Origin of the sequence: Butyrivibrio sp. AC2005, assembly GCF_000424145.1 — a bacterium.
In the GTDB taxonomy this organism is placed as follows: Bacteria; Bacillota; Clostridia; order Lachnospirales; family Lachnospiraceae; genus Butyrivibrio.
Window position 1 is genome coordinate 1 of sequence record NZ_KE384137.1, and the last position, 230,686, is coordinate 230,686.

Annotated in this window: 190 protein-coding genes and 1 tRNA gene (1 of these 191 cut by a window edge); 161 read left to right on the top strand and 30 right to left on the bottom strand. The window is 38.6% G+C overall.

Annotation, left to right across the window (positions count from 1 at the left end):
• The first annotated feature begins 330 nt into the window (after window positions 1–330).
• The 6 genes from pheS to G602_RS0117100 all read left to right on the top strand — a co-directional run bounded on the left by pheS (window position 331) and on the right by G602_RS0117100 (window position 8,508).
• Window positions 331–1,350: a phenylalanine--tRNA ligase subunit alpha gene (gene pheS / locus G602_RS0117075; protein WP_026660032.1), complete on the top strand. Its 1,020-nt coding sequence runs from the start codon at window positions 331–333 to the stop codon at window positions 1,348–1,350.
• Between the two features lie 308 nt (window positions 1,351–1,658).
• Window positions 1,659–4,079, top strand: a complete 2,421-nt coding sequence (pheT, locus tag G602_RS0117080; protein ID WP_026660033.1) for a phenylalanine--tRNA ligase subunit beta — start codon at window positions 1,659–1,661, stop codon at window positions 4,077–4,079.
• Between the two features lie 11 nt (window positions 4,080–4,090).
• On the top strand, window positions 4,091–5,587 hold the full coding sequence (locus G602_RS0117085; protein WP_026660034.1) for an aminopeptidase: 1,497 nt from the start codon (window positions 4,091–4,093) through the stop codon (window positions 5,585–5,587).
• Window positions 5,588–5,786: 199 nt separating this feature from the next.
• Window positions 5,787–6,863 carry a tRNA preQ1(34) S-adenosylmethionine ribosyltransferase-isomerase QueA gene (gene queA / locus G602_RS0117090; protein WP_242835651.1) on the top strand — a complete coding sequence of 359 codons (1,077 nt, stop codon included), beginning with the start codon at window positions 5,787–5,789 and terminating at the stop codon, window positions 6,861–6,863.
• 38 nt (window positions 6,864–6,901) lie between these two features.
• Window positions 6,902–7,246, top strand: coding sequence for a PilZ domain-containing protein (locus tag G602_RS0117095; protein ID WP_026660036.1), 345 nt, complete (start codon window positions 6,902–6,904; stop codon window positions 7,244–7,246).
• An 11-nt stretch (window positions 7,247–7,257) separates the two neighbouring features.
• The gene (locus tag G602_RS0117100) at window positions 7,258–8,508 is read left to right on the top strand and encodes a nucleotide sugar dehydrogenase (protein WP_026660037.1); all 1,251 of its coding nucleotides are present in this window, start codon (window positions 7,258–7,260) and stop codon (window positions 8,506–8,508) included.
• 125 nt (window positions 8,509–8,633) lie between these two features.
• On the opposite strand, the gene aroA is transcribed toward G602_RS0117100, so the two are convergent.
• Together aroA and G602_RS0117110 are read right to left on the bottom strand one after the other, a co-directional pair.
• Window positions 8,634–9,965 (bottom strand): 3-phosphoshikimate 1-carboxyvinyltransferase, encoded by a 1,332-nt coding sequence (aroA, locus tag G602_RS0117105; RefSeq protein WP_026660038.1) that lies wholly within the window; start codon window positions 9,963–9,965, stop codon window positions 8,634–8,636.
• Between the two features lie 50 nt (window positions 9,966–10,015).
• A complete protein-coding gene (locus tag G602_RS0117110) occupies window positions 10,016–11,116 on the bottom strand; it encodes a prephenate dehydrogenase/arogenate dehydrogenase family protein (RefSeq protein WP_026660040.1) in 1,101 nt (366 codons plus the stop codon).
• Window positions 11,117–11,379: 263 nt separating this feature from the next.
• On the opposite strand from G602_RS0117110, the gene G602_RS0117115 reads away from it, so the two are divergent.
• The 17 genes from G602_RS0117115 to G602_RS0117195 all read left to right on the top strand — a co-directional run bounded on the left by G602_RS0117115 (window position 11,380) and on the right by G602_RS0117195 (window position 38,525).
• Complete coding sequence (locus tag G602_RS0117115) at window positions 11,380–13,470, top strand: elongation factor G (RefSeq protein ID WP_026660041.1); 2,091 nt, start codon at window positions 11,380–11,382, stop codon at window positions 13,468–13,470.
• A 214-nt stretch (window positions 13,471–13,684) separates the two neighbouring features.
• Window positions 13,685–15,637 carry an EAL domain-containing protein gene (locus tag G602_RS0117120; RefSeq protein WP_081676058.1) on the top strand — a complete coding sequence of 651 codons (1,953 nt, stop codon included), beginning with the start codon at window positions 13,685–13,687 and terminating at the stop codon, window positions 15,635–15,637.
• Window positions 15,638–15,731: 94 nt separating this feature from the next.
• Window positions 15,732–18,149 (top strand): leucine--tRNA ligase, encoded by a 2,418-nt coding sequence (gene leuS, locus G602_RS0117125; RefSeq protein WP_026660043.1) that lies wholly within the window; start codon window positions 15,732–15,734, stop codon window positions 18,147–18,149.
• A 32-nt stretch (window positions 18,150–18,181) separates the two neighbouring features.
• Window positions 18,182–19,102 (top strand): Ig-like domain-containing protein, encoded by a 921-nt coding sequence (locus G602_RS29230; RefSeq protein WP_196808714.1) that lies wholly within the window; start codon window positions 18,182–18,184, stop codon window positions 19,100–19,102.
• Window positions 19,103–19,277: 175 nt separating this feature from the next.
• The gene (locus tag G602_RS0117135; RefSeq protein ID WP_026660044.1) at window positions 19,278–20,990 is read left to right on the top strand and encodes a methyl-accepting chemotaxis protein; all 1,713 of its coding nucleotides are present in this window, start codon (window positions 19,278–19,280) and stop codon (window positions 20,988–20,990) included.
• 202 nt (window positions 20,991–21,192) lie between these two features.
• Window positions 21,193–22,626: a hypothetical protein gene (locus tag G602_RS0117140; RefSeq protein WP_026660045.1), complete on the top strand. Its 1,434-nt coding sequence runs from the start codon at window positions 21,193–21,195 to the stop codon at window positions 22,624–22,626.
• 3 nt (window positions 22,627–22,629) lie between these two features.
• A complete protein-coding gene (locus tag G602_RS0117145) occupies window positions 22,630–23,316 on the top strand; it encodes a GntR family transcriptional regulator (protein ID WP_026660046.1) in 687 nt (228 codons plus the stop codon).
• A 30-nt stretch (window positions 23,317–23,346) separates the two neighbouring features.
• Window positions 23,347–24,558, top strand: a complete 1,212-nt coding sequence (locus G602_RS0117150) for an NADP-dependent isocitrate dehydrogenase (RefSeq protein ID WP_026660048.1) — start codon at window positions 23,347–23,349, stop codon at window positions 24,556–24,558.
• The gene (locus tag G602_RS0117155; protein ID WP_026660049.1) at window positions 24,555–25,628 is read left to right on the top strand and encodes a hypothetical protein; all 1,074 of its coding nucleotides are present in this window, start codon (window positions 24,555–24,557) and stop codon (window positions 25,626–25,628) included. The genes G602_RS0117150 and G602_RS0117155 overlap by 4 nt, the downstream gene beginning before the upstream one ends.
• The gene (locus G602_RS0117160) at window positions 25,619–26,455 is read left to right on the top strand and encodes a hypothetical protein (protein ID WP_026660050.1); all 837 of its coding nucleotides are present in this window, start codon (window positions 25,619–25,621) and stop codon (window positions 26,453–26,455) included. The genes G602_RS0117155 and G602_RS0117160 overlap by 10 nt, the downstream gene beginning before the upstream one ends.
• A gap of 203 nt (window positions 26,456–26,658) precedes the next feature.
• Entirely contained in the window at window positions 26,659–27,897 is a 1,239-nt protein-coding gene (locus G602_RS0117165) for an MBOAT family O-acyltransferase (protein WP_196808715.1), read from the top strand.
• 10 nt (window positions 27,898–27,907) lie between these two features.
• Window positions 27,908–28,993: a hypothetical protein gene (locus G602_RS0117170; protein ID WP_155829978.1), complete on the top strand. Its 1,086-nt coding sequence runs from the start codon at window positions 27,908–27,910 to the stop codon at window positions 28,991–28,993.
• A 112-nt stretch (window positions 28,994–29,105) separates the two neighbouring features.
• A complete protein-coding gene (locus tag G602_RS27265; RefSeq protein WP_044932649.1) occupies window positions 29,106–30,914 on the top strand; it encodes a cell envelope integrity protein TolA in 1,809 nt (602 codons plus the stop codon).
• A gap of 152 nt (window positions 30,915–31,066) precedes the next feature.
• Complete coding sequence (locus G602_RS0117180) at window positions 31,067–33,265, top strand: glycoside hydrolase family 3 protein (protein ID WP_044932651.1); 2,199 nt, start codon at window positions 31,067–31,069, stop codon at window positions 33,263–33,265.
• Window positions 33,266–33,307: 42 nt separating this feature from the next.
• Window positions 33,308–34,240 (top strand): zinc ribbon domain-containing protein, encoded by a 933-nt coding sequence (locus G602_RS0117185; RefSeq protein ID WP_026660054.1) that lies wholly within the window; start codon window positions 33,308–33,310, stop codon window positions 34,238–34,240.
• A 45-nt stretch (window positions 34,241–34,285) separates the two neighbouring features.
• Window positions 34,286–36,550 (top strand): beta-glucosidase BglX, encoded by a 2,265-nt coding sequence (gene bglX, locus G602_RS0117190; RefSeq protein WP_026660055.1) that lies wholly within the window; start codon window positions 34,286–34,288, stop codon window positions 36,548–36,550.
• The gene (locus tag G602_RS0117195; protein WP_026660057.1) at window positions 36,531–38,525 is read left to right on the top strand and encodes an ABC-F family ATP-binding cassette domain-containing protein; all 1,995 of its coding nucleotides are present in this window, start codon (window positions 36,531–36,533) and stop codon (window positions 38,523–38,525) included. The genes bglX and G602_RS0117195 overlap by 20 nt, the downstream gene beginning before the upstream one ends.
• Before the next feature lie 109 nt (window positions 38,526–38,634).
• Here the strand turns inward: G602_RS0117195 and G602_RS0117200 are convergent, their stop codons facing one another.
• The gene (locus G602_RS0117200) at window positions 38,635–38,970 is read right to left on the bottom strand and encodes a hypothetical protein (protein WP_026660058.1); all 336 of its coding nucleotides are present in this window, start codon (window positions 38,968–38,970) and stop codon (window positions 38,635–38,637) included.
• Between the two features lie 312 nt (window positions 38,971–39,282).
• Between G602_RS0117200 and G602_RS0117205 the strand changes: the two genes are divergently transcribed.
• Genes G602_RS0117205 through alr form a run of 4 tightly spaced genes read left to right on the top strand, consistent with a single transcriptional unit; the run spans window position 39,283 to window position 43,517 of the window.
• A complete protein-coding gene (locus G602_RS0117205) occupies window positions 39,283–39,930 on the top strand; it encodes a redox-sensing transcriptional repressor Rex (RefSeq protein ID WP_026660059.1) in 648 nt (215 codons plus the stop codon).
• A gap of 55 nt (window positions 39,931–39,985) precedes the next feature.
• A complete protein-coding gene (locus G602_RS27270; RefSeq protein ID WP_044932653.1) occupies window positions 39,986–40,675 on the top strand; it encodes a hypothetical protein in 690 nt (229 codons plus the stop codon).
• Window positions 40,653–42,293, top strand: coding sequence for an NAD(P)H-hydrate dehydratase (locus G602_RS0117215; RefSeq protein ID WP_026660060.1), 1,641 nt, complete (start codon window positions 40,653–40,655; stop codon window positions 42,291–42,293). Before G602_RS27270 ends, G602_RS0117215 begins: the two co-directional genes overlap by 23 nt.
• An 18-nt stretch (window positions 42,294–42,311) precedes the next feature.
• A complete protein-coding gene (alr, locus tag G602_RS0117220; protein WP_026660061.1) occupies window positions 42,312–43,517 on the top strand; it encodes an alanine racemase in 1,206 nt (401 codons plus the stop codon).
• 17 nt (window positions 43,518–43,534) lie between these two features.
• Here alr and G602_RS0117225 read toward each other — a convergent pair whose 3' ends face one another.
• Entirely contained in the window at window positions 43,535–44,440 is a 906-nt protein-coding gene (locus G602_RS0117225; protein WP_155829980.1) for a hypothetical protein, read from the bottom strand.
• A gap of 189 nt (window positions 44,441–44,629) precedes the next feature.
• Between G602_RS0117225 and G602_RS27275 the strand changes: the two genes are divergently transcribed.
• The 28 genes from G602_RS27275 to G602_RS0117365 all read left to right on the top strand — a co-directional run bounded on the left by G602_RS27275 (window position 44,630) and on the right by G602_RS0117365 (window position 78,746).
• Complete coding sequence (locus G602_RS27275; protein WP_044932656.1) at window positions 44,630–46,036, top strand: hemolysin family protein; 1,407 nt, start codon at window positions 44,630–44,632, stop codon at window positions 46,034–46,036.
• Between the two features lie 23 nt (window positions 46,037–46,059).
• Window positions 46,060–46,800, top strand: a complete 741-nt coding sequence (locus G602_RS0117235; RefSeq protein WP_026660064.1) for a YebC/PmpR family DNA-binding transcriptional regulator — start codon at window positions 46,060–46,062, stop codon at window positions 46,798–46,800.
• 98 nt (window positions 46,801–46,898) lie between these two features.
• On the top strand, window positions 46,899–48,575 hold the full coding sequence (locus tag G602_RS0117240) for a hypothetical protein (RefSeq protein ID WP_026660065.1): 1,677 nt from the start codon (window positions 46,899–46,901) through the stop codon (window positions 48,573–48,575).
• A 33-nt stretch (window positions 48,576–48,608) separates the two neighbouring features.
• The gene (locus tag G602_RS0117245; protein WP_026660066.1) at window positions 48,609–51,557 is read left to right on the top strand and encodes an insulinase family protein; all 2,949 of its coding nucleotides are present in this window, start codon (window positions 48,609–48,611) and stop codon (window positions 51,555–51,557) included.
• A complete protein-coding gene (era, locus tag G602_RS31555) occupies window positions 51,547–52,614 on the top strand; it encodes a GTPase Era (RefSeq protein ID WP_442855923.1) in 1,068 nt (355 codons plus the stop codon). Before G602_RS0117245 ends, era begins: the two co-directional genes overlap by 11 nt.
• A 26-nt stretch (window positions 52,615–52,640) precedes the next feature.
• On the top strand, window positions 52,641–53,297 hold the full coding sequence (gene recO / locus G602_RS0117255; RefSeq protein ID WP_026660068.1) for a DNA repair protein RecO: 657 nt from the start codon (window positions 52,641–52,643) through the stop codon (window positions 53,295–53,297).
• An 83-nt stretch (window positions 53,298–53,380) separates the two neighbouring features.
• Window positions 53,381–53,995, top strand: a complete 615-nt coding sequence (locus G602_RS0117260; RefSeq protein WP_026660069.1) for a hypothetical protein — start codon at window positions 53,381–53,383, stop codon at window positions 53,993–53,995.
• A gap of 65 nt (window positions 53,996–54,060) precedes the next feature.
• On the top strand, window positions 54,061–55,470 hold the full coding sequence (locus G602_RS0117265; RefSeq protein ID WP_026660071.1) for a glycine--tRNA ligase: 1,410 nt from the start codon (window positions 54,061–54,063) through the stop codon (window positions 55,468–55,470).
• A 53-nt stretch (window positions 55,471–55,523) separates the two neighbouring features.
• On the top strand, window positions 55,524–58,178 hold the full coding sequence (alaS, locus tag G602_RS0117270; RefSeq protein ID WP_026660072.1) for an alanine--tRNA ligase: 2,655 nt from the start codon (window positions 55,524–55,526) through the stop codon (window positions 58,176–58,178).
• Between the two features lie 174 nt (window positions 58,179–58,352).
• Window positions 58,353–58,529 (top strand): 30S ribosomal protein S21, encoded by a 177-nt coding sequence (rpsU, locus tag G602_RS0117275; protein WP_022755619.1) that lies wholly within the window; start codon window positions 58,353–58,355, stop codon window positions 58,527–58,529.
• Between the two features lie 59 nt (window positions 58,530–58,588).
• Entirely contained in the window at window positions 58,589–59,458 is an 870-nt protein-coding gene (locus G602_RS0117280) for a metallophosphoesterase (RefSeq protein WP_026660073.1), read from the top strand.
• Window positions 59,459–59,476: 18 nt separating this feature from the next.
• Complete coding sequence (locus tag G602_RS0117285) at window positions 59,477–60,229, top strand: segregation and condensation protein A (RefSeq protein ID WP_026660074.1); 753 nt, start codon at window positions 59,477–59,479, stop codon at window positions 60,227–60,229.
• A gap of 7 nt (window positions 60,230–60,236) precedes the next feature.
• The gene (scpB, locus tag G602_RS0117290) at window positions 60,237–60,806 is read left to right on the top strand and encodes an SMC-Scp complex subunit ScpB (protein ID WP_026660075.1); all 570 of its coding nucleotides are present in this window, start codon (window positions 60,237–60,239) and stop codon (window positions 60,804–60,806) included.
• 165 nt (window positions 60,807–60,971) lie between these two features.
• Window positions 60,972–62,402, top strand: a complete 1,431-nt coding sequence (locus G602_RS0117295) for an acyl-CoA carboxylase subunit beta (protein ID WP_026660076.1) — start codon at window positions 60,972–60,974, stop codon at window positions 62,400–62,402.
• Between the two features lie 14 nt (window positions 62,403–62,416).
• Window positions 62,417–63,262 (top strand): OadG family protein, encoded by an 846-nt coding sequence (locus tag G602_RS29235; protein ID WP_049945306.1) that lies wholly within the window; start codon window positions 62,417–62,419, stop codon window positions 63,260–63,262.
• Between the two features lie 32 nt (window positions 63,263–63,294).
• Window positions 63,295–63,654 carry a biotin/lipoyl-containing protein gene (locus tag G602_RS0117305; RefSeq protein ID WP_026660077.1) on the top strand — a complete coding sequence of 120 codons (360 nt, stop codon included), beginning with the start codon at window positions 63,295–63,297 and terminating at the stop codon, window positions 63,652–63,654.
• 31 nt (window positions 63,655–63,685) lie between these two features.
• On the top strand, window positions 63,686–64,837 hold the full coding sequence (locus tag G602_RS0117310) for a sodium ion-translocating decarboxylase subunit beta (RefSeq protein WP_026660078.1): 1,152 nt from the start codon (window positions 63,686–63,688) through the stop codon (window positions 64,835–64,837).
• Between the two features lie 40 nt (window positions 64,838–64,877).
• The gene (locus tag G602_RS0117315) at window positions 64,878–66,278 is read left to right on the top strand and encodes an oxaloacetate decarboxylase subunit alpha (protein WP_026660080.1); all 1,401 of its coding nucleotides are present in this window, start codon (window positions 64,878–64,880) and stop codon (window positions 66,276–66,278) included.
• 267 nt (window positions 66,279–66,545) lie between these two features.
• Window positions 66,546–68,654, top strand: coding sequence for a glycogen debranching protein GlgX (gene glgX / locus G602_RS27285; RefSeq protein WP_049945357.1), 2,109 nt, complete (start codon window positions 66,546–66,548; stop codon window positions 68,652–68,654).
• Complete coding sequence (locus G602_RS0117325; protein ID WP_026660081.1) at window positions 68,644–69,303, top strand: hypothetical protein; 660 nt, start codon at window positions 68,644–68,646, stop codon at window positions 69,301–69,303. The genes glgX and G602_RS0117325 overlap by 11 nt, the downstream gene beginning before the upstream one ends.
• 65 nt (window positions 69,304–69,368) lie before the next feature.
• Window positions 69,369–70,043: a response regulator transcription factor gene (locus G602_RS0117330; RefSeq protein WP_026660082.1), complete on the top strand. Its 675-nt coding sequence runs from the start codon at window positions 69,369–69,371 to the stop codon at window positions 70,041–70,043.
• A gap of 73 nt (window positions 70,044–70,116) precedes the next feature.
• Window positions 70,117–71,634, top strand: coding sequence for a HAMP domain-containing sensor histidine kinase (locus tag G602_RS0117335; protein WP_044932663.1), 1,518 nt, complete (start codon window positions 70,117–70,119; stop codon window positions 71,632–71,634).
• A 17-nt stretch (window positions 71,635–71,651) separates the two neighbouring features.
• Entirely contained in the window at window positions 71,652–72,665 is a 1,014-nt protein-coding gene (locus tag G602_RS0117340) for a hypothetical protein (protein WP_026660084.1), read from the top strand.
• Window positions 72,666–72,843: 178 nt separating this feature from the next.
• Complete coding sequence (locus tag G602_RS0117345; protein ID WP_026660085.1) at window positions 72,844–73,368, top strand: adenine phosphoribosyltransferase; 525 nt, start codon at window positions 72,844–72,846, stop codon at window positions 73,366–73,368.
• Window positions 73,369–73,393: 25 nt separating this feature from the next.
• Window positions 73,394–75,673 carry a RelA/SpoT family protein gene (locus tag G602_RS0117350; protein ID WP_044932665.1) on the top strand — a complete coding sequence of 760 codons (2,280 nt, stop codon included), beginning with the start codon at window positions 73,394–73,396 and terminating at the stop codon, window positions 75,671–75,673.
• 71 nt (window positions 75,674–75,744) lie between these two features.
• Window positions 75,745–76,434, top strand: a complete 690-nt coding sequence (locus G602_RS0117355; protein ID WP_026660088.1) for an MBL fold metallo-hydrolase — start codon at window positions 75,745–75,747, stop codon at window positions 76,432–76,434.
• Window positions 76,435–76,455: 21 nt separating this feature from the next.
• Entirely contained in the window at window positions 76,456–77,961 is a 1,506-nt protein-coding gene (gene hemZ / locus G602_RS0117360) for a coproporphyrinogen dehydrogenase HemZ (protein WP_026660089.1), read from the top strand.
• 146 nt (window positions 77,962–78,107) lie between these two features.
• The gene (locus tag G602_RS0117365) at window positions 78,108–78,746 is read left to right on the top strand and encodes a hypothetical protein (RefSeq protein ID WP_026660090.1); all 639 of its coding nucleotides are present in this window, start codon (window positions 78,108–78,110) and stop codon (window positions 78,744–78,746) included.
• A gap of 19 nt (window positions 78,747–78,765) precedes the next feature.
• Here the strand turns inward: G602_RS0117365 and G602_RS0117370 are convergent, their stop codons facing one another.
• Window positions 78,766–79,353, bottom strand: a complete 588-nt coding sequence (locus G602_RS0117370) for a hypothetical protein (protein WP_026660091.1) — start codon at window positions 79,351–79,353, stop codon at window positions 78,766–78,768.
• Between the two features lie 130 nt (window positions 79,354–79,483).
• Between G602_RS0117370 and G602_RS27290 the strand changes: the two genes are divergently transcribed.
• From G602_RS27290 to rsfS, 96 genes are all read left to right on the top strand, one after another.
• Complete coding sequence (locus G602_RS27290; RefSeq protein ID WP_044932667.1) at window positions 79,484–79,801, top strand: ArsR/SmtB family transcription factor; 318 nt, start codon at window positions 79,484–79,486, stop codon at window positions 79,799–79,801.
• A 38-nt stretch (window positions 79,802–79,839) separates the two neighbouring features.
• Entirely contained in the window at window positions 79,840–80,055 is a 216-nt protein-coding gene (locus tag G602_RS0117380) for a cation transporter (RefSeq protein WP_026660092.1), read from the top strand.
• Window positions 80,056–80,105: 50 nt separating this feature from the next.
• Window positions 80,106–82,031 (top strand): heavy metal translocating P-type ATPase, encoded by a 1,926-nt coding sequence (locus G602_RS0117385; protein WP_026660093.1) that lies wholly within the window; start codon window positions 80,106–80,108, stop codon window positions 82,029–82,031.
• The gene (locus G602_RS27295) at window positions 82,012–83,967 is read left to right on the top strand and encodes a serine hydrolase domain-containing protein (RefSeq protein ID WP_049945307.1); all 1,956 of its coding nucleotides are present in this window, start codon (window positions 82,012–82,014) and stop codon (window positions 83,965–83,967) included. Before G602_RS0117385 ends, G602_RS27295 begins: the two co-directional genes overlap by 20 nt.
• Before the next feature lies 1 nt (window position 83,968).
• On the top strand, window positions 83,969–84,793 hold the full coding sequence (locus tag G602_RS0117395) for a purine-nucleoside phosphorylase (RefSeq protein ID WP_026660094.1): 825 nt from the start codon (window positions 83,969–83,971) through the stop codon (window positions 84,791–84,793).
• Between the two features lie 19 nt (window positions 84,794–84,812).
• Window positions 84,813–86,120, top strand: a complete 1,308-nt coding sequence (locus tag G602_RS0117400) for an amidohydrolase family protein (RefSeq protein ID WP_026660096.1) — start codon at window positions 84,813–84,815, stop codon at window positions 86,118–86,120.
• Window positions 86,121–86,133: 13 nt separating this feature from the next.
• Window positions 86,134–87,825 carry a MutS-related protein gene (locus G602_RS27300; protein ID WP_044932671.1) on the top strand — a complete coding sequence of 564 codons (1,692 nt, stop codon included), beginning with the start codon at window positions 86,134–86,136 and terminating at the stop codon, window positions 87,823–87,825.
• A 7-nt stretch (window positions 87,826–87,832) separates the two neighbouring features.
• Window positions 87,833–88,321, top strand: a complete 489-nt coding sequence (rnhA, locus tag G602_RS0117410) for a ribonuclease HI (RefSeq protein WP_026660097.1) — start codon at window positions 87,833–87,835, stop codon at window positions 88,319–88,321.
• A 173-nt stretch (window positions 88,322–88,494) separates the two neighbouring features.
• The gene (fsa, locus tag G602_RS0117415) at window positions 88,495–89,148 is read left to right on the top strand and encodes a fructose-6-phosphate aldolase (RefSeq protein WP_026660098.1); all 654 of its coding nucleotides are present in this window, start codon (window positions 88,495–88,497) and stop codon (window positions 89,146–89,148) included.
• Window positions 89,149–89,314: 166 nt separating this feature from the next.
• Entirely contained in the window at window positions 89,315–92,434 is a 3,120-nt protein-coding gene (locus G602_RS0117420) for a sensor domain-containing diguanylate cyclase (RefSeq protein WP_026660099.1), read from the top strand.
• 13 nt (window positions 92,435–92,447) lie between these two features.
• Window positions 92,448–93,407, top strand: coding sequence for an ROK family protein (locus G602_RS0117425; protein WP_044932674.1), 960 nt, complete (start codon window positions 92,448–92,450; stop codon window positions 93,405–93,407).
• Between the two features lie 135 nt (window positions 93,408–93,542).
• Window positions 93,543–93,980, top strand: a complete 438-nt coding sequence (gene dut / locus G602_RS0117430; RefSeq protein ID WP_026660101.1) for a dUTP diphosphatase — start codon at window positions 93,543–93,545, stop codon at window positions 93,978–93,980.
• 91 nt (window positions 93,981–94,071) lie between these two features.
• Window positions 94,072–96,582, top strand: coding sequence for a 1,4-alpha-glucan branching protein GlgB (glgB, locus tag G602_RS27305; protein ID WP_049945308.1), 2,511 nt, complete (start codon window positions 94,072–94,074; stop codon window positions 96,580–96,582).
• Window positions 96,583–96,584: 2 nt separating this feature from the next.
• Complete coding sequence (locus tag G602_RS0117440) at window positions 96,585–97,493, top strand: mechanosensitive ion channel family protein (protein WP_049945309.1); 909 nt, start codon at window positions 96,585–96,587, stop codon at window positions 97,491–97,493.
• A gap of 106 nt (window positions 97,494–97,599) precedes the next feature.
• Window positions 97,600–97,672 (top strand) — tRNA-Thr (locus G602_RS0117445).
• A 160-nt stretch (window positions 97,673–97,832) separates the two neighbouring features.
• The gene (gene argH, locus G602_RS27310; protein WP_044932677.1) at window positions 97,833–99,251 is read left to right on the top strand and encodes an argininosuccinate lyase; all 1,419 of its coding nucleotides are present in this window, start codon (window positions 97,833–97,835) and stop codon (window positions 99,249–99,251) included.
• Between the two features lie 33 nt (window positions 99,252–99,284).
• A complete protein-coding gene (gene asd, locus G602_RS0117455; protein ID WP_026660104.1) occupies window positions 99,285–100,370 on the top strand; it encodes an aspartate-semialdehyde dehydrogenase in 1,086 nt (361 codons plus the stop codon).
• Between the two features lie 35 nt (window positions 100,371–100,405).
• Window positions 100,406–101,785, top strand: a complete 1,380-nt coding sequence (locus G602_RS0117460; protein ID WP_026660105.1) for an ATP-binding protein — start codon at window positions 100,406–100,408, stop codon at window positions 101,783–101,785.
• Window positions 101,778–103,850, top strand: a complete 2,073-nt coding sequence (locus G602_RS0117465) for a DNA topoisomerase (protein ID WP_026660106.1) — start codon at window positions 101,778–101,780, stop codon at window positions 103,848–103,850. The genes G602_RS0117460 and G602_RS0117465 overlap by 8 nt, the downstream gene beginning before the upstream one ends.
• Before the next feature lie 33 nt (window positions 103,851–103,883).
• A complete protein-coding gene (locus tag G602_RS0117470; RefSeq protein ID WP_026660107.1) occupies window positions 103,884–104,561 on the top strand; it encodes a UDP-N-acetylglucosamine pyrophosphorylase in 678 nt (225 codons plus the stop codon).
• 27 nt (window positions 104,562–104,588) lie between these two features.
• Window positions 104,589–105,929, top strand: a complete 1,341-nt coding sequence (locus tag G602_RS0117475) for a hypothetical protein (RefSeq protein ID WP_026660108.1) — start codon at window positions 104,589–104,591, stop codon at window positions 105,927–105,929.
• A gap of 90 nt (window positions 105,930–106,019) precedes the next feature.
• Window positions 106,020–106,223, top strand: a complete 204-nt coding sequence (locus tag G602_RS27315) for a DUF6465 family protein (RefSeq protein ID WP_049945310.1) — start codon at window positions 106,020–106,022, stop codon at window positions 106,221–106,223.
• A gap of 63 nt (window positions 106,224–106,286) precedes the next feature.
• Window positions 106,287–107,204: an HAD-IIA family hydrolase gene (locus tag G602_RS0117485; protein WP_026660109.1), complete on the top strand. Its 918-nt coding sequence runs from the start codon at window positions 106,287–106,289 to the stop codon at window positions 107,202–107,204.
• Window positions 107,205–107,325: 121 nt separating this feature from the next.
• Window positions 107,326–108,654, top strand: coding sequence for an ATP-binding cassette domain-containing protein (locus G602_RS0117490; RefSeq protein ID WP_044932680.1), 1,329 nt, complete (start codon window positions 107,326–107,328; stop codon window positions 108,652–108,654).
• Window positions 108,655–108,660: 6 nt separating this feature from the next.
• Window positions 108,661–109,605 (top strand): ABC transporter permease, encoded by a 945-nt coding sequence (locus G602_RS0117495; RefSeq protein ID WP_026660112.1) that lies wholly within the window; start codon window positions 108,661–108,663, stop codon window positions 109,603–109,605.
• Between the two features lie 68 nt (window positions 109,606–109,673).
• A complete protein-coding gene (locus G602_RS0117500) occupies window positions 109,674–111,587 on the top strand; it encodes a substrate-binding and GGDEF domain-containing protein (protein ID WP_196808717.1) in 1,914 nt (637 codons plus the stop codon).
• Window positions 111,588–111,684: 97 nt separating this feature from the next.
• Complete coding sequence (locus G602_RS0117505; RefSeq protein WP_026660114.1) at window positions 111,685–112,368, top strand: F0F1 ATP synthase subunit A; 684 nt, start codon at window positions 111,685–111,687, stop codon at window positions 112,366–112,368.
• A 39-nt stretch (window positions 112,369–112,407) separates the two neighbouring features.
• Complete coding sequence (gene atpE / locus G602_RS0117510; RefSeq protein WP_026660115.1) at window positions 112,408–112,623, top strand: ATP synthase F0 subunit C; 216 nt, start codon at window positions 112,408–112,410, stop codon at window positions 112,621–112,623.
• 22 nt (window positions 112,624–112,645) lie between these two features.
• A complete protein-coding gene (locus tag G602_RS0117515; RefSeq protein ID WP_026660116.1) occupies window positions 112,646–113,137 on the top strand; it encodes an ATP synthase F0 subunit B in 492 nt (163 codons plus the stop codon).
• A gap of 23 nt (window positions 113,138–113,160) precedes the next feature.
• Entirely contained in the window at window positions 113,161–114,960 is a 1,800-nt protein-coding gene (atpA, locus tag G602_RS27320) for a F0F1 ATP synthase subunit alpha (protein ID WP_044932682.1), read from the top strand.
• An 11-nt stretch (window positions 114,961–114,971) separates the two neighbouring features.
• Entirely contained in the window at window positions 114,972–115,904 is a 933-nt protein-coding gene (gene atpG / locus G602_RS0117525; protein WP_026660117.1) for an ATP synthase F1 subunit gamma, read from the top strand.
• Window positions 115,905–115,916: 12 nt separating this feature from the next.
• Complete coding sequence (gene atpD / locus G602_RS0117530; RefSeq protein ID WP_026660118.1) at window positions 115,917–117,323, top strand: F0F1 ATP synthase subunit beta; 1,407 nt, start codon at window positions 115,917–115,919, stop codon at window positions 117,321–117,323.
• 26 nt (window positions 117,324–117,349) lie between these two features.
• Window positions 117,350–117,775, top strand: coding sequence for an ATP synthase F1 subunit epsilon (gene atpC, locus G602_RS0117535; RefSeq protein WP_026660119.1), 426 nt, complete (start codon window positions 117,350–117,352; stop codon window positions 117,773–117,775).
• Between the two features lie 37 nt (window positions 117,776–117,812).
• Window positions 117,813–118,895: an acyltransferase family protein gene (locus tag G602_RS0117540; RefSeq protein WP_026660120.1), complete on the top strand. Its 1,083-nt coding sequence runs from the start codon at window positions 117,813–117,815 to the stop codon at window positions 118,893–118,895.
• 27 nt (window positions 118,896–118,922) lie between these two features.
• Complete coding sequence (locus G602_RS0117545; RefSeq protein WP_026660122.1) at window positions 118,923–121,517, top strand: homocysteine S-methyltransferase family protein; 2,595 nt, start codon at window positions 118,923–118,925, stop codon at window positions 121,515–121,517.
• Window positions 121,518–121,717: 200 nt separating this feature from the next.
• On the top strand, window positions 121,718–123,352 hold the full coding sequence (ilvB, locus tag G602_RS0117550; RefSeq protein ID WP_026660123.1) for a biosynthetic-type acetolactate synthase large subunit: 1,635 nt from the start codon (window positions 121,718–121,720) through the stop codon (window positions 123,350–123,352).
• Between the two features lie 168 nt (window positions 123,353–123,520).
• Window positions 123,521–124,009: an acetolactate synthase small subunit gene (gene ilvN / locus G602_RS0117555; protein ID WP_026660124.1), complete on the top strand. Its 489-nt coding sequence runs from the start codon at window positions 123,521–123,523 to the stop codon at window positions 124,007–124,009.
• Window positions 124,010–124,115: 106 nt separating this feature from the next.
• Entirely contained in the window at window positions 124,116–124,631 is a 516-nt protein-coding gene (ilvN, locus tag G602_RS0117560) for an acetolactate synthase small subunit (RefSeq protein WP_026660125.1), read from the top strand.
• A gap of 76 nt (window positions 124,632–124,707) precedes the next feature.
• Window positions 124,708–125,736, top strand: coding sequence for a ketol-acid reductoisomerase (gene ilvC / locus G602_RS0117565; RefSeq protein ID WP_026660126.1), 1,029 nt, complete (start codon window positions 124,708–124,710; stop codon window positions 125,734–125,736).
• A gap of 45 nt (window positions 125,737–125,781) precedes the next feature.
• On the top strand, window positions 125,782–128,235 hold the full coding sequence (locus G602_RS0117570; RefSeq protein ID WP_026660127.1) for a YfhO family protein: 2,454 nt from the start codon (window positions 125,782–125,784) through the stop codon (window positions 128,233–128,235).
• Window positions 128,236–128,312: 77 nt separating this feature from the next.
• Complete coding sequence (leuC, locus tag G602_RS0117575) at window positions 128,313–129,578, top strand: 3-isopropylmalate dehydratase large subunit (RefSeq protein ID WP_026660128.1); 1,266 nt, start codon at window positions 128,313–128,315, stop codon at window positions 129,576–129,578.
• A gap of 28 nt (window positions 129,579–129,606) precedes the next feature.
• Window positions 129,607–130,095: a 3-isopropylmalate dehydratase small subunit gene (leuD, locus tag G602_RS0117580; RefSeq protein WP_026660129.1), complete on the top strand. Its 489-nt coding sequence runs from the start codon at window positions 129,607–129,609 to the stop codon at window positions 130,093–130,095.
• Window positions 130,085–131,080, top strand: a complete 996-nt coding sequence (locus tag G602_RS27325) for a glycosyltransferase family 2 protein (protein ID WP_044932684.1) — start codon at window positions 130,085–130,087, stop codon at window positions 131,078–131,080. Before leuD ends, G602_RS27325 begins: the two co-directional genes overlap by 11 nt.
• Before the next feature lie 51 nt (window positions 131,081–131,131).
• Window positions 131,132–131,950, top strand: a complete 819-nt coding sequence (locus tag G602_RS0117590) for an Mrp/NBP35 family ATP-binding protein (RefSeq protein WP_026660131.1) — start codon at window positions 131,132–131,134, stop codon at window positions 131,948–131,950.
• A 44-nt stretch (window positions 131,951–131,994) separates the two neighbouring features.
• Window positions 131,995–133,413 (top strand): AI-2E family transporter, encoded by a 1,419-nt coding sequence (locus G602_RS27330; RefSeq protein ID WP_049945313.1) that lies wholly within the window; start codon window positions 131,995–131,997, stop codon window positions 133,411–133,413.
• Window positions 133,414–133,586: 173 nt separating this feature from the next.
• Window positions 133,587–134,618, top strand: a complete 1,032-nt coding sequence (locus G602_RS0117600; protein WP_026660132.1) for a branched-chain amino acid aminotransferase — start codon at window positions 133,587–133,589, stop codon at window positions 134,616–134,618.
• Between the two features lie 69 nt (window positions 134,619–134,687).
• Window positions 134,688–135,071, top strand: coding sequence for a NusG domain II-containing protein (locus G602_RS27335; protein ID WP_044932686.1), 384 nt, complete (start codon window positions 134,688–134,690; stop codon window positions 135,069–135,071).
• A gap of 156 nt (window positions 135,072–135,227) precedes the next feature.
• On the top strand, window positions 135,228–135,527 hold the full coding sequence (locus G602_RS0117610) for an STAS domain-containing protein (protein WP_044932688.1): 300 nt from the start codon (window positions 135,228–135,230) through the stop codon (window positions 135,525–135,527).
• Between the two features lie 75 nt (window positions 135,528–135,602).
• Complete coding sequence (locus tag G602_RS27340; RefSeq protein WP_196808718.1) at window positions 135,603–138,833, top strand: cellulase family glycosylhydrolase; 3,231 nt, start codon at window positions 135,603–135,605, stop codon at window positions 138,831–138,833.
• Window positions 138,834–138,869: 36 nt separating this feature from the next.
• Window positions 138,870–140,048 carry an anti-sigma factor antagonist gene (locus tag G602_RS29240; protein ID WP_049945314.1) on the top strand — a complete coding sequence of 393 codons (1,179 nt, stop codon included), beginning with the start codon at window positions 138,870–138,872 and terminating at the stop codon, window positions 140,046–140,048.
• 16 nt (window positions 140,049–140,064) lie between these two features.
• Window positions 140,065–140,469: an ATP-binding protein gene (locus G602_RS0117625; protein ID WP_026660134.1), complete on the top strand. Its 405-nt coding sequence runs from the start codon at window positions 140,065–140,067 to the stop codon at window positions 140,467–140,469.
• Window positions 140,470–140,484: 15 nt separating this feature from the next.
• Window positions 140,485–142,041 carry a PP2C family protein-serine/threonine phosphatase gene (locus tag G602_RS29245; protein ID WP_049945315.1) on the top strand — a complete coding sequence of 519 codons (1,557 nt, stop codon included), beginning with the start codon at window positions 140,485–140,487 and terminating at the stop codon, window positions 142,039–142,041.
• A 27-nt stretch (window positions 142,042–142,068) separates the two neighbouring features.
• The gene (locus G602_RS0117635; protein ID WP_026660135.1) at window positions 142,069–142,755 is read left to right on the top strand and encodes a hypothetical protein; all 687 of its coding nucleotides are present in this window, start codon (window positions 142,069–142,071) and stop codon (window positions 142,753–142,755) included.
• The gene (locus G602_RS0117640; protein WP_026660136.1) at window positions 142,748–143,257 is read left to right on the top strand and encodes a Gx transporter family protein; all 510 of its coding nucleotides are present in this window, start codon (window positions 142,748–142,750) and stop codon (window positions 143,255–143,257) included. The genes G602_RS0117635 and G602_RS0117640 overlap by 8 nt, the downstream gene beginning before the upstream one ends.
• Window positions 143,258–143,278: 21 nt before the next feature.
• Complete coding sequence (locus G602_RS27355) at window positions 143,279–147,034, top strand: response regulator (RefSeq protein WP_044932691.1); 3,756 nt, start codon at window positions 143,279–143,281, stop codon at window positions 147,032–147,034.
• A gap of 46 nt (window positions 147,035–147,080) precedes the next feature.
• Window positions 147,081–147,701, top strand: coding sequence for a Holliday junction branch migration protein RuvA (ruvA, locus tag G602_RS0117650; RefSeq protein WP_026660138.1), 621 nt, complete (start codon window positions 147,081–147,083; stop codon window positions 147,699–147,701).
• A 19-nt stretch (window positions 147,702–147,720) separates the two neighbouring features.
• Window positions 147,721–148,758, top strand: coding sequence for a Holliday junction branch migration DNA helicase RuvB (ruvB, locus tag G602_RS0117655; RefSeq protein WP_044932695.1), 1,038 nt, complete (start codon window positions 147,721–147,723; stop codon window positions 148,756–148,758).
• Window positions 148,759–148,872: 114 nt separating this feature from the next.
• Window positions 148,873–149,280 (top strand): cell division protein ZapA, encoded by a 408-nt coding sequence (zapA, locus tag G602_RS0117660; protein ID WP_026490641.1) that lies wholly within the window; start codon window positions 148,873–148,875, stop codon window positions 149,278–149,280.
• A gap of 47 nt (window positions 149,281–149,327) precedes the next feature.
• A complete protein-coding gene (locus tag G602_RS27360; RefSeq protein WP_049945316.1) occupies window positions 149,328–151,679 on the top strand; it encodes a U32 family peptidase in 2,352 nt (783 codons plus the stop codon).
• A 111-nt stretch (window positions 151,680–151,790) separates the two neighbouring features.
• Window positions 151,791–153,047, top strand: coding sequence for an FtsW/RodA/SpoVE family cell cycle protein (locus G602_RS27365; RefSeq protein ID WP_242835654.1), 1,257 nt, complete (start codon window positions 151,791–151,793; stop codon window positions 153,045–153,047).
• On the top strand, window positions 153,031–154,446 hold the full coding sequence (locus G602_RS27370) for a peptidoglycan D,D-transpeptidase FtsI family protein (protein WP_044932701.1): 1,416 nt from the start codon (window positions 153,031–153,033) through the stop codon (window positions 154,444–154,446). Before G602_RS27365 ends, G602_RS27370 begins: the two co-directional genes overlap by 17 nt.
• Window positions 154,447–154,461: 15 nt before the next feature.
• Complete coding sequence (locus G602_RS0117680; protein WP_026660140.1) at window positions 154,462–154,800, top strand: hypothetical protein; 339 nt, start codon at window positions 154,462–154,464, stop codon at window positions 154,798–154,800.
• Window positions 154,800–155,834 carry a hypothetical protein gene (locus tag G602_RS0117685; protein WP_026660141.1) on the top strand — a complete coding sequence of 345 codons (1,035 nt, stop codon included), beginning with the start codon at window positions 154,800–154,802 and terminating at the stop codon, window positions 155,832–155,834. The genes G602_RS0117680 and G602_RS0117685 overlap by 1 nt, the downstream gene beginning before the upstream one ends.
• 15 nt (window positions 155,835–155,849) lie before the next feature.
• Entirely contained in the window at window positions 155,850–156,242 is a 393-nt protein-coding gene (locus G602_RS0117690) for a GerW family sporulation protein (protein ID WP_026660142.1), read from the top strand.
• A 30-nt stretch (window positions 156,243–156,272) separates the two neighbouring features.
• A complete protein-coding gene (locus G602_RS0117695) occupies window positions 156,273–156,806 on the top strand; it encodes a hypothetical protein (protein ID WP_026660143.1) in 534 nt (177 codons plus the stop codon).
• A gap of 150 nt (window positions 156,807–156,956) precedes the next feature.
• The gene (gene rpmB / locus G602_RS0117700) at window positions 156,957–157,142 is read left to right on the top strand and encodes a 50S ribosomal protein L28 (protein ID WP_022759940.1); all 186 of its coding nucleotides are present in this window, start codon (window positions 156,957–156,959) and stop codon (window positions 157,140–157,142) included.
• A 113-nt stretch (window positions 157,143–157,255) separates the two neighbouring features.
• Window positions 157,256–157,618 (top strand): Asp23/Gls24 family envelope stress response protein, encoded by a 363-nt coding sequence (locus G602_RS0117705; RefSeq protein ID WP_026490647.1) that lies wholly within the window; start codon window positions 157,256–157,258, stop codon window positions 157,616–157,618.
• Between the two features lie 18 nt (window positions 157,619–157,636).
• A complete protein-coding gene (locus G602_RS0117710; RefSeq protein WP_026660144.1) occupies window positions 157,637–159,418 on the top strand; it encodes a DAK2 domain-containing protein in 1,782 nt (593 codons plus the stop codon).
• 1 nt (window position 159,419) lies between these two features.
• A complete protein-coding gene (gene recG, locus G602_RS0117715; protein ID WP_044932703.1) occupies window positions 159,420–161,486 on the top strand; it encodes an ATP-dependent DNA helicase RecG in 2,067 nt (688 codons plus the stop codon).
• 66 nt (window positions 161,487–161,552) lie between these two features.
• The gene (locus G602_RS0117720) at window positions 161,553–162,422 is read left to right on the top strand and encodes a DegV family protein (RefSeq protein ID WP_026660146.1); all 870 of its coding nucleotides are present in this window, start codon (window positions 161,553–161,555) and stop codon (window positions 162,420–162,422) included.
• Between the two features lie 35 nt (window positions 162,423–162,457).
• Window positions 162,458–164,380 carry a DNA gyrase/topoisomerase IV subunit B gene (locus G602_RS0117725; RefSeq protein ID WP_026660147.1) on the top strand — a complete coding sequence of 641 codons (1,923 nt, stop codon included), beginning with the start codon at window positions 162,458–162,460 and terminating at the stop codon, window positions 164,378–164,380.
• A gap of 45 nt (window positions 164,381–164,425) precedes the next feature.
• Window positions 164,426–166,663, top strand: a complete 2,238-nt coding sequence (locus G602_RS0117730) for a DNA gyrase/topoisomerase IV subunit A (protein ID WP_026660148.1) — start codon at window positions 164,426–164,428, stop codon at window positions 166,661–166,663.
• 23 nt (window positions 166,664–166,686) lie between these two features.
• Entirely contained in the window at window positions 166,687–167,238 is a 552-nt protein-coding gene (gene rsmD, locus G602_RS0117735) for a 16S rRNA (guanine(966)-N(2))-methyltransferase RsmD (protein WP_026660149.1), read from the top strand.
• Between the two features lie 81 nt (window positions 167,239–167,319).
• Window positions 167,320–170,181, top strand: coding sequence for an Ig-like domain-containing protein (locus G602_RS0117740; protein WP_026660151.1), 2,862 nt, complete (start codon window positions 167,320–167,322; stop codon window positions 170,179–170,181).
• Window positions 170,182–170,195: 14 nt separating this feature from the next.
• The gene (gene coaD / locus G602_RS0117745) at window positions 170,196–170,690 is read left to right on the top strand and encodes a pantetheine-phosphate adenylyltransferase (RefSeq protein ID WP_026660152.1); all 495 of its coding nucleotides are present in this window, start codon (window positions 170,196–170,198) and stop codon (window positions 170,688–170,690) included.
• A 14-nt stretch (window positions 170,691–170,704) separates the two neighbouring features.
• Entirely contained in the window at window positions 170,705–171,358 is a 654-nt protein-coding gene (locus G602_RS0117750; protein WP_026660153.1) for a hypothetical protein, read from the top strand.
• Window positions 171,359–171,486: 128 nt separating this feature from the next.
• The gene (locus G602_RS0117755; RefSeq protein WP_026660154.1) at window positions 171,487–172,182 is read left to right on the top strand and encodes a pseudouridine synthase; all 696 of its coding nucleotides are present in this window, start codon (window positions 171,487–171,489) and stop codon (window positions 172,180–172,182) included.
• Between the two features lie 19 nt (window positions 172,183–172,201).
• Window positions 172,202–172,804 (top strand): hypothetical protein, encoded by a 603-nt coding sequence (locus tag G602_RS0117760; RefSeq protein WP_026660155.1) that lies wholly within the window; start codon window positions 172,202–172,204, stop codon window positions 172,802–172,804.
• Between the two features lie 99 nt (window positions 172,805–172,903).
• Entirely contained in the window at window positions 172,904–173,878 is a 975-nt protein-coding gene (locus G602_RS0117765) for an RluA family pseudouridine synthase (protein WP_330369222.1), read from the top strand.
• Window positions 173,879–173,910: 32 nt separating this feature from the next.
• Window positions 173,911–174,444 carry a Holliday junction resolvase RecU gene (locus tag G602_RS0117770; protein WP_026660157.1) on the top strand — a complete coding sequence of 178 codons (534 nt, stop codon included), beginning with the start codon at window positions 173,911–173,913 and terminating at the stop codon, window positions 174,442–174,444.
• A gap of 87 nt (window positions 174,445–174,531) precedes the next feature.
• Window positions 174,532–175,653 carry an ATP phosphoribosyltransferase regulatory subunit gene (gene hisZ, locus G602_RS0117775; RefSeq protein ID WP_026660158.1) on the top strand — a complete coding sequence of 374 codons (1,122 nt, stop codon included), beginning with the start codon at window positions 174,532–174,534 and terminating at the stop codon, window positions 175,651–175,653.
• A complete protein-coding gene (hisG, locus tag G602_RS0117780) occupies window positions 175,646–176,293 on the top strand; it encodes an ATP phosphoribosyltransferase (protein WP_026660159.1) in 648 nt (215 codons plus the stop codon). The genes hisZ and hisG overlap by 8 nt, the downstream gene beginning before the upstream one ends.
• A complete protein-coding gene (hisD, locus tag G602_RS0117785) occupies window positions 176,293–177,588 on the top strand; it encodes a histidinol dehydrogenase (protein ID WP_026660161.1) in 1,296 nt (431 codons plus the stop codon). The genes hisG and hisD overlap by 1 nt, the downstream gene beginning before the upstream one ends.
• 1 nt (window position 177,589) lies before the next feature.
• A complete protein-coding gene (hisB, locus tag G602_RS0117790) occupies window positions 177,590–178,177 on the top strand; it encodes an imidazoleglycerol-phosphate dehydratase HisB (RefSeq protein WP_026660162.1) in 588 nt (195 codons plus the stop codon).
• A gap of 22 nt (window positions 178,178–178,199) precedes the next feature.
• Window positions 178,200–179,477 (top strand): bifunctional phosphoribosyl-AMP cyclohydrolase/phosphoribosyl-ATP diphosphatase HisIE, encoded by a 1,278-nt coding sequence (gene hisIE, locus G602_RS31810; RefSeq protein ID WP_026660163.1) that lies wholly within the window; start codon window positions 178,200–178,202, stop codon window positions 179,475–179,477.
• A gap of 19 nt (window positions 179,478–179,496) precedes the next feature.
• Window positions 179,497–181,377 carry a TIGR03960 family B12-binding radical SAM protein gene (locus G602_RS0117800; protein ID WP_026660164.1) on the top strand — a complete coding sequence of 627 codons (1,881 nt, stop codon included), beginning with the start codon at window positions 179,497–179,499 and terminating at the stop codon, window positions 181,375–181,377.
• A gap of 30 nt (window positions 181,378–181,407) precedes the next feature.
• Window positions 181,408–182,163, top strand: a complete 756-nt coding sequence (locus G602_RS27375; protein ID WP_044932708.1) for a TIGR03936 family radical SAM-associated protein — start codon at window positions 181,408–181,410, stop codon at window positions 182,161–182,163.
• On the top strand, window positions 182,156–183,196 hold the full coding sequence (locus tag G602_RS0117810; protein WP_026660165.1) for a ribonuclease E/G: 1,041 nt from the start codon (window positions 182,156–182,158) through the stop codon (window positions 183,194–183,196). Before G602_RS27375 ends, G602_RS0117810 begins: the two co-directional genes overlap by 8 nt.
• A gap of 94 nt (window positions 183,197–183,290) precedes the next feature.
• Window positions 183,291–183,599 (top strand): 50S ribosomal protein L21, encoded by a 309-nt coding sequence (gene rplU / locus G602_RS0117815; protein WP_026660166.1) that lies wholly within the window; start codon window positions 183,291–183,293, stop codon window positions 183,597–183,599.
• Between the two features lie 24 nt (window positions 183,600–183,623).
• The gene (locus G602_RS0117820; protein WP_026660167.1) at window positions 183,624–183,953 is read left to right on the top strand and encodes a ribosomal-processing cysteine protease Prp; all 330 of its coding nucleotides are present in this window, start codon (window positions 183,624–183,626) and stop codon (window positions 183,951–183,953) included.
• A 3-nt stretch (window positions 183,954–183,956) separates the two neighbouring features.
• A complete protein-coding gene (gene rpmA, locus G602_RS0117825; RefSeq protein WP_026490668.1) occupies window positions 183,957–184,241 on the top strand; it encodes a 50S ribosomal protein L27 in 285 nt (94 codons plus the stop codon).
• A 112-nt stretch (window positions 184,242–184,353) separates the two neighbouring features.
• Window positions 184,354–185,751, top strand: coding sequence for a GTPase ObgE (obgE, locus tag G602_RS27380; protein WP_081676065.1), 1,398 nt, complete (start codon window positions 184,354–184,356; stop codon window positions 185,749–185,751).
• Window positions 185,735–186,031, top strand: a complete 297-nt coding sequence (yhbY, locus tag G602_RS0117835) for a ribosome assembly RNA-binding protein YhbY (protein ID WP_026660168.1) — start codon at window positions 185,735–185,737, stop codon at window positions 186,029–186,031. The genes obgE and yhbY overlap by 17 nt, the downstream gene beginning before the upstream one ends.
• Window positions 186,032–186,094: 63 nt before the next feature.
• On the top strand, window positions 186,095–186,757 hold the full coding sequence (nadD, locus tag G602_RS0117840; protein WP_026660169.1) for a nicotinate-nucleotide adenylyltransferase: 663 nt from the start codon (window positions 186,095–186,097) through the stop codon (window positions 186,755–186,757).
• Window positions 186,758–186,785: 28 nt separating this feature from the next.
• Window positions 186,786–187,367 carry a bis(5'-nucleosyl)-tetraphosphatase (symmetrical) YqeK gene (yqeK, locus tag G602_RS0117845; protein WP_026660170.1) on the top strand — a complete coding sequence of 194 codons (582 nt, stop codon included), beginning with the start codon at window positions 186,786–186,788 and terminating at the stop codon, window positions 187,365–187,367.
• 2 nt (window positions 187,368–187,369) lie between these two features.
• Entirely contained in the window at window positions 187,370–187,735 is a 366-nt protein-coding gene (gene rsfS / locus G602_RS0117850) for a ribosome silencing factor (RefSeq protein WP_044932712.1), read from the top strand.
• 77 nt (window positions 187,736–187,812) lie between these two features.
• Here the strand turns inward: rsfS and lexA are convergent, their stop codons facing one another.
• Complete coding sequence (gene lexA, locus G602_RS0117855; protein WP_026660173.1) at window positions 187,813–188,427, bottom strand: transcriptional repressor LexA; 615 nt, start codon at window positions 188,425–188,427, stop codon at window positions 187,813–187,815.
• Between the two features lie 404 nt (window positions 188,428–188,831).
• Here lexA and G602_RS0117860 point away from each other — a divergent pair, with 404 nt between their 5' ends.
• The 5 genes from G602_RS0117860 to G602_RS0117880 all read left to right on the top strand — a co-directional run bounded on the left by G602_RS0117860 (window position 188,832) and on the right by G602_RS0117880 (window position 195,230).
• Window positions 188,832–189,245: a LysM peptidoglycan-binding domain-containing protein gene (locus G602_RS0117860; RefSeq protein WP_026660174.1), complete on the top strand. Its 414-nt coding sequence runs from the start codon at window positions 188,832–188,834 to the stop codon at window positions 189,243–189,245.
• A 145-nt stretch (window positions 189,246–189,390) separates the two neighbouring features.
• Window positions 189,391–190,509, top strand: a complete 1,119-nt coding sequence (locus tag G602_RS0117865; RefSeq protein ID WP_026660175.1) for a DUF5692 family protein — start codon at window positions 189,391–189,393, stop codon at window positions 190,507–190,509.
• Window positions 190,510–190,623: 114 nt separating this feature from the next.
• Entirely contained in the window at window positions 190,624–193,389 is a 2,766-nt protein-coding gene (locus tag G602_RS0117870; RefSeq protein WP_196808719.1) for an FAD-dependent oxidoreductase, read from the top strand.
• Between the two features lie 11 nt (window positions 193,390–193,400).
• Window positions 193,401–193,757 carry a hydrogenase maturation nickel metallochaperone HypA gene (locus tag G602_RS0117875; protein WP_026660177.1) on the top strand — a complete coding sequence of 119 codons (357 nt, stop codon included), beginning with the start codon at window positions 193,401–193,403 and terminating at the stop codon, window positions 193,755–193,757.
• A gap of 213 nt (window positions 193,758–193,970) precedes the next feature.
• A complete protein-coding gene (locus tag G602_RS0117880; protein WP_026660178.1) occupies window positions 193,971–195,230 on the top strand; it encodes a 6-phosphofructokinase in 1,260 nt (419 codons plus the stop codon).
• A 101-nt stretch (window positions 195,231–195,331) separates the two neighbouring features.
• On the opposite strand, the gene G602_RS0117885 is transcribed toward G602_RS0117880, so the two are convergent.
• Window positions 195,332–196,390, bottom strand: a complete 1,059-nt coding sequence (locus G602_RS0117885; protein WP_026660179.1) for a tyrosine-type recombinase/integrase — start codon at window positions 196,388–196,390, stop codon at window positions 195,332–195,334.
• Between the two features lie 183 nt (window positions 196,391–196,573).
• Between G602_RS0117885 and G602_RS0117890 the strand changes: the two genes are divergently transcribed.
• Window positions 196,574–197,302: a DUF975 family protein gene (locus G602_RS0117890; protein ID WP_026660180.1), complete on the top strand. Its 729-nt coding sequence runs from the start codon at window positions 196,574–196,576 to the stop codon at window positions 197,300–197,302.
• Window positions 197,303–197,403: 101 nt separating this feature from the next.
• On the opposite strand, the gene pepF is transcribed toward G602_RS0117890, so the two are convergent.
• Window positions 197,404–199,203 carry an oligoendopeptidase F gene (gene pepF, locus G602_RS0117895; protein WP_026660182.1) on the bottom strand — a complete coding sequence of 600 codons (1,800 nt, stop codon included), beginning with the start codon at window positions 199,201–199,203 and terminating at the stop codon, window positions 197,404–197,406.
• Between the two features lie 131 nt (window positions 199,204–199,334).
• On the opposite strand from pepF, the gene G602_RS0117900 reads away from it, so the two are divergent.
• From G602_RS0117900 to G602_RS0117915, 4 genes are all read left to right on the top strand, one after another.
• Window positions 199,335–200,504: an NAD(P)-dependent malic enzyme gene (locus G602_RS0117900; RefSeq protein ID WP_026660183.1), complete on the top strand. Its 1,170-nt coding sequence runs from the start codon at window positions 199,335–199,337 to the stop codon at window positions 200,502–200,504.
• Window positions 200,505–200,669: 165 nt separating this feature from the next.
• Window positions 200,670–201,866, top strand: coding sequence for a hypothetical protein (locus G602_RS0117905; protein ID WP_026660184.1), 1,197 nt, complete (start codon window positions 200,670–200,672; stop codon window positions 201,864–201,866).
• A 180-nt stretch (window positions 201,867–202,046) separates the two neighbouring features.
• Complete coding sequence (locus tag G602_RS29255) at window positions 202,047–205,169, top strand: response regulator (RefSeq protein WP_049945317.1); 3,123 nt, start codon at window positions 202,047–202,049, stop codon at window positions 205,167–205,169.
• 24 nt (window positions 205,170–205,193) lie between these two features.
• Window positions 205,194–205,949, top strand: a complete 756-nt coding sequence (locus tag G602_RS0117915) for a response regulator (RefSeq protein WP_026660185.1) — start codon at window positions 205,194–205,196, stop codon at window positions 205,947–205,949.
• 263 nt (window positions 205,950–206,212) lie between these two features.
• Here the strand turns inward: G602_RS0117915 and G602_RS0117920 are convergent, their stop codons facing one another.
• The 22 genes from G602_RS0117920 to mutS form a co-directional block, all read right to left on the bottom strand.
• Window positions 206,213–207,952 carry a leucine-rich repeat protein gene (locus G602_RS0117920; RefSeq protein ID WP_026660186.1) on the bottom strand — a complete coding sequence of 580 codons (1,740 nt, stop codon included), beginning with the start codon at window positions 207,950–207,952 and terminating at the stop codon, window positions 206,213–206,215.
• Between the two features lie 129 nt (window positions 207,953–208,081).
• A complete protein-coding gene (locus G602_RS0117925; RefSeq protein ID WP_026660187.1) occupies window positions 208,082–210,550 on the bottom strand; it encodes a hypothetical protein in 2,469 nt (822 codons plus the stop codon).
• A 48-nt stretch (window positions 210,551–210,598) separates the two neighbouring features.
• Window positions 210,599–211,192 carry a 5'-deoxynucleotidase gene (yfbR, locus tag G602_RS0117930; RefSeq protein WP_026660188.1) on the bottom strand — a complete coding sequence of 198 codons (594 nt, stop codon included), beginning with the start codon at window positions 211,190–211,192 and terminating at the stop codon, window positions 210,599–210,601.
• Window positions 211,193–211,274: 82 nt separating this feature from the next.
• Entirely contained in the window at window positions 211,275–211,901 is a 627-nt protein-coding gene (locus G602_RS0117935) for a cytidylate kinase-like family protein (protein WP_026660190.1), read from the bottom strand.
• A gap of 102 nt (window positions 211,902–212,003) precedes the next feature.
• Window positions 212,004–212,894, bottom strand: coding sequence for an RluA family pseudouridine synthase (locus tag G602_RS0117940; protein ID WP_026660191.1), 891 nt, complete (start codon window positions 212,892–212,894; stop codon window positions 212,004–212,006).
• 50 nt (window positions 212,895–212,944) lie between these two features.
• Complete coding sequence (gene lspA / locus G602_RS0117945) at window positions 212,945–213,484, bottom strand: signal peptidase II (protein ID WP_026660192.1); 540 nt, start codon at window positions 213,482–213,484, stop codon at window positions 212,945–212,947.
• A gap of 19 nt (window positions 213,485–213,503) precedes the next feature.
• Window positions 213,504–214,607: a 3-dehydroquinate synthase gene (gene aroB / locus G602_RS0117950; protein WP_026660193.1), complete on the bottom strand. Its 1,104-nt coding sequence runs from the start codon at window positions 214,605–214,607 to the stop codon at window positions 213,504–213,506.
• Between the two features lie 102 nt (window positions 214,608–214,709).
• Window positions 214,710–215,231, bottom strand: coding sequence for a cell division protein SepF (locus tag G602_RS0117955; RefSeq protein ID WP_026660194.1), 522 nt, complete (start codon window positions 215,229–215,231; stop codon window positions 214,710–214,712).
• Window positions 215,232–215,277: 46 nt separating this feature from the next.
• The gene (locus tag G602_RS0117960) at window positions 215,278–216,693 is read right to left on the bottom strand and encodes an HlyD family efflux transporter periplasmic adaptor subunit (protein WP_026660195.1); all 1,416 of its coding nucleotides are present in this window, start codon (window positions 216,691–216,693) and stop codon (window positions 215,278–215,280) included.
• A 64-nt stretch (window positions 216,694–216,757) separates the two neighbouring features.
• On the bottom strand, window positions 216,758–217,177 hold the full coding sequence (locus tag G602_RS0117965; RefSeq protein WP_026660196.1) for a hypothetical protein: 420 nt from the start codon (window positions 217,175–217,177) through the stop codon (window positions 216,758–216,760).
• 47 nt (window positions 217,178–217,224) lie between these two features.
• Complete coding sequence (locus tag G602_RS0117970) at window positions 217,225–218,049, bottom strand: D-alanyl-D-alanine carboxypeptidase family protein (protein ID WP_242835656.1); 825 nt, start codon at window positions 218,047–218,049, stop codon at window positions 217,225–217,227.
• 133 nt (window positions 218,050–218,182) lie between these two features.
• Complete coding sequence (gene mgsA / locus G602_RS0117975) at window positions 218,183–218,578, bottom strand: methylglyoxal synthase (protein WP_026660199.1); 396 nt, start codon at window positions 218,576–218,578, stop codon at window positions 218,183–218,185.
• 19 nt (window positions 218,579–218,597) lie between these two features.
• A complete protein-coding gene (locus G602_RS0117980; RefSeq protein ID WP_026660200.1) occupies window positions 218,598–219,731 on the bottom strand; it encodes an FtsW/RodA/SpoVE family cell cycle protein in 1,134 nt (377 codons plus the stop codon).
• A complete protein-coding gene (locus G602_RS0117985) occupies window positions 219,721–222,579 on the bottom strand; it encodes a penicillin-binding transpeptidase domain-containing protein (protein WP_026660201.1) in 2,859 nt (952 codons plus the stop codon). The genes G602_RS0117980 and G602_RS0117985 overlap by 11 nt, the downstream gene beginning before the upstream one ends.
• Window positions 222,572–223,090 (bottom strand): rod shape-determining protein MreD, encoded by a 519-nt coding sequence (mreD, locus tag G602_RS0117990; RefSeq protein WP_026660202.1) that lies wholly within the window; start codon window positions 223,088–223,090, stop codon window positions 222,572–222,574. Before mreD ends, G602_RS0117985 begins: the two co-directional genes overlap by 8 nt.
• Before the next feature lie 7 nt (window positions 223,091–223,097).
• On the bottom strand, window positions 223,098–223,964 hold the full coding sequence (gene mreC / locus G602_RS0117995; RefSeq protein ID WP_196808720.1) for a rod shape-determining protein MreC: 867 nt from the start codon (window positions 223,962–223,964) through the stop codon (window positions 223,098–223,100).
• On the bottom strand, window positions 223,965–224,972 hold the full coding sequence (gene mreB, locus G602_RS0118000) for a rod shape-determining protein (RefSeq protein WP_026660204.1): 1,008 nt from the start codon (window positions 224,970–224,972) through the stop codon (window positions 223,965–223,967). It lies immediately after the preceding gene.
• A gap of 15 nt (window positions 224,973–224,987) precedes the next feature.
• Window positions 224,988–225,704, bottom strand: coding sequence for a RadC family protein (gene radC, locus G602_RS0118005; protein ID WP_026660205.1), 717 nt, complete (start codon window positions 225,702–225,704; stop codon window positions 224,988–224,990).
• 118 nt (window positions 225,705–225,822) lie between these two features.
• On the bottom strand, window positions 225,823–227,112 hold the full coding sequence (locus G602_RS0118010) for a methionine gamma-lyase family protein (protein ID WP_026660206.1): 1,290 nt from the start codon (window positions 227,110–227,112) through the stop codon (window positions 225,823–225,825).
• Window positions 227,094–228,053 (bottom strand): tRNA (adenosine(37)-N6)-dimethylallyltransferase MiaA, encoded by a 960-nt coding sequence (gene miaA / locus G602_RS0118015; protein WP_026660208.1) that lies wholly within the window; start codon window positions 228,051–228,053, stop codon window positions 227,094–227,096. Before miaA ends, G602_RS0118010 begins: the two co-directional genes overlap by 19 nt.
• Before the next feature lie 18 nt (window positions 228,054–228,071).
• Window positions 228,072–230,111, bottom strand: coding sequence for a DNA mismatch repair endonuclease MutL (mutL, locus tag G602_RS0118020; RefSeq protein WP_026660209.1), 2,040 nt, complete (start codon window positions 230,109–230,111; stop codon window positions 228,072–228,074).
• Between the two features lie 9 nt (window positions 230,112–230,120).
• On the bottom strand, window positions 230,121–230,686 hold the 3' end of the coding sequence (gene mutS / locus G602_RS0118025) for a DNA mismatch repair protein MutS (RefSeq protein ID WP_044932868.1). Its footprint extends 2,077 nt past the window's final position; the window shows 566 of its 2,643 coding nt (coding positions 2,078–2,643); its start codon lies beyond the right edge, outside the window — the gene reads right to left on this strand; it ends in the stop codon at window positions 230,121–230,123.

Consider the following 230,686-nt stretch of genomic DNA (forward strand, 5'->3'; position numbering starts at 1 on the left):
CAAGAGCTGTAGCTGGCGGTGGTATTTTCCCTAGGGCTTGACCCTGTTTAGGAGCTTTGCTGGCACTTGGTGTATGAATTGGCTGGACGAAGGAAGTTGGGACACGATCCCTTTAGACACGGAAGGTTAGCCATCATAGTTGATCAAAGGAGAAATGGCCTTTATAGAGCAAACAAGAGGATGCTTTATTAGTGCTACCTGAAATCGGCTATTCAGTACAAGATACTATGACAATTCATCACCTTTGGCTCTTGTTTTGAGGAATAACAAAATCGTCAAAGCCAGTAAAAATCGTATTTTCAGGCTTGACAGAATAGGAAGGTAAACATGATAAAAGAGCAATTAGAAAAAATCAGGGAAAATGCGTTAAAGCAGATAGGCGATACAGATGGCCTTGATATGCTTAATGAAATCCGTGTAAATTTCCTTGGTAAAAAAGGTGAACTTACAAGTATTTTAAAGAGTATGAAAGAGGTTGCACCTGAGGACAGACCTAAGGTTGGTCAGATGGTTAACGAGGTTCGTGAGGAAATCGAAAAGAACCTTGAGGCTACAAAGAAAAAGATGGAGGCAGCTGTCAGAGAGGCTAAGCTTGCCAGTGAAACTATTGATGTTACACTTCCTGCAAAGAAAAATAATGTAGGACATCGTCATCCTAATACCATAACCCTCGAGGATGTTGAGAATGTATTTATCGGTATGGGTTATGAAGTTGCCGAAGGTCCTGAGGTAGAAAAGGACTATTACAATTTTGAGGCATTAAATATTCCTGCAGATCATCCGGCTAAGGATGAACAGGATACATTCTATATAAGCGGAGATCTTCTCCTTCGTACACAGACTTCTTCAACTCAGGTTCATGAGATGGAGAAAGGAAAGCTTCCTATTAAGATGATAGCTCCCGGTCGTGTATTCAGAGCAGATGAGGTTGATGCTACACACAGCCCCAGCTTCCATCAGATTGAGGGACTTGTTATTGACAAGGGAATTACTTTTGCTGATCTTAAGGGAACTCTTGCTGAGTTTGCAAAGGAAATATTCGGTGAGGATGTTAAGGTTAAGTTCAGACCTCATCACTTCCCGTTCACTGAGCCTTCAGCTGAGATGGATGTAAGCTGCTTTAAGTGCGGCGGAAAGGGCTGCCGCTTCTGTAAGGGTGAGGGATGGATTGAGATCCTTGGCTGCGGAATGGTTCACCCCCATGTTCTTGAGATGAGCGGTATTGATCCTAACGAGTATACAGGCTTTGCATTCGGACTTGGACTTGAGAGAATCGCAGTTCTGAAATACGAAATTGACGACATGCGACTTCTGTACGAGAACGACATACGATTCTTAGAACAATTCTAAAGACTTTTCCATTAGGGAGGAGCCAATACAAAAAGGCTTTTCCATTAGGGAGGAGCCAATACAAAAAGGCTTTTCCATTAGGGAGGAGCAATACAAAAAGGCTTTTCCATTAGGGAGGAGCCAATACAAAAAGGCTTTTCCATTAGGGAGGAGCAATACAAAAAGGCTTTTCCATTAGGGAGGTGCCAATACAAAAAACTTTTCCATCAGGGGGAGGAACCAATATATGAAGCCTTCCCCCCCCTTGGGGGGAAGGTGGCGCGAAGCGCCGGATGAGGGGTATCATTTAAAGAAAGAGAGGTTGCGCTATGGACGCAAATTTATCATGGATTAAAGCATACGTACCGGATTTAAATGCAAGCGATCAGGAAATTCTTGATGCACTTACACTTTCCGGAACAAAGGGCGAGGGATTCCATCGTCTTGATAAGAACTTGGAGAAAATTGTTGTAGGTCAGATCGATAAGATCGAGCCCCATCCCGATGCAGATAAACTTGTTATCTGCCAGGTAAATATCGGTACTGAGATGATTCAGATTGTTACCGGTGCTAAGAACATGAAGGAAGGGGATAAGGTTCCGGTTGTACTTGACGGCGGAAGAGTTGCAGGCGGTCATGACGGAAGCCCGAATCCCGAGGAAGGAATTAAGATTAAAGCTGGTAAGCTTCGCGGAGTTCCCAGTGCAGGTATGATGTGCTCTATTGAGGAGCTCGGTTCATCTAAGGACTTCTATCCAGATGCACCTGAGGACGGACTTTATATTCTTCCTGAGGATACAGAGGTTGGAGCTGATGCAGTAGAGGTACTTGGACTTCACGATACTGTATTTGAGTTCGAAGTAACAAGTAACCGTGTTGATTGCTACAGCATTCTTGGCATTGCAAGAGAAGCTGCTGCAACCTTTAAGCTTCCTTTCAAGGCTCCTGAGGTAAAGGTAGAGGAGACTGATGAAAAGGCTTCTGATTATATTTCAGTTGAGATTAAGGATGCTGACCTTTGCTCACGCTATTGCGCAAGAGTCTGCACAGATATAAAGGTCGGACCTTCACCTGAGTGGATGCAGAGAAGACTTGCAGCAAACGGCGTAAGACCTATCAATAATATCGTTGATATTACAAACTATGTAATGCTTGAATATGGTCAGCCTATGCATGCATTTGACCTTTCTACAATAGCTGGAAATAAAATTGTCGTTAAGCGTGCTAAGGACGGAGAGAAGTTTGTTACTCTTGATGGTCAGGAGAGAAATCTTGACAGCGAGGTAATCATGATCTGTGATGGCGAGAAGGAAGTCGCTATAGGTGGTATCATGGGCGGTGAGAATTCCATGATCACAGAGGATGCCAAGACAGTTCTTTTTGAGGCTGCTACCTTTAACGGCCCTAACATCCGTAAGAGCGCAAAGAGAATCGGCCTTCGTACAGATGCTTCAGGCTTCTTTGAAAAAGGACTTGATCCCAATAATGCTGAGGATGCTATCAATCGTGCATGTCAGCTTATTAATGAGCTTGGCTGTGGTAAGGTTACAGCAGGAATGGTTGAAGCAAAATCACCTATAAAGCCGCTCAACAGAATTAAGTTTGAGCCTGATAGAATAAATGCACTTCTCGGAACAGATATCGACAGACAGACAATGCTTGATATTTTTGCAAGAGAAGAGCTAACCTATGATGAAGCTGCAAATGAAATAGTTGTGCCCAGCTTCAGACAGGACCTGATTGGTATGTGTGATATTGCTGAGGAAGTTGCAAGATTCTATGGTTATGACAAGATACCATCAACACTTCCTAAGAACGCGCCTACAACAGGAAAGCTTACTTTCAAGATGACAGTTGAGAAGACTGCAAGAGAGGTTGCCCAGTTCTGCGGATTCTCACAGGCTTATGGTTACTCCTTTGAGAGCCCTAAGGTATTTGACAAGCTTCTTTTACCTGAGGATGCACCTGAGAGAAATGCGATTAAGATTTCGAATCCTTTAGGTGAAGACTTCTCAATAATGAGAACAGTTCCGCTTAATGTTATACTTACAAGTCTTGCAACAAACTACAAACGTAGAAATAAGGATGTTAAGCTCTATGAGATAGCTAATATTTATATTGCAAAGGAGCTTCCTTTAACAGAGCTTCCTGATGAGAGATCACAGTTTGTTCTTGGCTTCTATGGTGATGGCGACTTCTTCACCATGAAGGGCGCTGTAGAAGAGTTCCTTGGACAGATTGGTATGGCTGATGAACTTGAATATGATGCAAAGGCTGGAAAACCCTTCCTTCATCCCGGACGTCAGGCACTTGTTTCCTTCAAGGGCGAGGTTATCGGATATCTTGGTGAGATTCATCCTGAAGTACTTGATAACTACGGAATCGGAACAAGAGCATATGTTGCAGTTCTTGACCTTCCCGCAATTGTTCCTCATGCAAGCTACATGCGTGTATATACAGGAATTGCTAAGTTCCCTGCTGTTACAAGAGATATCAGTATGGTAGTTCCTACAGATGTTACAGCCGGCGATATCGAGAAGATGATTAAGCAGCGTGGCGGTAAGAAGCTTGAAAAGCTTGAACTTTTCGACATCTATGAAGGGGCACAGATTGAGAAGGGCTTTAAGTCAATGGCATACTCACTTGCATTCAGAGACAAGGAAAAGACTCTTGCCGATGATGAAGTAAACGGGGCTATGAAGAAGATTTTGAATGGTCTTGAAAGCCTTAATATTTCACTTAGAAGTTAAGGAGCAATAATATGAAAAGAACTAACGTATGGACAAAATATACTGCAAAGCAGTTAAAGGAATTAGAGTCATTTACTGACAGCTATAAAGCTTTCCTTGATAGCGCCAAGACAGAGCGCGAAGCTATCGATACAATCGTAAATGAGATCGAGGAAAAGGGTTATAGAGAGCTCAATACTCTTATTGGCACAAACACAAAGCTCAGGAAGGGTGATAAGGTATACAGCGTTTGGATGAACAAGTCAATTGTTATGTTCCAGATCGGTTCAGAGCCCTTCGAAAACGGTATGAACATTCTTGGTGCTCATATCGACTCACCCAGAATGGATGTTAAGCAGAATCCTCTTTACGAGGACACAAACATCGCTTACCTTGATACTCATTACTATGGTGGAATCAAGAAATATCTCTATGTAACAATTCCGCTTTCCATTCATGGTGTTGTAGTTAAGAAGGATGGCACTACAGTACAGCTTAATGTAGGTGAGGATGAGGACGATCCGGTATTCTTCATAAGTGATCTTCTTATTCACCTTTCAGCTGATCTTATGGGCAAGAAGGCATCCAATGTTGTAGAGGGAGAAGCACTTGACCTGGTTGTTGGAAGCAGACCCTTCGTAATCGAAAGTGATGAAAAGAAGAAGGCAGACAAGAGAAATGACAAGCTTACAGAAGGTCAGCAGTATGCTGTATCTTATGAGAAGGCTGTAAAGGATGAAAGCGGTAAGGTAAGTGACGCTGTTAAGCGCGGCGTTCTTGGTATTCTATATGATCTTTACGGTATTGAGGAGGAAGACTTCCTTTCAGCAGAGCTTGAGATAGTACCTGCAGGTAAGGCAAGAGATGCAGGCTTTGACCGTTCCATGATACTTGCATATGGTCAGGATGACAGAGTATGTGCATACCCTTCAATGGAAGCGCTTTTAGATGTTAAGAATCTTAAGAGAACAGGCTGCTGCATCCTTGTTGATAAGGAAGAAATCGGTAGCGTAGGTGCTACAGGTATGCAGAGTAAGTTCTTTGAGAATGCTGTAGCAGAGCTTATGAATCTCTGCGGTGATTACAGTGAGCTTAAGCTCAGAAGATGCCTTGCTAATTCATGCATGCTTTCATCTGATGTTAATGCTGCTTTTGATCCGCTTTATGCAGGACAGTTTGAGAAGAAGAATGCATCGCTGCTTGGATATGGCCCTGTATTCAGTAAGTTCACAGGAAGCCGCGGAAAGTCAGGCTCCAATGATGCCAATGCTGAGTATATTGCACATCTCAGAAGTATCTTTGAAGAGGATGACGTAGAATTCCAGATGGCTGAGCTCGGTAAGGTAGATGTAGGCGGCGGCGGAACAATCGCTTACATTCTCGCACTTTATGGAATGAATGTTATCGATAGCGGCGTTGCAGTTCTTAACATGCACGCACCTTACGAAGCTACTTCCAAGGCAGATGTATATGAGGCATACAGAGGATATAAGACATTCCTCAATAAAGCCAGCCTGACAAACATGTGATTTTTAGCCCTCATCCGGCGCTTCGCGCCACCTTCCCCCAGAGGGGGAAGGCACTAGAAAAACAAACTTTTGAGCTTGTTATAAAAGCCTTCCCCTTGGGGGCGCAAATCGTCCGGGGGACGATTGCTCTGCGCCGACCGAAGCGGAGCGAAGACAGGTGTCAGCGAAGCTGACGGATGAGGGGAATTAGGAGTAAAATTTGAGCAATACAGAAATAGATGTGGAGGCTACTGTAGGCCTTCGCACCAGCGATTATTATTTTGATCTTCCCGAGGAGCTTATTGCGCAGGATCCGCTTCCTGCCCGCGACGATGCTAAGCTCCTTGTAATGAACAAGAACACGGGTAAGATATCACACAAGATTTTTCATGATATCATCGACTACCTTGTGCCAGGGGACTGCCTTGTTTTAAATGACACGAAGGTTATTCCCGCAAGACTTCTTGGAACCAAGAAGGATACTGGTGCAGCGGTAGAGATACTTCTTCTGAAAAGAAGAGAGAATGATATCTGGGAAACCCTTGTAAAACCCGGCAAAAAACTTCGCCCCGGTGCTGAAGTAACCTTTGGAGAAGGCCTTTTAAATGCAAAAATCCTTGATATTGTTGAAGAAGGAAACCGTCTTGTTCAGTTTTCTTATGAAGGTATTTTTGAAGAGGTTCTTGATAAGCTTGGAGAGATGCCGCTTCCGCCTTATATTACTCATAAACTTCAGGACAAGAATATGTATCAGACAGTTTATGCGAAGTATGAGGGATCAGCAGCAGCGCCTACAGCCGGACTTCATTTTACTCAGGAACTTTTGCAGAAGATTCAGGACAAAGGAATAGAACTTGCATATGTCACCCTTCATGTAGGACTTGGTACATTCAGACCGGTTAAGGTTACAAATGTTTTAGAGCATCATATGCACACGGAGTGGTATCAGGTTAATAAAGAAGCTGCTGACAAAATCAATAAGGCAAAAGAGAGCGGCCATCGCGTTATATGTGTAGGTACAACAAGCTGCAGGACTATTGAAAGTGCTGCGGATGAAAACGGACATATTGAACCCTGCGCAGATAATACATCAATCTTTATATATCCGGGATATAAGTTTAAGGTTACAGATTGTCTTATTACAAATTTTCATCTTCCGGAATCAACTCTTGTCATGCTGGTTTCAGCTCTTGCCGGTAGAGAAAACGTATTAAATGCATATAAAGAGGCTATAGAAAAACGCTACAGATTCTTCAGCTTTGGCGATGCATGTTTCTTTACGGATGACGAGATTTAGTTTATATTATAATTACACTTTATATCGAGGGGGATATTATGGAAGAGAGAAGAAAATACAAAAGGCTTGACCTCGATGGTGAGCTTATTATGAACCCTATTGGTTCCAGTGCTGAGCCTGAAGCAGTTGCTATATCTGTGATAAACTGTTCCAGAGCTGGTATGGGATTTCAATCGGATCTGCAGCTTACTATGGGGGATAATTACGAGTGTAATCTTACTATCTGGACAAAAGAGGTTCTTCACGTTTTCATAAAAATCGTTAGAGGAACTGCCCTTGAAGATAGCTATGAATATGGAGCTATTTTTATTGGAATGCCCGAATACGACAGACAGAGAATCTCTGTTTATGAGACAGTACAGGATACACTGGAGGAAATGTAGAGGATTTTACCATGCGTGATTTTAAAGACTTACAGATCGCGGTTGCAGGTGCCGGCTATGTCGGACTTTCAATCGCGACTTTGCTGTCACAGAAGCACAAAGTGACAGTTGTTGATGTTATTCCTGAGAAGGTTGATATGCTTAATAAAAGAGTTTCACCGATACAGGATGATTACATCGAAAAATATTTTGAGGAAAAAGAGCTTGATCTTAAAGCGACTACAGATGGTGCAGCTGCATATAAAGATGCTGATTTTGTTGTAATCGCAGCACCTACAAATTATGACAGCAAGAAGAATTACTTTGATACCAGCGCTGTTGAAGCTGTTATCGAACTGGTAAAAAATGTCAATCCGAATGCTTACATGGTTATAAAGAGTACCATTCCCGTTGGATATACTACCAAAGTAAGAGAGAAGATGGGAACGGATAGGATTCTTTTTAGCCCTGAGTTCCTTAGGGAATCAAAAGCTCTTTATGATAACCTTTATCCAAGCCGTATTATTGTCGGCATGGATGAGAATGATAAGCAGCTTGTAGAGGCAGCGCATACCTTTGCTGATCTTTTAAAGGAAGGCGCATTAAAGGAAGATGTGGATGTCCTTTTCATGGGCTTTACAGAGGCTGAGGCTGTTAAGCTTTTTGCCAATACATATCTTGCATTAAGAGTGTCTTACTTTAATGAGCTTGATACTTATGCTGAGATGAAGAATCTGAATACCGATCAGATTATTAAAGGTGTATGCCTTGATCCGAGAGTCGGGGACTTTTATAATAATCCTTCTTTTGGATATGGCGGATACTGCCTGCCCAAGGATACAAAGCAGCTCCTTGCCAACTATTCAGATGTACCCGAGAACCTGATAGAAGCAATTGTTGAATCCAATAGAACACGTAAGGATTTCATTGCGGACAGAGTTCTTGAGATTGCCGGTGCTTATGGAAACAGCGAGTCCTATGATGCTAAGAAGGAGCATGAAGTTGTAATCGGAGTTTACAGACTTACAATGAAGAGTAATTCCGATAACTTCCGTCAGAGTAGCATTCAGGGAGTCATGAAGAGAATAAAGGCAAAGGGAGCAACAGTAATTATTTACGAGCCTTCTCTTGAAAATGGAACAACTTTCTTTGGCAGTCTTGTAGTGAATGATCTTGAAGAATTCAAGAAAAAGAGTGCAGCGATTATAGCTAACCGCTATGATTCATGCCTTGATGACGTATCGGATAAAGTATATTCAAGAGATATTTTCAGAAGAGATTAATATTAGTAAAATGCCCACCATATATGTGTAAACAATTTTGCGTTCGTTAGCAGAGCTATAATCGCCTAAAATTGTAAACACATATATAGTGGGCTTTTTTATCGGTACAAAGAACAATTTGCTTTTTATCTGTAAAGATTGCGCAAATCCTTGAAAAAGTCGGGATAGGAAATGCCAACGCATTTATCATCCAAAATTCTTGTAGAACCTTCTGCTGCAAGAGCAGCTACTGCAAAGCTCATGGCGATTCTGTGATCGTTGTTACATTCGATATCGGCAGCATAAAGAGTTTTTCCGCCATGAATTATCATTCCGTCATCTGTGGGCTCTATGTCAGCACCCATAGCCTTTAGATTATTGCAAACAGTGTCAATTCTGTTTGATTCCTTAACTTTAAGCTCAGCAGCGTCTTTTATTATGGTTGTGCAATTAGCAGTGGCTGCAACAACCGCAAAAATAGGCAGCTCATCAATCATTGTTGGTATCAGTTTTCCTGAAACTTCGAATCTGCCGTTCTCATTTCCGTGAAGCTCGGAATATCTTACATGAAGATCTGCTCTGGGCTCTATGGATTCATCCACGTTTTCAAGCTGAATATCGGCACCCATCTGAGTAAGTATGCTGAGAATTCCTGACCTTGTTTTGTTGATACCTACGTTATGAATAACAATGTCGGAGCCGGGCACAAGAAGCGCAGCGGCAATAAAGTATGCAGCTGAAGAAATATCTCCGGGTACATTTACCTTAATTCCACGTAAAGGAAGTCCGGGATGCAGAATAGCAGAGGCACCGCCTTTGACATCCAATTCGTTGTGAATATCAGCACCGAATGCTCGGAGCATGATTTCTGTATGGTTTCGGCTAAGCGCAGGCTCATATACAACTGTATCACTCTCTGAATAGAGACCTGCAAGAATTATGCAGGATTTAACCTGGGCTGAAGCTACAGGACTGTGATAAGAGATTCCCCGAAGTCTTTTTCCTCCTTTGATCATAAGAGGAGCGCAGTCGTTACCAAGTGCAGAATGGATATCTGCGCCCATCTGCGTCAGAGGTTTGATGATTCTGTTCATGGGTCTTTTTTCAATTGAACTGTCACCGGTAATCATGGAATCAAAGGGCTGTGCTGCAAGAATTCCGGATAATAATCTGGTGGTGGTTCCGCTGTTACCGGTATAAAGAGTAGAAGATGGAGCACTTAAACCGTGCAAGCCTTTGCCATGAACCGTTATTGTAGGAACACCGTTCATGGGCCTTTGGGAATGCTCGATAAGAATACCCAACTGCTTAAAGCATTCAATAGTAGAGAGGCAGTCTCCGCTTTTTAAGAAGCCTGTTATTTCTGTTGTGCCTTCGGAAAGAGCACCAAACATAATGCTTCTGTGAGAAATAGATTTATCTCCCGGAACAAATACATCACCTGTTAATGGTTTTGAACTTTTTTCGATACTTATCATGGTTAGTTCCCTTTTGCTTTCAAGTCTGTTTAATATGTAAAAATGGTTGTTTAGTCAACTGACGGATAACCGTGAGTTTCCAGTAATTTTAGAGCTTTTTCCATGGCCTTATCATCATGGAATTCAATGCTTAAGGTTCCGTGTTCAAATTCGCGGTTATGGACAATGCCGATATTCTTGATGTTTATTCCGTTAACGGAAAGAAGAGTGGCAACCGATGCGATGTTACCGGGCTCATCCGCAATATCAACACGAATAACATAGGTTTTCTGGATAGGACCTCTTCTGAGATCATTAAAGGAATCTCTATATTCCCTTGCTGAGGAAAAGAAATCCATCAGACCATCACCGTTGGTATCATCTATCACTTTCTTCATATCATTTAAATAGCTGATATATTTATCGAGAAGGGTAGAGATGTTTTTATGGTTGGTGAGGCATATCTGTTGAAGCATTACGGGGGAAGATGAAGATATTCTCGTAATATCCTTAAAGCCGCCCGCAGCTATCATTTTCATAAGACCTTCCTCAGAATCACTGTCGTGTACAAGGTTTACAAGACATCCACTGATAACATGAGGAACATGGCTGACAGCAGCTGTGATAAAATCGTGCTGCTCATAGGGGATAATAAGCGGGGTTGCGCCCATCATCTCAACAAGTTGTCTGTAATTTTCAAGTCTGTCATCTGTAGTTTTTTCTGTTTTTGTAAGGATATAAAAAGCATTTTCCAAAATAGAAGCCTTGGAATTAATATAACCGATTCTCTCGGTACCCGCCATAGGATGACCGCCAATAAACTGATCCTCAAGTCCAAGCGCTTTAACGTGCTCATGAATTGAAGTTTTAACAGAACCTATATCTGTAAGAGTTGTCTTTGGATTCAGAAAAGGCTTTATGAGTGAAAGATTATCGTTATTTCGCTCAATAGGTGCGCAGAGAAAAATATAATCACATTCTGAAAATCTTTCGTCTACTTTGTCACAGGCAACATCAACAATGCCGTCTTCCTTAGCTTTCAAGGATGTTTCGGGATGTGGTGTATATGAAATAATGCGGATTTTAGGGTTCTTAGCCTTAAGGGCCCTTGCCATGGAACCGCCAATGAGACCAAGACCTATAAAACCGCAGGTCAAGCTGTCAGTATTCATAAAAAACTCCTTGGAAATTTCTTTATATTAAAGCGTAAAAAGCTCCGAACAGAATCACTATATCACGTTAAAGTGCGAAAATCAATCAATTTGATTTTACAATATCGATTACAATGATGTTTTTTACCCAATTGTGCAAATTTGACCGAATTACTTGTATTATATACACAATTTTAGTAAAATATATCCATAGGGTTCGGGGGAAATCTAAAAATTCTTTATTATTTTTTCCCAACATAATTTAAGACTTGGAGGAGCAAGAGATGAAAGTTTACACAAGTGACAAAATACGCAATGTCGTACTCTTAGGTCATGGGGGCGCCGGCAAGACTTCACTCGCTGAAGCAATGGCTTACCTCTCCGGAATTACTTCCCGAATGGGTAAAGTATCTGATGGAAATACCGTCAGTGACTTTGATAAAGAGGAACAGAAACGACAGTTTTCAATCAGCACAACCAACATTGCCATGGAGTGGGATGACCACAAGATCAATGTTCTTGATGCACCCGGTTTCTTCGATTTCGTTGGTGAAGTTCAGGAAGCTATGAGCGTTGCTGATGCAGCTATTATCGTTGTTTCAGGCAAGGCAGGTGTTGAAGTGGGAACAGAGAGAGCATGGGATCTTTGCGAGAAATATGGTATTCCGCGTATGTTCTTTGTTTCCGATATGGATATCGATGATGCATCCTACAGACAGGTAGTTCAGGATCTTACAGATAAATATGGTAAAAAGATAGCACCTTTCAACCTTCCTATTCGTGAGAATGAGAAGTTTGTAGGTTATGTAAATGTAATTCAGGAAAAGGGCTTCCGCTGGGAAGGTAAGGACGCCGTTGAATGTGAAGTTCCGGATTACAATAAAGAATATTTGCAGCAGTATCGCGATACTCTCATGGAAGCTGTTGCTGAAACAAGTGAAGAGTTCATGGACAGATACTTCAGCGGAGATATATTCTCAGAGCAGGAGATCAGATCAGCGCTCAGAAATAATGTATGTGAAGGCTCAATAGTTCCGATAGAGATGGGCTCCAGCATTCTTGCACAGGGTGTTTACACACTTCTTGATGATATTATCAAGTATATGCCTGCACCTGAGAATCGCAAGATGGCCGGTATCAACATGAAGACCAACGAGATTTTTGAAGCGAATTTCGATTTCTCCAAGCCTAAGACAGCTTTTGTATTTAAGACAATGATGGATCCTTTCATTGGAAAATATTCCATGATCAAGGTTCGTTCCGGCGTTTTGAAGACAGACGATATGATGTACGATTCCAATAAGGACATCGAAGTTAAAATCGGTAAGATTTACGTAATGCAGGGAAATAAGACAATTGAGGTTCCTGAACTTCATGCAGGTGATTTCGGAGCACTTCAGAAGCTTGATATTTCTACAGGTGATACTCTTTCTACAAAGGCAAATCCTGTACAGTATGCACCGATGGATATTTCTCAGCCATATACATATATGAGATATAAGGCACAGAACAAGGCAGATATTGATAAGATTGCTCAGTCTCTTGCAAAGCTTGCAGCAGAGGATGCAACACTCAAGGTTGTCAATGATGCTGAAAATCATCAGTCTCTTATCTATGGTATGGGCGATATGCACCTTGAGATAGCTGTAAGTAAGCTTCTGAATGAGTATAAAGTAGGTATTGATCTTGATAAGCCGAAGGTAGCTTTCAGAGAGACAATCCGTAAGAACTCAGATGTGGAATATAAATACAAGAAGCAGACCGGTGGTCACGGACAGTATGGTCACGTTAAGATGCGCTTTGAGCCTTCAGGAGATGATTCAAAGCCCTATGTATTCGAACAGGAAGTAGTAGGAGGAGCAGTTCCGAAGAATTATTTCCCTGCAGTAGAAAAGGGTATATCAGAAGCATCTCAGAGAGGACCTCTGGCAGCTTATCCTGTAGTAGGTGTTAAGGCTGTACTGTATGATGGATCGTATCATCCGGTTGACTCTTCGGAAATGGCCTTCAAGGTTGCAGCAAGCAATGCTTTCAAGAAAGGCTTTATGGAGGCCACACCTGTTCTCTTAGAGCCTATTGCTACTCTTAAGGTTACAGTGCCGGATAGCTTTACCGGTGATGTAATGGGTGACCTTAATAAGAGAAGAGGCCGTGTGCTTGGAATGAATCCTACAGGTGATGGAAAACAGGTCATCGAAGCAGATATTCCTATGATGGAGCTTTATGGATACTGCACAACCTTAAGATCAATGACCGGTGGTGCCGGAGACTATGAGTACAGCTTTACCCGTTATGAGCAGGCTCCTTCAGATATTCAGCAGAAGGAAGTTACAGCCAGAGCTGAGAAGGTTAAGGAAAATAGTTCAGAAGATTAAACTAAGATTATAATGAACAAGGGCTGGGATTTCTTAATTGAATTCCCGGCTCTTTTTATGTGTTTGTGCAGCAATATCTGAACTTCATAATAAATTTATAGATTCTTTAAGGCATGCTTATATATATATGCTACGATAAGCTTGATGATGCATTAGTTTGCGTTTATATTTTCATGATATTTTGTAAGCGCAATGCTATTTTTATGAGGGAAACATGATGCCACAAATCGGAATGCATATGGGATTGCGGTATGACATAATCGGAGAGTATGCCAGTATTCTTTTTGCTATTCTTCTCCTGGTTTTTATATCGCTTACAAGACCCAAAAAATCGCAATCTTTTAAGTTCCTTGTTCTCGGAACAATAGTATCGATTTTTGCAACGGCTATTCAGATAGTTATAGTTGAGATTGCAAGTAATGTTGAGAAGTATTATGAAAGATCATCTTTCACTGCGTTACTTGTTATTTTCCTTGTGCTTTATCTGCTTATTCTTATTCTGATTTTCAATTATGTGAATTTATTAAGTGAGCGAAGACTAAAGAAAAAATCCGTTATTGCAATGTTGTATATCCTGGTTGCAACAATATATTTTGCCGGGGTGACTTTCCAGGTTGTGATGAAAAATCTGTTTTTTGTAAGGACAGATGGCATCGATATAAGCAGATTTACAAGATTTTACTGTATAGCAGGTATTGTTTGTGTTGTAATCTGTACGTTGGCATGTTTCCTTAGAAGACGATATATCTCCAGAATTGTAATAAGGGCTGCAATTATAGTTGTACCGATAGAAATAGTCGTACTTTGTCTGCAAATAATAGACCGTCATGCTATTTTTACAGGCTCAACATATGTAATGCCTCTTATAGTGCTTTATCAGCTATTCCATTCCAATCCATATGATGAAGAGACAGGATGTCAGAATACAAGCGCTTTGGAAAGCAAGTTTGTTTCAAATACGCGAAGAGGAAAAATATTCTATATGGCGTATATTGATTTTCCTCAGCTTACAGATAGTACACTTGCACCTGATTACGGAATCCTTTCTGTTGAGATGGCCCGGGTATGTAGAGAAATTGAAAGAATATCAAACAGAATCCTTTTATATAGAGTGAACTTTGGTACTTTTATTGCTCTGATAGAAACGAAAGAGCGATCGGATGCAGAAAATTACTCCGAACAGATGAGGGATATTCTGGATAATTTCCATGAGAGAACAGAAGATCATATTCATTATTTCCTTGGCGTATGCGGTGACAGTAGACGCTTTGTTGCTGTCGGTAATAAATGGACACAGCTGTTCATGTTGTATATGCGGGAACAGAAGATGCAGGATGGCGAGAATGTTTATTACTTTGCCAATGGAACTGACTTTAGGGACTTTGATGAAATATATAAGATTGAGCAGGCTCTTCTTGATATAAGAGTTAAAATGGATCCGGATGATGATAGAATCCTCTGCTATGCGCAGCCTATTTATAGTGTAGAAAAGGATCAGTTCAGATCAGCAGAGGCTCTTATGAGACTTGAAATAGACGGAAAGATGATTCCGCCTGATTCATTTATTCAGATTGCAGAAAGAAATAATTGTATACATGCTCTTACGGTGATAATGATGCATAAGGTATGCAGAGCAATTGAAAAGCTGTCGGAAGAGTATGATTTTGACGCAGTTACCATAAACTGTTCTACGGCAGATTTTATGGATAAGACATTTTATAAGGAAATTATGGATATAATTCACAGCTATAAGATTGATCAGAAGATGATAAGGCTTGAACTTACGGAATCCATGATGGCTGAAAACTATGATGCTGTAAAGCATAACATGGATATGTTAAATAAAGAAGGAATACAGCTTTATATGGATGACTTTGGAACAGGATATTCCAATCTTGAAAGAGTTGTTGATGTGCCTGTTCAGACCATTAAGTTTGATAAGTCTCTTCTGTATAAGTCTATTAAAGATGACCGCGTGGACGATATTATCACTTATATGATTGAGTTCTTCAAGAAAAATGGTTTTGTAACGCTTGTTGAAGGCGTTGAAGATGAGTCTCAGAAAAAATTCAGTATTGACAGAGGATTTGATTTTATTCAGGGATATCATTATGCAAAGCCGTCCCCGATTGAGAATTTGGGTAAATATTTTACCAGGAAGAGCTGAAATAAAGAACATGGAACTGCGGTACTTCGCTTGAATATGGTACTTTAATATGTTAAAATTTCTAACTATATCATGAAAAAACGAGGTACCTCAAATGTCAGAGTTATATAATCACAAAGAAGTTGAACAGAAATGGCAGAAAATCTGGGATGATGAGAATGCATTTGCAGCAAGTAATGATTACTCTAAGCCCAAATATTATGCACTTGTTGAATTCCCGTATCCTTCAGGACAGGGACTTCATGTAGGACATCCCCGTCCGTATACTGCGCTTGATATTGTTGCACGTAAGCGCAGAATGCAGGGCTACAATGTATTATATCCTATGGGATGGGATGCTTTCGGACTTCCTACTGAGAACTATGCGATCAAGAATCATATTCATCCTAAGATCGTAACAGCTAATAATGTTAAAAAGTTCAAGAGCCAGCTTCATTCTTTGGGTTATTCCTTTGACTGGAACAGAGAGATAAATACAACTGATCCCGATTATTACAAATGGACACAGTGGATCTTCTTAAAACTGTTCAAGGCAGGTCTTGCATATAAAAAGGAAATGCCTATTAACTGGTGTACATCCTGTAAGGTAGGTCTTGCAAACGAGGAAGTTGTTAACGGAGTTTGTGAGCGCTGTGGATCAGAGGTTGTACGTAAGGTCAAGAGCGAATGGATGCTTAAGATTACTGAGTATGCTGATAAGCTTATCGATGGACTTGACGGAGTTGACTACATCGAGCGAGTTAAAGTTTCTCAGAAGAACTGGATCGGACGTTCTACCGGAGCAGAAGTAGACTTTGCAATTAAGGATACAGAGGATCATCTTACAGTTTATACAACACGTTGCGATACACTCTTTGGTGCAACATATATGGTTGTATCTCCCGAGCATCCTTATCTTGATAAGTATCAGGACAGAATTAAGAACTGGAGCGATGTTATCTCATACAGAGAGGCTGCTGCCAAGAAATCGGACTTTGAACGCTCCGAGCTTGCTAAGGATAAGACCGGTGTTGAGATTGACGGCCTTAAGGCAATTAATCCCGTTAATGGAAAAGAGATACCGATCTGGGTATCTGATTATGTACTGATGAGTTATGGTACAGGTGCAATTATGGCAGTTCCTGCTCATGATGACAGAGACTGGGAGTTTGCTAAGAAATTTAATCTTCCCATCATTCAGGTTGTTGCAAAGGATGGCGAGGAAGTAGATGTAAACGCAGCAGCATTTACTGATGTTGCTACAGGAGTACTGATTAATTCTGATTTTATCAATGGACTTTCTGTTAATGATGCAAAGGAGAAGATGATTTCTTTCCTTGAAGAAAAGAAGATAGGTCATGCTCAGGTAAATTATAAGCTTCGTGACTGGGTATTCTCCCGCCAGAGATATTGGGGTGAGCCTATCCCGATTGTGGAATGTGAGAAATGCGGATTTGTCCCGATAGATGAATCAGAGCTGCCATTACTTCTTCCTGAAGTAGACAGCTATGAGCCCACAGATAATGGTGAATCACCGCTTGCAGCCATGACAGACTGGGTTAACACTACATGTCCTTGCTGTGGTGGCCCGGCTAAGAGAGAGACTGATACAATGCCACAGTGGGCAGGATCCTCATGGTATTTCCTCAGATATACAGATCCTACCAATAAGGATGCGCTTGCAAGCAAGGAAGCTCTTAAATACTGGCTTCCTGTTGACTGGTATAACGGAGGAATGGAGCATACAACACTTCACCTTCTGTATTCGAGATTCTGGCATAAGTTCCTTTATGATCAGGGAGTAGTGCCTACAACAGAGCCCTATCAGAAGCGTACAAGCCATGGAATGATCCTTGGTGAAAACGGTGAGAAGATGAGTAAGTCCCGCGGTAATGTCGTTAACCCCGACGATATCGTAGAGGATTACGGTGCAGATACACTCCGTACTTATGAGATGTTTATCGGTGCATTTGATCTTGCAGCATCCTGGTCTGAGGATGGTGTAAAGGGATGCCGCAGATTCCTTGAAAGAGTATGGAAGCTTCAGGATATCCTTGTAGATGGAGATGAGTATTCAGACGATCTTAAGGGCGAGATGCACAGAACTATCAAGAAGGTATCAGGTGACTTTGAGAATCTTAAGTACAACACAGCTATAGCAGCTATGATGTCACTTATAAATGATTTCTATAAGAAGAATGCAGTAAATAAGGCTGAGTACAGAACACTTATCACAATGCTCAATCCTGTAGCACCTCATATTACTGAGGAGATTTGGCAGAGAATCGGCGGTGAGGGAAGACTTTATCAGCAGACATGGCCTGAATATGATGAGGCTCTTACTGTAGAAAATACTATAGAAATAGCTGTACAGGTAAATGGTAAGGTTCGTGCAACCATTTCGATAGGTAAGGATGATCCGAAGGATGCAGTACTTGCTAAGGCAAAGGAAGCTATAGCAGGTAAATTTGATGGAAATATAATAAAAGAAATATATGTTCCCGGTAAGATTTGCAATATTGTTATGAAGTAAAATCATAAATGCATAGACCGAAAAGGAGGTATATGATGAGAAGAAGTGGGAAATTGAACCAGTTAACCAGCTTTGTACTAATTATGTGCTTGGCCTTTTCGGTCTTTATTTTATCTCCTGATATTGCTAAGGCTGAAGATGTTGAACCGACAGGAGTTACACTGAATGTCACTACGAAAGATATATCTCCCGGTGAAACATTTCAACTTCAGGCAACTGTTGCTCCCCAGGGAGTAAGCACTACGCTGACCTGGACATCAAGTAATACTACCAATGTCACAGTTGATAATAATGGTGTGATTACCGGTGTAAATATTGGTAGTGCTGATATAACTGTAAAAACCTCTAATGAAAAAATGGCATCTTGTCATGTTAATGTAAGACAGAAAAATTATACGCAGTTAATTTTTGAAGAGAATGAAATTAAGCTGCAGCCGGGTGAGGTGGCCAAGATTGAAGGAGAAGTATATCCGGCTGATGCTATAAATACTGAAATATACTGGGAAAGTACCAATACAGAGGTTGCGACTGTAGAGGGGGACGAGAATAAATCCAGAAAGGCCTATGTTACAGGAGTAAAAGTAGGTTACTGCCATGTAATTGCAAAGAATAAAGCCGGAGAGCAAATTGGCTCGATAAAGATAAAGGTTGGTAATCCATCAGGGCTTGAAAAGGCCAAAATTGTTAAAGCGTCAAAGGTAATTATAACTGAGCTTAAACGCGGCAAAGGCACATTTAAGGTTAAGTATAAGAAAATAGATGAGGCCAGCGGATATCAGATTAAGTACAAAAAGAGCGGCCAGTGGAAAATTATTGATACCACAAAGAGAAGCTATACTGTTAAGAATCTTCCTAAGGGTAAATATAAAGTAAAGGTCAGAGCTTACAGAAAGTACAATGGGAAGAAGTATTATGGTCATTATTCCAAAACGCAAAAGATAAAAGTAAAATAATGTGATATTATAACTAATACAAAGACCTATGTCATCAATTGGCATAGGTCTTTTATTATGTAAAAAGGAACTTTATAAAATTTTTGAAAAATCGTTTATAATTTAGTGCATTATGCAAATTATTTGTATAAAATTAAAATAGTAGCAGGTTTCTTTTTTAGATAGGGGGCATAATATGGGTATTAAGAATCTTGTAAGAGTAGACGAGAAGAAGATTCATGACCTGAGTGTTCAGGAAAAATTTAACTCAACCTTCAAACAGATCATAACCATGTTCTGTATTGCGGTTGCTATTCTGGCAGTGACCATTGTTTCTGCACTGTTTTCAATACGTACTATCTATAAAAAATATTATGAGATGAATACCATACAGGCTGAAATCAGAATTGATGTTCAGGCTTTGGCTAAAGCATTTCTGTGGGCACTTTCATCACCTGATGAAGGCATCCGTCAGGAGCAGCTTGGAAAAGCAATGGAAAAATTTGAAGAATTTGACGCCAGCCTGTCTAAGCTTGCAAAGGTAATGGATGATGATACTGCAATAAATCAGGTTTCCTCCGATTTGAAAAAGGTAGAAGCCAATGGTGTGACCTTAGGAAATATGTTTAGTGACGGTTCTTCTTCGGAAGAAATTTTCTACTACTTTAATGATACCTTATATCCATCATTGGATGTGGCTGTTAAAGATTTTAAGAGTGTTTCAAGCTCATCAACAGAAGCTGCTGAAAAGGCATATAATACAGCACTTATACTTGGCATAGTAATGAGCTGCCTGACTCTTATTATTGTAATATTGGTACTTATTTATATTATTGATGTTAAGAAGAAGCTCTCCAAGTCTATTCTCGAACCCGTTGAAGAGATTTCGAAGGCAGCGGATGAGATGTCAAAGGGTAACCTTCATATAAATATCGATTATGAGTCAGGTGATGAACTTGGAAAACTTGCTAAGGATTTAAGTCAGTCTACTGGTGTAACTGAACAGATTGTATCTGATATCAGGGATACCCTTAAGATGGTTGCAGATGGTGATTTCACTCAGGGAACCTTACATCCGGAGCTGTATAAAGAGGATTTTGCTCCTATCAGCGAAGCTCTTAATAATATTACAGACTCTCTTTCTGATACACTTTCACATGTACGTGAGTCGTCACATCATGTATCGGAAGGCGCAAGTGGAATGAGTAAAGGTGCTTCGGATCTTGCTGAAGGTGCAACTGATCAGGCTGCTGCCGTTGAGGAGCTTACAGCCTCTGTTAATACGGTGACTGCTCAGACCAGAACAATGGCAGAAACAGCCGAGAAATCCAGAAAAATGGCAGAGAAGGTCCGGGAGGATGCAGATGCCAGTGCAAGGAAGATGCATCTTGTTACAGATGCTATGGTTAGAATTACTGAAGCATCAAATGAGATAGAGCAGGTTACAAATACTATTGAATCCATTGCAAAACAGACACAGCTCCTGGCACTTAATGCTTCCATTGAGGCAGCAAGAGCAGGTGAGTCCGGTAAAGGCTTTGCGGTTGTTGCTGATGAAATCAGTACATTGGCTACTCAGAGTACTGAAGCAGCAAAGAATACGCATCAGCTTATACAGGATACAATGGAAGAAATCCGAAACGGTAATGATGTTGTAGGAGAGACAACAGAAGCACTACAGCAAATGCAGGCATCAGTTGATGAGATTACTGATATGATTGCCGAAACAGGAGAGATGGCACAAAACCAGGCCGCAAGCATGGAAGAAATCAATGACGGTATTGATCAGATTTCAACCGTTGTTCAGAGTAATTCCGAGACAGCTCAGGAATCAAGTAATGTATCTCAATCTCTTACAGCGCAGTCAGAAGACCTGACTAGACTTATTAACCAGTTTAAACTCAGGTAGATTATATAATTTAATACTTTATTATTTTATGTTTTTGTAAATTAAATAGATTGCCTTCCCCCTCTGGGGGAAGGTTTTTATATTCTGAGATTCTTTAACACATTAAAGCGTTGACATATCAGGTATCATTGTATACAATAATGCAAAAGATTCGACAATACATGTTTACAAGTAATTTTCCAGTTCTAAGGGAGGAACCAAAATGCAGGACCAGACATTCCAAAACAGACCGGTGACAATGAATAACAAAAACAATCTGCTTCAGATTGAGGAACATATGTATATTCTTGATGATGTTGACAAACCCAATGTTTTCAGAAACATGTTCCCCTATGATGAGGTTCCGAAGATACCGTTTAATGACAGAATAGTTCCTCACAATATGCCAAAGGATATATGGATTACTGATACGACCTTCAGAGATGGTCAGCAGTCAAGGGCTCCTTATTCGACAGAGCAGATAGTACATATATATGACAAATTTCATGAGCTTGGCGGACCCAACGGCATGATACGTGCCAGTGAATTCTTTTTATACAGTAAAAAGGACAGAGACGCAGTCTATAAATGCATGGAGAGAGGCTACGAGTTTCCTGAGGTAACGAGCTGGATCAGAGCAAGCAAGGAAGACTTTAAGCTTGTTAAGGAAATCGGTATGAAGGAGACAGGTATTCTTGTCAGCTGTTCGGATTATCATATTTTCCTTAAGCTTAAAATGACAAGGAAACAGGCTCTTGAGCATTACCTTAGCGTAATACGTGATTGCCTTGAAGAGGGAATTGCGTGCAGATGCCATCTAGAGGATATTACAAGGGCAGATATATATGGTTTTGTGGTTCCTTTTTGCGTAGAGCTTATGAAGCTAAGAGAGGAATATGGAATCCCGATAAAGGTTCGCGCCTGTGACACAATGGGCTATGGCGTCAATTTTTCGGGTGCGGTTATTCCCAGGAGTGTTCAGGGTATCATATATGCTTTGAATACAAACGCAGGTGTTCCCAGTGAGCTTATAGAGTGGCACGGACATAATGATTTTTACAAGGCTGTTACCAATTCTACAACTGCATGGTTATATGGCTGCTCAGGTGTTAATGCGTCATTATTTGGAATCGGTGAGAGAACAGGTAATACTCCTTTGGAGGCTATGATTTTTGAGTATGCCCAGCTAAAGGGAACTCTGAATGGCATGAATACTCAGGTTATAACAGAACTTGCGCAGTACTATGAGAAGGAGCTTGGATATCATATTCCTTCACAGACTCCTTTTGTAGGTAAAAACTTTAATGTGACACGAGCAGGAATACATGCAGACGGACTTCTTAAAAATGAGGAAATTTATAATATTTTTGATACCGACAAATTCCTTGGAAGGCCACCTGTCAGTGCTGTATCCAATACTTCAGGGCTTGCCGGAATCGCTCATTGGATAAACGTTCATTATCATTTAAAGGGTGATGCAGCTATTGGGAAGGATCACAAGCTTGTTCAGGTCTTAAAGGAATGGGTTGATGGTGAGTATGCAAACGGACGTATAACTGTTATGTATGATGAGGAGCTTACTAAGAAAATTGCGGAAGTATCAGAACTTATCGGAATTGAAGTAACTGATGGAGAAATCATAGGGAAAACAGAATAAGATATGGGAAAAAAAGATTTAAAGACGGAAGTCACTGACAAATACTCACTAAGAGGAAGAGTATTTAACAGAATACGTGAAGACATATTAAATGGTAAATATGCTGATCATGAAGAATTGAAGGAAGTTGCCATAGGAGAAGAGCTTGGTGTGAGCAGAACTCCTGTCAGGGAGGCACTTCGTCAGCTTGAGCTTGAGGGCCTTGTTCAGATAATACCCAATAAAGGGGCATATGTCGTAGGAATAAGTGCCAAGGATATAAGAGATATTTATATGATACGCTCAAAGCTGGAGGGTCTCTGCGCCAGATGGGCCTGTGAAAATATTACTCCGGAGCAGATGGAGGATCTTGAGGAAATTGTGTATCTGGCAGATTTTCACGAACAGAAAGGGCACTCTGATCAGCTGGCAGAACTGGATAACAGGTTCCATACAACTCTGTACGAGTCCTGCAATTCCAAGATGCTTGAGCATCTATTGAAGGATTACCATCAGTATGTATGGCAGATAAGACAAAAGACTCTTGCCGGAAAACGTGGCAAGGACTGTAATGATGAGCATAGGCAGATTATGGAAGCCATAAGGGATAAAGATGCCGACAGAGCCGAAGAAATTGCCAATAGGCATATGCGCAGTGCTTATGATAATATGGTAAGGAACGGATTATTGGAATTATTTGAAAATACTTAATATACACTACTAAACAAGAGAGGAGACACTATGTCAAAAGTACAGATGACCACCCCAATAGTTGAGATGGACGGAGATGAGATGACCAGGATTCTTTGGAAGATGATTAAGGAGGAGCTGATAGAGCCTTATATAGATCTGAAGAGTGAGTATTATGATCTTGGTCTTAAATATCGTGATGAAACTGATGACAAGGTTACAATAGACAGTGCCGTTGCTACCAAGAAATATGGAGTTGCGGTTAAATGTGCAACAATTACTCCCAATGCTGCAAGAGTTGAAGAATATGATCTTAAAAAGATGTGGAAGAGTCCTAACGGAACTATCCGTGCAATGCTTGACGGAACTGTATTCAGAGCTCCTATTCTTGTTAAGGGAATTGAACCCAATGTTAAGACCTGGGAGAAACCTATTACCTTAGCCCGTCATGCATATGGAGATGTTTATAAAAATGTTGAGATTGCTGTACCCGGTGCAGGAAAGGCAGAGCTCGTTTTCACCGGTGAGGATGGAACAGAAATAAGAAAGACAATTCAGGACTTTGATGGCCCCGGAATTATACAGGGAATTCATAACAAGGATGCATCGATTAAAAGCTTTGCAAAGGCTTGTTTTGAGTATGCACTTTCAATAAAGCAGGATCTGTGGTTTGCTACAAAGGATACTATCAGTAAGACCTATGATGCAAGATTCCGTGAGATATTTGATACTACATTTGAAAAGGAATATAAGAATCAGTTCGACGCTGCAGGAATCGAATATTTCTATACGCTTATCGATGATGCTGTTGCAAGAGTGATGAAGTCTAAAGGTGGATTTATCTGGGCTTGCAAGAACTATGACGGTGATGTTATGAGTGACATGGTTTCATCAGCATGCGGATCACTCGCGATGATGACATCTGTACTTGTATCTCCTGAAGGTATTTATGAGTACGAGGCTGCACATGGAACAGTTCAGCGCCATTACTATAAATATCTGAAGGGTGAGGAGACATCCACAAACCCTGTGGCTACAATTTTTGCATGGACCGGTGCAATGAGAAAGCGCGGAGAGCTTGATGGTATCCAGGGACTCATCGACTGGGCTGACAACATGGAGAAAGCAACTCTTTCTACAATAGAAAGCGGCAGGATGACAGGAGACCTTCTTCTTATTACAAGTAATCCTAATGCAAAGAAGCTTAACTCTGAGCAGTTTATCAAGGCTATCAGAGAGACCTATGAGGATATATGTAAATGAAATCTTTAATGGCTTTGTTTCTGACCATAACTTGTCTTTTTAGTTCTGTTTCAGTACCTTCCGGTGTGATTTCAGACAGACCTAACGCAGGAATCAGACAGGGGCGTGCAATTTACAGTCAGCCCCGTGATTCCATAGATGTTGTTATGCTTGGATCAAGCCATGTGAATTATGGCATAAATACTGCTAAGATGTGGGAAGATTACGGAATTACAGCATATGATTATTCAACAGCTGAGCAGGCTATATGGATAAACTACTATTACCTTAAGGAGTTCTGTAAGTATCAGACTCCTAAGGTAGTAGTGCTGGATTTCTTTGCACCTGCAGCATTTTTAGATGGTTATGCCGATAAATATATTTGTCTGAGAGAAGCTTTTTATGGGATGAAATTCTCGTTAAACAAGCTTGAAATGATGGAAACAGCAATTGATGACAATGAAGAATTAAGGAAGGAATATTTTCCTTCCTATTTTTGCTGTGAGGAGGGTGAAGACGAAAAAGCCCTTTCCTCAGATTGGAATAAGGATTACAGCTCATTTAAAGGATACACACCTTCATTTAAAAAAGAATCTATGGAGAAGCCATCGCCGAATACTACGGATATAAAACCTCCATCAGAAAAATCCCAAAAATATTTAAGAAAAATTATTGACTTTACAAAAGAAAGAGGAATTAGGCTGTATATAACAATTGTACCCTATAAGCTGAACGTAGGTCAGCAGGAGGGAGTGACTCAGGAAGAAGACCTAAGATATAACTGGCTTGAAAACTATCTTGGCGAGTTAAAAAGTGAAGGGATAGATAACGTTTATTTTGATTATACATTTAAGCACATAAATGATCTCGGAATAGACTACGAAGGCGGAACTCATTTTGCTGATGGAAACTCACATCTGAATTATTATGGCAGCACGCAATTCGCTAAATATCTGGCAGAGGATTTAAGAAGCAGATATGGCGAAGAAGTTCTTCCCGATCACAGAGGTGATGAGAAATATTCTTCCTGGGATGTAAATGTTGAGGAATTAAAGGCAGAAGTCGCAAGTGAGGGCTGGGAATGGAAATGAGGAAGAAGCACAGTAAAAAATTTATCATAATCTTTTCTGCTTCAGTAATACTCGTTGTTTTTGTTTTAGTTATACTTATAAGTCTTTTTGTTTTTCTGAAAAAAGATGAAGAGGAAATTGCTTCCATAGAGGAACTTACAGAAACTATTCCGGTAGAAAAAATTGAAAAGCCTGATCCAAATGAAATAATCTCAAGTGCCGCATATAATAATGGCATTATGGAGAGGGCTTCTTCGTATAAAGAGGGGCTTATATCCATCTTTCCTGATATTACAGAGGATCTTGCCAGATTTTCTCTCATTGACATTGATAAGGATGGAATACCTGAATTAGTGATGCATGATGTCATAGGAAAAGCAGCATATTATTGCAGCTTTACAGGCGGAGAAATGTCGATGCCTGTAACTATATACGAAGCTTCCGGGGGAGGAGAGGATACGTATTCGACAAATGCCTATGCTGCTCTTTATAAGGACTATGATGTATTTGTAAGATATGAATTCTCTGACGGTCGAAACGGTATTAAAAGCTTTTTTTACAGGCTTGATGACAATACTAAACAGCCCTTGGAATTAGGATCTTTGTCAGTGAGGAGATCGGAGGATGAGTATTCCTTCGAGGATGGAAATGGTAATGCGCTTTCGCAGGAGGAATATAAAGACGCTTTTAGAAGCTATTTAGGCGATGAATGTTTTAACAGATTTTTTGACACAGACCTGATGATTGCAGACGGTGAATATGATTTCAGGTCTGAATTTCTTTGGGCGGATTCCGAAGGAATTCAAATGACCTATGATGAGTTGGAGGAAAAATGCAGCTTCAGATAACCACTATATGCTTTTTGATATTGAGCTTTCTTTTGTTTACTATAGCGCCTGGAAAGCTTCGTAAATACATACTTCTTATATTAAGTGTGGCTTTTATATATTGGCAGGGAAAAAGCTTTGGAATTATAACCCTGACAATTATTTCTTTAATATCTTTTCTTTGCGGGCATTTTGTTTCATTTTTTCAAAAAAGAAAATGCGTAATGGCAGAAAATATATCAGCAGCGTGTGGGATTACCCTCTTTGCTGCTGTTTTGTTTGGCTGGAAATATATGTTTTTTGTGGCCTCAATATCCGGCATTGAAATTCCGGAGACAGTTAAAAGCGCAGGGCTTCCAATAGGTCTGTCTTTTTACACTTTTCAGGCTATCAGCTACATAGCAGATGTAAAAGAAAAAAAACTGGAAGCGGTAAATAATCCATTTGTTTTTGCTCTATATATGATGTGGTTTCCAAAATGGATAAGCGGTCCGATTGAAAGAGCAGGAGATTTTATTGATAAGCTTGATACTATTGAAAAAGCAAAAATATTTGATTTTGACAGAATAATCAGAGTGCTTTCATTTTTGTTATTTGGGCTGTTTATGAAGCTGGTGATTGCGGACAGGGTTGGCATAGTTGTTGATAAGGTTTTTGAAGCACCTTCGGAATATGGTAGTCTTGTTCTTATTCTGGCGTCATTTTTGTACACTATTCAGATTTATTGCGATTTTGCAGGTTACACCAATATGGTTATTGGTATTTCACATATGTTTGGCATCGGGTTAACCCAGAATTTTAGGACTCCGTATTTTGCTGAGAATATTGTCTTTTTTTGGAGAGGATGGCATATCTCACTTAGCAACTTTTTGAGAGACTATATTTATATTCCCCTTGGTGGTAACAGAAGAGGTGATTTTAGAAAAGCATTAAACATTATGATTGTGTTTCTTGTCTGTGGAATGTGGCATGGAGCAGGCTTTACCCTTATTATCTGGGGGATTTTTCATGGACTTATGAATGTCATTACAAATGGCTTAATTAAGAGCAGGGCTTCCTTTTTAGTAAAGGGAATGACCGGCAGGATAATAAGCTTTTTTCTTGTCTCATTTGCATGGATTTTCTTCAGGGCTTCGACTTTATCCCAGGCATTTTTGTTTATTAAGGGGATGATACCGTTTTGCGGTATGCAGGGCCTGAGAGGAGGCTTTGAGATGGAAGATAATCTGATCCTTGGACTTTCCCGGATTGAATGGTGGATAGCGGGATTATCAATAGTCTTCCTGACAATTATGGATGGTATTGCCTATAAAAAGAAGAGTATCCCACCGGAGTTGTTTATATCTAAATGGGGGGATTTTTCAAGAGGGCTGATGTTTGTATTTCTGGCCCTGATGGTTTTAATATTCGGAAGATACGGAGCTGGTGAAGAAATAAGAAGCTTTGTATATGCACAGTTCTGAGGGAAGATATATGCTTAAAAGAATTATTGCTACAGCACTTAGTATTATTTTATTTATGAGTGCGCTACTAATTTCCAATAACATTTTAAAAACAAAAACCGAAGCAGGTATCATGCAGATGCGTGCTCTCTATGATCAGCCGGAAAACACTATAGATGTGGTAATGCTTGGTTCAAGCCATGTTCATTGTGGAATAAATACTGCAAAGTTATATATGGATTACGGAATAGCAGGATATGATCTGTCTTCTGCAGAGCAATCCCTATGGGTTTCTTATCATTACCTGAAGGAAATATGCAAGTATCAAAAGCCTAAGGTGGTTCTTTTGGATTTTTTTAGTGCTGCAGCTTTTTTGGAAGATTATAAATATCATTACTACATGTTGAGCGATAGCTTATATGGTATGAAATTTTCCATGAATAAACTGCAAATGATGCATGCCTGTTTTGATGGAAAACAGGAATTATGGGATAAGTATTTTCCTTCTTTTTTTGGTTATCATGATCGTTACAATAATCTTGAAGAGAAGGATTTTGAAGCAGCGTTCGGAAATGACCTGAGTGCATATAAGGGTTATGTGCCGCATTTTCATAATGAGGTAATGCCTGAGCCCGTAATTGATACTGATGAGTGTAAGCCACCTCTTGAAAAGTCTGTTAAATATCTGGATAAGATCATAGAATTTACAAAAGAAAACAATATTAAGCTATACATAACCATGGTTCCGTATGCGCTGAATATCGAACAGCAACAGGGATTAAAGCAGGAGGAAACTCAGAGATATAACTGGCTAAAGAATTATATATGGCAGCTAAATGACTCAGGTGATGATCATGTGTGTTTTGACTATGTATTTGAGCATATTTGGGATATAGGAATTGACTATACCGGTGGTTCGGATATATCTGATGGGAATTCGCATCTTAACTATAACGGGAGTAATAAATACACTGATTATCTTGGCAGAACGTTACTTGAGCTGTACGGCAGGGAACTGATTACTGATCGAAGGGGAGATGCTGCCTATGAATCATATTTGAGGCATAATGAAATTATTGCGGATAAAGTGAAAAATGCATATGATAATTTGCAATAAAACATGGCTTAAAATCGCTTGTTTTGACAGTTTTTCCTTGTTTAATTACTTAAAATTTGCTAGAATTTAAGGCGTTTGTATGAAATAAAGTTATTATAGAGGAGAAAATGAAATGAGTGATGTTAAGTTTGATCCTGTCACAGGAAAGCCGATTACAAACCAGCCAAGTAGCGGTTATAATTTCGATCCCATGACAGGAAAGCCAATTAATCAGGAGGCTAATACTTCCGGACCAAAATTTGATCCGTTGACAGGAAAGCCTATTAGTCAGACAAATGCCACAAATACGTATGGCAATGCAAACACCTATGGCAACACAAACACCTATGGCAACACAAACACCTATGGCAACACAGGTACCTATGGTGCTCAGGGGACATATGGAGCACAAAATACCTATGGTGCGCAGAATAATAGTACAGGAACCTATGGCTATGATCCTGCTGCTATTGAAAAAGAGCAGAATGCACAGAACAAGAAGGTTGCACTTATTGTGCTTGTTCTTATTATTGTTGCATTCCTTGGACTTGCTATTTTTGGAGTGGTTAAAGCTACTCAGTATTTTAAGGATAATATTCCCGGTAATACTACACAGATTACAACAGATGATAACCTTATGCCCGACAATGATCCTGTAGATCCCGAACCTGCAGTTGAGGCTCCGGTGGAAGATCCGGTTCAGGCTGAGCCTGCAGAGCAGCCTGTTCAGGAACAGCCTGCAGAGACTCCTGCAGAACAGCCTGTAGAGCAGCCTGCTGAGCAGCCGGCAGAACAGCCTGCAGAGCAGCCCGCTCAGGAGCAGCCGACAGAATCTGTTAACGGACAGGCAAAAGAAGTAGATCCCAATGGTTTAATGTCTTTCCATATTGGCGAGAAAACCTTTGAGGTACCGATGAAGGTAAGCGTTCTTCTTGATGAGGGATGGACCTTTGATTCCAATACGGATGCAACTGAAAAGCTTGGCGCCGGAGAAAAGGGATTTTACTACATGATATGTCCTTATGGTGAGACAAGTAATGTGTCAGTTGATGTCAAAAATTTCAGCATGAATGCACAGCAGGCTAAAGATTGCTATATCACTGGAATAACATTATATGATAATGATGTAAGAAAAATGGGTAAGGATATTTACATTCAAAATGGAAACGGAGTTGTAAAAATCGGTTCAACTACCCAGGAACAGGTTAAGAGCATTTATGGAGAGCCTGATGATATTTCCGATACATCTGTTATACATGTATATTCTTATTACAAGGATCATGATGTAAGCAGTGACGTAAGACTTGGTATATCCTTTGAGGAAGGAATTGTTGATTATCTCAGCTTTAGAAATGATAATGAACCCGATGATGTGGAGGAGGTTGAGATAAGCGGAGAACAACCGGATTATCTTAACAATTACGTAGCTCCATCAGGATTAGGCTATGATCCTTTATCAGGTAACTTCCAGGTAGATGGAGTGGCTTATACACTTCCCGTTCCGCTTCAGGTTCTTTCAGATAATGGATGGAAGTATGATGTTGAAGATGAATATGCAGTAGGTGCAGGAGAGGGATATGTTATAACTCTTTACAAGGGCGACCTTTACATGACAACTACTGTATTTAACTATTGTGAGACCGCAACATATCTTAAGAATACAATTGTTACAAGCGTAACAACAAACAACAGTGGTCATTTCGAAAATAAGATGGAGCTTCCCAGCGGTCTTCATGCAGGTATGTCTGAGGCTGATCTGCTTAAGTGGATGAATAACAACGGAATTACAAATTACGATTATTCAACTACAACAGAAATCTATAAGATTCCTTTTGATCAGTCAGCAGATCCGGATTATTGTGCTAATCGTTACTACATCTTTATAGAGGATGGTATTGTTGATTCAATAGACATTACCAATTATGGATGGCTCAGACAGTAAATTTGGATTTTTATTAAAATAAGATGGAATAAAATGGCAGAAAATCTTACGGCTTTCTGCCATTTTTCTTATTATTGGATTACTCATAAAGGAGTCTTTATGATATCATTAGTACATTGGGGAAAAATGTAAATTGGGAGGAAATTAAAGGTATGGCAAACGTAAGAATTATTGAGAATAAAAATGGTCCGTCCCTTGGAGTATGTTCAGCTCCTGTTATTGAAAAGGATGGGCTTTTTTTTAAGGATTTGGAGAGGACAGGAGAACTGGTTCCTTATGAAGACTGGAGATTAACTCCGGAAGAGAGAGCTAAGGATCTGGCTTCAAGACTAAGCGTTGAAGAGATGGCAGGTCTTATGATGTATAGTGCTCACCAGGTTGTGCCTGCCGAGACAGGTGGCTGGTTTGGTGCTACTTACAGAGGTGGTAAAAGCTTCGAGGAAAGTGGAGCGGATGATTGGGAGCTAACTGATCAGCAAAAGAAATTCTTATCAGAAGATCATGTGAGATATGTTCTTGCAATGATGCTGAAGAATGGCGTGGTAGCTGCTAAATGGAACAATGAGATGCAGGCTCTGTGCGAGGAGATGCCACATGGTATTCCGGTAAACACAAGTACAGATCCAAGACACGGGGCAGGAAGCGCGTCTGCTGAATTTAAGACAGAAGCCAAGGGAACAAGTAAATGGCCGTTGGGACTTGGGCTTGCTGCGACTTTTTCACCTGAACTGGTAAATAAATTTGCAAAGATAGCGTCTAAGGAATATAGAGCACTGGGAATTACAACAGAGCTTGGCCCGCAGATAGACCTTGGTACAGAGCCCAGATGGATGAGAGTTGCAGATACTTACGGACAAAGCAGTGACCTTGTTACTGATTATGCTAAGGCATACTGTGAAGGTTTGCAGAATGATTCCGAGGAGAATAATAATTGGGGACATGGAAGCGTAGCGGCTATGGTTAAGCATTGGCCGGGTGGCGGTCCTTGTGAGGCCGGCAGAGACGCTCATTATGCTTTCGGAAAGTATGCAGTATATCCGGGTAATAATTTTGAGGAGCACCTTAAGCCTTTCCTTGAAGGCGCCTTTAAGCTTGAAGGAACCGGCCAGGCTTCAGCTGTTATGCCTTACTATACCGTCAGTTGGGGTGTGGATCCATCAGGAAAAAATGTTGGAAACAGTTATAGTAAGTATATTATCGGTGATCTTTTGCGTGAAAAGTATGGTTATAAGGGAGTTGTTTGTACTGACTGGGGAATTACTCAGGATCCTGCAGATAAGATAGATTCCTTCGGCTCCAGATGCTTTGGAACAGAAACATTATCTGAGGCAGAAAGGCATCTTACTATAATTGAGAACGGTGTAGATCAGTTTGGCGGTAATAATGATATTAAGCCAATTCTTGAGGCATATAGAATAGGCTGTGAGAAACATGGCGAGGAAGCTATGAGAAAGCGCTTTGAAGAGAGCGCTGTGAGACTCCTTTTAAACAGCTTTAGATGTGGACTGTTTGAAAATCCCTATCTTGATCCTGATGAAAGTGCAAAGGTTCTTGGCTGTGACGAGTTCGTCAAGGAAGGCTTTGATGCACAGCTTAAGAGTATTGTCATGGTTAAGAATAACGGAGTGCTCCCTGTTAGCGGAAAAAAGAAGGTGTATGTACCCGGAAGACATATTGATGCACACAAGGGCTTCATGAGAGGAATGATTGACGCTATTGATATACCGGGGGCTAATCCCGAAGACGTATCCGAATATTTTGAGATTACGGATAATCCGCAGGATGCAGATATGGCTATCTGTTTCATTGAGAGTCCTATAAGTGATGGTTATACTGAGGAGACTGGCTACAGACCTGTTATGCTTCAGTACAGAAGCTATACTGCTGACGATGCAAGAGAAACCAGTATAGCAGGCGGGGATTTCAGAGAAGACTTTACAAACAGAAGCTATAAAGGAAAGTCAAACAAGGCAGCAAATGAAAGTGATCTTGACCTTGTGATAAAGGCAAGAAAACAGATGGGGGATAAGCCTGTTATAGTTTCCGTAAGAATGAATAATCCATGTATGGTTTCAGAATATGAAAAATATGCTGATGCCATATTGGTAAATTTTGGTGTTGAGACAGGAGCCGTACTTAGTATTGTGAGTGGTAAGGCTGAGCCTTCCGGACTACTTCCTGTTCAGCTTCCGAAGGATATGAGTACTGTTGAAAAGCATTTTGAGGATGTACCTTTTGATTATGAGCCTTATACCGATTCTGTAGGCAATACATATGATTTCGGATATGGACTTAATTGGAATGGTGTAATCAGGGATGACAGATGGGATAAATATGCTGGAAACAGATAATTCCTGAATAATAATTTGTTATTTGGTATGGAGGAATGAAAAATGTTTTGCACAAATTGTGGGACTGAGATAATGAAAGGGCATCTTTACTGCACATCCTGCGGTACAAAGGCGCCGGATCTTGGACAGAGGATGGTACCTCAATCTCAGGTTAATTATACATATCAGAATGGTATGGGAGTAGCTGCTCCGAAAAAGTCACATAAAGGCCTTGTATTAGTTATAGCACTCTTGACGGTTTTCTTTATTGGAATATTATCCTGGTCAGGCTATTTTATCTATGGACTTATGCAGGAAGCGGTGCAGGCAGGTACAGGTAATAATTCAGGATTGAGCGCGCCTGGTGAAAATACATATTCTGAACCTGAGGAGCCAGATTCTCCGGTAGAGACTGGTAATAGTGTAAGCGAAACTACAGTCGGTAATTCTGAGGATCCTTTTTATGGGTATAAAAATCTTAGTTTTACAAGTTATTCATTAGCAAGCTATGCAAATGACGGTGATGCAGCCTATGTTGTTCCAAATGGGACAGTAAATGCGGATACAGTTATTTATAATGGCATCACAGCAGGTGAATATGCAGACTACGTTGACAACAAGGTACTGGAGAAGGGAAGAACCCTTAACCGTGATTTCTACTATGACCTTCTTTCCATATATCTCGTCGATCCATCCTTATGTACAGATGAGCAGGCTTTTGCCATATCTATGATTTATGCGTCGACAGTATCAAATCAGTTCCATGATACTCCGGTAAGATTAGAGGCAGTACGCATACCTAATAACAACCGTAACCTTTATTCCTATAAGATTAATGCATATGGGAAGGATGATATCTGGGTATCGGATGCAGCAAACAAGAAGTTTTATTTTAACAATGGAAAAACGGAATATAGTTCTACAATGTACGATGATAATACCTTTGGCTTATGGTATCTGGCAGTGAAGGATTTCTTTGGTATAGAAGTAGAATAAATAACAGGAACAACTACGCATTTACAAAAAGAGGAGAGGCAGCGAATGAAACAAGAAGATTTACTTGCGTTATTGAATGACATGACACCTGAGGAAAAAATTATGCAGCTTGTACAGCTTCCGGGATCAGCCTTTGAATCGGATTTTGCTGTGACGGGAATTGCGGATGAAGCATCTTTTGACAAATTAAAGAAACTTGCCGGAAGTGTATTGGGTATCAGGGGGGCTGAAAAAGTAAAAGCAATTCAGGATGAATATATGGCAGGACAGCCTCATCATATTCCTCTTTTATTCATGCTGGATGTTATTCACGGACATGACACTGTTTTTCCGTGCCCTCTTGGACAGGGAGCAACCTTTGAACCTGAGATTTCCAGAAAGGGAGCAGAAATACAGGCAAAAGAAGCAGCAGCGGACGGTATTCAGGTAACATTTTCACCCATGGTTGATCTTGTAAGAGATGCAAGATGGGGAAGAGTTATGGAATCAACAGGAGAAGATCCGTATCTCAATGGAGAGATGGCATCTGCTATGGTTAGAGGCTATCAGGGCGAATCTGTTGCCGATAAGGAGCATGTTGCTGCATGCGTAAAGCATTTTGCAGGCTACGGAGCTTCTGAAGCAGGAAGAGATTATAACAGCGTTGAACTTTCAGAGTATACCTTGAGAGATCAATATCTTAAAGGTTATGACAAGGCTATAAGTGCGGGAGCTAAGCTTGTAATGACTTCCTTTAATACCTTGAATGGTATTCCTTCCTCGGGAAATAAGTGGCTTATGAGAGATATCCTCAGAAAAGAAATGAACTTTGATGGCGTACTTATTTCAGACTGGGGTGCTATTGGCGAAATGGTTCCCTGGGGATTTGCCAGGGATTTGAAGGAAGCAGCAAAGCTTGCAATTGAAGCGGGTGTAGACATTGATATGTGTACAGAAAGCTATGCTGCAAATCTTGCTTCGCTTATAGAAGAGGGCAAGGTTGACGGAAAGCTTCTGGATGAGGCAGTTCTTAGAATCCTCAATTTGAAGAATGAGATTGGTCTTTTTGAGGATCCTTATCACGGAGCATCTAAGGAAAGATATGAAGCGGTAACATTTTCTAAAGAGAGTAGAGAAATAGCGAGGGACGCAGTCAGAAAATCCCTTGTCCTCCTCAAAAACGATGAGGAGACGCTTCCTTTGAAGGATAGTAATATAGCCCTTATCGGACCATATGCTTCCTGTAAAAACCTGCACAGCTCATGGGCTCTTTCTCTGGATCCGGAAAAGACAGTGACTGTTATGGAAGCAGCAGGTGAAAGCAAAGATGTCAGTCTTTTCCTTGGTATGAATCAGGGAGGCGGACTTGGAGGCCTTAATAAAAAAATAGTACGTGTTGCAAAGGGAAGTACAATACTTGATAACGATACGGTTCTTGGCTTTGGCGAGTATCATAACGAAAGCCTCGATGAAGAAAATGAAAAACTGTTAAATGAGGCAATAGAAGTGGCTGAATGGGCAGACACAGTTGTTTTATGCCTCGGCGAAGACATCGGCCAATCAGGTGAGTCTACAAGTCGCACGAATATTATGCTGCCTGATATTCAGATGGAATTATTCTATGAAATCAGAAGAAGAGCAAAAAAACTTGTAACACTGATATTTACCGGAAGACCACTCGATCTTGAATGTATACCGGATTTATCGGATGCTCTTTTGATATGCTGGCGCCCCGGAACAGAGGGTGGACACGGTATATGGGATGTCCTTTCAGGAAAATTTTCACCATCAGGTAAACTACCTATGAGTTTTCCGTGGGCTGTAGGACAGGCACCTATACATTATAATGTTTTTGCTACAGGAAGACCCAAGCCGACAGAGGGTGTAACAAACTTCACAACAAGATATCTTGACTGCCCAAATGAAGCAAGATATCCTTTTGGCTATGGTCTTACATACTCAAGCTTTGACATTTCCAAGCCGGTATCTGATAATGATGTACTGAAAAAAGGCGAAAATGCTACAGGTGCAGATAAGATAAACGTAACCGTAAAGGTAACAAATACAGGTGTTGTAGCGGCAACACAGACAGTGCAGTTGTACATAAGGGATCTTGTCAGCAGCAGAGTTCGCCCGGTGAAGGAACTTAAAGGCTTTAAAAAGGTAAGATTACTTCCCGGAGAGTCTAAGGATGTAAGTTTTGAAATAAATGAAGAAATGCTTAGGTTCTGGACTATAAACAATAAGTTTGAAAGTGAAGAAGGAGATTTCCGTGTTTATGTAGGATTTGATTCTACGACGGAGAATTTTTATGATTTTAAATTGTCATGACTTATCGAAATCATTTGATGGTAAGGATATTTTAAAAGGAGTTTCTTTTCATATAGAGGATAATGAAAAGGCTGCTATTGTAGGTATTAATGGCGCAGGTAAGACTACTCTTATCAGGATGCTTATAGGAGAACTTGCTCCTGATACCGGAACTGTCACCTTATCTAAGGACACCACTGTTGGATATCTTGCTCAGAATCAGAACATTGACAGTGCTCATAGTATTTACGAAGAACTTCGTGAGATGAAGAGAGATGTCATTGAGCTTGAAAAGGAAATACGAAAAGCTGAAGCCCAGATGGATGTCCTTAGAGGAGATGATCTGGACAGGCTTATGGAACGCTATGCTCAGATGAATCATGAGTTTCAGCTAAAGAATGGATATGCCTGGGAAAGCGAGGTTGTTGGTGTTGCCAAGGGTCTTGGTTTTACTGAGGAGGAATTTGATAAGAGAATTTCTACCTTGTCCGGAGGTCAGAAGACCAGAGTGGCTCTTGGAAAACTGCTTTTGCAGAGTCCGGATCTGATAATTCTCGATGAGCCTACAAACCATCTTGATATGAACTCCATAAAATGGCTTGAAGGCTATCTTATGAATTATAAGGGAGCGGTTCTTATTGTTTCTCACGACAGATATTTCCTTGACAGGATAGCGCAGAAGGTGATTGAAATCGATCAGACAAGTGCAGATGTATATCTGGGTAATTACACTGCCTATGCAAAAAAGCGTGAACAGATAAGAGCAGCAAAGCTGAAAGCATATCTCAATCAGCAGGCTGAAATAAAGCATCAGGAAGAGGTAATTGATAAATTAAAGCAGTTCAATCGTGAGAAGAGCATTAAGCGCGCCGAGAGCCGTGAGAAGATGCTTGATAAGATTGAGAGGCTTGAAAAACCTACCGAGGTACGTGACGACATGCGCATTACACTTACACCTTCATGTGTAAGCGGAAATGATGTCATGCATGTTGATACTATTTCAAAATCCTTTGGAAATGAAAAGCTGTTTGAGAACATCAGCTTTGACATTAAACGTGGCGAAAAGGTAGCAATTATCGGAGATAATGGAACCGGTAAGACTACTATGCTGAAAATTATAAATGGTATGGAGACGCTTGATTCCGGTGAGATTACTTTAGGTGTTAAGGTCCATATCGGGTATTATGATCAGGAGCATCAGGTATTGCATGATGAGAAAAGCTTATTTGAAGAGCTTTCAGATGCTTATCCGTCAATGAATAATACAGAGATCAGGAATACTCTTGCAGCATTTCTTTTTACCGGAGATGATGTATTTAAGAGAATAGGAGACCTTTCCGGTGGTGAGAAGGGAAGAGTATCGCTGGCAAAGTTAATGCTATCGGATGCCAATTTCCTTATTCTTGATGAGCCTACAAACCACTTGGATATTACAAGTAAAGAAATTCTTGAGGATGCATTATCCGGTTATGAAGGAACTGTTCTGTACGTGAGCCATGACCGTTACTTTATCAATAGAACTGCCACAAGAATACTTGATCTTACACACGGCAGAATGATTAATTATTTAGGTAATTACGATTATTATCTGGAGCATTGCGAGGAGCAGACGAACAGAGTTCTTGCCGAAAGCGGTAATGTTTCATCCTTTGGCCGCGGCATTGGTATGGACAGTGCTTCAGCAGCATCAGGGAATTCCTTTGGTAAGCTGGCTGGGAACAATAATGCGGTATCTGATAATTCAGGTTCAGGAGCTGCGGATTGGAAAGCTCAAAAGGAAGAAGCTGCCAAGAAAAGAAAACAGGAAGCTGCTCTGAAAAAATGCGAAGAAGAAATTGCAAAGCTGGAAGAGAGAAATGAAAAAATAAATGCTGAACTTTCAGATCCTGAGGTCGCTACAGATCTTGCAAAGGTGCGTAAACTATCTGATGAGCTTACGCAAAATGAGGAAAGATTAAGCGCCCTATACGATGAATGGGCCGAACTCAGCGAGTAAATATTTTTATTAAAAAGCCCCGGATATATATTCAGATTCAAACGATTATGCCTGTGGCAACGAGTTTGAAGATGAATATATATCCGGGGCATATCATATTGCAATAATATCAGGCAAATGCATCAAATGAGCTACCGCTCTGTCCATAGGTATAAGCAGCCATATCTCTGCCATATCCTACAGTAGCATTTCCAAATTTGGAAGCAATGTTGTTGTACTGCTGACTGACCTTAAGGGCTTCATCCTTGCCATCAGTGCTTGCAACTTCACCAACCTTTACTTCCTGGGCGTTTGGATATACCACAGGGGCAACGGTAGAGATATCACCTACAGCCTTATGTTTGTTGTAAACATCTGAAACAGGCGCCTGATTTGACAGAGCCATATTCATCGGCTGTGTCTGATAAACATTATATCCGTTTATTCCTCCGATAGACATTCCCATATTTTTTAACCTCTTAACTTCTAAAAATGTACATACGAAGCTATAAGTATTATATCTGCCAATTCGAAAAAAATCATAAACTTATTATTAAAGAAAAGCTAAATATGAACATTTTCGAAATTATTTTTCATCCCGGAAAGCCCATAATGAAACGTTTTTTCACAATTATTAAATTTACAAAAAATGATGTTGTATAGTCAATTTAACACATTGACTAAATTTTAACAGATAGTATAATTAAAGTTAGCCGAATTTTCAGAGCTAAATACAAAAATACATAATAAATTCGGCGTACTCAAATTTGGAGGAAATATGACGAGGAAAGAGATTTCTCAGGCAGTGATAAGCCGTTTACCGCGTTATTTCAGATATCTTGGTGAACTCAAGGATCAGGGGATTACGCGTATATCTTCCCAGGAATTAAGCGATATCATGAAGGTTACTGCTTCTCAGATAAGGCAGGATTTTAATAATTTTGGCGGTTTTGGACAGCAGGGCTACGGGTATAATGTTGAATATCTTTATGATGAGATTGGCAAGATTTTAGGGCTGGGCAAAGAGCACACTCTTATTATTATTGGAGCAGGGCATCTTGGACAGGCATTATCGGGTTACAATAATTTTTTTAACAGGGGATTTATTTTTAAAGGGGCATTTGATTTAAATCCTGATCTTCATGGAAAGAAAATCAGGGATATTGAAATCAGACCAGTGGAGGAAATTGAAAAGTTTGTTAGGGACAATAAAATTGAAATAGCAGTTCTCGCGATTCCAAAGGATCAGGCTGTCCCCATGGCGGATAAGCTTGTTGCGTGCGGAATAAAGGCAATATGGAATTTTGCGCATGTGGATCTGGAACTGCCGGATTATGTACAGGTAGAGAATGTTCATCTGTCTGACTCACTGATGAAGCTCTCCTATAGTATCGAAAGATATGAAAAAGCACATAATCTGAAATGACTCAGCGCATGAATTTCCTAAAGAGAAATTCTAGTTCCATTATGAGGGAGCCAATATGGCGAAGGATAATAATACTTATTCCGATGCGCTCGTTGGAAAGGATGTCCCAATTCTTTTCAAGGATCAAAAATGGCAAGATCTTTTTTTACTTAGCCCAAAGACTGCAAAAATAAAGCAGCTGGAGGCTGAGCTTATTAAGCTTGTGGCTAAGCAGGAAAAAACCAGGGAGAAAATTAAGGATGTTAAAAGACTTAAGAAGAAACTTCTTGGTGAAATAGTTGTTCTTAGGGATGACGCGGATAAGAATCCCAAGCAGCGAAAAAAAATAGAAGCAGAGATTGATGATCATACTCGTCTTATAAAAGAATGTAATGAGAAGATAGAGGACTGTGAAGACAGCATGCTTGGACTTCCAAGAGAGATCTATCAGGTTAACTATCAGCTTATGGTTGAGACTATGAATCTTTTTTATAAGAGGATGCATGACAATACTTTAGAGATTGATGCTATTGATGAATGGGTTTCACAGGTTCGGATAAAGCTGAAGAAGAATGTCATAAGATTGCAGGAAAAGGAGATAGAGAATTTTAATGTCTACTCTTATATGCATACAATTTTCGGACCTGAGGTCATAGACTTATTTGATTTAAAGTATGACCCTGAGAGAAGACATCCGATAATGAAACCAGGTATGAAAGAACGTGATGGGATAATTATTGAAGATGAAAAATTTACCGATAGTTGATAAAAATTCAAAATATGTTGTTAGCGCTGCCGAAATGAAAAGGTGTGATCAGACCACAATAGATCACTTTGGAATACCTCAGGATGTACTGATGGAAAGGGCAGCGCTTTCTCTATGCAAATATGTAAAAAAAGCCCTTCCTGCATCAGGACAGGTTCTTATATTTGCAGGGAATGGAAATAATGGTGGTGATGGTATTGCTGCTGCGAGAATTCTTCATCAGGAAGGAATTAGGGTGACACTGGTTCTTTGTAATCACAGCCTTCATGATAAAGGAATCGGGGCAAGGAGGACTGTCGCCTGCAATTCACAGCTGAGGATTGCACTTTCCTATGGAGTAAACGTTATTGATTTTGATGCATCGAAGATTAACGCTGAGATTAAGAAAAGCGATGTTATTGTTGATGCGATGCTGGGTATTGGATGTACCAGAAATCTTCAGGGGGATTATCTTACAGCTGTCTGTGAGATTAATTATGCAAAAGAGGATGATGAGGATAAGACCCCTCATGTAATAGCTGCGGATATTCCTACCGGTATAGATGCAGACACCGGACAGGTTCAGGGACATGCAATATGTGCTGATGAGACAGTGACGTTCGGCTTTCTTAAGATGGGTTGTGCTTTTTATCCGGGGGCATCACATACCGGTATCATCCATATAGTTAATATTGGTATTACAGACGCCGGATTCCTCGAAGAAGTACCATCGTTTAAATATCTTGATATAGAAGATAATAATGATATTTCAAACATGCTCCTGCCGCCAAGAAATCCTGCAGGTAACAAAGGCTCTTTCGGGAAGGTACTTATAGCTGCAGGTAGCAGAAAAATCAGCGGTGCATGTATTATGGCTGCTGAGAGCTGCCTTAGAAGCGGTGCAGGCATGGTCAGAGTATTTACCGAAAAAACTAATCTCTCTGCGATCCAGACACTTCTGCCTGAAGCGATGACTGACATTTATTCAGAGGAAGCCTTTGAAGGCGGAATGGATAAGGAACTCTCAGAATATAAGGAAATGCTGTTAAAGGCACTGGAATGGTCAGATGCTGTTGTTTGCGGACCGGGAATCGGTACAGGTAATTCCGGAAGGGAGATATTGAAACTTATACTGGAGAACTCGAAGAATACACTGGTGCTTGATGCGGATGCTCTCAATATAATTTCCGAGAATGATGACATAAGAAAACTCGTTTGTGAATATAAAGCGGAAATAATAATGACACCTCATCTTGCCGAATTTTCGAGACTTATTAAGAAGAATATACACGATTGTCGCGCGTGTCTGATAAAGGAAGCAATAAAACTTGCAAAAGAATTTCATGCGAGTATTATATGTAAGGATGCTAGAAGTGTTATTACCGATGGAGAACGCAATTTTATTAATCTAAGCGGTAATGACGGAATGGCCACTGCCGGAAGTGGTGATGTGCTTGCAGGACTTCTTGGTGCGCTGGTACTTTCAGGCTTTTCATGTCCATTTGAAGCAGCTGTGGCAGGAGCATACCTGCATGGAGTAGCAGGGGATATGGCAGCCTTAAAAAATGGAAGACAGGGAATGACTGCAAGAGATATATCAGGAAGTCTTAAGGACATTTTTTCCGGAAAAACATTGTAAAAAAGAGGCTATATAGAGATGCTTGATGAATTTTCAAGGGTTTATGCAAAAATAGATTTGGATGCGATTTCTCAAAATGTTGAGAATATGTATAATTCTCTTCCGAGAAACACAAAAATGCTGGCAGTTGTAAAGACAGACGGGTATGGATTTGGGGCAGTACCGATCGCCAGAGTACTTCAAAACAACGCGTATATATGGGGATTTGCCACAGCAACAGCTGAAGAGGCTTTTGAGCTTAGAGAAAATGGCATAAGTAAGCCGATAGTTGTGCTTGGGTATACATTTCCCTATGCCTATGAACGAATGCTCAGGGAAAATATAAGACCTGCTGTTTTCAGGTATGATATGTTAAAACATCTTTCTGAGCGGGTAAAAAAGCGCAGAGCTCAGGGAGGCAGTGAAATCTTCCATGTACATATCGCTGTAGATTGCGGAATGAGCAGGATTGGAGTCAGAACCGATAATGACGGAGAGAATTTTGTAAAAACTGCACTTTCTACCGATGGTATAGAGGTTGAGGGTATTTTTACTCATTTTGCCAGGGCAGATGAGGCGGATCTTACAGATGCACGTGCCAGATTTAAGGAATTTGACAGCTTTATTACAAAAGTGGAAAAAGACAATGACTGTAAAATTCCTGTTGTACATTGTGCGAATAGCGCAAGCATAATTGATATGCCTGAGGCACATATGGATATGGTCAGATGCGGCGTTACAATGTATGGAATGTGGCCTTCAGCGGAAGTAAGCAGAGATAAAATAGAGATAAAGCCTGCAATTTCATTGTATAGCCATATATCGTTTATAAAGGATATTCCTGATAATACCCCGGTAAGTTATGGTGGTACTTTTATTTCCGAAAGAAGGATGAGAGTAGCAACAATTCCCGTGGGCTATGGTGATGGCTATCCGAGAAGCCTTTCATGTGGAAGAGGGTATGTGCTTATTCATGGTGAGAAAGCAAGAATTCTCGGACGCGTTTGCATGGATCAGTTTATGGTTGATGTTACTGCAATACCCAATGCAAGAGAGGGCGATGAAGTTATTCTTATAGGACAGGCGGATACATCATTTGGTGATTCCAATGCTGAGAAGATTACGGTGGAGGAGCTTGGCGACCTTAGCGGCAGATTCAATTATGAGCTTACCTGTAATCTTAACCACAGAGTACCGAGGTTATATTATAAGGATGGAAAAATGCTTCGTGCATTTGAAGTATAATCGATTAAAAAAACGGCTCAACTGAGCCGTTTTTTGATTTCCTGATATTGGACATTTATCTCCTGAAGGGCAGACGTGTCACCATCCATATTGTCCGGGTGGTAGAGTTTAACAAGTGTTTTGTATTTTTTTGTGGCAGATTCTAAGGAAGAACATCCAGCAAAAAAATTGAAATTTTCGATATCAGTAGACTTTCGGGGGCGTTCTTTACGGGAATCATCTTCGTAGTAATTATCTTCTAAGTAGTTTTCATCATACTCATATTCACTATCTTCATCATATCCATATTCATTATCTTCATCATAATAATCATCATAGTCCTCATCATAATCCGGAGCTTCATCATCGTATTCATCGGCATAGAATTCATCAAGAGGGCTTCGCTGAGTCTTCTTGCCAAAGGTATCGTTTTCAAAATCATCATGATTACGGCTGAGCCATCGATTATAGCTTCGCTCATTCAGTTTCCTGCCACTTCGCGGAAACAGAACTCTGTACCTGGAAGAGATTATATCAAAGGGTGTTTTTCCTGTGACGATACATCTGACAAGGTATAAGCCTGCATCAATAAGTAGCGGAACAGTCAGTATTTTCCCTACATATACAAAAGTGCCAACACCGACAAAAGTCAGGAATAATGGAACTGCAAGTATAAGCATTATGAGGAATAAAAGAAAATACATAAGAGTCCCACTATACTCTGAAAGTAAAGAAATATATCCCGTAAGAGTACCGGTTATGAGTTCTTTAACTTCTGTTGAATCAATATGTATGGGAAAAAGTGATGAAATTACATTCTCACCTGCGAAAATCTCTATTATCAGTATAAGAAAAAAACAGCTATATACTATAGCTGTGGCCGGTAGCAGCACCAAAAACAATCGTAATAATCTAAAGAGCTGCCTCAGGAAAAACAGAATCATATCGAATATGCATTTTATTATCCATATTAGTCCTCGTGTGAGGAATTCAAAAATTATTGAAATCATGTATTTATTTTAACTTAACGAAAAAACGATGACAAGTGCGGTTTCTTGACTGTATGTCAGCAAAATGCTATATTTTATTTTGACGCTTTTTGCGATTTTTTACGGTAAAGGAGATGAACATAAATGGACGATGGTGGGCCTACTGCCACTGCTTTTATATTGATATTTGTCATTGTAATTCTCATTGATATGCTCTGCTATGGATTTGGGGCTGCAATTGAGAATCTTAAACCGGATGATCTTAAACTGGGATCCGACAAAGACGACGATAATCCATCACCGCTTCAGATAAGAGAAAAAAAGACAGCAGAGAGACTGGAGGAGATACTTGAATTTCCCGGACGATATATAAATACAATCCAGCTGCTGACACTTCTGATCAATATGCTGCTTGGTGTCATATATATCAGGGCATTAAGTGGCTTTACATACAGCTTGCTTAGCAGCTTTATTAAAAGTACAGTTGTAGTTCAGGTCTTTTCATATATACTTGCTGTTATGATCCTTATGTATGTTGTTCTTACAATAGGGGTTCTCATACCGAGGAAGCTGGGGACAAGATATCCTGAAAAATGGGCTTATTTTGGAGTTGGCGCCATAACACTTATAATTAGATTTTTTAGTCCTTTTACCGGACTTATACGCCTCACAGCTATGGGGATCCTCAGAATATTCGGATTTCATTGGGATGCAGATGATAACGATGTTACTGAGGAAGAGATCAAATCAATGGTTTCCGAGGGTCAGGAACAGGGAGTTCTTCAGGACTCTGAGGCCGATATGATTTCTAACATATTTGAGTTTTCGGATAAGCAGGCTCAGGATATAATGACCAACAGAAAGGCTATGGTTTGTATCGATGGAAGTACTACACTTAAGGAAGCTGTAGATTTCATGCTCGAGAAGAATAACAGCCGTTTCCCGGTATACATTGATAATATTGATCATATAATTGGTATACTACATATAAGAGATGCTATGAAAAAGCTTTCTGAGCATACTGATGATGATACACCTCTAAGAAAGACAAGAGGCTTATTGAGATCTCCGAGAAATGTTCCGGAGACCAGAAATATTGACAGTCTTTTTCATGATATGCAAAAGTCAAAAACACAGATGGTTATAGTTATTGACGAGTATGGACAGACGGCAGGTCTTGTGTCGATGGAAGACATAATTGAGGAAATTGTCGGTAATATCATGGACGAGTATGATGAAGATGAAGATTACATCGAGGCCACATCAAACAAGGATGAATTTATAATAGAGGGCAAAACACCCCTTGAGGATTTGGAAGAAAGATTTGGAATTGAGTTTGAGAATGCTAATTTCGAGACCGTGAATGGTTTGCTGATTTCCAAGCTTGACAGAATACCCGAAGAGGGAGAAGACTTCACAGCAGAGATAGAAGGATATTCCTTCAAGATTCTCTCAGTTAAAAACCACATGATCCAAAGCGTTTTGGTAAAAAGACTTGATCAAAACAAGTCTGATGATGCCGGAGACGATCAGGAAAATAAAGAAAATTAAAATGTATTTTTTAGGAGGATAAAATGTCAGGACATTCAAAATTTGCCAACATCAAACATAAGAAGGAGAAGAACGACGCTGCAAAAGGTAAGATTTTCACCGTTATAGGACGTGAGATCGCAGTTGCAGTTAAGGAGGGCGGCCCTGATCCGTCAAATAACTTCAAGCTTGCTCAGGTTATTGCAAAGGCAAAAGCAAACAACATGCCTAATGACACAATTGAGCGTGGTATCAAGAAGGCTGCAGGTGCAGACGGAAGCGTTGATTACCAGAATCTTACATACGAAGGATATGGACCGGGTGGTACAGCTATTATCGTTGATACACTTACAGATAATGCCAATCGTACAGCTGCTAATGTAAGAGCTGCCTTTTCAAAGGGCAATGGTAATATTGGTACTCAGGGCTGCGTATCATATATGTTTGATAGAAAGGGTCAGATTCTTATTGATAAAGAAGAGTGTTCTATGGGTGCTGATGACCTTATGATGCTCGTTCTTGATGCAGGTGCTGATGATTTTAATGAAGAAGAGGACAGCTTTGAGATTCTTACAACACCTGATGCATTCCAAGGCGTTGTGGAAGCACTTGATAAGGAAAAAATAGCTACGGCTTCTGCTGAAATTACAATGATTCCTCAGAATTATGTTGAAGTAACAGACGAAGAGAACGTTAAACGCATTCAGAGAATTCTTGATATTCTGGATGAGGATGATGATGTTCAGGCTGTTTATCATAACTGGGATGACAGCGCTGCAGAATAAAGTTCTATTCTTTACTTATTCTATCAGTATAGCTAAAGATGCCTTCACATAAGGTGACGGCTGAGGGGAAAATAAAAAAATTATGGGGAGGCCTTGAGATGAAGCTTAGAAAGACATGGATAGGAATTTGTGTCTGGGTGATTTATTTAGTGGGAATGATTTTTGCCATAGGAGTTACCGGCTTTGTCTCGGGGCTTTTTCCTGCTTATGACAGATATATTGTCGCAGGAGGCGCTTTGGCTGTATGTCTGATTGCGGCATATATTATTGGAAAAATCGGAAGCTTTATCGGCAATAAGGTTAATGAAAGTGTAAAAGAATGGAAAAAGCCGGCATGGCTTGAGATTCTTGTGCCGATGGCAATTGCTGTTATTGCTTTCTTTACATTTAACAGATTTTCTTTACTTGTAAATGATTTTTCGGGAAATATTGAATTATATGATAGTGCTGTAGTGGCAATATCGGGTGAGGGGACATCTGGCTTAGGATTTGCAGACGCTGCCTATGTAGGTGTTCTCAGAGTAATTATGAGTTTTCTTGGGAATTCTCTTTCTATTGTATCTTCTGTGAATCTTTTTTTGAGAATTCTTATGGTTTTATTTCTGTATATAGCTATAAGAGCCAGCCTTGGCATGGTTCCGGCTATAGCTTGTGCAGGCGCGGCTGCAGGAATTCCGTCTTTTGGTTATTCCTTGCTGAATGTTGATTCCAAGCAGCTTGTTATTACTGCGGTAGCGATGGAAACGATGCTTGTTGTGCTCTATGTAAGAGGATTTGAGACCACGATAGGGACTCGCATGTTTTACAAGATATTCAGTATCCTCATTGGAGCTTTGATTGGTTTTATGGTTTATATTGAAGCTGCCAGTGCTATTGTTATTGTTTTTCTTCTGGCAGCCTGGGAACTTGCCGACATGTGCGGGGAGACCTTTAATATTTGTTTAAATGAGATATTACTGCTATTGTCGGGGGTTGCTGCATTTATCGGAGCATTGATTTATGTTGGCGGACCGAATAGCATTCAGGATACCTATTATCATTGGACATGGAAGTTTTATGGCTATAATGATAACTCCTGGCTCCTTATGATAAAGGATTCATTACCGAATACTTATTTTGCTCTGGCTATACTTACATTTGCTTTTGTTCCTGCAGTTTTGTATTTTGCAAAGGACAGGGCAGAGAAAATTACACCCTGGTTGATGTTTTCGGTACTTTTGGTTGTAGCTTCTGTCTTTCTTGGTGATACTGTAGCAAATACTGAGGTTATGATAATTACTGCATTTGTAATTCTTATTAGCTGTGGTGCCACATGCTTTGCATATGTTGAAGGTGAAGAGTATGTAGAAGAAATCGATGACGACGAGGAAGAAAAGGAAGAAGAGGAAAACGAGCCTGAAGTTGAAGTAGTAAAAGAAGAGAAAAATGAGGTATCTGAACAAAAAGAGGATAAACCACGTTTTGTTCCGGAAGGGATGGTTCTTCCTATGGGTGATGAGGACGAGGAAGATTTAGTACCGAATTTTAATATGAACAGACCGGAAATGGCCGAAATAGGGATGCTATCTGTAGGAAATAAGGTGGAAGTATCCTCTGCTGAGAATAAGGATAAGAAAGAAGAAATCCTGAATACAAAAGAGGATAGAAAATCAGAAAAGCCTGAAAATGCAGATAAGCCTGAAAATGCAGATAAGCCTGAAAGGTCTGAAGTGACTGAAGAGAAAAAAGACGATTTTGACATCACACTTAAACCCGGTGATGATTTTGATATATAAATTTAATGATTTGTTTGAAAGGGATTGTTGTTAATGAGAGTTGAAGAGCTTAGTGCCTATGAAGTATTGGAACATAGAAGAATAGATGACCTGAACTCGGACAGCTATATTGTAAAACATAAGAAGACAGGAGCGAAGGTTGCTCTGTTGTCTAATGATGACGAAAATAAAGTATTTTATATAGGATTCAGAACTCCGCCAAAGGATTCTACCGGAGTTGCACATATTATTGAGCATACCGTACTATGTGGTTCTAAGGAATTTCCAATAAAGGATCCTTTTGTAGAATTGGTAAAGGGCTCTCTTAATACATTCCTTAATGCTATGACTTATCCGGATAAAACTGTTTATCCTGTTGCGAGTTGTAACGATGCTGACTTTCAAAATCTCATGCATGTATATCTTGATGCGGTATTTTATCCCAATATTTATCAGACCAGAAAGATATTTATGCAGGAAGGATGGCATTATGAGATGGACAACGCAGATGATGAGCTAAAGATAAATGGCGTTGTTTATAACGAGATGAAGGGGGCTTTTTCCTCAGCTGATGAAGTGGTTTCAAGAGAGATAAGAAAATCACTTTTCCCTGATACCACCTATGGAATTGAGTCAGGAGGAGATCCTGAGGAAATCTATAATCTTACTTACGAAGAATACCTGGATTTTCATAGGAAGTATTATCATCCTTCAAACAGCTATATATATCTTTACGGAAACATGGATATGGCTGAAAAACTGACCTATATCGATGAAAACTATCTTTCAAAATATGAGACACTTGAAATAGATTCAGAGATAAAATTGCAGAAAGCCTTTGATGAAAGAAAAGAGATAAGGGGAGAATATCCCATAATGAATGAAGAATCAGAGAAAGATAATACATATCTTACTCTTAATTATTCAGTGGGAAGCAGTCTTGATCCAAAGTTCTATGTGGCATTCGATATTCTCGATTATGCTCTTTGTTCAGCACCGGGAGCACCAATTAAAAAAGCCTTGATTGACAAAGGCATTGGCAGTGAAGTTTTCAGCGACTATGACAACGGAATAATACAGCCGGTGTTTTCAATCGTTGCCAAAAATGCTAATTCTGAACAGAAGGAAGAATTCTTAAGTACGATCGAAGAGGTTCTTAAGGAACAGGTTTCCAACGGTATAGATAAAAAAGCTCTACTTGCAGGGATAAATGCAGATGAATTCAAGTACAGGGAAGCTGATTTTGGAAGATTCCCTAAGGGACTTCTTTATGGACTGCAGGTTCTTGACAGCTGGTTATATGATGAGACAAAGCCCTGGATCAACATAGAAGCAAATGATACCTTTGCTGCGCTTAAAAATGAAGTTGATACAGGTTATTTTGAAAAGCTGATAGAAGAATATCTGCTTAATAATACTCATAGTACAGTCCTTGTTATGGAACCCAAAAAGGGACTTACTGAGGAAAAAGAAGAGGTTCTCAAAAAGAAACTAAAGGCGCTTCGTGACTCAATGTCAAAAGAAGAGCTTGAAACTATTGTAAGGGAAACTTCTGAGCTTAAGGCTTATCAGGAAGAGCCGGATAGTCCTGAAGATCTCGCTAAGATACCACTTCTTACACGTGAGGATATTAAGAAAGAAGCTGACCGCTTTGTTAATGAGCTCAGGACCTTTGATGGAAAAAAGGTACTTTTCCATAACGTATTTACTAACGGTATAGGATATTTGAATTTCGTATTTGATATGAAGAATGTTCCGGACAGGCTTCTTCCTTATGCGCCTGTACTTAAGACATTGCTTGGGCTTATGGATACCGAGAATTATACATATACCGATCTGTATAATGAGATCAACCTTCAGACAGGTGGAATAAACGGTGCCATAAGCACATATACGGATTCGAATAATACAGAAAAGTTTGTAACAACCTTTGAAATTTCAGCCAAGGCTCTTTATTCTCAGCTGGATAAAGCTTTTGAGCTTGTAAGCGAGATTATTTTACGAACGAAATTTGATGATAAGAAAAGGTTACTTGAAATCCTGGAAGAATCCTGCAGCAGAGCCCGTTCGGAACTTGCCGGAGCAGGTCATCACAGCGCTGCATTACGTGCTCTGTCATATGTATCAAAAGCAGCCAAAATATCTGACATGGTTTCGGGTATCGGCGGTTACAGACTTGTTGAAGAAATAAGAGAAAAGATTTCAGTCGACAGCAGTGCAGCGGATGAAATCATCGATAATATGAGAGAGCTTTGCAGGATTATATTCCGTGCAGAGAACCTTCTTGTGGATTATACAGCTTCTGAAAAGGAATATCAGGGACTCGAAGAAAAAGTAAAGGCCTTTGCAGATTCGCTACATAAGGAAGAGATAGATTATGAAGGCTTTACTGTAGAATGCGAGAAGAAAAACGAAGGCTTCCAGACTGCAGGTCAGGTTCAATATGTATGCCGGGCAGGCAATTTTGCGACAAAAGGACTTAAATATGACGGTTCTCTTAGAGTGCTTCGAGTGATGCTTGGGTATGATTATCTCTGGAAAAATATAAGAGTGCTTGGCGGAGCCTATGGTTGTATGAGCGGCTTTGCCAAGAACGGAGATTCATATTTTGTAACCTACAGAGACCCGCATCTTTCAAGAAGTATTGATGTATTTAAGGAAGCTTCGGAATATCTTAAAAACTTTGAAGCTGACGAACGTACAATTACTCAGTTTGTTATCGGTGCAATAAGTGATATCGATACACCCAAGACACCTTCTGCCAAGGGTGCATACGGACTCACAGCTTATCTTTGCAACGCGGATATGAAAAATATACAGCATGACAGAGACACGCTTCTTGCGACGGATCAGGATAAGATCAGGAAGCTTGCAGCCTATGTTGATGCATTTATGGAAGATGACTGTCTGTGCGTGGTCGGTGATGGTAATAAACTAATGCAGAATAAGGATTTATTTGGAAAAGTGGAGCAGCTTATTTATGCAGGAAAATCTGAACAATAATATGAATATGAAATGTGGCTATGTTACGCTGATTGGAAGACCAAATGTTGGTAAATCCACACTTATGAATCATTTGATCGGTCAAAAAATAGCTATAACCTCGCATAAGCCACAGACAACACGTGGAAGAATCCAGACTGTCTATACGGATGAGCGCGGGCAGATTGTTTTTCTTGATACACCTGGGATTCATGAATCGAAAAATAAGCTTGGTGAATACATGGTTAAGGTTGCGACCAAAACTATGGAAGAGGTTGATCTGATATTGTGGCTCGTTGAACCCAGCACCTTTATTGGCGCAGGGGAGCATATGATAATAGATCAGCTGAGAGAATGCGGCAAACAGGTAATTCTTGTTATTAATAAAACAGATACTGTTTCAAGCGATGATCTTAACAGTTTTATAGAGGCTTATAAAAAGGAGATGGACTATGCGGATATAGTAACTGTATCTGCTCTAAAAAATGATAATCTTGATGAACTGATGCAGAAAATGTTTGACAGATTACCATACGGGGATCCTTTTTATGATGATGAGACGCTTACAGATCAGTCTGAGAGAGATATTGTAGGAGAAATTATACGTGAAAAGGCTCTGCGCCTTCTTTCTGATGAAGTGCCTCACGGTATCGCTGTTACAGTGGAGACAATGAAAACAAGAAAAGCAGCTGCACCTGCAAAAAAGAAGAAATCAAAGCATGTTCATCCTCCAAAAAAGAGTGCAAATAATAATGCGGAGTCATCCAATGGGGGAGCTCCTGATCTTGAAGCGATGCTTGCAACACTAAAGGGTGGACAAACAGATGCAGCCGATGTTTCAAGTGAGACAGAGATTATGGATATTGAGGCTTCGATAATATGCGAAAGGGACTCACACAAGGGCATTATTATCGGAAAAGGCGGATCTATGCTAAAGAAGATTGGTTCTCAGGCAAGGACCGATATAGAAAAGCTTGTTGGATGCAAGGTTAATCTCCAGCTTTTTGTAAAGGTACGAAAAGATTGGAGAAATGACACGGTTCAAATGAAAAATTTTGGTTATAAAAATACAAAATAAAGATCATATGAGGTTTGATACATCAAATGGTTGAATTCACCACTGTTAATGGAATGGTTATAAAAAGAGCACCGGTTGGAGATTATGATTTTGTGGTGACTATTCTTACCTCTGAACGTGGGAAGATATCAGCCTTTGCTAAGGGTTCACGACGTCCGGGCAATCACCTGGCGGGAGTTGTTGAGCCCTTTTGCTTTGGAGAATTCAGATTATATGAGGGAAGAACTTCATATACAATACAGGAAGCCAGAATTTCCAATTATTTTGAACATTTTCGAAATGATTTTAACGGATCAATGTACGGGATGCTTTTTCTTGAGATTGCTGACTATTATACAAGGGAAAATAATGATGAAAGAGATGTTTTAAAGCTCCTGTATCAGTCCATGAGAGCGCTTGAATCCAAAAACTTTGATAATAGGCTGGTCAGGTGTATTTTTGAAATAAAAAGTCTTGTAATTAACGGTGAATTTCCCGGAATCCCCACGGATAGAAATTATGAGGGTTCAACTGCTTACACACTTGAATTTATCAGGGGGGCTTCAATCGAAAAGCTATATTCGTTTGCGGTAACCGGGGATGTGCTGGATGAACTTGATCATATCTGTGATATCTACAGAAAAAGATTTATAGACAGAAGCTTTAATAGCTACGAAATGGTTAAGATGATTGAAGATAATTGAAAAAGCTGAAAAGGCGTTATATAATCATACAAGTGTGCATGCCTTTAGCATGCTAAAGCATATTATATAAGAGGAATAATATTGTGAAAAAAGATTTTGTGAAAAACAGTATTGCTTTATTAGCTGTAATCATGATGCTTGCTGCATTATCAGCATGCGGATCGGGGAGCAATACTTCGAAACTTGACAGCTCATCTGTTGAGATAAAAAAAGATGGATCTGTTGTCAGTACGATTATCGAGGATTTTACCGAGAGCTATTATAATGTGGATGAGCTTAAGGAGATGACTGAAAATGAAGTAAATTCATTCATTGTTTCAAAAGGAGAAGGCGCTGCAGAATTAAAGAGTGTAGATACTAATGACGGAAAGGTTAAGCTTATTATTGAATTTTCGAGCACTGATAATTATGAAGAGTTCAATGCCGAGACACTGAAGTATGAAACAGTGACAGATGCTGTTCTTGCGGGACAGCTTGATGTTAATACGCTTGTTGATAAAGACGGAAATGCCATAGACCCTGATAAAGCAGCCGTTTTGAGTGATCAGCATGTTGTGATAACAAAATCTGCCGGCATTATTGCGGCACCGTACAAGATTAAATACTTCGCAGGCAAGGCAAAGCCGGTTGATAAATATATGGCGGATTTTTCAGAGAATATTGACGGTGAAATAGCCTGTATTGTTCTTGAAAAGTAAATAATGAGCATAAAGCTCTAAATATATATAAATTGAGCAATTGTGCTCGGAAAGAGGTTTTTGATATGAAAGCTAATGAAAAGACAATGGACAAAATTATTGCTCTTGCGAAGGGAAGAGGATTTATTTATCCCGGAAGTGAGATTTATGGTGGACTTGCCAATACATGGGATTACGGAAATCTCGGTGTTGAGTTTAAGAATAATGTAAAAAAAGCCTGGTGGCAGAAGTTTGTTCAGGAATGCCCTCATAATGTCGGCGTTGACTGCGCAATTCTCATGAACCCTCAGACATGGGTGGCTTCAGGTCATCTTGGAAGCTTTTCAGATCCTCTTATGGATTGTAAGGAGTGCCATGAGAGATTCCGTGCTGATAAGATTATTGAGGATTTTGCAGCAGAGAATGGAATAACACTCGAGTCTTCTGTTGATGGATGGTCTCATGAGGATATGGAGAAGTTTATTAACGAACATAATGTTCCCTGTCCGACCTGCGGAAAGCATAATTTTACAGGTATAAGAGAGTTTAACCTTATGTTCAAGACCTTCCAGGGTGTTACGGAAGATGCCAAGGACACTGTTTATTTAAGACCTGAGACAGCACAGGGAATCTTCGTTAATTTCAAGAATGTACAGCGTACTTCACGTAAGAAGCTTCCTTTTGGTATTTGCCAGATCGGTAAGAGCTTCCGTAATGAGATTACACCCGGAAACTTCACATTCAGAACAAGAGAGTTTGAGCAGATGGAGCTTGAGTTCTTCTGCAAGCCCGGTACTCAGACAGAGTGGTTTACATATTGGAGAAAGTTCTGCTATGAGTGGCTTCTTTCACTTGGAATCAGTGAGGAGCATCTTCGTCTTCGTGACCATGATCCCGAAGAGCTTTCATTCTACAGTGATCATACTACTGATATTGAATATGCATTCCCCTTCACAGAGTGGGGCGAGCTTTGGGGTATTGCTTCCAGAACTGACTATGATCTTACAAGACATCAGGAGACATCAGGTCAGCCTATGGATTACTTCGATGATGAGACTAATGAGAAATACATTCCTTATGTTGTTGAGCCTTCACTTGGTGCAGATCGTGTAACTCTTGCATTCCTTTGCGAAGCATATGATGAGGAAAACCTTGGAACAGAAGAGAAGCCTGATATGCGTACAGTTCTTCGTTTCCATCCTGCTATCGCTCCTATTAAGATTGGAATCCTTCCTCTTTCCAAGAAGCTTAACGAAGGTGCTGAAAAGATTTATGCTCAGCTTTCCAAGAAATATAACTGCGAATTTGATGACAGAGGAAATATTGGTAAGAGATACAGAAGACAGGATGAAATCGGTACTCCTTTCTGCGTAACATATGATTTTGATTCAGAGACTGACGGTAAGGTTACAGTTCGTTTCCGAGACAGCATGGAGCAGGAGAGAGTAGCAATCGACGAGCTTGAAGCATTCTTTGCGGATAAGTTTGATTTCTAATGCATTCTCTTTGAATGGCACTAATCTGATAGAAATAAGAAGGAGTTTTTAAAATGAAACAATTTACAGCTAGCGAACTGCGTAAAGCATGGAAGCAGTTCTATATAGAACGTGGACATGTGGATTGCGGCGCTGTTTCACTTGTATCAGACGGATCTACAGGTGTTATGTTTAACGTTGCAGGTATGCAGCCTCTTATGCCTTATCTTCTTGGTAAGAAGCATCCCATGGGAACAAGACTTTGCAATGTTCAGGGGTGTGTTCGTACTAATGATATTGACTCTGTCGGTGATAAGAGTCATGGTACATTCTTTGAAATGATGGGAAGCTGGTCTCTTGGTGACTACTTCAAAAAAGAGCGTTGTCAGTGGAGTTATGAGCTTCTGACGCAGCTTTTTGGATTTGATGCTGATCATCTTGCTGCTACTGTTTTTGCCGGAGATGAGAACGCACCCAGGGATGAAGAGGGTGCTAAATATCGTATTGAGTCAGGCTTCAAGCCGGAAAATATATTTTATCTTCCTGCTGAAGATAACTGGTGGGGACTTGAATATGGTCCCTGTGGCCCTGACAGTGAGATGTTTTATGTGAAGGATGTTCCGGATTGCGGACCTAACTGTGGTCCCGGATGTGACTGCGGAAAATATACCGAAATAGGTAATGATGTATTTATGCAGTATGAGAAACATCATGACGGTCATCTTACACCTCTTTCACAGAAAAATGTTGATACCGGTTGGGGGCTTGAGCGTATACTTGCGTTCCTTAACGGTCTTGATGATGTATATAAGATCGATCTCCATGCACCTGTAATTGCGTACATCGAAAAAGAGAGCGGAATTAAATATGAGTCTGATGAGAAGACCACAAGATCTATGAGAATTCTTGCTGATCATACCCGTACTTCAGTTATGCTGATCGGTGATGAAGCAAAGCTTCTTCCTTCCAATACAGGAGCCGGATATATCCTTAGAAGACTTATTCGTCGTGCTGTAAGACATGCAAGAACACTTGGCCTTAACAAGGATCAGATTCTTGGTGTAGCTAAGATATATATTGATGAGTATAAAGACAGCTATGAGCACCTTAATAAGAATCAGAAGTTTGTTCTTACAGAGCTTGAGAGAGAGATTGTACGTTTTGAGTCAACTCTCGAGAATGGTATGAAAGAATTTAAGAAGATTCTTGATCAGACTTCCAATAATGGTAAGAAGGAAATCGCAGGAAAGGATGCATTCTTTCTTTATGATACATTTGGATTCCCTGTAGAGCTCACAGTTGAGCTTGCTCAGGAGGAAGGCTTTACTGTTGATGAGAAGGGCTTCGCTGATTCTATGGAAGAGCAGAAGCAAAAGGCAAGAGATAACCAGAACTTCTCAGCTAAGCTTTCAACAGGTGCAGGTGTATTTGATGAGCTTGATGATTCTGTAACTACTGAGTTCCTTGGATATGAAGCTCTTGAATGTGAAGGCACAATAGTTGCCATGGCAGGAGCTGATGCTGTTACAGATGAGCTTACAGAAGGTCAGCAGGGAACAATACTCACTGATAAGACTACATTCTATGGCACAATGGGTGGCCAGGTAGGCGACATCGGTGAGATTTTTGGAACTGATGGGTCAAAGTTTGTTGTATCAGAAGCTATTAAAGTAGCAGGCGGAAGAACTGCACATGTCGGTGAGGTCATAAGCGGAAGCTTTAAGACTTCTGATAAGGTATCACTTAATGTTGATTCTGAGAATCGTGCTAAGACCTGCCGCAATCACTCTGCAACCCACCTTCTTCAGAAGGCACTCCAGGAGGTTCTTGGAGACGGAGTAGAGCAGGCCGGTTCTTATCAGGATCCCGATAAGACCAGATTTGACTTCAGCTATCATCAGGCTATGACTGCGGAGGAACTCCAGAAGGTTGAAGAGATTGTTAATGCCAAGATTTTGGAGGCACTTCCTGTAGTTACAAAGGAAATGTCTATAGAAGAAGCTAAGAAGACAGGCGCTATGGCACTGTTTGGTGAGAAGTATGGCGAAACAGTAAGAGTTGTAAACATGGGCGACTTCTCAATTGAGCTTTGTGGTGGTACTCATGTTGCAAACACAAGCCACATCGGTCTTTTCAAGATTCTTTCAGAGAGCGGTGTAGCTGCAGGTGTTCGTCGTATTGAGGCGCTTACAGGTAACAATGCAAGAGCATATTACAAAAATGTGGAAGCAAACCTTGGAGATGCTGCAAAGGCACTCAAGACAAATCCTGCTGATATCGTTGATCACATCAAGAAGCTCCAGGAAGAACTCAAGGCTCTTAAGAGTGAGAATGAGTCACTTAAGAGTAAGGAAGCACAGGCTGCTCTTGGCGATGTTATGGACAGCGTTATTGATGTTAAGGGCGTTAAGCTTATTGCACAGAGCGTAAAGGGCGTTGATATGAACGGCCTCAGAGATCTTGGTGATCAGCTCAAGGCTAAGCTTGGCGAAGGCGTAGTCGTTCTTGTATCTGAGAATGATGGTAAGGTTAATCTTATGGCTATGGCAACTGATGGAGCAATCGCTGCAGGTGCACATGCAGGTAACCTTGTAAAAGCTGTAGCAGGCAAAGTTGGAGGTGGTGGCGGCGGACGTCCTAACATGGCACAGGCCGGTGGTAAGAATCCTGCAGGCATACCTGATGCAATCGCCGAAGCAAAAACTACACTTGAGTCGCAAATTAAATAACTTATTATCGATTTTAAGATTATTTTATAAAATATATAAAACCCTTTATTTTTATGCTTGACGGTTTGGGAAAATATGGTATAATCTATAGATGTTATGTGGGTAAACTAAAACATAGCAAATAACCCTGGTCACCCGTTAAGGAAGGGTCTGAAGGGAGGGTAAGAGTAGAGAATGTCAACAGTTATTGTAAAAGAAAACGAAACTTTAGACAGCGCACTGCGTCGCTTCAAGAGAAGCTGTGCCAAGGCTGGCATCCAGCAGGAGATTCGTAAAAGAGAACATTACGAGAAGCCAAGCGTAAAGCGTAAGAAGAAGTCTGAAGCAGCTAGAAAACGTAAATATAATTAATAAAAACAAGTCCTTGGTTTTTATAAATCAAGGACTATTTTTATTTCATGGGTAAAAACATGCTAATTTTCTTACTGTTATTGGCTACTATTTTAATAGTATTTGTATTAATGGTGATTCATCATGATATGCATCACTTTGTTATAAGAAACTATGAAATACATTCTGACAGATTAAAAAAGGATGCAGTGTTTTGTCTTCTTTCTGATTTGCATGAGAATCAATTTGGTGAAGGAAACATTGATTTGCTGAATGCGATTAATGATATTTCGCCGGACGCAATTCTTATTGCAGGCGATATGCTTACGGCTTATCAGGAGCTGGGACACGATCGTTATGAAAAAATAGCGGATTTTGTCTGTGCTTTATGTCAGAAATATCCTGTCTATGCAGCAAATGGAAATCATGAGACCAAGATGGATATTCTTGGTGGTTTCAGAAAACAGGCATATGATAAATATGAAAAGACAATACGGGATGCAGGATGTGTTCTTTTAAGGAATCAGGGAACATACCTTGAGGAGTATAATATGGAAATTCATGGGCTTGAACTTGGTCCTGAATTTTTCAGAAAAATGGTAAAGTATCCTATGCCTGATGGCTACATAGAGAAGTATTTTGGAGTTCCGTGCAAGGATAGATTCCAACTTTTGATTGCGCATAATCCTATTTATTTTGACAGATATAAATTATGGGGAGCTGATCTTACGGTTTCCGGACATGTTCATGGAGGGATTATCAGGCTCCCTTTATTGGGAGGCGTGATTTCACCTGCGCTTGTACCTTTTCCGAAGTATGACGGCGGCCTCTATGAAATTGAAAAATCTAAAATGATTCTAAGCAGGGGGCTTTCAACTCATTCAATAAGAGTTCGTTTTAATAACCCTGGAGAGCTTTGTGTAATTAAACTTATTAAAGATAAGAAATAAAACTCAAGAGGATTAATAATGGCACTTGAAGTAAAACTGCAGGTCTTTGAAGGACCTCTTGACCTGTTGCTTCATCTTATAGACAAAAATAAAATTGATATATATGATATTCCGATTGCCATGATAACTGAACAGTACATGGAGTACATCCGCGCCATGCAGAAGGATGACATGGAAGTAACAAGTGAATTCCTTGTTATGGCAGCAACTCTCGTTGACATTAAATGCAAGATGCTTCTTCCCAAGGAAGTTAATGAGGAAGGCGAAGAGGAAGATCCGAGAGCTGAGCTGGTAGAGAAGCTTCTTGAATACAAGATGTATAAGTATATGGCTGATGAACTCAGGGATCGTCAGATGAATGCTGATACACATATGTATAGAAAAAAGAATATTCCCGAAGAGGTTATGTCTTATGAAGAGCCCATTGATTACGATACGTTGCTTGGGGGCGCAAACTTATCAAAGCTGAATGAAATATTTCAGGCGCTTCTTAGAAGACAGGAAGATAAGGTCGATCCGATAAGAAGTAAATTTGGAAAAATCCAAAAAGAATCTGTTGATCTTGATCAGAAGACTGTCTATGTAAAGGCTTATATTCGCGAACATGAAAGGTTTAGCTTTAAACATCTTCTGGAAAAACAGGGAAGCAAAGTAGAAATCATTGTAACTTTCCTGGTAATTCTGGAAGCAATGAAGATTGGAGATATACAGATAGAACAGGATGAGACGTTTGGAGATATAATGATAACTTCAAACATATTTGCAAAGTGAGGGTGAAATGACTAAAGAAAAAGGTGCAGCAGCAATAGAGGCAATCCTTTTTACAATGGGGGATTCTGTTACGGTTGCAGCGCTGTGTAACGCGCTTGATCAGGATTTAAAGGATGTGAGAAAACAGATTGCTTATTTAAAGGAAAAATATGAGAGAAGCGATAGCGGGATAGGACTTATTGAACTTGAAGATTCAATTCAGCTGTGCACAAAGAGCGAGATGTATGAGTATCTTATAAAAGTAGCAAAGACACCAAAGAAAATCACTCTTACCGATGCACTGATGGAAACCCTTTCTATAATAGCCTATAAGCAGCCGATTACACGTCTTGATGTTGAGAGAATAAGAGGGGTAAACAGTGATCATGCTGTTAACCGACTGGTTGAGTTTAACCTTGTTCAGGAACTGGGAAGACTTGATGCTCCCGGAAGACCGCTCCTTTTTGGCACGACTGAACAGTTCCTTCGAAGCTTTGGCGTTAAGTCATTGGAAGAGCTTCCGGCTCTTGATGCAGTCAGGGTTGAGGAGTTCAAACAGGAGGCTGAACAGGAGATTAGCGTCAAGCTTGATATCTGATAAATTACATATAATTCAGATTATTATACGCTGCAATAAAAAATGTATAAAATGCGCAGAAAATAAGGGCATGGACTATTCTCCATGTCTTTTTTTTGTGCTATACTATATTCTGACTTAAGTTGTGGTTTTATACACTTAAAAATATATTACGGAGGTGAAGAAATGAGTAGTTCTTCTCAGGCAAGTCAGAGAATTGTTTCTCTGCTTGATGAAAACAGTTTCGTTGAAATCGGCGCTCAGGTAAAAGCAAGAAGCACAGATTTCAATCTGAAGCAGACAGAGACACCCTCTGATGGTGTAGTAACCGGCTATGGCGTTATCGGCGGTAAGCTTGTATACGTTTATGCGCAGGATGCTTCCGTTCTCGGCGGCTCTGTTGGTGAGATGCATGCTAAGAAAATAGCAGGTCTCTATGATATGGCTCTTAAGATGGGAGCACCGGTAATCGGTCTTATCGATTCTGCCGGACTTCGTCTTCAGGAGGCAACTGATGCACTTAATGCATTCGGCGAAATCTATCGCAAGCAGGTTAGTGCTTCAGGCGTTGTTCCGCAGATCACTGCAATACTTGGTTCTTGTGGTGGTGGTCTTGCACTTTTCCCGACAATGACAGATTTTACATTTATGGAAGAAAAGAGCGGTAAGCTCTTCGTTAATTCTCCCAACGTACTTGAAGGTAACAGTGTGGAGAAGTGTGACACTTCATCTGCTGCATGGCAGAGTGGAGAGGTTGGCAACGTTGATGTTGTTGCTGACGAGATGACACTTTATACACAGATAAGAGAACTCGTTTCACTTCTTCCTTCTAATAATGAAGATACAGAGAATTTTGATGAGTGCGCTGATGACCTTAATCGTGCATGCGAGAACCTTGATGGTTCAGCAGCTGATCCTGCTCTGATGCTCAGACAGATTTCCGACAATGGAATCTTCTTTGAGACAAAGCGTGATTATGCTAAGGAAATGGTTACAGGCTTTATTAAGCTTAATGGTGCTACAGTTGGTGTTATAGCTAACAGAAGTGCTGTTTATGATGAAAAGGGCGAAGTTGCCGAGAAGTTTGACAATGTTCTTACAGCTCATGCATGCAACAAGGCTGCTGATATGGTGGACTTCTGCGATGCATTTGAAATCCCGGTTCTTTCACTTACAAATGTGGCAGGCTTTGGCGCTACAAAGTGCGATGAGAGACATGTGGCTAAGAGCGCTGCTAAGCTTGTAGCTGCTTTATCAGGTGCAACAGTTCCGAAGGTAAATGTTGTAACAGGTAAGGCATACGGAAGCGCTTATGTTGTTATGAATTCCAAGGCTATCGGAGCAGATATGACTTTTGCATGGCCTGATGCTGAAATCGGCACAATGAATGCAGATCATGCTGCAAAGATCATTGCTGATGGTAAGGATTCCGGAACAGTAGCTGAAACAGCAGCTGCTTATGCGAAACTCCAGAACAATGTTGAAAGTGCTGCAGGCAGAGGATATGTAGATACTATCATCAATGCTGAAGATACAAGAAAATATGTAATAGGAGCTTTTGAAATGCTTTACAGCAAGCGTGAGGAGCGCCCTGTAAGGAAGCACACTACAGTATAAGGAGGAGCCTGACAGTGAAGCATAAGATTTTTGCTTTAGGTGTTACGCTAATCTGCATGCTCGGTCTTACAGCTTGTGGCAGTAGTATTCAGAAAAATACTGTAGCCGGAAGCAGATACGATGAGGCAGTATTCACAAAGGATTATCTTTTGAGTGTTGCTCAGACACTTGAGGATGACTACTTTGAGAACATGTATTTACAGGGAATAACACCTGATAATTTTAAAGAAAAACTGGAAGACAGCTTTGATGAGTCTATGCTTGATGTTTTCGCGGCAGGTTACAGAAACTGGTACGACGCTATCGACGAACTCGGTTACAGCAGTCCCGATACACTTTCAGAAGACATCAGTGTAACTCATATAGATGAGTTTTCCTACTACGTAAACAAGGATGGTGAACTCATGGTTGATGCAACCATTGAGGGTAAGGGTAATAACTCCCATACAGCTGTTCTTGAGTACAGTCTAGACAGAAAAGGAATGCCGACTCTGATTTCGGTTAATGTTAATCATTCATTACCTGAGAAGCTTAAGAGTGCAGGACTTAACACTCTTCTCGGAATGGGAATGGCATTCACGGTACTTATTATCATTGCTCTTGTAATCTCATTGTTCCCTCTCATCAATAAGATGACAGAGAAGAAGCCTGAGACATCTAAAGAGATTACTCAGAAGTCAATGGAGACTGTAACATCTCAGATTGCTGAGAAGGAAGAACTTTCAGATGATGATGAGCTTGTAGCTGTTATTGCTGCTGCAATTGCTGCATATCAGGGAAGTGCTACTGCTGGTGGAGATGGATTTGTTGTCAGATCTGTTCGTAAAGTCGGCAAAGCAAGTAATTGGAAAAGAGCTTAATAATCAGAGCTTATTTTAGGAGGACATAAATAATGAAAAATTATACAATTACCGTTAACGGAAACGTATATGAAGTAACTGTTGAAGAAGGTGCAGGAAGCGGAGCACCTGCAGCAGCTCCTGTTGCAGCACCTAAGGCACCTGCAGCTCCCACAAAGAAGGCAAGTGCCGGCGCAGGTAGTGTTAAGGTAACAGCCGGTGCAGCCGGAAAGGTTCTTAAGATTGAGGCTAATGTTGGTCAGTCTGTTAAGAAGGGCGACTCTGTTGTTGTTATGGAATCTATGAAGATGGAGATTCCTATGGTTGCACCTCAGGATGGAACAATTGCAAGTATCGACGTTGCTGTAGGCGATCAGGTTGAAGCTGGCGGCGTTGTTGCAACAATGAACTAAAATTTGGAGAGACTCACACGGAGGTCGTTAAATGGATTACATTGTAAACACATTATCGAATCTCTGGCAGCAAACTGCATTTACAACAATGACACCCGGAAACTATATCATGGTTGTTGTTGCTCTGATATTTATGTATCTTGCAATCGCCAAAGATTTCGAACCACTTCTTTTGGTGCCTATCTCCTTCGGTATGCTACTGGTAAATATCTATCCGGATATTATGCTTTCAATTGAGAAATCATCGAATGGTGTAGGCGGACTTTTGTATTATTTCTACCTGCTTGATGAGTGGGCAATCATGCCGTCACTTATCTTTATGGGTGTAGGAGCGATGACAGACTTTGGTCCACTTATCGCGAATCCTAAGAGCTTCCTTATGGGAGCTGCTGCACAGTTTGGTATCTTTTCAGCTTACTTTATGGCTATTGCCATGGGCTTTAATGATCAGCAGGCTGCAGCTATTTCTATCATCGGAGGAGCAGATGGCCCTACATCTATCTTCCTTGCAACAAAGCTTAATCAGACAACAATTCTGGGACCTATAGCCGTGGCTGCATATTCGTACATGTCACTTGTGCCGATCATTCAGCCTCCGGTTATGAAGTTCTTAACAACTGACAAAGAAAGAAAAATCCGTATGCAGCAGCTCAGACCTGTTTCTAAGCTTGAGAAGATTCTTTTCCCTATCATTGTTACAATTGTTGTAAGTATGATTCTTCCTACTACAGCACCTCTTATTGGTATGCTGATGCTTGGTAACCTGTTCCGTGAGAGTGGAGTTGTTCGTCAGCTTCAGGAGACAGCTTCAAATGCTCTTATGTATATCGTAGTTATCATGCTTGGTACTTCTGTAGGTGCTACAACAAGTGCTGAGGCATTCCTTAATATTACAACTATTAAGATTGTAGCTCTTGGACTTATTGCATTTGTTATCGGTACTGCAGCAGGAACATTGTTTGGTAAGCTGATGTGCGTTATTACCGGTGGTAAGGTTAATCCTCTTATTGGTTCAGCCGGTGTATCTGCTGTTCCTATGGCTGCCAGAGTTTCACAGAAGGTTGGTGCGGAGTATGATCCCAGTAATTTCCTTCTGATGCATGCTATGGGACCTAACGTAGCAGGCGTAGTTGGTACTGCAGTCGTTGCCGGTACCTTCATGGCGGTATTTGGAGTGTTCTAATTCCGTCAGTTACATAATATTTTTGTAAAGGAGAACAATTATGGCAAAGCCAATTAAGATTACAGAGACAGTTCTGCGTGATGCACATCAGTCACTGATTGCTACCAGAATGCCTACAGAACTTATGCTTCCCATAATTCCTACTATGGATAAGGTAGGATACAACTCAGTAGAGTGCTGGGGAGGTGCTACATTTGATGCTTCCATGAGATTCCTTAAAGAGGATCCTTGGGAGAGACTTCGTAAGCTGAGAGAAGGCTTCAAGAACACAAAGCTTCAGATGCTTCTTCGTGGTCAGAATATTCTTGGCTACAAGCATTATCCTGATGATGTCGTTGAGTATTTTGTTCAGAAATCTATTGCTAATGGTATTGATATCATTCGTATTTTTGACTGTCTGAATGACCTTAGAAACCTCGAGACATCTGTTAAGACATGTAAGAAAGAGGGCGGACATGCTCAGATAGCTCTTGCATATACACTTGGTGATGCTTATACACCTGAGTATTGGATGAATATCGCTAAGGAAATTGAGTCTATGGGTGCAGATTCTATCTGTATCAAGGATATGGCAGGACTTCTTCTTCCTTATGAGGCAGAGAAACTTGTAAAGTCTCTTAAGAGTGCTACAAGCCTTCCTATTGACCTTCATACTCATTACACTTCAGGTGTTGCAAGTATGACATATCTTAAGGCTGCTGAGGCAGGTGTTGATATCATTGACTGTGCTATTTCACCTTTTGCTCTTGGTACATCACAGCCTGCAACAGAGGTTATGGTTGAGGCCTTCAAGGGACAGGAATTTGAGACCGGTCTTGATCAGAAGCTTCTTGCTGAAATTGCTGATTACTTCAGACCATACAGAGAAGAGTGCCTTGCAAGCGGACTTATGGATGCTAAGGTTCTTGGTGTTAATATCAAGACTCTTATGTATCAGGTTCCCGGTGGTATGCTTTCCAACATGGTTAGCCAGCTTAAAGAGCAGAATGCAAGCGATAAGTACAATACAGTGCTTGAGGAGATTCCTCGGGTTCGTAAAGACTTTGGTGAGCCTCCGCTTGTTACACCTTCATCACAGATCGTTGGTACTCAGGCTGTTATGAACGTGCTTATGGGTGAGAGATATAAGGTTGCTACTGACCAGACAAAGGATCTTCTTGCAGGTGAATATGGTAAGACAATCAAGCCTTTCAATCCTGAAGTACAGAAGAAGATTATCGGCGACAGAGAGGTTATCACATGCAGACCTGCAGATAAGCTTGAGCCCGGACTTAAAAAGTTTGAAGAGGATGTTAAGCAGTGGAAGCAGCAGGATGAGGACGTTCTGTCCTATGCATTGTTCCCTCAGGTTGCTACAGACTTCTTTAAATATCGTCTTGCTCAGCAGGAGAAGGTTGATCTCACAGCTGCTGACACTAAGAACGGAGCCTATCCTGCATAAACCTCAAATACTTAGCAAGGTATTTTTGAGCTTAGTTTATAAAGAACAACTATCTTTACCTGGATAGTTGTTCTTTTTTTTAGTGTCAAAATGTACTTTAAAATGTTAATTTGTGATACAATTAGAGTAGTGTTTTGTTGGCATATGTTTGTTTTGAATTCTAAAAAGGTGAGAGGACAGAGGATTCCCCTCTAACATTTGCGTATGACGGAGTTTAAAAGACCAATACCTAAACAGGATAATTTTGCGTTTCCTCATGAGAGGGATTTGAGAAGGTCTGAGGAAAACAGGCAAATTCTTGCAGCTGATGTTATTAACGGTTTCAGGGTTCGCCCGGGGTACTATGATATTAATGGTGCCACGGTTCTTCCTGATGGCGTTAATTTTACTGTTTATTCTAACGGAGCAACGAAGGTCACGCTTCTTCTTTATCATAGAGGAGAGGAGAGACCCTATGTTTCGCTCACTTTTCCTGAAAGCTATCGTATCGGAAAAGTACATTCCATGATTGTGTTTGGATTAACAATTGAAAATATGGAATATGCATATCGTGTAGATGGCCCCTGGGATGAAGATAAGGGACTTTTATTTGACTATAACCATATTCTTCTGGATCCTTATGCAAAGGCTGTTGCAGGACAAAAAGTATGGGGACAGACAATAAAATTTGAAGAGGCTTACAGAGCCAGAGTTGTAAGAAATGATTTTGATTGGGGTGAGGCCAGCTGGCTAAAAACTCCCATGAGTGACTCAATCATATATGAGATGCATGTTCGTGGCTTTACAATGTCTGAGTCAGCCGGTGTTAAATGCAGAGGTTCTTTTGCGGGGATAATGGAAAAGGTTGACTATTTGAAAAGGCTTGGCGTAACTGCTGTAGAGCTAATGCCTATTTTTGAATTTGACGAGACCAGGGATAAAAGAGTAGTTAACGGCAGAACTCTGCTTGATTACTGGGGATACAACACAGTAAGTTTCTTTGCACCCAATACCAGCTATGCTTCAACTGAAGAGTATAACAGAGAAGGCTTTGAACTTAAGGAAATGATTAAGCTTCTTAAAGAAAATGGAATAGAAGTTATTCTTGATGTGGTATTTAACCATACTGCTGAGGGGAATAAAAACGGTCCTTTCATTTCTTTCAAGGGATTCGATAATAATATTTACTATATGCTTACCCCTGACGGTGATTACTATAATTTCAGCGGATGCGGTAATACTCTTAATTGTAATCATCCTATGGTTCAGCAGATGATCGTGGAATGTCTGCATTATTGGGTAGAACAGTATAAAATTGATGGATTCAGATTTGATCTTGCAAGTATTCTTGGTAGAGATCAGAATGGTGCGCCTATGGAGGCACCGCCACTTTTGCAGAGGCTTGCCTTTGATCCTATTCTCGGGGATGTAAAGCTTATAGCAGAGGCATGGGATGCGGGCGGCATGTATCAGGTTGGATCTTTCCCATCCTGGGGAAGATGGGCCGAATGGAATGGACGATATCGAGATAGCATAAGATCCTTCCTCAAGGGCGAATACTGGGCAGCACCTGAGGCAGTAAGCCGTATTACAGGCTCCATGGATATGTATGGACGTAACTATGCAGGTTATGATTCTTCTGTAAACTTCATTACATGCCATGATGGATTTACCTTATATGATATGTTTTCCTACAACGAAAAGCATAATGAAGCTAATGGATGGAATAACACGGACGGAGCCAATGACAACAGAAGCTGGAACTGCGGTCATGAGGGTGAGACCGATAATCAGGAGGTAAATGATCTTCGGTTTAAAATGATGCGCAATGCGATTACAGTTCTTATGTGTAGCAGGGGAACTCCCATGATCCTTGCCGGAGATGAATTCGGTAATACTCAGTATGGTAATAATAATGCGTATTGTCAGGATAATGAGGTTTCGTGGCTGAACTGGGATCTTTTCAGCAAGAATCGTCAGTATTTTGATTTTTACCGAGATATGATCCAGTTTAGAAGGAAGCATCCCTGCATACGTAAGGATTTAAAACCTGCAATGTCAGGACTTCCGCATATTTCTGTATTTACCGATCATCCATATAATACGAATATCAATGACAGTACAAAGGTTATAAGCATCATGTTTGCCGGATATATCAGAAAAAAAGGACATGATGATGTGGTTTTGATGTCTGTAAATGTTTACTGGGAGGATATTCAGATAACACTTCCTGAGCCGCCTGATGGTTCATACTGGACACTGGTTGTGGATACAGCTGCTGAGGATAAACGATATTTTAATAACCGTCCTAAGCCGCTTACTATTCCGAATTGGAGACTAAAATCCAGAAGCGTAAGTGTATTTATAGCAGCATATGGAGAAGGCTATGGCAGATGAAAACGAACAAAAGACCGCAGGTGAAGAAAATAATAAAACTGATGTTAAAACTAAAGAGGAAGAAGAGAACCTTGTAGTTGAAGGTTATGAGTTTTTGTCGAAGGAAGATGCTAAAAAGGCAGAGTCTGACAAGCAAAAAATCATTATTCTTGGGCAAAAGGTTCACTCAACGAAGGTGGTTGATCTTGAAGCTGTATATGAAAAAGCCATTTCAAATAAAATATTTTCAACTCCTGTTGGGTGGCATTATCTTGCCAAGCTTCGTGACAGACTGATTGCTGCCGGAGTAAATGAGGATGATTTGATTCCTATTCCTGTAAACACAAAATTTACAAAAGTAGATTTAAAGGACGAATATCATCCCAGACAATATATAACTCCACTTCCGCAAAAAAAGAAAAGAGATGTAAAGGCAAGCTTTATAATACTTATTGCAATGAATATCATACTGGTGGCACTTGTTGTCGCAATGTTTGTTATAGTTATGCGTTCCGATAATGATAACATAATAAACTATAAACAAAATGTTACTAACAGATATGCAGAGTGGGAAGAATCGCTTAAAGAGCGAGAGAAAGCTGTACGGGCGAAGGAAAGAGAGCTTAAAATTCAGGATAATACTGAATATGCCAGTGAAATTGAAGAATAATTCAGATTATTTGTAAACAAAATGGACACAATTAGATAATATACTGTGTTCGGGAGAGTGAAAATATGGATAAATTAAAGATACTGGTTGTAGATGATGAATCAAGAATGAGAAAGCTTGTAAGAGACTTTCTTGTAAAAAGTGGATTTGAGGTTCTTGAAGCAGAGGATGGTCAGAAGGCTGTTGATATCTTTTTTGATGAAAAAGACATTGCCCTCATTATCCTCGATGTTATGATGCCTAAAATGGACGGCTGGCAGGTATGCCGTGAAATCAGGACCTATTCCAAAGTGCCTATTATTATGCTTACTGCCAAAACAGAGGAAAGGGATGAACTTCAAGGTTTTGAACTTGGAGTTGACGAATATATAGGTAAACCCTTTAGTCCTAAAATCCTTGTGGCAAGGGTTGAAGCTATTTTAAGGAGAACTACCCAGGGCTCAAGTGATGATATTATTGAAGCGGGCGGTATTGTGATAAATAAGGCTGCCCATAATGTAACAATAGATGGCAAGGAGATAGAGCTGTCTTTTAAGGAATTTGAACTTCTTACATTCTTTATTGAAAACAAAGGCATTGCACTTTCAAGAGAAAAGATTCTGAATAATGTATGGAATTATGATTATTTTGGCGATGCACGAACGATAGATACCCATGTAAAAAAGCTAAGAGGAAAAATGGGAGATAAAGGTGACCTGATAAAAACAATATGGGGGATGGGGTATAAGTTCGAGGTGTAACAGCAAGGGTATATCCATGATCTGACGATGCTGCTACATTTCTTATGAAAAAATAGGAAGGCAAAATACTTATATGTCAGACAACAATACTAAGAAATTAAGACTGTCATTACGTACCGAATTAAACATACTGTTTCTGTTTGTCATGGTTGGAATGATAGTTTTTCTGGTCATAATTAATCAATTTTTTCTTGAACGGGTTTACTTATCTCATCAGCTTGACGTGGTAAAGCAGGCTTATCAAAGTATTGACGAAGCATCGACAGACGGGAGCTTTGCTACTGATGAGTATGATATTGAGCTTCAGAGTATATGTGATACTTATGGAATTGAGCTTATCATACTTGATGCCGATTCACAGATGATAAAGTCATCATCAAGTGACGCGGATTATATGGCTCATATTCTGTGGGATAATCTTATAGGCGACAGTATGATGGGAGGTAGTGAAGGCGTTAAGCGTATTATTGAAAAAAACGACGAGTATACTATTCAGATTGAAAATGACAAGCGCCTTAATACAGAATATCTGGAAATATGGGGTGTAATCGATTCTGGATATATCGTAATGGTAAGAAGCGCTCTTGCGGGTATAAGAGAGAGCGTTGGTATTTCGAACAGGTTCATGCTCTATTGCGGTATTGCTGCGATAGTTATTGGTTCAATCAGCATTCTGTATCTGAGTAACAGAATTACAAGGCCCATACTTCAGCTATCAAAGATATCTGAAGAAATGAAAAACCTGAATTTTGAAGCAAAATATGTAGCTGACAACCATAAGAAAACTACCAATGAGATAGATATTCTCGGAGATAATATTAATGAGCTCTCAGAGACTCTTGAAGCTACAATTAAAGAATTAAAAAATGCAAATAATGAGTTGAAACAGGATATTGCGCATAAAGAGCAGATTGATGAGATGAGACGTGAGTTCTTATCAAATGTTTCGCATGAGCTTAAGACCCCTATAGCTTTAATACAGGGTTATGCTGAAGGTCTTGAGGAAGGTATAAGCGATGATCCTGAGAGTATGGTGTTTTATTGTGACGTAATCAGAGATGAAGCTTCAAAGATGGATACTCTTGTTAAAAAGCTTCTCACCCTGAATCAGCTGGAATTTGGAAATGACAATGCCCAGATGGAGCGATTTGATATAACGGAAACTATTAAGAATTACATAAAATCTGCCGATATATTAACGAAACAGAAAAATGCCACAGTACAAATGGATGAATATCCACCCATTTACGTCTGGGCAGATGAATTTAAAACAGAAGAAGTTTTAATGAACTATTTTAGTAATGCTCTCAATCACATAAGTGGTGACTGCATTATTGAGATTAAACTTAAGACCTATGACGATAAGGTTAGAATATCTGTATTTAATACTGGAGAACCTATTCCGGAGGATAGCATAGGACATATTTGGGAGAAGTTTTATAAGGTTGATAAAGCAAGAACCAGGGAGTATGGCGGTAGTGGCGTCGGCCTTTCAATTGTTAAGGCAATCATGGAATCCATGCATCAGGGATATGGAGTAAATAACTACGATAATGGTGTGGAATTTTGGTTTGAGCTGGAAACAAGATAAACCTTATGGAGGCGTTTATGGGTAAACGTGTTGTAAAGGCTTTAATTACATGTTTTGCAGTGGGAGTTTTCCTTACGGGGTGTGGTTCACAGTTTCCGGAGATGACTGATGATGAATACAATCAGACTGTTCAATATATGGTGAGCCTTCTGATGAAGTATTCAAATAATGGTGTTGAAAAGCTTTCTTCACTCAGTTCGCTCGAACTTCAAAGACAAATGGCAAAAGAAGCCAGAGATTCTGCCAAGGCTGAGCGCGATGCTCAAACCGCTGCTGCTATTGCAAATATGTCGGCTGATACTGCTGATACTGATGGAGCGACTGATGTTGATGAAACAGAGCAAACATATAATACCGAAAGCACTGATGCGGCACAGAATGATTTAAATGAGCCTGAGCAGACTACCCTTACTGAACCCGAGGACGAGACAACTGAAAATACCAATCAGGAAGACAAGATAACTGAAAATACTAATTCTGAGGATGATATTGATAAGCTTTTGAATGAGTACGGTGACGAGCTTGATGAAGGCATAAAAAATTCAGGAGGAGAAGTACCCGATAATAATACTGAAGATATACAGAATACTCCGCAGGAAACAGAACCCGATAAGGTGGTTCAAGGGATGAGACAGGAGCTTTCCAAGGGAATGTTTCTTACATATTCGGGATACAGCGTGGCTTCCACTTATCCTGATAATGATGATGTTTTTGTAATAAATGCTACATCCGGTAAAAAGCTGCTGATACTTAATTTCAGGCTTGCAAACACAAGCGGTATGGATGTGTCGGTTGATATGGAAAAGGCTAATCCACATTTCCAGGTTATTTTGAATGGTGTAAATGTTGGATATACCAATGTTACAATGCTAGATAATGACCTCAGTTCATACTCCGGAACAATTACTTCAGGTGAGAAGAAGAGTATGGTACTGATAAAGCAGATGGATGCGTCCAAGCTGAAAAATGTTGAGTCATTAGGTCTTATAGGTGATCTTGGCGGAGAAATAATTGAATTTTCATTGGAATAATTTAATACATTATTTAAGCCCTCTTTACGCAGCAAAAAGTAAAGAGGGTTTTCTAATTGTGTTAAAAATACGTTCAAAGTATAAAATAAATATAAATTTTTTCGTTATTGAGCCAAAATCGTGATATACTATGTTAGTTATAAAGAACTTTTACTATTTAGTTTATGAGGTAAATACAATGAAGAAGTTAGATGATTATGTAAGAACAATACCGGATTTTCCGGAACCCGGCATTATGTTTCGCGATATTACTTCAGTAATACAGGATCCTGACGGACTTCAGCTTGCTATAGATGAGATGCAGAATCTTATTAAGGATGTGGATTTTGATGTTGTGGCAGGCGCTGAGTCAAGAGGATTTATTTTTGGAACAGCTCTTGCATATAATATGAAAAAAGGATTTGTTATGATCCGTAAGAAGGGTAAGCTTCCCTGTGAGACAATTTCAGAGGAGTATGAGCTTGAATATGGCACAGCTACTCTTGAAATTCATAAGGATGCAATTAAGCCCGGACAGAAGGTTATTATTGTTGATGACCTCATTGCTACAGGTGGAACAATCAAAGCCATGATCAAAATGATTGAGAGACTTGGCGGCGAAGTAGCAGGCGTTCTTGTTCTTATGGAACTTAAGGGGCTTAAGGGCAGAGAAGCTCTTGGTAATTACAAGCTTTATTCTGCACTTTCCTACGAAGGCAAGTAAAAAATTATTGCGGAGTGTGGCAACTATGGGACGGACAGATTTTGATGATGGAAAAATTGAATCAATCGATGAATTTCAGTCTCCCGAGGCTCTTTATGAAGGGCTTATTAGCCGTGTTCGCAGATATCATCCATCTGATGATATTACTTTGATTGAAAAGGCTTATCAGGCTGCAGCCGAAGCTCATAAGGAGCAGAGGCGCAAGTCAGGTGAGCCTTATATTATTCATCCCCTTTGCGTTGCAATTATTCTGGCTGATCTTGAAATGGATAAGGAGACAATTGCAGCGGGGCTTCTTCATGATGTTGTTGAGGATACTATTTATACCAAGGCACAGGTTGAGGAGCAATTTGGCGCTGATGTAGCACTTCTTGTCGATGGCGTTACAAAGTTGCAGGGATTGGAGCTTTCAGGCGATTACGCAAGTAAGACTCCTGATCAGATGGAGATGCAGGCTCAAAATCTTCGTAAGATGTTTTTGGCAATGGCCAAGGATATTCGTGTAATTTTGATTAAGCTTGCCGACAGACTTCATAATATGCGTACGCTTAAGCATATGCCTCCTGAGAAGCAGCAGAGGATTGCGCAGGAGACACTGGATATTTACAGTCCGATTGCCGGAAGACTTGGTATCAGCAAGATTAAGATTGAACTTGATGATCTTTCTCTTAAATATCTGGAGCCTGATATTTATTATGACCTTGTTAAGAGGGTTGCGCAGAGAAAGGTTGAGAGAGAAAAATACGTAGAAGAAATATGCGCTGAAGTAAGAGAGCATGTTATTGCTGCAGGGATACATGGTGATGTAAACGGAAGAGTAAAGCATTTCTTTAGTATTTATAAGAAAATGCATAATCAGGGAAAAACTCTTGATCAGATTTACGATCTGTTTGCAGTCAGAATCATAGTGGATTCCGTAAAGGACTGCTATGCTGCACTTGGTGTAATACATGAGATGTATAAGCCGATTCCTGGACGATTTAAAGATTATATCGCTATGCCCAAGCCTAATATGTATCAGTCGCTTCATACGACGCTTATTGGCACAACCGGACAACCCTTCGAGATACAAATAAGAACCTACGATATGCACCGTGCAGCTGAATACGGTATTGCTGCACACTGGAAGTACAAAGAGGCATCCGACGGTAAGCATGTTGAGGGACAGGAAGAAGAAAAGCTTATATGGCTAAGACAGATTCTGGAATGGCAACAGGATATGTCCGATAACCAGGAGTTTATGAATCTGCTGAAGAGTGATCTTAACCTCTTCTCTGAGGATGTATATTGCTTTACTCCCAATGGAGAAGTTAAGAACCTGCCTGCGGGATCAACCCCTATCGACTTTGCATACAGTATTCACAGCGCAGTCGGTAATAAAATGATTGGTGCCAAGGTTAACGGTAAACTTGTTCCAATAGATTACAGAATACAGAATGGTGACAGAATCGAAATTCTTACGAGCCAGAATTCAAAAGGTCCAAGCAGAGACTGGCTAAGTATAGTAGGAAGTACATCTACAAAAAATAAGATCAATCAGTGGTTTAGAAATGAGTTCAAGGAAGAAAATATCAGTAAGGGTAAAGAGACCCTTGTTGAGTATTGTAAATCCAAGGGCATAGACATTTATAGTGTCATGAAGCCTGAATATCAGAACCTGATTGTCAGAAAATACGGATTCCACAGCTGGGATGCTGTTCTTGCGGCAGTTGGACACGGTGGCCTCAAGGAAGGCCAGGTAGTTAATAAGATTTTGGAACTGTATGAGAAGGATCATAAGCAGAACATCTCTGACGAGGAGGTTCTTGCTGCTGTTGCAGAATCCAATATTACACCTCGTGTCAGCAGTTCGGGAAGCGCTATTATTGTAAAGGGTATCCATGATGTTGCTGTAAGATTTTCAAAATGCTGCAATCCTGTACCTGGGGATCCTATAGTTGGCTTTGTTACGAGAGGCCGTGGTGTGTCAATTCACAGGAAGGATTGTGTCAATGTTCGCGCTATGCAGAACGAGGACAGAACAAGGCTCATAGAGGCAAAGTGGGAAAGTCATGCACTTGGCGAAAAATATGTTGCTACTATCAACATTTTTGCCAATAACAGATCAGGACTCCTGGCGGATGTATCAAGAGCACTTACTGAGAAAAATGTAGATATTCTTTCCATGAATACGCGTACAAGTAAGCAGGGACTTGCGACTATGGAGACTTCTTTCCAGGTTTCCAGCAGGGAAGAACTTGGAGAGATTGTTGATAAGATCAGGAATATTGACAGTGTTATCGATATCGAGAGAACAACAGGCTGATGCAGTTTTTACGAATGCTACATCCTGTGCTCGATATCGAACTTTTTATTTAAAAGGAAAAGGTATATAGAATGGCAAATAAAGAGATAGGAACTGTGGCAGTTGGCTCCATGTGCCTTGGTATGGTACAGACTAACTGCTATTTTGTTTATAAAGAAGACGGAAATGATCATAGTGTTAATGATGTTGAGGATAGTGATAGAAAATTCACACCTGTGATTTTTTTTGACCCTGCCGATGAAGGTGCACTTATATATGATGAACTTAAAAAGCGTGGCTTTAAAGTTGAAGCAATATACCTTACACATGGCCATTTTGATCATATAAGCGGAGTTAAGGAACTGAAGAAGCTTTCGGACGTAAAGGTATATGCCTATGAAAAAGAGGCAGGGCTCTGCGAGGATTTGGAATATAATCTTTCGGATATGTTCGGAACGAATGTTTCCGTAAAGCCGGATGTGCTGCTTTCTGATGGTGAAATGTGTGAATGTGCAGGTCTCAAGTTCAGGATTATTGCAACTCCCGGACACACAGAAGGGAGCTGCTGCTATTATTTCGAAGAGGATAATATTCTCATAAGCGGAGATACTTTATTTGAAGGGTCAGTCGGCCGTACGGATTTTCCGGGAGGCTCTGCAGCAACACTTGTCAGGTCATGCCATGAAAAGCTGTTTGTCCTTCCGGACGAAACGGTAGTTTATCCGGGACATGGACCATCTACCACAATAGGATTTGAGAAAACTCACAACATGTATTTGTAAGGAAATAAAGGCATTATAAAAATGATAAAGGTTTTACTTAATAAAGATAAGTTTAAATATGACATACATTCGCTGGTTAAGGCATTTTATCCTAAAGAGGATGTTAGTGTTCTTACATATGATGAAGATAAGTGTAGGGAGGCAATTGAAGATAATATCGTATTTATGATTGATATCAGTCTTATGGAGGAAGAAGGATATATCTCCATGAAGATTATTCATAATGATAATAGCGAGACATTTGCCAGGACGCAGTGTGCTGAGAATGATTTAGAGAGCTCTGCTTCAACAAATGGGTCGACAGCTTCGCTTTCAACTCCTAAAAATGCACTTAAACAAATGATGTACAGAGAACTTTCAAAGGAAATAGGCCATGACCTTCCCTGGGGTTCACTTACAGGGATAAGGCCTACCAGAATTCCTATGCAAATGCTTGACGCCGGTAAAGAGGAAGCAGAGATAAAGTCCTATATGAAGGACACTTTTTTTGTTTCTGATGAAAAGACAGAGCTTGCATATAATATTGCATTAAGAGAAAAGAAAATTCTTGATGATATAAATTACAAAAATGGCTATAGCATTTATCTGGGAATCCCTTTCTGTCCCACAACATGCTTGTATTGTTCTTTTACATCGTTCCCTATTGTTACCTGGAAAAAGAAGGTGAATGAATATATAGCATGTCTTGAAAAAGAAATTGATTATGTGGCAGATGCTTTTAAAGGGAAAACAGTTAATTCTGTATACATAGGCGGAGGTACTCCGACAACTCTTGAACCTGACCAGATGACAAGGCTTATCACATATCTGAGAGAAAAAATAGACTTATCAGAGTGCAGAGAGTTCACTGTAGAGTCGGGAAGACCTGATTCTATTACACGTGAAAAACTGAGTGCCATGAAAAAATGCGGAGTGGACAGAATATCTGTTAATCCTCAGACTATGAGTGATGAGACACTTAAGCGCATTGGAAGGCAACATACGGTTGCGCAGTTTGTGGATGCCTATAATATGGCCAGAGAAGAAGGCTTTGATAATATAAACATGGATATTATTCTGGGGCTTCCCGGCGAGACAGAAGAGGATGTTGAGCATACAATGAGGGAAATAGAAAAGCTGGGCCCTGATGACCTTACCGTGCACAGTCTGTCTGTGAAAAGAGGCTCAAGACTTGCTGAACACATTAGAAACAATGGCTTCTTTGTGGCAGGCGATACAGGAAAAATGATGGAAATCGCAAAGCGAAGTGCTGAAGGAATGGGGCTTTCTCCTTACTATCTGTACAGACAAAAGAACATTTCCGGTAATCTTGAAAACACCGGTTATGCCAGAGAGGGAAAAGCAGGTATTTACAATATTCTGATGATGGAAGAGGTTCAGTCTATAGTTGCTCTTGGCGCCGGGACTGTTACTAAGCGTGTATATGGAGATGGCAGAATAGAGAGATGTGACAACGTTAAGGATGTGACTCTTTACATGAACAGTATTGATGAAATGATTGGGCGTAAGAAACGTCTCTTTGATTGAAAATATCAAATTGGCGACTATGCAAATTGATATTCTTAAAATTGTATAAAAAATTAACTGTTTAATGAATATTCATCGTTAATATGATATTATTATGTATAAAGTTAACCAATGATTTGCCCATGCTGATAGCAGGAGGAGGAATTATGCAAGACTATACCAAGATTGAGTATTCAAGAAACAATGATGTAATTCTTCGTAACACAAAGGGACATTTCGTTACACCGAATGCTCATGTTAATTATTTTATTGATCTTTGTGACACAAAAGCCAGAATGAAAGAGGCGAGAGCAGCAGGTGAATCCCTTGCTGAGTTCTATATTGCTTCGGAAGTAATTGATACCATTCTTTGTCTTAATGGCATGGAGGTTGTTGGTTCTTATCTTGCTGATGCACTTACTCAGGCAGGTGTAATTTCCATGAATGCACATAAGACCATGTATATAACAGGACCTGAATATAATGTTAACGGACAGATCATGTTCAGAGATAATAATAAACATATGATTGCGGAAAAGAAGGTTCTTATATTGTCAGATTCTGTTACTACCGGTGGGATGTTAAGAAATGCACTGGATTCTGTTAGATTTTATGGCGGAGAAGTTGTCGGAATTGCTGCATTTTTCTCTGTAGCTACACAGATTGAAGGTTTCCCTATAAGATCACTGTTCTCGACAAGAGATCTTCCTGATTATGCAAGTTATCCTCATGATAATTGCCCGCTTTGTAAAGAGGGAATAAAGGTAGACGCTATATGTAACGGTTTTGGCTATTCCACATTATGACAGCAGGCAGCGAAAAGGATTATTGGTTGAAGGCAATAAGAATGCCCTCAATACCCATATCGCAAAGAAGAACATTTTGTGCAGGTATGTTGATTTCGTCGACATACCTGCTTTTATATTCATCAATTGAAAGCGCGGCTTTGATTTTATAGTCAGGACAGGAGTCAGCATAGCCCGGTTGTATTTTATCCGCCTTTGGTATGTATTCTTTTACATAGTGATTATAAATATCATCAGGAGATGCACAAAGCCAAAAGCAGCAGTTGCAATCGATGGTAAGCTTGTTTACAACACGGCGAAGCTGTTCATTCTTTAAATAATCAATTATAGGAAAGCCTGTAGTTTTGATTTCATAAACAAGATTTGCAAGAAGTCTGTAATCACTTCTGGATAACCGATCAGAATAATGATTTATAAGAAAATCGCAAACTTCGTATTTTCCACAGTACATTATTTCTGTAACTACAACATCAATAGGATTATGCTTGTCTGTGGTGAGCGCACTTATTTCCGGGAAAAGAGTATTGTCACGATATCCTTTTCCGGTATTTAAAATAGTCTTTGCTTTTTCAGTTAGATATTCATATTTAAAATCCCTATTATTCATACTTTTATTGTAAGACATTTGGTACTAAAAAAGTTATAAAAATAATATTGACAATGAAAATTAGCAGTATTATATTTAAATCAACATATGAATAAATGTTCATATGTAATATTGAGGAAGGAGAAAAAAGATGACAATGCTTTCCTGTAAACTGGATGAACTTCCCGATGAAGAAGAGATGTATGATCTCGCAGAGCTTTTCAAGGTTTTCGGTGATTCTACCAGGATAAGAATACTGTTTGCCTTATTTGCATCAGAATTTTGTGTGAATGATCTTGCAGAGAATCTGGGAATGACGCAGTCTGCTGTATCTCACCAGCTAAAAATACTTAAAATGAACAGCCTTGTTAAGAGTAGGCGAGAAGGTAAGCAGATGTATTATTATCTGGCGGATGACCATGTGAGAACAATAATTTCCATGGGCCGTGAACATATTGAAGAAAAATAACTATAAACAATAATAAAAAAAGAAAAGAGGAAAACAATATGAAGAAGAGTTACAAATGTGAAGTTGATTGTGCAAACTGTGCTGCAAAGATGGAAGATGCCATAAAGAAGATTGACGGCGTAACAAATGCAAGAGTTAACTTTATGACTCAGAAGCTTACACTTGAGGCTGATGATGACAGATATGCTGAAATTCTTGATGCAGCAGTTAAGGCATGCAAAAAGGTTGAGCCTGATTGCGAGATTGAAATTTAAGAAAAATATTACGTGGAAAGCATATGACATAAATTTAGAGGCAGAAAAATATGACTAAGAAAATGAAGAAAACCAGAAACAGAATAATAGGAGTACTGTTTGCTTTTGCATTATTACTTATAGCAGAGCATACAGGACTTTTTGAAAAGCTTCCGACACCGGCGATATTTATAATTTATCTTGTTCCTTATCTCGTAATAGGTTATGACGTTTTAAGAAAAGCTTTTATAAACATCTCGCATGGGCAGATATTTGATGAGAATTTTCTCATGATGATAGCGACCTTCGGAGCTTTTGGTATTGGTGAGTATTCAGAGGCTCTGGCAGTAATGCTGTTTTACCAGATAGGAGAGCTTTTTCAGAGCTATGCCGTCGGCAAGTCAAGAGCATCGATAACTGAGCTTATGAGTATTGCTCCTGAATATGCAAATGTAATTTTGGAGAATGGAGATGTATGCGAGACAGATCCGGAGGAAGTTGAGATAGGAACTGTTTTACTCATAAAACCCGGTGAGAAAATTCCGATAGACGGAATAGTTATAGAGGGCGAATCGTTTATAGATACTTCCGCTATTACAGGTGAATCTGTTCCGAGACGTGTAACTGAGGGCGGAGAAGTAATAAGCGGTTGCCTGAATAAGGACAATGTTCTGAAAATTCGTACTTCCAAAAACTATGAGGATTCTACTGTTTCAAAAATATTAGAGCTTGTTGAGAATGCCAGCAACAAGAAATCCAGGATGGAGAATTTTATAACAAGATTTGCCAGATATTATACGCCTGTTGTTACAATAGGTGCCGTACTTCTTGCAGTAATACCTCCTGTGTTAGGAATTATGTCCTTTGCTGATTCAATAAAAAGAGCATGCATTTTCCTTATAGTTTCCTGTCCCTGCGCGCTTGTAATATCTGTTCCTCTCGGGTTCTTTGGTGGAATAGGTGCAAGCTCAAAACATGGAATACTTGTTAAGGGAAGTAATTATCTGGAGGCAATTGCCGAAGCCAATACCCTTGTTCTTGATAAGACCGGGACTATTACTAAGGGAGAGTTCAGGGTAACAGAGATTATACCTGCTGCCACAGATGTAACAAAAGAAGAAATAATATGTATTGCAGCCGGTGCAGAAAAGTTTTCAAATCATCCGATTGCAAGATCTGTAATGGAATATCATGAGCAGATGCATAAAGACATACCGTCATTATCCGATGACAGCGAAGAACTTACGGAAATAAAGGAAGTTCCTGGGCATGGCATTACTGCTAAGCTTGGTGATGAAGATATATACGTAGGAAATGCAAAGCTTCTTAGGGTAAATAATATAGAATTTACAGAGTCAAAGGCGCCGGGTACCATTATTTATGTTGCAAAAGGAAAACTTTTTGTTGGAACAATCATAATATCTGATACAATAAAAGAAGGTGCGGCAGAGTCTATTTCAAAAGCCAAAAAGGCCGGCGTAGCCAGGGTGATAATGCTTACCGGAGATAATGAGGATACAGCCAGGGCTGTTGCCGATAAGGTTGGAATAGATAAGGTATATGCACAGCTTCTGCCCGCGGATAAAGTGGAAAGAGTTGAGAGCCTTCTTGATGAAAACAGTAATGGCAAGGTGGCTTTTGTAGGAGACGGTATTAACGATGCGCCGGTTCTTATGAGAGCAGATGTTGGAATAGCCATGGGAAGTATGGGATCAGATGCTGCTATAGAGGCTGCGGATATTGTTCTGATGGATGATGATATCGGAAAGATTTCAGCAGTAATTCAGATTGCCAGGAAGACCCTGAGAATAGTCAAGGAAAACATAGTCTTTGCTCTTTTCGTAAAAATATTGATACTGTTTCTTGGCGCTTTTGGATTTGCAACCATGTGGATGGCTGTTTTCGGAGATGTTGGCGTAGCAGTACTTGCAATCTTAAATTCAATGAGAGCCATGAAATGGTCGAAAGAGGACATGAATGGCAAAGTCAGAGCTTGAACTTATTCAGCTGTTAATGAAGCTTATCGGTCATAAAACCGGTGAAATCAGTAAGGTTACATATACTCCTCAGAAGATAGCTTTTCCCAAGGATGCTGACGGAGAAACAAGTCTTCCGAGATCCACTCCTGAGGAGCAGGGTGTTGATAGTGCTTTTATAGAAAAGCTTTTCAGAGCACTCTATGATAATAACAAATGCCACATGCATAAGATTATGGCTGTCCGAAACGGACATGTCATTGGTGAATGTGCCTTTAAGCCGTTTGATATGGATTATTGGCATGTGACTCATTCTATGTGCAAAAGCGTGACAGGAATGGCTATAGGTCTTCTTGTCTACGAAGGAAAAATTAAATTAGACGACAAAATTGAAGATATATTCGGAAAAAAAGGGCCCTTGAGCTACATCTTTTCCAAAGGACTGACTGTAAGACATCTTCTTACCATGAGTAGTGGTGTTGAGTTTAATGAGTCGGGCTCTGTCCTTTGTAATGATTGGAAAAAACAATTCCTTGAGTCATCAACGAAGTTTACTCCGGGGACTGCCTTTGAGTATAATTCAATGAATTCATACATGCTCTCTGCAATTGTGACGGAAGTTACTGGCGAGAGCATGTTTGATTATCTAAAACCAAGAATTTTTGAACCCCTTGGAATCAAAAGAGCCTTTTGGGAAAGCTGTCCCCAGAATATTACAAAGGGTGGATGGGGCTTATATCTAAGGCTTGAGGATATGGCTAAGCTTGGACAGCTATATTTGAATAACGGAACCTATGACGGAAAGGTAATTCTTCCCGAGGAATGGGTGAAGGAATCTACTACCATACAGATTGCTACAGGAGAAGTAACTGCTCCGGGATATGGTTTTCAGCTATGGAATAGCAGCTCAAGGATAGGCGCATATACCTTTAACGGAATGCTTGGACAAAATGTATATGTATTTCCTGATGTAAACATGATGATAGTTACAAATGCAGGTAATGAAGATCTGTTCCAAAAAGGAAATATGTCCGGAACGGTTCATAAGCTTATGTCAGAAATAAATGTCATAAATGAACCTATAGAGATGACAGAGGAAGTACTTGCAAGGCAGAACAGTTTAAAGGAATTTATTCGAAAAGCTGAGGATTTGCCAAAGCAGCGAACCTGTATTGCAGGTGGCGGATGGAACAAAAAGAAGAAACGTAATACCTTCGGGATGAGTCCGAAATTCAGACATCATTTTATGAAGTGTCTTGATGGTATCACTTACGATATGGACGATGAAGGTGTTGGTTTTATGCCGCTTCTTGTTCAGGTTATGCACAATAATTATACGGACGGAATTAAATCAATCGGATTTAAGCTTGATGACAGGACGGGTGCATTTTACCTTCTGATAAGGGAAGGTGATACAGTTCATGAGATAAAGTGCGGCTTTGACGGCTTTAGAGCAGTTACTGAAATTGATGAACATGGCGAAATATATTCGATATCAACAGTATCCGAGTTTTCGCTGGATGAATATAACAGGCCTGTTCTGAGAAATGAATTCTACTTATTAGAAGACTCTACAGCCAGAGTTATGAATGTTTACTTTGGTAAGAGAGAACCTCTTCAGCATGATATAGGCTTTTCTCTGGAAAAGATGAATCCACCTGTAAATATAGGTATAAGATTCGATGAAATACCGGGTAGTGGAATGCTGATTGGAATACTTAATCAGTTTGGACATTTGGATGTAGGAAAAGGAATGAGCGGTTTTGTTATAAACAGGCTTTCCGATTATGGTGCTATTGATGCTCTGATGCTGGCAATAATAAATACAGTAAGGCCTAAACTTCATGGAGTGCTACATGACAAAGAATCTTCCCTGGAGTATGATAGTAATGATGAGTCTCAGAGAGATAGTGAGAATATTACAATTGATGATGATGCAATAATGGAGGACGACTAATATGGCAAATGAAATATATTCAAAGGTTGAAAAATGTGTAAAAGCAATAAGGAAGGTAACAGATTTTGAACCCAGAGTTGCGATTACACTTGGCTCAGGACTTGGCAATTATGCTGAGCAGATAGATGTAAAATGTGAAATATCCTATTCTGATATTCCGGGATTTCCTATATCAACAGTTCCGGGACACGCCGGAAAATTTATTTTCGGATATGTTGGGAAGGTACCCGTTGTATGCATGAAGGGAAGAGTACATTTTTATGAAGGCTATGACATCAGTGATGTAGTTCTTCCGGCGAGAGTAATGCGAAGGCTTGGAGCAGAGATTTTATTCCTTACAAATGCTGCAGGCGGAATCAATTATACTTTTGATGCGGGTGATCTGATGCTTATAAATGATCATATTTCATTGTTTGCCAAAAATCCTTTAATTGGCCAGAATATTGATGAATACGGAACAAGATTTCCGGATATGAGCTGTGTATATGATAAGGAGCTTCGTGAGATTATTCTTGAAACAGCTCTCAAGAATAAGATACCGCTTAAGCAGGGAATATACGCGCAGGTTACAGGACCTTCCTTTGAGTCTCCGGCGGAAATCCGTATGTTAAGAATCAGCGGAGCAGATGCGGTAGGTATGAGTACCGTTGTAGAAGCAATCGCTGCAAGACACATGGGAATGAGAGTATGTGGTATTTCCTGCATAAGTAACCTCGCAGCAGGAATGCTTAATGAGCCCCTGTCACATGAGGATGTACAGAAGGCTGCGGACAAGACAGGTCCTTTATTTGAGAAACTTGTTACTGAATGCGTAAAAAAATTCTAATACCGGGTAGGAGATAAGCATGAGAATCAGATTTTACAACGCCAGAATTCTTACTATGAAAGATGGGCAGGATATATTCGAGGGTGAACTTTGGGTAAGTAATGATAAGATTATTTTCTGTGATACTAACGAACAGATTGAGAATTATTATAAGGAAAATCCGGGCTCTATGCTCGTATTTGACAGAGAGATTGACTGTAAGGGTAATCTTTTGATGCCTGGCTTTAAAAATGCGCATACTCACTCAGCAATGACACTTTTAAGGTCAAGAGCAGATGATATGCCGCTTTCTGACTGGTTGAATAAACAGATATTTCCTGTGGAAGCAAAGCTTACTGAGGAGGATATTTATTACCTTACAAAGCTTGCCATATTGGAATATCTTGATGGGGGTATTACCTCAATTTTTGACATGTATCTTACACCCTTATCAATTGCTGATGCCTGCAGAGACACAGGAATGAGATGTGTTCAGGTTGGCGCTGTAAATAATTTCAGTCAGTCGCCTGAGCTTGTTGAAGAAATGTATAACAAGCTTAATGGCAGAGATGAATATAATTCGTATATCCTGGGATTCCATGCTGAATATACCTCCTCAAAGGAACTGCTTCAAAAGATAGCGGATTTGGCTTTGAAATATAAAGCACCTGTATTTACCCATATTTCAGAGACCGCGGACGAAGTTGCCGGATGCAGGGAGAGATATGGAATGAGTCCTGTTGAATTCCTTGACAGCCTTGGTATGTTTAATTATGGTGGTGGCGGATACCATTTGGTACATACCGATGAGAAGGATATGGAGATACTGAAAAAGCGCGGCATGTATGTTGTAACTAATCCCGGTTCAAATACAAAGCTTGCAAGTGGAATTGCACCTATAAATGAATACTTAAAGAGGGGAATACCTGTAGCAATAGGAACTGACGGACCTGCAAGTAATAATGCTCTTAATATGTTCAGGGAAATGTTCCTGGTTACCGGACTTGGTAAGCTTAAAGAAAATGATGCCGCATGCATAGATGCAATGGAAGTACTTAAGATGGCTACTGTAAATGGTGCTCACGCTATGGGACTTGCCAATGCCGATATACTTGAGCAGGGTAAGCTTGCCGATGTTATAATGATCGATCTTAATCAGCCTAATATGCAGCCGATTAACAATATCTGTAAGAATATAGTATATAGCGGTAATACCTCAAATGTTATTCTTACAATGATTGGGGGCGTTATCAGGTACGAGAACGGAAACTACAACATAGGTGTTAGCCCTGAGGAAGTGTACAAAAAGGCTAACGAAATAAAACAGAGAATAGATAAGGAATTATAATTCCGGAGACGGTATGACATATAGTTTAATTTTGGGAATTATCTTTGCATTTATATTTGCAATATTTTTGCTTGGCTATAACAACAATAAAACCGAACAGAGAGTTTTTAGAAAGAAGTGCGCAGACGAATACGGTGCTGCGCCTTCGTCTCGTCTAAAGAAAAAGAATAAGGATGTCAGTGGCTTCTTTAAGGCAAAAAGAAGAACTTTTTCAGTTGATGACATCACCTGGAACGATCTTATGATGGAGGATGTATATGACAGGATAAATTACTGTGAATCCTCATCAGGAGAAGAATACCTCTATTATTTACTAAGGTGTCCTGAAATAGAAAATGATAATTCCTTCAGTGCTATGGAAAAAAGCCTTAAGGTCCTCGAACAGAAGGAGGATGAAAGGATTTGCCTTAAGGAAAGCCTTCACAGAATAGGTAAAGCAGGCAAATACTCTTTATGGGATTATTTGCCGCTTGTTGATAAGGCTGAAGGTGGTTCTAATTTATTACACATAACAGTTCTTTTTCTTTATGCAGTATCTGTTATAGTAATGGCTTTTATGAATTTTATGGCAGGCTTTTTGCTGTTTATTATTCTGGTAGGGATAAATATTGTGTCCTACTTTAAGGTGAAAGGCGCTATAGATCCATACCTTACAACGTTTTCTTATGTTCTTAGGCTTGTAAGAAGTGCAGGTGAACTTAAAACAATTAAGTCAGAAGCTTTTTTTGATGAAATACAAAAAATAGATCAATATGAAAGCAGGTTAAAACCCTTTAAGCGAGGATCCTGGATTCTTATGTCAGGAGGTAAGGCTACGGGATCGTCAAATCCTATAGACATTCTTCTTGATTATGTGAGAATGACTACGCATCTTGATCTCATTAAATTCAATTCCATGTATAAGAAGCTTAAAAAGGAGCTTGAAAGTGTTGAAAAGCTTACCGCACTCATAGGATATATTGATACCTGTGTGTCTGTAGCATATTACAGAGCTTCTCTTTCAGGCGGATATTGTATTCCTGCGTTTGATGATTCAGGGATATATTCAATAAAGGCCGGAAGACATCCGCTTATGGAGAAGCCTGTCCCAAATTCCTTTGAAGCAGAAAAAGGCTTTCTTATAACAGGATCAAACGCTTCGGGTAAATCCACCTTTCTTAAGATGTGTGCTATAAATACTATTTTTGCACAGACTATACATACCTGCCTTTGTGATGAATACAGAGGCCCTTTTTACAGAGTTTATACCTCTATGGCTCTTAAGGATAACCTTAAGCTTGGTGATAGCTACTATATGGTGGAAATAAAATCACTTAAGAGAATTCTGGATGCTGCTTACGAGCAAAAGACACCCGTGCTTTGCTTTATAGATGAAGTTTTACGGGGAACCAATACGGTGGAAAGAATAGCAGCATCCTCTAAAATACTTGAGTTCTTTGCTCAAAATAAGGAAAGAATAATGTGTTTTGCAGCAACACATGACGGAGAACTGTCAGATATTTTAGGAAAGCTTTATGATGTACATCACTTTGAAGGTGAAATGAATGAAGGTGATGTGATTTTTGATTATAAATTAAAAACAGGTCCTGCTACCAAGAGAAATGCCATAAGCCTCTTAAGAACAATCGGATATAACGATAACATAGTTAATGAGGCTGAGAGCATGGCTGCAAGATTCGAAGAAAAAGGGATTTGGAATTTGTGAGGTTGATATGAAAGTTACAATTTATTCAGATGGATCTGCAAGAGGTAATCCGGATGGCCCCGGTGGCTATGGCACAGTAATTCAATATGTGGATGCCAAAGGTGTTCTGCATGAAAAAGAATTGAGTGCAGGATATGACAAAACTACTAATAACCGTATGGAGCTCATGGGTGCGATAATGGGACTTGAAGCATTGAATCGTCCTTGTGTGGTTGATCTGTATTCGGATTCAAAATATGTGATAAGCGCCTTTAATGAGAACTGGATAGACGGATGGATTAAAAAGAACTGGAAAAAGTCAGATGGCAAGCCCGTAAAGAATGTTGAGTTGTGGAAGCGACTTCTGGAAGCATCAAATAGGCATCAGGTTACCTGGCATTGGGTTAAAGGTCATGACGGTCATACTGAAAATGAGAGATGTGATGGTCTTGCTACTGGGGCAGCCGATGGACCTTCCGGGGATTTACTGCATGATGATGGCGGAGATCTGAGATGATGCTAATATTTTTACTCCATTTCTTTAAATGATTTCATTGAGCAAGAATTGAAATAAAGACAGCATAATCTGAATTGAAATAAATAAATTTTGTGGTATAATACTTTAGTGAAAACAAAAATATTTTAGATAATTGCTTAAGAATAGAAATCTTGGGCGGAATGGGGTGAATTATGAAATTCTTCTTGGATACTGCTAATGTTGATGACATTAAAAAAGCAAATGATATGGGCGTTATCTGTGGTGTAACAACAAACCCTTCACTTATTGCAAAAGAAGGAAGAGATTTTAATCAGGTTGTTGCAGAAATCGCTTCAATCGTTGATGGACCTATAAGTGGTGAAGTTAAGGCTACAACAGTTGATGCTGAAGGTATGATCAAAGAGGGCCGCGAGATTGCTAAAATACATAAGAATATGGTAGTAAAGATTCCTATGACAGCAGAAGGCCTTAAGGCTTGTCACACACTTGCAGCAGAAGGTATTAAGATCAATATGACTCTTATCTTTACAGCTAATCAGGCTCTTCTTGCAGCAAGAGCAGGTGCTGCTTTTGTAAGTCCTTTCCTTGGAAGACTTGATGATATCAGCACAAGAGGTACAGATCTTATTTCTGAGGTTGCTCAGATTTTTGACCTTCACGGCATTGATACAGAAATAATTGCTGCATCTGTTCGTCATCCTATGCACGTTACAGATTGTGCTCTTGCAGGTGCACACATTGCAACAGTACCTTACAAGGTAATTGAGCAGATGATCAATCATCCTCTTACAACTTCAGGCATTGATAAGTTCCAGAAGGATTATAAGGCTGTTTTTGGTGAGTAATATTTAGGTCTGCTAATAACTTATATGCATTGAAAAAGGAGTACCATGTATGTGGTATTCCTTTTATTTTTTACCAATTTTTTATATATGATTAATAGTTTTAAAGCCTATGTTTTGATACCATTAATTATGATATACCAATATAAAGAATAAGGCTGGTTTTTGTATGGCAGAAAATGAAGTAGAAGGGCTTCCTAAGGACCTATACCAGAAAGAAGAATTTGTAAGTTTGGTTAATAAGAAAGCAGAAAATGGTGAATTCTCTGTTTCTTTTTGCTGTGTGTATTTCGCTGTCGAAAACTTTATGCAGTATTACATGAAATATGGTTTTGACGAAGGGTATCAGCTTATTTCATTTGTTGGTAAAAAAATCAGAAATGCATTTCCTGTAGATATTGCATGTAAGCTTGAAGATTCAACCTTCGCGGTTATTACTGATATTGAAGATGTAGATACTTTCATAAACAGAATACGAAAAGATTTTGATGAAGTTTATATACATACCGGTATGGAGCTTCATGCAGGTATTTATCCTATTGAGCCTGACGACCGGAATGCTGAAGAAATAATACAAAATGCCAATATCGCGTGCTTCAACGGTGATTCAAAATCAGAAGGCATTACTGTGTTTGACAGGGAGCATGTTGATAATAGTGTACTAATGCAGCACTACGTGGTGCATCATCTTGAATCTGCTCTTGAAAATGGTGAAATAGTTATTTATTATCAGCCGATTTTCCATACTTATTCAGGAAAGGTCTGCGGACATGAAGCGCTTGCACGTTGGAATAACCCTGAATATGGTGTTTTGATGCCCAATGACTTTGTCCCTGTTCTTGAAAATTCGAAAAAAATATATCTTTTGGATTCATTTGTAATAAAACAGGTATGTGAGGACCAGAGTAAGATTAAGGAGACGACAGGACTTGATCCGGTACCTGTTTCAATTAACCTTACAAGGCTTGATTTTGAGCTTTGTGATATGTTAAAGCTTCTGGAAGAACAGGTAAAAAAATATAAGCTGTCCAGAAATCTTATTCAGATAGAGATTAGCGAAGCTGAGATAACAACTGACAGAAAAGGTATCAAGCGTGAACTTGAAAGATTCAGAGATGCCGGATTTACAATTGTGTTTGATGATTTCGGAAGTGAATATTCATCTCTTCATATATTGAATGATATGCCCTTTGATGCTGTTAAGATAAACAGTAGTTTTCTTGAGGGATATACCTATGACAAGAAGCCGAGACTTATGATGAAGAATGTCATCAACATGGTTAAGGAGCTTGGTATTCGTACTATGATGGGAAGCGTTGAGGATGAAGAAATCCTTGAGTTCTTAAAGCAGGCAGGCTGTGAAAAGACGCAGGGACATCTTTATAGTGAAGCTGTGCCCTTATGGTATTATCCGGAAGGTGGTTACCCGTTTGAATATGAATCGGAAGAGGAGCGGAATTTCTACAGCGAGATTGGCAATGTAAATATACTTTCACAGACACCTATAGAAGAAAAGCATATTGATGAGGAGGAGTCAATTTTCCTCAATCAGCTTCCCCTTGCTATATTGGAATTTGACAATAAGAGTAATTTCAAGGTTTTGATGTACAGTAAGGATTTTAATGATATTTTTGAACCTCTGTTCATAGGTGATGTAAAGTTTATTAGTGATCTTTTTGACTCACCCAGGCATTCTCTTACCAAGAATATGAAGCTTCTTGCGGCACAATGTTTTGATAATGATGATATACATTCCATGGAGTTTGTTACAAGCAAAGGCTATAACAGGCTTATGCTGAGACGAATAACATCGGCAAGGGAAATCGGGAAGATAGCTATACTCGCTATAGCTGAGAATATGACAGATGAAGATGCAGGTGCAAGAGCTGTTCAGCTAGATGCTCATCTGAAGTATCTATACATGATATACAATCGTGTTGATATAGTTAATGTTGACATGGATACCTTTGAAACCGTATATGAGAACAATGTAAAATATACGCAGAGAATGTCAAAAGGTACATTTTCAAAGGCAGTTAAGACTTTTGCGGATGAAGCCATTTATAACGAAGACAGGGAATCCTTTATGGATTTCTATGATATCAGTACCCTCAATGAGCGTATTGAGGAATATAGCTTTGATCATCTGACTGACTACTTTAGAACTATTGATGCGAAGGGTGATTATAACTGGCTGATGTATCTTATTATTCCGATTTTCTCAGAGGAAAATAAGATGTTTATTATGTGCTCAAGAAGCATTGATGCTGAGCGCATGAGAAAGCTTCCGGATATCAGTCAGAGTGGATCGGAATATTATGATATGCCAAGCGATCCGACATTCCTGCTTCTTGCCAGCGATGCATTTACCGATACTCTTGGCTATGGTTCGTTTGAACAGTTTATCAGAAATACCTTTTATCTTGAGGCTAATCTTACGGATGATAAAACTGTTTATATGCATCTTGGTCAGAGTGGACTTATATCCGATTTTGGTGAAACGGGTTATATTGAGCTTCCGTTTAATGATGTGATGAACAGCATGATCAATGCACAGGTGCTCGATGAAGATAAACAAAAGGTTATAGAGTTTTTTGATAATAAAAAACTCTTACAAAACTATTATGGTGGTACAACAGCTGATCATATTGTCTGCCTTGAAATGACAGGTGCAAATGATATACCAAGATATCAGCATTTCTGCTATAGAATGAGAAAATCCAGGCAGGATGACAAGATACATATTTATATTTTGAAATATGATATTGACCAGTTTAAGAGAACCAACGAGAGAATAAGATATCTTGCTGAAAGGGATACATTGACCGGTCTCTTTAACAGAATGACAATCAGTAAAATATTTGAAGGCTTTATTCAGGATGGAGAAACCAAGAGTCTTGCGCTTGTTCTTCTTGATCTTGATTATTTCAAGCACATAAATGACAGATATGGGCATGATTGCGGAGATAAGGTTCTTAAGGATGCTGCCAGAAGAATGCAGGAAAACCTCGGGGATGACTGTTATCCTGCCAGAATCGGCGGTGATGAATTCCTTGCCGTTATACGTAATAAGTCAGAGGATGAGGTTGACAGACTGCTTAAGAGCTTTTTAGAAGACAATAAGACAGTAGATTACAATGGTGAAAAAGTAAAATTTACAATGTCTATAGGATATTCTGTATACCCTTCAGACGGAAAAGCGTATAATGAATTATATAGAAATGCTGATAAAGCTTTATACCATGTAAAAGAAAACGGAAAGAACAATTATTCCAAGTACAAAGGGTAGGGGAGGTATCAAAATGTCTGGTAAGTATAATATCTGTCTCGATATTGGCGGAACAAAGATTCTTGGTGCTATCTTTGACGAGAAAAAGGACATTGTTTACAGATTAAAGAAAAAGACAAAGGAAGCAGGTGATGATGCTGCCAACGTTGAGAAGATGATAATCAGTGTCGTTGAGGATATGATTAATGACTCCGGCATTAAGAAGAAGGACTTTAAGGCAATAGCTGCGGGAGCACCAGGAGTTATAGATCAGGGAGCCGGAATTATACTTACATCGCCTAATCTTCCATGGACTGATTATGATATAAAATCATCCATAGAAAAGAAATTTGATATACCTTTTTATATTGGAAATGATGTTAATGTGGGCGTCCTTGGCGAATGGAAATATGGCGTCGCAAAGGGCTATAAAAATGTAGTCGGCTTTTTCGTTGGTACAGGAATGGGTGGGGGGCTGATTCTTGACGGAAAGATGTTTACAGGTAATAAATATAAGGCTGCTGAGTACGGTCATATGATTCTTGATCCTGAGGGACCTCTTTGCGGATGTGGGCAGAGAGGATGTCTGGAGGCATTTTCCAGTAAGAAGGGAATGAGTTCCTATATCTTGCAGCAGACAGCGAGAGGCCGTAAAAACATGCTTGCTGAAACTATTGAAAATGGCGTATTTAAGAGTAAGAACTTAAAGAAAGCAATTGCGGCAAAGGATACCGTAACTCTCGAGGCAGTGGACAGAGCCTGCCATTATCTTGCAATTGCAACCGGTAATATGATAAATACCATAAGTCCCGACATAGTGGTTTACGGTGGCGGAGTAATGGAAGCGGTTGGAGATTTCTTTATGGAAAAAATTCTTGCAGAGGTCGACAGATACTGCATGCCATCCATAAGAAATACTGTTGAGCTTAAGAAGGCGGCACTTGGAGATGATTCAAACATTTACGGAGCGCTTGCCATGATTGAAGATATGTAAAAGCTTAAAATATTGTTTTTAAGTTCTTTTACAATGATATATCGGAATATTTGTTATATAATAAGACTTGTCACTGCCTGCTATTTCTTAGAAGGCGGTTGCAAGTCTTTATTTTTTATTCAAAGGAGAATCCTAATGAAAGTAAATATAAAAAAGTTAAGTGATAAGGCGACTCTTCCGACAAGGGGAAGTGCAGCTGCAGCAGGATATGATTTATATGCAAATGTAAGCGAAACAACTCAGATTGCACCGCATACTACTGCGAAGATAGGAACCGGTCTTGCGATGGAGATTCCGGATGGTTATTTTGGTGGCATTTATGCACGAAGCGGAATTGCAACCAAAGAAGGACTTCGTCCTGCAAACTGTGTCGGAGTTGTAGATTCCGATTACAGAGGAGAAATAATTGTTGCTGTCCATAATGATTCAGATATTACAAGGGAGATTACTCCTGCTGAAAGAATTGCTCAGATTATCATTCAGCCGTATCTTTCCGTTGAATTTGAAGAGGCGGATGAGCTTGCTGAATCCGAGAGGGGAGCAGGCGGCTTTGGATCAACAGGCAAGGCATAATATAATCCTTTTTTTCGTAAACAAATTGATTGAAAAGTGTTATAATGATAAGAGCGGTTTAATATTTTAAATATAGATGCGGAGGGAATTTATGAATAATAAGCTTTATAAACTTATGAACTGGCCTGAGATTGAGGAGATTATCTACTCTGACGGAGACGATCCGCATCGAATCCTGGGCGCTCACAAGGTTGGTTCAAATCTTCTTATTCAGACTTTTTATCCTATGGCAGTTGAAATAGAAGTTGTTCCTGAAAGCGGAACCAAGAAATACAAGATGGAGCTTGCCGATGAAGCAGGTTTCTATGCAGCGCTTGTTCCTTATAAGGAAAACTTCAAATATAAATACAGAATTACTCTTGAAAACGGTGACGTTAAGGAAGTAATTGATCCGTATAACTTTACTGCAAGAATGGACCGTGAGGACTTCATAAAGTTCAACAGCGGAATGCATTATACAATTCATGAAAAACTTGGTGCACATCTGATTGAAATTGATGGTACCAAGGGCTGTGCTTTTGCCGTTTGGGCTCCTGATGCAGCGAGAGTAAGTGTTATTGGTGACTTTAATGACTGGGACGGAAGAGTAAACCAGATGCAGCGTGTTGATCACGATGGCATTTTTGAGATATTTATTCCCGAAGCAAAGGCAGGGGACGGATATCAGTATGAGATTAAGACAAAGGGCGGTGTTACCTTTAAGAGACCTGACCCTTACGGATATGCTTTTAAGGATAAGGAAAATGAAGTATCACAGGTAACTCCTCTGAATGATATAAAATGGACAGATGCTGCCTGGATTAAAAATCGCACTAAGTTTAACAGAGATACTGATGCTTTATCAATTTGTGAGCTTTCTCTTGATTCCTTTGCTGCAAAACATAAAAATCATATTCCTGATTATGAGGAACTTGCTCATGAAATAGTTGAATATGTCCAGAATCATGGATTTAATACCATTGAGCTCAAGCCCATAATGGAGCATATTTCAGGACATCCTTTTCATATCAATGGATTTTTCTCAATTCAGAAAAGATATGGTACGCCTGAGGGCTTCATGAAATTTGTAAATATTATGCATGAAGCAGGTATCAGGGTAATTATGGATTTTGTTACTACATTTTTCCCTAAACTTCAGTGTGGCCTGAATTCGTTTGATGGTCAGGCGTTATATGAATATCCTGATCCGCGCATGGGTGTTCATCCCAGAACCGGTGACCTTATATTTGATTTTGGAAGAAAGCAGGTTACCAATTTTATTCTTGCAAGTGCATTGTTCTGGGTAGAGACTTTCCACCTGGACGGACTTAGAGTTGCTGATATAGCTAAGATTCTTTATCTTGACTATGACAGAAAGCCGGGACAGTGGATTCCCAATATGTATGGTGGAAACGAGAATCTTGAAGCCAAGGATTTCCTTTGCAACTTTAATTCAGTTTTAAAGACAGCCAATCCGGGTGTGCTGACGCTTACAAAGGAAACCTCCTGCTGGCCGAGAGTAACAGGTGAACTTGATGATGGTGGCCTCGGATTTGATTATAAGTGGAATAACGGATGGACCAAGGATTTCCTTGACTATATACAGAATGATCCTCTGTTCAGATCCGGTAACCACAATGAGCTGACCTTCTCCCTTGTATATTGCTATACAGAAAGATTTATACTTGCATTTACACATGAGGAAATAGGAAAGGGCTTAGAAGGCCTTTATGATCTTATGCCTGGTGATTCTGCTCAGAAGATGGCAGGCGTAAGACTTGCCATATCTTATCTTATGACACATCCGGGTAAGAAGATGCTTTACATGGATCCTAATGAGCTCAGCATTGACAACGCGGTTTTTCTTGAAAATATGATTCATTCACTTAATGAAATCTACTATAGCAGACCTGCGCTTCATCAGATCGATACAAATGACAGCGGATTCGAGTGGATTAACAGCATGGCTGCAGAGGAATGCATGATGTCCTTTATGAGAAAGGGTGAATCGGATTCCGATCTGCTTGTGGTTGTTGTTAATATGGCAGGTGTTGACAGAACCTTTGAAGTCGGCGTTCCTGCTGATGGAAAATATTATGAGATTTTTAATTCCGATGATACCTGCTACGGCGGAACAGGAATTGTAAATCCCGGAAGAATTGAAGCAAGCTTCACTGAAGCTGATGGAAGACCATATTCAATACCGATTAAGGTTGCATCATCTTCACTTGCTATTTTCTCATATACTCCTTACACAACTCAGGAGAAGAAGATAAGAAAAATCCGTGAGGAAGAAGCAAATAACAAGATGCAGGAGCGTGAGAAGACTTTAAGAGAGCTCAAGAGCAGACAGGAAAAAGAAGAAGCTGAACTTTTAAGAGAGCTTCATGAGCGCTATGAGAAGGAGCTTGCTGCTCAGGAAGAGGCTATCGAAAAGAAATATGAGCAGATTGAGGAAGAGCGTATTTCAAGTATAGTTTCCGAAGCAGCACTTAAGTCTATTTCAGGCAAAAAGACTACAACAAAATCTACTGCTAAAAAGACTGCAGCAAAGAAAACTACTGCAAAAAAGACTACTGCTAAAAAGACAGTAAATAAAACAGATAAGAAGGAAGAAAATTAATAATGAATATCATGTTACCACCTATGACACTTACTGCTACTGCTGAAACTGCTATTGAGACCATAGCTGAGGTAACAGGAAACGAAAACTTAAAACCAGGAGTTATCCAGAACTATTTAAAGGACCTCCCGGATAAGGCTTTCGCCCTTTTGGTGAAGGTTGTGCTTGCCCTGGTAATTTTTATTATTCTGTGGCAGGTCATAAAAGGAATTTCCAATGTTGTTGAGAAATCATTAAAAAAGACAAAGATTGAAGATTCTACGGCCAGGTTTCTTGCAAAAGTAACTAAAGTATCTCTTGATGTACTGCTTGTATTTTTCATAGCATCAACATTTGGAATGGATACGGCAAGTATAGTTGCTCTGCTTGGTTCTGCCGGTGTAGCAATTGGTCTTGCGGTTCAGGGAACACTTTCAGATTTTGCAGGAGGTATTCTTATCTTACTTGCAAGACCCTTCAGAGTAGGCGATTACATCGTTGTAAACGGTGTAGGAATTGAAGGATCAGTAACAGAAATATCTCTCATAAATACAAGAATGCTTACTGCGGATTACAGAAGAATAGTTGTTCCGAACGGAACGCTGGCATCCGCTACAATAACCAATAACAATGGAAATACTATGAGAATTCTTGATACTATGGTTGGTATTTCTTACAGTGCTGATATTGATAAGGCAAGAGCTGTAGCAATAAAAGTGCTGGATGCTAACGAATTCATATCAGATAAGTATGAAAAGGTTGTATATGTGGATGAATTGGGTGATAGCAGTGTTAATCTCAGAATAAGAGGATGGGTAAAGCCTGCGGATTATCATAAGGCAAGATGGTCTATGAATGAGACTATTAAAAAGGCCTTTGACAGGGAGGGAGTTGAAATTCCTTATCCCCAGCTGGATGTTCATATGAGATAGGGCTTATCAGTCATTAAGCATAACATCTCGTTAGAAAATGCTTGTCAAAGACAGGTTACATCTATATAATGATATTTGTGTTTTTAAAATAAAAACACAAATATTTGCTGGAATAGCGCAGTCGGTAGCGCAACTGATTCGTAATCAGTAGGTCGAGGGTTCAAGTCCCTTTTCCAGCTCTTTTATAAATATTTACAAAACTCGTGGATAATTCCACGAGTTTTTCTATATCTTGTCGAATTGTATTCACTTTACCACTATGATATGTTAAAGTATAAATTATTGTATTAAATTACTGGATTACATTATTGTATACATGAATTCAAAAAGGAGATTGATATGGCTCAGCTGTGGGGTGGCAGGTTTGAAGGCGAGATAAATGAGCTTGCCTGGAAATTTAATGCATCCATATATTTTGACAAGAGGCTTATTAAAGCAGATGCAATTGGAAGTAAGGCACATGTAACAATGTTGGCAAAACAGGGTATTATCACTGATGAAGAGCGTGATCAGATCATAGAAGGACTTGATAATATTCTGGAGGATGTTGAAAACGGAAAGCTTGAGATTACTGATAAATATGAAGATGTCCATAGCTTTCTGGAGGCTAATCTCATTGACAGAATAGGCGATGCCGGTAAGAAAATGCATACCGGAAGGTCAAGAAACGATCAGGTTGCTCTGGATATGAGACTTTTTGTAAGGGCTGAGGTTAAGAATGTAGCGGGCATAATTTATGAGATGCTGAATACATTAAATGCTCTTATGAAAGATAACATTCATACATATATGCCGGGATTCACGCATCTTCAAAAGGCTCAGCCTGTTACACTCTCACATCATCTTGGTGCGTATTTTGAGATGTTTTACAGGGATTCCGAAAGACTTCTTCAGGTTTTCGAAGGCATGAATTATTGTCCTTTGGGATCGGGAGCACTTGCAGGAACTACTTATCCGCTTGACAGATCATATACTGCAGAGCTTTTAAAATTCTATGAACCAACAAATAACAGTATGGATTCAGTATCTGATAGAGATTATCTTATAGAATTTTTATCTGCTTTATCTATAATAATGATGCATCTTTCAAGATTTTCCGAAGAAGTTATTATTTGGAACTCAAATGAATACGGTTTTGTGACGATAGATGATGCATATTCAACAGGAAGCAGTATTATGCCTCAGAAAAAGAATCCTGATATTGCGGAGCTTGTAAGAGGAAAGACCGGCAGAGTATATGGTGCACTTAATTCACTTCTGGTCACTATGAAGGGAATACCTCTTGCATATGATAAGGACATGCAGGAGGATAAAGAGGTCAGCTTTGATGCTATTGATACAACTAAAAACTGCCTGATTCTGTTTACCGATATGCTTAAAACCATGAAATTTAACAAGGATAATATGGAGAAAAGTGCGATCCGGGGATTCACCGATGCAACAGATGCTGCAGATTATCTTGTTAATAAGGGTGTACCTTTTAGGGATGCTCATGGTATTATAGGTAGAATAGTTTTACATTGTATTGAAAAGCAGTGTGGCATTTCAGACCTGACAATTGATGAGCTAAAAACTTTTGCAGACCAGTTTGATAATGATATATACGAAGCAATCAGTCTTAAAACTTGTGTTGAGAAGAGACTGACTGCAGGTGCACCCGGTCCTGAAGCAATGAAGGCGTCTATTAAGAAGAATGAAGAGCGACTTAATGAGTACTGGGCTAATTCAGAAGGCTTTTATACATTGGAAGTAATTTAAATATCTATATACATACAAGAGGAGAGTGGAAAAATGAGCGAAAAATTGAAAGTAGCAGTTCTTGGTGCAACAGGTATGGTTGGTCAGAGATTTATAACAATTCTTGACAATCACCCCTGGTTTGAGGTTGCTGTTGTTGCAGCAAGTCCCAGAAGCGCAGGCAAAACCTATGAGGAATCTGTAGGTGACAGATGGAAGATGGAAGTTCCCATGCCTGAGAAGGTTAAGAATCTTGTTATTAAGGATGTAACTAATGTTGAAGAGGTAACAAAGGATGTTGACTTTGTTCTTTCAGCAGTAAATATGTCAAAGGATGAGATTAAGGCTATCGAGGAAGAGTATGCTAAGACAGAAACTCCTGTAGTTTCTAATAACAGTGCCCACAGATGGACTCCCGATGTTCCTATGATTATTCCGGAAGTTAACCCTCATCATGCAGATGTTATCGAGTTCCAGAAGAAGAGACTTGGTACAACAAAGGGATTTATTGCTGTTAAGCCCAACTGCTCAATTCAGAGCTATGCTCCCGCACTTTCCGCCTGGAAAGAATTTGAGCCCTATGAAGTAGTTGCAACAACTTACCAGGCTATTTCAGGTGCAGGTAAAAACTTCAAAGAGTGGCCCGAGATGGAAGGAAATATCATTCCCTTTATCTCAGGTGAGGAAGAAAAGAGCGAAAAAGAGCCACTCAGAATCTGGGGACATATTGAAAATGGCGTCATTGTACCTGCTGAAAGTCCGATTATTACATGTCAGTGTATAAGAGTTCCAGTTTTGTATGGACATACGGCCGCAGCTTTTGTAAAATTTAAGAAGAAAGCTACAAAAGATGAACTTATTAAGTGTCTTGTGAATTTTAGCGGTAAGCCTCAGGAGCTTGGTCTTCCCAGCGCTCCCAAGCAGTTTATTCAGTATCTTGAGGAGGATAATCGTCCTCAGGTATCACTTGATGTAAACTACGAAGGTGGTATGGGTGTAAGCATAGGCCGTCTTCGCGAGGATACTGTATATGACTGGAAGTTTGTAGGTCTTTCTCACAATACACTTAGAGGAGCTGCAGGCGGTGCAGTTGAATGCGCAGAACTCCTCAAGGCACTTGGATACATTAGCAAGAAGTAATAGGACTTAAAAAATCTGGGGTGAGGACAATTTTTATGGAAAAAACAAAGGTTCAGGAACTTGAAGTACTAAATGGCTATTTTAACAGTGGGGACAATCAGATTGTTATAGTATATGGCCACATTCGTACAGGTAGCGCAACTGTAATTACAACATTTGCAGAAGATAAAGAATACCTTTATTATTGCGCTTGTTCTGCTTCTGAAAGGCTGCAGCAGTTTTTAATAGGTGATATTCTGAGAAAAAAAGGACATGATGTTCCGGATTTTCCTACCTATAAAGAAATAACTGAGGCTATAGAGAATTATGCTATAAAGATTAATAAACCTCTTGTTGTTTTTGTTGAGAATTTTGAAGATATAATAAAAGCATCACCGAATTTTATAGAGGAAATAAGCTCTGTTGTTTATAAGAGCGGTCATCCTCAGATGATGGTTGTCCTCATGGGCTCAAATGCAGCATGGATAGAGAACAACATGGTTGAAAAGATTGGTGCGCAGGCAGCCAATATTTCCGGGTTCCTGAAGATTAAACTCTATTCCTTCCAGGAGATGAGAAAGAGATTCTCAAAGATGAGTGATAGGGATGTTATTTCTTCCTATGCTGTTTTTGGTGGAAATGCAAGACTCTGGTCTTATTTTGATGAGAATAAGACATTTAAGGAAAATGTATGTGAAAAATTCCTGGATGTACTTAACAGTGTCCTTCTTCGTGAAACCTTAAGAATACTTGAAGAGAACTTGAGAGAAACGGCAGTTTATAATACTATTATGTATGGACTTGCTAATGGTAAGAATAAGCTGAATGATATTCACCATGCAACCGGATTTTCAAGAGCTAAGATTATGGTTTATTTAAAAAGCCTTATTGAGCTTGGAATGGTTGAAAAAGTTTATTCTTTTGCAACAACCGGACATGAGAATGTTCAGAAAGGTGTTTACAGAATTTGTGATCCTTTAGCACATTTCTTTTATAGATTCTTTTATGCACATCTGACAGAGATTATAAGGCTTGATTCTGAAGAATATTACAACACATTTATCGCAGAGGGGCTTGATGAATATGTTGCTTCTGCATACAGAGCTGTTTGCAGAGAGTATGTTGTTAAACTTGCTGAATATGATAAGCTTCCCTTCAAGATTGATGAAGAGGGTGAATGGGTTGGAAAAATTGATTCTCTTGATATTGTAGCTCAGAGTGAATCCGGTGACACACTTGTTGGTGCTTGTTACTGGAATTCCAAGATGGACGTGGATGCAATAGAAAAAATAAGAAGCTGCTGTAAGAGAGCAAGAGTTAATCCGGATTATTATTATCTTTTCTCTGCCATGGGCTTTGAGGATGGTCTTAAGGAGCTTGCAGAAAAAGAAGCGTCCATCAAACTTATAGAATTGGAAGAAATGATGAATGCCTAAGAGCGTTTTTATTGCCGAAAAGCCCAGCGTAGCAAGGGCTTTCGGCGCTGCATTAAAATATAATTTTTCTAATAAAGACGGATATATGGAATCTGAAGAAGCCATCGTCACCTGGTGTGTAGGACACCTGGTGACGATGAGTTATCCTGAGGTGTATGATGAGAAAATGGCCAAATGGTCATTGAACACAATTCCATTTATTCCGTCTCAATTTAAGTACGAAATTATTCCACAGAGTGCTAAGCAGTTCAATATAGTTAAGGGACTTCTAACACGCGAAGATGTGGATACAATATATATTTGCACTGACTCGGGACGTGAAGGAGAGTATATTTACAGACTTGTTGATCAGGAAGCAAAGGTTATCGGCAAGGTAAAAAAACGAGTTTGGATTGATTCACAGACTGAGGAAGAAATTCTCAGAGGAATACGCGAAGCCAAAGATGACAGTGAGTATGACAATATCGGAGCTGCTGCATATCTGAGGGCTAAGGAAGATTATCTGATGGGTATCAACTTTTCAAGGGCACTGACTCTTCGATATGGTTATTCCATCAGATCTTTTCTTGGACTGGATAAATGCGTAGTTGCTGTTGGCCGTGTTATGACCTGTGTACTCGGCATTGTTGTGGATAGAGAGAGGGAGATAAGGAATTTTGTTAAGACTCCTTTCTACAGAGTGCTGGGTGATTTTGCTATCGGTGATAAAAGCATATCTGCTGAATGGCGTGTTCAGGAAAAGAGTAAGTATAATGGTTCCTTTGAACTTTATAGTGAGAAGGGCTTCAAGGAAGAAAAATCTGCCAAGGCTCTCATTGAATCCCTGGGGCAGCTTCCTGTGAAAGGGAATATCGCACTTCTTGAAAAGAAGAAGGAAACCAAGAATCCTCCGCTATTGTATAATCTTGCAGAGCTTCAAAATGACTGCTCTAAATTTTTTAAGATTGATCCTAATCAGACTCTTGCCATAGCTCAGGAATTATATGAAAAAAAGCTTACAACTTATCCGAGAACTGATGCCAGGGTTTTAAGTACTGCAATTTCTAAAGAAATTGATAAAAATATCAAAGGGCTTATGTCGTATGAACCTGCCGGTATTTTTGCCAAGTCAATATTGCAGCATGAGTCATATAAGAATATTGCCAGGACAAGGTATGTAAATGATAAAGCTATAACCGACCACTACGCGATTATACCTACAGGTCAGGGATTAGGATCTCTAAGTTCCCTAAGTCCTACTGCTGCCAAGGTTTATGAAATAATAGTAAGAAGATTTTTGGCAGTATTTTATCCTGCAGCTCAATACTCGAAAATTAAGATGGAAATGATTGTACAAGGGACTGATCCTCAATTTGAGGAGCATTTCTTTGCGGGCTTTAAACTGCTTAGTTCAAAAGGCTATCTTCATGTTATGGATTATTCTTTTTTCAAGAAGAAGGATGAAAAGGAGAATGAGGAGAAGAATGATAACGATGCTGAGGATGCAGCTGCAGACGAAGGCCTTTTTGAAGCTCTGTCAAAGCTAAAAAAGGGCGATGAGATTGATTTGACTGCCGCATCAATTAAAGAGGGTGAGACAACACCTCCAAAGCGCTATAATTCAGGTACTCTTATTCTTACAATGGAGAATGCAGGTCAGTTTATAGAGGATGAGGAATTAAGATCACAGATCAAGGGCTCAGGTATCGGTACGAGTGCCACGAGGGCGGGCATTCTTGATAAGCTTGTAAAAAACAGATATCTGGAGCTTAATAAGAAAACTCAGATAATAACACCTACTCAGATGGGTGAGATGATCTATGATACCGTATTTGTATCAATGAAACCTATGCTTAACCCATCACTTACAGCAAGTTGGGAGAAGGGACTGACACAGGTAGAGCAGGGTGAGATATCTGAAGACGAATACATGAAAAAGCTTACTGATTTCATAACCAGGCGCACTAATTACGTCAAAGATAATGATATGAGATCACATATGCAGAGATTTTTTGCAGCTTCAGCACAATATTACAAAAAAGCTCCTGCAAAAAAAGCTGCAAATAAAGGTAAGAAAAAATCATAACTGAAGATTATGAGGGAAAGAAAGGAAATGATCATGAACGAATATTCAATAGAAAATCTGTATGACTTAAATGAGACCATCGCTGCCGATATTTTTAAGGGTGTAACATATCCCTGGGAAGTACTTCCGAAGATTAAGGAATTTATTGTAGAGCTTGGAAAAACACTTCCTGAAGAAAAATTCGAAAAGCGTGGAGAAGATATCTGGGTTGCAAAGAGTGCAAAATTTTTATCTGATAATGTTTATATTGCAGGTCCCTGCATCATAGATGAAGAGGCTGAAATAAGACCCGGTGCATTCATAAGAGGAAGCGCGATAGTTGGTAAAGGTGCTGTAGTAGGTAATTCTACCGAGCTTAAGAATGTCATTCTGTTTAATAAGGTTCAGGTTCCGCATTATAACTATGTGGGTGATTCCATACTGGGCTTTAAGTCACATATGGGTGCCGGCTCTATCACATCAAATGTAAAGTCTGATAAGAAGCTTGTTGTCGTTAAGAACGGTGCTGATGATATGGTGGAAACAGGACTTAAAAAGGTTGGTGCCATGCTTGGGGATAACGTTGAAGTTGGCTGCGGAAGTATTCTTAATCCCGGTACAGTAGTTGGAAGAGAGAGTAATATTTATCCTCTTTCTTCGGTTAGAGGATGTGTTCCTGCAAAGCATATTTATAAAGAAAAAGGGGTTGTTGTTCCTAAGAACAATGACTGAAATATATAAGAGGGATATATAGGGGATATGAAAAAAGTTTTTTCTTGTATAATGACTGCTGCTGTTACAGTTTCTCTATGTGGATGCGGCTCGGTCATTGATGATACATTTGGGAAATTTAGCAAAGGGCTTGAAACTATTCGCGATTCTGTAAACACAGGTGCGGATGTTATTGAGAATCTTGAAAACGAAATTACGGATGAACTTGCTGAGAAGACAGATAAACCTGTAGTTGAATCTACAGATGAACCTATAAATAAAACAGATGTTTCTGCAAATGATGAAAACAAGGATTCTACTGAGGATTTCGAGCCTTATATAGCAGAAAAGGCTGAGGATGGACCGGTTGATTCTCTTGCATACGTGAAGGCTTATTCTGATATTGTAAATGTTCAGGCTGATGTACGAAAAAAGAACGAAGAGGTGCAGAAGGATACAAAATATCCGTTTGATTCATATTATATTTATGATATTGATAAGGATGGTATACCTGAACTGATATTACAATATGGTGAACTTGGTGAAGATGTTTTTACTGAGGACTATAAGGGTGTAGTCTATACAATGGATGGTAATTCAGCGGTTATCCTTGATGATGATTTTGAATTGTCTTATGCGGATTTATATACTGATCCCGGTGAAAATGGTATGCTTTGCTATCGCTACTCAGCTAAAAAGGCTACCTGCTACAGGGTAATATATGAAAACGGTGAGAGAATGGAAGAAGAGCTGCATACTGAAGAAGCTGAAGGCACTGACAATTATCTTAAGAGAGGAAGATATAAATCTCCATCCAAGATAGTCCCCGGTTCCTATGAACTGTGTCATACACGGAACTGCGTAACTCTTCCCATCAGGAAGTATGACAGTATTATGAAGCATATTGACGGAAACAGAGGAGATTTAATTGAACTGTCTTTCCCTGATAATGATGAGAATTATTATGAAAATATAATATCAGAGAACAAAGAAATATATCTTTATGGTGCTGATAAATATATGCATAATAAAGGCCTTATTCATTATGAGGATATTTTTAATAAGGATGTACTGCGAGATAACACTGGTAATGAAATAAAATTTGTAGAGAAGAAATATGCAGATTTAAATGAAGACGGAGTATATGAATGCATAATATATCTTCGAGGTGAATATGCTTCCGGGAATTCGGACATGAGAGTCATCATGACTGTGGAAGACGGTGAGAATTATGCATATTCATCGTTTTATCCACCTGAAACAGATATAACCGAATATGGTGAATTCGAGAACCATAGCAGGTATGGAAGTTCATATTACAGAATTATTTTTGACAAAGAGGAAGCCGAAGAATATTATGTTCCGGTTTGGGAAAACCAGGCTTCTTAATGGGAAATTAGATATTCACTATTTGACGAATACTATATAACAGTATTATAATCAAAAAAGTTTATGACATATTACGAGGAGGAAATTGTTATGGCAGCTATTAAGACAAAAATCGAGCTTCAGTATGCAGATAAGAGTATATCTTCAGAGGATCTTGTAGAGAGAGCTAAGGCAGCTTACGAAGCAGAGTATGGTGTTAAGGGTGCAAAGAATCTTGAGCTTTACGTTAAGCCTGAGGAGAATAAGGCTTACTATGTAGTAAACAACAAGATGACAGGAAGCATCGATCTTTAATTTTGATTTTTTGAAAGGCCTCAGGTTTATGCCTGGGGCTTTTCTTTGATTTATCGAGGTAGTATGAACAAGGATTTATCGTTACAAAAGGATTTAAATAAACTTAAAGCATGCGAACTTTTTCTTTTGGATATGGATGGGACATTGTATCTGGGAGATGAAGTTTTTGAGGGAGCTATTGATTTTATACAAGCTCTTAAGAAACTGGGGAAAAAATATATTTATCTCACTAACAACTCATCAAGATCAGGGAGCGATTATATTGAAAGACTTAAAGGTATGGGGTTCCCCTGTGAGGCCGAAAATATTTATACATCCGGAATGGCTACTGCAGAATATTTAAGACTGCGATGCTCGGACAGATATATATATGTCGTGGGAACTAAGACTTTTTATAATGAATTAAAAAATGCAGGCTTGAAGGTTTTTGATTCCTATGATTATGATGATCTTGAATTCTATGAAAATAATGCATATGGATTAAATGGAATTAAGGATACGGAAGAATTCAGAGAGTATCTTAATCAAAGTGATAATATTCCTGTTGTCTGCGTGGGATTTGATACCGAACTGGTATATAGGAATCTGGATCTTGCGGTTCATTTTTTGAGAAAAGATGCTGCTTTTGTTGCAGCAAATCCTGACTGGGTATGTCCAATGCCGAAGGGTGAGGTACTTCCTGATTGCGGAAGTATATGTGCACTTCTTACGGCTTCATCCGGGAAGGAACCCAGGTATATTGGGAAACCCAACCGTAAAATGGTAGATATTATTTCGTCCATGTCAGAAATACCAAATGGAAAGATATGCTGTGTGGGTGACAGGCTTTATACTGATATTGCCGTGGCTCAGAATGCAGGAGCAGTTTCTGTTTGCGTATTATCAGGTGAATGCAATGAATCGGAAATCTCAGAAATGAAAATAAAGCCGGATTATGTGCTTGATAATGTAAAAGAACTCGGTGAATTACTGCATGGCTGATCGAGCATAAAAAATTTATAAAAAGTTAAGGGAATATGCCTTGTGCGCATATTCCTGTTTTTTTAGAATTAATCTATGAAGTGATAATTTTTTATTGATGTTACATTTATGAGGGGTGATTATGAACGATATAATTTTAAATGTAACTCCAAGTGTTTTTGGGGTAATTGCCTATATTCTTATTTCCATAGGCTATTGGAATATTTTTAAAAAGTGCGGAGTTAAACCTTATTTGTCGTTTATTCCGATAGTAAGGGAATATAATATAAGCCTTTGCGCGGATAAAGAAGAGGATGGTAAGAATTACATTATACTTGCAATGATATATTATGTGTTGGAGGTATTATATACCGTATTTAAGGATAATGTAAAAATTGTCTTATTTTTATTTATTTTTCTTATTTCAGCTGCAATAGCGCTGTTTATATACCATTTGAGAATAAACCTTGGACTTATAAAGGTCTTTGGTCGTAGTAAAAAATGGATATGGGCGTTTATTTTCTGTGAAACAATCACGGTACTTATTTTCGGTCTTTCAAAAAACTTTGTGCCGACAAAAAAGGTTGACATCGTTCCGGATAAGTATGGTGTAAAGGGACTTGACCAGGATATAAATTCAATTGATGACGGACTGACTGTAAATATTTCGGAAAAGACTTCATATTTTTATTTTAAGAAAAAAACATTATTAAAAGATATACATATGAATATTAAAAAAGGGCATATGGTGCTTCTTCTCGGTGGATCAGGAGCAGGTAAAACCACGTTCTTAAATGCTATAACCGGCTATGAAAAGGCTAAGGCAAATATTACGCTTGGAGATATTGATGTGTATAAGGATTATGGCAAGATGATCTATGATGTGGGTTTTGTGCCGCAGCAGGATCTTGTTCGTGGTAATGATACGGTTACACTTACGCTTGCTGATGCTGCAGCTTTAAGACTGCCTTCAAATATACCTTTAAAAGAAAGATCAGAAAGAATAGACAAGGTTCTCGATCAGTTCGGACTTACTGTTGTTAAGCATAATCTTGTTGATAAGCTCTCCGGAGGACAAAAGAAGAGAGTCTCTATTGCAATGGAGTTTATATCGGATCCGACACTTTTTATTTTGGATGAGCCCGATTCTGGACTTGACGGCGTTGTGGCCAGAAGTCTGTTTCAAAAACTACGTGCAATTGCAGATGAGGGTAAGATTGTAATTGTAATTACGCACACACCGGACAGAGTTGTTGACTTGTTTGATGATGTTATTGTTCTTATAAAAGATAAGACCAGAACGGGACGACTTGCATTTTATGGCCCTGTTAAGGAGTCATATGAATTCTTTGATGAAAACACAATGGAAGGCATTTTAAGGAAAATCAATCCAAAGGATGTCGGAGGCGACGGAAGGGGCGAAGAATTCGTTGAGAAATATGCTGAGCTCATGAAGGGAAAAGTGGGGTGACGGAGCATGAGAAGAAGACGTATCAAGCATACCGGTCGTTTTTTGCAGACTATTATATATCTCGGAAAATTATTCAGGATGTTTTTATTTCAGAATGACTGGAAGGTTTTGCCAATCTCTGCTGTAATTGCTGGACTGGTGGCTTTTTCTGTTGGTCAGAATCTCTTTAAGACTATGGAAGGCACACTTATGGGGAGTTTTGCCGTTGCCTGCATATGCGTATGGAATGGATTTTTTAATTCAATACAGGTAATATGTCGTGAGAGGGCAATCGTAAAAAGAGATCACAGATCAGGACTTCATATTTCATCTTATATGGTTGCGCATATGATATATCAGGCAGTTCTTTGTGTAGTTCAATCCGGAATAATTATTTTTGTTTTTATGAGAATGAATGTAAAAATGCCTGACAAGAGCCTGATTACAGATTGGCCGCTCGTTGATATCGGCATAACTCTGTTTCTTATAACGTACTGTGCTGATATGCTTGCACTTTTGATATCTGCTGTAGCAAGAACAACTACATCGGCTATGACAATCATGCCATTTATTCTGATAGTTCAGCTTTTGTTTTCCGGTAGCTTTTTCTCACTACCGGAACAGGCAATGCCATTTACCAATCTCACAGCAACCAAATGGGGACTTACAGCGCTGTGTGCTCAAGGGGATTATAATTCACTTCCCATGGTGAGTGTATGGAATAATGCTCTGAAGATGAAGAATGTTGAAATAAATAATGAAAAGCCTCTTTTAGATCTGTTCAAGTATGTTGAAAATAATAATATGAGAGATGATATTCTCATGATGACTGCAAAAGAGAATCAGATTGAAGATTATGCCTTCAGCAGGGAGGTTATTTACAATGCCTGGAAATGGCTTATTATGTGGACAATCATATATGTTTTTGTAGCAACGCTTTTACTTGAATTTATAGATAAAGATAATCGGTAGACTCTTTTTGTTTTTAGAATAATAACTTAGAATATATGTATTGGGGAATATATTTTATGGGGGTTACTGTGGGCGTAAATATTAAAAACAGAAAAAGGAATATAGGAGTATTTTTTAACTGTTCAGAGGAGAGATTTCAAAAAAGTTTTTGCCATTCACTGTCAACTGCAGCAAGAAAAAAGGATTATAATCTAATTTTCTTTATGACTTTTGAGGTAATAGATGATGAGAGTGACTTCAATAGGATGAATGAGAAAATGATAAAGTTTGCGCCTATTGAGTATCTCGATGCAATTATCATTGCCTATGATACTTTTGACAGGGAGTCAATCAGACAGAAGCTGGAAGATGAGATAAGGAAGAGAGCGTCCTGCCCTGTAATAAGCTTTAGGGAAAAATATAAAGATTTTTACAGTATTACAAGTAATGCCAATGACGCCATAAGCAATATGGTAAATCATCTTGCCGATTATCATCATTGCAATAATATAGCTTTCATGGCCGGCTATAAGTACCATTATGACAGTAATGAGCGACTTGAGATTTACAAAAAGGCCATGCGTATCAGAGAACTTCCTATCTATGATAATTATATTTTTTATGGTGATATGTGGAGGTTTAAGGGAGAGGAAGCTTTCAGATATTTCTTTTCAGATCCGGAGCATATCCCGGATGCAGTAATATGCGCTAATGACCATATGGCAAGAGCGCTTTGTAATGCTGCAATCGAGCATGGACTTGATATTCCTTCAGACCTTATTGTTACGGGTGTCGATGACATTGCAGAAGCGGTTGAATATCATCCTACGCTAACAACTGTCAGTGTTGATATAGAAAACATGACGATGCGCACTATAGAGCTGGCGGATAAGCTGATTCACAAACAATATATAAAATCGGTCAATATTGTTCCGGCAAAAATAATGTACAGGGAAAGCTGTGGCTGTAATGGAGAGGAAGTGGTAGTTCCATATCAGCAGCAGTTAAATCAGTATTATGAGAGAATGAGTCACTTGCTGGGGCAGCCCCATAATCAGACTATGTTCCAGATAGGACTTGATGGCTGCGACACACTAGAAGAGCTGCTTGGTACTATTCAGAAGAACATTGATGTAGTAATGAAGCATAAAGCCTTCTTTATTTTTCTGTCAGGAAGAGATAATGAAAATGGCGGAAGGGATTTTAAAGAAGACATTACCGATGAAGTTGAGCAGATATTTGGCTATAGAGATGGGGAAAGATTGCCGGAATATACAAGAAAGATCAGGACAGATACTTCTCAACTGTTGGATGAATTTGAAAATGATAAGCCAAGAACAGTGTATTTTTCACTTCTTCATGACAGTACGAATTGTCTTGGGTTTGTTGTTTCCGAATTTGCCAGCTTAAATGATACTGTTGACCAGTATTATTTTGATTATTTGCTGAAAATATCACTTGCCCTGAACAAGCATTATATGGCTGCAGAGTTGAAGTATCTCCTTGAACAGTCAAAGCAAAAGAGTCTTACCGATTTTATGACAAAACTGAGTAACAGGAGAGGCTTTGACCAGTTTGTATCGCAAAACATTAAGGAGTGGATTAAAGCAGCTGAAGAAATAGCTTTTATGACACTTGATATTGACGGGCTAAAGAAAATAAATGATGAGCTTGGCCATGAGGCCGGGGATCTTGCCATATCGGCTGCCGCAAAAATTATCAGGAAGAGATGTCCTGATAATGGTTTGTGTGCAAGAATAGGCGGGGATGAGTTCCTGATGATATTCCCTGTTAAAAAAACATCACCGGATGAAATTGCTTCTAAAATTGAAGCAGGCATGAAAAAAAGAAATATATCCGGAGCTTTTCCGTTTAAGCTTAGCGTATCTATCGGCTGGTACAAGACAATTATGGAAAAAGGAACCAGGATAGAGGATTGTCTTGCCGAAAGCGATCAGAAAATGTATGAAATAAAGAAAATTCACCATGGAGATGAATTTTAAATAATTGATTTTTAGAATTGTTAAAAACGTCCTAAGGAAGTATAATAATATATGTTTAATATAGAAAATGCTTTTCAGGGACGGTATTATTATGGATATTGGTGGACTTTTAAAAGAGCTGTTACTAGAGGATAAAGTGCTTATACACTTTGACTTTATGAACGGCTTTTTTGATATTAATAAGTCAGTTGTTGTGACCTGGGGTGTAATCGCTGTATTGGCCCTTACTCTGATTTTCTTAACAAGTAATATGAAGCTTCATGACATAAGGACAAAACAGCTTGTTGCAGAATCGATTGTAGACGGACTTCGAGGGATAACGGGAGGAATGCTCGGAGAGGAAGGCTATAAATACAGAGATTTTATGGCGGTTGTATTAGTGTTTATCGGAGCATCCAATCTGGTTGGGCTTTTCGGATTTACTCCGGCTACTATGGATCTGAACGTTACATTGGCTCTTGCACTTACAAGTATTGTACTTGTTGAGGCTGCCGGCATTATAGAAAAGGGATTCGGAAAATGGCTTAAGGGCTTTTCACAGCCAATGGCTATTGTTACTCCGATGAATATCTTAGAGCTTGCAATAAGACCTCTTTCTCTTTGCATGCGACTTTTCGGTAATGTCATCGGTGCGACGGTTATTATGGAACTGCTCAAAATGGCTGTTCCGGTAGTTGTTCCTGCCGCGTTTTCGGTTTATTTTGATATTTTTGATGGCTTGATACAGGCATATGTATTTGTATTCCTTACATCTCTGTATATAAAGGAAGCCATTGAATAATAAATGAGGTTTTTAAGAATAATTAAGGAGGAAATATATATGAGTTTAACAGCAATAGGTGCTGCGATTGCAGCATTTACAGGAATTGGAGCAGGTATCGGTATTGGTATAGCTACAGCCAAGGCAGTTGATGCCGTTGCAAGACAGCCTGAAGCAGATGGAAAGATCATGAAGCTCCTGCTTCTTGGTTGTGCACTTGCAGAGGCTACAGCTATTTATGGTTTCGTTGTATCTATCATGATACTATTTACCTGATATTTTTGGGAGGATTACTACAGTGTTAAGTATCAGCATAATGAACATTGTATATACAGTGATTAATCTTTTAATCCTCTATGTGGTGTTCAGATTATTTTTGTTTAAAAGAGTTGATGCAGTTCTTCAAAAAAGGCGAGAAGAAATTGAGCAGGCCACAGCTGAAGCTGTTAAGAAAGAAAAGGAAGCAGAAAATTTCAAGGAGAGCTATGCTAAAAAGCTTCAGGATGTTGGCAAAGAATGCGATGAAATGGTTGCTAAATCCAAGAAGGATGGCTATGACGAGTATGATCGCATTATAAATGATGCTAAGGAAAAGGCTGAGCAGATAATTATTGAAGCTAAGCATAATGCTCAGATTGAGGCTCAGCGTGAGAAGGATGCATATGTTTCAGAACTCACAGATCTTGTTGTGCATGCTGCTAATAAGATTGCTGTTTCCAAGCACGATGAGGAGACTGACAAGGAGCTTTATAACAAGTTTATCTTTGAGGCTATTGAGAAAAGCGAATAACTGATATCAGAGGTTTGATATTTATGATAAACGAAAACAAAGCAAAGCTTCGCTATTCTTCTGTTGCTCCATCAGATTCACAGGCTGAACAGATTAAGAAGGCGCTGGCAAAAAAGTTCAATAACCCTGATCTTGAGCTAGAAATTATTCATGATCCTAAAGTTAGCGGTGGTTTCGTAGTAAATTATGGCAACTTTGAGTATGACTGGAGTGATGAAGGTCGTACAAGACAGCTGAAGGAGCTTATTGAACTAACTAAAAAAAGACAAAATACAAGTGCAGAGAATCTTGTTTCCATAATCAGAGACAGGGTTAATAATTTTGACCTTAAGGCTGAAGGAAAAGAGGTCGGCAGAACTATATGGGTTGGTGACGGAATTGCTAATGTTGTCGGTATTGATCATGCTTTTTATGGTGAAATAGTACGTTTTGAAGATGGAACCAAAGGCATGGTACAGGATATACGTGATGACCATATCGGTGTAATTCTGTTCGGCAGCGACGAAGGAATCAGACAGGGAAGCAGGTGTGTGCGTACTTACAAACAGGCAGGTATTCCTGTTGGAGAGGCCTTCGTTGGAAGAGTAATTGACGCTCTTGGTAATCCGATAGATGGCAAGGAAGAGATAAAGACAGATGTTTATCGTCCTGTTGAAGAACCGGCTCCCGGTATAGTTGAGAGGCGTTCTGTTAATGAACCCCTTGAAACAGGTATATTGTCGATTGATACAATGTTTCCTATCGGTCGTGGTCAGCGTGAGCTTATTATCGGCGACAGACAGACAGGTAAGACATCAATTGCAATGGATGCAATTCTGAACCAAAAGGGTAAGGATGTAATATGTATCTATGTTGCGATTGGTCAGAAAGCAAGTACTATAGCTAAACTTATAAATACTCTTAAGGAAGCCGGTGCCATGGGATATTCCATAATAGTTGCATCAACAGCATCTGACAGTGCACCGCTTCAGTATATTGCTCCGTATGCAGGTACAGCCATGGCTGAATACTTTATGCTTATGGGAAAGGATGTTCTTATTGTTTATGATGACCTTTCCAAACATGCGGTTGCTTACAGAGCCTTATCGCTGCTGCTTGAAAGATCTCCAGGAAGAGAAGCTTATCCCGGAGATGTATTCTACCTGCATTCGAGACTTCTTGAGAGATCAAGTAAGCTTTCAAGTGATCTTGGAGGAGGCTCAATTACTGCGCTTCCCATAATTGAAACTCAGGCAGGAGATGTTTCTGCATATATTCCTACAAATGTTATTTCAATCACTGACGGACAGATTTTCCTTGAATCAGATCTGTTCTTCGAAGGAATGAGACCTGCTGTTAATGTAGGTTTGTCTGTATCACGTGTTGGTAGTGCTGCCCAGACGAAGGCTATGAAGAAGGCTGCGGGAAGTATTCGTATTGATCTTGCTCAGTATAGAGAGATGGCTGTATTTACACAGTTTGCATCTGATCTTGATGAAACAACCAAGAATCAGCTTCGACATGGAAGCGTACTTATGGAACTTTTAAAACAGCCTTTGGGTAGGCCGTATGCAATGTATGAGCAGGTAATTCTTCTTGTTTGTGCAAACAGCGGAAAACTTGATTTTGTTCCGGTTAATCAGGTTAAGGATTACAAGAATAAACTTCTTAAGTATTTTGAAGATAATAAGAAGGATATTATTGAGGACCTTACCAAGTCCAGGGATTTATCAGATGCAACCAGGAAGGCTATTCTTGAAACTGCTGATGCGTTCGAGAAGATCAACAATGAAGCTTTAAAGCAGGAACTAAAAAACAAAAGGAAAAGACTGGTTTTAGATTAAGGTGATTTTCAGTGGCAAATATTAAAGAAATTCGCGATCGAATCGGAAGTATTCGCGACACAATGAAAATTACAAATGCGATGTATATGATATCATCGAACAAGCTTAGGAAGGCTAAGAAACAGCTTGCAGATACTGAGCCTTATTTCTATGCGCTACAGGCAATGATAGCAAGAGTTTCCAGACATATTCCGGATGATGTAGATGATATTTTTCTTAAGACAACGGAGGATATTCCCTTTGAACACAGAGCTAAGGGATATCTTGTCCTTACCTCTGACAAGGGACTTGCAGGTGCGTTTAATCATAACGTCGTAAGAATGGCAGAAGAACATATAAAACAGAACAATAAGCTTAAAAATTATAAGCTATATGTTGTCGGTGAGTTTGGAAGGCATTATTTTACGTCTCTTGGACTGAAGATTGATGAAAACTTCCGATACACTGCACAGAATCCTAACCTTGACAGAGCCAGAGATATTGCATCCATTCTTATTGATGATTATACAAACGGAGTAATAGACGAGGTGTATGTTGTTTACACTTCCATGAAGAACTCTTTGACTAGTGAAGTGAAGATGGAGAAGATACTTCCGCTTGATATAATCGAAAATGCAAGAAACAGATATAGAATAATCGATGCATATAACGAAGAGTTTGTTTTTGAGCCCAGTCCAAAGGCTATTCTTGATAATATAGTTCCGAATTTTATATGCGGATTTATTTACGGTGCTTTGGTTGAAACATTTTGTTCTGAGCAAAACTCCAGAATGATGGCTATGGACAACGCAAATAAAAATGCCACCTCGATGATAGGCGAACTGCAAAAACAGTACAACAGACAAAGGCAGGCAGCTATAACGCAGGAAATTACGGAGGTTGCAAGTGGTGCCAAGGCGCTTAAGAGAGCCAAGGCAGCAAAAGCTGCAAAGCAGAAAAAATAAAAGAGGACAGTCATGAGTAATGAAGGAAAAATCCTACAGGTTATGGGACCTGTAGTGGATGTTTTATTTGAAAATGCTAATTTGCCCTACATAAGCGACTCTCTGAAGGTAAAGATCGGAGAGAAAAAAGGAGTCATGGAGGTTGCTCAGCATATAGGCGATAATGTTGTAAGATGCATTATGCTGACAGCAAGCGAAGGACTGGCTAAGGATATGCCTGTTTATCAGACAGGTGGGCCTATAAGTGTTCCCGTGGGAAGGAAAAATCTTGGCAGATTGTTTAATGTCCTTGGAGAAACTATTGATGGTGGTCCGAATCTTGACGGCGAAAAGCATTGGTCAATTCACAGAGAACCGCCTAAACTTGAGGACATGAGCCCTGTTGCGGAGATTCTGGAAACAGGAATAAAGGTTATTGATCTTCTTGCTCCTTATGCAAAGGGTGGTAAAATTGGACTTTTCGGTGGTGCCGGTGTAGGTAAGACTGTGCTTATTCAGGAGCTGATACAGAATATTGCAACCGAACACGGTGGTTATTCAATTTTTACAGGTGTAGGAGAAAGATCCCGTGAGGGTAACGATCTCTGGACTGAGATGAAAGAATCAGGCGTTTTGGAAAAAACGGCACTTGTTTTCGGACAGATGAATGAGCCTCCGGGAGCAAGAATGAGAGTTGCTGAGACCGGACTTACCATGGCTGAGTATTTCAGAGACAGAGAGAGGCAGGATGTGCTTCTTTTCATAGATAATATTTTCCGTTTTGTTCAGGCAGGCTCTGAGGTTTCATCACTTCTTGGACGTATGCCCTCTGCTGTAGGATATCAGCCTACACTTGCTACTGATCTGGGACAGCTTCAGGAGAGAATTGCTTCTACAAAAGCAGGCTCTGTTACATCTGTGCAGGCCGTTTATGTTCCTGCAGATGATCTTACTGATCCTGCACCTGCAACGACATTTGCGCACCTTGATGCAACTACGGTTCTATCACGTAAGATTGTTGAGCAGGGGATTTATCCTGCTGTTGATCCGCTGGAATCTTCAAGCAGAATTCTTGAAGCGGATGTTGTAGGTGAAGAGCATTACTATGTTGCAACCAAGGTTCAGGAAATGCTCCAGAAGTATAAAGAACTTCAGGATATCATTGCAATTCTTGGTATGGATGAGCTTGGTGAAGAGGATAAGCTTACTGTTTTCAGAGCACGAAAAATACAAAGATTCCTTTCACAGCCTTTCCATGTAGCTGAGAACTTTACCGGCGTAAAGGGAGTGTATGTCCCGCTTAAAGAGACTGTTAAGGGCTTTAAGATGATAATTGAGGGTAAAATGGATGATTATCCCGAGGCTGCATTTTTCAATGTAGGAACAATAGAAGAAGTAAAAGAAAAAGCTAAAAAGCTTGAAGGCGCTATAACGGAATAATGCCTTTGATGTAAAGGAGATTTAAAGTGCCACAGGAAAGGAAGACCTTTAGATTACAGGTTATGTCAATAAATGGTGTCTTCTTTGATGACAGAGCTTCTGAAATAATCTTGCCTTGCATAGATGGTGAGTTTGCCATACTTGCCAATCATGAAGAGATGGTGCTGGCCATTTATAATGGTAAGATGATAATAAGGGATGCCATCGGAGACAAAATAGAGGCTATTGTTGGCATTGGCTCTGCTCAGATTGCCAATAACAGAGTAATTGTGCTTGTTGATACATGTGAAAAACCTGAAGATATCGACAGGATAAGAGCGCAGAGAGCTCTGGAGAGAGCAGAAGAAGAAATGAGACAAAATAATTCAATTAAGGAATACTACTCAGCTCAGGCTGCTATGGCGAGGGCATTATCCCGTCTTAAGAACTCAGCTGATTATGGTATTGATTGATGTTTTGCAAAAAAAATAAAAAATGACAGGGTATCAGATGAGAAATAAGACATTTGATAAGATTAAAGCAGTTGCATGTATTCTCGTAATCCTTATTCATTGTAAATTTCCCTCTGTTATTGGGGATTTGTTTGAAGCATTGGCACGCTTTGGTGTGCCGATGTTTTTTGCTATTGCGGGAGTTTATCTGGCAGGGAAATCTGATGAAATTCCCGAAATGCGTAAAGGATTATTGAGAAAGCTTAAAAAAACTGGGATAATAACCCTGAAAATCTGGCTTATATATACCATATATTCTTTTATCTATGCTATGGCTAAAGACTATGGTGCTGCAGCCTGGTTCAATGAAAAGTTCAATACCTTCGAGTTTAGTAGATTAATTCTGTTTAATTCCGGAAAAATTATATACGACTTTACCTATGCTTTTGATCATATGTGGTATCTTTTTGCGCTTATGTATGTTTACGGGCTGTGCTATATTTTTGCTCCGGTAATGAAGCCTTTGTCCAAACCACTAACAGTGATTCTTCTAGCATTTTTATATTTTGGTGAATTCTTACAGCTGTATTATCCCATCAGACCATTTGGTATAAGCGTATCAATATGGTATGTAATCAGAAACTGGCTTTTTGTGGGAATACCGTTTTCCATGCTGGGATATTGGATGAAGCAGGACAAGGCATCAACACAGATAAAACAACCGCTTACTCTTGGGAGTGTACTTGTTGTTACAGGGATATTTTTGACATTGATTGAATATAAAATATGGGGATCAGTTGAAGTTTATTTTGGTTCTCTTTTTATTGTAATCGGACTTTTGATAGTAGGGCTTAATGCAGAACATGATGTTCATAATAATGGGGTGGTTACGAATAATAAAAGAAATGAGTTGCTGGAATTTACCGGCAATCATTTATCTTCGAATATTTATTATTTTCACGTTCTTATTATTTCCTTATTTGGATTTATAATCGACAGAACATATCCTGATGCATATGCAAATGCTCTTTTTATGTATTTAAGGCCGGTTTTTGTGATTATCATTACGATATTAATATCACTACTGATTTATAAGAGTAAATTTATCACTGTTAATTCAAATAGGAATCTGAGAAAATAGGAAACATATTGTTTTTAGGAGAAATAGATGACCAGACAAGATTTTTGGAACTTAATAGAAAGAAAAGGAATACTGTTTCTTGACGGAGCTACCGGCACAAATCTTATGAAGGCAGGTCTGCCAGCAGGTGCATGTACCGAGGAATGGATTCTTGAAAATCCGGATACCATAAAGAATCTTCAGACAAGCTATGTGGAAGCAGGGAGTGATATTATTTATGCGCCTACTTTTACAGGAAATAGAATAAAGCTAAAGAACTTTGGTTTGGAAAACAGAATTGGAGAAATAAATAACAGTCTTGTAACGCTGGCGAAAGAAAGTGCTAACGGAAAGGCACTTGTTGCGGGCGATATAACCATGACCGGAAGGCAGCTTAAGCCAATGGGTGATTTGGATTTTGAGGAGCTTATTGATGTATATAAGGAACAAATCAGAATCCTTGACAATGCCGGATGTGACATTCTCGTAGTTGAGACCATGATGAGCCTTCAGGAATGCAGGGCAGCACTTATTGCAGCCAAGGAAGTTTCCGATATTGCTGTTATTGTTACGCTTACCTTCGAAGGTGATGGAAGAACTTTATTTGGAACAGATGCAAAAACTGCAGCTATAGTAATGGAGTCTCTTGGAGCAGCTGCAGTAGGAGCAAACTGTGGTACCGGACCTGATAATATGGTGGACATTATTGCAGATATGGCATCAGTGACATCTATTCCTATTATTGCCAAGCCTAATGCCGGGCTTCCGGTTGTCACCGAAGATGGATCAACCGAGTATGATATGGACTGTGATACCTTTGTTGCAGAGATGGAGAAGCTTATAAAGGCAGGAGCTACAATTATAGGTGGGTGCTGCGGAACTACTCCGGATTATATCAGAGGCATACACGAAAAATATGCGGATTATACAATCTCATCCAATGAATTGATTAAAGCTGATGGATCCTCTTTTACAAGAAAGCCTGACGGCTTGCGTTTTCTTACCAGTGAACGTAAGACGGTTGCCTTTGGCCTTAACGATCCTTTTATGATAGTCGGAGAACGTATAAATCCTACCGGAAAGAAGAAGCTTCAGGCGCAGCTTCGCGAGGGTAATCTCGATATGGTATGCGATTTTGTATCACAGCAGGAAGAGGACGGTGCAACAATTCTTGATGTCAACGTCGGTATGAGTGGTATTGATGAAAAACAGATGATGAGCGATGTTCTTGATGAAATTATTCCACTTACATCACTTCCTCTTTGCATAGACACAAGTGATGAAGCTACCATGGAAATGGCGCTTCGTAAGTACCCGGGTCGTGCACTCATAAATTCTATTTCTCTGGAAAAGGACAAGGCTGAGAGATTCATTCCTCTGGCAAAAAAATATGGTGCTATGTTCATAGCGCTTCCCGTAGGCCCAAAGGGATTGCCCGGAAGTCTTAAGGAAAAGCACGAGTTTATAGAAACTTTATGCAGTAAAGCATATGAATTCGGATTAAATAAGGAAGATATAGTTGTGGACGGTCTTGTTGCAACAATCGGAGCAAATCCTGATGCTGCGCTTGAAACCTTATCCACAATAAGCTATTGCAAGGAACATGGACTTGCAACAATCTGCGGATTATCCAATATTTCTTTCGGACTTCCGCAAAGAGCATTTATAAATACTGCATTTCTTACAATGGCAATAGGGAGTGGTCTTACTATGGCCATATGCAATCCTTCTCAGGAGCTTCTCGTAAACAGTGCTTTTGCGTCCGATCTGTTAAGGCATAAGGAGGAAGCTGATCTTCGTTATATCGAGAGGATGGGAAGGTATGATGGGATGAATGTCCAGGTTACATGTGTCCCTAAAGGCCAAAAGCTTGTAGCGATGGCTCCTGATGCTTCAGCAGGTACAAATTCTGCTAAAGCAGGTTCTGATTCGGATAACAAGGAAAACGGAAATGTTAATGTATCAGATTCTCTGATAAAAGAAGAGCTTTCTGATGTAAAGACAGTATTTTATAACAAGATAAAGACTGATGTAATGAAGGGTTCAAAAAGGACAATTGAAAAGGATACTCTGGAAGCTGTAGATGCAGGTTGTGAACCCAAGGTCTTATTAAACGAATACCTTATGCCGGCCATAAATGAAGTTGGTGACCTTTTTGATAAAGGTAAATACTTCCTTCCTCAGCTCATAGCTAGTGCCGAAGCTATGAAGCTTAGCATTGCAAAGCTTGAACCTTTATTAAAGGAAGGCGATGAAGAAGGAGCAAAAGATAAGGATACTATAGTAATTGCTACTGTACATGGAGACATCCACGACATTGGCAAAAACCTTGTGGCACTTATGCTGAAAAATCATGGCTTTAACGTAATTGATCTTGGAAAGGATGTTCCAAGTGAAAAGATAGTAGATACAGCTATAGCAGAAAATGCAAAGATAATTTGCCTCTCAGCGCTTATGACAACTACCATGCAGGAAATGAAAAATGTTGTAAAGCTTTCAAAAGAGAAAAACTGCGACGCTAAAATACTCATAGGCGGGGCTGTTGTAACAGAAGACTATGCATGGGAAATCGGTGCGGACGGATACTCCTCCGACGCCGCCAACTGCGTCATCGTAGTAAAAAATATTATTAAGAATCTATGATTGTATCTTTGACACATACATCATATAAATGCGATAATATTTATATGATTATTCGTGATTTAATCTACACACAGCTCTGAGGAAATATATGTTTTAAGAGCGCCGATTATACGCGAAGCGTAACGAGGCGCGAATAAAATATATATTTCCTCAGAGCGTCCGGTTAACACCCGGCTAACATAAATACTGGAGGATTGCATATGAATGGAGCACAGGCAATTGTTAAATGCCTTGAAGAAGAAAAGGTAAAGATTGTATATGGCTATTCGGGAGTGGCTATCGCACCCTTTTATGATGCTCTTGGTGATACAAAGGTAAAACAGATACTTGTCAGAACTGAACAGAATGCAGCACATATGGCAAGCGGATACGCGAGAATAAGCGGAGAAGTAGGAGTGTGTGCTGTTACAAGCGGACCCGGTGCCACAAATCTTATAACAGGTATTGCAACTGCTTATGCGGACAGTATACCACTTGTATGTATCACCGGTCAGGTTAATTCAGAACTGATCGGAAGTGATGTATTTCAGGAGGCTGATATTACAGGTGCAGCTGAATCGTTTGTAAAATACAGCTATCTTATACGTAATGTAAATGATATTCCAAGAATATTTAAAGAAGCTTTTCATATAGCCAGTACAGGAAGAAAAGGACCTGTATTAATCGATATTCCGATAGATATTCAACAGGCGGAGATCAGCAAGTTTGCTTATCCTGACAAGGTTAATATGAGAACCTATAAGCCTACGGTAGAGGGTAATGCCGCTCAGATAAAAAAGGTTGTAAAAGAAGTTGCGCAGGCTAAGCGTCCTATTATTTGTGTTGGCGGTGGCGTTCATCTCTCCGGAGCCGCATTGGAAATAAGAAAATTTGTAAAGGATAACTGCATTCCTGTTGTATCAACCATGATGGGAATTGGAGTGATGGCATCGGAAGACCCGTATTATTTCGGAATGGTCGGCAATAACGGAAGACCGTGCGCCAACAGGGCACTTAATGAATCCGATCTGCTTCTTATGGTAGGAGCACGTGTCGCTGATCGTGCAGTAAACAGGCCGGATCTGATAACAGAGAATAAGGTTCTTATTCATATTGATGTTGATCCCGCTGAGATAGGAAAAAACGTAGGTCCCACAATTCCTCTTGTAGGTGACATAAAGCACATTTTTAAGAAAATAAATGAATATGAGGATGAGGTTGACCTTATCCACGAGAGAACCGAATGGATCAATACACTGAAAAAATATAAGCAGGAGATGGTTGAAATCAGACCTGTTATTGATACTACAAAGTACGTGGATCCCATGCCGTTTTTGCAGAATCTGTCCCGCAAGCTTCCATCAGATGCGATTTATGTTGCTGACGTGGGACAAAATCAGATTTGGTCCTGCAGATGGCATCTTGTAAGAGACGGCAGATTTCTTACATCAGGTGGAATGGGAACCATGGGGTATTCAATTCCTGCAGCCTTTGGCGCTAAATATGCAGATCCCAAGAAAAAGGTTGTTGCTGTAATGGGTGATGGAGCTTTCCAGATGTCCATGATGGAGCTCTCAACCATACGCCAGCACGGAATGAATGTAGGAATAATTGTATTTACTAACGGATTTTTGGGAATGGTTCGTGAATACCAGCATTATGCATTGAATGACAGATATAACATGGTTGTACTTCACAATACACCAAAACTCGATAAAATCGCTGAAGCCTATGACATGAAGTACCTTCGTGCCTCTTCACAGGAGGAAGCAAACAAACTGATTGACGAACTGGTCCAAAACGATGAATGCGTCCTTTGCGAAGTAGTAGTCGACCCCATGGACCTCGCAAAGTGATAGGCTGTGAAATCAATCATTGAACACAGATGAGTTGAATTTTTATCTGTATATTTATCCAATACACAGCCGGAATAAATATATATTTCAAATGTGCCGATTATACGCGAAGCGTAACGAGGCGCAGATGAAATATATATTTGTGACGGCGTCCTGGGAGGCTAAAAAATGAAACGAATATATTCTGTTTTGGTTGAGAACCATGCCGGCGTTCTTTCAAAGGTAGCCGGTCTGTTTTCAAGACGAAATTTTAATATTGATTCTCTTGTCGTTGGTGAGACAAATTCAAAGGATGTATCCTGCATGACAATTGTTTCAAGCGGTGATGAGAGAACTATCGAACAGATAGAAAAGCAGTTAAATAAAAAGCTTGACGTTATAAAGGTTAAAACCTTTAAGGAAAGTATGAGCATATGTCGTGAGCTTACTCTTATAAAGGTACGATACAACCGTGAAAACAGAAGAGATATCATGGAAAACTGCGACATCATGAAGGCTCAGATCGTTGATATGAGCAGAAACATGATGATAATTCAGATTTGTGATACCCCTGAAAGAGTTGAAGTATTTATCGAGATGCTTAGAACTGTCTCTATTGTGGAAATGGCACGGACTGGAACAGTTGCACTTACTAAATGCAACGAAGGAGATAAATAATTTATCCCTTTAAAGTTTTAAATAATAAAAGTATTTTATTGACTTTATAATTAAAAGCGAATAAAATTTGAAGATATTAGATTAATTTACATTTATTTGGAGTGGTATGAAGAGAAAAGTCTTTCAATTACTTGTAGATAATACATCCGGCGTTTTAACAAGGATTTCAGGCTTGTTTGCAAGAAGAGGTTATAATATCGAGAGTATTACAGCCGGAACTACAGCAGATCCCAATTTTACCAGAATAACAATAGTTACATCAGGTGATGATGTGATCCTTGACCAGATTGAGAAACAGCTTAGTAAGCTCATTGATGTCAGGGATATACATGAACTTGAGCCTGAAGAGAGTGTTTACAGAGAACTTGCATTGGTAAAGGTTCGCGCTGATGAGAAAGAGCGCGAGAGCCTTATATCCATAGTAAACATTTTCAGGGCTAATATTATTGATGTTACACCCGAGTCTCTTATTATTGAGATTACAGGTAATCAGTCCAAGGTTGACGCGCTCCTCAGAATGCTGGAGGGCAGGGAAATATTGGAACTTGCGAGAACCGGAATTGCCGGTCTCGGAAGAGGTACTGATAAAGTGATTTCCATTGAGGAATTACAGAATATGTAAAGGATAACTTCGGAAATTCAATACTGATTGGTTTTCGTTGCTATATACAATTTTTATTATTACGGAGGTAAGAAACATGTCACAGGAAGCACGTATTTTCTATCAGGAAGATTGTAATCTTTCACTTTTAGAGGGTAAGACAATTGCGATTATAGGCTATGGTTCACAGGGTCATGCGCATGCACTTAACCTTAAGGAGTCTGGTTGCAACGTCATTATTGGTCTCTACGAGGGATCTAAGAGCAAGGCTAAGGCGGAGGCACAGGGACTTAAAGTATATAACACAGCTGAAGCTGCTAAGATGGCTGATGTGATTATGATTCTTATCAACGATGAGAAGCAGGCTAAGATGTATAAAGAGGACATTGAGCCCAACCTTGAGGCTGGCAATATGCTTATGTTTGCTCATGGTTTCAACATTCACTTCGGCCTTATTCAGCCTCCGAAGGATGTCGATGTTACAATGATTGCTCCCAAGGCTCCCGGTCACACAGTAAGATCTGAGTATCAGGCTGGAAAAGGAACACCTTGTCTTGTAGCTGTATATCAGGATGCTACAGGTAAGGCACTTGATAAGGCACTTGCTTATGGTGCAGGTATCGGTGGTGCAAGAGCAGGTATCCTTGAGACAACCTTCAGAACAGAGACTGAGACAGACCTCTTTGGTGAGCAGGCAGTTCTTTGCGGTGGTGTTTGTGCACTTATGCAGGCTGGTTTCGAGACTCTTGTTGAGGCAGGCTATGATCCCAGAAACGCATACTTTGAGTGCGTACACGAGATGAAGCTTATTGTTGACCTCATCTATCAGTCAGGCTTTGCAGGAATGAGATATTCAATTTCAAATACTGCTGAGTATGGTGATTATGTAACAGGACCTAAGATTGTTACAGAAGAAACTAAGAAAGCAATGAAGAAGATACTTTCAGATATCCAGGATGGTACATTTGCAAAAGAGTTCCTGCTTGATATGAGCGAGGCAGGCGGACAGGTACACTTCCAGGCTATGAGAAAGCTTGCAGCTGAGCATCCCGCTGAACAGGTTGGAGCAGAGATCAGAAAGCTTTACAGCTGGAATAATGAAAGCGATAAGCTTATCAATAACTAATGAAAAGGAGAGCTGCCGCATAGCGGCAGCTCATTTTTGAAGATTATGGAGTATTACAGTAAGAAGCCATTACGGGTAAGATTGTTTACGCTTTTGATTCTTTCCATTATTATGTATATGGTAGCGGTGGTGCCTTTCTTTGTTTCAAGGGGCATGCCGTTTTTCTATTATGGAGATTATAATGTCCAGCAGATTCCTTTTTATACTATTGCACATAGGGCTGTAAGAAGCGGTAATCTGTTTTATTTGTGGAATATGGATTTAGGTGGCTCTCTTATAGGCAGTTTTTCTTTTTATCTTCTGGGAAGTCCTTTTTTCTGGATGACTGTTCCGTTCCCTGAGACTGCAATTCCGTATATGATGCCTTTTCTGATGGCACTTAAATATGGTGTATGCTCGATGACTGCATATGCATATCTTAGAAGAAAAGTGATTCGTGATGAATCAGCTATGATTGGAGCTTTCTTATATGCCTTTTCCGGGTTTAATGCATGTAATATTGTGTTCAATCATTTTACGGATGCGGTTGCATTTTTTCCTCTTTATCTGCTTTCCTTTGAATTGCTGATGGAAATAGATCATCATAAGGACCACTGGCTCTTTATTCCCGGTGGGAAAAGGTTTGTTTTCTTTTCACTTATGACGACACTTATGGCTGTGATAAATTATTATTTTTTCTTCGGACAGGTAGTGTTTCTGATTATTTATTTTTTTACCTGCTATGTTCCGGGAAACAGAAAAGGACACATATTTAGAATGTTTATAAGGGCGTTATGCGGCGGTATAACAGGTGTCCTTATCGGTGGCTTTTATATTCTTCAGGCAATTCTCGGAGTTTCCGGAAACAGCCGGATTTCCAAGGTCCTTATTGGATATGATACAGTCTCATATAAGAGCATGAATATGCTTTGGGATATTATAAAAAGCATGGTCATGATTCCTGATATTATCGGAAAGGGAACCGTATTTTATACAGATGCCGTTAAAAATGCATCGCTTGCTGTTTTTTTACCGCTTTTTGGGCTTTCGGGAGTTTTTACATATTTTTTTATGAATAAAAACAGGAAGGATGTACATAAGCGGCTTATTATTATATGTCTGGTAATGGCCTTTGTTCCTATTCTTAATTCTGCTTATTCACTTTTTAATCAGAATTATTATGCCCGATGGTTTTATATGCCTATTCTGATAATGGTAATGATGACTGCGAAGGCAGTAGAACGAGGTGCTTCAAAGGAACTGAAAAAAGGAACGCTATTAACATGTATGTTGTTTATTCTTATAGTCCTGATATCAATGCTTCCTTCTTATAATGAGAATGGTGATGTGGTAATGAACGGACTGATTTTAAATGAACATATATACTGGCGTGATGTTATCGGAACATCAGTTATTATGGTTATGCTTATTATAGCTGTTTTTGTTGTTCCTAAGTGTACACGTAAGCTTACAATTCCCGGTTTGGATAAAACTATTATTACTTTTAATAAGCCTGTTATGAGAGTGGAAATAATGCTTTTTTTGACGATGATTGCTTCAATTATCTCACTCCATATCGTTATAAAAAACGGAAGCGGGCTTATAAATGATTTTGGGAAAAAAGAATGGGAAGAACAGATGTTAAACACTGCGCCTGTTCTTAATGACGAAGATGAATTTTTCAGAACAGAGACAGATAGAACGGCAACCAATTATGATATGTTCTGGGGGTATGGTTCACTTCATAGCTTCATAAGTACAATTCCTTCCGAAACATTTGATTTTTTATACGGAACAGCTGAAATCGAGAGGACTGTTGAGACAATTATTCCGCAGAATCGCATAGGCCTTAGGGCAATTCTTTCAAACAAATATTATTTTGAGAATTCGCTCATAAATGATGAAGGCTTTTTTGAAACCGAAGGTGGAATAAACGGTTTCTTTTTACAGGATTCTCAGAATGGAATAGATATATACAGAAATATTAATTATATTCCAATGGGATTTACCTATGATTACTGTATAAAAGAATCTGATTGGGAAGAAATTGAAGATGTCGAATTAAAGGACAGACTTTTATCGGTTGCTGTTATTTTAAAGGATGAAGATGCTGAAAATAACAGTGATATAATAAAGGAATTATCATCTGAATACTATCAGAATGAGCTTCCTTTGGATGTATTTCAAAATAACTGTATGGATAGAACAGATACTTCCTGCAAAAAATTTAAAATCGATACAAAGGGATTTTACGCTATGACAAGTAATCTGTTAGAGGATAAGATCATGTTCTTTTCAGTTCCCTGCATGAAAGGCTTTAAGCTTTTTGTTGATGGAAAGAAAGCTGATATTATTACAGCGGATTATGGAATGATAGCCATAAGAATTCCGGCAGGAGTACATGAAATAAGGACTGATTACAGACCATATGGTTTTTATCCGGGAATAGTTTTAAGTGTTGTCGGAGTTGTGATTATTTGCGCGTATTTATCGTTTCATCATTTTTACAAAAATCGCTAAATATGGTATGTTTATTCAGGATATATACAAAAGATACAAATGATGAATGTTTTAGGAAAGGTGAGGAGTGATTGTAAATGGCAGGTATGACTATGAGCCAGAAGATTCTGGCAGCACATGCGGGACTTTCTGAGGTGAAGGCAGGACAGCTTATAGAAGCAGATCTTGATCTTGTACTCGGTAATGATATAACAAGTCCTGTAGCCATCAAGGAAATGGAAAAATTTAATTCCAAGGGTGTATTTAACAAAGATAAGATTGCCCTTGTACCGGATCATTTTGTTCCCAATAAGGATATTAAATCTGCTGAAAACTGTAAGTGCGTTCGCGAATTTGCAAAGCGAAATTCAATCACCAACTATTTTGAAGTTGGTCAGATGGGAATAGAGCATGCTCTTTTACCTGAAAAAGGCCTTACCGTTCCGGGAGATTTAATTATAGGAGCCGATTCTCATACCTGTACCTATGGTGCACTTGGAGCATTCAGTACCGGCGTGGGTTCAACCGACATGGCTGCGGGAATGGCAACTGGAAAAGCATGGTTTAAGGTTCCCTCTGCCATAAAGTTCAATTTGACAGGGAAGCTTAATGAGTACGTCAGTGGTAAGGATGTTATCCTTCATATCATTGGTATGATAGGTGTTGACGGTGCTTTATATAAATCTATGGAGTTTACCGGAGAAGGTGTAAAAGAGCTTTCAATGGATGACAGATTTACAATTGCAAATATGGCAATTGAAGCAGGTGGAAAAAACGGAATATTCCCTGTTGATGAAAAAGCAATAGAGTATCTTAAGGAGCATGCTCCCGGTAAAGAATATAAGATCTTTGAGGCTGATCCCGATGCTGAATATGATGAGGAATACACTATTGATTTATCTGCATTAAAGTCAACTGTGGCATTCCCGCATCTTCCTGAAAACACACATACATTTGATGATATTGATGATATTAAAATTGATCAGGTTGTTATCGGATCCTGTACAAACGGAAGAATTGATGATATCCGAATGGCGGCTAAGGTGCTTAAAGGCCGTAAGGTTGCTGAGGGCATAAGATGTATAATTATTCCTGCAACTCAGGCTATTTATATGCAGGCTATGGATGAAGGTCTTCTTAAGATATTTATCGAAGCAGGTGCTGTTGTTTCTACGCCTACCTGCGGACCATGCCTTGGAGGTTATATGGGCATCCTTGCATCCGGAGAGAGATGCGTATCGACAACAAACAGGAACTTTGTAGGCAGAATGGGAGCTACAGACTCAGAGATTTATCTTGCTTCACCTGCCGTTGCAGCTGCAAGTGCGGTTACAGGCAAGCTTTCACAGCCTTCAGACTTATGATTAACAACAGAGGAAAGGTAAAGGAATTATGAAAGAAGCAAGAGGAAATGTTTTTAAATTCGGAGATAATGTAGATACTGATGTTATTATACCTGCAAGATATTTGAACACCACAGACCATTCAGAGCTTGCTGCTCACTGTATGGAGGATATTGATAAGACTTTTATCCAGAAAGTTCAGAAGGGCGATATTATTGTAGCAAATAAGAACTTTGGCTGTGGTTCTTCAAGAGAACATGCACCGATCGCTATTAAGGCTGCAGGTGTATCATGTGTGATTGCTGAGACTTTTGCCAGAATTTTTTACAGAAACAGTATAAATATAGGGCTTCCTATTGTAGAATGTGAAGAAGCTGCAAAAGAGATAAATGAAGGTGATGTGGTAAGCATAAATTTTGATACAGGTGTTATCACAGATGAGACAACCGGTAAATCATATCAGGGGCAGGCATTTCCTCCGTTTATGCAGAAAATAATAGATAGTGAAGGATTGGTAAACTACATAAATGCAAAATGATGTAAGACTTTTTATGGTAATTCCCTGCTATAACGAACAGGAGGTTTTACCTGAAACTTCCAAGAGACTTGAAGAAAAATTTAAGGACTTGGTCAATAAAGGAATAATTTCTTCCGAAAGCAGAGCTGTTTTTGTTGATGACGGCTCTGCTGACAACACTTGGGAAATGATTGAAGAATTACACAAGAAAAATCCCTTGTTTCAGGGAGTAAAGCTTTCCAGGAACAGAGGACATCAGAATGCACTTCTTGCAGGCTTAATGACTGTAAGAAGTGTATGTGATGTTGCGATATCCATGGATGCAGATCTTCAGGATGATATAAATGCAATTGACGAAATGCTTCAGAAGTTCAAGGAAGGTTCCGAGATTGTATTCGGCGTCAGAAGCAGCAGAGAGACAGATACTTTCTTTAAAAGAGGAACTGCTCAGGGGTATTATAAGCTCATGAATAAGATGGGAGCTGATATTGTTTATAACCACGCTGACTTTAGACTTATGAGCAGCAATGCTCTTGAGATGCTTTCGGAATTCTCTGAGGTAAATTTATTCCTTAGAGGAATAGTACCTATGATAGGTTTAAAAACCGACATAGTTTATTACAAAAGATCAGAGCGATTTGCAGGTGAGAGTAAATATCCTCTTTTTAAAATGCTTTCCTTTGCTTTCGAGGGTATTACTTCTCTAAGTGTTAAACCCATTCGAATGATTTCAGGCCTTGGAATTACAATATTTTCGGTAAGTATTATTATACTTATATACTCACTTGTCAGATATTTTACCAACAATACCATTCCGGGATGGACTACAACAGTTCTTTCCATTTGGGCTATTGGCGGACTTACAATGATTTCGCTTGGCGTTATCGGTGAGTATATTGGCAAGATTTATCTGGAGACCAAGAACAGACCAAGATATATTATCAGTCAATATCTGGGCGATAAGAATGATAACGTAAGCCTGACAGATGTAAAAATCAGTAAATAAACAGAAGAGATTCTGTATTATATAAATTTATTTTGAGAGGTTTTTTATTAAATGGCAGAAGAAAAGAAAAAGAAAACACCTGAAGATTTCAAGAAAGAAAGTGAAGCTGCTTTCAGAGTTGATCTTGCTGACGGCACAAAGGTAAAAAAGGTAATCGGAATAGTCAGTGGAAAGGGCGGTGTTGGAAAAAGTCTTGTTACAGGACTTTCAGCCTGCGCTATGAACAGAAAAGGATATAAGACAGCTATTCTTGATGCTGATATTACAGGACCGTCTATTCCGAAAATGTTTGGAGCAGAGCAGATTAAATATGCTGACGATAACGGTAATATGATTCCTTCTGAATCGGATAAAGGCATTAAGATTGTTTCACTCAATCTCCTTATGGATAATGACACGGATCCTGTAATTTGGAGAGGACCGGTTATTGCCGGAGTAGTTAAACAGTTTTGGGGTGAAACCAGTTGGGGTGACATCGATTATATGTTTGTTGATATGCCGCCCGGAACAGGTGATGTACCGCTTACAGTATTTCAGTCACTTCCCGTTGACGGAATAATTGTTGTTTCTACTCCACAGGAACTGGTTTCCATGATAGTTGAGAAAGCCGTAAATATGGCTAAGATGATGAATGTTCCCGTAATTGGCTTAGTTGAAAATATGAGCTATATGAATTGCCCTCATTGTGATAAGCCAATTTATGTATTTGGTGAGAGTAAAATTGATTCATATGCATCTGCCAACGGACTTGATGTACTTGCAAGAATTCCACTTGATCCTGACTTTGCTGCAAAGTGTGATGCGGGTAAAATAGAAGAATATGAGCCTGATTTTATGGATAGTCTTGTCTATAAGCTTGAGCAGTTATAAGATTAATTTATAATAAAAATGGAATAATATTGGGGGATATGGTTATGAAGTGGAGGCCTGGTAAAAAGCAAGTCAGTATTATGTTGTCTGTAATATTTTGCAGTCTTGTGATTATGCTGATTTACTATGTTCTATTTAACGGTAATGCTCTTGTAAAAGGAATAAACAGGTTTCTTTCTATACTAACCCCGATTATTATCGGTTGTGTAATAGGTTATATTCTTTCACCTATATTAAATACCATCGAAAAGAGATGGATTTATCCCATCTACAGGATGCGGGGAATTGATCTTAATGATGGTCAGTACTTTAAAAGGAGGAAAAAGGTGAGACAATTCAGTGTTGCTCTCACCATGCTCTTTTTCTTTGCAGTTCTTTATGCAATGTTTATGATCCTTGTGCCTCAGCTTATAAGAAGCATTAAGGAAATCATTAGAAACTTTCCTTACTATGCTTCAAATTTTCAGAGATTCATGGATAAATATCTGGATGACAATCCTTCAGTCAGAAGGACTGTCGATTCTCTGCTTCAACAGTATTCAGCTACTATAAACAATATGTTTAAGGATAGAGTGGTTCCAAATCTATCTACAATGATAACCACAATATCAAAGAGTATGATGAATATAATTCAGGTTTTTCTCTATCTGATAGTTGGTATTGTTGTTGCTGTTTACGCCCTTAATTCAAAGGAATCTTTCATGGGGCAGGGAAAGAAGCTGTGCTATGCATATCTCAAACGGGATTTTGCCAACGAGGTTATTGGCGCTTTCAGATACGCACATCATACTTTTACGGGATTTATTATCGGTAAGCTTGTTGATTCACTTATTGTCGGAATTATTACATTTATTATTCTGAGAATATTAAATATTCCTTATGCTATAGTTCTTGCTTTTGGAGTTGGCATTACAAACATAATTCCGTTTTTCGGACCATATATTGGCGGAGGCTTTGGACTTATACTCCTTATTATGATTAATCCTTTCAAGGCCTTGGTGTTTTTGATAGTTATAGTAATTATTCAACAGATTGACGGAAATATAATAGGGCCGCTTATTCTTGGTAATTCCACAGGCTTATCAAGCTTTTGGGTTATATTTGCCATAATGTTCTTCGGAGGTATATGGGGGCCTGTCGGATGGCTTATAGGGGTTCCTGTTTTTGCATGCATTTATACCTTTTTTGGACATGTAACAATGATGCGGCTGAGAGACAAAAAAATGCCAAGGGATACTTCGACTTATATAAATACGGCATATATGGATGATAGGGGAGCTGTTTCCCTGGAGGATGCGGATAATACAAAATATTATGTACATAATGAAGCATCAACCTGGAGAAGGATATTTAAACTGTATCGCAGTAAGAAAAAGTATATTGAGCAGGTTCTTCCGAATTTACCTGTCGAAAAAGAAAATACATCTGATGCAAAAGAAAATGAAGATGAAAAGGGACATTAATTTTGTAATGTAGGCCTTGCATAATTAATGCTTAAATTTACGCCTTGACACTTGATTATATGTAATTATAATATTCTTTAAAAAGTTGGTACTTTAAAGTGCTAAACTAAATCGGCTTGGGCGTTTCTTATTATACCTAAACTGATCAGAAATTTTAGGAGGAGCATATTATTATGAGTAAGAAAGATTTAGACTGGTCAAGCATTGGATTTAACTATCATGTAGCGGATTATCGTTATGTGTCGAATTTTAAGGATGGAAAATGGGATGATGGCGCCATTACAACCGATTCTAAGATTGTATTAAGTGAAGATGCGGGTGTTCTGCATTATGCACAGGAGGTTTTCGAAGGCTTAAAGGCATATGAGACCGAGGATGGACATATCGTATGTTTCAGACCTGATCTTAACGCATCAAGAATGGAGGATTCTGCTAAGCGTTTGGAAATGCCTGCTTTTCCTGCTGAGAGATTTATCAAGGCTGTTGATGAAGTTGTTAAGGCTAATGAAGACTGGGTTCCGCCATTTGGAAGCGGCGCAACACTTTATATCAGACCTGTTATGTTTGCAACCGGAAATGTTATTGGCGTAAAACCGGCTGATGAATATCAGTTTAGAATTTTCGTAACACCTGTAGGCCCTTATTTCAAGGGTGGTGCTAAGCCTATCGTTGTTAAGGTAAGTGATTTCGACAGAGCAGCACCGCATGGTACAGGTAATATCAAGGCCGGTCTTAATTATGCGATGAGTCTTCATGCTATAGTTACTGCACATGAAGAGGGATTTGCAGAGAATGTATATCTTGATGCTCAGAGCAGAACCTATATTGAAGAGACAGGAGGAGCAAACATCCTCTTTGTAGATGCTGATGGTAATCTGGTAGTTCCTAAATCATTTACCAATTCAATTCTTCCTTCAATCACAAGAAGATCAATTGTTCAGGTTGCGAAGGATTATCTTGGACTTGCAGTTGATGAGAGACCGGTAAGACTGGATGAAGTTCACAACTTTAAGGAAATGGGTCTTTGCGGAACCGCAGCAGTTATAAGTCCTGTTGGAAAAATCAATGATCATGGCAAGGAAATCTGCTTTGAATCAGGTATGGATGAGATGGGACCTGTTATCAAAAAGCTTTATGATACCCTTACAGGAATCCAGATGGGTGAAATTGAAGCACCTGAAGGATGGGTACATATCATTAAATAATCAAAAGCATAATATTTGCCCCGGCTTTAAGTCCGGGGCTTTTATGCATAAAAGGGGATTTAATCAGGCATGGATGAAGGTGATAAGAAGAAAAAATCGTTGGTACTTCTTATAGGCGTTATCATTTTTTCACTTGGTTTATATTTTATTATGGGGGTGTTTTCTGAAAAAGGACAAATTGTTCAGGTAAGTGTAAATGGTCAGGTGATAAAAGAATTACCATTATCCGTTGATACGGAGTTTATTGCCAAAGGGTATGAAGGCGGAGAAAACAAAATTGTTGTAAAACATAGTAAATGCTATGTTGAATATGCGGATTGTCCCGATAAACTGTGTGTAAAGCAGGGAGAAATATCAAAGAACGGTGAATCTGTTATATGCCTTCCACACAGAGTTGTCATTACTGTAATAAAACATGCCAAAGAGAAAACTATTGATACCATCGCAAAGTAGAATGCATTTTCAAAAATAATAATTAAAATAAATATGATTAAAAAAATATAAAAATACTACAAATGTTATCGTAATAGTGTAAAATACTTTATAAGTGATATTTTTAATTATAATTAAAAAAATTCTTTACATACTATTTATGAGGAGGGTATGCGAATGCTAAACATCACTAAAGACTTAAATGAGAAAACACTTGTGGTTGGTCTTGAAGGCAGACTTGATACAACTACAGCACCTACACTTGAAGAGGAACTTAAAGCTTCGCTTTCGGGTGTTGAAAATCTGGAATTTGATCTTGCGAAGCTTGAATATATCTCCAGTGCTGGTCTTCGCGTACTTTTATCTTCGCAGAAGACAATGAACAAACAGGGCAAGATGGTTGTAAAGAACGTTTCAGAAGAAGTTAATGAGATTTTTGAGGTAACAGGCTTTTCCGATATTTTAACAATTGAATAAGTAGAGAAGCTTAGAAAATAGCAGGATAACTATGGTTGTCCTGCTATTTGTGCATTTTTATTCTTATGAGGGATTATGAATAAAAAAATATATTCTAAGATAGCCATAATATTTATGGTTATTGCTGTTGTCTCTAATTTACTTTCGAATTTAAAGGTTAGTGTATCAGCCCAAGAAGATTCTGATCCTATTTATACCGCAAGACCTTCAGCTAATGGGAAACTTCATGTAGAAGGTACCGAGCTTGTAGATGAAAAAGGGAATCCCGTACAGCTACGAGGTGTAAGTACTCATGGTCTGACATGGTTTTCAGAGTTTATTGATGAGAGCCTTTTTAAACAGCTTTCAGAGTCCTGGGATTGCGGCCTTATAAGGCTTGCAATGTATTCCGAGGTATATTGCGGCAAAGATAAAGAAGAATGTAAAAGACTTATGCGCAAGGGAATATCAGCGGCTATAGCTGCTGATATGTATGTCCTTGTTGATTGGCATGTTCTTGAAGAAAAAAACCCCAACGTACATAAGAAAGAAGCGATGGAATTTTTTGATGAGATTTCATCCGAATTTGCAGATTCACCAAATCTGATTTACGAAATTTGTAATGAACCAAATGGTGATACAACCTGGAATGACATTGCAGAATATGCAAATGAAGTAATTCCTGTAATAAGAAAGAATGTTCCGGATTCAGTAATAATTGTAGGAACTCCTGAGTATGACAGAAGACTTGTTCCTGTAGTAAAAAGACCACTTGAATTTGATAATGTGATGTATACGCTACATTTTTATGCGGCTACTCACAAGGACGACTTAAAGGATGAGATAAAAACCGCACTAAGCGCAGGTATTCCTGTATTTGTAACGGAATGTGGAATATGTGAGCATACAGGCGATGGTACAATAGATATCGCATCTGCAAGAGAATGGTTTAATTATCTTGATGAAAAAAAGATTAGCTATACTGTTTGGAGCTTTTCAAATAAAGATGAAAGTTCGGCATTCTTTAAACCAGCCTTTGATCCCCAAAATGGTTTAGATGATAAATATTTAACTACATACGGAAAGTGGGTTAAGGAATTAATTAAAGGTGTAAAACCTGATGATATATACGCACCGGCAAATGTCATAACCAAAGGAAATACCTCTAAGATTGAATCCTTTGTTACTATTTCACTAGGTAAACGAGGGTATCTGGCTGTACATAAATTCCCTGTTTTTGCAGTGCTATGCTTAATTGTTGTTGCTATTGCAATGTTTTTCCGTGCGATATATCTGCATTTTACGAAAAAGAAGTATCACACATATTATGACCTGTTAACTAAAGAAGAAATCAAAGAAATATCCAAAAAGAGTGGGTGGGGTTACTTTTTTGCAAGCCTTGTTATAATTTTGAGTTTATATTTTACACTTATATATCTGTGCTGGAGAATCTTTTTCTCTGTACCTGTTGACAGTGGCGTAATAGCAATTGCAGGAAATATAATTCTTTTAGCAGTTGAGGTATTGGGCTTCTTTGAATCGCTTGTATTTTATGAAAGTCTTCTAGGCATGAAAAAGCCATCTCTTCCGAAAATTAAGGATGAGGAATTTCCTGATGTTGATATTTTTATTGCAACATACAATGAACCATGTGAACTCTTATGGAAGACAATAAATGGATGTAATCATTTAAGATATCCTGATAAAAATAAAGTTCATGTATATGTTTGTGATGATAACAGGCGCCCGGAAATGAGAAAGCTTGCTGAAGAAATGGGCGTTGGTTATTTTGACAGACCTGATAATAAAGGAGCAAAGGCCGGTAACCTTAACAATGCTCTAAGACAGACATCTTCTCCGTATATTGTTACTCTTGATGCGGATATGATAGTAAAGAGTGATTTTCTGCTTAAGACAATACCATATTTTGTTGATGCAGAGAAAAAATGTAAGGATATGCCGGAAAACGAGAAAATTCGCCTTGGCGTACTACAGACTCCGCAGTGCTTTTATGATCCTGACGTTTTTCAGTATGCTTTATATTCTGAAAGAAGAGCCCCAAATGAGCAGGACTTCTTTTACAGAACAATTGAAGTTGCCAAGACCTCTAATAATAGTGTGATTTATGGCGGATCAAATACAATACTAAGCAGACGTGCTCTTGAGGATATAGGTGGCTTTTACACAGAATCTATTACAGAGGATTTTGCTACCGGCATGCTTATTGAATCTAAAGGATATGTCAGCCTGGCACTTCCTGAACCTCTGGCAAGCGGACAGACGCCGCATACCTTTAAGGAACATATACAGCAAAGATCCAGATGGGGCAGAGGGGTTATAGTAACTGCGAGAAAGATAAAGTTCTGGTCACTTAAAGGGCTTTCTCTGAGACAGAAAATAAGCTACTGGAGCTGCGTATCATATTGGTATTCTCCAATAAAGAATTTTGTTTATGTAATGTCGCCCATACTATTTGCTGCATTTGCTGTTCCTGTACTTAAGTGTAACTGGCTTGAACTTCTGGTTTACTGGATTCCTATGTTTATCCTACAGGATATGACTCTAAGAGTCCTTAGTGGAAATGCAATGTCCCTTAAATGGAGCGGAATTTATGAGACCAGTGTGATGCCGCATCTGTTTATTCCGATTCTTAAGGAATCGTTTGGAATAACTGATTCAAAATTTAAGGTAACCGACAAGACAAGAAAGGCAAATAACAGAAAAGCTGATTTAAAGGCTATGACACCTTTTATTATATTGGTTGTATTATCGGTAATAGCGATCATAAGAGTTCTTTTCATGATCAATATGATGCAGATTTTAGGACTTATTACAATTATTTTCTGGATAGTAAGAAATCTGTATTTCCTGATAATGGCATTGTTCATCATCGATGGAAGAGATTCCGATAATGAGGTTGTTCACGTAATAGATGCAGAACCTGTTGAAATCACCGTTGCGCATGGTGAAGACAAGGGAAATAAATATTACGGTGTAACGACCAGGATGACTGAGCATAGCGTAGCAGTTTTCCTTGATGATGAGGTAAAACTTGAAGCCGGAATGCCCGTAACCATAACAATAGATAACGGTGATTACAAAGCAACCCTTAGTGGTGCTGTTACGACTATAATAGAGTCAAAAAGAGGAAATATCTTTAATCATACGATAGAAATTATGGATTATGGTGAGGATAAACTCGAATATTATGAAATTCTTTACGACAGGATGCCATCGCTGCCGCAAAATCTTACAAGAGATGCCGGAATAATAAGCCATATGTGGCAGAATATTGCGCACAGAGTAGTAAGAACTACCAGATACTGATCATAGTTTTATTTCCTTTACGCAAAGGAGGATATCATGCACGAAATAAATATTGAAAAGAAAGTATCCGAAATGCTGATACGTTTATCCGGAAGAATAGACTCTAATAATGCTCCGCAGGTTCAGGACAGTATAAATGAGGCGCTTGATGCAGATAGAAAGCACGTAATAATTGATGCTGAAAAACTAGAGTACATCTCCAGTGCAGGACTGAGAGTTCTTCTTCATTTGCGTAAGAAGCTTGAAAATCTGAAGATTATAAATGTAAATCCTGAAGTATATGAAATATTCGATATGACAGGCTTTAATCAGATGATGACAGTCGAAAAGGCATATCGTGTTGTAAGTGTTGAAGGTTGTGAGGTTATAGGAAAAGGCGCTAATGGAACATTGTATAGAATTGACAGTGACAATGTTGTTAAGGTCTATAATAACGCTGATGCGCTAAATGATATTCAACACGAAAGAGAAGTTGCAAGGCTTGCGCTTGTCCTGGGAATTCCTACGGCTATATCCTATGATGTAGTAAAGGTTGGAGACAGCTATGGATCAGTATTTGAACTTTTAAATGCTAAATCATTTTCAAAAATCCTTGCATCAGAGCCGGATAAATTCGAATGGTGTGTAGATGAATTTGCAGGCCTTTTGAAAAAAATCCATGAGACAGAGGTCCCGGATGGCAAACTGCCAAGTATTAAGGAAACAGCTTTAAAGTGGACTGAATTTGATAAGGATTATCTGCCTGCCGATGCTTATGAAAAATTAAAAGGGCTTATAGAGAATGTTCCTGAGTCCAATCATATGATACATGGAGATTACCATACAAATAATATCGAATTACAGGATGGTGAAGTTCTGCTTATTGATATGGATACATTGGCTGTCGGACATCCTATTTTTGAACTTGCTTCTATCTATAATGCATTTGTAGGCTTTTATGAGCTTGATAAGGGAAATTGTAAGGATTTCCTTGGTATTGATGCAGATGAAGCTGAACGATTTGCAAAAAGGGCTTTGGCTGTTTATCTTGATACAGATGACGAAGATAGACTTAATGAAGTTATTGATAAGGCCAGGGTAGTAGGCTATACCAGAATTATCAGAAGAAACATAAGACGTGGTGCTCTCGAAAAAGAAAAGGGCAAGGCTGAAATTGAGCTTTGGACAAAAGAACTTATAGAGCTTCTTGCTAAAACAGATACCTTGGAATTTTGAAAGAAGGATAGGGGACATGAAGGAATTAACAATTGAAGCGAAAGTTGAAAATCTGCCAAAAGTACTTGAGTTTATCGACAGCGGTCTTGAGGATGATGGCTGCAGCATGAAAAATCAAATGAAAATTGATATTGCGGTAGAAGAACTTTTTGTAAATATTGCGCACTATGCTTATAGGGACAAGGTTGGAAGTGCTGTAATAAAATATTCCAACGATGATGGAAAAGCAATAATTTCACTTATAGACAGTGGCTTACATTATGATCCGCTTGCCAAGGACGATCCGGATGTTTCTCTTAGTGCTGAAGAAAGAGAAATTGGTGGTCTTGGAATCTATATGGTTAAAAATAGCATGGATGATGTAAAATATGAATATGTAGATAATCAAAATATTACTACAATTACAAAATCTTTGAATTAACCGGATGGATCTATAATGGAATTACTTACAAAAAAGCAGAAAAACAGAGCATACGTTGTTTCTGTGGTTTATATCTTTTTGGTTTTTATTTGTGCACAGCTTATTTTTATAAGAGGCATAAATAATTTAAAACCTATTTATGTATTTAATATCAGTGGTGATATTTTTGGAATGTTGATGGGGGCGGTATTATTTATATGCTGCCTCCTGGATGTACAAAAAACAGGTTCTAACCTGAAATGGCTGTTCTATTTACTGAATACTGCTTATATTGGACTTTTTACTGACGCTATTGCATGGCTTGTTGACGGGGTACCAGAGCTTTCAATAATAAATTATGCAGATAATTTTATATATTACATTTGTGGTCCCTTAGAGCTTTTTTGTTTCTGGAAGTATACTGAGTCATATCTGCAAACTGAAAGACGAATAGTAAAGCTTATTAACAAATTTCAATGCATTGGACTTGTTATCGCTCTTTTTATAAGAGTTTCCAATTTCTTTAACCATATTTATTACTATGTTACAAAGGATGGAGTTTATCATAGAAGTCAGTTATATCTGATGTCAGTGGTTTATGTTTTCTCATCTACAATAGCTACAATGGCTGTGGTTATTATAGAGAGAAAGAATCTGGAGCGATACCAGATTGCTACATTTTTTATGTATGCACTGTCACCGTTTGTTGTATCAATTCTTACTATAAGAATTTATGGTATATCAATCATCGGCGGAGTAATCATGCTGGTGATTTTACTTATGTATTGCATATTAAATGTACTTCAGGGAAGGGATAAGGCAATTGCCGACAGGGATTTATCATTGGCTTCTTCAATTCAGGAACATATGCTGCCAAGAATTTTTCCTCCGTTCCCGGACAGAAATGAATTTGATTTATATGCTTCAATGACACCCGCAAAAGAAGTCGGCGGTGACTTTTATGATTTTTTTATGATAGATGATAATCATCTTGCGATAGTTATTGCTGATGTATCAGGAAAAGGTGTACCGGCAGCTCTTTTTATGATGGTTGCCAGAACTATTATTAAGAATCAGGGACTGTACTCAAGAAAAATGAATCCCTGCACAATTCTTAAAAAGGTAAATAATCAGTTGTGCGAGGGTAATGACCTGGAACTATTTGTAACCACCTGGCTTGGAATTCTTAATATATCTGATGGCACCATTGATTATGCAAATGCCGGTCATGAATATCCTTGTATCAGAAAGGATGATGGTGAATTTGAATTATTAAAAGAAAAACATTCACCACCGCTTGCGGCTCTTGAAGGTCTTAATTTCAGAGGAGGACAGATTTCGTTATCCCCCGGAGATGCGATATTTATCTACACAGATGGAGTAACAGAGGCTACGGATGCGCATAGCCGCCTTTTTGGTGAGGAGAGAATGTTAAAAGCTCTGAATATGGATTCAGATGGCACTCCTATGGAAATTGACAGAAATGTAAGGGATAGTATTTCAAGATTTGTTAAGGATGCACCGCAATTTGATGATATTACGATGCTCTGCCTTAAATACTATGGCACAGAAAAAGGTACTAAAGTGATATAATATAAAAAAACTTATGAGGTGACGACTATGGAAAAAAAGTACAAGGAAATTGAAAAAATCCCAATTTGTAAATCAAAAAACATTATTATTACCTGCAAGGATAATAATCTTGATGCGGATTTTGAGAAGGCGGGGGAGTATTTAAAGGACTGTAAGCTTCAGCCTAAGGACAATCTTCACATGGAGCTTCTCTTTGAAGAAACTGCCATAATGCTTGAAGAAATTACAAAAGATTTTTCAGCACTCCTTTGGTTTGAAAAATTCGAGCATTTCTGCTGCCTTAAGCTGACTGCCAAGACAGATATGTCCTTTGAAAAAAAGGAAGAGTTATTGGGGATGGCTTCCGACGGACAAAATGCTATGGCTAAGGGCTTTATGGCAAAAATTGCTGATATTATTGAAACCGGTCTTCTTGACTTCGATTATGTAGGTCGTCTTCAGCAGGAATACGGCGGAGTAAGCGTAGGCTTTGGAAGTATGGGTATTTATGATGGTATAGGTGGCATAGGAGATCTTGGCGCTGCCTGGTCATTATCTGATTATAAGCTTTCTCTTTCAGATGCTATCGAAGAGAACAATGATGATGAAGCACCTAAGGAAGCGTGGGACGAGCTTGAGAAGTCAATCGTTGCGAATATTGCAACAGATGTAATCGTTGGAACGAAGAGTAATACAATAGAAATGACTATTATTAAAGAACTTAAAAATGAATAAGACCGTAAATATCAAAAGGATTGCGACACTAGGATTATTACTTGCTTATGCCATGATATTGTCTTACATAGAATCCCTGATTCCTTTTTTTGGCGGTGTGCCGGGTATGAAACTGGGACTGCCAAACATGGTTATAGTTCTTCTAATCTATAATTATGGTATGGAATCGGGGATTGTAATAAATTTGCTTAGAATTTTACTTACCGGATTATTGTTTGGAAGCATGTTTGGAATTATGTTCTCTGCATCCGGAGCAGTCATAAGCTTTCTTGTGATGGTCGCGGTAAAGAAAATAAATATTTTTGATATCAGAGGTGTGAGTATTTGCGGGGGCATATCACATAATATCGCGCAGCTTCTGATAGCTGCTTTTGTCGTAAAGACATCGGGTATTATGTATTACCTGCCACTACTTCTGATATCGGGAGCTTTGACCGGCTTTTTAAATGGAATTATTGCCGGAATAATGCTTAAATACTTGAAATACATGCAGCTGCTTTAAGACCTTTCCGGGGGTATTTAAGTGAAAAAGAAAAAACAGGCAGCTGGCGTAATTATAATCGTTTTAATAGCTCTGATCATAGTTAACAGCATTAATCTTTTGCTGGTATTTCGGACAACGGCTGACGAAACCATAAGCTCCGGAAAATATCAGCTTGAGAGCATAGGTGCTGAGCTTGAAAACGGAATAAACAACGCCAAGAATTTAACATCAGAATATGCCATTAAAGCACAACCCATTGTGTCTGATTTTGATGCTCTTACTGAGTTTATTTATGCTACAAAGGATGATGTAAATCGGAAAACCGATGGTGTGGGCTTTAATGTTTATGCTGCCGGAAAAGACTGGGAAATCATTCCTAATCTTAATGATGATAATTATACGGCTTTAGACCGTTCATGGTACGTTGGTGCCATAAAAAATGACGGTAACGCATTCATAACCGATCCATATATAGACGTGGTTTCGGGGAATATCTGTTACTTTGTAGCTATTAGTCTCGATGATGATGGCACTGTCTTTGCCATTGATTTTACCCTTTCTAAAATACAGGAACAAATAGAAAAGATTTCCATAGCAGATAATAATACGGCTGTTATTGTTACTGAAGATGGTATTATTGCCGGATGCAGTGAACAGGGATTTGTCGGCAATAATCTTATTGATGTATTTCCTGACTACGCAGGCATTTTTAATATTGCAAAAACATCTAATGAAACTGTTTCTTCAAAAATTAGAAAGGGCTTCTTTTACGATAATCTTTTTGCAACCGGAACAAATTCCGGCTGGTATCTCATAGTAGGAATAAACGATTGGGAGCTCTATCATGATTCTTATGTATGGCTATTTGGAGCCATGCTTCTAAATGTAATTTTATTTACAGTGGTTTTTGCTCTTTACTACATAAGTAAATCCAATGAAGCGAAGGCTCAGGAGGCACTTGAGGAAAAGGAAAATTTCCTGAAGAATGTTTCAGGTAATCTGAAAACTCCTTTAAACCAGATATTGAATAATGCTGATTCAAGAACCTTCGATGAGGATATGAATTATGAAGCCAGATTTAAGGTTATTCAGGAGGCTTCAATTCAACTTTCGGAAAATATTCAGCAAATAATAAGCTACTCGAATTATGTAAAAGGAGAAAAACAAAAAAATACAAGGCTAAATGCCAGAAAATATGCAAGGGTAAGTACGAGATTCAGAAACATTATAATTGTTCTGATGACTATAACTATGCTTATAAGTGTTTTTTCAATAAGCTGGATGACTTCAAGATGGTGCAGGGTAAGAATGCAGGAGACAGTAGGTAACTATGAAAGTCAGGTTTCCGAATGGACTGTTTCGCAAAAGAGCATCCTTGATATGTTCTGCAATGATATATCGACTAATCCTGATATCCTGAAGGACTATGATGAAACTGTCAGTTATCTTGACAGAATAACCAAGTGCTATGCTCAGATTTCAGCAACTTATATTGCAAGTAAAAATCTTGAGCCTACTGTTTTTATGAACAATGGCTGGAAGCCGGGAAAGAATTTCAAAATCGAAGACAGACAATGGTATATGGATACAATAAATTCTGAGAATGGCTTCAATATTTCAAGCCCTTATATTGATGCGCAGACAGGGCTTTATTGCATCACATTCTCCCGTGAAGTATTTAACAATGATACCGGCGAGTTTCTTGGTGTATTTGGAATAGATTTTTATATTGATAAACTTATTGAGATTCTGGGAGATTCCTACTCTTCTGAAAGCTATGCATTTTTGACTGATGCGAGAGGAATGATCATAAATCATCCATACGGAACCTATCAGATGACAAAGGACAGATCAACAAACATTGCATCTCTGCCATATAGTAAAGCATATGAAAATCAGGGAAGCGTTGATATTATCAAAGATTATGATGGAGTTTATAAGGTTCTTATAGCTGAGAACAGCACGGTTTCAGATTTTACCGTATTTGTCGCTTTCAACTTTTTCTCTATTTACGGAAGAACTATTGTGTATGGGACAATAGCATTTTTCCTCTCTTTGATGTGTATAATAATCATATACAGACTGCTTGGCGGACTTATTAAATGGCAGGATGAGATGAATATGAAACTGCAGGAATCAGCAGATGCTGCTATTGCTGCAGGAAAAGCAAAAAGTGACTTCCTGGCTATGATGTCGCATGAGATAAGAACACCGATAAATGCAATAATCGGAATGAATGAAATGATTCTCAGGGAAAGTCCTACAGATGATATAAAGGGTTATGCTGCAAACATTCAGCATGCATCAAAAACTCTCCTTGCTCTGATAAACAGTATTCTTGATTTTTCAAAGATTGAAGAGGGTAAGCTTGAGATAGTTGCGGTGAATTATGAGACGATACCACTTCTTGCAGACATTCTTAATATGATAAATGCGAGGATTAAAAAGACAAATCTTGAGCTTAAGCTTGAAATTGATCCTAAGCTTCCTATGGGAATGTATGGTGATGATTTCAGAATTAAACAGATCATATTAAATCTTTTGACAAATGCTGTTAAGTATACTGAAGAAGGAAGTGTGACTTTGTCCATTTCAGGAACAGAAATTGGCAAGGAACATATAATGCTTGATGTTAGAATAACCGACACCGGAATAGGTATTCGCGACGCGGATATAGATAAGCTTAATATGTCTTTCCAGAGACTTGATGAAAAGAGAAATAAAAATATTGAAGGTACCGGGCTTGGAATAGCTATTGTTACAAGCCTTCTTAAGATGATGGGAAGTAATCTGCAGGTAAAGAGTGTATATGGCGAAGGGTCTGAATTCTCATTTGAACTAAAGCAGAAGGTTACTGACTGGCGTCACATCGGTGAATTTGATATTAATAATGTTATTACAGAGGCCGAGCAGGATAATGGTAAATATCTGGTCGCAGAACATGCCGATATTCTGGTGGTTGATGATAATGAAATGAATCTTTCTGTCATGAAAAGTCTCCTGAAACGAAATAAGATACTGCCTGATTTTGCTTCAAGTGGTAAGGATTGCATAAAGTCTGTTGAGAGTAAACATTATGATCTTATTTTGCTTGACCACATGATGCCTGAAATGGATGGTATTGAGACCTTAAAATATATTAAGGAAAAAAATCTTTTAAAGAAGGATACAACTGTTATAGCACTTACAGCTAATGCTGTTGTCGGGGCAAAGGAAGAATATATAGCTGCAGGTTTTGATGATTATCTTTCAAAACCTGTGGATCCCAAAGTGCTTGAAAAAGTGCTTGCAAAATATCTGCCTTCCTTTAAGGTTTCATATGCTGAAATGGAGACAAATGATAAAAAAGCATCAGAAGCTAAAGCACCTGATCCTGATGATGATATTATTGAATTTATGCCTGTAGGAAATACAGGAGAAATCAGGGATGAGGATGACGAAACCATATCTGCAATAAGAAAACTCAGCTATCTTAAGGTTGACGAGGCTATAAAGCTTTGCGGAACAAAGGATGCCTATATAACAATTTTGCAAATGTTCATACGCAGCGCTGAAACAAAAGAGAAACGTATTAAAGAGCTCTTTGAACAAAAGGATATAAGGAATTATGTAATTGAAATGCACGCTCTTAAGAGTTCAGCCAGGCTTATTGGAGCAGATGAATTCAGTGAGCTTGCAAAAGAGCTTGAATTTGCAGGTAAAGAGAATAATTTAGTCTTAATTGATGAAAAAACAGAAACAATTTTTGAATGGTATGATAGAATTAATAGCGATCTATCCAGAATATTGAAGTAAGGAGATTTCTCCGGTAAAAAAGAAAAATGAATTGGAGCTCTTTTAAATGATTGCTTTTGTAAACGGAATACTTGATGAAAAAAGAGATCTGCTGGCAGTTATTGATGTAGGAGGTATTGGCTATAATGTTAATATCTCTGCTTATACTGCAGACAGATTACCCTCTAAGGGAGAGGCAGTAAAGCTTTATACTTATATGAGTGTGCGTGAGGATGCCATGAATTTGTACGGTTTTCTCACAAGAGATGAACTGGAGTTTTTTAAGCTGCTTATCAGTGTAAGCGGCATCGGACCAAAGGGCGGTCAGGCTATTCTTTCAGTGATGACGCCCGATGATCTGCGCTTTGCAATTCTTTCGGGGGATTCAAAGGCTATCAGCAAGGCTCCCGGTGTAGGTAAGAAAACGGCAGAAAGACTGGTTCTTGAGCTTAAGGATAAGATTTCCAGTGATGATATCCTTGCAGGAAAGGCCGGCGGAAGTACAGATGCTCTCACCGGTGGAAAGGGCATTGATGAACCTCAAAACGAGGCTGTGGAAGCACTTGTGAGTCTTGGGTATGGTTTGTCGGAGGCATCGAAGGCTGTAAGAACTGTTATTTCTGCATCAGAAGTTAATGCTGAAGATACTGAGGCTATTCTGAAGCTTGCATTAAAAGAATTAATCTGAATTTTAAGTTGGTGAATAAATGGAAAAAAGGACAATAAAAACCTCTGCAGATCGTGGTAACGGCGCGGTCAGCGCAGGTTTTCTTGATGAAGATAAAAAAATCGAAGGGTCACTTAGACCAAAAAGATTAAAGTATTATATCGGGCAATCCAAGATAAAGGAAAATCTGACCATTTCGATTGAGGCAGCAAAGAAAAGAGGGCAGAGTCTTGATCATATACTTTTATACGGACCTCCGGGACTTGGAAAGACTACACTTGCTGAGATAATTGCCGCTGAAATGGGTGTACATTGCAAGGTAACAAGCGGACCTGCAATTGAAAAACCCGGTGATATTGCCGCTATTCTTAATAATCTAAAGGAGGGTGATGTTCTTTTCATCGATGAGATACATCGCCTTAACAGACAGGTTGAGGAAGTTCTGTATCCTGCAATGGAAGATTATAAAATTGATATAATGATCGGTAAGGGACCTACTGCAAGGTCTATAAGACTTGATCTTCCGCATTTTACTCTCATAGGCGCAACTACAAGGGCAGGTATGCTTTCAGCTCCGCTTAGAGACAGGTTTGGAATGCTCTACAAGATGGAGTTTTATGAAACAGAAGAGCTTATGCAGATTATCATGCAGTCGGCTAAAGTGCTGGGAGTTGAGGCAGAAGATCTCGGAGCCAGGGAGATGGCAAGACGAAGCCGCGGTACGCCAAGAATTGCAAATAGAATTTTAAAAAGAGTAAGAGACTATGCGCAGGTAAGGTATGATGGCGTCATAACAGAGGAGGTTGCAAGAACAGCCCTTGATCTTATGGATGTAGATAAGCTTGGACTTGATCACAATGATAGAACACTTCTTTTGACACTTATCGAAAAATTCGGTGGTGGCCCCGCAGGTCTTGATACGCTTGCAGCTTCGATAGGTGAAGATGCAGGTACTATTGAGGATGTTTATGAGCCTTATCTTTTAAAAAACGGACTTATTAACAGAACTCCCAGGGGAAGGGTTGTTACTGATCTTGCATATACACATCTAGGGCTTGAACCGATGACAAATACATGATATTGTGGTATGATTTTTATAAAATAACAATCAATACTATTGAAATCTCACACTTTGAAAGTTTATAATTCAAATAACTAAATTTTAAGGTTTGAGGTGGGGAGGAAAAAATTTATGGCATCTAAGACAGATACTGAGGTAATAATCGGTGGTAAAGTCTTTACTTTAAGTGGATACGAGAGTGAGGAATATCTTCAGAAGGTTGCTTCGTATATCAATAATAAAATTGCAGATTATAACAAAATGGATGGATTCAAGAGACAGCCTCTTGATACACAGAATGTACTTCTTCAGCTTAATATTGCAGATGATTATTTCAAGGCAAAAAAGCAGGTTGAAATGCTTGAAGGTCAGCTGAGTGATAAGGAGAAGGAGCTTTACGATATAAAGCATGAACTTATTGCTACTCAGATTAAGCTTGAGAATACTGAAAAAAATGTGAAGAATCTTCAGTCGGACATAACGGAAGATTCACGAAAAATAATTCAGATGGAAACAGAGCTTAAGACTCTTAAAAAATAATAAAAGGCTGCCGGCTCGGCAGCCTTTTTGGATAAAAAGGTATTATTATGATAAAAAATGTAGAGCTTCTTGCACCTGCAGGTAATTATGAGACTATGCTTGGTGCCTTTAATGCCGGCGCTGATGCGGTATATTTGGGAGGCCAGGGCTTTGGAGCCAGGGCGTTTGCCGATAATTTTACAAATGAAGAAGTTATAAGGGCTATCAGGTATGCTCATCTTCATGGCAAAAAAATATACCTTACGGTTAATACACTTTTAAAAGAAAACGAAGTTTCTTCATTTAAGGAATTTTTTGCGCCCTTTGCCTATACCGGCCTGGATGGTGCCATTATACAGGATTTTGGTATTTTCAGGATTATTAGAGAAGCTTATCCATGGGTAGAACTGCATGTAAGTACTCAGATGACAATTACCGGAGAAAAAGGCGCAAAGCTTCTCATGGATCTCGGCGCATCCAGAATTGTTCCTGCAAGAGAACTCTCTATATCTGAGATCAGGAGCATACACGATAACTGCAGATTTGCGGATGGAAAAAGCATTGAAATAGAAGCCTTCATCCACGGTGCTATGTGTTATTGTTATTCAGGTGCCTGCCTCTTTTCGAGTATGATTGGTGAACGAAGTGGCAACAGAGGTCGATGTGCTCAGCCCTGCAGACTTCCGTATAGACCTGATAATAAAGGAGAATGCTATCCTTTAAGCCTGAAGGATATGTGCATGGTCGACAGGATTCCTGAGCTTATTGAGGCTGGTATTGATTCCTTTAAAATCGAAGGAAGAATGAAGAAACCGGAGTATGCTGCCGGTGTCACCAGCATCTACAGAAAGTACATAGATAGATATTATGACCTTGGATCAAAAGACAGCGATTTTAAAGAGGGGGCAATAAAGCTTTCGGCATCTAAGGATGATAAAAGAATACTGTCTTCGTTATATCTTCGCTCAAAGATAGGTGAAGGGTATTATTTCAGACATAACAGTCCTGATATGATAACTCTTGATAACCCTGCTTATAACGGATCAGATGAGAGGGTTCTGGAGGAAGTAAGAAATAGATACATAACCGGTGAAAAGAAAATAGACATAGAAATATCCTGTAAACTCAGGATTAATGAACCTGCGAGTCTGACTGTTAAAACGGCTTATCTATTAGTATCTGACGAGGTGATAAGCACTTCTGTAACCGGGGATACTGTTCAGGAAGCTGTAAACAGAGCTATGTCTGAAGAAGATATAGAAAAACAGCTTGGAAAGTTTGGAAATACAGGCTTTAGTGTATCGTCCATAGTTATCGATATGGATGATAAGGGGATTTTTATACCGAATAAAGCACTTAATGAGCTAAGGAGAAATGCCTCAATTGCTCTTGAAAATGAAATTATAAAAAGACGTGGTTATAATATTGATAACAGTTTAAAAGCTGATTCCGATATACAGAATAATAACAAAAAAGAAATTAGCCAATCTGTAAGATATGGAGAAAACACCCAAATTGCTGTTTCTGTAATGGATTACGCACAGCTTCAGTCAGTATGCGATTATTTTATTAAAAACGAAATGACGGGAAGGATTTATATTGATAGCAGAATTTTACTATTAAATGAATCTATACCTGAGCATACAGACTGTGATTTATATGTTTCATTACCTTATATTCTCAGAAATGAAACTTTTTTTGATGGCCATAAGGAAATAAAGGCTATACTGGAAAAGGCTAATGTATTGAAGTTAAAGGGTGTTCTTGTCAGAAATGCGGAGGAGCTTAGAATAATTAAGGAAACGGAATATAAAGGCGATATTATTCTGGATTATGGGCTTTATATTTGGAATCACGAAGCTTTAAAATTGTATGAAGAATGTGCAGCAGGATTAAACTTAAAAGGCTTTAATCTGCCACTTGAATTAAATTCATATGAGATGTCAGAGCTTTTGGAAGCATGCGGTTTTAATAATGTGGAAAGTTTTACATATGCTACCGGTATGCAGATTTATGGCCGTGTTCCAATGATGCATACAGCTAACTGCCTTAAGAACACATTGGATAATTGCTCCGGAAACAAGGGAAAAGTATGCAATTACGGATGTACGGATATAACAGACAGAACGGGAAGAAAGCTTCCTGTAACATATGATTGCACGCATTGCGCCAATATTATCTGGAACAGTGTTCCTGTATCATTATTTAAGAAGACTAAAAAGCTCAAAGGCATGGCAGATAAATTTAATCTGCTTTACAGGATAGATTTTACAATTGAAAAATCATCCGATGTCCATGATGTTTTGGATGCATATACAACTGTTTTGCACAGTAAAGATAAAGACAAAATAAAGAAAGCTGAAAATGTACTTGCAGCAAAGCAATATACTGCGGGACATTTTGAGAGAAGTGCGGATTAAACTTACAACATGATTGAATTATATTTAACAGAAATATCTAAATATGTAATAGCCGGGAGCATGGCTTTTTTTACTTTTTTCAGTTTCCTGGTTTTTATCTATAAGGGCGAAATGAGACGTGGATGGATTTACGGATTACAGACCATTTCTCTTTTTGTTACCCAATTTGCGTGTTTTATTCAGATTATTGCACAGACCGGAAGTAAACGATACTTTTTTCTGCTGATGATTCAGACAATTGTTTTGATAAGTACCATATCAATGTTCAGGATGGTTTATCCTGACGGTAACAGACTTATTATAAACAATATGTGTATGTTTCTGATGGTAGGAATGATAATGATTACGCGTATTTCCTATGGTAAAGGCATAAGACAATTTATTATTGCAAGTGCTTCCATAGTAATTGCATTTCTGATTCCTGAGCTGTTATTCAGATTTGCATTTTTGGAAAGGATGGGATGGATTTTTGCAGGTGCCGGTCTGTTGATACTTCTTATACTTCTTGTTTATGGTTCTGTTACCAACGGGTCAAAGATCAACTTTAGAATAGCAGGTCTTTCATTCCAGCCCCAGGAGCTTGTTAAGATTATTTTTGTATTCTTCGTAGCTTCGATTCTTGCTGAGAGAAAAGACTTTAAATCCGTTGTAATTGTTTCGGTAATAGCAGCAGTTCATGTAATAATCCTTGTACTTTTAAAGGATCTTGGAAGCGCGCTTATTTACTTTGTAGTATATTTATGTGTCCTTTTTGTTGCTACAAATCAGCCTTTATACTTTGGAGCAGGATTGTGCTCCGGGGCTGTGGCAAGCTTTGTAGCTTATAAGCTATTTCCGCATGTTCAGCAGCGTGTTATGGCGTGGAAAGATCCCTGGACAGATATTGATTCTACAGGATATCAGATTACACAGTCACTTTTTGCAATAAGTGGTGGCGGACTGTGGGGGCTTGGATTATATGGCGGAACGCCGTCATCGATTCCCTTTGTTGAAGAGGATTTTATGTTTGCGGCAATTGCTGAAGAGCTGGGTATTATTTTTGCATCATGCCTTATTGCTGTTTGTGTTTCGACATTTTTGATGATATTACTCGAAGCTTATAAGATTAAGAATAATTTCGGAAGACTTCTTTGTGTCGGACTTGCTGTAACCTACATATTCCAGGTTTTTCTTACTGTCGGAGGAGACTCGAAATTTATACCGCTTACAGGCGTAACACTTCCGCTTGTCAGCTATGGAGGTACTTCCGTTATGGTTACGATTGTAATGTTTGCGCTTGTTGAAGGTGAATGTCTTGTTCGCAGTGATGAAAGATATCAGGCTTATTTAGAAAAAAAGAGGGAGAAGATAAATGCAGGGAAAAAATAAATCTTATCCCATTATGGTAATCGGCGGTTTCACAGTTGTCCTGTTTATAGCGATGATAATTTATATCTGCTCGTATGCAATAAACAATGAACGGACTATGATGGATAATAGCTATAATGCTCATCAGCAGCTGCTTCGAACTAAAAACAGCCGTGGAACAATTTATGCAAATGATGGTCAGATACTTGCCAAAACAGTAACAGACAGCAATGGAAATGAGACTAGAGAATATCCTTTTGGTAAAGAATTTTCTCACGTTGTCGGTTTTTCCGTTAATGGAAGAAGTGGTATAGAAAATCTCGCAAATTATTATCTTATAAATTCTCATGCTACTCTTAAGAGTAAGGCAGAGGCTAAAGAAAATGAGATGAAATTTCCGGGAGATAATGTATATACAACCCTTGATGTTAAGCTTCAGGAGACTGCTTATGAAGCGTTGTCTGCAAGAGAAGGTGCTATCATTGTTACGGAGGTAAAAACAGGTAAGGTCCTTGCACTGGTGTCAAAACCTGATTTTGATCCCGGAACCATCCTCGATGAATGGGAGGATATCACTTCCGATAAAGATAATACACAGCTGTTAAACAGAGCAACGCAGGGACTTTATCCTCCCGGGTCTACATTTAAAATGATTACTTCTCTTGAATACTATAGGGAAAAAGGCGATGAATACCTTGAATACAGATATAATTGCAACGGTAAGTTTACAAATGGTACAGACACAATAAGATGTTTTCATGGGGAAAGTCATGGTGCACTTGATTTTACAAAATCCTTTGCGAAGTCATGTAACTCATCATTTGCAAATATTTCACTACAGCTTGATAAATCTTCCTTCGAAAAAACATTGGATAATCTTATGTTTAATTCCGAATTACCTTGGGATATGAATTATTCAATGTCTTCAGCCATCTGCAATGCTGATATTAAGGACAGTGATATGATGCAGCTTGGTATAGGACAGGGCACAACTACGGTAACACCACTCCATATTAACCTTATAACAGCTGCAATAGCTAATGATGGTATTTTAATGAAACCATATATTTTAGAGAAGGTTGAGACTGAGGACGGTAAGGTGGTAGAGGAGTTTGAGCCTGCTGCTTATAAAAATTTAATTACATCGGATGAAGCATATTTTCTTAAAAATATGATGGAAAAGGTTGTGACTGATGGAACAGCTTCAAGGCTGAAAGGCCTTGATTATACGGCTGCAGGAAAAACAGGCTCTGCGGAATTCAAGGATAGCACATCAGATTCTCATGCCTGGTTTACCGGATATGCCCCGGCTGAGGATCCGCAGATAGCGGTTACAATAATTGTAGAAAATGCAGGTTCTGGTGGAGAATATGCAGTTCCCATCGCTAAGAGAATTTTTGATGCTTACTTTGAAAAGTAGAGGGGATATAAGGTTTTGTCTATACGGGGTTATTGTACTTTTGCTAAAAATTTATATATTGGGGAATCTGTAAAAAAACCTTTGGTTGTCAAATGGAAGCTAAAACATGGAGCAGGACAGCTTTTTATTTACGTGCTTACAGCTTCTGATATTCCGGATGGCCAGATTGAAATAAAGCATTGTGCTTTTTTGAAACAGAAATATTATCTGAGACATCCTGCATATATATATGGAATTGCCGGAAGCTATAAAGAGGCATTGGATTTAGTATTGAAAATGTTTGAAGAGGCTTCTGAAAGTGGTTTGACAGGGGATATTCGTACATATCTTGAAAAAGCGGTGGGGGATAATTAATGGGGATTTTTTTAACTGTCTTAAAAATTCTTGGGATAGTAATCCTTTCTATCCTTGCTTTTTTGTTGCTTGTTCTTATATTTGTTCTTTTTGTACCTGTAAGATATAAGGCAGATGCTGTAATAACGGAAACCGATATTGAAAAAGATGCATCTGAAATATTGGAGAATCTGTCTGCGAATGCATCCTTTAGCTGGCTCTTACATATTGTAAGTGGGGGGATATCTTATCCTGAATCAAAAGAGTTTACTCTAAAAGTATTATGTTTCACGATTTTTCCTCCGAAAAATAAAAAGAATGATGAATTATATGATGAGGATTCATATGAAACTGAAGATAGTTCCTATGAGCCTGAGGTAACGGAATATTCCGAGGCTCTTGAGAAGGAAGAAGGCTTTGAGGCTAAACCGGATAATGAGGATAATTCTGAAACTACAGATGGCCTTGATTCTCCGCAATCTGCAGAAGGTAATGAAGATAGTAGTGACAAGAAGGATGAAAAAGATGATTTGGCTGATCCCTTCGACTATGAGGATGATACAGAGGGCGAAGACTCAAAAAATTTTATAGATTTTTTGAAAAGTATATTTAATACTATTTATAAAATTATCAAAATACCACAGAATGTATTCGAAAAAATACAATATACAATATCTAGAATTAATGCTAAGATAAACATGGTAAAAAATACGTTAACCAACGACATTTTCAAGCGTGCATTCGAGGTTACCAAAAAGCAGGTTCTTAGGGTTCTGAAAATGATAATCCCGAAGAAATTTCATGCTGATTTTCTTGTTGGAACAAGCGATCCTACTATAACTGCCGATATTTTGGCCGCTTATGGTGTGATGTATCCGGTACTTGTCAATAAAGTTTTTATAACACCGGACTTTGAAAGACAAAGAATTGCCGGTAAAGTACACCTTAAGGGTAGGATAACAGTATTTACCATAGTGTGGGCTGCTGCCGTTCTTTATTTTAACAAGGATGTCAGAAAAACCTACAGACGTTTTAAGAAAATAATAGATTCATAAGTTGGGGAGAGTTATATGGGAGATTCAAATTTTAATTCCGTTGTAGATTCTCTTATGGGCGGTATGAATAAGATTATGGGCGCTAAAACTGTAGTCGGAGAAGCTACCAAGGTTGGCGATACTATAATTGTTCCGCTTGTGGACGTGTCTTTTGGTGTAGGCGCAGGAGCAAGCGATGCCGACAAGAAGAATTCAGGAGCCGGGGGCTTTGCGGCAAAAATGTCGCCAAGTGCAGTCCTGGTTATTAAGAACGGTCAGACTAAGCTTGTTAATATCAAGAATCAGGATGCTGTAACGAAGGTACTTGATCTTGTTCCTGATATTGCAGATCGCTTCATGAATCGCGGTAATGACATGATGGATGATGACAGCGCTGTAGATATTGCTTTTCCTGAAGATGCAACCTGAGTTAAGAATTGCGGCAAAAGGGGGTTCCGTATGGAAAAGTTTATAAGTGAGGAAAGAATCGACAAAGCAACCGAGGAAGAGCTCTTTGAGATGAGACTCTGGATTTATAAGGAGAGCCAGAGACTTGAACAGGAGCAGAAGGCTGTTGATAATAAGGTTGCTGAAATAGAAGCGAAATTGAAAAAGTTTCGAGAGAAATTTCAGTTTGAGAGAAGTCAGTTTGAACATGACAAACAGAAATTCAAGGACGATCAGGCTTTGTTCGATCAGCAGATCGAGATCCTGAAAGAGGGATTTGATAAATTAAATGCTGATAAGAAGAAAATTGATCGTGAATGGAAGAAGCTTGAACAGGAAAAGGGGTATCTTCGTGAGGACGAATACAGTCAGGCTGAATTTTTCTTTCAGGGAGTCAATTCACTTTTGGCTCTTAAAAAAAGATACAGAGATTTGATGAAAATATATCATCCGGATAATATGTGTGGCGATCACAGAGTTTGCGATATGATAAATGAGGAATACAATATACTCCTCAGACAGTTTGATTCATATATGAAAGCCTGATCTTATAGAAAAATTACGGGTTAAATATTTTATACTTGCATTTAGTTAATATTTCTGTTATGATATCTCGTGTTGCGAATATTTATTAAAAACAAGTATATATTCGTTTGATGTATTTGATTAAAATATGGCTTATAAGGAGGTGTCAAAGTGGCTAAGTGTGAAGTATGCGGCAAGAGCGTTCATTTCGGTAACAACGTAAGCCATTCCCATAGAAAGAGCAATAGAATCTGGAATGCTAACGTACATAAGGTTGCTGTTAAGGTTAACGGCGGTACAAAGAGAATGAACGTTTGCACAAGCTGTCTCAGATCTAAAAAGGTTGAGCGTGCTTAATTCATTAAGATTTGTTTATTAAAGGATTCACAAGCTTGTGAATCCTTTTTTACTTCTATTTTCTGCACAATTAGTTTATAATCTGATATATGCAATTTTAATGGAGGTGTAGTATGAAGTCTACTTCAATGAATACCCATATGGGCAGTATCGCTATTGATAATGAAGTAATTGCTCAGTATGCAGGAGCAGTAGCCAATGAATGCTTTGGTATTGTTGGCATGGCTAATGTTAATGTGGCTGAGGGACTTGTAAGTCTTTTAAAGAAGGACAACATCAAAAGAGGAATTAATGTTACAGTTGGTCCTAATAGAAAGCTCACTCTGGATTTTCATGTAATTATCGCATATGGTGTGAGTATTTCAGCTGTGACCGACAATCTCATAGATAACGTTAAGTACAAGGTTGAGGAATTCACCGGCCTTGAAATAGAGAAGATAAATATCTTCGTTGAAGGCGTTCGCGTCATCGACTAAGGTTCAAGGAGGATAAGAATTTTGAGTAACACAATCAAAGCGTCTGATGTTAAGAAAATGTTCCTTGCAGGCGCCAGTAATTTGAATGCTAAAAAAGAATGGATCAACGAACTTAATGTATTTCCAGTTCCTGATGGGGATACCGGAACTAATATGACTATGACGATCATGTCTGCAGCTAAGGATGTAAAGACACTTTCTGATGATGTAGATATGGGTACACTTTGTAAGAGCATTTATTCAGGTGCTATGAGAGGTGCCAGAGGTAACTCCGGTGTTATTCTTTCTCAGCTTCTCAGAGGCTTTACAAAGGGTGTACGTGACCATGATGAACTGGACGCAACAATAATTGCTGATTCTTTTGATAAAGCGGTTGAGACAGCTTATAAGGCAGTTATGAAGCCTAAGGAAGGGACTATTCTCACCGTTGCCAAAGGTGTTGCTGAGAGAGCAATGGAATTATCAAAGGAAGGCGCTGATGAACTTGAACCTTTCTTTGATGAAGTTATTAAATATGGTGATGAGGTTCTTGCCAAGACTCCTGAAATGCTTCCTGTTTTAAAGCAGGCAGGTGTTGTTGATTCTGGCGGACAGGGCCTTATGCAGGTGCTTAAGGGCGCGTTTGATGCCTTTTGCGGTAAGGAAATAGATTATTCTATTGATGAAGCAGCTGCAGCTCCTGTACAGAGCAAGGTAAAAGCTGAAGCTGAAGTCGATATTAAGTTTGGTTATTGTACAGAGTTTATTGTTCTGCTTAATAAACCGCTTAATGTTAAGCAGGAGATTGATTTTAAGGCTTTCCTTGAATCAATCGGTGATAGTATTGTAATGGTTGCAGACGATGAAATCTGTAAAGTACACGTTCATTCCAATGATCCCGGACTTGCTATACAGAGAGCTCTTATGTATGGTCAGCTTTCAAATATGAAGATTGATAACATGCGTATGGAGCATCGTGAGAAGCTTTTCCATGAGACACAGAATGGAACATATGCTGAGATTGATACAGAAATAAACGGTGCTGCAGAATCAACTCCCACATACAGTGCAGGTGATGATATTCCACTTAAAGAAACTGCTACAGGAGCAGATAAAAAGGAAGAGCCCAAGTTTGTAAACGTAGAGCATAAAGAGATTGGATTTGTTGCTGTTTGTGCAGGTGATGGTCTTGCTGAAATTTTCAGAGGACTTGGTGTTGATTATGTAATTGAAGGCGGACAGACGATGAACCCCAGCACTGAGGACATTCTTGAGGCTGCTGAGAAGGTAGACGCAGACACTGTTTTCGCTCTTCCGAATAATAAGAATATTATCCTTGCTGCTAATCAGGCAAAGATAATGATGGAAGATAAGGGCGAAAATAAGGAGATTATTGTTATTCCCACAAAGACTGTTCCCCAGGGAATTACTGCTGCAATCAATTTCATGCCGGGTGTTTCCGCTGAAGAAAATGCAGAGGGAATGAATGAGGCTATTTCTACTGTAAAAACCGGTGAAGTTACATATGCTGTTCGAGATACTATGATTGATAATGTTACTATAAAACAGGGCGATTACATGGGAATAGGTGACAGTGGTATTCTTGGTGTTGGCGGTGACATTGCAGAAGTAACAGAAATGATGATAGATAAGATAACAGATGATTCTACTGAGCTTATCAGTTTGTATTTTGGCTCTGATATTAAACAGGAAGAGGCTGATGCTCTTAGCGAGAGTGTTAGCGCAAAGTATCCTAACTGTGACGTGGAAGTTCAGTATGGCGGTCAGCCGATTTATTATTACATTGTGAGTGCGGAGTAAGATGGCAACTGGAAAAAATCCATCATTAATTGAACATGTATCTTCTTTAAAGGGCGTTGGCGATAAAAGCAGCGCCCTTTTTGAAAAGTGTGGAATAAAGACTGTTCAGGATCTTCTTTTGTATTTTCCAAGGGATTATGACATATGTAAGGAGATAAAAAATGTATCCGAGCTTTTACCCGGTGAAATAAGTGCTGTCAGAGTTACGCCGGTCGGAAATATTGCTGTAAAAAAAGTAAGAAACTTAAGCATTCTTACTTTTAAGGCTGGAGATGCTACGGGAGAATTACAGATTACATATTTTAATATGCCTTTTATGAGGAATAATATTAAGCCGGGAAATTATTATGTATTCAGAGGACCTGTACAGCGCAAGGACCGCGGTTTTGTAATCGAACAGCCTAAGATGTATAAAACTGAAGATTACATTGAAATAATGGGTTCCATGCAGCCCAAATATCCTCTTGTGAAAGGTCTTTCCAATCAGCTGATTATTAAGGTCATGAAGCAGGCTATTCCCAGTACTCCTTATCTGGAAGAGATGCTTCCGACTTATATAAAAAATAAGATGGGTCTAATGAACTATTCCGAGGCTGTACGAAAAATCCATTTTCCTCTTGATATGGATGCATTTACCGAAGCAAGAAAAAGAATTGCATTTAATGAGATTCTGCAGTTTATTTTAAAACTCCGTTTTCTTAAACGTGAAGAGGATATTTCAGTAAATGATTATATTTATGAAACCTCAGATTATTCGGATGCTTTAATTGACAAGCTTCCCTATAAGTTAACCGGAAAGCAGATGATGATATGGGATGAGATAAAGCAGGATTTGATGGGGGACCACGTTATGAACAGACTAATTCAGGGTGATGTGGGCTCGGGAAAAACAATTCTTGCGTTTCTTGCACTTTTATTTACGGCTGAAAACGGATATCAGGGAGCTATAATGGCACCAACGGAAGTTCTCGCAAGACAGCACTATGAAGCTTTCTCTGATATGGCAGAAACATACGGACTTCCGCTTACTCCGGTACTTCTTGTAGGTTCTCTGACTGCGAAGGAAAAACGGATATCACAGGAAAAAATCGAAAACGGTGAATTTAATTGTATTGTAGGTACCAACGCTCTTATTCAGGAAAAAGTAAACTATAACAAGTTATCGCTTGTTATTACTGATGAGCAGCACAGATTTGGTGTAAAGCAAAGAGAAACATTGTCTGAAAAAGGGCATAATACACATATTCTTGCTATGAGTGCCACACCTATACCAAGAACCCTGGCCATAATTCTATATGGAGATCTTCATATTTCTGTTTTGGATGAGATGCCCTCCGGCAGAATTCCTATAAAGAACTGCGTAGTTGGAACGGAATACAGAGCTACAGCTTATAAGTTCATTGCTGATCAGGTTGGTAAAGGACATCAGGCCTACATTATTTGCCCCATGATTGAAGAAGGGGAAAGTGACGGCCTTGAAAATGTAATGGATTATACGGAAAAGCTCAAAGGAATACTGCCTTCAAATATTTTGATCGGTACATTGCACGGTAAGATGAAACCGGCTGAAAAAGAAAAAATCATGGAAGAGTTTGCAGCCGGTAATATTGATGTTCTTGTGTCTACTACAGTTATTGAGGTCGGGATAAATGTTCCCAATGCAACGGTAATGATGATTGAAAATTCTGAGCGTTTCGGACTCGCGCAGCTCCATCAGCTAAGAGGAAGGGTTGGAAGAGGAAATGCACAGTCCTATTGCATTTTCATAAATACCTCCGGACGAGAGGAGGCAAAAGAAAGACTTGAAATAATGAATCATTCCAATGATGGTTTTAAAATTGCCGAGGAAGATTTAAAACAACGTGGCCCGGGAGATTTATTCGGCATAAGACAAAGCGGGGAAATGTCCTTTCATGTTGCGGATATATATCAGGATGCCGCACTTATAAGGGAGGCTGCAAGCCTTGCAGATAGTCTGCTTTCTGAGGATCCTGACCTTGTTATGGAAGAAAATGCGCCTCTTAAAGAGTGGCTTTCCTCAAATTCATTTGACTTTACGGCTCTATAAAAGTAAAATTTAGTAGAGTATGTGTTCGACTAATACAATATATAGTGTACTTATGTGGAGGAAAACATGTCAAAAGTAGCAATCATAACTGATACAAACAGCGGAATTATGCCTGCTGATGGCGAAGCACTCGGTATCAAAGTAATACCTACGCCATTTATGATTGATGGAGTTGAATATTTAGAAGGCATTAATCTTACTCAGGAAGATTTCTTTAAAAAGCTTGCTGACGGAGCTGATGTTTCAACAAGTCAGCCCAGTCCTGGATCACTTTTGGAGCTGTGGGATGAAATGCTTAAGGATTATGATGAAATAGTATATATACCACTTAGCAGCGGACTTTCAAGTTCATGCCAGACTGCGACAATGCTTGCGGCTGATGATTATGAAAACAAAGTATTTGTTGTAAATAATCAGCGTATTTCCGTTACTATGAGGCAGTCCGTGCTTGATGCTATAGAAATGCGTGATAAGGGCATGAGCGGAAAAGAAATAAAGGATAAGCTTGAAGAAGTTAAGTTTGAATCAAGTATTTATATTATGCTTGATACACTTTATTACCTTAAGAAGGGTGGAAGAATTACACCTGCAGCTGCAGCTCTCGGAACACTTTTAAAGCTTAAGCCGGTACTTCAGATACAAGGTGAAAAGCTTGATGCATTTGCTAAGGCAAGAACCGCTTCTCAGGGTAAGAGCATAATGATAAATGCAATGCTGTCTGATTTTGAAAACAGATTCGGCGGAATTGATGCTCATGATGTACACTTAAGCGGTGCTTATTCATACGACCTGGCAAAAGCGAATGAGTTTAAGAGTGAAGTAGAAGCAGCATTTCCCGGTTATGAGATGCATATGGATCCGCTTTCTCTTGTGGTTTCATGTCATATCGGTCCGGGGGCGCTTGCAATCGCAGCATCCAGGAAGGTGCATGTATAATTAGAAAAAAGTTTTAAATAAGGTTGGGGAGTTTTATGTCAACAAATAATAACTATGATGCATCCAGCATTACAGTTCTTGAGGGTCTCGAAGCAGTAAGAATGAGACCCGGTATGTATATTGGAAGTGTTTCAACAAGGGGACTTAATCACCTTGTCTACGAAATTGTGGACAATGCGGTAGATGAACACCTTGCCGGGCATTGTTCTCAGATTACGGTAACACTTAATCCTGATGGTAGTGCTACTGTTGAGGATAATGGCCGTGGTATACCTGTGGGTATGCATGCAAAGGGAATTACTGCCGAGCGTGTGGTTCTTACTATGCTTCATGCGGGTGGTAAATTTGATAATGCCGCATACAAGACCAGTGGTGGTCTGCATGGTGTTGGTTCTTCTGTTGTTAATGCTCTGTCTACCTGGCTTAAGGTTCAGATCAGGACTGATGGCCAGATCTATGAAGATGCCTATGAGAGAGGTGTTCCCACAGTAGAATTAAAGGACGGGCTTCTTGAGCCTGTAGGAAAAACAAGAGAGCATGGCACTACCATATCTTTTCTTCCCGATCCTACAATATTTGAAAAGACAAGATTCAGAGAAGAGGACATCAAATCCAGATTGCATGAGACAGCATATCTGAATCCCGAACTCACAATTATTTATATTGATGACAGACCGGGTACGGAAGAATACATAGAATTCCACGAACCCGAAGGTATTACCGGATTTATTCGCGATATGAATAAGTCGAAGGAAGCAGTCACTGATGTGATTTTCTACAGCGGTGAAAGCGATGGTGTTTCGGTTGATGTAGCTTTTCAGTATGTAAATGAATTTCATGAGAATATTCTTGGTTTTTGTAACAATATATATAATGCCGAAGGTGGAACACATCTTACCGGCTTTAAAACCATGTTTACAAATATTATAAATCAATATGCAAGAGAAATAGGCGTTCTTAAAGGAAAGGACAGTAATTTCAACGGAACTGATGTAAGAAACGGTATGACTGCTGTTGTTAGCATAAAACATCCCGATCCGAGATTTGAGGGACAGACCAAAACAAAGCTTGATAATCAGGATGCAGCTAAGATTGTATCTCAGATAACAGGTGATGAGGTTACCCGTTTCTTTGACAGAAATCTTGAGGTATTAAAATCAATAATCGGATGTGCTGAGAAGGCAGCAAAGATAAGAAAGTCCGAAGAAAAGGCAAAGACAAACCTGCTGACTAAGCAGAAGTATTCATTTGATTCAAATGGCAAGCTTGCAAACTGTATCAGTAAGGATGCATCCAAGTGTGAGATATTCATTGTAGAGGGTGATTCCGCAGGTGGTAGTGCCAAGATGGCAAGAAACAGAGAGTTTCAGGCTATTCTGCCCATAAGAGGTAAAATCCTTAATGTTGAGAAGGCAAGTATAGACAAAATTCTTGCAAACGCAGAGATTAAGACAATGATCAATGCCTTTGGCTGTGGCTTTTCAGAGGGTTACGGAAATGATTTTGATATCTCAAAGCTTCGATATGACAAGATAGTTATTATGGCGGATGCCGATGTTGATGGTGCTCATATTGCAACTTTGCTTCTGACATTATTCTACAGATTTATGCCTGAACTTATATTTGAAGGTCATGTATATATTGCAATGCCGCCGCTGTATAAGGCTATGCCGGGTAAAGGAAAAGAAGAGTATTTATACGATGATGCCGCTCTTGAGAAGTATCGTAAAAATCACAAGGGACCATTTACTCTTCAGAGATACAAGGGTCTTGGTGAGATGGATCCTCAACAGCTCTGGGAGACAACTCTTGATCCGGAGAACAGAATGATGAGACTTGTGGAGATTGAGGATGCCAAGATGGCGTCTCATATGACAGAGCTTCTTATGGGTAATGAAGTTCCTCCGAGAAGAGATTTTATTCACCAGCATGCTACAGATGCAGAACTGGATGTATAAGTATTTTATGTTTTATTAACTGATATTGTGAGGTTTTAGATAAAGATGGAAGAAAAACTGATCCGCTCCGAGTATTCGGAAATTATGCAAAAGTCTTATATAGACTATGCTATGAGCGTTATTGTTGCTCGTGCGCTCCCGGATATCAGGGACGGCCTTAAGCCTGTTCAGCGCAGAACTTTATACGATATGTATGAACTTGGAATAAGGTATGACAGACCTTATCGTAAGAGTGCACGTATTGTTGGGGATACCATGGGTAAATATCATCCGCATGGTGACAGTTCAATATATGATTCCCTTGTTGTCATGACACAGGATTTCAAGAAGGCTGTTCCTCTTGTAGATGGGCATGGCAATTTTGGAAATATTGAGGGGGATGGCGCCGCTGCTATGCGTTATACTGAAGCGCGTCTTGCCCATATCACTCAGGAAAATTTCCTTGCAGATCTTGATAAGGATGTGGTTGATTTTATCCCCAACTTTGATGAGACTGAGCGGGAACCTACTGTTTTACCTGTAAAAATTCCTAATTTTCTTATAAATGGTTCTGAGGGTATAGCTGTAGGTATGGCGACAAGTACGCCTCCTCATAATCTGGCTGAAGTTATTGATGCCGAGATTGCGTATATGCAGAATCCCGAGATGAATACCAAGCAGCTTATGAAGTATATAAAGGGACCTGATTTCCCTACAGGCGGAATAGTTATCAATAAGGATGAACTTCGCGCTATATATGAAACCGGACAGGGAAAGGTACGTGTTCGCGGTAAGGTTGAAGTTGAAAAGGGTAAGGCAGGACATATCAATCTTGTTATTACAGAGATTCCTTATACAATGATCGGGGCAGGTATAGGTAAATTCCTTTCGGATGTTGCTGAGCTTGCAGAAAAGAAAATAACTAACGATATTGTAGATATTTCCAATCAGTCATCAAAAGAAGGTATTCGAATTGTTATAGAGCTGAAAAAGGATACTGATGTAGAGAACTTTACTAATCTCCTTTACAAAAAGACCAAGCTTGAAGATACCTTTGGTGTTAACATGCTGGCAATCTGTGATGGAAGACCTGAGACAATGAGCCTTCAGGGAATTATGAAGGCTGTAGTTGATTTTCAGTTTGAGACAGCCAGAAGAAAGTATACAACACTTCTTCACAAGGAGCAGGACAAAAAGGAAATACAGGAAGGCCTCATCAAAGCCTGCAATGTTATTGACATAGTTATTGAAATCCTTAGAGGCTCAAAGGACAGACCCATGGCTAAGGATTGCCTGGTTAACGGTAATACTGAAGGCATAAGATTTAAGAGTGAGGCATCCCGTGCAATGGCAGCTCAGCTTCTTTTTACTGAGAGGCAGGCCGATGCCATCCTTGAAATGAGACTATATAAACTCATTGGTCTTGAGCTTGATGCACTTGTTAAAGAGCATGAAGATACTATAGCTAAAATATATCGTTACGAGGATATTCTTGAAGATCATGAGTCCATGTCTCTTGTAATACAGAATGAACTCAGTGATATCAGAAAGAAATATTCTGTAAAAAGAAGAACAGTTATAGATAATCTTGAAGATGCTGTCTATGAAGAGAAGCCTGTTGAAGAAATAGATGTTGCCTTTATAATGGATCGTTTTGGCTATGCCAAGACAATTGATGTTACAACCTATGAAAAGAATCTGGAAACTATTAAAACGGATTTCAGATATTCATTCATTATGAAAAATACAGGTAAAGTCTGCATATTTACAGCAAAGGGCAATCTTCACACAATCAAGGCAATGGATCTTCCTGCAGGAAGAATGCGTGATAAAGGTGTGCCAATTGACAATGTGAGTGATTTTGACACAACAAGTGATCAGATTGTCTACGTTGCAAGTCAGAGTAGCCTTAATCTTTACAGAATTATGTTTGTAACAAAACAGGCTAATACAAAGATTGTTGACGGTGGTGAGTTTGACGTTTCCAGAAGAACTGTAGCTGCAACAAAACTGGCAGACGGAGATGAGGTTGTAAGTGTACACGAGGTCCACGAGATAAGTACTGTTGTGTTCCAGTCTGAAGCAGGATTTTTCCTTAGATTTAATGTGACTGAAATACCTGAAAAGAAAAAGAGCGCGGTAGGTGTGCGTGGTATGCGCCTTGGTTCAAAGGATTTTGTAAGAGACGTATATTACCTTGGCGAAGCCGATACACAGACTATTGAGCACAATGGTAAAGGTTTACAGCTTGATCACCTGAAAATTACCAGCAGGGATACAAAGGGAACCAAAGTTCGTTTATAACATGAATTGGAGTAAATTATATTATGAGAGTAATTGCCGGTGAAGCAAGAAGGCTAAAACTTGTTACTCCTGAGGGAAATGAGACAAGACCTACTCAGGACAGAATTAAAGAGACTCTTTTTAATATGCTTCAGAATGATGTTCCGGGAGCTGTATTTGTTGATGTTTTTGCAGGCAGTGGCGGAATAGGCATAGAGGCACTTTCAAGAGGTGCTAAGAAAGCATATTTTATTGAGAATAATATTAAGGCAGTAAAATGTATAAATCAAAATCTGCAGACTACACATTTTGAGGAAAAGGCAACTGTATTAAAACAGGATGTTCTTGTTGGCCTAAAAAATGTTAAAGAAACAGAAGTTGATTTGATCTTTGCGGATCCTCCTTATGATTCAGGACTATATGAAAGAACCTTTGCGCTTTTAAGCAAAATGCCTTATGTGACAGAATATACAATGCTAATAGCTGAATGTAGTCTTGATATGGATTTATCGGTCTTTGAAGATAATGGTTTTGAAATAATAAAGGAAAAAAGATACAAGACTAATCAGCATGTATTTATGAAGAAAAGTATTTAACTAAAGAATATTATATATAAAACGTGCTTGATTATAGATTTTTTCTGTGAGAGGGGAAAACACAGAAAGGAATGAAGGAAAGTGAGAAAAGAAATTTGGGGAAGGCGCAAATTAGCTCTTGCACTTTGTGCTTTGCTGTTTGCAGAAAGTGCTGCGCCAATGGAGGCTCTGGCTGTTGAAACAGAAGAGTCAGCTGTTACCGCATCCGAAAATACAGATGACGGCGAGGCTAATGAAACAACAGGTGATGAAACACTCAATAATGAGGAGTCTTCACAAGAAGGAGAAAATGTAAGTGAATCAGGTGAGACTGCAAATGAGTCTGAACCTGTAGCTGAAAATGAGACAGCAAATGAAGCTGATAATACAACATCAGAAGATAACAATGATGCTTCAAATGATAGTCAGACAGAAGTAAATGACGAAAATACTTCCGGAAACAGTTCAGAATCAGCTACTGCAGAAACAAGTGATGATAATTCTGAATCCAATAACGATTCTAATTCAGATAATGGAACAGATAACAATTCAGAGGAAACAGTAACTGATGCAGATACAACCGGTGAGAATACAGGAAATGCATCTGATACAGATACAACCGGTGAGAATGCAGACAGTGCATCTGATACAGATAATGCTGATGAAAATGTAGCTGATGGAAATGGAGAAAATCCTGAAAATGCTGCAATAACAGATGGTGATGCTGAAGATAATGCCGCAGATGTTTCTGTTTCCGATGGAAATGCAGAAGTTCCGGAATCTGCTGTTTTTGATTTTGAAACTGTCATAGATGGATATAAGATAAAACTTCATGCAGATGAAGGAGTAGTACCTGCAGGAACAGAAGTTACTGTAAAGAAGGTTGAGAAGGTTGCAGGAAAACATACTGATGACCTTGTAAATGAAGTTCTTCCTGAAGATTCTGTTGTATATAATTCAGCATCTTTCGATATTACTCTGTCTAAGGATGGAGTAGAATTTGAACCTGATGGGAAGGTTTCGGTTGAGATTACTCTTGATGAAGAGCTTGCAGATGTAAGCAATGAAAATGAAGATGTATCCGTTCAGGTTTTTCATATTGAGGATAATGCCGAAACTACTGAAGTGGATGCTGAAGTAGATGACAATGCAACCGATGTTTACAATAACGAAGAAGAGACAGTTGTAAGCTATGACGCAGAGAGCTTTTCTGTTTATGATGTATCTGCAGTTCTTAATTTTACAACAACTGAAGTGACATCTGAGGTTAACCCGGTTTATGAGAATCTTGTAGAGTTCAGTGATGAAGAGCTTACAGCTCTTGGGGCAGGTGTTGATTCAGCACAAAATGTTAAAGCGCTTATGTCTTCCGGTGGAAATTGTACTTCCATTCAGGAGATGGGTGAAGCCTGCAAAAGAGGTATTATGGCAAGACAGGCGCCTATTACCATTAATTTCAAGCTTCCCGGTTCCTATAATGAAACAACAATCCTGAACAGCATGATTCCGATTGCTTTTGAACATACAGGAGTACCGAACGAAGGTGACTATGTACAGTGGGCATCAATAGTCCGTGCATATCAATCATCTATTTCTTACGTAGATGGTATTACATACGGATCAATCGTTGTTAAGTATGTTTATACACATAATTATGATCAGGAAGTTGCTACTACCAACGCAATTAATAATCTTGTAAAAAGTCTTGGACTTACATCTTCAATTTCTGATTATGAAAAAGCAAGACGCGCTTATAATTGGATTTGCAGTAATGTAAGATATGATTACAGTTTTGATGATAAAAAAGATTATGGAGATTACTCACCCTGGTCCTGTTATTCTGCTGTTGTAAGTAAAAATACTGTATGTGAAGGTTATGCGCTTTTATACTACAGACTTATGCTTATTGCCGGAGTAGACTGCAGACTTATTGCCGGTGACGGTGGTCAGGTAGGTAATACCGCCGGGCATGGATGGAATATAGTAAAAATCGGTGACTATTATTACAACGTAGATAGTACATGGGGAGCTGAAACACCCAGAGGATGGTGGTTCCTTAAGGGAAGCAAAAACTTTGATTATGTAACCCAGACATATAACTCTAAGAGGCTTACATTTGTTCATGACAGATATGCTGACTATAAAACCTCTGAATTTAATTATGTTTATCCTACAAGCTACTCGGATTATTCTTCATCAACGAGTTCAAATTCAGCAGGTATAAAGGTTACACTAAATACAGGAAGTACACGGATCGGAGTAGGACAGCAGATTACACTTAAAGCAACAGTATCCGGCAGCAATAATCAGACTGTAATGTGGAATTCATCCGATTCAACAATAGCAAGCGTAAATACAGCTGGCGTTGTAACAGGTATGAAAAACGGTGAATGTGAGATTTTTGCAACCTCAAAAGCCGGTGGAAAAAAGGCACGTTGCCGAATTCTCGTAACTGACGGACGTGTACAGACAATTGATGCAACCGAGAAAAATATTACTATATATGCAGGAAGTAAGGCTGCTATCAACGCATATGTATTTCCTGAGTGGGCAAGTAATAAGAGCATTAAATTTAAGTCCAGCAACAAAAAAGTAGCCAGTGTCAACAAAAACGGTATAGTTACCGGTAAGAAGAAGGGTAAATGCACAATTACCTGTACTTCAGTCGATGGTGGTTACAAAGTTAAGATAAAGATAAATGTAAAAAAAGCAACAAGAGTTAAATCTATCAAGCTTTCAAAGAAAAAGCTGAAGCTTACTGTTGGAAGCGTATATACTCTTGGGGTAAGCTTTAATCCTAAAAAGGCAACCAATAAAGAAGTAACCTGGAAGAGCAGTAAGCCCGGTGTTGTTTCTGTAGATGCTAACGGTAATATTGTTGCTCTTAGCAAAGGAAAGGCTAAGATTACCGCAAAGTCTGTTGACGGCAAGCATAAGGCTACATGTACTGTAAAGGTTAAATAAAAGAGGTTTTTTATATGAAAATAGCTGTATATCCCGGAAGCTTTGATCCTATCACCTTAGGGCATATTGATATTATAAAAAGAGCATCGGAAATGTTTGATAAACTGGTGGTTGTTGTAAGCGTTAACACAGCCAAGAGTCCGTTGTTTTCGCCTGATGAACGTGTTAAGATGATAAGAGAAGCAACAGCTGATCTGACAAATATTGAGGTTGATTCCTATGAGGGATTGATCATCGATTATTGCAAAGAAAAGAACATAAAGATTTTACTTAGAGGACTTCGTGCCATAACGGATTTTGAATATGAACTTCAGATTTCACAGACTAACAGAGCATTTTCACATAATGAAGTTGATACCGTATTTTTAACCACGAGTCTTGAATATGCATATCTTAGCAGCTCGACTGTCAGAGAATTTGCAAGCTTCCATGGGGATATAAGCCGCTGTGTGACCCCTTATGTTGCACAGAAGGTTTATGAGAAATATGGGTATGAACATAAAGTGTAAAGGGGGATTACTGAATGAGCAGTAGAATTGAACAATGCATTGACGAGATTGAAACTTATATTGAAAGCTGCAAGCACCAGCCTCTGTCTCATACTAACATCATTGTGAATAAGGAAGAAATTGATGAGCTTCTACGCGAGCTTAGAAGTAAAACTCCGGAAGAAATCAGAAGATATCAGACTATTATCAGTAATAAAGAGGCAATTCTTGAGGATGCCCGTAAAAAGGCAAAGGATTTGATTGATAAAGCTACACAGCAGACTCAGTCAATGATAAATGAACACACAATTATGCAACAGGCTTATGCGCAGGCAAATGAAGTTATAGCACATGCTGCTAAGCAGGCTGAGGAGATTTTAACGAGATCCACTGATGAAGCTAATCAGATGAAGGCTGCAGCAGTAAATTATACTGATAGTCTTTTAGCGGAAGTTGAAGATATTGTTAATAAGGCAATTGATACGACCAGTGCTAATAACAATGCTTTACTTAAAGATCTGACAAATTATAGCGAGACAATTAAATCCAACAGAGCTGATCTGGTTCCACCCAGTGTTAATCCGGCTAATGTGAAAGAATCACCTAAGTCCTCGGCTAATATAAGTGAGATTAAGCCTTCCGAAGATGATTTTGATGATGAGTCTGATCTGAATCTTGATATGCTTTAATGCGTGTTATAACAATTTCAGTTTTATCAATATATGATTATATGGCTGCCGCAGAGATAATCATGCGGCAGCTGTTTTTATTCACAGAACGTTAAATAATTTATAATTACTTACCGAATGAGGAATATATGAGATTAGATAAATTTCTTGGGAATTGCGGACTGGGAACAAGAAAGCAGATAAAGGAATATATAAAAAACGGAATGGTATCTGTTGATGGTAATATTATTACTAAGGCTGAAACATCGATTGATCCAAATGTAAATGAGATCATTTTTTCAGGTGAATGCCTTACTGCAGATTATAAAGAGTTTCGGTATTACCTTTTGAACAAGCCTCAGGGAGTTGTATCTGCTACAAGAGACAATCATGACACAACTGTACTTGATCTTATTGATACCGGTTTTGATAAGGATCTGGCACCTGTGGGACGCCTTGATAAAGATACCGAGGGTCTTTTGATAATAACCAATGACGGTAAATTGTCACACAGACTTTTATCACCCAAAAAGCATGTTGAAAAAGAATATGAGGTTCAAACAAGAGAACCTTTATCAGAACCTGCATTGAAAAAGCTTGAAGAAGGGGTTGACATTGGTGATGAAACACCTACATTACCGGCGAAGGCTTATATCGAGGATGGTATTTTGCATCTTGTCATTCATGAAGGAAGGTTCCATCAGGTTAAGCGTATGCTTCAGGCAGTCGGGAATGAAGTTGTTTTTCTAAAACGAATTCGAATGGGGAACCTGGCACTTGATCCTGAGCTTAAGCCGGGAGAATACAGAGAACTGACTGATGAAGAACTGAATTTATTAAAATAATATGTTTTACGAGGTTGAAATGAAAAAAGTAGCTAAAGGAAGCTTTGGATATATAGAATATAATCGAAAATTCGCTGTGGTAAGAACGATTGCTGCACTTGCAATTTGTTTGATTATATTTTTTACCGGCCTTATTATGCATAAGTCCAACAAAAATATATTCAGTATTATAGCTGCTGTGGGATGTCTTCCTACGGGACTTAGTGCTGTAAATATGATAATGTACATGAAAGCACATCCATGCTCAAAGGAAGCATATGATAAAATCGAGAGTCATCGAAAAGGCCTGCTTATAAGATATGACCTTGAAATGACAAGCTATGAGGAGAACTACAGCATTGCAGCGGCTACTGTTCTTGATAAGAATGTTATATGCTTTACAGAGAACAAAGAGCTTGATATAACCAATTGTGAAAAGCATATAAGAAATCAGATTGCGCAAAGTGGCTATAGCGATTATACAGTAAAGGTATTTAAGGATATAAATGCATTTTGTACAAGGCTTGATCAGCTTGAGCAGATACGTGCAGTCAAAAATATCGATCCCGTAGTAATTGAAGAAGCGTGGGTTCCTGGGACGGTTGAAACCTGTGCACTGGTACTCTTATCAATTTCTTTATAAACATAAGTCGGTATAAATATGAAAGAAATTAAAATAGATTCAAATTCAGCAGGTAAAAGGCTTGATAAATTTCTTGGGAGTTATTTTTCGGAATGCTCTATGAGTTTTTTATACAAGATGCTCAGGAAAAAGAATATCACGCTTAATGGAAAAAAGGCTGATGGTAAAGAGAAGCTTGGTAAGGATGATACCATATCCGTATATTTTTCGGATGAAACGTTTGAAAAATTTGCCAATAAGCATGTAAAAGCGGCTTCAACAGAAGACGTTGATGTCTTATCCGAATTTGAAAATGCATATAAAAAATATCAAAATATTGATATTATATATGAAGATGATCATATTCTTTTGGTAAATAAACCTGCAGGGATTTTATCCCAAAAGGCAGATAAAAATGATGTAAGTATGAATGAATGGCTTATTGGATATCTGCTTAGCACAGGCTTGATATCTCAAGACTCTTTAGCAACCTTCAGACCTTCTGTATGTAACCGGCTCGACAGAAACACTTCCGGTATTTTGATATGCTCCAAGAGTCTTTGCGGTGCGCAGAAAATGGCCGAGATACTTAAAGACCGTTCACTTCATAAGTATTACAGGACAATAGTTATTGGAAGTATGAATGAGGATGCGAGTATTTCAGGGTATCTTTATAAGGATGAAAAACGTAATACGGTTAAGTTATTTGATAAAATACCAAAAGGTAAAAATATTAAAGAAAGTGATTTTTCACAGATAAGGACATCTTACCAAATAATAAATAAAGGTACCTATTCAGGCAATAATGAAAAAATCTTATTGACGGAGCTTGAAGTTTTACTGCATACAGGTAAAACACATCAGATAAGAGCACATCTTTCTTCAATCGGCCATCCTATTATCGGAGATTCCAAATACGGTAATAGCAAAGTAAATGGGCTGATAAAAAAAGAGTTCGGTCTAAAATATCAATTGCTTCATGCTTATAGGCTGGAGTTTCCACAGATAGACGGAGAATTGTCGCATTTATCAGGTAAAACAATTGTAGCAAATGTGCCTTCGTTGTATAACAAAATAGAAGATAAAATATTCTAATGCAATAGACCTAAACGCTTGGGGGAGCAGCTATGGCCACATGGAATTCCAGGGGGCTTCGTGGACAGGCCTTGGAAGAACTCATAAATCGCACAAATGAAAAATATCAGGAGGAGGAACTGGCTCTTATTCAAAAAATTCCGACTCCTATAACTCCTATAAAAATTGATAAAGAAACAAGACATATTACGCTTGCGTATTTTGATCAGAAGAGCACAATTGATTATATTGGTGCTGTTCAGGGTATTCCTGTATGCTTTGATGCCAAGGAGTGCAGCAAGGATACCTTCGCTTTAGAGAACATTCATCCGCATCAGGTCTCTTTTATGGAGAGATTTGAAAAACAGGATGGTGTTGCATTTTTCTTAATTCATTTCACTACAAAAGGTGAATTCTATTATTTACCCTTCAGACATCTGAAAAAATTCTGGGACAGAGCATTGGCCGGAGGAAGAAAAAGCTTTCGGTATGAAGAGCTGGACCCTGATTATATTATTTCCAATGACTTGGAAGCATTTATTCCGTATTTGAACATATTACAAAAGGATCTTGAGCAAAGAGATTGACAAATAAATTGTATTCCTATAAACTGAAATAAGTTTAATGCAGTAGCGAAGTAGCACGTTAATATACTAAAGTATCAGGAGACGCTTATGAATCGAAGGCTTTTACATACTCCGGAAGGAGTTCGTGACTTATATGGAGCAAAATGCAGCGACAGAACATGGGTTAAATCAGCTATTTGTAACCGCATGAAGCTCTTTGGTTTTGATGAGATTGACACACCTACATTTGAGTTTTTTGACGTATTCTCAGAAGAAATATCTGATAACAGTGCTCGTGAATTATACAAGTTCTTTGATCAGGACGGGATGACAATGGTTTTAAGACCTGACTTTACTCCCTCCGTAGCAAGATGTGCGAGCAAGTATTTTCTTGAGGATGAGGAACCTGTCAGGTTTTGCTATAGTGGCAAGACTTTTCTTAATACACATAGCCTTCAGGGAAAGCTTAAGGAGTCAACTGAAATAGGAGCTGAGCTAATGAATGACGGTTCTATTTATGCCGATGCAGAAATGATCGCGCTACTTGTAGAATCCATTTCATCAACAGGCTTAAAAGATTTTAAGGTTAGTATAGGTGATGCTGATTATTATTATGGTATTTGCGAAGAAGCCGGCATTGACTTTGATACAGAAGAAGAAATAAGGGAACAGCTTGTCAGCAGAAATACCTTTGCAGCAGACAGAATCATGGAGGAAGCCGAAGTTTCTTCAAAATACAGGGAACTGATCAAAAATGTTTCTACCTGTATCGGAAATGTGAATATCTTAAATGAAGCTGGTGAGCTTGTTAATAATAAAAGATCATCGGCTGCAATAAACCATCTAAAGGATTTACATAAGGTATTATGTGACTATGGTATCGAGGAGTATGTATCTTTTGACCTTGGAATGCTGAGTAAGTTTAATTATTACACAGGCGTAATGTTTGGTGTATATACCTATGGTGTGGGTGATGCCATTGCAAAAGGTGGAAGATATGATAATCTTCTTGAGCGATTCGGAAAAAGTGCTCCATCTATTGGCTTTATGATTAACCTGGATGATTTAATGAATGCTCTTTACAGACAAAATATCCCGCTTCCCGAGCATAAGGAACCTATCGTGATTGAATACACAAGTAATAGTTTTGCTGATGCTTTATCTGAAGCAAAAACACTTAGAAATGAAGGCAAGCGTGTTATTTTAAAGGGGGCAAATCAATATGAATAATGAGAACAGATATCTTACATTTGCCCTTGGAAAAGGAAGGCTTGTCAATTCGACAATGGAGCTTCTTGAAAAATGTGGCATAAAATGTGAAGAGGTTACGGATAAAAAAACAAGAAAACTGATTTTTACAAATGAAGAATTAAAGCTGAAATTTTTCCTTGCAAAGGGACCTGATGTTCCGACTTATGTTGAGTATGGTGCTGCTGATATAGGAATTGTCGGCAAGGATACTATTATGGAGGAAAACAGAAGCGTATACGAAGTTCTGGATCTTGGCTTTGGAAAGTGCAGGATGTGCGTATGTGGCCCTGAGTCAGCAAGAGAACTTTTAAATCATCATGAGATGATAAAGGTTGCAAGCAAATATCCCAGAATTGCAAGGGATTACTTTTATAACAGAAAGCAGCAAACTGTAGATATAATAAAACTAAATGGATCTGTTGAACTTGGACCTATAGTAAAACTTTCCGATGTGATTGTTGATATAGTGGAAACAGGTAGTACTCTACGTGAAAACGGACTTACCGTTCTTGAAGAAATATGTCCGTTATCTGCAAGAGTTATTGTGAATCAGGTCAGCATGCAGATGGAGGCTGACAGAATACACAAACTGATAAATGATATGAAGGAGAATCTGTAATGCGCATACTTGAACTTAACGATAAAACAAAAGATGAACTGCTTGATAAACTGTTAAAAAGAAGCCCCTCGAATTATGGTGAGTATGAGCAGATTGTTTCAGATATTATAAACAATGTCAGGGAGAACAGGGATAAAGCATTATTTGAATACACTTCAAAATTCGACCATTTTGATCTTACATCTGATACAATTAAAGTTACGAGAGAAGAAATTGAAGAAGCATACAGTGCATTAGATGATAAATTTATTGAAGTTATCAAAAAAAGTGCAGAGAATATCCGTGTTTTTCATGAAAAGCAAAAGAGAAATACCTGGATAGATACTAAGGAAGACGGCTCAATTTTGGGACAGCGTATAATCCCTATTGAAATATCAGGTGTTTATGTTCCCGGTGGAAAGGCTGCGTATCCTTCAAGCGTACTTATGAATGTTGTCCCCGCAAAGGTGGCAGGTGTAGAAAAAATTGTTATGTGTACACCTCCATCAAAAGGCGGTAAGGTTAATCCAGGCACACTGGTTGCTGCCGATATTGCAGGTGTAACAGAGGTTTATAAGGTTGGTGGAGCACAGGCAATTGCAGCCATGGCTTTTGGAACAGAATCTATTCCCAAGGTAGACAAGATTACAGGCCCCGGAAATATATTCGTTGCTTTAGCAAAAAAGGCCTGTTTCGGATATGTATCCATTGATTCGATAGCAGGTCCTTCTGAAATCCTTGTTATTGCCGATGAAACTGCTAATCCAAGATATGTAGCAGCTGATCTTTTATCACAGGCAGAACATGATGAAATGGCTAGTGCAATACTGATTACAACAAGTAAGAAGCTTGCCGAAGATGTTTCAGCAGAAATTGAAAAGTTTACTGCAAAGCTTGAGAGAGCTGAAATCATCAATAAATCACTGGATAATTACGGATATACCTTTGTTGCTGATAATATGACAGATGCTATTGAAGCAGCAAATGCTATTGCTTCTGAGCATTTGGAGATTATAACAGCTAATCCGTTTGAGGTTATGACTAAGATTAAACACGCAGGTGCGATTTTCCTTGGAGCATATTCTTCAGAACCCCTGGGCGATTATTTTGCAGGACCCAATCATATTTTACCTACAAACCAAACAGCAAGATTTTTCTCGCCTCTATCTGTTGATGATTTTGTTAAGAAAACAAGTATTATTGCATACTCTGAGGAAGGTCTTAAGAAGGTCCACGAGGACATAGAGCTCTTTGCAAAGAATGAAGGATTAACCGCACATGCAAACTCAATTTCAGTTCGATTTGAGGAGGACTGATATGGCAAGAAAAGCTGAAGTTACAAGAAAAACCGGAGAAACAGATATAACTGTTGAAATTAATCTTGATGGTACCGGAAAGGCTGATATAAATACCGGAATTGGTTTTTTTGATCATATGCTTTCTGCTTTTGCCAAGCATGGTTTTTTTGATTTATCTGTAAGAGCTGTGGGCGATATACATGTTGACGGACATCATACCGTTGAAGACACCGGAATAGTTCTTGGACAGGCAATATCAAAAGCTCTTGGTGATAAAAAAGGGATAAAACGCTACGGGAATTTTTTATTGCCAATGGATGATTCTCTGGTACTTGCAGCTATTGATCTTTGTGGCCGCCCATACTTTGAGATGGATGCGGAATTTAAAAGCCCAATGGTTGGCGAATTTGATACACAGCTTGTAAGAGAATTTTTCTATGCGGTTTCATATGGTGCAATGATGAATCTTCATTTGAGGGTTGTTACAGGCCTCAATGATCATCATAAAATAGAGGCAATGTTTAAGTCCTTCTCCAAAGCACTCGATGAAGCTATGTCTTTCGATGAAAGAATAACCGGTGTTTTAAGCACTAAAGGAAGCCTATAAGAAGACAGGAGAATATATTTTTATGCTGAAAAAATTTGTACCTTGTATTTATCTTCTTCACGGAAAAGCTGTAGAGTCTCTTGATAAAGCTGACGCTTTAGAGTTATCACCAGCTGATCTTGCGGAAAAATATGACAATGATGATTGTGATGGTTTGATAATATTTGACATGTCGGAAGGGGATAAGGAACACGAGGAATCCCTTGATATAATAAAGGACATCTGTAATAAGGTTTCCTGTGATGTATATGGTGCCGGAAATGTTAAACGCATGGAAGATATAAAGAAGCTTCTGTATGCTGGTTGTAAAAAAGCATGTCTTAATTTTTCAAAGCAGGAAAATATTGATATTCTTCAGGAGGTTTCCGAGAAATTCGGAAAGGACAAGATTTGTATCTGCTTTACTGAGACAGATCGTATATCGGAATATGGTGAGAATATAAAGAAATATTCCTCGGAACTTATATTGTTAAAGAGCACGGAGATAAAGAAAACCTTTGACATTGATATGCCAACAATATTATGTGTTCCGCATCTGTCCCTGGATAAGATGCTTGATCTTATGTCAAATCCAACTGTCAGCGGTTTATCAGGATCTGCTATCAACAGAAATGCTGCGGATATCAGAAATATGAAAAATATCTGTGCAGAAAATGATCTTGCCGTAAACAGAATGATTCCTGAATATAAGTGGGAAGATTTTAAAAAGAATTCCGATGATATGGTTCCTGTTGTGGTTCAGGACTACAGAACAGATGCAGTTTTGATGGTTGCATATTTTAATAAGGAATCCTATTACAAAACAATTGAAACAGGAAGAATGACATATTTTAGCAGAAGCCGTAATGAACTTTGGCTAAAAGGCGAAACCAGCGGACATTTTCAATATGTAAAGAAGCTTACTGCTGATTGTGACATGGATACTATTCTGGCTAAGGTTAAACAGGTTGGCGCAGCCTGCCATACAGGTAGCTACTCATGCTTCTTTAATGATATTGTTTCCAGGAAATATGCGGAAAAAAATCCTCAAAAGGTTTTAGATAGTGTATTTTCCGTAATAAATGATAGAAAGATAAATCCTCGTGAGGGATCATATACAAATTACCTTTTTGATAAAGGACTTGATAAGATTCTTAAGAAAGTCGGCGAAGAGAGCACAGAGATGGTCATTGCCGCAAAAAATGAAAATTCAAATGAACTCATTTACGAAATGGCAGATTTCCTGTATCATATGATGGTACTTATGTCTGAAAAGAATATCGGCTGGGAAGAGATTACAGATGAACTTGCCAGACGATGATTAAAAATTGAGGTGAAATTTGAACGATAAATTAGCTTTATCAGATGAAATCCTTCTTAGCATTAGTAAGCCGGAAAGATATATCGGCGGCGAAGTTAACAGTGCTGTGAAGGATTTATCTGACATTAAAATAAGATTTGCTTTTTGTTTCCCGGATGTTTATGAGATTGGAATGTCACATTTAGGGATACAGATACTCTATGGTCTTTTTAACGAATATGATGATGTCTGGTGTGAGCGGGTATTTTCTCCATGGGCTGATATGGATAGCCTTATGCGTGAAAAAAATATCCCGCTTTTTGCTTTGGAATCTCAGGATCCTGTTAAGAACTTTGATTTTCTCGGTTTCACTTTGCAATATGAGATGTGTTACACAAATATTCTTCAGGTTCTTGATCTATCCGGTATAGCACTCTATTCAAAGGACCGAACATGGGAGGACCCTATTGTAATAGGAGGCGGACCATGTTCATATAACCCTGAGCCTATAGCTGATTTCTTTGATGTTTTTTATATAGGAGAAGGTGAAACGAAATATCGTGAACTGTTTGACTTATATGAGGAGTGTAAGAAGAATGGTACAAGTCGCGAAGACTTTTTATTAAAGGCATCTAAGATACACGGAATATATGTTCCTTCTCTCTATGATATTAGTTATAACGAGGATGGAACGATAAAGGCTATCAGTACAGTCAGTGAGGATGTTCCTAAGGTAGTAGAGAAGGAGCTTTGTCTTGATCTTACTGAAAGCTATTATCCCATGAAGCCTGTTATGCCATTTATAAGGGTTACACAGGACAGGGTTGTTCTTGAGGTAATGAGAGGCTGTATCAGGGGATGCAGATTTTGCCAGGCAGGACAGCTATACAGACCGCTAAGAGAAAGAGATGTAAATAAGCTCAAAGAATATGCCATGACACTTATTAAAAATACCGGTTATGAAGAAATATCCCTAAGTTCACTCAGTACAAGTGATTACACAGGATTAAATGAGCTTTTGGACTTCCTTATTGATTATTGTAATGAACACAAGGTGAATATTTCACTTCCTTCTCTTAGAATTGATGCTTTTTCGCTTGATGTTATGAGTAAGGTTCAGGATGTGAAAAAGTCCTCACTTACATTTGCACCTGAAGCCGGTTCTCAGAGAATGCGAAATGTAATAAATAAAGGATTGACTGAGGAAGACATATTAAAAGGTGCTCACGAAGCATTTGAAGGCGGTTGGAATAAGGTTAAACTGTATTTTATGCTGGGGCTTCCGGGAGAAACAACTGAGGATATTGAAGGAATAGGTGATATAGCTAACAAAATAGCTGTTGAATACTTTGAAACAGTTCCAAAAGAAAAACGAAACGGAAGAACCATTGAAATAACAGCAAGTACTTCATTTTTTGTACCAAAGCCATTTACTCCTTTCCAATGGGCTTCAATGAATACAAAGGAAGAATTCCTTGATAAAGCGAGCATCACACGTAAAGGAATAATGTCTCAGCTTAATCAGAAGCATATAAAATATAACTGGCATGAAGCCGATGCCAGTATGCTTGAGGGTATTCTTGCAAGAGGAGACAGAAGGCTTTCAACAGTTATTTATAATGTATATAAAAGAGGCTGCATTTTTGATGCCTGGAGTGAATATTTCAAAAATGATATCTGGATGGAAGAAATGGCTAAAGCAGGTCTTGATCCGATGTTTTATGTTAAACGTGAACGCACAAAAGATGAAATTCTTCCCTGGGATATGCTTGACTGTGGCGTTTCAAAGGAATTCCTGTGGCGCGAATGGGAAACTTCAAAGGAAGCCAAGGTATCACCGAATTGCAGACAGGCTTGTATGGGATGTGGCGGAGCCGGTTATGGTGTAGGCATATGCTTCCAGAAGAAAACCGGAGTATAACAGGTTAATCGAATTGAAGGACAATAATAAATGAAGAAACTGAGATTGAAATTTTCAAAGCATGGACCTATACGTTTTTTAGGGCATCTCGATGTAATGCGATATGTTCAGAAAGCAATAAGACGTGCTGAAATAGATATTAAATACAGTGAGGGATACAGTCCTCATCAGATACTTTCCTTTGCACAGCCGTTAAGTGTAGGTTCTACAACAGATGGCGACTACATGGATATAACCGTTATTAGCTGTGAAAGCCCCCAGGCTGTTATGGATGCACTCAATGGTGCTATGAATGAAGGTATTGTAATTACAGCAATAAAGGAATTACCTGAAAAATGCGATAATGCAATGACAAGTGTCGCAGCTGCTGAATATTTAATATCCTTTAGAGCCGGAAAAGAGCCTTCTTTTGACCTGGAAAAGGTTTTTGATAATTTTATGCAGCAAAATGAAATACCCGCTGTAAAGAAGACCAAAAACGGCGAGAAAATAATTGACATAAAGCCTTTAATCTATAAATGGGAAATCATAAAAGATAACACAATACATGTTTTATTATCTGCCGGTAGCAGTTCAAATCTTAAAGCAGCACTTTTGGTGGAAAGCCTGTTTTCTTTTGCAGATGAAGAAATGAAAGAATTTGCAGCAGTATATCACAGACTTGACACCTATCTTTCGGGAACTGATGATAAAGGATACTATTTACAGCCGATGATACCCGAAATGCTTTCGGAAGAATCTTTTGCCAGGGATAAAAATTTATCTGAAGGGAAAATATATGTTTGATGTCATAATTACAAAATGGCATGAACATCTCACATGCATTGGTATAAAGGAAAATAGGGTTCAGTATATCGATATTCTGGATTCGAAGGACAGAACTGGAAACATATATGTAGGAAGAGTTGAAAACATTGTTGCCAATCTTAGTTCTGCTTTTGTTCGCATTGAGAAGGAAAGCGGCAAACATGGAATTGGATTTTTGCCATTAAAATCTCTTCCCGCAAAAATGATTCTCAATAGAAGTGTTGAATCATCAAATGAATTAAAAGCCGGTGATATAGTTCTTGTTCAGGTAAGTGTTGAGGAGATTAAGACTAAACAGGCAAGACTGACCGGTAAAATTGATTTTTCAAAAGCTGATTTTTCAGGCGATGACGAAAAGCTTTTGGCCATTGCAAAAACAAGAACAGAATATCAGCAAATTAGTAATGATATTTCGACTGCTGCTGATGAAATCGAAAAGGCCTGCAATATTTTATCCAATATTACAGATGATTCAGATTATAAAATCGTAACGGATGATAATCATATCTACAATGAACTCATCGAAAGAAAAGATTTGTTTATTGATAATGTTAATATAGAGCTATACAGTGAAAAAGAAAAAAGACTACCGCTCTTTGTACATTATAGTCTGACGAGTAGGACGGAAGATCTATTCAGAAAAAAGGTCTGGCTTGATTCAGGGGCATTTCTGGTAATAGAACAAACAGAAACCCTTAATCTTATAGATGTTAATTCTGGGAAAGCTCTTAAGAAAAATGAGCAGTTTTTTCTGGAATTAAACAAAGAAGCAGCCAGAGAGGCGTATCGACAGATCAGACTCAGGAACCTTTCCGGTATGATTCTTATAGACTTTGTTACACTTAGCAAATCAGAAACCAAGGATGAATTGATAAGATATATAAAAGATCTGATCAGAAATGATCCTATGAATCTGACATTTATTGATTTAACCAAATTAGGAATTATTGAATTTACCAGAGATAAAAGAAAGAAATCTCTACGAGAAACTATTGACATAAAAAAGATGTGATGTTATTATTCAGTAGTATGCCGCTTAACGAGGTATAAGTGGATTAATTTTTATCCCACCATAGTTAGCGAGATTTGGAAGAAGGAGGTGCCTTATGTACGCAATTATTGTTACTGGTGGTAAGCAGTACAAGGTTTCCGAGGGCGACGTTATTCGTGTTGAGAAGCTTGACGTAGAAGCCGGAAAAGAAGTTACATTTGATAATGTTATTGCAGTAAATGATGACAATACTCTTAAGGTTGCTGGTGATGTAGCAAACGCTAAGGTTAGCGCAACTGTTATGGAACAGGGCAAGGGCAAGAAGGTTATCGTTTATAAGTACAAGAGTAAGACCGGTTATCATAAGAAGAACGGTCACAGACAGTGCTTCACAGCTGTGAAGATTGATAAGATTTCACTGTAATCTTGTAAATGAGTGTTTGCAGATATGACAAATATCGTTATTCGTAAAAATAAAGATGGTGAGTATTTAGGCTTTAAGCTTGAAGGACATGCCGGCTCCGGAGAATATGGCAAGGATATAGTTTGTGCTGCGATTTCTATCTTAAGCATAAACACTGTTAATTCATTGGAGAAGTTTACTGATGATGATTTCAAGTGTGATGCCGATCCTGAAAAGGGATATATAGAAGTGTCTACCGAGAAGGGTTTCTCGGAGGATGGAGATCTTTTAATGAGATCTTTTGAGCTTGGCATTACAGGCGTCTACAAACAATATGGAAATGAGTTTTTGAACATTAAATTCGAGGAGGTGTAAGTCATGTTGAATATGGACCTTCAATTTTTTGCTCATAAGAAGGGAGTCGGATCCACAAAGAATGGTCGTGATTCCGAGTCTAAGCGTCTTGGAGCAAAGAGAGCTGACGGACAATTCGTAAAGGCTGGAAATATTTTATACAGACAGCGTGGCACTCATATTCATCCCGGTGTAAATGTTGGTATCGGTAAGGATGATACTCTTTTTGCACTTGTTGATGGTGTGCTTCGTTTTGAACGCAAGGGCCGCGATAAGAAGCAGGCTAGCGTTTATGCTGTAGAGAAGTAATCAGTATCGTTATGTATTGGGCTCCAAACATGTTATTGTTTGGAGCCTTTTTTATCTAAAATTAGTTTTTGCAAGCAAAAATCAATTTTCTAAAAATTATAGGAGACAGAAAATGCCCGCATTTGTTGATAGAGCGAGAATATTTGTTAAAAGCGGTAAGGGTGGAGATGGACACGTTTCTTTCAGACGTGAGAAATTTGTTGCCAACGGCGGACCTGATGGCGGAGACGGCGGAAAAGGTGGAGACGTCATTATTAAAGTTGATTTGGGAATAAATACTCTTTCTGATTTTCATTATGGCGGCAAATATAAGGCTGAGAATGGTGAAGATGGTGGAAAAAGACGTTGTCATGGCAAATCAGGTTCTGACATTATTATAAAAGTTCCACAGGGAACTGTTATAAAAGAGGCATCAAGCGGTAAGGTCATTGTTGATATGTCCGGAGACACCACTGAGTTTGTTCTTTTAAAGGGTGGAAAAGGCGGAAATGGAAATATGCATTATGCGACAAGTACAATGCAGGCTCCTCGATATGCTCAACCTGGACAACCCGCTAAAGAATTGGAAATAATGCTCGAGCTGAAGATGATTGCGGACGTTGGTCTTGTTGGCTTTCCTAATGTTGGTAAATCAACATTTCTTACAAAGGTTAGTAATGCAAAGCCTAAGGTTGCAAACTACCACTTTACAACATTAACTCCTATTCTCGGAGTTGTAAGTTTGAATGATGCAAGAGGATTTGTTGTTGCTGATATTCCAGGGCTGATTGAAGGAGCTGCTGACGGAGCAGGTCTTGGCCATGAATTTTTAAGGCATATTGAGCGTACAAGAATAATGATTCATGTTGTTGATGCAGCCGGAACTGAAGGCAGAGATCCTTTTGAAGATATAGAAGCAATTAATAATGAGCTTTCAAAGTATAATGCCGATATCACCAAAAAGCCTCAGGTAATAGCTGCAAACAAAATTGATATGCTTCCTGATGGTGAAGAGTCTGAGATAATTCAGAGGCTTCGTGAAAAATTTGAGCCACAAGGGGTTAAGGTTTTTGCAACATCAACCCTAACTGGTAAAGGAATTAGTGAACTGTTATACTATATTAGCAGGGAACTTGATAATTTAGGCGAAGAGACTTTTGTATTTGAAAGCGAATATGATCCTGAAGTAGAGCTTAAGACAGAAAATGAAGCCTTCACTGTTGAATACGATTCCGCAGAGAAGGAATACGTTATTGAAGGTCCTAAGATTGAGAAAATGCTTGGATATACAAATCTTGATTCTGAAAAGGGATTTGCTTTCTTCCAGAATTTCCTTGTAGAAAACGGCATTCTTGATCAGCTTGAAGCTCTTGGAATTCAGGAAGGTGATACTGTACGTATGTATGGTAACAGTTTTGACTATTATAGAAATGCTGATACGGAAACCGGTTCTGAAAATGAAGAATCAGCTCCTGATCAGGATGATAATATAGACTATGATTCGGAGGAAAATGATGAATTTAACGAGTAAACAGCGTTCTTATCTTAAAGGACTTGCTATGAATCTTGATCCGGTTTTCCAGATTGGTAAAGCTGCGGTTACTCCCGAAGTAACAGAAAGTGTTTTAGAATGCTTTAACAATAAGGAACTTATAAAAGGATCTATTTTGAAAAACTGCACTGATGATGTTAAGGAAGTTGCCAATACGGTAGCAGAGAGAACCAGATCAACACTTGTACAGGTGATCGGAAGAAAATTTGTTCTTTATAAGCCTTTTCACGAGAACCCTGAAATAAAGCTTCCCAAGTAATATTATTTTATTGTTATTAGTTTGTTTTTTCATAAAAATGCATAAAAGAGGTGACAGAATAATATGGCAAGTAGAAAAATCGGTATTTTAGGCGGAACATTTGATCCAATACATAATGCTCATCTGATTTTAGGTGAAGCAGCAAGAGAACAGTTTGGTTTGGACAGAGTGATTTTTATTCCCAGCGGATGTCCTTATATGAAAGGACAGAATAATAATATTACTCCCGGTGAGCTTAGATATCAGATGGTTAAACTCGCTATAGACAGTAATCCGTATTTTACCTGTTCACGCATTGAGATTGACCGTGAGGGAAATACTTATACAATTGACACACTGTATGAGCTTGAAAAAATGTACCCCGGAGATGAGATATACTTAATCCTTGGTGGAGATACTTTTACGCAGATTGAAAGCTGGTATAAGAGTGAAGAGATATTTAAAAACTGTGTTCTTCTTGCAGCAATACGAAATAATATGTCTATTGCAGACATGGATGCACAGAGAAGGTATCTTCATGATAAATACGGAGCTGATGTTCGTATTCTTCAGTATAACAATATTGAAATATCAAGTAGTGACATAAGAGCTCGTATAATGACTGGTAGATCTGTAAGATACATGTTACCTGAATCGGTCATTGAATTTGCAAGCTTGAAAAATATATACAATGGTATGGGCTCTTCTAATGATGAAGATGATGATATGAAAATTTATCACGGTTAATTCTTAGGAGGCTAAGTCTTTATATACTATGAAAATTATTGAATTATCACATAAGCTCAGAAAAGAGATGAAGCTTGTATTAAATGCAGACAGATTCGATCATACTCTTGGTGTAGCATATACTGCAGCAAATATGGCCGCGGTTCATGATGCTTCACTCGAAAAGGCATTGATAGCCGGGTATCTTCATGATTGCGCCAAGAACCTGGAACACGAAGAGCAAATAAGAATTTGCGAAAAGTACAATGTTGAAATTACAGACATTGAAAAAAGAAATCCCGCACTTATTCATGCAAAAGCAGGGATGTGCCTGGCAGAACATAAATATGGCTATGAAGATAAGGAAATACTCGGAGCAATCAGATGGCATACTACAGGGCATCCGGGTATGACTGATCTTGAGAAAATTGTATTTATTGCAGATTTTATCGAGCCAAACAGAAAGCCTTTGGAACATATGGATTCTATAAGAAAGCTGGCTTATGCTGATCTTGATAAATGTATGCTAAAGATATTGGAGGACACAATTCATTATCTTAATAACATAGATAAGGAATGTGATCCTATGACCTGGCAAACCTATGAATATTATTTAAAAAAGGAAAAATAACAATGGCTGAACATTCAATTGAAAACTCAAAAAACATGGTGAAGCTTGCTGTAGAAGCACTTGAAAATACAAAAGGCATGGATATCGAAATAATCGATATCAGTGAAGTATCAACTCTTGGTGACTTCTTTATAGTCGCAAGCGGTTCAAACCGTTCACAGATTCAGGCTATGGCAGACAGAGTTGAAGAAACTCTCGGTAAAGCAGGATATGACAAAAAGGATATTGAAGGATATGAGAGTGCTTTTTGGATTCTTCAGGATTTTGGTGACATTATAGTACATATTTTCGACCAGGAAAATCGTTTGTTTTATGATCTCGAGAGAATATGGAGAGATGGTAAACATATCACCAAAGATGAATTATAATTGTATTTAAATGATAAAAGCTGCATGAAAACAAATATTTCGTGCAGCTTTTTGTATATATGGAAAAGCCATTATATTTAATATAATCTGAGTACTCCGAATACACGGCCAAGAATCTCACAATCATCAACTATTATAGGATCCATGTCATCATTCTCTGGCTGTAATCTGATATGTCCGTTCTCTTTATAGAATGTCTTAACAGTAGCAGAATCATCAATCAATGCTACTATCTGTTCTCCGTTACGGGCTGTATCACAGGCTTCAACGAATATACGATCACCATTAAAAATACCGGCATTAATCATTGAATCGCCCTTCACATTTAAAATAAACATCTGTCCCTTAGGACACATCTCAGCAGGAATAGGGAAGTAGCTATCGATATTCTGTTCTGCCAAAATCGGCGTTCCTGCAGCAACCTGCCCTACAACAGGAATGTTAACCATCTCTGTTCTGATCATATTAAATGAATCATCACAAATCTCTATTGTACGGGGCTTGGTAGGGTCTCGCTTAATATATCCATTCTTTTCCAAAGTTTCAAGATGTGAATGAACAGAAGATGTGGACTTTAAATGAACTGTCTCACATATTTCGCGTACAGTTGGCGGATATCCCTTATCCAGTATCTTTTCTTTTATAAACTCAAGAATTTCCTGTTGCTTTGCGCTGATTTTTCCTTTTTCCATTATTATCCTCCATATAATCAAGAACCTATGTTCAGATTAACATAAAATGCAGGAAAAAGCAAACGTATATTCGCTGTACTTTTTATTGGACAGGAGATTGTATAGAATTAATACATAAGATATTTGAATTAATCACAAAACACTCACATTACTGTGAGTGTCCTGCGATTTTCTTATGAGGGGGAGATAGTGTGATTTGGTTTATCAACTACCTTGATATCAATAATATAGTACAATTATGAACATTTTATGAACACAAACGAATGATTTCTTTAAGATTATTAATAAATATAATCAAGTACAAATGTTCGAAAAATGTATTGACAAAAGAATGGATGTTCGATATATTGTTCATGAGAACAATTGTTCGTAACGTTTGTTCGGCATAATGAAGGAGAATGGATATGAGAAAAGCAGAAACCGTTAATATCAGAAACAATAATGTTATTTATGGGGACAATAGATATAAGAGAGCAGTTCTTGCAAAGAGAAGAAGAGAGAGACTTATAAGAAGACGTGCAATTACATTTGGTGTTATGGCATCAGTTATAATCTTTATGGCTATTCTGCTTACTTTTTCATTCAGCTCTGATGCAAGTAATATGAATAACGAAGAATATCGCTATTATACATCTGTAAGTGTAGGAGTTGGCGATTCTGTATGGACACTTGCTGAGAAATATATGGATGATCTTCATTATAGAAATACTAAGGAATTCGTTTCTGATATAGCAAGAATTAACAGAATATCACCTGACACAAAATTAAAAGCAGGATCTAATCTTATTATTCCTTATTATTCTGAACATCTTAAGTAAATAGAAAAAATATGGAAACTACATTTTTGATAATAGTATCTAAAAATATCAATTAAATTATATTACTTTTGCCAATAGCAATTCTTATCATGGAATTGCTATTATTATTTTATAAAAATTTAATAATTTAATTCGGAGGTACTTTATGTTATTTCAACTCTATGGCACAAGTGCCAGCTCACAACTTATAGGTTGGGTGATGGTTTTTGTGGGTCTTATTCTTATGAATGAGATAGGACGTAGAACTAAAGTTGGTGGAATGCTTGTCTTTGTTGTTATTCCTACAATTCTTACTGTTTACTTTATAGTTGCTCATTTGGGTGCATTTGGTGGAAAGGCCAATCCTACGGTTGCTTATATGGATGGCTGGTTCCACTATTTTAAACTTTATGCAGCAGATATCGGCTGCGTAGGCTTTATGATGATCAAGTATAAATGGGGCATTGGTAAGGAAAAATGGTTTGCATGGTTTCCCTGGGCAATAGTCGCAGCGAACATCATGATTGCCAATGTTTCAGATATGGAGTCAGCAATTGCTGCATTCTCTATTTCAGGTAATCTTAGCGGAGCCTGGTGGGCATCCAATGAAGGTGTATTTATCTATGGTGGCTGGTGGAATGTTGTTAATGCCATCGCAGGTATGATAAACATATTCTGCATGACAGGATGTGTTCACCTTTATACATCAAAGGATAAGAATCACGCAGATATGCTCTGGCCTGATATGACAGTATGGTTTATTGTTGCATATGATGTATGGAATTTTGAGTACACATATCTTAATCTTCCTACTCATTCATGGTACTGCGGTGTTGCACTTTTGCTTGCACCTACATTTGCCAATGCATTCTGGAACAAGGGTGCATGGATTCAGAACCGTGCAAATACACTTGCAATCTGGTGCATGTGGGCTCAGGTTGTTCCAGGATTCCAGCTTAGCAGTAAATTTGCAGCTGCACTTCCTTCAGTATACGGTGGAGCAACTGCAAACGGCATAACTACAATGGATCTATATGCTAAAGCTATTGAACTATACAACGCAGGTGCAGGTAAAACTGCTCAGGCAGGAGAGATTATTTCATCCATGGGAATTACTGCTGATCCCAGAATGCAGGGCTTTGTAGCAATTCTTTCTATAGCAGCAAATGTTATATGCATAGCTGAGATAATCAAGAGATCTGTTAAGTCTGGCAAAAATCCTTATGCAAACGAAGTATTTGGTGATACTAAGGATTTCCAGATTGCAATGAAGAGAGCAGCATAAGAATAATAATACGTTTTAGCACTTTCTTTAGGGGGGCTTTTTATAAAGCCCCCTATATTTGCGACTTTTAGAAGTTGTACGAAAAGTTTTTTATGATTCAGAAGGAGATTTTTTATGGGAAGAAAACCACCCTATAAGCCGTCTTATGTAAAAGATGACGTTGTAATGAGAGAGCCCATTGTTAAATTAGGTAAGATGATAACGGACAGGGTTCCTTACCATCTTGGATTTAAGAAACTGACAAATGATGATCCTGAATATTGGGCTCTTTCAGCTATTGTAAGTGATGAAGAGGCAGAACTTGCCTTAAAGATGGGAGTCAGAAAGCCCAAGACCTTTGATCAGCTTAAGAAGCTCACAGGCATTGAGCCTACACATTTACAAGAGCTTCTTGATCATATGTCATGGACAGGTCTTGTAGAATATAATTGGGAAAATGAAAAGAGAGAAAAGCAGTATCTTGTTCCCATGTATGTTCCCGGAAGTGCAGAATTTACAAATATGAATAAGGAACTCATAGATGAGCATCCTGAAATGGGCAAATTCTTTGATTATATGACAACCCTTCCACTTGAAAAGATTACTCCCATGGTTCCTCCGGGAGGTGCCGGAATAGGAATGCATGTTATTCCTGTCGAAAAAGCTATTGACATGAATAATGAATCAATATCACTGGAGCATATTTCACACTGGCTTGATAAATATGAAGGAAAATATGCCGCCAGTCCATGTTCCTGCCGTCGTTCACGCAAGACCTATAATGAAGGTTGCGCTGATGATGAAATGGATTGGTGTATTGCTGTCGGTGATATGGCAGATTATGTTGTAGAGACTGGCAAAGGTGGCAGATATATAACCAAGGATGAAGCGCTTGAAATATTTAAAAAGGCTGAAGATAATGGATTTGTTCATCAGATAACCAATATCGATGGTGAAAATAAGATATTTGCTATCTGTAACTGTAATGTTAATGTATGTTATGCACTTAGAACCTCACAGCTGTATAACACGCCTAATATGTCACGCTCTGCCTATGTTGCAAAAGTAACTAAGGAAGATTGTGTGGCTTGCGGCAGGTGCGTAGAGGTATGTCCTGCAGGTGCTGTTAAGCTTGGACAGAAGCTCTGCAAAAAAGATGGTTCTGAAGTAAAATATCCCAAGCATGTCCTTCCGAGCGAAAAGAAATGGACTGAAGCTGACTGGGATTGGGATTACAGGGATAACAACAGAATTAATTGTTATGACTCAGGAACCGCTCCATGTAAGACAGCATGTCCTGCCCATATTGCAGTTCAGGGATATTTAAAACTGGCAGCTCAGGGTAAGTATACCGAAGCTCTTGAGCTTATCAAGAAAAATAATCCTCTTCCTGCAGTTTGCGGACATATCTGTAACAGAAGATGTGAAGAAGCATGTACCAGAGGAACCATTGATCAGGCTGTTGCCATTGACGAAGTAAAGAAGTTTATTGCAGCAAAAGATCTTAATTCTGAAACCAGATTTATTCCTAAGAAGGTTATACCTAAGGTAAATGGCGAATTTGACGAAAAAATCGCCATTATAGGAGGAGGTCCGGCAGGATTATCATGCGCCTTTTATCTTGCTGAAAAAGGTTATAAACCTACAATTTTTGAAAAAAATGACAGAGCAGGCGGCATGCTCGTTTATGGTATTCCATCATATAAACTGGAGAAGGATGTTGTCCAGGCAGAGATTGATATTATCAGGGAAATGGGCGTGGATATTAAGACAGGTGTAGAAGTCGGTAAGGATATTACACTGGACGAGCTTCGCGGTCAGGGCTACAAAGCCTTCTATATTGCTATAGGATGTCAGGGTGGACGAAAAGCAGGAGTTCCGGGAGAAGACGCTGAGGGCGTTGTAACAGCTGTTGATTTCTTGCATGCCGTAACAGATGACGAAACACTAAAGGTAGAAGGTGATGCTGTAGTAATTGGTGGCGGTAATGTAGCTATCGATGTTTCCAGAAGTGCTGTAAGATGTGGAGCCAAAAGCGTTAAACAATTCTGTCTTGAGAGCAGAGATATTATGCCTGCTTCTGATGAAGAAGTAGAAGAAGCTGAGGAAGATGGTGTTGAGATTAACTGCGGATGGGGACCTAAGGAAATTCTTACTGAAAATGGTAAGGTAACCGGAATCGTTCTTAAGCGTTGCCTTTCTGTCTTTGACGAGGAGCATAGATTTAATCCAAAATATGATGAGAATGATACTGTTACAGTCAAATGTCAGCATGTATTCTTAAGTATAGGACAGAGCATTTTATGGGGTAATATGCTTGAAGGATCTAAGGTTGAACTTGGAAGAGGTAACGGAGCCATTGCGGATTCACTCACATATCAGACATCAGAACCGGATATATTTGTTGGCGGTGATGTTTATACCGGTCCCAAATTTGCAATTGATGCTATTGCAGCCGGTAAACAGGGTGCTATTTCAATACATCGCTTTGTGCAACCGAATTCTTCGCTTACAATTGGACGTAACCGTAATGATTTCAAGGAGTTTGATAAGACTGACATCCTGGTAAAGGACTATGATACATGTAAGAGACAAATTCCCGGAAAGAGTAATGCTATTGCTGATCCCACTCATTCCTTCCGCGATGCAAAGCTTGTATTTACCGAGGAACAGGTTAAAGCAGAGACAGCCAGATGTCTTTCTTGCGGAGCGTCTGTTGTTGATACAAATAAATGTATCGGATGCGGTCTTTGTACAACAAAATGTGAATTTGATGCTATACATCTGTATAGGGAAAATCCTGAATGCAGCGTAATGAGAAGAAGCGAGGATAAGCTCAAATATATTCTCCCTTATGCCGCAAAGCAGGCAATAAACATCAAATTCAAAGGCAAGAAATAAAGAGGTTTTTTATGCACGAACTTGGTGTAGTATTTCATATAATTGATGACCTTAAGTCAGTTGTAGATGAGAATAAAATTGAAAAAATTGACAAAGTGACCGTTGAACTTGGTGAAGTTTCAACTGTTATACCTCATTTCCTTACTGACTGCTGGAAATGGGCGTCTGATAAGCAGGATTTTATCAAAGGAACTGAACTTCTAATTGAAACCATACCGGCAATTACACAGTGTGAGGATTGCGGTAAACAATATGGTACAATTGCGCATGGAAGAATCTGTCCATTCTGTCAAAGTGAAAGGACTTATCTTGTCCAGGGCAATGAGTTTATGATTAAGGAAATTGAAGTTTCCGATGATGAAAATTAAATAGTCGGTTATATAAACACATAAATCCCAATGGTTAAATTCAGATAACAAAACCATTGGGATTTTTATATTGATAAATATTTTATAACCAATAAACATAAGATTTTTAAAATTATTTTATAATTATAGACATTTTTAATGACATAAGCTTACTATTTTGATAAAATATATACATGTTGCATAACAAAACTAGATAAGGGGGTATTCATAACCATGGCAACGAAGGAGAAAAGAAACGTTATTGTTGGACAGTCAGGAGGACCTACAGCTGCAATTAATTCCTCGCTTGCAGGTGTTTATCGTACAGCTAAAGACCGCGGATACAAAAAGGTTTACGGAATGATTCACGGTGTACAGGGACTTATGGAAGGGCGTTACATTGATCTCGCCGACCATATCAAGACAGGACTTGATGCTGAACTGTTAAAGAGAACACCATCTGCATATCTTGGCTCATGCCGCTATAAGCTGCCTGAGATCTTTGAAAGCAAAGAAACTTATGAAAAGATTTTCCAGATATTAACTGACTTAGAAATTGACTGCTTTATCTATATCGGCGGCAATGATTCTATGGATACCATTAAAAAGCTTTCGGATTATGCTATTATTTCCGGCTCAGCTGTAAGATTTGTTGGTTGTCCCAAGACAATTGATAATGACCTTGCTCTTACAGATCATACACCCGGATATGGCTCTGCAGCTAAATATATAGGAACCTCCGTAAAGGAAATTATCCGTGATGGATGGAGTCTTGAGACAGAGCATGGCCAGGTTGTGATTGTTGAAATCATGGGTAGAAATGCAGGATGGTTAACTGGTTCAGCTGCACTTTCAAGAGGTGAAGACTGTGACGGACCTGATGCAATCTATCTTCCCGAGCTTCCTTTTGACGTAAAGAAATTTGTTGAAAAAGTTAAAAAACTTCTTAAAGAGAAAGCAAACGTTGTTATTGCTATTTCTGAAGGTATTCATGATAAAGACGGAAAATATATCAGTGAGTATGATAATGGCGTAGAATATATTGATGCATTCGGTCATAAGCAGCTCACCGGAACAGCAAGATATCTTTGCACAGTTCTTTCTACAGAGATTGGCTGCAAGACAAGAGCTATCGAGCTTTCGACTCTTCAGAGAGCTGCAAGCCACTGCGCTTCACGTGTTGATATTCTTGAAGCATATGAAGTTGGTGGTGCTGCCATGAAGGCTGCTGATGAAGGCGATAGCGGTAAAATGGTAGTTATTGAGCGTCTTTCTGATGATCCTTATCAGGCAGGTACTGAGGTTAAGGATGTTCATAAGATTGCTAATGATGAGAGACTAGTACCAAGAGAATGGATAAACAAAGAAGGTACATATGTAACTGATGAATTCATAACCTATGTAAGACCTCTGATTCAGGGTGATGTTGGTCCTATCATGGTTGATGGTATTCCGAGACACCTCTTTGTTCCCGGCTTCCAGGAACTTCTGTAAATTTAATATAATAATTCTAAAGGCCACGCTTCGTTTGAAGAGTGGCCTTTTAAAATGATGATTTTTGACTTTATTTTTGGTTATGCGGACAAGAAGTATTTTCATTTGTCTGAATAAGGATCGATAGTTGCAGCTCTTCGCCTGTGTTCATCCTCGATTGCTGCATAGTGTTTTGCAGTTGTATTTATATCCTTATGTCCAAGAACATCTGCAACAAGCCTTATATCCCCGGTTTCGCGGTAGAGAGCTGTACCATAGGTGCTGCGCATTTTATGAGGTGTCAGCTTCTTGCCGGGAACTGCCATTTGTGTAAACTTTTTGACTAAAAGCTGTACGCTTCTTACGGTGATGCGATTTTTTCTCAAGGATAAAAATAAGGCTTTTTCTTTTTCGTTTTCACAAAGAGATGGCCTTTCGAATTCGATATATTCCTTTAAGGTTTCTGCGGTTGTACGGTTAAAATACAAAATCTGAGTGTTTCCTCCTTTTCGTACAACGGAAAAAGAGTTCTCGTCAAAATTGATATCATCAATATCCAGTCCAACACATTCAGAAACTCGGATTCCTGTATTTAACAGAAGAGTGAATATAGCTGTGTCTCGGAGATTAGTTTTTTCAAGTAAGGCTCTTTGCCTGTCAGATACCTTCAGTTCAGTATTTATTACAGTATCCATAAGGGTATTTACTTCTTCGGAATTCATCCTGATAATATCCTTTTTTGGCGTCTTTTTACGCTTTGCAGCGCCAAGAGTAGGGTTGTTCTTAAGATAATGATGCTGACACATAAATTCATAGAATCCTCTGACAGCAGACATCCTCCTGGCAATTCCTTTTTCTTTATTTACGTGTTTATTTTCCCCGTTATTAAATGATAAAAATCTTTGGAATTCATTTATGTCTTCAAAGGATAGGTTATCAAGAAAAGTTAAATCGATTTCTTTTATATCTGAAACATTTTTTAGAAGTGGATTTTTTTCCTTTAGAAACTGAAAAAAAGTAATCAGATCATAGGCATATGATATTACCGTATTTATTTGAGATGTAAGCTCTTTATCATCTAAAAAAGGCATACAATATACAGGAAGTATGCCCTCTAATTCGTGAAGCTTTTCTAAACGTGCTAAATGCAATTTTCTGTTATATTCTGAATCTGCCCCCATTACAACTCCTCCAATCACTATAAATTGTAACATAAATCCTTTTTCTGAGATATAGAAGTGATAATTTTCGCAATTGTATTATTATGACACTATAAATTGCAATAATATTATATACAATTACATAAACTTTATCGTATAATTCTAACTATAAATGAAAATTGTTTTTTGGAAGGGAGAAATCATATGTGGACAAATTCAATGCTAAAACAAAATGGTATGGCTAATTTTACCAAAAACCGTTGGGCGTGTGTTGTAGTTTGCTTATTACTTGGAGTTGCAACAGGAGGAAGCAGTGGTTCTGTAGGAAGTAATGTAGGAAGCAGCGCAGGAAGAAGTGAGAATGGACGTATCGATTTTAATAATATTAATTGGGATGTAGTAATTCCGATTCTTATGGTTATTCTGGCTGCATCACTCGTATTTATTATTATAGGGCTTGCACTTAAGATATGCGTTTTTAATCCTCTTACAGTCGGATGCCAGAGATTCTTTATTGTTAATCGTGTAGAAGAGAAAGCTGCGATTGGTAATGTTGGTTATGGATTTAAGAGTAACTGGAAAAACATCGTAAAAGTAATGTTTATTATGCATCTTTATCTGTTTTTCTGGAGCATGCTTTGTGTTATTCCGGGAATTATAAAGGGTTATTCATACAGACTTGTACCTTATCTGCTTGCAGAGAATCCTGATATGACACATGATGAAGCAATCACACTTTCAAGGAAAATGATGGATGGACAGAAGATGAATGCATTTGCATTTGACCTTTCATTCCTTGGATGGGCATTACTTAGTGTCTTTACCTGTGGCATCCTTTGGATTTTCTATGTTGGTCCTTATAAGAGATGTTCAGATGCTGAACTTTACACCGCTATAAAAGAAACCTATAATCCTAATCCTGCAGTTATGTAAAGATCATTTTATTGCCATAATAAACGTCTGAGTACGAGCTAAAAAAATAGCCCACATCCAAATAAAAAAGGATGTGGGCTTAATTATTTTAAATAAACATATTACTTAAACAGTTCTTCCATTTCGGATAGAGCTTCTTCAAATACTTTAAGTGCATCTTCTATGGGAGCAGCTGTTGTGAGATCAACACCTGCAATTTTAAGAAGACTTACAGGATCCTTAGTACATCCGCTCTTTAAGAATTTTTTGTACTCATTGACTGCAGGCTCACCTTCCTCAAGAATTCTCTTTGCAATTGAAACAGAAGCTGCAAAGCTTGTTGCATACTGATAAACATAGAAGTTGTAATAGAAATGAGGAATTCTGCACCATTCGTATGCAATCTGAGGATCGGAAACCATCTCAGATCCAAAATATTCTTTATTAAGATTGTAGTATACTTCAGATAAGCTCTCAGCAGTAAGTGGTTCGCCTTTTTCAGCCATCTCATTTGTTTTTCTCTCAAATTCTTCAAACATAGTCTGCCTGTACATTGTAGACTTAAAACTTTCAAGGAAATGATTAATGATATATGCCTTTTCTTCCTTGCTCTTTGCCTTGTCTTTGAGATAGTGGTAGAGGAGTACCTCATTGGTTGTAGAAGCAACCTCTGCTACGAAAATCTTGTAATCTGCATTCCAGATGCTTTGTTCATGCTCGGAATACCAGGTATGAATTGAATGGCCCATTTCATGAACAAGAGTGAAAACATCCTCAAGAGTATTATTGTAATTAAGAAGCATATAAGGATGAACACCATAAGCTCCGCTACTGTAAGCACCACTTCTTTTGCCTTCATTCTCAATTACATCTATCCAACGATTATTGTAGGCTTCATTAACGATTCCGAGGTATTCTTCGCCAAGAGGTGCCAGAGCCTTAAGTGAAATTTCCTTTGCCTCATCGTAACTGACTTCCATATCAAAATCACTTATCATGGAAACATAAACATCGTACATATGCAGCTCATCAACGCTCAGAAGCTTTTTTCTGAGTGCAACATATCTATGCATCTTATCAAAACCTTTATGGATGGAATCAATAAGTCTGTCACATACTGCCGGATCCACATCATTTGCATCAACTGCAGCCTCAAAGTTGGAATTGTATTTTCTTGCCTTTGAATTAAAAATACGAGCTTTTACTTCACCGTCATATAAAGCAGCCCAGGTATTCTTAAACTCCTCATATCTGCCATAGAAAGCTTCAAAAGCTTTTTTTCTAAGCTCCCTGTCCTTAGACATCTGAACGGGAACAAATCTTCCGTTTGAAAGAATTACCTCTTTTCCCTCTGAATCCGTTACACTGGGGAATTTAAGATCAGCGTCGGATAACATATTAAAACCATTATAAGGAGTTCTTCCCATTTCACCGGCAGATGCCACAAGCTGTTCAAGCTCTTTTGAGAGAATGTGATCCTTAAGCCTTCTCATTTCCCTGATTCTAAGTTCATATTGTTTAAGCTCAGGAACTTCATTGTAAAAGGAAGTAAGAGTCTCATCTGAAAGTGTCAAAACTTCAGGCTCTACAAAGGATGCCTTCTCGTTTATCTGCAGATAGGCAGAAGTTGCTCTCTGATTCATTCCGTTATACTTGGAATTGGCAGTATCCTCATCATGTCTCATATGCGCATAGCCATAGAATTTACTTGTTAAAAGATCAGCCTTTTCATAGATTTTAAGTGCCTCAAAAAGGTTATTGGCATTATCACACAACTTTCCGTTATATTCGCAAAGCTTATCGGCAAGAGAAAGAGCTTCCTTTACATCGGCTTCCCACAATTCTTCGTTTTCATAAATATCTTCAAGGCGCCATGTCATAGCCTTTTCTACTTCATTTCTTTTCGGTAATTTTCCTTGCATTTAAGTATTCTCCTTATTATTATGATAGATGTGTGTAAAATATTAAGTTCAATAAATACGCACTTGTTAAGTATAACAAATATTTTTCATGGTTACTAATGAATTATCTACAAAAAGAGGAGATGAAATCTATGAACTACGCTGAAGAGTCTTTACGTTTGCATGGAGAATGGCAGGGGAAAATTGAGGTTGTATCAAGGGTTAAGGTTGAAAATAAGGAAGATCTTTCACTTGCATATACACCAGGAGTTGCTCAGCCATGTCTGGAGATACAGAAGGATTATGATAAATCTTATCAGCTTACGAGAAGACATAATCTTGTCGCAGTTATAACAGATGGAACAGCAGTACTTGGTCTTGGAGATATAGGCCCGGAAGCAGGAATGCCTGTCATGGAAGGTAAATGTGCACTTTTTAAGGAGTTTGCTGACGTAGATGCGTTTCCTATTTGTATAAGAAGTAAAGACGTTGATGAGATTGTACGTACCATTTATTTGATTTCAGGATCCTTTGGTGGAATAAACCTTGAGGATATTGCTGCACCAAGATGCTTTGAAATCGAGAAAAAGCTTAAGGAGATCTGTGATATTCCTGTTTTCCATGATGACCAGCATGGTACTGCTGTTGTAGTCGGTGCTGCACTTATCAATGCATTGCGTGTTGTTAATAAAGAAATATCCGAAGCGAAGGTTGTTATAAACGGAGCCGGTTCTGCAGGAATTGCTATCGGAAAACATCTGCTTAATCTGGGTGTTAAAAACCTTAAGATGGTTGATAGATTTGGGGTTCTCTGTGAAGGCGTGGAAATGAATTCAGCGCAGGAAGAGATGGCTCAAAAGACAAATCCCGAAAAGTTTTCAGGAAATCTTGCTGATGCCATGAAGGGAGCCGATGTATTTATCGGAGTCAGTGCACCGCATATTGTCAGTAAAGAAATGATAAAATCAATGAATGCCGGAGCCATTGTATTCCCGATGGCAAACCCTGTTCCGGAAATCGAACCTGACGAAGCACTTGAAGCAGGTGCAGCTGTAGTTGGTACAGGAAGAAGTGATCATCCGAACCAGATTAATAACGTACTTTGCTTCCCGGGACTTTTCAGAGGTGCTCTGGATGTTCGGGCTAAGGATATAACAGAGGAAATGAAACAGGCTGCATCATATGCTCTTGCGAACCTTGTTTCACTTGAAGAATTAAATGACAAATACATTCTGCCGCTTGCATTTGATAAGAGAGTCGGTCCTACAGTCGCTGAAGCAGTTGCAAAAGCAGCAAGAGAATGCGGAGTTGCAAGAATTTAAATAATGTGTTTTCAAGACCTTAGAAATTTCTAAGGTCTTTTTTATCCCCTGTAACAAAAGATTCGATAAATAAATTTATAAGTTTTTAATAAATTAGTTACGTTATATCGCTTATAATTATAGTGGTTATATAGATGTTTTGTTATATTTCAGGGGGAAATACATATGAAGAAAAGGATTTTTATTATCTCATTAGCACTTGCAATGGCATTATCTATGTCTGCATGCGGTTCCAAAAAGGATAATAATGAAGTTTCTGAGCCTTTAAATATCACAGAAGGCAAAATGAAGGCCGGAACATCCGTAAACAATAATGATAATAATGATGCAGGCACAGTAGAAAATACAGCTGCCAAAAGCACTTCTCAATCATCAAATTCATTTGTGGGCTATTATAAATTAATAAAATTCATAAGTAATGGCGAAGATATTACAGGTGAACTTCAGCAAATAAATGAATATGGTGTAGGAATTTATATGGTTGTAAATGAAGATGGAACCGGTCATGTTAATATGATGGGTGAAAAAACGGATTTTACCTGGGATGATAAATTCGTACATATCGAAGATATTGATACTCCTTATACCTTTGATAATGGTACAGTAGTACTTGCAATGGATGCAGACGAAATGACCTTCGAACCAATGACAGAGGAAGAGAAACTTGCTTACGACAAAGGTGATTATGATAAAACAGTAGATGATATTGCTGACGAAATGATCGACCAGGCCTTTGGTGAAGCAACAGACAGCCTTAATGAAGCCGCAAAAGATGCTACAGAAGGATTAAGTGATGCATATGAAGAAGGAACGGATGCTTTAAATAATGCAATGGAAGATGCTAAAGATTCTTTTGACAACGCTGTTGATGACGCTACAAATTCTCTTACAGGATCTTTAACCGGTTCTTTAAAAGGGGATAAGGATTCTTCAAAAGCAGATACTGATGATTCAAAAGATAGTAATAAGGTAGAATTTGACTCCTCCTACCTTCCGGATTTATCTTCAGGAAAGCATAATGATGCAGGCTATTATGAGATTATGGCTTTTCAGGAGAGTGGAACAACCTACAATGCAGATGCATTAGCAAAGGCAGGTGTTGAATTTGATATGATGCTTTGCCCTGATGGAAAAGGCTATGCTCATTTCATTGGAACATATTATGATCTCTCATGGGATGATGGAACAATTTATGTCGCTACAGATGAAGGGCAGCAGAAGATGATCTATTTCAGTCAGGATTACGATGACAGACATATAATTTCAATTAGTGATTCCAATATGGCAATGGTATTTCAATTAGTAAAAGATGCTGATTCTACATATGAATGGAAGGGTGGTTCAGGACTAAAGCCCGAATAAGAGATTGGCATTCAACATTATATTTATTGATAGGACTGACATATCACGATGTCGGTCCTTATTTTTATTATTTTTTTTTATAGTTATTTAGGCTTTGTTAATTATATCGTTGAAAGCATTATTATATAATAATTTTGTCAAATTTAATTGTTGCAGCAAATTGTGTGAAAGGCAAAAAGCATGATCCAAAAAACTGCTACAGTATGCGATTTAGCAGAACTTAGGCAATCACTACCGGAATTAGTTGATTATTTCGAAAACCAGGATTACAAGGATGGTGTAATCGAGGTATTTGTTGGAAATATCCCGGAGAATGATGTTCCTGAAATATTAAAACTAATAAATAATAGTTTTCCAAAAATGAAGGTTATTGGCTTTTCTGTTGCGCAGCAGGCTTTACTTCTGCAAATGGACAGTGCCATAGTAATCAGCTTTACGGCCTTAAATATGTCCAAGGCAGAGCCTTTTTATAAGGAAATAGATACAAATAATCAATTCTTTGTAGAAGACTGTTTAAACTATGCAAAGGAACTCAATGAGCATTTGAAGACATTGAAAAATGTTAAAGCCATAGAGATATATTTTTCTTATTTAAAGTCCAGTGCTGCAAAATTCCTTGAAGTTTTAACCGAGGGACTTGAAAATATACCTGTCTTTGGTGCTATTGCTGCCGGAAATATAGCTGGTGAGGTTAAAAACTTTATCACTATGGGTAACGAAGATTCATTTGTTATTAGTGGGGAAGATTTTAATCTTGGAATCTCCGGAATGATTTTCTCAGGTGAAGAATTATATGTATATGAAGAATATCTTTTTGGCTGGGAACCCCTTGGAAGATATATGGATATAAGTGCCCAGGCAATTACTGATAAAGGAACCACAGTTATAAGCTCAATTGATGGTATGAGGCCTGTAGATGTATTTAAAAAATATCTGGGAGTTGAAACAAATGATTATTTCATACAAAACCTGGGAGAATTTCCTATAGTACTGGAGCGTAACGGTTTACTTATCGGACGAACACTTTCAGGACTGGGAGCTAAAGGTGAAGTTTATTTAAAGGGTGATGTACTTGAAGATGAGAAGATAAGGCTATCTTATGCTGAAGCAAAAGAGCTTCTTAATGATACAAGAAAAGCAGCAAACAGAATGGAAGCTTTTAGGGCGGAAAGGCTTACGCTTATTATCTGTGGAAACAGATTTAATTTCCTTCAGGATGATTACATGATGGAAATAAATTATTATAGCGAAGGACGTGAGGAGAAGCCCAATGTAATTATAGGCATGGGTGAAATATTTATGCATGGTGGTAAAGGCGGGGTCCTTAATTCTGCACTTGTTGCAGTCGGTATGAGGGAGGGACTTAAAAGTGAAGAAGCTATTCCTGTTCTTACCACCAGACAGACACATAGCTACGATGAAATAATCCCCCTTTCTGAGAGACTTTCACATTTTTTAAAAGCAATGACTAAAGAATTAGAGGAGTCAGCTCAGGATGCAGAAGCAGCAAACAGAGCAAAAAGTGAATTCTTATCAAATATGTCACATGAAATAAGAACACCTTTAAATGCAATGCTTGGATTGGATGAAATGATTTTAAGAGAATTTGATGATCCACAATTGCAGGAGTATGCTCATGATATAAAATCAGCCGGTAATACACTTATAAGCATTATAAATGATATTCTTGATTTCTCGAAAATTGAAGCCGGAAAAATGGATATAATTAATGTAGATTATGATTTCTCATCTGTATTAAATGACATTATTCATATGGCAATGCCTAAAGTGGAATCAAAAGGTCTTACTTTTATTCCGGAGATGGATAAAAATATGCCTAGTGTCATTAATGGTGATGAAATTAGAATAAAGCAGATAATTACAAATCTTTTATCAAATGCCATAAAGTATACTGAAAAGGGAACTGTAACCCTATCGGTTTTTTCTACTAAAACATCTGAAAACACTGCAGAATTTCTTGTATCGGTTAAAGACACCGGTATAGGCATAAAAGAGGATGAAATAAATAAGCTTTTCGACGCTTTTCAGCGTGTTGATGAAGAGAAAAACAGAGCTATTCAAGGCACCGGTCTTGGACTTAACATTACTAAAAAACTCTTAAATCTGATGGGGAGTGAGCTTAAAGTCAAAAGTGAATATGGTAAAGGAAGTGAGTTTTATTTTATCATCAGTCAAAATGTAGTTAAGTGGGATCCTGTAGGTGATTATATGGAATCCTATAAAAGGGCACTTTTTAATAAAGAAGCCTATAAAGAAAAATTTGTAGCACCTGATGCAGAAGTGCTTGTAGTTGATGATACTCCCTTAAACATATCGGTATTTAAAGGACTTCTGAAGAAAACTCTGGTAAACATTGATGAGGCTGAAAGCGGAAAGCAAAGTTTGGAAATGACAAGAAAAAAGAAGTATGATCTTATTTTTCTGGATTATAGAATGCCACAGATGGATGGTATAGAAACATTACAAATTCTGCAAAAAGAAAAAGATAATCCCAATAAGGATGTTCCTGTAATATGTCTTACGGCTAATGCAATTTCCGGAGTAAGAGAGCAATATATAAAAGCAGGCTTTACTGATTATCTGACTAAACCAATTATGTCCGATAAATTAGAAGCTATGATGATAAGCTACCTGCCACAGGATAAAGTAAGTACAGAAAAAAGTAATACCACGAATGAAGATAATGAAAATACGACAATTTTTCCTGACTGGTTATATAAAGCCAAAAACATAGACAGGTATGAAGGTCTGAAAAACTGTGGGTCGATTGATATATATATGGATGCTGTCAAATCGTTTACAAATTCGTATGCAGAGAATAATCAATTGATCAACAGATTTTATAATGATAAAAACATTAGTGATTACACAGTAAAGGTTCATGCTCTTAAGTCCTCAGCCAGATTTATTGGTGCCATAAGACTTGCAAAGCTTGCAGAAAGCCTCGAAATTGCAGGAGATAATAAAGACCTTGAAGCTATAAAAAAGGATACAGAAAAGTTATTATCCTTGTACAAAAATGTTTTTGATGACTTAAAGCCTGTAATGGAAATATCAAATGAAAAAGTTCTTCCTGCCATAGAAAAAAGACAATTTACAGACGCATTATCTACACTAAAAGAACTTTCTTTTTCTTTTGATTACGATGGCATAAAATATATATTGGATAGTCTTAATGAATATAAAATTCCTGATAAAGATAGAATTTTACTTACAGAGATAGAGGGAGCATTAAGGCATGCAGACTGGGAAAAAATTAAAGGTATATTGGAAGAATTCTGAATGCATGCGCTAGGAGGGAAGGCTATGAGCAATACGTTACTTTTAATCAGTAGTGGTTCGACATTTATGGTTGATGCTCTTACAAAAAGTCTTAAAGATGTTGGCATTGAAGTATTAAGAGCAGCACCCCAAATTAACGAATTAGAAAAATTCAAAGATGATCCTCCTGTATTTCTTTTTTATCTCGGAAATTATCTGGAAGATATAAAAGATGTTCTGAACTATATTAAAGATATGTGTATTGAAAAAAATAAAACATTGTACACAATCGGTGATATGAGTGAGTACAGCATTTTAACAAGTATTATTCCCGAATATGTAATTCTGGGCCATCATGAGAGGCCAATAAATACAAAGGAAGTTGCTTCTAAAATGTTAGAAATACTTTCAGTAAATGAGTCTTTGTCAAAAAGAAAGACGATACTTTTGGTCGATGATGATCCGACATTTCTGACGCTTGCAAAAACATGGCTGGAAACAGAATACAATGTAATTATAGTAGGCTCCGGGGTACAGGCAATAACTTATCTTGCGAGTAAACGACCGGATCTTATACTTCTTGATTATGAGATGCCAATTACAGATGGACCTACAGTACTTGAAATGATAAAAAGCGAAGAAACAACTGAGGATATTCCTGTAATTTTTCTTACAGGAAAAGGTGACAAAGAAAGTGTCATGAAGGTTGTTTCTTTAAAACCTAATGGGTATCTGTTAAAGACTCTGAATCAATATGAATTATTGAAAGCAATACGAGAATTCTTTGAATCAATTGATTAGACAAAATAAAGTATGAAAGTTAAAGCCAGCTTAATATGCCTAGCTTTTATTTATAGAATACAGATTTTATGGCATGGAGAGCAGAATATATTACTTCGTTAAATCTCTCTTTAACGAAGTGTAATGTGCCTATATTGATAAGTAACGGGAAAATAACAAATAATTGGTATCATACAGATAATTAGCTCAAATTATACATAAAAATTGCAGGAGCCAATAGTTGACTCCTGCAGGATAATAATAAATCTATTTCTAATCAGAAATTAGTATGCTCTGTACTTATAAACAGAATTCTTGCCGCCTACTTTCTTAAGTCTCTTAACAAGCTTCTTGTATTTTCCAAAGCTTGAAGCCTTAACAAGGAATAATGTATTATCATTAGCTGACTTAAATGCATCTTTTGCAAAAGTATCAAGAGCGAATCCCTGATTTTCTACGCGAACAAGCTTAGATTTTCCGGAGAATGCTGACTTACCAACTTCAGTTACGTATGCACCGATCATAACTGTCTCAGCTTTTTTGCATTTCTTGAATGCATTGTTGCCAATCTTTGTTACCTTGTATGCCTTACCACTAATAGTTACTGTTGAAGGAATTGTAATGTTTCTTGCATTAACCTTGTTGCATTTTACAAGAGTAGCTGTATCATCACCTGTTACCTTGTATACATACTTTGCATCAGCAGAATTATCATTGTCGTTAAGTGTGGCATTAAAGTTTACAGTTGTTCCGGCACCATTGTTTGAGCCATCGTCAAAGGTGAATGCCATGCTTACTGCTCTGTTCTGACCGTTGCCGCCTCTACTGATAGTGATATAAGGATGCGCAGGTGTCCACTTATCAGCCTCTGATGTGAGTCTGAATGCACTGTCTTCAGGTAATGATATTACGCAAGCCTTAAGCACAGGGCTTATATTTGTCATAAGACTACCCTGTACAAATGCAGGAACTACATTAAATGTCTTCTCATTAGATGTAATAGTTGTACGTGTGGTTGTATTATCAGAATTCAAAACAGCTAAGGTATAATTCTTACCAGAGTACATAACATCTTCATCGTACTGCTGAAGCTTCTTATTTGTATCGCTGTGTTTACCCTTTGAATCACGAAGCTTTGTAGCGTAGTTAACTCTTGTAAGGTCAAAATTCTTCATGCTTGCTCTTGAAACATTAAAGCGGTTATAAGTAACAGTACCCTTCTTTACTTTATCGCAAGCAGGGATATCAGTCTCATACCACTGTTTACCAAGCTTAACCTGATTCCAGCATCGTTTTTCATTGAAAAGGATATCGTTCTGAATATCACATTCGTCAAGAAGTAATGAAAATGCAAGTGCATATCCCTGTGATGAAGCTCTATGAGTTACCAATGCACCATAAGCAGTATTTTTAAGATCCTTATTGTCGATACCAACATTTGCATAGGTTACATTATCAATAATCTTGCTGAAGCATTCAAGCTCCTTGGTAAATGCTGCTGCATCAACATCGATGTTATTTATTATCTGATTTACTGCTTTCCTAAGAGATTTTTTCTCAGCAGAATAGTCATTATCGCCGGTTTTCTTAAGATATGCAAAGCAGCTGTATTTGCCCTCACTATTCTTAATATAAACAAATTTCAGCTCTGCCATTGCACCTGCAATTTCGTAAGGATTGCTGTAAATATATGCACGTCTTGCATATTTGAGATCATCATTTGAGAACTTCTTCTTCTCATCAGCGCCTGTATACATTGTATAGAAGCCTGAAGCTTCAAACTCAGCCTTATTTGCTGATGTAACCTCAATGTTAGCATCCTTGATTCTTGTATCAAGATACTGATAAGCATTGAAAATTTTCTTCTGATTTTCATTAAGTGCATCCTCAACTGCGGATGTAGCAGCCTCTACAGTAATGGGCTCTGATGCAACAAATGAAACAGGAACTACAGATACAGCAACAGCTGCTGCAAGAAAAACTGACTGTAAACTTTTGCAAAGTTTACCTTTTGAATTGAACATATTAAAGCCTCCCTTTTCTCATAGATGCTTTTTTTGAAAAAGCAACTTTTTTCATACTTTATTTCATATCGAAATTATATCTTAATATGTCCAACAAATGTCCAACAATATTTTCAATTTTATTATCAATTATTGCGAATTATTGTTTGCCAGCTTATTCTGTAGCTCCATTATCTGATTTACTATTGGATTTTCGCTATCAAAATAGCGTACATACCCATGAAGTGAATTTGCCTTCTGCTGTAATGTTTGTGAATGACTCCATATAAAAATTACAGATTTACCCTTTCCGTTCTTTGCTTCCTGAATAAGGTTAGCAGCTGCACTATTACCATCAAAGGCAACTACCATGGAAGGTCTTCTCTCAAAAATTTCATAGTTAAAGCTTTTATATATACCCATTCCTTCTGCTTCAGGTGAAACGCGTATTATTACACCGGCCGCCATTAGTTTATCCTTCTCATGCCTGGATATAAGAGCAGGAACAACGGCATATATCTTAAAATTCTTTTTGTTATTCTCTATAAGATATTTCTCATAGCCTGATATTTTATGCCCAATAACAAAGCATACTTCATCAGGATTAAGAAAATCCATTAGCTTGTCCAACTCACATTGTCCGTCAGGTGTAATTCTTGTCGCGCGTTTTTCAGTGTTAAAGCTTCCTCCCAGTAAAACAATGGGAAAACGATCCCAGGTAATTTCTGAAATTTCATCTTTAAGCTCTTTATTTGCATCAAGTCTTTTCTGTTTTCCTGATGAGTCTTTCGATATTTTTACAGTCTTCATTTTTTCAAGAAGGACCTCTTCCATATCCCTGTTCTTTACAAGTGAAATGAAAGCCGCTTTCTTATCTGAATATGCAATCTGCCCCTCTTCTATTATGCTATTCTCTGCTTCCTTCATAAGCTCAAGATCATCATCCGATAGCTCGAGCATCTTTTTTAAAGAGAGCTCTTCATCAATTGAATTAGTTCCGTAAAGAGCTGCACCATCTGTCCCCTGAACACAGCGTATTCCCTGCTTGAGGTAATATTTTAATGGATGATCTTTTAATGAATTCAGGTTATTCAGCCTTACATTACTGGTAAGCTGGAACTCCAGGACAACATTATTATCCTTTAATTGCTTAATTACTTCCTTACCCTTTTGAGATCTGGGACTATAAGTATATAGACCATGTCCCAGCCTCATTTTGGGCATGGTTTGTCCAGGCAATAAACAATCTTTTACACATGAAATGCTGTGCGCAATATTATCCTTCAAACTATCGTTTTCACCGGCGTGAACTCTTATAACAAATGAAGGGTCTATTGCTGCAAATTTCACCAGTTCCTTGAAAACAGGCTTCAAGGTGATAATGTCATTAATTTCCTCACCAACAAAATCGCAGCCTGCCACATAGGGATCAAGAAATGTTGCACGTAGGACTTCAAGATTTTGTTCAAGATAATCAGAGGGAGTTACCGCATCCTTAACTATCGTTAATGGAATTCGCCTCATTGCCGCCAGGAATCTGATCATTACGCCTGTTTCCTGGTAAATCTTTGGCATTACTTCATGAACCTGCTTTAGCATTTCAAGTGATTCATATTTTTTTACCAGGGTCGTATCACTTATTTCGGCATAGCAAACACCCTGCTTTTTATAATTTCTTGCAATCCACAAAAGCTTATCCTGAAAAATTGTATTATTGGAATAATCAGGATTTTCCTTATCTTTCAGCATTTGTAGTAATGTATTTTTCACATCAATATCCGGTATCTGACTTATATTATTAAGATTAATCAGTTCTTCACTTTCTCTTGCTTTACAAAAAACATATCTGTAAAGATATACCTTCTCCAGATTTGTGAAAACAGCCTGACCATCTTTTATTACAGCAAGTGAACCTCTTATCTTAACAATATTCATTTCCGCATTATCAAGATTATTTAGAATCAGGTCGGCAAAATTTATGAAAGTATTATCATTAATTCTTCTGTCAAGATATTTACCCTGCAGGCCTGAGGTTACAAATTGACGTGCCACCTTAGCACGTTGTTCAAGAAGACGCTTTTCCTGTGCATCAGTAAGTTTTAAGTCAAGCTTCCTAATATAATATAAGGGATATCTGATTTGGTGATATATTCCAAGTGCGATAAGAACATCTCCGGGTAGATTTCCATTCATGTGAGTGTGAAGATCTGCTCTGAACTTAATGTCCTTTTTTATCTGAGTTTTGAAAATCGTTTTAGAAAGATCAAGCTGATAATTCTTGGTCTGGCTCATAAGAGTCTTGGCTATAGCAGGTATTGTTGCTTTTAAATCAACACTGCCATCGGGGAAAATGCTTGCAACCTCAATATCTCCCAGCGTAAACACATAGGCTTCAAGATTTGAGGAATCGACAAAGCAGGGTACCTCTCCTTTAATAACAAGCATACCATCATCATTCTCGGAAAGTGGCAGACCACATATAGTCGATAAATTCCTTATAAGATTCCCCGTATGATGGTTAGGTGTTGAAAGTACATAGAATAATTTATCCAGGTCTTTATAAAGGCTTACAATAATATCCTTTTCGGTATCCAGGAAAAAGCATGTAAAATAAGTCATGGCAGATCCTTTCAAAATCAGACACAAAAAATATTTACTAATAGTACATTAGGACAGTTCATCAAGAGTTTTTCCGTAAGGCTCAAGGAAATCATTCATAAAATCTTCTACCTCAGGAAGTTCTTTTTTCATTTTATCAAGGGATTTAAGTGTGCTTTTTTCAGCTGTACGAAACTCGCTGTTACCGGAGTTCTTTTCTTCTATGCACTTAATTAATGCTGAGAGCTTATCTGCAGCCTTTACAAGCCTTCTCATATACATCTCATCTTCGCCATCCTGCGCCTTAAAAATGCTCTCGAAGGCAGGTCGGAGATCTCCGGGAAGTTTATGAAGCAGCTGAACATCAGCTATCGCTTCTACCTGCTTATAAGCATTTTTCAGATCCTCATTATAATATTTCACCGGTGTCGGCATGTCTCCGGTAATAATTTCGGATGCGTCATGATAAAGGCCGATCAAGGCAGCCTTTTCAGCATTCAGATTTTTGTTATACCGAACATTTGCAATTACACATAGAGCATGAGCAATCATTGAGACCTCAAGTGAATGCTCACTTAAATTTTCAGGCCTTGAATTTCGCATAAGAGCCCATCTCTCAATATATTTCATACGTGATATTGTAGCAAAAAAGTTGTAAGCCATAATGTGACAAAAAAGGAGCAAACATTTCTGCTTTGTCTGCTCCTTATTCCTTTCTTATATTCTGATTATGAAACAATAAATATTATCTGTTCTCAAAGTCTTCAACAAATTGCGTAATCAGCTTTACAGTTCCATCAATGCCAAGAACACTACTATTGATTGTCAGATCATAGGTGTCGGATCTTCCCCATTTCTTAGAAGAATAATAATTGTAATAACTCTGTCTCTGTTTATCCTTCTTAAGAATCATTTCAAGTGCCTTGTCTTTTGTTGTGACATCAGGATAGCGATCCATTACACGATTAATTTTGTCTTCCTCATTACCATGTATGAAAATATTAATTACATTAGGATAATCAGCAAGAGCATAATCTGCACATCTTCCTACAATTACGCATGGACCTTCATCAGCAATCTTTTTTATTGTATCAAACTGTGCCAGGAAAATTTTGTGGCTGATAGGCATATCAACAAAGCTAGAGGAATTATATCCAAAAGAATACGTATCCATAACAAGATTATACAAAAAAGATGTTGTGGGTCGTTCATCATGATCCTGAATCATTTCCTGAGCAAAACCACTCTCTGACGCAGCTCTTGTAAGGAGCTCCTTATCATAAAACTTGATGCCGAAACATTCAGCAACCTTCATGCCTATCTCACGACCACCCGAACCAAATTGTCTGCCTATTGTTATGATTGTATTCATAATAAAACCTCCATGATAAAAGATTTCATAAATTTAATACAATTATATCAAAAAAATTGACAGTATGAAATACCTCGCCTGAATTTTAGAGAAACTTATCATTTAGTTAAGTATTTCCAAAAGATGACTGAAATACTCCGGTAGCGGAGCATCTGTCTCTATATATTCACCTGTGACGGGATGCACAAAGCCCAGAGTTTTAGCATGAAGACATTGTCCCTCGAGTTTAAATCTGCTCTTCATAGAGGGGGCATATACAGTATCTCCTAAAAGAGGATGTCCTATATGGGCCATATGTACTCTTATCTGATGAGTGCGTCCTGTTTCAAGTCTGCACTCTATATATGACATCTTATCCTTCTCAAAGCGTTTTAGAACACGATAATGTGTAATTGCTTTTTTACCCTGATTCTCAGGAACAACACTCATTTTTTTTCTGTCATTCTGGCTTCTTCCTATATTTGTAGCTATGGTTCCCTCGTCATCCTTTAGAATTCCATGGCAAATAGCATGATAGACACGGTTAATGCTATGCTCCTTTAGCTGTTCTGCAATTCCTCTGTGGGCAATATCATTTTTACATATAATAATTGAACCGGTTGTATCTCTGTCTATTCGATGAACTATTCCGGGCCTCATAACCCCATTGATTCCTGAAAGCTCATCCCCAAGATAATACATCAGAGCATTAACAAGAGTACCGTCATAATGTCCGGCAGCGGGATGCACAACCATTCCCTTTGGTTTATTTACTATAAGTACATCCTTATCCTCGTAAATGATATCCAGAGGAATATTCTCAGGTACTATATCAGGGATAATGGATTTTGGAATTTCCATAAAAATTGTATCACCCTCTGATACAGTTGTACTCGGTTTGACATTTTTTCCGTTAACTAAAACCTTATTATCTTTTATCAGCTTTTGGATATAACTTCTGGACATAGAATCAGAGAGAGAGCTCATAACTTTATCAACTCTCTCTCCATCCATATCATCGTTAACTACATAACTGACATTGTTTTCTTTTTCGATAGGCTCTGTCATTTAAACTCCCTGTACTTCTTCTGCTGTTTAAAGCTAAGGAAATCAAAATCCTTTTCCTTATAGTAAAAAAGGAACAAAATTATAAACAAAAATGTTGATACAGTTACATAAATATCAGCGACATTAAAAATAGGGAAATTAATAATTACAAATGATATAAAATCTACTACATAATCATTTGCAATTCTGTCTATCATATTGCCTGCTGCACCACTTGCTATCATAACAAGAATTATTTGCAGATAAGTATACTTCTTTTCCAAAGGGAGCTGAAAAAGTACATATGCAATTACAAGTAGTATCATAATGGCTATCATTACAAAAAACACCTTCTGGTCCTGTAAAATACCAAAAGCGGCGCCTCTGTTCTTTAAAAAAGTAAGCTCAAGCCATCCGGGAATAAGAACTATAGAATCCTTATCCATAAGATGTAAAACAGCCAGACGTTTGGTAAATTGATCAAGAATAACCAAAAGTATAATAGCTATAAAATCGATAGCAAGAAATAATTTCTTTTTTGCAGTTAATTTATTCATAATGAACTCCGTTTAATATTTATTCAAAGTCATCAGACCATGTGATTTCTTTTATAGCTGCTCTGGCTTCGTCATCAGTAACAGTGCTATCGAGTACAGCTTTTCCGACTTTTTTAAGAAGCACAAATTTTATACTCTTGCCGTCAGCCTTCTTATCTGAATGCATAAGAGAAATTATCTCATCAGCATCAATTTCGGTTACGGATATTGGTAATCCAAATGGAACGAACATGTCTCTTATCTCATAGTATTCTTCCATGGATAGCATCTGCCTCTTCCAGGAAATATAAGCAGCTGCAACAGCTCCAAGAGCAACACATTCACCATGTGATAATGAAAATTCCTTATATTTTTCAATAGCATGTCCTATTGTATGCCCGAAATTAAGAAGAGCTCTGTCACCCTTTTCTGTCGGATCCTTCTCAACGACCTGTCTCTTTATATCGCAGCTTTTCTTTATCATTTGAATAAGAGTTTCCGGATCGCGCTCTTCGATTTCATACATATTTTCAATGAGCCACATATAGAAATCCTGATCTTTGATAAGACCATGCTTCATAACCTCAGCAAAGCCTGAAGCAAACTGCTCTCCGGATAAGGTATTAAGCACTTTAATATTCATATATACAAGAGACGGCATATAAAAGGCACCGACCATGTTTTTATAACCTTCATAGTCAACACCTGTTTTACCGCCAATACTGCTGTCAGTTTGAGCAAGAAGTGTTGTCGGAATCTGTATAAAAGCAATTCCTCTAAGGTAGGTGGCTGCTGTATAGCCTGCCATATCCCCTACAACACCTCCGCCAAGAGCTATGATAAGATCATGGCGATCAAATTTATTCTCTATGAGTATTTTGTATATCTTTTCAATTTCATGAAGATTCTTATTCTCTTCACCAGCAGGAATTGCATGAATAATAACCCTTGTTGAAATTGCCTTAACTATATTTTCAAGCTCATCCGCATATAAAGGTTTTACATTTGTATCTGTAATAATAGCGATTTTTCTATTCTCAAATCCAAGTTCTGAAATATATCCCGTAAGACCATCGAAAGAATCATCAAAAACGATATTATAGCAAGGACTACCATTGTATTTAACATTTAAAATCTCAGACATAGTAAACCTATCAGCATTGCTGATATTCCTTTCAATAAATTGTGCATATACTCAAAAAAGGCAGAAACAAAAGTTTCTGCCTTATAGTTAACTTCTGTAAAATTACATAGACTGCAGCCCTGAGTTACCCATTGTATTCTCAAAAGTGCCACTTAAAATATCCTGAAAATCTCCTGAAATATCAACACTTGCAGGTGTTACTATGAAGATATATCTGGAAATCTTCTGAAGATTTCCATTGATTGCAAAGCATGAACCTGATGTGAAATCAATGATTCTCTGAGCAAGCTCAACATCAATGCCTTCCAGATTAAGTACAACAGTACGGTTGTTAAGAAGGGTCTCTGTTATCTCCCTTGCATCTTCAATAGATGTAGGTTTAACAACACATACCTCCATACCGTTAGCGCTTCTGCCCCTGGGAGCTGCAGCTCTTGGTGCCGGTGCCGGCCTCTTAAGCTTTTCTTCATTTATCTCAATCGAGGGATCATCTTTTCCGATAGAACTTGCCTTATGAATAGGTTCGATGGTGTTATCATAGTAATCATCGTCCTGATCATAATATCCGCTTTCGTCATCCCCGTTCAGCTTCATTGCTGATAAAAACTTATCCATTACACTCATGTGATTAACTCCTAACCCCAACAAAATATACAACGATTATATTATGCTAGTTTTCATCCGACGTGTCAAGGTTCTTCGCATCACCTTCTACAGTTGAAGCATCAAGAACAATATAGTCATACACGTTTAAACCATAATTTGTATTTGATTTAACGATAGAATATTCATCATTCTGATATAAAATACTTATCTGTCTGAAGTCTGCGTATCCCTTATTGATATTATATACTCCGATAAGAGTGTCCTTGTTATTAACAGTATACTTGTCCTGAGAATCAGGTTTTATCAATAAATCTCCGTTTCTCAGAGTATCATCATCCACGTAATAGGAATCCTCATTCTCATTATAAAGCTCTACCTCAATAAATTCAGAAGTCTCATTACCATCTTCATCATATTTATCGCGAAGAACTCCGTAATTGTTATTGCTTCCTTTTGTAACATATTCCTTGGGAACGACAAAAAAGCTTTTTTCAGCAATAGATGAATTTGGTATTTTCAAACCACTTTCATCTTCAGTTATAAGTTCTACATTCAGGAATCTGTCCTTTGCAAATGTAATCATCGAATTTGTAAAGGAAAGTCCTAAAAATGTATCACCGGCATCATTAGTGACATAAGATACCTTGCCCCAGGCTTCATCCTGATTTTTAAGGAATTTTACTTTTATATATTCTCTTTCGGCGAGATCCTTTACTTTATCAAGGTCGTTTTCGTTAATAACGATCATCCAGTCTTCGCTGGTAGAAAGTTTAAATACGGGATCACCAACACCTACAAGAGAATTGCTTATAAGCTGCTTTCTTTCATATTTGGTACTATCGATAAGATCAGTGGTCATGCTGTTAAGATCAACACTTTCATAACCATCAATATAATACTGAACAATTCCTGTATCGGAGGAATAGCAGTAATTTATACTCTGCATTGCACCTGAGTCATTACCTAAGGAATTGATACTTTTCAAAATACTTGCACTTGCAAGCTTTTGCACTGTACCGTCAAGACTTAACTTAAAATCATATACGGAACCAAAGCTTTTTGGATCAAAATCAGCACTATAGCTTACAATCTGAGTACGAAGCTCACTTAAATCCTCATCTGTCAAAGAAGCCTGTTCCGTTCCCTGCGTTTTCAGGTAATCAAGAAGATCTCCGGATTCGTCAACAGTATATACCAGATTGCCTACTGCAACGCGTTGACCTTCGGGTGCAAAGTAATTAACGTAGCCCGCATTCGCAGCTTCAACGACATGTTCATCTCTTATTGCGACAGCTTCGTATATATTATTTGAAGAAAGAGAACCCTCTTTTACCTCATAGCCTACTATATGCTTTTTACTGAAATAAGTAAAAACACAGATAACAACGTATATAAGCATGAATGCGAAAAATACAATTCCGACATTAACATGCAGAAAAACAGGATATCGCGCTATCTTGTTTTTTTGTTTTTTTGCCATATTTTAAAACTAAAGATAAGCCGCGAGATAAAACGCGGCTTATCCATCCTATCCATATTTATAATTAGAGCGCTGTAACTACCTTGGATTTAACAGCTTCAGGAAGCTCAGATTCATCCATTGATACACTAAGTACGAAGTCAACATTAAACTTCTCACCAAGACGCTCAAGTTTTTCAATTGTAGAAGTGATATCTTTTCCCTCAAGACAAGCGATACTGAGGAAACCATCGAAATACATTTGTTGAAGATCGTGATCCTGTGAAATCACGCCACTGACGAAACCAAGAAACTCATCGGAATTTTCAATCATGAATTCCGGAACAACAATAAGTCGAACTTTGTTATTAAGTTCAAACATATGCTTTGTATTTCTATCAAGAAATACAACATTCCCCAAAATGTTTTTTACTTCGGTATTGACCTTGTTCAACAGGCATTTTGTTTTACCCTTACCTTTATTCCCAACAATTAACTGAACCATATCCATACCCTCCAGTTTTTATTTTTTTTTGTTAATATTATTATAGTTTACTGACCCGTTATCTGCAATAACAAATCGGACATTTCAGTATAAAGGGTTTCTGTATCTTCTGCTCTCATTATTACAGCAATATAGTTGTTTCCCGAAGTATCTGAAGCAAGCTGAATAAGGCAATGCCCTGCTGCTGCAGTTGTTCCTGTTTTACCGCCCAGAACCGTTATTCCGGCAGGCATTTGATAATTGCCATTAATAAAACCATTGGTATTTTTTACATTAACATCCTTAAGTTCTCCGGATGAGGTGTAATACTGAGTTGAGTAATTGGACATATGTATTATTTCAGTGAATTTTTCGTATTTAATTGCCTCATTGAACATTAGGTACATGTCATAAACACTGGTATAATGATCATCTGCCGTAAGTCCGTTTGGATTCATAAAATGAGTATGAGTACAACCAAGAGCTCTTGCCTCATTATTCATTTCCTCAACAAAGGCTTCTACACTCCCCGATATATTTTTCGCTATTAAAACAGCCACATCATTTGCCGAATACAACAAAAGAATATGCAGCGCCTGATCCAGAGTCATTGAATCGCCTTCACGAATATTCAGTACCTGTGCTCCGTCTTCTGTTATATAGACTTCAGAGTCAGCTCGTAAAACCTGATCAAGTGAGCCGTTTTTTAAAGCAACTATAGCAGTCATAACTTTTGTTAATGATGCCGGATCAAGCTGAATTTGAGCATTTTTAGAATAAAGAGTTCTCTTATTATTGATATCAAATAATCCCAGACAGGTATTTTCGCTCAATGAAAGTGAATCTCCTATATCTGAATTTGTCACACACAAATCTGAGGCGAAAGTTTTCATAACAACCGCCCCATTTTCACCATAATCAGCAGATGGAATTGTATAAGGAAATGCATATTCCGCCCCAGAACATCCGGTAATTAAATTTGAAGAAACCAGCACTAAACATAATGCTACGAGGCGTTTCTTTAGATTACTTATACATCTCACGCCACTCAAGATCTCCTCTGTCTAATGATTTAATCAGCAATTCAGCTGTAGCAAGATTAGTTGCTATCGGGATATTATGCATGTCGCAAAGACGCATAACATTATTTACATCAGGCTCGTGAACCTTCTGAGTAAGCGGATCGCGAAGAAAAATTACAAGGTCAATTTCATTGGCTTCAATTGCAGCACCTATCTGCTGAGATCCGCCTAAATGACCTGCAAGATATTTATGAATACTGAGATTTGTAACTTCTTCAATAAGTCTGCCGGTAGTTCCTGTAGCATAAAGATCATGCTTCGCAAGAATTCCTCTGTAGGCTATACAAAAGTTCTGCATCAGTTTCTTTTTAGCATCATGAGCTATAAAAGCAATGTTCATAGGTTACCCCTTCCCCAACTTAAAAATATTTTTTGCCCTGAAGCCTTACATTTAGGACAAAGCCCATTCCTGTAAAGCAACTGACTAAAGATGTAAGTCCGGCACTTACAAACGGCAGCGGAATTCCTGTATTAGGGAGTGCTCCGGTAGCAACACCTATATTAAGAAATCCCTGAAAACCTATCCAGGCCCCCATTCCTGTGGCAATCAGCTGCCCGGTTAAATCCTTTGCTCTTCCGGCGATGATAAAACATTCCAGAGCTATTAAAAGCAGAAGCACAATAACAGCACATCCGCCTATAAAACCAAATTCTTCACCTACTACTGTGAAAATAAAGTCTGTCTGTGATTCAGAAACGAAACCACCATTTAAAACAGAACTGATTTCGTTTGTGTTATAGCCTTTTCCAAGGAGCTGTCCCGATCCAATAGCCATCATCGAATTAAGTGTCTGATAGGCATCGGAATTTGCATAATCTTCAGGATGAAGCCATGCAAGAATACGACTCTGCTGATATTCTCTAAGCAGAATACTCTTATCTGCAAGTGCATCAAAAATCACCAGTAAAGCCGTTGGGATTGAAACAGCTAAAACCGTAACTACAAATTTCATGTTAATACCGGCTGAAAACAGAATACAACTAACTATTACGGTAAGCATTATTGTTGTAGAAAGGTCAGGCTGCATCACTACCATTAAAAGTGGTGGTACTAAAAGGCCAAGACACACAAAAATAAAGTAAATTTTTTTGACTTTATCCTTACTTTTCATTATGAACGCTGAAAAAAATAAAATCAATAATATTTTAGAAGCTTCCGAAGGCTGGAAAACAACGCCGACATCAATCCATCTCGTAGCACCTTTTACTGATTTTCCAAGTGGTGTAAATACAAGCGCAAGGAAAAATATGTTTAAAATATAATACAAAACATAAAACTTACAGATCACAATATAATCCATCAGGGAAACAAGTATCATCATAAACATTCCCAATACAAGTCCCATGATCTGTTTACTTTTATATGAAGGATCCGCACTTCCAACGGCCATAACACCGATGCATGAAAGTGTAAGCAACATTATAACAAGCTTAAAATCGTAGTCAAATATACGATAGCTTTTCAGTTTTTCCAAAAATGTCTCAGTCCGCATTTGTATCTCCAACCTGAAGCTGTTGTGCAGTTCCGTTCTGAACATCGTCAGAATCTTTAAGTCCAAAGTAATAAGCTACAACCTCTTTTGTAATCTGAGCGGCATAACTTGAAGAATAGCCGTAGGCAATACGGGTAGCTATAGCAATTTGAGGGCTTTCATAAGGCGCGTAACATACAAACAGAGCGTGGTTTGCTCTTTTCTTTGATTCCTCGGCTGTTCCTGTCTTACCTGCAACATTAACCGCAAGATCATTAAAGTATGGCTTATCCTCTACAACCCCTCTCATACCCTGATGTATGGCATTCCAGTAAGAAGAATCCATGTCTATATGATTTCTAACCGTCGAGCCATATTCTTCAAGCAGATTACCGTCAGAATCACAAGTCTTCTCTAAAAGTGTCAGGTTAAAACATGTTCCACTGTTTGCAACTGTTGTAACATATCGCGCCAGTCCAACTGTTGTAAATGAGTTGGTACCCTGACCGATAGCTGATCTTGTTGAATCCAGATCAGATACAATAGGTTCATATTCAGAAATCTCTATGCCACTCTTCTCACTTAAACCATACATATCAGCGTATTTAGCAAGCTTTTGAAGACCGGTATCCGATTTATAAGAATCTCCTACAAGTCCAAGTCTGTAACCGACTTCATAGAAGAAATTGTTACATGAATTTCTTATACCACCTACAACATCAAGTGATCCATGTGATCTTGGATAAATCCAGCAATGTGCCAGTATACCGGTCTTATCGAATACACCTGTACAGGTAATGGTTGAGGAAGTGTCAATAACACCTTCCATAAGACCTGCTGTTGCAGAAACCATCTTATAGGTTGAACCCGGAGCAGTTCTCTGCATAGTTGCATAGTTTATAAGAGGTGAAGACTGATCACTTCGCAGCTTTGCATAATATTCCGCGTCAACACCGTTGGCCATTTTATTGTTGTCATATCCCGGATATGAAACAAGAGCAAGTACATCACCATTATTTACATCTGTTACAACCATAGAACCTGAACAAGGATCAAGCGCAAGCTGCGCAGGAGTGATATCCAGATTGGATATTCTGTTAAGCATAAAGGTATAAGCGGATTCTGAAGCGGCATTCCAAAGAGAACGCTCCTCTTCGGGAAGCTCAACTATACCCTGTTCAAGAAGAATATTACATACCTGATCGCCGGTTATGACATCATCCGCAAGCAGATATTTATAAAGCTTCTTGTTAAACTCGTCATCATCTTCTATATCATTAAAAATATATTCAATAATAGTGTTAAATATCTCTTCAGAATCAACATACTGACTTTCAAGATCCAAAAGAGTTACATCAATCCAGTTAGAAGCAATACAATATCTGATGTATTCAGAAAGTGAAATCGTTTCATCGGTGGTCCATGCAATATAAGTCTTATCTTCCTTATCAACCTTATCAGTATCAATTACGCCATTACTGTAAAGCTTTTGAGCAATATAGCTCATATAAACCTTATATTCACTTGTTAACATATTATAGGCAGTATTATTAGTAGTAAACTCAGCTCTTAGGCCATCGTTTACCTGTTGTCTTTTAGCCTGGTACTGCTCATAAACTATCTTTTCATTTCTTCCGGCATCTTCTGAAGCCATATGATCAAGATCAATTATATGATTGTCAAAGCATGCAAAATAAACATCATATACCGGAATCTGTATATCAGATTTTTTTACATTCTCACCATAAACAAGAAATTTTACATTTTGAATCTTTGAAATCAGAATACCTGCCAGCGACTGCTCGATTATGTTGTAGCAGGCCTCCTGAAGGTCCTTGTCTATTGTAAGATAAACATCGTTTCCGGCTTTCGAGTCAATGTAGCTGCTGGTTTCAAGAACCTTACCTGTATTATCTACGTATACAGTCTCACTGCCTTTAGTACCCTGAAGCACAGATTCCATTGACTGTTCTATTCCTGATTTACCAACCGTATCATTAGATCTGTAATTGGGATTCTGAGCCTGGAGTTCGGTAAGCTCACTGTCTGATATCTTACCTGTATATCCAAGTATCTGAGAAAAATAAACAGAATCAACATATACTCTTGCGGTATCCTCTTCAATTGAGATACCTTCAAGAACATTTGAGTTTTCCATTACATCGGCAACAGTTTTATCACTAACACTTGTGGCTATTACAGTATTGATGTATTTCTGATAACTGTTTGAAAACATCTTATATCTGACAACCACAACTTTGAGTAATCTGTCCTTTTCATATCCCATACCGGGTACAAAGGATTTCTTGTTACCGGGTTCTGTATAGTCACCAATACCAAATTTTTCACAAAGATCGTCAATTACTTCCTGAGCTGTCTTTGAACGTTCCTCGTATTTCAAATCATTAATTGATGTTTTACCGTATACATCTGCAAGGAATCTCAGGAGAGAATTTCCCTCAATGGCGAATTCAAAATTATTTGAGCTGTTTAATTGAATATTGAATTCTGTATCAACAACATCTCCGTCCTTTTCAATTATATCGATAACTCTGTTTATTGTTTCATTTAACGCAGCATTTTTACCTGAACCGGATTCATAAACGTCCTCGATAGTAACAGAATTGGAGAGCTCATTATAAGCGAGAAGCTTGCCGTTACGGTCGTAAATATTACCTCTTGCGGCAGGAATAGACTTCTCCTTCATAATTTTCAGCTGAAATGAATCAAGATAGGTTTCACCCTTAATTATCTGCAAAAAAAACAGTCGGTAAACAAGACCGGAGGCTGCAAGAATCATTATTGCAGAAATCATTACAAGACGCGAAGTTATGAAATTTATGAAAACTTCTTTTATCTTACTAAACAAATTTCTTAGCACTCCTTTGTTCAACGTCCTCAAGACTTGTATTAATCTTGATCAGAACAGGATAGATAACTATAGCTAACAGGGCAGTATATACTGCTTCAGGGAAAATGACATTTATCATGTAATATCCAATGTCGAATTTATTGCGGAACATAAATAAAAGTACATAGCAAATAAAGCCAAATAAGAAGTCTGAGGATACTATGAGTGCCAGTGGCAGCAGAATATTCTCAGGAAAGAATATTTTATTGAACTTTCCAATTATAAAGCCTATGTACATGTAAATTAAGGCATAGAAGCCAAGATATGAACCAAAGAAAATATCGACAAGAAAACCACAGAACATCCCTATGACCATACCGCTCTTATCTCCTCGCATAAATGCATAGGAAGATGTCACTATGATCATAAGATTGGGAACTATTCCACTAAAGTCCAGTGCCCTGAATACTGTAGTCTGGAGTATGAAGCTTATTAAAATAGATAATACAGTAATAAAGAATCTACGCATAAGTCATTTATTCTCCGGTGCTTTTGAGTTTCATGATAATAAGAACTTCGTTCATATACTCAAATTGAACAACAGGAGTTATTCTGCCGGATTTGGTCAGATTGTTTGAATCCTCCTCAATTGTTGAAATATACCCAATCAAAATACCGGGCAAATATTTATCACTGATATTGGAAGTAACAACCTTATCTCCGACACTTACCTTGTCGGCTTCATCTACAAGCTTTGAAAAAGCAATCTGTCCCTCGTTATATAATTCAAGGTCACCGGTTGCAATAAGATTTTCTGATGCTGAAAGAACAGTACCACTTACTGAAGAATTATCTGCGATAATTGTCTGAACCTTTGCCCAATCCGGTCCTACATCAGTAATTCTGCCTACAAGTCCGCCCCCTGCGATAACATTCATGTCAACCTCAACGCCCTCATCAGAACCTTTGTCTATCACAAAAGAATGATACCAGTTTCCGGCATCCTTAGCGATGATTCTGGCACCAATCTTCTTGTAGTCAGCATATTGAGCATCAAGTTCATATAGTTCACGCAGCTTTGTAAGTTCATACTTATCCTGTTCCAGATTCGTATTATCAATTGTAAGCTGTTCTACCTGTGTACGAAGCTCCTCGTTCTCCTTTTGCAATGCCCTGATACTTGCAAGGTTATCAGCTGTACTCTTCATCCATATACCAACAGTAGTTATACCCTTTTGAAAAGGTATAATAACTGTGCCGGAAAAAGAGTTGACAGAGCTGTTGAATACATTAGTATTGAATGTAATTACGATAAGCCCTACACATAAAATTGTTAAAATAAAGAGGAGATATTTACTTGGAAGTGTAAATTTATCTCCCCCTCTTTTAATGATAGGACTCATTTATACATCCTCTTCAACCGAGTAAGCAAGTGCTTTGTACTGATCATCCTTGATAATCTTTCCAAGACCAAGTGCAACCGAACTGAGCGGATTCTCTGCTAAATTAACGTTGAGACCTACACCGTTGGAAAGTCTCTGTGCAAGGTGACAAACCTGTGAAGCACCACCTGTCAGATATAAACCATGCTTGAAAATATCAGCTGCAAGTTCCGGAGGAGTACGCTCAAGAGTTGCTTTAATATTATCAAGAATCTGATCAAAGCTTTCTATAAGTGACTGGTCAATAAGATCTGTAGGAATAGAACGCTCAACAGGAAGACCTGTAACAATATCTCTTCCGTATACAACAGCATCCTGACCGGACTTCTCAAGTTCCTTAAGTGAAATCTTAATACTTTCAGAAGTCTTCTCACCGATAATAAGCGAAAACTCTTTACGGATTACGTTTCTGATAGCATCATCAAACTTTTTGCCGCCAACCTTAATAAGCTTACTAATAACAATTCCCTTAAGTGAAAGAATAGATATCTCAGTTGTATCATATCCAACGTTAACAACAAGGACCCCCTGAGAATTCATAACATCAACGCCCATTCCAAGTCCATCAGCAACAGGCTTTTTAACCATCATGATTTTCTTTGCCTTTACACCAGACTCTTTAATAAGATCATGGAAAGCTCTTCTCTCAACTTCGGTAACATCTTTAGGTACAGCAATATAAACATCTACAGGTTTGCTGGCGCCCTTCATCTGATCAGTAATAAAAAGCTTAACAAGTGACTTCATATGCTCAATATCAGCAATAACACCATTACTTAACGGGTATGTAATCTTAATATTACTGGGTGCCTTCTCATACATATCATATGCAGTATTACCATAGGCGAGAAGTGATGTCTTATTCTCAACCGCGATAAGGTTCTTTTCTACGGTAACAGTATCTGTTGCCTTGTTGTAGATTTTGATATTGCTTGTTCCAAGATCGATACCAAATGTATTGTTGCCCAAAATAAGCCTCCTAAATTACAAAATATTATTCTCTTTAAAACTGTAATATCTATGATCACCGATTATGATATGGTCGTTCAGCTTTATATCAAGAAGATTACCGGCATCCCTGATTTGTTCAGTAAGTTCGAGATCCGCATATGATGGTGTGGGATCTCCGCTGGGATGATTATGCAAAAGAATTATCTTCACAGCATGATTTTTAACTGCATGTATAAAAATCTCTCTCGGTGACAGGGCTGCAGCTTTAACAGTCCCCACTGATATTTCATATTCACAAATAAGCTGATCCTGAGTATTTAAACATGCAAGTACAGTATGTTCTCTCTGATAATTACACATTTTTTCCATGTAATAATCAGCTACTGTCTCAGGATTATTGAAATCAAGCCGTTTCATGGCTCTACTCCGTGCAATTCTATCGGAAAGCTCAGCTATACACATAAGCTTTACAGCCTTAACTTCACCTATTCCTTTTACGGACAGCATATCATCCAGGGTAAGATGCCTTATACCTGATATACCCTTGCCGTATCGTTCACATAAGTTCAGAATCGAATTGCCGATTTCCATCGGAGTCTTGCTTGAGGTTCCGGTTCTGATAATGATGGCAAGAAGTTCACCATCGGTAAGTGCTCCTGCCCCTAATGTCATAAACCGTTCGTATGGCAGCATGTTTTTATAGCTGTCATTTTCCTTAAGCATTTTATTGATTGATTTTGTATTGTCCATTTTTCCCCTTTTTCATGCTTCTTCGGACAATAAAAATAGGAAAAAATCAGACCTCAAATGATTATACCACAATTTAGCGTATCGTAAACCTAGCTACGCAATCAATTTATGAAGAAATTCATAATTTCACAAGACCTTTATCATACATAACAGATAAAGTCTTCATAATACCGTATTTTACGTGCTGCCAGGTAAGTCCTCCCTGGAAAAATACGGAATAAGGTTCACGCAGTGGTCCATCAGCAGAAAGTTCAATTGAACTTCCGGAAACAAAAGCTCCTGCAGCCATGATTACCTGAGAGTCATATCCTGGCATATCCCAGGGCTCAGGAGTAACATAGGAATCAACCGGAGCAGCTGCCTGTATTCCTTCGCAGAAAGATGTAAGAAGTAATGGATCATTAAAGGTTATAGCCTGAATGATATCATATCTCTCTTCTGTCCCGTCAGGAAGAACAGAAAAGCCAAGCTTCTCATAAATATTAGCGGCAAATATGGCTCCCATCAAAGCGTTAGCTGTTACATTAGGCGCAAGGAAAAGGCCTTGATAAAACTGTGGCAGAATTCCCAGGGAAGCGCCGACCTCTTTTCCGAGTCCCGGAGATGTCAATCGGAATGCAGCATTTTCAATGCATTCCTTCTTACCTGCTATATAACCTCCGATAGGAGCAAGCCCGCCACCAGGATTTTTAATCAGTGACCCAACTACCATATCAGCGCCTACGTCTGTAGGTTCAATTGTCTGGACAAATTCACCGTAACAGTTATCAACCATGCAAATTACATCCGGCTTGATTTCCTTGATGAATTTTATCACTTCTCCTATACGCTCTACAGAAAGTGTAGGCCTTGTCTGATATCCTTTACTCCTCTGTATTGTGACAAGCTTTGTTTTTTCATTAATCCCTTTTCTGATTTCTTCAAAATCAAAGGAACCGTCGGGCAGAAGGTCAACCTGTTTATAAGTGACGCCGTACTCTGCCAAAGATCCCTTGGAAGGTCTTATACCAATTACTTCTTCCAAAGTATCATAAGGTTTACCGACTGGGGACATAAGCTCATCCCCCGGCCTGAGGTTGCTCATAAGTGCAAGCGCAAGCGCATGCGTTCCACAGGTGATCTGAGGTCTTACCAGAGCATCCTCTGTATGAAAAATTGAAGCGTAAACAGCTTCCAGCTTATCTCTTCCGATATCATTATACCCATAACCGGTTGTTCCAAGGAGACAGGCTTCCGATACCTTATTATCCTGCATTGCTTTTAAAACTTTTGCCTGATTATATTCTGAGATCTCTTTGATTTTTTCAAATCTTGGTTTTAAGCCTTCCCAGATTTCATCGCAAAAATCATAAACAGCTTCAGGTATTCCCATGCTTTTATACATGGACTTTAATTCATTATTTGCCATTTATCATTAATCCTTTTTACTAAATCATTTGCAATTTTAACATCATCACGCTTAAACTCTGATTTGTCAACCCAAATTACATCTTTTTCGCGTTTAAACCAGGTTAGCTGCCTTTTTGCAAAATGTCTTGTATTTCTTTTTATAAGCTCTACAGCCCTGTCAAGAGATATTTCACCATCAAGATAAGAAATAATTTCCCTGTATCCAAGAGCCTGCATGGAAGTAGCTGATCTGTCTATATTTTTGTCAAGAAGACCTTTTACTTCATCCACCAGACCTTCCTCCATCATTTTATCAATCCGCTTTTCGATTCTGTCATACAGAATTTTTCTATCATCTGTAAGGACAAAATAAAAAGAGTCATAGGGAGAAGCTTTTTGTCTCTGATCTTTATTGTGTTCTGAAAGCTTTGTTCCCGTTTCTTTGTAAAAACAGAGAGCTCTCATTACTCTTTTTACATTATTTTCATGAACTTCAGCTGCATATTCATAATCCACTTCCTTTAGCATCTCATGAAGCTTATGAATACCGTCCTGCTCTGCCAGAACCTTATTAAGACTTTCCTTATAATCAGAAAGCTCTGTATCATCATAATCATCTGAAAAGTCTATATCATACAATACTGACTGAATATAAAAACCTGTTCCGCCAACAATGATTGGAAGTTTTCCTCTCGAGGTAATATCAGAAATAGCTTCCTTTGCCAGTCGCTTAAATTCAAAGACATTAAAGTCCTCTTCCGGCTCTAAAAAATCTATCAGATGATGTCTTATCCCCTGCATGGCTTCGGGTGTAATCTTATCAGTACCGATATTCATTTCTTTGTAAACCTGCATTGAATCAGCTGATATGATCTCACCATTAAGAGCTTTTGCAAGCTCAATAGAGATTTTTGTTTTTCCGACAGCTGTCGGTCCTGTAAGTATTACAATTTTATCCATAGATTTATAAAATAATCCTTAATCAACTACTCGTTTGAACTTCTTTTCTATTTCATACTTACTCATGGAAATAATTGTAGGTCTTCCATGAGGACAATTATAGGGATTATCAAGAGTAAGCAGTTCATCAATAAGCTTTTCCATCTCAAGCCTGGACATCTTCATATTACCCTTTACAGATGCCTTACATGCCATACCTGCTATTTTGTAATTTATTACATCAGGTGTTCTGTCAAGATTAGTATCCGAAGCAAGTTCATCAAGAATTTCGGTAAACATTTCCTTTTCGTTCTCACATCCGTACAGATCAATCGGAACTTCCCTTATGGCATAGTCGTTTTGACCGAAAGGCTCTATATTAAAGCCAAGCTTTTCAAATGCTGAATGATATTTTTCAAATACATCGATTTCCTGAGATGTAAGCGAAACGATTATAGGCGGTTGCAAAAGCTGAGATGCGGTTTCCTTTTCCTTATATCGCTTTATCAGTCTTTCATAATTTACCTTCTCATGGGCTGCATGCTGATCCACTATGAACATTTTATCCTTAAAGGCTATAATCCAATAAGTATCAAAAAGCTGTCCGAGAATCTCATACTCATCACGATTATTTTTTGAGAGCATTTTATCATCAAAAAGATCCAGCTGAAGACCCTTTTCGACAATGATGGCATCCGATCCTTTTATAATAGGGCCTGCAGCTTTACTGTCTTCTTCGGATTTAGGAGGTGTGTGGTCACCAAATACTCTTGTCCATACAGCGGACTTCATATTATCTTCAATCACCACAGGTTCCGGAGATATTCCCTCAGCAAATACAGGCTCTGACTCCTTAAGCTTGCTATCTGAAGTAAGTCTATTTTTTTCAAAGGGTTCAGGAATCTTATTCTCAGTAGTTTTTTCTCCTTTTTCTATTGGCTCGATAACTAAAGAGTTATATTCTTTATTCTGTATGGAAGCTCTGGAAGCATTTTGCTCATAGCCTTCATTATTTTTTTTGGACAATGCTTTTACTTTATTTTGAAAAGCTTTGTCTTCCTTCTCATTCCTTAAAACCTCAGGAATCATTTCATGATTATGCAGAGCTTCTGCTACATTTTTCCTGATAAATTCGTAAACCGCAGGCTGATTGCTAAAGCGTACCTCCATTTTGGAAGGATGTACATTCACATCAACAAGCTCCGAATTCATTCTTATATGCACAACACAAAAAGGAAATTTATGCTGCATGAGGTATTCCTTATAGCCCTCTTCCAAAGCCTTGGATATGACTTTATCCTTTATATATCTTCCGTTTACAAAGTAATTCTCAAAATTTCTGTTAGATCTGTTAAGAGCAGGCTCTCCGAGATAGCCCTCAATTGTATAGTCACCTTCCGTAACCGATATTGGCACAAGGCATGTAGCAACATCACGACCATATATTCTGTAAATAAGTTCTTTAAGATCACCATTACCCGAAGTAATAAATTTGTCATCTCTATTGTTAATAAAATGGAATGATACCGATGGATTGTCCATAGCCATATGTTCCATGATATCTCCGACATAAGAGCCTTCTGTCTGAGGTGTCTTTAAAAACTTCTTTCTTGCCGGCGTATTATAAAAAAGGTCTCTGACAATAATTGTTGTTCCGGTAGGTGATCCGATTTCTTCACATGACTCTTCTTTACCACCATTGATACAATATCTGATACCTGTCAGTTCATCAGCAGTCTTGGTGATAAGTTCAGTCTGTGAAACTGCAGAGATACTTGATAAAGCCTCTCCTCTAAAACCAAGAGACTTTAATCTGTAAATATCATCAATACTCATAAGCTTACTGGTAGCATGACGTTTGAATGCATTTCTGATTTCAGACTTGTCTATTCCGCTACCGTTGTCAGTCACTCTTATGAGGGTTGTACCACCATTTTGAACCTCAACTGTAATTGAAGTAGCGCCTGAATCTATAGCGTTTTCAACAAGCTCCTTAACTACGCTTGAAGGTCTTTCAACAACTTCCCCCGCTGCAATCTGATCTATGGTATTTTGATCCAGTTCGAAAATTTTTGCCATTTCTTATGCTCAACCTTTCCATCTGTTTTTTAGCTGATTCTGCAGCTTATACAATGTATTTAAGGCATCCATAGGCGTAAGATTTGAAATATCGATCTCCTCCAGATCTTTCAAAACATCCTCATCCTTCACAGTATCAAAAAGAGACATCTGTGAAAGATCAACAGTATCATAATGTTTAACAGTTGATTTCTTACCGGTATTTTGATTGACTGTTATCCCCTGAACTTTTTCTGTAATATCATTGTCGGATAATTCTTCAGCAATAGCTTTTGCCCTGTCTATTACCATATCCGGAATTCCCGCAAGACGCGCAACCTGAATACCATAACTCTTATCTGCGCCGCCTTTTATAATCTTATGAAGGAATACTATATCATCGCCCTTCTCTTTAACTGCAATACAGTAATTGTTAACATTATCAATCTTACCCTCAAGCTCAGTCAGTTCATGATAATGTGTTGCAAAGAGGGTTCGTGCTCCGAGAAGCTTTCTGTTACTTATATGCTCTATAACAGCCCAGGCAATGGAAAGTCCATCATAGGTGGAAGTGCCTCTTCCTATTTCATCAAGAA

Coding starts and splice junctions, on each gene's coding strand:
- leuD (WP_026660129.1), top strand. CDS start 129,607: ATGAAAGAAGCAAGAGGAAATGTTTTTAAATTCGGAGATAATGTAGAT.
- G602_RS29245 (WP_049945315.1), top strand. CDS start 140,485: ATGGAATTACTTACAAAAAAGCAGAAAAACAGAGCATACGTTGTTTCT.
- G602_RS0117325 (WP_026660081.1), top strand. CDS start 68,644: ATGGCAGATGAAAACGAACAAAAGACCGCAGGTGAAGAAAATAATAAA.
- G602_RS0117770 (WP_026660157.1), top strand. CDS start 173,911: ATGGCCACATGGAATTCCAGGGGGCTTCGTGGACAGGCCTTGGAAGAA.
- rsfS (WP_044932712.1), top strand. CDS start 187,370: ATGGCTGAACATTCAATTGAAAACTCAAAAAACATGGTGAAGCTTGCT.
- G602_RS0117940 (WP_026660191.1), bottom strand. CDS start 212,894: ATGGATGGAGAGAGAGTTGATAAAGTTATGAGCTCTCTCTCTGATTCT.
- G602_RS27365 (WP_242835654.1), top strand. CDS start 151,791: ATGAGACGTGGATGGATTTACGGATTACAGACCATTTCTCTTTTTGTT.
- G602_RS0117820 (WP_026660167.1), top strand. CDS start 183,624: ATGACAAATATCGTTATTCGTAAAAATAAAGATGGTGAGTATTTAGGC.
- G602_RS0117420 (WP_026660099.1), top strand. CDS start 89,315: ATGGCAGAAAATGAAGTAGAAGGGCTTCCTAAGGACCTATACCAGAAA.
- G602_RS0117155 (WP_026660049.1), top strand. CDS start 24,555: ATGAAATCTTTAATGGCTTTGTTTCTGACCATAACTTGTCTTTTTAGT.
- G602_RS0117345 (WP_026660085.1), top strand. CDS start 72,844: ATGAAGAAGTTAGATGATTATGTAAGAACAATACCGGATTTTCCGGAA.
- G602_RS0117475 (WP_026660108.1), top strand. CDS start 104,589: ATGAAAAAAGTTTTTTCTTGTATAATGACTGCTGCTGTTACAGTTTCT.
- G602_RS0117440 (WP_049945309.1), top strand. CDS start 96,585: ATGAATATCATGTTACCACCTATGACACTTACTGCTACTGCTGAAACT.
- G602_RS0117400 (WP_026660096.1), top strand. CDS start 84,813: ATGAGAATCAGATTTTACAACGCCAGAATTCTTACTATGAAAGATGGG.
- yqeK (WP_026660170.1), top strand. CDS start 186,786: ATGAAAATTATTGAATTATCACATAAGCTCAGAAAAGAGATGAAGCTT.
- obgE (WP_081676065.1), top strand. CDS start 184,354: ATGCCCGCATTTGTTGATAGAGCGAGAATATTTGTTAAAAGCGGTAAG.
- G602_RS0117225 (WP_155829980.1), bottom strand. CDS start 44,440: ATGATTCTGTTTTTCCTGAGGCAGCTCTTTAGATTATTACGATTGTTT.
- G602_RS0117205 (WP_026660059.1), top strand. CDS start 39,283: ATGACGAGGAAAGAGATTTCTCAGGCAGTGATAAGCCGTTTACCGCGT.
- G602_RS0117245 (WP_026660066.1), top strand. CDS start 48,609: ATGAGAGTTGAAGAGCTTAGTGCCTATGAAGTATTGGAACATAGAAGA.
- G602_RS27335 (WP_044932686.1), top strand. CDS start 134,688: ATGGATGAAGGTGATAAGAAGAAAAAATCGTTGGTACTTCTTATAGGC.
- dut (WP_026660101.1), top strand. CDS start 93,543: ATGAAAGTAAATATAAAAAAGTTAAGTGATAAGGCGACTCTTCCGACA.
- G602_RS0117160 (WP_026660050.1), top strand. CDS start 25,619: ATGGAAATGAGGAAGAAGCACAGTAAAAAATTTATCATAATCTTTTCT.
- G602_RS0117120 (WP_081676058.1), top strand. CDS start 13,685: ATGATGCCACAAATCGGAATGCATATGGGATTGCGGTATGACATAATC.
- G602_RS0117310 (WP_026660078.1), top strand. CDS start 63,686: ATGGATTACATTGTAAACACATTATCGAATCTCTGGCAGCAAACTGCA.
- ilvN (WP_026660124.1), top strand. CDS start 123,521: ATGAAACGAATATATTCTGTTTTGGTTGAGAACCATGCCGGCGTTCTT.
- hisIE (WP_026660163.1), top strand. CDS start 178,200: ATGCTGAAAAAATTTGTACCTTGTATTTATCTTCTTCACGGAAAAGCT.
- G602_RS0117760 (WP_026660155.1), top strand. CDS start 172,202: ATGAAAAAAGTAGCTAAAGGAAGCTTTGGATATATAGAATATAATCGA.
- G602_RS0117920 (WP_026660186.1), bottom strand. CDS start 207,952: ATGTTCAATTCAAAAGGTAAACTTTGCAAAAGTTTACAGTCAGTTTTT.
- G602_RS0117960 (WP_026660195.1), bottom strand. CDS start 216,693: ATGGCAAAAAAACAAAAAAACAAGATAGCGCGATATCCTGTTTTTCTG.
- G602_RS0117925 (WP_026660187.1), bottom strand. CDS start 210,550: ATGACTTATTTTACATGCTTTTTCCTGGATACCGAAAAGGATATTATT.
- G602_RS0117215 (WP_026660060.1), top strand. CDS start 40,653: ATGAAAAATTTACCGATAGTTGATAAAAATTCAAAATATGTTGTTAGC.
- G602_RS0117570 (WP_026660127.1), top strand. CDS start 125,782: ATGGAGTATTACAGTAAGAAGCCATTACGGGTAAGATTGTTTACGCTT.
- G602_RS0117730 (WP_026660148.1), top strand. CDS start 164,426: ATGGAAGAAAAACTGATCCGCTCCGAGTATTCGGAAATTATGCAAAAG.
- G602_RS0117085 (WP_026660034.1), top strand. CDS start 4,091: ATGAAAAGAACTAACGTATGGACAAAATATACTGCAAAGCAGTTAAAG.
- G602_RS0117110 (WP_026660040.1), bottom strand. CDS start 11,116: ATGAATACTGACAGCTTGACCTGCGGTTTTATAGGTCTTGGTCTCATT.
- G602_RS0117180 (WP_044932651.1), top strand. CDS start 31,067: ATGGCAAACGTAAGAATTATTGAGAATAAAAATGGTCCGTCCCTTGGA.
- G602_RS0117860 (WP_026660174.1), top strand. CDS start 188,832: ATGAGAAAAGCAGAAACCGTTAATATCAGAAACAATAATGTTATTTAT.
- hisD (WP_026660161.1), top strand. CDS start 176,293: ATGCGCATACTTGAACTTAACGATAAAACAAAAGATGAACTGCTTGAT.
- mutL (WP_026660209.1), bottom strand. CDS start 230,111: ATGGCAAAAATTTTCGAACTGGATCAAAATACCATAGATCAGATTGCA.
- G602_RS0117380 (WP_026660092.1), top strand. CDS start 79,840: ATGAAGAAGAGTTACAAATGTGAAGTTGATTGTGCAAACTGTGCTGCA.
- G602_RS0117295 (WP_026660076.1), top strand. CDS start 60,972: ATGAGTAGTTCTTCTCAGGCAAGTCAGAGAATTGTTTCTCTGCTTGAT.
- G602_RS0117340 (WP_026660084.1), top strand. CDS start 71,652: ATGGGTAAACGTGTTGTAAAGGCTTTAATTACATGTTTTGCAGTGGGA.
- atpD (WP_026660118.1), top strand. CDS start 115,917: ATGAGTAATGAAGGAAAAATCCTACAGGTTATGGGACCTGTAGTGGAT.
- G602_RS27265 (WP_044932649.1), top strand. CDS start 29,106: ATGAGTGATGTTAAGTTTGATCCTGTCACAGGAAAGCCGATTACAAAC.
- alr (WP_026660061.1), top strand. CDS start 42,312: ATGCTTGATGAATTTTCAAGGGTTTATGCAAAAATAGATTTGGATGCG.
- mreC (WP_196808720.1), bottom strand. CDS start 223,964: ATGAGTCCTATCATTAAAAGAGGGGGAGATAAATTTACACTTCCAAGT.
- nadD (WP_026660169.1), top strand. CDS start 186,095: ATGGCAAGTAGAAAAATCGGTATTTTAGGCGGAACATTTGATCCAATA.
- G602_RS0117640 (WP_026660136.1), top strand. CDS start 142,748: ATGAATAAGACCGTAAATATCAAAAGGATTGCGACACTAGGATTATTA.
- G602_RS0117540 (WP_026660120.1), top strand. CDS start 117,813: ATGAGAAATAAGACATTTGATAAGATTAAAGCAGTTGCATGTATTCTC.
- leuC (WP_026660128.1), top strand. CDS start 128,313: ATGGCAGGTATGACTATGAGCCAGAAGATTCTGGCAGCACATGCGGGA.
- G602_RS27300 (WP_044932671.1), top strand. CDS start 86,134: ATGACATATAGTTTAATTTTGGGAATTATCTTTGCATTTATATTTGCA.
- rnhA (WP_026660097.1), top strand. CDS start 87,833: ATGAAAGTTACAATTTATTCAGATGGATCTGCAAGAGGTAATCCGGAT.
- G602_RS29230 (WP_196808714.1), top strand. CDS start 18,182: ATGATGAGAAGAAGTGGGAAATTGAACCAGTTAACCAGCTTTGTACTA.
- G602_RS0118010 (WP_026660206.1), bottom strand. CDS start 227,112: ATGGCAAATAATGAATTAAAGTCCATGTATAAAAGCATGGGAATACCT.
- rpsU (WP_022755619.1), top strand. CDS start 58,353: ATGTCAACAGTTATTGTAAAAGAAAACGAAACTTTAGACAGCGCACTG.
- asd (WP_026660104.1), top strand. CDS start 99,285: ATGAGCGAAAAATTGAAAGTAGCAGTTCTTGGTGCAACAGGTATGGTT.
- recO (WP_026660068.1), top strand. CDS start 52,641: ATGGTTGAATTCACCACTGTTAATGGAATGGTTATAAAAAGAGCACCG.
- recG (WP_044932703.1), top strand. CDS start 159,420: ATGGCAACTGGAAAAAATCCATCATTAATTGAACATGTATCTTCTTTA.
- G602_RS0117240 (WP_026660065.1), top strand. CDS start 46,899: ATGAAGCTTAGAAAGACATGGATAGGAATTTGTGTCTGGGTGATTTAT.
- G602_RS0117810 (WP_026660165.1), top strand. CDS start 182,156: ATGTTTGATGTCATAATTACAAAATGGCATGAACATCTCACATGCATT.
- G602_RS0117690 (WP_026660142.1), top strand. CDS start 155,850: ATGGGAGATTCAAATTTTAATTCCGTTGTAGATTCTCTTATGGGCGGT.
- G602_RS0117200 (WP_026660058.1), bottom strand. CDS start 38,970: ATGGGAATGTCTATCGGAGGAATAAACGGATATAATGTTTATCAGACA.
- hemZ (WP_026660089.1), top strand. CDS start 76,456: ATGATAAAGGTTTTACTTAATAAAGATAAGTTTAAATATGACATACAT.
- G602_RS27375 (WP_044932708.1), top strand. CDS start 181,408: ATGAAGAAACTGAGATTGAAATTTTCAAAGCATGGACCTATACGTTTT.
- G602_RS0117140 (WP_026660045.1), top strand. CDS start 21,193: ATGCAGGACCAGACATTCCAAAACAGACCGGTGACAATGAATAACAAA.
- argH (WP_044932677.1), top strand. CDS start 97,833: ATGGCTCAGCTGTGGGGTGGCAGGTTTGAAGGCGAGATAAATGAGCTT.
- pepF (WP_026660182.1), bottom strand. CDS start 199,203: ATGCAAGGAAAATTACCGAAAAGAAATGAAGTAGAAAAGGCTATGACA.
- G602_RS0117385 (WP_026660093.1), top strand. CDS start 80,106: ATGACTAAGAAAATGAAGAAAACCAGAAACAGAATAATAGGAGTACTG.
- G602_RS27325 (WP_044932684.1), top strand. CDS start 130,085: ATGCAAAATGATGTAAGACTTTTTATGGTAATTCCCTGCTATAACGAA.
- G602_RS0117765 (WP_330369222.1), top strand. CDS start 172,904: ATGAGTTTTTTATACAAGATGCTCAGGAAAAAGAATATCACGCTTAAT.
- scpB (WP_026660075.1), top strand. CDS start 60,237: ATGACTAAAGAAAAAGGTGCAGCAGCAATAGAGGCAATCCTTTTTACA.
- G602_RS0117695 (WP_026660143.1), top strand. CDS start 156,273: ATGGAAAAGTTTATAAGTGAGGAAAGAATCGACAAAGCAACCGAGGAA.
- G602_RS0117365 (WP_026660090.1), top strand. CDS start 78,108: ATGCAAGACTATACCAAGATTGAGTATTCAAGAAACAATGATGTAATT.
- ilvC (WP_026660126.1), top strand. CDS start 124,708: ATGTCACAGGAAGCACGTATTTTCTATCAGGAAGATTGTAATCTTTCA.
- hisB (WP_026660162.1), top strand. CDS start 177,590: ATGGCAAGAAAAGCTGAAGTTACAAGAAAAACCGGAGAAACAGATATA.
- rplU (WP_026660166.1), top strand. CDS start 183,291: ATGTACGCAATTATTGTTACTGGTGGTAAGCAGTACAAGGTTTCCGAG.
- G602_RS0117280 (WP_026660073.1), top strand. CDS start 58,589: ATGCTAATTTTCTTACTGTTATTGGCTACTATTTTAATAGTATTTGTA.
- G602_RS0117095 (WP_026660036.1), top strand. CDS start 6,902: ATGGAAGAGAGAAGAAAATACAAAAGGCTTGACCTCGATGGTGAGCTT.
- G602_RS0117460 (WP_026660105.1), top strand. CDS start 100,406: ATGGAAAAAACAAAGGTTCAGGAACTTGAAGTACTAAATGGCTATTTT.
- G602_RS27370 (WP_044932701.1), top strand. CDS start 153,031: ATGCAGGGAAAAAATAAATCTTATCCCATTATGGTAATCGGCGGTTTC.
- G602_RS29240 (WP_049945314.1), top strand. CDS start 138,870: ATGCACGAAATAAATATTGAAAAGAAAGTATCCGAAATGCTGATACGT.
- G602_RS0117305 (WP_026660077.1), top strand. CDS start 63,295: ATGAAAAATTATACAATTACCGTTAACGGAAACGTATATGAAGTAACT.
- coaD (WP_026660152.1), top strand. CDS start 170,196: ATGAAAATAGCTGTATATCCCGGAAGCTTTGATCCTATCACCTTAGGG.
- G602_RS0117725 (WP_026660147.1), top strand. CDS start 162,458: ATGTCAACAAATAATAACTATGATGCATCCAGCATTACAGTTCTTGAG.
- G602_RS29255 (WP_049945317.1), top strand. CDS start 202,047: ATGATCCAAAAAACTGCTACAGTATGCGATTTAGCAGAACTTAGGCAA.
- G602_RS0117425 (WP_044932674.1), top strand. CDS start 92,448: ATGTCTGGTAAGTATAATATCTGTCTCGATATTGGCGGAACAAAGATT.
- G602_RS0117265 (WP_026660071.1), top strand. CDS start 54,061: ATGAAAGCTAATGAAAAGACAATGGACAAAATTATTGCTCTTGCGAAG.
- G602_RS0117880 (WP_026660178.1), top strand. CDS start 193,971: ATGGCAACGAAGGAGAAAAGAAACGTTATTGTTGGACAGTCAGGAGGA.
- G602_RS0117870 (WP_196808719.1), top strand. CDS start 190,624: ATGGGAAGAAAACCACCCTATAAGCCGTCTTATGTAAAAGATGACGTT.
- glgB (WP_049945308.1), top strand. CDS start 94,072: ATGAATAATAAGCTTTATAAACTTATGAACTGGCCTGAGATTGAGGAG.
- lspA (WP_026660192.1), bottom strand. CDS start 213,484: ATGAATAAATTAACTGCAAAAAAGAAATTATTTCTTGCTATCGATTTT.
- G602_RS0117905 (WP_026660184.1), top strand. CDS start 200,670: ATGAAGAAAAGGATTTTTATTATCTCATTAGCACTTGCAATGGCATTA.
- G602_RS0117750 (WP_026660153.1), top strand. CDS start 170,705: ATGAGCAGTAGAATTGAACAATGCATTGACGAGATTGAAACTTATATT.
- G602_RS0117980 (WP_026660200.1), bottom strand. CDS start 219,731: ATGCGGACTGAGACATTTTTGGAAAAACTGAAAAGCTATCGTATATTT.
- G602_RS0117335 (WP_044932663.1), top strand. CDS start 70,117: ATGTCAGACAACAATACTAAGAAATTAAGACTGTCATTACGTACCGAA.
- G602_RS0117100 (WP_026660037.1), top strand. CDS start 7,258: ATGCGTGATTTTAAAGACTTACAGATCGCGGTTGCAGGTGCCGGCTAT.
- G602_RS0117195 (WP_026660057.1), top strand. CDS start 36,531: ATGATTTTAAATTGTCATGACTTATCGAAATCATTTGATGGTAAGGAT.
- ruvB (WP_044932695.1), top strand. CDS start 147,721: ATGGAAAAAAGGACAATAAAAACCTCTGCAGATCGTGGTAACGGCGCG.
- lexA (WP_026660173.1), bottom strand. CDS start 188,427: ATGGAAAAAGGAAAAATCAGCGCAAAGCAACAGGAAATTCTTGAGTTT.
- G602_RS0117135 (WP_026660044.1), top strand. CDS start 19,278: ATGGGTATTAAGAATCTTGTAAGAGTAGACGAGAAGAAGATTCATGAC.
- G602_RS0117145 (WP_026660046.1), top strand. CDS start 22,630: ATGGGAAAAAAAGATTTAAAGACGGAAGTCACTGACAAATACTCACTA.
- G602_RS0117315 (WP_026660080.1), top strand. CDS start 64,878: ATGGCAAAGCCAATTAAGATTACAGAGACAGTTCTGCGTGATGCACAT.
- yhbY (WP_026660168.1), top strand. CDS start 185,735: ATGAATTTAACGAGTAAACAGCGTTCTTATCTTAAAGGACTTGCTATG.
- G602_RS0117495 (WP_026660112.1), top strand. CDS start 108,661: ATGAGAAGAAGACGTATCAAGCATACCGGTCGTTTTTTGCAGACTATT.
- rpmA (WP_026490668.1), top strand. CDS start 183,957: ATGTTGAATATGGACCTTCAATTTTTTGCTCATAAGAAGGGAGTCGGA.
- mreD (WP_026660202.1), bottom strand. CDS start 223,090: ATGCGTAGATTCTTTATTACTGTATTATCTATTTTAATAAGCTTCATA.
- atpA (WP_044932682.1), top strand. CDS start 113,161: ATGATAAACGAAAACAAAGCAAAGCTTCGCTATTCTTCTGTTGCTCCA.
- G602_RS0117490 (WP_044932680.1), top strand. CDS start 107,326: ATGAACGATATAATTTTAAATGTAACTCCAAGTGTTTTTGGGGTAATT.
- radC (WP_026660205.1), bottom strand. CDS start 225,704: ATGGACAATACAAAATCAATCAATAAAATGCTTAAGGAAAATGACAGC.
- ilvB (WP_026660123.1), top strand. CDS start 121,718: ATGAATGGAGCACAGGCAATTGTTAAATGCCTTGAAGAAGAAAAGGTA.
- G602_RS0117485 (WP_026660109.1), top strand. CDS start 106,287: ATGAACAAGGATTTATCGTTACAAAAGGATTTAAATAAACTTAAAGCA.
- G602_RS0117165 (WP_196808715.1), top strand. CDS start 26,659: ATGGCAGAAAATATATCAGCAGCGTGTGGGATTACCCTCTTTGCTGCT.
- G602_RS0117965 (WP_026660196.1), bottom strand. CDS start 217,177: ATGGTTCAGTTAATTGTTGGGAATAAAGGTAAGGGTAAAACAAAATGC.
- G602_RS0117465 (WP_026660106.1), top strand. CDS start 101,778: ATGCCTAAGAGCGTTTTTATTGCCGAAAAGCCCAGCGTAGCAAGGGCT.
- G602_RS0117875 (WP_026660177.1), top strand. CDS start 193,401: ATGCACGAACTTGGTGTAGTATTTCATATAATTGATGACCTTAAGTCA.
- G602_RS0117635 (WP_026660135.1), top strand. CDS start 142,069: ATGGAAAAAAAGTACAAGGAAATTGAAAAAATCCCAATTTGTAAATCA.
- atpE (WP_026660115.1), top strand. CDS start 112,408: ATGAGTTTAACAGCAATAGGTGCTGCGATTGCAGCATTTACAGGAATT.
- G602_RS0117185 (WP_026660054.1), top strand. CDS start 33,308: ATGTTTTGCACAAATTGTGGGACTGAGATAATGAAAGGGCATCTTTAC.
- fsa (WP_026660098.1), top strand. CDS start 88,495: ATGAAATTCTTCTTGGATACTGCTAATGTTGATGACATTAAAAAAGCA.
- G602_RS0117865 (WP_026660175.1), top strand. CDS start 189,391: ATGTTATTTCAACTCTATGGCACAAGTGCCAGCTCACAACTTATAGGT.
- G602_RS0117235 (WP_026660064.1), top strand. CDS start 46,060: ATGTCAGGACATTCAAAATTTGCCAACATCAAACATAAGAAGGAGAAG.
- G602_RS27295 (WP_049945307.1), top strand. CDS start 82,012: ATGGCAAAGTCAGAGCTTGAACTTATTCAGCTGTTAATGAAGCTTATC.
- G602_RS0117170 (WP_155829978.1), top strand. CDS start 27,908: ATGCTTAAAAGAATTATTGCTACAGCACTTAGTATTATTTTATTTATG.
- G602_RS0117955 (WP_026660194.1), bottom strand. CDS start 215,231: ATGAGTGTAATGGATAAGTTTTTATCAGCAATGAAGCTGAACGGGGAT.
- leuS (WP_026660043.1), top strand. CDS start 15,732: ATGTCAGAGTTATATAATCACAAAGAAGTTGAACAGAAATGGCAGAAA.
- G602_RS27360 (WP_049945316.1), top strand. CDS start 149,328: ATGATAAAAAATGTAGAGCTTCTTGCACCTGCAGGTAATTATGAGACT.
- G602_RS0117470 (WP_026660107.1), top strand. CDS start 103,884: ATGAACGAATATTCAATAGAAAATCTGTATGACTTAAATGAGACCATC.
- G602_RS0117395 (WP_026660094.1), top strand. CDS start 83,969: ATGGCAAATGAAATATATTCAAAGGTTGAAAAATGTGTAAAAGCAATA.
- zapA (WP_026490641.1), top strand. CDS start 148,873: ATGGCATCTAAGACAGATACTGAGGTAATAATCGGTGGTAAAGTCTTT.
- G602_RS0117685 (WP_026660141.1), top strand. CDS start 154,800: ATGGGGATTTTTTTAACTGTCTTAAAAATTCTTGGGATAGTAATCCTT.
- G602_RS0117355 (WP_026660088.1), top strand. CDS start 75,745: ATGGCAAATAAAGAGATAGGAACTGTGGCAGTTGGCTCCATGTGCCTT.
- aroB (WP_026660193.1), bottom strand. CDS start 214,607: ATGTCTGAGATTTTAAATGTTAAATACAATGGTAGTCCTTGCTATAAT.
- G602_RS0117755 (WP_026660154.1), top strand. CDS start 171,487: ATGAGATTAGATAAATTTCTTGGGAATTGCGGACTGGGAACAAGAAAG.
- hisG (WP_026660159.1), top strand. CDS start 175,646: ATGAATAATGAGAACAGATATCTTACATTTGCCCTTGGAAAAGGAAGG.
- bglX (WP_026660055.1), top strand. CDS start 34,286: ATGAAACAAGAAGATTTACTTGCGTTATTGAATGACATGACACCTGAG.
- ruvA (WP_026660138.1), top strand. CDS start 147,081: ATGATTGCTTTTGTAAACGGAATACTTGATGAAAAAAGAGATCTGCTG.
- G602_RS27330 (WP_049945313.1), top strand. CDS start 131,995: ATGAAGTGGAGGCCTGGTAAAAAGCAAGTCAGTATTATGTTGTCTGTA.
- alaS (WP_026660072.1), top strand. CDS start 55,524: ATGAAACAATTTACAGCTAGCGAACTGCGTAAAGCATGGAAGCAGTTC.
- G602_RS0117150 (WP_026660048.1), top strand. CDS start 23,347: ATGTCAAAAGTACAGATGACCACCCCAATAGTTGAGATGGACGGAGAT.
- G602_RS0117285 (WP_026660074.1), top strand. CDS start 59,477: ATGGCACTTGAAGTAAAACTGCAGGTCTTTGAAGGACCTCTTGACCTG.
- G602_RS0117720 (WP_026660146.1), top strand. CDS start 161,553: ATGTCAAAAGTAGCAATCATAACTGATACAAACAGCGGAATTATGCCT.
- G602_RS0117370 (WP_026660091.1), bottom strand. CDS start 79,353: ATGAATAATAGGGATTTTAAATATGAATATCTAACTGAAAAAGCAAAG.
- G602_RS0117545 (WP_026660122.1), top strand. CDS start 118,923: ATGACCAGACAAGATTTTTGGAACTTAATAGAAAGAAAAGGAATACTG.
- ilvN (WP_026660125.1), top strand. CDS start 124,116: ATGAAGAGAAAAGTCTTTCAATTACTTGTAGATAATACATCCGGCGTT.
- rsmD (WP_026660149.1), top strand. CDS start 166,687: ATGAGAGTAATTGCCGGTGAAGCAAGAAGGCTAAAACTTGTTACTCCT.
- G602_RS0117885 (WP_026660179.1), bottom strand. CDS start 196,390: ATGGGGGCAGATTCAGAATATAACAGAAAATTGCATTTAGCACGTTTA.
- G602_RS0117115 (WP_026660041.1), top strand. CDS start 11,380: ATGAAAGTTTACACAAGTGACAAAATACGCAATGTCGTACTCTTAGGT.
- G602_RS27315 (WP_049945310.1), top strand. CDS start 106,020: ATGGCAGCTATTAAGACAAAAATCGAGCTTCAGTATGCAGATAAGAGT.
- G602_RS0117600 (WP_026660132.1), top strand. CDS start 133,587: ATGAGTAAGAAAGATTTAGACTGGTCAAGCATTGGATTTAACTATCAT.
- G602_RS0117970 (WP_242835656.1), bottom strand. CDS start 218,049: ATGAAAACTTTCGCCTCAGATTTGTGTGTGACAAATTCAGATATAGGA.
- G602_RS0117900 (WP_026660183.1), top strand. CDS start 199,335: ATGAACTACGCTGAAGAGTCTTTACGTTTGCATGGAGAATGGCAGGGG.
- G602_RS0117935 (WP_026660190.1), bottom strand. CDS start 211,901: ATGAATACAATCATAACAATAGGCAGACAATTTGGTTCGGGTGGTCGT.
- mgsA (WP_026660199.1), bottom strand. CDS start 218,578: ATGAACATTGCTTTTATAGCTCATGATGCTAAAAAGAAACTGATGCAG.
- yfbR (WP_026660188.1), bottom strand. CDS start 211,192: ATGGCTTACAACTTTTTTGCTACAATATCACGTATGAAATATATTGAG.
- G602_RS0117890 (WP_026660180.1), top strand. CDS start 196,574: ATGTGGACAAATTCAATGCTAAAACAAAATGGTATGGCTAATTTTACC.
- G602_RS27290 (WP_044932667.1), top strand. CDS start 79,484: ATGACAATGCTTTCCTGTAAACTGGATGAACTTCCCGATGAAGAAGAG.
- G602_RS0117625 (WP_026660134.1), top strand. CDS start 140,065: ATGAAGGAATTAACAATTGAAGCGAAAGTTGAAAATCTGCCAAAAGTA.
- G602_RS0117610 (WP_044932688.1), top strand. CDS start 135,228: ATGCTAAACATCACTAAAGACTTAAATGAGAAAACACTTGTGGTTGGT.
- G602_RS27275 (WP_044932656.1), top strand. CDS start 44,630: ATGGACGATGGTGGGCCTACTGCCACTGCTTTTATATTGATATTTGTC.
- G602_RS27340 (WP_196808718.1), top strand. CDS start 135,603: ATGAATAAAAAAATATATTCTAAGATAGCCATAATATTTATGGTTATT.
- hisZ (WP_026660158.1), top strand. CDS start 174,532: ATGAATCGAAGGCTTTTACATACTCCGGAAGGAGTTCGTGACTTATAT.
- G602_RS0117705 (WP_026490647.1), top strand. CDS start 157,256: ATGAAGTCTACTTCAATGAATACCCATATGGGCAGTATCGCTATTGAT.
- pheT (WP_026660033.1), top strand. CDS start 1,659: ATGGACGCAAATTTATCATGGATTAAAGCATACGTACCGGATTTAAAT.
- G602_RS0117915 (WP_026660185.1), top strand. CDS start 205,194: ATGAGCAATACGTTACTTTTAATCAGTAGTGGTTCGACATTTATGGTT.
- aroA (WP_026660038.1), bottom strand. CDS start 9,965: ATGATAAGTATCGAAAAAAGTTCAAAACCATTAACAGGTGATGTATTT.
- G602_RS0117350 (WP_044932665.1), top strand. CDS start 73,394: ATGGGACGGACAGATTTTGATGATGGAAAAATTGAATCAATCGATGAA.
- G602_RS0117330 (WP_026660082.1), top strand. CDS start 69,369: ATGGATAAATTAAAGATACTGGTTGTAGATGATGAATCAAGAATGAGA.
- G602_RS27270 (WP_044932653.1), top strand. CDS start 39,986: ATGGCGAAGGATAATAATACTTATTCCGATGCGCTCGTTGGAAAGGAT.
- miaA (WP_026660208.1), bottom strand. CDS start 228,053: ATGGATAAAATTGTAATACTTACAGGACCGACAGCTGTCGGAAAAACA.
- G602_RS0117590 (WP_026660131.1), top strand. CDS start 131,132: ATGGCAGAAGAAAAGAAAAAGAAAACACCTGAAGATTTCAAGAAAGAA.